Source organism: Rhodococcus sp. RDE2 (genome assembly GCF_020885655.1).
Lineage (GTDB): Bacteria > Actinomycetota > Actinomycetes > Mycobacteriales > Mycobacteriaceae > Rhodococcus > Rhodococcus pyridinivorans.
The window spans coordinates 514,177-744,862 of sequence record NZ_AP025186.1 but is presented as its reverse complement, the minus strand read 5'-3'; the positions used below and the strand labels follow the sequence as shown (position 1 = coordinate 744,862).

Sequence of the window (230,686 nt, the reverse complement as noted above, 5' to 3'; positions counted from 1 at the left end):
TGACGGCGGGGCAGGACATCTCCGAACGCGTCGCCCAGATGCGCGGACCGGCGCCCCAGTTCGGTCTCGCCAAGTCCTATCCGGGCTTCGCTCCGCAGGGTCCGTGGCTCGTCACCCCCGACGAGTTCGCCGACCCGGACGATCTGGAACTGGGATGCGCAATCGACGGCGAGGAGGTCCAGAAAGGCCGTACGCGGGAGATGATCTTCTCCGTGCCCGCGCTGGTCGCCGAGCTGTCGCGCAACGTCACCCTGTATCCGGGCGACGTGATCTTCACCGGCACACCCGCGGGTGTGGGCATGGGCCGCGACCCGCAGCGCTACCTGCGCGCCGGTGAGCGGCTCGACAGCTGGATCGACGGCATCGGCGAACTGCACCAGCGTTTCATCGCCGCCGGCTCGTAGTCGCTACAGAAATGGCTGTCCGCTACGGAAATTTCCGTAGCGGACAGCCATTGTCGTAGCGGATGCCGGATCAGACGGACACCTTCTCCAGCTTCGCCGGTTCGCGCTCGGGAGCGGGCTCGTGATCGTCGATCATCATGCTCTCGTCGAACGGCAACCGTCCGCTGAGCACCTCGTCGACCCGTTCGCGATCCACCGACTTGGTCCACGTGCCGATGAGCAGGGTCGCGATGGCGTTGCCGGAGAAGTTGGTGACCGCTCGCGCCTCGGACATGAACCGGTCGACACCGACGATCAGGCCGACACCGTCGAGCAGGTCGGGACGGTGGCTCTGCAGACCGCCGGCAAGCGTCGCCAGGCCGGCGCCGGTGACCCCCGCCGCGCCCTTCGAGGCGACGATCATGAACAGCAGGAGCGAGACCTGCTCGCCGATGTTCAACGGGCTGCCCATCGCGTCGGAGACGAACAGGGCGGCCATCGTCAGGTAGATCGCGGTGCCGTCCAGGTTGAACGAGTAGCCGGTCGGCACGACCACGCCGACGGTGGTGCGCTGGACACCGAGGTGTTCCATCTTGGCGATCAGACGCGGCAGCGCGGACTCCGACGACGACGTCGCAAAGATGAGCAGGTACTCGCGGGCGAGGTACTTCACGAGCTTGAACACCGAGACACCGGCGACCGCGCGCAGCAGCGATCCGAGGATGCCGAAGACGAACACGACGCACGTGAGGTAGAAGGCGATCATCAGCACACCGAGTTGCAGCACGGCGCTCAGGCCGGTCTGGCCGACGACGTTGGCCATGGCACCGAACGCACCGATCGGGGCGAGCCACAGGATCATCGTCAGGATGCGGAAGACGAGCTTCTGCAGGTGGCCGATGCCGCGGAGGATCGGTTCACCCGACTTGCCGATGCCCTGGATCGCGAAGCCGACGAGCAGCGCCACGAACAGGGTCTGCAGGACACTGCCCTCGGTCAGTGCGGAGAGCAGGGAGGTCGGGATGATCGACGCAATGAAGTCGACGGTGCCACCGGCTGCGTGCGCCTTCTCGGCGAGTTCGGCACCCGAACCGGCGTTGGCCGGATCGAGGGTGAGGCCCGAGCCCGGGTCGAGCAGGTTGCCCACACCGAGACCGATCGCGAGTGCCACTGTCGACATGCCCACGAAGTAGATCAGCGCGAGTCCGCCGATCCGGCCGACACTCGCCGCCGCCCGCACCGACCCGATGCCGAGCACGATGGTGCAGAAGATCACCGGGCTGATCATCATCTTGATCAGGTCGACGAACATGGTGCCGAGGACACCGAGCGACTTGCCCGTCTCCGGCGCCAGCCATCCGACGGCGATACCGGCGACGACAGCGATGATGACGCCGATGTACAGCCAGTGGGTACGGTCGCGGCGTTTCCCGTCGCGTTCGGTGCTGGTGCTCATGGGGTGCCCTTCGATCCCGGATGTCGTGTGCGGTGGTGACCGGAGTCACTTCCACCTACCCGAAATGGTTGTCGGGAAACGCCCCGCCGAGGAAGTTTGTGTACATAGTGTTCACGGGGAGGTGACCGGTGAGACGTCGCGAGATGCGGCAGCCCATGAGCGTGGCGAGCCGGTTGCTGATCCTCCAATTGGTGGTGTTCACCGTGGTCGCGGTCGTGGCGGGCATCCTGTTCGCCGTCGACGAGCGCCGCGACGCCGACGACGCGACGCGCCGGTCCGTGACCGATATCGCAGTGACCATGGCACAGTTCCCGGAGGTCGCCGAGGGGTTGGAATCGGCCGATCCCACCGCGGCGCTGCAACCGCGTGCCGAGCAGGTCCGCGAGGCGACCGGCACCGACTTCGTGGTGGTCGTCGATCCGGACGGGATTCGCGTGACGCACCCCGTCGTCGACGAGATCGGACGCCCGTACACCGGTCATATCGACGAGGCCCGGTCGGGCACGCCGTTCACCGAGACGTACACGGGCAGTCTCGGCCCGTCGATCCGCACCGTCGCGCCGGTCCACGCCGACGACGGTGACCTGGTGGGCTTCGTGTCGGTCGGGGTGACCCGGCAACGCATCGCTGAGAACTTCCTGCGGGGGCTTCCGGGCATCGTGGGGGTCGTGGCCGCAGGACTGGCGGTGTCGGCGGTCGGCGCCTATCTCATCTCCCGGCGGCTCCGCCGGCAGACCCTCGGCCTGAATCCCGACCAGCTGCGGCGCATGTACGAACACCACGACGCCGTCCTGCACTCGATCGGAGAGGGACTGCTGGTGTTCGGCACGGCCGAGGACTCCCCGCGGGTCGACGTTGTCAACGACGAGGCCCGCCGCCTGCTCGGGCTTCCCCCGACCGGACCGGTCCCCTTCGACACGCTCCCCGAGACACTGCGCGAACTCGCACTCACCGGTGAGGCACGCGACGAGGTGCACCTGACGCGCGACCGCACCCTCGTCGTCAACAGCGACGCGGTGAACTGGAACGAGCGCCGCATCGGCACGGTCGTCACTCTCCGCGACCACACCGAACTACGCGGCGTCCTGGGCGAACTCGACTCGGTCCGCGGGTTCGCCGAGTCGCTGCGGGCGCAGGCACACGAGTCGGCGAACCGCCTGCACACCATCATCACGATGGTCGAACTCGGCCGGCCGGAGGAGGCGGTCGCCTTCGCGACGCAAGAACTGGCGGTCTCTCAACATCTGATCGACAGGTTGACGAGCGCCGTCCACGAACCGGCGCTGTCGGCACTGCTGCTCGGCAAGATCGACGAGGCCGCCGAACGAGGGGTGGAACTGACCGTCACCGACGACACGGAACTCGGTCCGGTTCCGATCCCGGCGCGCGATATCGTCACTCTCGTCGGGAATCTCATCGACAACGCCATCGACGCCTCCCATGCGTCGGACGATCCGTGGGTGGAGGTGACTGTGCGCCAGGAGGATTCGTCGATGGTCGTCGAGGTCGCCGACAGCGGGCCGGGAATGTCGTCGGACGTGCTGGCCCGGGCCATGCAGCGCGGCTATTCCACCAAGTCCGAGCAGCGCGGCCTCGGACTCGCGCTCGTCGCCCAGGTCGTCGCGCGTCACGGCGGCACCCTGCGCACCGAACCGTCGCTGGGTTCGATGATCGTCGCCGAGATCCCCCTCGGAGGCACGTCGTGATCCGCGTGCTCATCGTCGAGGACGAGCCGCTCATCGCCGAGGCCCACCGCGAATACGTCGGCAGGGTGGACGGATTCGAGGTGGTAGGTGTCGTGCACACGGGCAGCGACGCCGTGCGGGCGGTCGCGTCGGCGGCGCGGGCGAAAACACCGGTGGATCTGGTGCTGCTCGACATCGGGCTCCCCGACACGAACGGCCTCGAGGTCGCCGCGCGCCTGAGCGCCGGTCGCCCGAGCCCCGACATCATCGCTGTGACGTCGAATCGCGATCTGGAGGTCGTGCGGACGGCGGTCGCTCGGGGCGTGGTGTTGTATCTGCTCAAGCCGTTCACCTTCGCGGCGCTGCAGGACAAGCTCGAACAGTACGTGGCCTATCGTTCGGCGCTGCGCGACGCGGAGACGGCGGCGGGTCAGCACGACATCGACCGCGCCATGGCGGCCCTGCGCACGAGCAGTTCCCGTCCGTCGACCCCCAAGGGCATCTCCCCCGACACGCTGTCGAAGATCACCGATTTCCTCCACGACGCCGACGGCCCGCGCACCGCCGCGGAAGTCGGATCGGCCGTGGGGGTCTCACGCGTCACGGCATGGCGTTATCTCGAACGACTCGCCGACGACGGAGCCGCGACCCGTCTCACCGAGTACGGCCGCGCCGGCCGACCCCAGGTCCGGTACGAACTGCGCAGGTGAGCGGTCGTGTATCCGATGACGAGGCGACAACGATGCGATAACTCCGTTAACGGGGGCGTCGGCGGGTCGCGACGTACCGGGTGATCACCTGCCCGACTCCACCGAGGAGGCACACACGTGAGATTCCATCCGACCGCGCTCCTGATCCCCGTCGTCGCAACGACGTTGCTCGCGGGATGCGGGAACGACGACACGACGGCCGTCCCCACGACGACCTCCACAAGCGAGACTGCGCCGGCCACGGGCGCGAACACGGCACGACCTGCACCGGTGCCCGCCGAGTCGACAGAGATTCCCGCGCCGGTCGAGCCCACGCTGGAGGCGTCGGCGCTCGAAGGCAACGGGCTGTGTCTCGACCCGGCGTCGGCTCCCGTCGCGGACGCGCTCGCGGGTCTGAGCGACGACGGGTTCGCGTGGCAGATCGAGGACTCCACCGACGCCGTCGTCGGCGACTGCCCGTCGCTGATGTGGCTGGTCGCGGTGGGTGGGAACAGTGCGTCCTCCCCCGAGCACGTGCTGTTCTTCGCCGACGGCAGCTATCTGGGCACTGCGACGTCGGAGCCGTACGCGTACACCTCGGTGGTCGACGCCTCCGACGGCACCGTCACGGCGGAGTACCGCTGGATCGCCGGTGACGAGCCGTTCTGCTGCCCCGAGGGCGGCCCCGCGACCGTGCGGTACACCTGGGACGGCTCGCAGATCGTCATGCTCGACCCGCTGCCGCAGGAGATGCTCGACTCCTACAACTGATCCTGTTTCCATCCGCTACGAGTTCGACTATCCGCCACGGCAATTGCTGCGGCGGACGACGAAAAGGCGAGCTGATACGAACCGCTCACGGCAGGTAGTGCTTGCGGACGAGCCGATGCCGGCGCCGCTGCCGACAACGGAACGTGCAGGCTACTGCGCGGAAGCCTCCGCGCGGTAGGCACCGGACGTCTCGAGCACCCACGCGAATTCGAACGCGACCTCGCGCCACTTCTCGTAGCGCCCCGACACACCGCCGTGCCCCGCGCTCATCTCCGTCTTGAGCAGCAAGGGGGCATCGCCGGTCTTCGTCGCGCGCAGCTTGGCGACCCACTTGGCGGGTTCGACGTAGAGCACGCGGGTGTCGTTGATGCTGGTGATCGCGAGGATCGCCGGGTAGTCCTTGGCCTCGACGTTCTCGTAGGGGCTGTACGAGCGCATGTACTCGTACACCTCGGGGTTCTCGAGCGGGTTGCCCCACTCGTCCCATTCGATCACTGTGAGCGGCAGGGACGGATCGAGGATCGAGGTGAGCGGGTCGACGAACGGGACGTTCGCGAGGATGCCCGCGAACAGCTCGGGTGCGATGTTCGCGACCGCACCCATGAGCAGGCCACCGGCACTGCCGCCGTCGGCGACGAGCTTCTCCGGGCTCGTGACGCCGGTGTCGATCAGGTGCCGCGCGCACGCCACGAAGTCGGTGAAGGTGTTCTTCTTCGTCAGCGACTTGCCGTTCTCGTACCAGTGCCGGCCCATCTCGCCGCCGCCGCGCACGTGCGCGACCGCGAAGACCATGCCCCGGTCGAGCAGCGACAGGCGTGCGACGGAGAAGGCCGGGTCGATGCTGGCCTCGTACGAGCCGTAGCCGTACAGCAGGGTGGGGGCGTTCTCGGGGGTGCCCTTGCGCGCAACGATCGACAGCGGGATCTTCGTGCCGTCCTCGGCCGTCGCCCACTCGCGGCGCTGCTCGTAGAGCGTCGGGTCGAACTCGCCGAGCACGGGCTGCGACTTGAGCAGCTTCAGCTCGCCGGTGCTCACCGTGTAGTCGTAGACCCGGCTCGGGGTGATGAACGACGTGTAGCCCAGACGCAGTGTGGGCTGGGTCCACTCGGGGTTCGCGCCCGGTCCGACGGCGAAGAGTTCCTCGTCGAACTCGAGTTCGGTGAGCTTGCCGTAGCCCTCGTCGGTCAACGGCCACACCGCGAGTCGCGTGAGGGCCTCGCGGCGGTAGCCGAGCACGAGGTGTCCCTCGAACGCGTCGACGTCCTCGAGGCGCACGTCGTGCCGGTGCTCGATCAGGGTGCGCAGCGCGGACGGGTCGTCGACGGGAGCCTCGGCGAGGACGAAGTTCTCGGCCTTCTCCCCCGTCTCGGGGTCGACGTCGTTGTGCAGGATGAGGAAGCGGTCCTCACCGGCGATCACGGCGTGCTCGGCGCCGTACTCGACACCTTCGCGACGCGGCAGGATCACGCGGAATTCGCCTGTGGGGTTCTCGGATTCGAGCACCCACCCCTCGGTGGTGATCTTCGAGCCGACCCAGATCATGAGGTACTTCTCGCTGCGGGTCGACCCGATCGACACCCAGTACCGCTCGTCGGGTTCGTGGAAGACCTTCACGTCCTCGTCGACGGAGGTGCCGAGCTTGTGCCGCCAGACGGTGTCGGGCCGCCACGACTCGTCGACCGTCTGGTAGAAGACGTGGCTGTGGTCGAGCGCCCACGTCGCTCCCGGTGCGGTGCCGGGGATCTCGTCCGACCGCATCTCACCGGTGGTGAGGTCCTTGATGCGCAGGGTGTAGCGCTCGTCGCCCACGACGTCGGTCGAGTACGCGAGCAGCGTGCCGTCGTGGCTGATCGAGAACGCTCCGAACGAGAAGAACTCATGCCCTTCGGCCTCGACGTTGCCGTCGAGGAGCACCTGCTCGCCGGGAAGTTCGACACCCGGTGTGATGTTCGGCGGCGTCCAGTCGTCGGCGTCGGTGATCGGGCACCGGCACTGGATCGCGTACTGCTTGCCCTCGACGGTGCGGGCGTAGTACCACCAGTCGCCCATCCGGGTGGGGACCGACATGTCGGTCTCCTGGGTGCGCGACCTGATCTCCTCGAAGATCGCCTCACGCAGCGGAGCGAGATGCTCCGTCTGCGCCTCGGTGTACGAGTTCTCCGCCTCCAGGTACGCGACGACCTCGGGGTCGTTCTTGTCGCGCAGCCATTCGTAGTCGTCGACGAAGGTGTGCCCGTGGTGGGTGCGCTCGAGCGGCACCTTCTTCGCGACCGGCGGAGTGATCTTCGAGGAGGTCATATGCGGTCAGCCGATCCAATCGTCGAAGGACATTCCCGAAATACGTTCGTACGCCTCGATGTAGCGGGCACGCGTCTTGTCGACGACGTGCTGCGGCAGCGGCGGGGGCGGGGTGTCGGAGGCGCGGTCCCAGCCCGATTCGGGTCCGGTGAGCCAGTTCCGGACGATCTGCTTGTCGAAGCTGGGCTGCACCTTGCCCTCCTCGTACTCGTTCGCGTCCCAGTAGCGGGACGAATCCGGAGTGAGGACCTCGTCGGCGAGCACCAGATTGCCGGCCTTGTCGAGACCGAACTCGAACTTGGTGTCGGCGAGCAGGATGCCGCGTTCGGAGGCGTACATGGCGGCGCGGTCGTAGATGTCGAGCGTGTCCTGGCGCAGCTTCATCGCCAGGTTCAGGCCGACCTTCTCGACGACATCGTCGAACGAGATGTTCTCGTCGTGGTCGCCGAGCGCGGCCTTGCTGGCCGGGGTGAAGATCGGCTCGGGCAGCTTGCTGGCCTCGACGAGACCCTCGGGCAGAGCGACACCGCACACGGAGCCCGTGGCCTGGTAGTCGATCAGGCCGGAGCCGGTGAGGAAACCGCGGGCGACGCACTCGACGGGCACCATCTCGAGGCGCTTGACCACGAGTGCGCGGCCGAGGACCTCCTCGGGGATACGCTCGTCGTCGGGTTCTCCCGCGAGATGGTTGTTGGTGGCGTCGAGCAGCTTGAAGAAGAACACGCTCATCGCAGTGAGGACCCGCCCCTTGTCGGGGATCGGGGTCTCGAGCACGTGATCGTAGGCCGAGATCCGGTCACTGGCGACGAGGAGCAGGTGCTCGTCGTCGATCACGTACAGATCACGCACCTTGCCGCCGGCGAGGTGTTGGTAGGACTCGAGTGAAGGACGCACGCTGACACCCTAGTGCTCATCGAGTGGGCGTACCGCAACCCGTGGCGGATATCCCACTCGGTCACAGCACGACGGAGCAGCGACGCGAGCGAGAACAGGAGTGGCATGGCCGCATCGTCGCGGGTGGACGTCGGGTTCAGGTCCGAGCGGGGCCCGATCCTCATCGCTCTGATGCTCGCCACCTCCCTCGTGGCGCTCGAGAGCACGATCCTGGCCACCGCGGTCCCGACGATCGTCGCGGACCTGGGCGGCTTCACCCAGTTCCCGTGGTTGTTCTCCGCCTACCTGCTCACGCAGGCGGTGCTCGTCCCGGTCTACGGCAAACTCTCCGACGTCTTCGGCCGCACTCCGCTCCTGTTGTTCGGGATCGGGGTGTTCGCGGCGGGCTCGGTGCTGTGCGCGCTGGCGTGGAGCATGCCGGCGCTGATCGCGTTCCGCGCGGTGCAGGGACTCGGCGCCGGTGCCGTGCTGCCGATGGCGCAGACGATCGCCGGGGACATCTACACGGTCGCCGAGCGGGCCAAGGCGCAGGGCTATCTGGCCAGCGTGTGGGGCATGTCGGCGGTGGTCGGCCCGGCCGTGGGAGGCATCTTCGCCGACTTCCTGTCGTGGCGGTGGATCTTCTGGGTCAACCTGCCGTTGTGCGCCCTCGCGGCGTGGGTGCTCGTCCGCAACTTCCGCGAGGAGAAACCGGCCGGACCACGACCGCGGGTGGACTGGGCCGGCGCGGCGACCCTCGCGGCGGGCGCCGCCCTGTTGATCCTCGGGCTGCTCGAGGGCGGCCAGTCGTGGGCGTGGACGTCGGCGACGAGCATCGGCATCTTCGCCGCGGGCGCGACGCTGATCGCGGTGTTCGTGTGGATCGAGTCCCGCGCGGCCGAGCCGATCCTGCCGATCCGCCTGTTCACCCGGCGGGTGCTCGTCACCACCAGCGCCGTGTCGTGTCTGGTGGGCGCGGTCGTGCTGGGCCTGACCTCGTACGTTCCGTCGTTCGTGCAGGGAGCACTGGGACCACGGCGCTCGTCGCGGGCTTCACGCTGGCGACGATGACGATCGGCTGGCCGATCGCCGCGTCGCAGTCGGGCCGGTTCTACCTGCGGATCGGTTTCCGCAACACCGGCCTGGTGGGTGCGGTGCCGCTGCTCTGCGGTGCGGCACTGCTGACGCAGGTCGGGAAGGATTCGGCTCCCTGGCAGGTCGCGGTCTGCTGCGTGCTCGTGGGTCTCGGGATGGGGTTGATCGCCAGCCCGTCGCTGATCGCGGCGCAGTCGAGCGTCGAGTGGTCCGAGCGGGGCGTCGTCACGGGCGCGAACGCCTTCGCCCGCGCGATCGGCAGCGCGGTCGGAGTGGCGGTGTTCGGTGCGCTCGCCAATGCGGCCCTCGGTGGTGCGGCGACCGACGAGACCACCGCGGGGGCTCCCGACGCGGCGCAGTTGGCGGCGTCCGTGGCGCCGGTGTTCGTCGCCGTTCTGGTCTGCGCCGCCCTGCTCGTGTCGTGCGTGTGCCTGATCCCGAACCGTCCGGCGGCGGCCGGGTAGGCGACACGCCGCGTGCCTATACCGTTACCTACGCGCTGTTTCGTATTCGCTCGAGATCGGGCACCATCTCTGCGGTGAGAACGACAAGCGGCGGCAAGGACACCATCGACGACGTGACGTACTTCCCCGTCGGGGCTGCGGAGCATGCTCTGCAGCGACTGGCACACGCCACGGCGATGCAGGACACGACGGATTACGAGTCGCTGCGCTCTGCCATGGACGCGGAGTACTTCTGGCGCGGTGTCGCCGAGACCTTCCGGATCGCCGACGAGGCGTTCCGGATCGTGTCGTCCGCGACCCGCGACCGGCAGGACATCTCCGCGCACGTCATGGCACGCGCTGCCGATTGGGTGGGCACCATCGAGCTCGCCACCGAGGGGTCCCGGCTGTACGGCGCGCTCGTCGCCTACACCCAGGGCGTCAGCGAAGGGTATTCGGCCGTGGAGGCGTGGGCGCGCGACGGACGGGCATGACACGAAGGTGAGGCCGGGTTCACCCGGCCCCACCTCGTCGACCCGCAGGTCAGCCCACAGATTCGAGATCGCCCGCGTCCTCGAACCGCCGCAGCGTCGGGGTCGCGACGAACATGATCGCGATGATCACCACACCGGCCACGCCGTAGACGGTCAGGGCCATCGAGACCGGCACCAGCGAAGCCACGACGCCCGCCGCGACCGCGCCGACGGAGGTACCGGCCGTCACCTGCGCACCCCACACGGCCGCGATCCGTCCGCGGTACTCGTCGGAGGTGTTGCGCTGGACGGTCGCGTACCGCACGACGTCCGCGAGCGAGTCGCCGAAACCGTGCGCGGCGAGGCCGAGCAGCACGACGGCGAGGACCCCGGTCGCGCCGGCACCCACCAGACCGGCGGCGGAGACCGCCATGAGCAGGTAGACCACCAGCCCGTACCGGCGGATCGATCCGGTCCAGCCGCTGGTCAGCGAGCCGATCACGGCTCCGACTGCGGGCGCGGTGTAGAGCAGGCCGACCACCGACGGTCCGACGCCGAGCACCTCGTCGGCGAACTCCGGGATCAGCACGGCCCAGCCGGAGAGCAGCATCGCGAGGAACCCGACGATCAGCACCTGCCCCACCACGCGGTTGTGTGCCGCGTACCGGAAGCCCGAGACCACCGACTTCAGCGGTGATTCCTCCGCGACATGCGTCGGGGGCAGCGACGGCAGGCGGGTGATGCAGAAGGTGGTGATCGCGGTGGTGAACGCCGCGAGCGCGTAGGCCACACCCACACCACCGGCGGCGATGACGACACCGCCGAGCGCCGGGCCGATCATGGAGCCGAGGTCGGCGGTGAGCGCCATGAGCGCGCCGGCCGCGGCGAGCTTGTCGCGCGGGATCAGGCTGGGGGTGACGGCCATGAGTGCGGTCGCCGAGATCCCGCCCGCGATGCCGTCGACGACGGCGAGCACGTAGATCGCCCACATCTGCGGTTCGGGCAGGAACGCGTTGATCGCCAGCAGCGCGAAGGCGACGCCCGCGGTGCCGCGGGCGAGGGCGATGACGTTCCGCCGGTCGTACCGGTCGGCGAGCACCCCGCCCGCGAAGGTGGCCCCGAAGGTGGTCACACCGATCACCGCGGACACGGCAGCGACCTGCGCCGTCGAGCCGGTGAGCTGGTACACCTGCACGGGCACGGCCACGATGAGGAAACCGAGACCGAACAGCGAGACGACGCGTGCGGTGAACAGGTACCGGAACTCGCGGCTGGTCCGCAGCGGGTCGATGTCGATGAGGAGCTTCTCGAAGACGGCCACGATCACCCGCTCATCCGCGGGTGAGCAGCGCGATCCACTGCTCGAGGTCGGGAGCCGAGGCGAGGTCCACGAAGTCGACCTCGACGCCGGCGCTGCGCCACTGTTCCACGAGGGCCATCAGCCGGACGGAGTCGAGACCCTGGTCGACGAGGCTCGCCGAGGGGTCGAGTTCGTCGACGTCGATGTCCAGGATCCGGGCGGTGTCGGCGAGGACGGTAGTGCGATCGAGCATGGTGTTCTCCTTCTTTCGATGTGTGCAGGCGGGTTGCGCTCTATCGAGCGGTGCCCGTCAGTTCTCTCGCGGCGACGACGACCTGCACCGTGTCCTGCCAGATCCGCGCGATCTCGGCGAGCGTGTCCGCGTCGACCACGTCCGCTGCGGCGGCGAACTCGCATTCTAGAACCGCGCCGTCCGGGGTGTCCTCGGTGATCGCGTCCACCTGCAGGACGTGGTCGAGCGGCATGTCCGGATCCACCGACCCGCCGATCGCGGCGGCGCCCGGTGCGCCCGACCACGGGCTGCCGGATGCCTCGCCGAGCGTGAGCCGGCCGAGGTAGTTGAAGACGACGGCCGGCGGCACGTACCGGGCGAAACAGTCGCCGAAGTCCGGGTTCAGTCGACGCAGCAGGCCGAAGCCGATGCCGTTGTCGGGTCGTTCCCGCGACGCGCGTGCCACCGCGCGCAGCGCCGCGCCCGCGGCGTCGGTGTCCCGGGACGCGGACGCCACGTCGACCTCCGACAGATCCACCGTCACCGGATACATCGACGTGAACCAGCCGACGGTGCGCGACAGGTCGGCACCGGGGACCACCTGCTCCTCGCGGCCGTGTCCCTCGAGGTCGATACGGACCTGGTCGCCGCCCCGAACCGACGCCACCGCGACGGCGAGGGCCGAGAGCAGGATGTCGTCGACGACGTCCGCGGCCAGGACCCGTTCGGTGACGTCGACGGGCAGGTGCACGCGGGTCGACCGGGTCGAGAAGACGGTGTCGCGTGCCGGGTCGAGTGGGCGCGAACCGAGCATCGGTTCGTCGGCGTCGACGGCGCGCTGCCAGGCCGACCACGACGCGGTGATCCGCTCCGAGCGGGCGGCCTTCGCGAGTTCGTCCGCCCACACCCGGAAGGGTGTGCCGCTCGACGACAGGGTCACCGGCTCTCCACGCTCGGCCTGTTCGACGGCGTCGGCGAGGTCGGGGACGAGGATCCGCCACGACACGCCGTCCACCACGAGGTGGTTCACGACGATCAGGACGCGTCCGGCCTGCTGCGGCCCGAAGTCGAACCACACGACCTGCACCATAACTCCGTTCTCGGGATCGAGTGCGGCGTAGGCGTTCTCGCGTTCCTCGTCGAACAACTCGTCCCAGTCCCGGCCGGTGGCGTCGACGCGCCGCACGGAAGTGGTGAGGTCGGGAACGGTGACGGGGACCGTCCACGACGGTCGGCCTTCGTCGTCGACCCGGAAGGTCGAGCGCAGCATCGGGTGGGCGGCCACGAGCGCCTCGACCGCGGTCCGCAGCGTGTCGAGCGCGAGCCCGACCGGCGCGACGAGCAGTCGCGCCTGCGAGAACCGGGACAGACCGGTCCACTGTTCGAGGGTGTCCCACACGATCGGCGTGACGGTCACCTCACCCGTGGCGTCGCCGACGGCTGCCGGACGGGTCTGTCCGCTGTCGCTGTCGATCGCAGCCGCGAGTGACTCGACGGTGCGCAGTTCGATCACCTGACGGGTCGTGATCCACAGCCCTTCTGCCCGGACCTTCGACACGAGCTGGATCGAGACGATCGAGTCGCCGCCGAGGGAGAAGAAGTCGTCGTCGATGCCCACCCGTTCGAGTCCGAGCACGTCCGCGACGAGTCCGGCCAGGACCCGTTCGGTGTCGGTGCGCGGTGCACTGGTGCCGACCAGCGACGAGAAGTCCGGTTCGGGCAGCGCCTTCCGGTCGACCTTGCCGTTGGCGGTGACGGGGAAGGTGTCGAGCACGAGCACCACGGCGGGCATCATGTAGTCGGGCAGGCGCTCGGCGACGGTGGCACGAACGACCGCCGGATCGACGTCGCCGTCCGGGGTCACGTAGCCGACCAGACGCGTCACTCCACGAGTGTCGGTGTGCGCGTTCACGACCGCGTCCCGCACGCCACGCACCGCGGTCAGCGCGGCCTCCACCTCGCCGAGTTCGACCCGGAAGCCGCGGATCTTGACCTGGTCGTCGCCGCGCCCGAGGAATTCGAGCACGGGCCGGCCGTCGGCACCGCGGACCCGCCGGACGAGGTCGCCGGTGCGGTACATGCGACTGCCGTCGTCGGCGAAAGGATTCGGCACGAACCGGACCGTCGTGAGGTCGGGCCGGCCGAGATATCCGCGGGCGACGCCGGCACCGGAGACGTACAGTTCGCCGACCACGCCCATCGGGACGGGCCGGAGCATCGCGTCGAGGACGTAGGCGCCGGCACCGTGTACCGCCCGGCCGAGGCACGGTGTGTCCGCATCGGTGACCGACCCGATGAGCGAGTCCACGGTGCATTCGGTGGGGCCGTAGAGGTTGAAGGCCCGCCCGTCGGTGAGCTCCCGCAGTCGCTGCCACGACGCAGGATTGACGGCCTCGCCACCGAATCCGACGGAGGCGGGGCGGTGTCCGCTCTCGTACAGTCCCGCCGCGAGCATGCGGTCGAGGAAGGACGGGGTGACCTCGAGGAAGTCGAGTTCGTGCTCGAGCGTGTACGCGACCATCCGTTCGGGATCACGCATGGTGTCCTCGTCGAAGACGTGCACCGTGTGTCCGTCGAGCAACCACAGGGTCGGCTGCCAGGACGCGTCGAAGCCGAACGACCATGCGTGCCCGACGCCGACGGAGTCGCGCCCGGCGGCCGCGACGGTCGGGACGTAGAGATCCGCGCGGTGGCTCTCGAACAGGTTGAGCAGGTTCGCGTGCGTGACCGCGACACCCTTCGGCAGCCCCGTCGAACCGGACGTGTAGATGACGTACACGCCGTTGTGCGGGCGCAGCGCACCGCGCCGGTCGGCGTCCGTCAGTGGGGCGGTGGAGAATCTGTCGAGCTGCAGGTCGGGATCGTCGAGCACCACGATCCGCGTGTCACCGGCGACGGGTGCGATGCCGTCGAGAACCGAGGCGACCGTGACGATCACCTGCGGACGCGAATCGGACACCATGTGCGCCAGTCGATCCTGTGGATAGGACGGATCCATCGGTACGTACACGCCACCCGACGAGATCGCCGCCGCGATCGCGACGACCATGTGCTCGGACCGCGGCAACGCGAGCCCCACGACCGTCTCCGGCCCGACCCCGGCGTCGACGAGAAGCCGCGCGAGTCGCGCGGATCGCCGGCCCAGTTCCGCGAACGACAGTGTCGTGCCGTCGGCGACCACCGCGGGTGCGTGCGGGGTACGTGCGATCTGCCGTGCCAGGAGATCGGCGACGGTTGCCGCTCCGCTCGACGGTGCCGCGGGGGTCGTCGACCACTCGCTGCGCAGACCGGCGCGTTCGGCGGCCGTGAGCACATCGAGTTGCGCCACGGTGCCGGGGTTCTCGGTGACGAGCTGATCGAGGATGCGAAGGAGCCTCTCCCCCAGTGCGGTGGCGTCGTCCTGGGTGAACAGATCGGTCCGGTATTCGAGGCCGAGATGCAGTTCGTCCTCCAGTCCCGCGACCAGCACGAGCGGGAAGTTCGTCGCGTCCGAGCCTCCGACGGAGCCGACCCGCACGCCACCGTCCCGCTGCGCCGCGTCGAGGGCGTCGCGGTCGACGGGATAGTTCTCGAAGACGAGCAGGGTGTCGAACAGTTCGCCGATCCCGACGGCACGCTGGATGTCGGCGAGACCCACGTACTGGTGGTCCATCACACGGTTCTGTGTGGCGTGCGTGCGCGTGACGAGATCGGTGATCGACTCCTCCGCCTGCGTGCGGACGCGCACCGGGACGGTGTTGATGAACAGGCCGATCATCGATTCCACGCCCGGCACGTCGGGGACGCGCCCGGAGACGATCGCACCGAAGACGACATCGGTTCTACCGGTGAGCGATCCGACGAGAAGACCCCAGGCGGTCCGGACGAGTCCGTTGACCGTGACGCCGTGTGCGCGGCTCGCTTCGACGAGTCGCCGCGACAGTCCCTCGGGCACGGCGACGGTCAGTTCGGCGGGGAACTCCGGTCGCAGCGCCGTGCCGGACGGTGCGACGAGGGTGGGTTCGTCCACGCCGTCGAGGAGTTCGCGCCATACCTCGACACCGGCCGCGATGTCCTGTTCGCCGAGCCAGTCGAGGTAGTCGGAGAACGGCGCGACCGGCGCGAGTCCGGCGGCGGAACCCCCGGCGGCGTAGATCTGCAGGAGTTCCTGCACGAGCAGTGGGGTGGACCAGCCGTCGGAGACGAGGTGGTGCATCGTGAACAGCAGTCGCGCCCGCGACGGTCCCGCGACCACCAGCGTGAAGCGCACCAGGGGTGCGGCCGCGAGATCGAATCTGCGGGTGCGGTCGGCGGCGAGCAGTTCCGCCACCCGCGCGTCGAGTTCGCCGGGCTCGACGGTCCCGAGGTCGACGACCTCCCAGTGTGGTTCGGCGGTGTGACGGACGACGCCGATCGGTTCGCCCGCTGCGCCGAGTCGATATCCGGTGCGCAGCACGGCGTGCCGATCGACGAGTGCACGCACCGAGCGCTGCATCGTTCGGGCGTCGACGCGACCGTCGAGGGCGAGGTCGGTCTGCATCGTGTAGACATCGACACCCTCGGCGACACTGCCCGATCCCGACGGCTCGTCCAGTCCGGCCAGGAAGTACATGCCGCGCTGTAGGGGTGTCAGCGGCACGACGTCCTCGATGCCGTCCGGATTCTCGGCGTGCAGCGCGAGCACCTCGTCGACGGACAGCCCGGACGCGGTGAGCATCGACGGCACGGGGGCACCGACGGCACCGCCGGAGACCGTGTCGGTGAGGAGATGCAGTGCCGCGAGCCAGCGCTGCCCGATCCTACGGGCCCGATCGGCGTCGAGCGCACCGGTGGCATAGGTGAACACCGCCGACAGCGCGGGTCCGTCCGGTCCGTCCTCCGTGATCGCGTTGACGTCGAGGACGTGGTCGAGGGGCATGGCCGGATCGACGGAACCGCCGAGCGCGGCCACCTCGGGTGCGGCCGACCACGCGGAGTCGGCGGTATCGCCGAGGGTCATCCGGCCGAGATAGTTGAACATCACCTCCGGGGCCCGGTAACCGGCGAAACGGTCGCGGTCCTCGCCGAGGAAACGCAGGAGACCGAAGGCGATTCCGTTGTCGGGAATGCGTTTCAGCGATTCGGTCGCGTGGGTGACGGCCCGGAGCGGATCACCGCCGTCGAGCGCACGGTCTCCGCCGAGTTCGACCGTCACGGGGTACAGGGAGGTGAACCATCCGACGGTACGCGACAGGTCGGCACCGGGCACGATCTGTTCCTCGCGGCCGTGACCCTCGAGATGCACTCGCAGGGCGGATCCGCCGCAGACGTCGGTGACGGCGAGTGCGAGGGCTGCGAGCAGCACATCGCCGGTGCCGATACCGAAGGCGGACGGCACCGTGGTGAGGATGCGTTCGGTGAGGTCGACCGGCACGTCGATCTCGACGGACTCCGAGGTCGACACGATGTCGCGCTGCCGGTCCAGGGCACGGCTTCCCACTGCGGGCGCACCCACGGCGGCCAGGGCGGATTCCCAGACCGGCCACGATCCGGTGATCCGCTCGGACGAAGCCGCCTCGACGAGCGATTCCGCCCACTCCCGGAAGGACGTCCCGGTGTCCTCCGGCGCGGGTGTCTCGCCGCGGGTGGCCGCGGAGACGGCACCGGCGAGGTCGGGCACCAGGATCCGCCACGACACGCCGTCGACGACGAGATGGTGCGCGACGACGACGATCCGCCCGGCCTGCTGCGGTCCCGGGTCGAGGAAGACCACGCGGAGCATGACCCCGGCCTCGGGGTCGAGTGCGTCGACGGCCTCCGACGACGCTTCAGCGATGAGGTCGTTCCACGAAATCTGTTCCGTGGTCGAGAGATCCACTCGCCGGACGAGCGTCGCGGCCTCCGGGATGTCCTCGGGCACGATCCACGACGGTCGGGAGTCGCCGACGGTGAACCGCGACCGCAGCATCGGGTGGGCCGCGAGCAGCGCCCGCACACCCGTGACGAGATCCGCCTCCCGCAGACCGACGGGGGCGACGAGCGTCCGGGACTGGGTGAACCGGCGCAGCGAGTCGAACGATCCGGATGCGAGGGATTCGTGCACGATCGGTGTGACGGGCACCGGGCCGGTCGCCGCCGTCCGGGTTCGCCGGGGTTCCTCGGCGGGTGCCTCGCACGCTGCAGCGAGTGCGGCGGCGGTGCGCAGTTCGAAGACCTGACGGGCCGTCACGCGCAGCCCGGCCGCGCGCAGACGCGACACCAGCTGGATGGAGACGATCGAATCACCGCCGAGGCCGAAGAAGTCGTCGTGGACACCGACACGGTCGAGGCCGAGGACGTCGGCGACGGTGGCGCACAGCGTCCGCTCGGTCTCGGTGCGCGGTTCGCCGGCACCCGCCAGGGACGAGAAGTCGGGCTCGGGCAACGCCTTCCGATCGACCTTGCCGTTGGCCGTGACCGGAAGGACGGGAAGAGCGACGAGCACGGCCGGCACCATGTAGTCGGGCAACCGGTCGGCGAGCGCGGCCCGCACCGCGGCGGTGTCGGGTCCGTCGCCGACGATGTACCCGACGAGGCGGGTCGTCCCCCGGTCGTCGGTGTGTGCGACCACCACGGCGTTCCGCACGGACGGATGCGCGGTGAGCGCGGTCTCGATCTCGCCGGGTTCCACCCGGAATCCTCGGATCTTGACCTGGTCGTCGTCGCGGCCGACGTACTCGAGTGTGCCGTCGTCCGTCCAGCGCACGACGTCGCCGGTGCGGTACATACGGGCACCCGCGGGCCCGTGGGGGTCGGCGACGAAGCGCGCCGCGGTCAGGTCGTGCCGGCCGAGATAGCCTCGGGTGACACCCTTTCCGGAAACGTACAGTTCACCGGCCACTCCGATGGGCACGGGACGCAGCCAGTGGTCCAGGACCCGCACGCTCGTGCCGGGAGTGGGACCGCCGATCGTCACGGTGTCCCCGGTGATGCGCGCGGAGGTCGCGTCGACGGTGCACTCGGTGGGTCCGTAGCAGTTCGTCGCCACCACGTCGCTCGCTGCGAGCCGCTGCCACAGGGCGGTGCTCACCGCTTCGCCGCCCACGGTGACGGTCGCGGGAACGTGCCCGCCCGGTTCGAGGAGACCGGCGTCGAGCAGGCGGTTCATGAGCACGGGCACGGTGTCGACATAGTCGATGCCGTGGGTGCGCACGTAGTCGATGATGTGGTCGACGTCGGCACGGTACTCGTCGGGAAGCACGTGCAGCACATGGCCTGCGAAGAGCCAGGTGAGCGCGGCGACCGCCGAGTCGAAGGCGAACGGGTAGGTGAGCAGGACGTGCCACTGCCCGTCGCGCGGCGCACGACCGGCGGCCTGCATGGGCCCGGCGGCCTGTGCGGCGTGCAGGTCGGCGAGATTGGCGTGCGTGACGGCCACGCCCTTCGGCAGCCCTGTGGAACCGGAGGTGTAGACGACGTAGGCCAGATGATCCGGGCGGAGCGGGGCGCGCCGGTCCGCGTCCGTGAGCGGAGCGGACGACAGCGCCGACAGTGCGGACTCGACGTCCGGGGCGTCGAGGACCAGCACGTCGGCCCCGTCGAGCACCTCACCGAGGCTCGCGCGCGCGGCTTCGGTGGTGATCACCAGTCGCGGTGCGGCGTCGGTGATCATGTGATTCAGCCGCTCGGCGGGATAGGACGGGTCGAGCGGCAGGTAGGCGCCTCCGGCGGTGAGGACGGCGACGATCGCGTCGACCATAGCACCGGTCCGGGGAAGCGCGAGACCGACCCGGTCGTCGGGTCGCACGCCGCGGTCGACGAGCAGCCTCGCCAGTCGTGCCGAGGCCGCACCGAGTTCACCGAACGACGATTCCTGCTCACCGCATACCACTGCGGGGCGGTCGGGGGCGGTGGTGAACCGGTGCGCGAGCAGGTCGGCGACGGTGCCGCTCGACGGTGCCGCGGGTGCGGTGGACCAGGTGCCCAGTACGCGTTCCCGTTCCGCGGACGGCAGGACGTCGAGGTCGGCGACAGGCGCATCGGGCCGGGTACACAGGGCCTCGAGGATCGCGACGAGGCGGGCACCCAGAGCCGCGGCCTCGTCCGCGTCGATCAGCGACGGACGGTGGTCGAGCTTGACGACGAGCCGGTCGGACATCCCGGCCGTGAGGACCAGCGGATAGTTGGTGGCGTCGCGTCCGTCGACACCGGTGATCGTCACTCCCCCGGCGCGTTGCGCTCGCTCGAGGGCGTCGCGGTCGACGGGATAGCTCTCGAAGACGGTGAGGGTGTCGAACAGTTCACCGATCCCGACGGCGCGCTGCACGTCGGACAGGCCCAGGTACTGGTGGTCGACGGTGCGCGACTGCTCGAGCTGTACGCGTCGCAGCAGGTCGGTGACGGTCGCGGCGGGATCGAGCCGCACCCGCACCGGCACGGTGTTGATGAACAGCCCGACCATCGATTCCACGCCGACGAGTTCCGGCGGACGGCCGGAGACCGTCGCGCCGAAGACGATGTCGCCGCGGCCGAGCAGACCGGACAGGAGCATCGCCCACGCGGTCTGCAGCACCGTGTTGAGGGTGACCCCGCTTGCGCGGGTGAGCTCCGCGAGTTTCGCGCCGAGCCCGTCGGGGACCGGCACGTCGAGTTCGCCGCAGCGTTCCGACGAGCGGGTCGCGCCCGGCGGTGCCACGAGCGACGGCTCGCTCACACCGTCGAGCGCCTCGCGCCACAGCGACCGGGCGACCTCGTGGTCCTGGCGCCCGAGCCATGCGAGGTAGTCGCGGTAGGGGCGTACGGACGGCAGACCCGACGCCGATCCCCCGGCGGCGTAGATCTCGAGCAGTTCGCGTACCAGGATCGGGGACGACCAGCCGTCGACGACGATGTGGTGGGCGGTGAGCAGCAGGCGCACCTCGTCGGCGCCGAACCGCACGAAGGTCCAGCGCACGAGCGGCGGTTGCGTGAGGTCGAACCAGTCGTGCAGGTCGTCCTCGACGATCCTCTCGAGCCGGCGTTCCGCCTCGGCGCGTTCGAGACCCGACAGATCCTCGCTACGCCAGGGATTCTCCACGCCCGACACGACGAGACCCGCCGTACGGCCGTCCTTTCGGGGACGGAAGCACGTGCGCAGCGCCGGATGACGATCGAGCAGCGCCTGGGCGGAGGCCGCCATCCGCCCCTCGTCGACCGCGCCCGACAGCCGTACCACCGATTGCACCGTGTAGGCGTCGGGGTCGGCCGTACCCGTGTCGTCGGATACCGAGCCGGTCGGCGCCGCAACGGTACTCAGGTAGAGCAGGCCCTGTTGCAGCGGCGAGAGCGGAACGATGTCTTCGAGCGCAGTGGAACGGGTCATCTGTCGCTTTCGTTGTAAGACGGTCAATTCGGGCACGAACGACGAACGGCCCCCGCGCCGGGACGTCGGGGGCCGTTCGGTCGGTGGTGCGGGACGGGCCCGCAGCGGCGACTACTCCTGGTTCTGGTTGGCAGGAAGCTTCGCCAACTCGGCATCGATGGAATCGAGTGCCAGCAGAGCGGTTTCGTAGGTCGCTGCACTGGAGTGCTTGACGGCGACGAGGTTGCCGGCCTTCACTGCGGGCAGATCCTGCCACAGCGGGGAGGCGAACAGTTCCTCCAGCTCGGGCGGCAGCGAACCGTCGGCCTCGACACCGTAGACGATCACGTCGGCCTCGCCGAGGTTCTCGGGCAGCTGCTCGACCGACAGGTACTCGGAGTGGACCTCTTCGGGATCGGTCGGCTCACCGTAGAAGTCGAGTCCGAGATCGTCGAACAGGTTGGTGGTGTACGACGAGGCGTACTCGCGGGAGAACTCACCGGGCTCGGTACCGCACACACCGCAGACGCCGGCGAACTTCAGGCCCCCGAGCGAGCCGGCGTACTTGTCGGCGATCTCGGCAGCGCGAGCCTCGTACTCCTCCTTGAACTCCCCGTAGGAGTCGCTGACGTTCGCGGCATCGGCGTACTGCTCACCGAGTTCGCGCCACTCGCCCGGAACGGTGAGTCCGACGAAGACCACTGGGGCGAGCGCCTCGAGCTTGGCCACATCGACCTGCTCCTGCACGCGGGCCGGGACGCCCATGATGATGAGGTCGGGATCGGCGGCGGTGACGGCCTCGTAGTTGAGCTCCGAGACGGCACCGTCGGGAGCGACCTTCGGCAGCGCCTCGTAGGCGGCGAGGGTCTCCTCGTCCATGTTGTCGAGCTCGCGGCTCCACTCGCACACGGCGGCCAGATTCGCGCCGGCCTGGATGAGCGGGAGGGTCGCGTAGCCGCAGGACACGATCCGCTGCGGGTCGGCCGGGATCTCGATGCTGCCGTTCTGCGCTTCGAAGGTGCGCGTCGCGGCGGAGTCGGTGCCGCTCTCCGCGCTGCTGCTGTCGCCGTCGCTCGAACATCCCACAAGTCCGACGGCCAGCAGAGCTGCCGCGCCGAGCGCCGCGGCGCCCCGCGCGCGCTTGCGTTCCAGAACGCGCATCGTTGTACTCCCAGAGTCTCTCGCCGGGGCGCGTTGCCCCGGTCACGATTGGTTAGGCTAACCGAAAGCGACCGCCCCGCCAAGCGCTCCACCCTCAGCCGAATTCGAGCGCGAAATCGTCGATCTCCGACTGGTCGAGGTCGTCGAGCGTGAGGTCGGACGGTGTGAACCCGCCCGCGTCCTCATCCGACGCGTGCCCGGCGAGCGCACGCAGCGCCGCGACCCACTCGTCGGCCAACGCCGATACCGTCTCCACCCGAACGAGATCGGGGCTGTACCCGAACATTCCGCGCAGCACCGGCTCGGCGCCGGAATCGTCGGTGAGCACACCGATCTCGACGGCGTGCGCCACGGGCATATCGGCTTCGGTGGCCCCACCGAGTGCCGAACCCTCCGGGGCACCGGCCCACGCCTGACCTTCCGTCTCGCCCAGCGTGAACCGGCCGAGATAGTTGAAGCCGATGTCCACCGAGCCGACGCTCGCGAGTTCCGGGCCGCCCACGGGGTCGAGATGCCGCAGCATCCCGAATCCGATTCCGCTGTCGGGTATCTCCCGCAGCTGTTCCTTCACGCGTTTCAGAGCGTCACCAGCGCTCGCTCCCCCGGCGTACGCGTCGGCGACGTCGAGTCCTCCGACGTCGAGGCGCACCGGATAGAGCGTGGTGAACCATCCCACCGTGCGCGAGAGATCCGCCCCCGGAACGGCCTGTTCCTCACGGCCGTGTCCTTCGAGGTCGACCGCGACGGCCCCGGCGCCGCACACCCGCGCGGACGCCAACGCCAATGCCGTGAGCAGTACGTCCTCGACGCCGGCGTGGAACCGCTCCGGAACAGTGGTGAGCAGCGCGTCGGTGAGATCGGACGGAACCTCGACCTGCACCTTCGCGGTTTCTGCCATGGTGTGTCGCACGGGATCCGGATCACCGGACGCCAGACGCACGCGTCCCGCCGGGGCGAGGATCCGCCGCCACAACGACAGTTCGGATCTGCGCGCCGGCACCCCGTCGAGCAGTCCCCGCGCCCAGCGGCGCAGCGACGTACCCGCGCGCACCGGAGCGACACCGTCGACCGCACCGGCGAGATCGGGCACCAGGATGCGCCACGACACACCGTCGACGACGAGGTGGTGCACCGCGACGAACACCCGCCCCGGCGCGTCGGGACCGGCGTCGAAGAAGATCACGCGCACGAGCGCGCCGGCGGTGGGATCGAGTTCGGCGTAGGCGGTCCCGGTCGCGGCGACGATCACCTCCTGCAGGTCGGTCGAGTTCGAGATATCCACGCGGGTCACGACATCCCCGGCATCGACGGAACCGACCGGGCGGACGTCGAACGTGCGTGCCTGCGGATCGAAGACGGCCCGCAGGGCGTCGTGCGTGTCGAGCAGCGCCTGGACGCCGTCGGTCAGCCGCTCGAGCGTCAGTCCTGCGGGCGCGAGGAGCAGCCGCGACTGCGCGTAGCGGGCGTACGGTCCACCGCGGTCGAGCATGTCGTGGACGATCGGGGTTGCCGGGACCTCCCCGAGTGCCGCCTCGACGTCGACCGTCCCGGGTCCGTCCTCGATCTCTGCGACGCGGGCGAGTCCCGCCGGACTGCGGTGTTCGAAGACGTGTCGTGCAGTGAACCGGATCCCGGTGGCGCGCGCCGCGGACACCAACTGGATGGAGACGATCGAATCGCCACCGAGAGCGAAGAAGTCGTCGTCGGGGCCCACGGCGTCGAGTCCGAGCACCCCCGCCGTCAGCTCGCACAGGCGCTGTTCGAGTTCGTCCGCCGGCAGGCGACTCTCGGTGGCCGGGGTGAAGACCGGCTCGGGAAGCGCTCTGCGGTCGATCTTTCCGTTGCGGGTGACCGGCAGTTCGTCGAGCACGACCGTGACGGCGGGAACCATGTGGTCGGGCAGCCGGTCGGCGACGTACATCCGGAGGGTGTCGGGGTCCGCCGTTCCGGCCGCATAGGCGACGAGCCGTTTGCGGCCCGGTTCGTCCTCGCGGACCACGACCGCCACGGCACTCACCGCGGGATGGCCGCCGAGCACGGTCTCGATCTCGCCGAGTTCGATGCGGAAGCCGCGGATCTTCACCTGGTCGTCGGTCCGGCCGAGATAGTCGAGCACCGGGCCGTCGGTCCGGGAGACCCTCCAGCGCACCAGATCGCCGGTGCGGTACAGACGCTCGCCGTCGGCGTCGAAGGGGTCGGCCACGAACCGTCCCGCGGTCTGCGCGCTCCGGCCGAGATAACCGCGAGTGACGTGCGGACCACCGACATACAGTTCGCCGGGCACGCCCGGGGGCACCTGCCGCAGGTACGCGTCGAGGACGTACACCCGGCCGCCGTGGATCGGGGTTCCGATGTTCGGGATGCTTCCCGGGGTGAGTACGACGCCGGTCGCGTCGACGGTGCATTCCGTCGGACCGTACATGTTGCTCACACGCACATCGGTTTCCGCGGCGAGCTGCGTCCACAGGTCACCGGGTACCGCTTCGCCGCCGAGCACCATCGACTCGGGACGATGCGGTGCGGCGGGGTCGAGGAGTCCCTCGGCGAGCAGTCGACCGGCGAGCACCGGACCGCAGTCGAGCGCGTCGATGCGGTGTTCCCGGACGTACCGGACGATGCCCTCGGCATCGGCCATGAGGTCCTCGGCGAGCACGTGCACGGTGTGGCCGCCCAGCATCGCGAGGAGAGGCTCGACGGACGAGTCGAACGCGAAGGTGTAGCTCAGCAGCACGGTGCGGCGGCGCGTCGCGGGATCGCCGACGGTACGGGTGCGCACCGTCTCCCACAGGTTCACGACACCGCGGTGCGGCACCACCACGCCCTTCGGGGTGCCGGTGGATCCGGAGGTGTAGACGAGATAGGCGGTGGTGTCCGGATGCACGACCGGCAGGTGCACGTCCGGGCGGTGATCGGTGATCGATCCGACCGCGTCGGCATCGAGTACGACACCCACACCGGCGTCGCGGAGCATGTACTCGTTCCGCTCCACCGGCTGTTGCGGGTCGAGCACCAGATACGCCGCTCCCGACTTCCACACGCCGAGGATCGCCGCGACCAGCACGGATTCCCGCGGAAGACTCAGTCCCACGATGTCTTCGGGACCGATCCCGTCGGCGACGAGGTGACGGGCGATCCGGTCGGACCAGGCGTCGAGGTCGCGGAAGGTCAGGCGGCTCGACGGCGTGACCAGCGCGGTCTCGTCGCCGTAGCGCTCCACGGTGCGGGCGAACAGCTCGGGCAGGCTGCGGGTCGCCGAGCAGTCGGCGCTGCCACGGTGCGGGCCGGACGGATCCGGCAGCGCGGTGGCATCACCGGCACGCAGCACCTCACGCTCGGAGCCGGTGAGCAGATCGAGCTGCGAGAGCCTCGCGTCCGGATCGGCGCACACCGCGGCGAACGCCCGCTCGACCCGCGCGGCGAAGGCCTCGGCGGACGACTCGTCGAACAGGTCGCGGGCGTACTCGACGCGCACGCACAGACCGCCGTCGGATTCCTCGATGACGTCGAAGGTGAGGTCGAACATCGCGGTGTCGTTCGCGACGAACGAGGGTGTGGGCTTCAGGTCGTCGAATCCCGTGATGGCGGGCGGGCTCTGGTACTGCACCATCACCTGGAACAGGGGGTGCCGGGCCGCGCTGCGCTCGGGCTCGAGCGTCTCCACGACGCGGTCGAACGGGACCTCCTGGTGCGAGTATGCCGCGACGTCGGTGTCCTTGATCCGGGCGAGCAGCTCGCGCACCGTGGGGTCGCCCGAGAGGTCGGTGCGCAGCACCACCATGTTGACGAAGAAGCCGACGAGATCGTCGAGCTCGGGGGCGGGCCGTCCCGCGGTGGGCGAGCCGAGCGGGATGTCCTCTCCCGCGCCGCTGTGCGACAGTGCGACCGCGACCGCCGCGTGCACCATCATGAACATCGTCGTGCCGGTCGTGCGGGCGGCCTCCCGGATCGTCGCCGCGCGGCCGGCCGGGACCCGGTGCTCGACACCGCCACCCGCGTAGGAGGCCACGGCCGGGCGCGGACGGTCGACGGGGAGGTCGAGTTCGGCCGGGAGGCCCTCGAGCTCCTCGCGCCAGAACGCGAGTTGTCGTGCAGCGAGCGAGTTCTCGTCGCCCTGGTCGCCGAGAAGTTCCCGTTGCCAGATCGCGTAGTCGGCGTACTGCACGGGCAGCGGTGCCGGCTCGTGGGAGTCGCCGCGTACGTGCGCGGAGTAGAAGCTGCCGAGATCGCGCAGCAGCAGCGGCGTGGACAGTTCGTCGCTCGCGATGTGGTGGGCGAGCATGAGCATCACGTGCTCGTCGGGCGCGATCGTGAACAACCGGATCCGCAGCGGGATCTCGCGTTCGAGATCGAACGCGTGCCGGGCCTCGGAGTGCAGGCGGCCGGTGAGCGCGTCGCGGTCGACGGCCTCGACCGCGAAAGGAACTGCGATCTCTTCTGTTCCGCGCACGTGCTGCATCCCCACGCCGTCGCGGTCGACGAGGACGGTGCGCAGGCTCTCGTGGCGTGCGAGCACGTCGGAGACCGCGTGCCGCAAAGCATCCGGATCGACGGGTCCGTGCAGGTCGACGGTGATGGGGACGTTGTAGGTGGGGCTGGGCCCTTCCATGCGGTACATGAACCACAGCCGCTGCTGCGCATACGACAGTGGAGCAAGGGACTGGGGTGCAGGATCGGTCCCACCGCGCGGGACGAGCACAGGCCGGTCCGGGGCGGTGTCCGCACCGTTGCTGCAGTGGACGGCGAGCGCGACGACCTGCGGATGGTCGAAGACCGTACGGATCGGCAGCTCCACACCGAGCTCGTCGCGGATCCGGGCGAGCAGCTTCGCGGCGCTGAGCGAGTGCCCGCCGAGGGCGAAGAAGTCGTCGTCGGCGCCCACCGTGTCGAGCCCCAGGATCTCGGCGTAGATGCGGCACAGTGCCCGTTCGGTCTCGGTCTCCGCGACGCGGGACGAGACCATCGACGAGAAGTCCGGTTCGGGCAGCGCCTTGCGGTCGAGCTTGCCGTTGGAGGTCAACGGCATCTCGTCGAGGACGACGAGGGCCGCGGGAACCATGTACCCGGGCAGGAACTCGGCGACGAGGCGACGGGCCTCGACCGGTTCGGGCACGTCCTGACCGACGAGATAACCGACGAGTTGCGCGGTGCCGGAAGGATCGGTGCGCACCACGGTCGCGGCGCGGGACACGCCGGGGATGCGCAGCAGGGCGGCGTCGACCTCACCGAGTTCGATGCGGAATCCCCGGACCTTGACCTGGTTGTCGACCCGGCCGCGGTAGACGAGCCGGCCGTCCTCGGTCCACTGCACGAGATCGCCGGTGCGGTACAGGCGGGCGTACGGACCGGAGGAGTCCTCCGAGTACGGATTCGCGACGAACCTCGTCGCGGTGAGGGCGGGTGCGTCGAGATACCCCCGGACCACGCCCGGCCCGGCCACGTACAGCTCGCCCTCGGTTCCGGCCGGCACGGGGGCGAGTCCCGCGTCGAGGACGTGGACGCGCAGGTTCGCGACGGGGCGGCCGACGACCGGTGTCTCGGCGTCGGCGACCACCGCGACGAGGACGTCGACGCTGCACTCGGTGGGGCCGTAGAAGTTGAAGGCCGCACCCCGGCGTTCGCGCAGGCGGCTCCACAACCGCTCGGAGACGGCGTCGCCGCCGAAACCGAGGGTGGGCACGGTGCCGTCCGGGAACAGGCCGTCGTCGACGAACTGTTCGAGCTGGCTCGGTGAGAACTCGACGAAATCCCATCCCTCGTCGAGGGCGCGGCGTGCGAGTGCCGCCGGGTCGCGCTGGGTCGCCTCGTCGACGATGTCGACGGTGTGCCCGGCCAGCATCCACAGCAGCGGCTGCCACGACGCGTCGAACGCGAGCGACCAGGCCAGTCCGAGGCGGACGGATTCGCGGCCGGCCTCGCGGGCGGCACGGGTGAACACCTGGGCGCGGTGGCTGTGGAACAGGTTGACCAGCCCGCGGTGGGGTACGACGACACCCTTCGGTCTGCCGGTGGAGCCGGACGTGTGGATCACGTAGGCGATCGAGTCGGGTGTCAGCGGATCGCGCTCCGAGTCGTCGAGCGGAGCGTCGGACACGGCGTCGAGGTCGAGATCCTCGAGCACGACACGCTGCGGCGCCCCCGTCACCTCGGCGACCCGGTCGTCGGTCGTGCGGGTGGTGAGGACGCAGACGGGGTCGGTGGAGCCGAGGATGTGGGCGAGGCGTTCGAGGGGTTGATCGACGTCGAGCGGGACGTAGGCGGCGCCGGTCTCGAGGACGGCGTGGATGGCGACCAGCGCGTCGACGGTGCGGGGCAGCGCGAGGGCGACCCGTGCGTGCGGCCGGTCGAGATCGAAGTTCGAGGCGAGGTGGCGGGCCAGACGGTGCACCCGGGCGCCGAACTGTGCGTAGGTGAGCGTCACATGGGTGTCCGCCGCGGCCGGTGCGTCGGGGGCCGCCTCGATCCTCTCTCGCAGCAGGTCGACGAGGGTCAGGTCGGGGTCGAACGGGATGTCCGGGCTGTGGCTCCAGTCGTCGAGGATCGTCCGTCGCTCGTCGGCGGTCAGGACGGACACCTGCGCGAGCGGGGTGTGCAGACCCCGCTCTGCCACCGAGCCGAACAGCATCTCCAGTCGCTCGGTGTGGATCGTCAGATCCGCCTCGCTGTAGACGTCGGCGTCGACGTCGACGAACACCTCGAGTCCGGCACTGCCGTCGAGCGGCCGCACGGTGACCATGAAGTCCTGCAGGGGTCCTCGGGCCACCGAGTGCACGGCCGCACGCATGTCGCCGAACCGGAGCGAGTCGCCGAACGGCTTGACGTTGACCGACGGGCCGATGACGCCGCGGGATCCGGTGGGTAGTCGCAGGTCGCGCTGGATGTCCTCGGTGCGGTAACGATAGTGGCTGCGGCACAGCGCCACTCCGTCGCGAACCTGAGCTACGAGATCGACGAGCGTGGCCGAGGCGGTCGGATTCAGGCGCAGCGGAACGACATTGACCGCGGTGATCGGCACCCGCAGTGCGGCGCTGCCGAGCCGGTTCATGACGGGGAAACCGAGTGTGAGGTCCTCGCGGCCGGTCGCTCCGCGCAGGTAGGCGGCGACGAGCGCGGTGACCGCGTCGCCCCAGCTCGCGCCGACCTCCTTGCCGAGGGCCACCAGCCCGCGTTGCCGGTCGGCGTCGAGGGTGAAGCGTGCACCACGGGAGCGTCGTGCGATGCCACCCGGTCCGGGCCGGAGAGCGACCGCTTCGTCCACGCCGTCGAGGTACGCGCTCCAGAAGTCACGGTCGGCGTCGAAGTCGGCCGAGTCGCGATAGTCCGATTCCTCCCGTATCACCGATTCGACCGGATCGAACCGTGCGGCAGCAGCTTCCGCACCGGCGACCGCGGCGGTGTAGCGCTCGGCGATGCGCCGGTTGAACAGCGAGAACCCGAAGGCGTCGAGGACGATGTGGTGAGCACGCAAGTAGAGCAGGACGTGATCGTCGGCGAGTCGCAGGACCGCGGCCCGGACGCACGGATCCACCGACAGGTCGACGGGCCGTTCGAGGTCGCGCACCATCCACTCGTGGGCCGCCTGCCAGGGGTCCGACGCGAGGGTGAGGTCGACGGTGGGGGCGAGATCGAGCGTGCGCGCACCGGGAATCTGAACGACCGTACCGTCGGCGAGAGTCTCGAATCCCGCGACCAGCACCTCGGCCTCGGATGCCGCTGCGGAAACCGCAGTGACCAGCGCTTCCTCGTCGACTGCGCCTCGCAGTTCGATACATTCCGAGGTGTTGAACAGCGGGTTGTCGGGGTTCAGTTGCTGGGCGAACCATACGCCCGACTGTGCGCGCGACAGAGCGAGCCGTGAGGCGTCCGGGCCGGCAAGGGGCACTGGAGATCCTCTTTCCTTCGATCGAAACGATTGGCTGGGAACGGAATCCGCTGATGTGCGCGCTGCGGCGCCGGAGGGCACAGTACCAAAGGTTAGGCTTACCGTATATGTTGCTCAGTGATCGTGTGTCCTGTGGCGCGGTCCTGCCAGCAGACCTCCTCAACCGGAAGGTACGAGAATGCAAGTGCCGGTCCTCGGCGCAACCGCTACCGACCGGGCCGAGCGGCCCGTCGCGCACCCGTTCGTCCTGTCCCGCCCGCACGGCACGGTGGTCGCCGAAGGCGTGAGCGCACGCTTCGACCGCGCGTCCGTCGCCGCCGACGCCCTGCGCACCGGACATGCCGCCGCGATCGTCGGAGCATTGCCCTTCGCACCCGACGGACCGGCCGCACTGACCGCTCCGAACACACTCCATCACTCCCCCGCGCACTACGACGCTCCGGCCGCCGACCTGCCCCCGATCACGATCACAGGTGCACTGCCGTCGGAGGGCGAGCACATCGATCGGGTCGAGACCGTACTGCGCCTGCTCCGCTCGGACGACAACGACCTGCTCAAGGTGGTCCTGGCCCGGGCACTCGCTCTGCGCGCCGACCGGCCCGTCACCCCGCACGACCTCCTCGTCGCTCTCACGCGAAACGATCCGCTGCACAACGGCTTCCTCGTCGACCTCACCGCCGCCGGCGGTGCGTGGACGGGACGTCACCTGGTGGGATCGAGCCCGGAGGTGCTCGTGCGCCGTCGCGGCGATCGGGTCACCGCCCACCCCCTCGCCGGATCCGCACCGCGTCATCGCGACCCCGAGATCGATCGGGCGACAGCCGACGAACTCGCCGGGTCTGCGAAGAACCTCGCCGAGCACGCACACGTGATCGATGCGATCCGCACCGCGCTCGAACCGTTGTGCGTCGACCTCGACATCCCCGAGCAGCCGACCGTGACGAGCACGCGCCAGCTGTGGCATCTCGGCACTCCCATCGAGGGTCGCCTGCGCGATCCGGGTGTCACGGCCCTCGATCTCGCACTCGCAGTGCACCCCACTCCCGCGATCTGCGGCACGCCGACCGCCGCGGCCCGCGATCTGATCCTCGCCACCGAGGGCGACCGGGGCTTCTACGCCGGTGCGCTCGGATGGTGCGACGCCGCGGGCGACGGCGAGTGGCTGGTCACCATCCGCTGCGCCGTCCTCGACGCCGACGGTGTCGGGCTCACGGCGTACGCCGGGGGCGGTATCGTCGCCGACTCCGACCCCGCCGACGAACTGGCCGAGACGACCGTCAAGTTCGGCACCGTCCTCGATGCACTGGGAGTACTCCGATGACCGATACCGCACCCTCCCCCGTCACGCTCGTCGTCGGGGCCGCGCAGGGCATCGGCCGCGCGACCGCCGAGGTCCTCGCGCGTGCCGGCCACCGTCTCGTACTCGCCGACCGCAACGCCGAGGGACTGCGCAAGACCGCCGCCCTGCTCGGCGGCTCCGTCCCCACCTACCCCGTCGACATCCGCGACCACGACGCCGTCGCCTACGTCGTCGAGAGCATCGAATCCGAGCACGGACCGATCGAGCATCTCGCGCACGTCGCCGGTGTCTTCACCACGGGATCGGTGCTCGACTCCGATCCCGAGGACTGGCAGCACATGTACGACGTCAACGTCACCGGCCTGCTGTCGGTCCTGCGTTCGGTCGGACGGGCCATGCGGGAGCGGCGGTCGGGTTCGATCGTCGTCGTCGGATCGAACTCCGCCGGCGTGCCGCGCATGGGCATGGGCGCCTACGGATCGTCCAAGGCCGCCTCCACGATGATCGTCCGGATCCTCGGACTCGAACTGGCGCAGTACGGGATCCGCGCCAACATCGTCGCCCCGGGCTCCACCGACACCGCCATGCAGCGCTCGCTGTGGGAGGACCCGAACGACGACGCGGGCGCCCGCAGCGCCATCGAGGGTGACCTGTCGCAGTTCAAGGTCGGCATCCCCCTCGGCCGCATCGCCGAGCCCGCCGACATCGCCGAGGCCATCGAGTTCCTGCTGTCCGACCGTGCTCGCCACATCACCATGCAGGCGCTGTACATCGACGGCGGCGCCACCCTCCGCGCCTGACCGACAGACCGGCCCGACCGACCCGACATCGATCCGCATCCCGAAAGGAACCGTTCCGTGACAACCGGTTTCGAGCGCACGCCGCTCGTCGACACCGCCCGCTACCCCGAGGAGTTCGCCGAGCGGTATCGCGCAGCCGGTTACTGGACGAGCGAGACCTTCGGCGAGTTCCTCCCGGCCCGCGCCGCCCGGTTCGCCGATCGCACCGCCGTCGTCGGACACGACGCGACGGGCACCTGGCGGCACATCACCTACCGCGAACTCGACGACGCCTCGGCCCGCATCGCCGCCGGTCTCGCCGACCTCGGGGTCCGGAAGGGCGACCGTGTCGTCCTGCAGTTGCCGAACATCGTCGAGTACACCGAGGTGCTCTTCGCGGTCTTCCGCCTCGGCGCGCTCCCCGTCTTCTCCCTGCCCGCACACCGCGCGTCGGAGATCGGCTACTTCTGCCGGTTCAGTGACGCCGCAGCGTACGTGATCGCCGCCGAACACGGCGGATTCGACTACCGCGTGCTCGCCCGGCAGGTCACCTCGGAGATGGAGAATCCGCCGGCGGTCGTGGTCGCGGGTGAGGCCGAGGAGTTCACCGCGCTCGGGTCGTTGCGCGACCGCGAACCCGCTCCGATCACGGAGAACGACTCCGGAAGCGTTGCCTTCCTCCAATTGTCGGGTGGCACGACCGGAACGTCGAAGCTCATCCCCCGCACCCACGCCGACTACCTGTACTCCGTGCGCGAGTCCGCGGTGATCTGCGGAGTGGACGAGAACACCCGCATGCTGGTCGCGCTGCCGGCCGCGCACAACTTCCCGATGAGCTCGCCGGGCATCCTCGGTGTGCTGCACGCCGGCGGCACCGTCGTCCTCGCTCCGGATCCGAGCCCCGACACCGCGTTCGCCCTGATCGAGAGCGAGGGCGTGACGATGGCGTCGCTCGTCCCGCCCCTCGCGCAGGCGTGGCTGTCGGCGCGGGCCCGCACCGAACGCGACCTGTCGTCGCTCGAGGTACTGCAGGTCGGTGGCGCGAAGTTCCCGGCCGAGGCCGCCAAACGCGTTCGCCCCGAACTCGGCTGCACGCTGCAGCAGGTCTTCGGAATGGCGGAGGGTCTCGTCAACTACACCCGGCTCGACGACGACGAGGACACCATCGTCACCACCCAGGGCCGGCCGATCAGCCCCGACGACGAGATCCGCGTCGTCGACGACGCGGACGAGCCCGTTCCCGCGGGCACCACCGGTCACCTGCTCACCCGCGGCCCGTACACGATCCGGGGCTACTACAACGCGCCGGAACACAATTCGACGGCGTTCACCCCGGACGGCTTCTACCGCACCGGCGACATCGTCCGGCTCACCGAGCACGGCTACATCGTCGTCGAGGGACGCGCGAAGGACCAGATCAATCGCGGTGGCGAGAAGATCGCAGCCGAGGAGGTCGAGAACCATCTGATCGCGCACCCGGCCGTGCTCGACGCGGCGGTGGTGTCGATGCCCGACCAGTATCTCGGCGAACGCACCTGCGCTTTCGTCGTCACCGAGGGTGAAGTGCCGAAGGCCCTCGCGCTCAAGAAGTTCCTGAGGGAGCGAGGGCTGGCCGAGTACAAGATCCCCGACAAGGTGCAGTTCGTCGACGCCTTCCCGGTCACGGGAGTGGGCAAGATCAGCCGGAACGAACTGCGGCGCGCTCTCGCGGCCACTCTGAAGGACTGATCTCGCTCCGCGACGACGGGACGGTCTCACCTCGCTCGGCGCGGGCCGCGAGGGTCGCGTAGCGGCCACCGCGGGCGACGAGGTCGTCGTGCGTTCCGCGTTCGACGATGCGGCCCCGGTCGAGGACCACGATCTCGTCGGCGTTGCGCACGGTCGAGAGCCGGTGCGCGATGGTGATGGTCGTGCGTCCGCTGCGCGCGGCGTCGACGGCCTGCTGCACGGCGTGCTCGGTGTCGTTGTCGAGGGCGCTGGTCGCCTCGTCGAGCACGAGGACACGCGGGTCGCGCAGGAGCGTGCGGGCGATCGCCAGGCGCTGCTTCTCGCCGCCCGAGAAGCGGTGTCCGCGGGCGCCGACGACGGTGTCGTAGCCGTCCGGCAGCGAGACGATCAGGTCGTGGATGTGCGCGGCGCGGGCCGCGGCCTCGATCTCGTCGTCGGTCGCGTCCGGCTTCGCGTAGCGCAGGTTCTCCCGGACGGTCGCGTGGAGGAGGTAGGTCTCCTGCGAGACCACGCCGACCAGTCCGGCGAGATCGGCGAGCCGCATGTCGCGCAGGTCGACACCGTCGATGCTCACGCGCCCCTCGACCGGGTCGTACAGTCGTGCGACGAGCGAGCCGAGCGTGGTCTTGCCCGAGCCTGTCTCACCGACGAGCGCAACCTGCGCCCCCGCCGGGACGTCGAGGTCGATCCCGTCGAGCGCGTTGCGGTGCGCTCCTTCGTAGCGGAAGCTCACGTTCTCGAACCGCACCCGGCCGGCGACGGTCGCCGGGTCGACGGGCGCCGGATCGCGCGGGTCGTCGATGTCGACGGGAAGGTCGAGGTATTCGAAGATGCGGCTGAACAGGGCCAGCGAACTGGTGACGGAGACACCGACGTCGAGCAGGCTCATCAGCGGCCGGAACAGCGCGCCCTGCAGTCCGGTGAAGGCCACCAGGGTGCCGATCGTCATGCCGCCCGAGGTGGCCGGCAGACCGGCGACGAGATAGAGGACCGCGGGGATCGCCGCGAAGACGATGTTCATCGTGGCCATGCGCCAGCGGCCGGACAACTGCGCGTGCACCTCGAGATCGGCCAGTTCCTCCGATGTGCGGGCGAACTTGTCGGACAGTGCCGGGCCGGTGCCCAGCGTCTTGACGAGCAGCACGCCGCTGACCGACAGTCCTTCGTCGATCTGCGACTGCATGTCGGCGAGGCGGCGCTGCTGACGGGCAGTGACGGCGCGGCGCATGAGCGCGACCCGGCGCGTGAGCCAGATGGCCGGCGGGAGCACGATCAGGGACAGCAGGGCCAGTCGCCAGCTGAGGACCGCCATGGCGATCGCCGTGCCGACGACGGTGGTGACGTTGGACGCCAGCGAGGTCGCGGTGTTGGTGACCACGGACTGCATGCCACCGATGTCGTTGGTCAGCCGCGACTGGATCTCGCCGCCGCGAGTGCGGGTGAAGAAGTTCAGAGACTGGCGCTGCAGGTGGGAGAAGACCCGGGTGCGCAGACCGTGCATGACGTTCTGGCCGACGGTCGTGGAGATCCAGGTCTGGACGACGGACAGGAGCGAGCTCGCGACGGTGACGGCCAGCATGCCACCGACCGCCCACAGCAGCAGGCTCACGTTCTGGTGCGGGATGGCGTCGTCGATGACGGCGCGGACGAGGAAGGGGGTCGCGAGGGAGATCACCGACGAGGCGATGATGAGCGCGACGACGAGGGTGATCTTCCACCGGTAGGGCGCGAAGAGGGCGCCGATACGGCGCAGGCTCACCGGGGCTTCGCGGAGCTGTTCGAGATCCTTCTTGTCGATCCTGCCGCGGCTGCCCGGCTTGCCGCCGAGTGTGGGTGGGGGCTGCATCATGTGCGCCACCTCGATTCGTGGTTCGTGTTTCGTACTTATTGAGGTTGCCTCATTGAGTGGCAACCGTCAAGTGAGGTAATGTGAGCACTATGTCGGATTCACCCGTCGCACTGCGCGATCTGCTCCTCACCACCACGCGTACGCTGCGCCGACGCTGGCACGACCTCCTCCAGCCGTGGGGATTGTCACCCCACGAGTACCGGGCCCTCGACGCCATCGGACGCGCCGACGACCCGATCCGCCTCGGCGTCGTGGCCAAGGAACTGCGCATCGTCCCCCGCTCGGCCACCGAGGTCGTCGACCGCCTCGAGACGCGGGGTCTCACCGAGCGGCTCCCCGATCCCGCCGACCGGCGCGCGGTCTGCGTGCGGCTGACCGACGAGGGCCGCAGGATCCGGGCCGAGCTGGCCTCCGCCCGCGATGCCGACGCCGTCGAGATGTTCGACCGGCTCGGCGCCGAGGAACGCGCGCGACTGTCCGATCTGCTGCACAAACTCGTCGACGACCGGCCGCGCTGATCCTTTCCGGTTCCGGGTACTCACATTTCCGACGGCGGCGACGTCTTCCCTACGAGGGCCTGTGCCCGTGTTGTCCGGCCGATCGAGGAGAGCCCGTGGAGACCATCGAGAATCTGCAGTCGCGCGTCGACGCACTGAACCTGCCCGAGCTGACGAACGAGCTCGACGAGAACGGCTGCGTCCTCACCGGGCCGCTGCTGAGCGACGACGAATGCGCCGAGCTCGCGGCCCTGTGGGACGACGACGCCCGCTTCCGCACCACGGTCGACATGAGCCGCTACCGATACGGGCACGGCATCTACAAGTACTTCGGCCCACCCGTCCCCGACGCCGTCGCACACCTGCGCTCGGCGTTCTACCGGCAGCTGCTCGGCGTCGCGCGCTCGTGGGCCGAACGCCTCGGCGATCCGGCACCCTGGCCCGACGACTTCGACGACTGGCTGGGCATGTGCCACGCGGCCGGCCAGACCGACCCCACCCCGCTGATGCTGCGCTACACCACCGGCGACTGGAACGCCCTGCACCGCGATCTCTACGGCGACCTCGTGTTCCCCCTGCAGGTCGTGATCGGGCTCGACCGGGCGGGCGTCGACTACACCGGCGGTGAGTTCCTGCTGGTCGAACAACGGCCCCGCGCGCAGTCGCGGGGCACCGTCACCGTGCTCGAGCGAGGCCACGCGCTGATCTTCACCACCCGCGACCGACCGATCCGCTCGGCACGCGGATGGTCGCGGGCACCGGTCCGGCACGGCGTGAGCACCGTCCGTTCCGGTCTGCGTCGCACGCTCGGCCTGGTCCTGCACGACGCGGCCTGAGCACTCTTACCGTTCGAAGATCCGCCGCGGATTGTCCACGAGCATCGTGGTGATCTGCTCCTCGGTCACGCCCCGTTCACGCAGGGCCGGCAGCACCTCGTCGCTGATGTGGTTGTAGTTCCAGTTGGGCACGGCGGCCTGCTTCACGTCGTGCGGGAACCAGTCGATGAAGCATGCCGCGTCGTGCGAGAGCACCATGCGCTCGGTATAACCGGCCTCCACGAGCGCGACCACCGTGTCGACGCGCTGCTCGAACGGCAACAGCAGGTCGAGGCCGAAGCGGTCCATCCCCAGAATCGAACCGGCGTCGGCGATCCGGCGCAGGTAACCCAGATCGGTCGAATCACCGCTGTGCCCGACGACCACCTTGGTGAGGTCGACACCTTCCTCCGCGAGCACGCGTTGCGCCACCTCCCCCGATCCGGTGTGCGGGTTGGTGTGCACCGTGATCGGCACGCCGGTCTCGACGTGCGCCTGCCCCACCGCCCGAATCACGCGTTCGACGCCCGGCGTGAGGCCCGGAAGCTCGATGGCGCACTTGAGCATTCCTGCACGTACCCCCGTGCCGGCGATGCCCTCGCGGATGTCCTTCACGAACAGTTCGGTGAGCGGTTCCGGTCCGTCCACCAGCAGCCCCGGCCCGACGTTGTGGAACTGGAACGGCAGATCGTTGTAGGTGTACAGGCCCGTCGCGACGACGATGGAGATGTCCACCTGTTCGGCGACGCGCTGGATGCGCGGGATGTACCGGCCGAGACCGACCACCGTGGGATCGACGATCGTGTCGATGCCACGCTCCGACAACGCCTTCAACTTCGCCACCGCGTCGTCGACACGCTCGTCCTCGTCCCACGGGCTCGGGTAGTCGGGAAAGTTGCTGCGGATCTCCTCGCCGAGCACGAAGACGTGCTCGTGCATGAGGACTCTGCCCAGACGGCCCGTGTCGAGGGGGCCGCGAACGGTGTCGACGGATGTCATGACCGGTGACGTTAGGACACCACCGGCGGGAGGGGCACCGATTTCACGAATCGGTGGGAGTCGACTCCTCGAGGGCCTGACGGTAGCGACGCATGCCGCGCAGCCACCGGTCGTAGTCGGCGCCCTTGTTCCGGTACATCTCGAGGACCTCCGGGTGCGGAAGGATCAGGAAGTGCTCCTCCTCCATCGCGGCGAACACCGTCTCCGCGACGTCCGCGGGTTCGAGCACCGCACCGGCGGTCGTGACGGCCCGGGTGGCGAGTTCGCCGAGTGCATGCCCGGATGCGTCCCCCGAGTACAGCAGGGGTGTGTTGACGCCCATCGGGCACAGGCAGCTCACCCGCACGCCCTTGTCGCCGTAGGTCACCGACAACCACTCGGCGAAACCGACGGCCGCGTGCTTGGTGACCGAGTAGGTGGCCGAGCCGATCTGGGTGAGCAGGCCCGCCGCCGACGCCGTGCTGACGAAATAGCCCTCGCCGCGTTCGACCCAGCGGGGCACCAGCAGTCGCGCCGCCCGGATGTGTGCGCGCAGGTTGACGTCGAAGGACTGCTCCCAGACCGAGTCCTCGATCTCCAGGCCCGGCACACCGGTGACACCGGCATTGGCGAAGTACATGTCCACGGGACCGAACTCCGCTTCGGCGCGCTCGACGAGCCCGCGGATGTGCTCGTCGTCGGAGACGTCCGCCGCCACCGCGACCGCGCTGCCCGGCGTCTTCTCCTCGAGCGTCGCGACGACGCGCTGTGCCGCGTGTTCGTCGAGGTCTGCGACCACCACTCGCGCACCCCGTTCGACGAGGCCGGCAGCGATGGCGCCGCCGATTCCGCCGCCCCCGCCGGTCACGACGGCCACTCTGCCTTCGACCTTCATCGCTGTTACCTCCCCGTCGAATCGCAGTGCCGTCCCGTGCGGCACAGTTGGTACGGAACCTGTCTACACGTATCACCGGCTGTAGGTACCGCTCACACGCACGGAAGGTCGAGCACCCGGGATGGACGAATTGTTCTCCGTCTCCCGTCCGCGACGCGAGATCGCGCCGGGCGCCGTGCACTTGCCCGACTGGCTCGGCCCGGACGAACAGCGCGAGCTCGTCGAGCTGTGTCGCGAATGGGCGCGCCCACCGGCGCCGATGCGGCACACCCTGCTGCCGGGTGGCGGACGGATGTCGGTGAGCACGGTGTGCCTCGGATGGCACTGGTCGCCGTACCGGTACACCCGCACCGCGGTCGACGTCGACGACGCTGCTGTTCCCCCGCTTTCCGACCGGCTCGTCGAACTCGGGCGGCGTGCCATCGCCGATGCCTACGACGATCCGGCGGTAGGGAACGGGTACGAGCCCGATACCGCCCTGATCAATTTCTACGACCGCGACGCGCGGATGGGCATGCATCAGGACAAGGACGAGCGGGTGAGCGCGCCGATCGTGTCGCTCAGCCTCGGGGATGCCTGTCTGTTCCGGTTCGGCAACACCGAGTCGCGCGGCCGGCCGTACACCGACGTGCGTCTCGAATCCGGCGACCTGTTCGTCTTCGGCGGGCCGTCGCGGTTCGCCTACCACGGGGTGCCGGTCGTGTATCCGGACACCGGTAGCGCCCGCTGCGGACTCACCGCTGGGCGCCTCAACATCACCCTGCGGAGCACCGGACTCGCCTGACCGAACCGTGCCGGAATTCCGAACGTTCGGTCTGTGACTTTGTAACCAACTACACTCGGAGTAGCGGTTCTCCGGCGAGAAATACGTCAAATCGGACGATATTCTCGTGCGGTAGTCATCGGTGCCGGGGTCGATCACAGGAGACTGCCATGTCCGACTTCGTTTGTCGTCGTGTCCTGGCGATCATCGCAGGACTCACCCTCGGCCTGACCGGACCTGTCGCCGCCGCTGCCGCTACCGGCACCGCGTCCACCGCCGGCGCGGAGACCTTCCGTCCGTGCCCGGAGCGGTTCGTCATCGCGGTCGACGGAACCCGCAACCTCGACACCCCGGATTCGATCGATCCCGATTCGCCCCTCGCGAAGATCTCGGCGCGCTACGCGGCACCCGGCACGGTGGTCGAGCACATCCGTTATCCCGCCGTCGTGGTCCCGGTGCCCGAGTCCGGGTCGAGCGAGGGATCTGGTCGTCTCGCCTACGACGAGTCCAAGAGGATCGGGCACCAGCGCCTGCGCGAGACCATCACCGTCCGGCACGGCTCGTGCCCCGACAGCGAACTCGTCGTCCTCGGTTACTCGCAGGGCGCGTCGATCGCCGGCGACGTCCTCGCCGAGATCGCAGCCGACGGTTCGGTGCCGCCGGAGCGGATCAGCGGTGTGTTGTACTCCGACCCGCGTGACACCCGGGGAGTCGAAACACTGTTTCCGGGCGAGGTCGTCCCGGGCATCACGCTCGGCGGTGGTCGCGACGACTTCGGCACGATCGCCGTCGAACGGATCTGCATCGAGGGTGACGCGGTCTGCGACGGCGTGACGCCAGAGGAGAGCGAAGGGTGGTTGGGCGAGAACGTTACCGGCTACCTGAGACTGCACACGACCTATCCCGACTACGAGCCGTGAGCATCGTCGCACCAGGGAGAACCCGGGCGGGGATATACCGGTTCGGTATCGTCGGTTCATGAGCGTCGAGTCCCCGGCCACCCATCTCTCCGCTTCCGGCGATGATCCTCTCGCGCTGGAGCGGCAGGTGTGTTTCGCGCTCGCCGTGGCGAACCGCGCCGTGCTCGCGGTCTATCGACCGATCCTCGACGGGCTGGGCCTGACCCACCCGCAGTATCTGGTCATGCTTGCTCTGTGGGAACGTTCGCCGCTGACGAGCAAGGAGGTGGGGCAGTTGCTCCAGCTCGACTCCCCCACGCTGTCTCCCCTGCTCAAGCGACTCGAGGCGCTGGGCCTGCTCACCCGCGCGCGCAGCGCGGCCGACGAACGGCAACTCGTCCTCGAGCTCACCGACGCCGGACGGGCGCTGCGTGCCGAGGCCGAGTCGGTGCCGGGACAGGTCGTCGACGCCCTCGGTGTCGGACTCGACGAACTCCAGGACCTGCACGCCGCGCTCGTCCGCGTCAACGCGGCGGCACTGAAGGCCGGAGCACTCTGACAGATCGGTAGCTGCCGCAACCCCGACGGCTCGCGGCAGCACTGTCCGACCGTCTTCTATCGATACGCATCGGCACGGTGCGAAATCGCGGTGACCTCGACCGTGCGGCGCTCATTCCTCGGACGACCGGTCGTCACGCATCAGTCGCTTCAGCTCCTCCGTATCGACGACGTCTCCCGACTCGACCTCGGTTCGGCCCGCGATGTGCGTCCTCAGCAGATCGGCAACCGACAACACCGCGATCGTCTCCTGCATCGCGTCGTAATCGTCGGCACCGAGAAGCACCGCGGCGCGGTGCCCGTTACGGGTGATCTCGAATCGCTCGTGTGTGGGCTCGGCCTCGTCGACCAGTCGTGACAATTGCGCCCGGGCGATGGCGACAGGAAGAGTGGTCATGTACATATTTCTAGCGAAATCGCTGGGGAAGTCGCAGGTCATTCGGTTCGCGTCGAGTCCGACGCCGGCTTTCGACGCGAGGCCACGAACGCCAGGACGAGACCGAAGGCCACCCAGCACAGCAGGACGATCGTGGGGAAACCCGCGCCGGCGCCGTCGCGATCCGGCCGGACGGTCGGTGACCCGGGGCGCCGCACGCGCGGACGCCCCGGGACCGGCTCAGTGCGGGAGTTCGAGCGTCGTCGGCACCAGCGGAACCGAGGCCTCGCCGGTGTAGACGAGGAAGGTGAACGACTCCTGGAAGTACAGGTTCACCGTCTCGGCGTCGTGCGAGAGGTAGCCGATCGACAGATCCTGGCCGACCTGCAGGTCGTAGTCGCCGCCGCGCGTGGTCAGGACGAACGCACCGTCGATCGCCGGGGCCCAGATGAGGTCGCCGTCGATGAGGCGGCGCAGCTGTTCGCGGATCGGATAGCCGTGATCGGACGTCTCGCTGACCTTGGTGTATTCGTCGGCGCCGAGCAGGATCGAGTACGGGCCGCCTACACCCGCCAGTCGCAGCTGCGACAACGCCTGGCTGATGATCTCCGGGAAGTCGCGGGGATCGTCGGGCAGCTGCAGGGACGGGTTCGACGACGACGCCCGGATGCCCTCGATACCGGCGGCCGCGTAGCCCTCGAAGATCGCGCGGTCCTCGGCGAAGGCGATCTGGCGGGCCGCTTCCTTGACGGGGTCGAGGTCGATGTCGCGAGAACCGCGCTCGACGCTGTCGATCTCCTCGCGCGACAGCGTGAACGGCACCCTCAGTTCGACGACCGGCGCGACGCGGTGCTGGCGTGCCCGCACTCCGGCGGCCGGGGGCTCGATCTCGCGGGTGCGGCCGAGACCCACCGCTGCGAAGTCGGTGCCGTGCGGTCCGGAGAAGTCGACCACGGTGCGTCCGGCGACGTGCCGCTTGAAGGTGCGCGCGGCCTCCTCCTCGATCTCGGTCCATGCTGCCTCGGAAATCGGGGCGAGGTCGCGATACAGATTGTTCACAGCGTCGAACTCCTTCGCAGAGCGCCAATTCCGAGTGATCCGTCGGCCGGCCGGCCGGCGGTCGAGGCACTCGAATCTTCGTGGGAGGGAATATCCGCCGGTGACGGCGGAAGATCTTCGAGGAACTCCAGCGAGGGGCAGAAGAACAGCGAGCCCGTCACCGCGGTGGAGAAGTCCAGGATGCGGTCGGTGTTGCCGGGTGGGCTGCCCAGGAACATGTTGCGCAGCATCTGCTCGGTCACCTCCGGGGTGGCCGAGTAACCGATGAAGTAGGTGCCGAACTCGTCGGCGCCGAAGCTGCCGAACGGCATGTTCGCGCGCACGATCTGCTGTTCGACCCCGTTCTCGTCGACGATCACGTTCAGCGCGACGTGCGAATTCGCGGGTTTGGTCTCGTCGTCGAGTTCGATGTCGTCGAGCTTGGTCCGGCCGATCGCCCGCTCCTGCTCCTCCACCGTCAGCGAGTTCCACGACGCGAGGTCGTGCAGGTACTTCTGGACGATGACGTAGCTACCACCGGCGAAGTCCGGATCCTCGTCGGAGACCAGGGCCGCGTCGACGGCCTCGTCGTCCTCGGGGTTCTCCGTTCCGTCGACGAAGCCGAGCAGGTCGCGGCGCTCGAAATAGCGGAAGCCGTGCGTCTCGTCGACGACCCGAGCCGCACCGCGCAGCCGATCGTTGATCTTCGCGGCGAGTTCGAAGCACAGGTCCATCGTCGACGCGCGGAGGTGGAACAGCAGGTCGCCGGGGGTCGAGGGGGCCCGGTGCCGACCGCCGTCGAGCGGGACGAACGGATGGAGTCCGGCGGGCCGGGGGCCGTCGAACAGCCGGTCCCACATGTCCGAGCCGATGCCGGTGACGACCGACAGGCCGCCCTCCTGGATGCGGAAACCGACCGAGCGGCGCAGGCCCGAGAGATCCTCGAGCAGATCCCGCACGGTGTCCTCTGCGCCCTCGTCGACGGTGACGACGAGGAAGATCGCCGCTTCGGTGAGCGGGGTCAGTATCGGTTGTGCACGAACCACTCCGACAACGCTAGTGCACGCCGACGAAACAGGCATTCACGGCACGCCGACGTTCGTCACTGCACAATTGCAGCGTCAAGGCACCATCCAGCCCAGTACGGAGGTGGACTGCAGCCACACGAGGACGGCAAGCACCGCGAGACCGGCGATGCTCAATGGCCAGATCCGGCGCATGAGCAATCCGTCCTTGCCGGACAGTCCCTTCACCGACGACACAAGCGCGAGGTTCTGCAGTGCGATCGGGGTGCCGGTGGTGCCGCCGGCCATGTTCCCCGCGACCAGCACGGTCGGGTCGAGTCCCGACTGCTGGGCCGCGGCGACCTGCAGGCTGCCGAACATCGCATTGGAGGCGGTGTTCGAGCCGGTGACCACGACGCCGAGCCAGCCGAGCACCGGCGACAACAGCGCGAACGCCACGCCCGCACCGGCGAGGAAACCACCGATCGTGGCGGTCTGCCCGGACAGGTTCATCACGTACGCGAGGGCGAGCACCGCCGTCACCGTCGCGAACGACCACCGCAACTGCACGACCGCCGCGACGAAGCACCGCACCGCGTCGGCCACCGCGACCTTCAGCACCGGCATGGACAGCAGCGCGGCGACGAAGACGAGGCTGCCCGGAGCCGTGAGCAGATCGATGGTGAAGGTCTCCGCGGTGGGAACGTCCCCGTCGGCCGTGGTCACGTCCACACCCGGCCACGGGAAGGACAGGCTCGCGTTCGACAGCAGCGACGCCACCGGACCGAACCGGCTGACGAGGAAGACGATGACGATCAGCGCGTAGGGAGCGAACGCCTCGACGACGCGTCGCCGCGAGTCGTGGATCCGCTCGGCCGCGGCCCGGCGGACCTCCCGATGCGTGGGGTGCACCTTCACCGCGACGAGCAGCACGAGCAGACCGGCCACGGCACCGGCGATATTGCTCAGCCCGACGGTGAGGTAGCTCGCGCACACGAACTGGGCGGCACCGAAGGCGAGTCCGACCACCAGCGCGACCGGCCACGTCTCACGCACACCGCGCCATCCGCCGACCACCGCGACCAGCACGAGCGGGACGAACACCGCGAGCAGGCAGACCTGGCGCGCAACGACCGGTCCGATCTCGTCGATCGGGATCTCCGACACGCGCGACATCGTCAGGATCGGTGTGCCCATGACGCCGAGCGGGGTGACGACCGAGTTGGCGAGCAGCGACGCCGCGGCTGCACGCACCGGCGGCAGACCGGCGCCGATGAGCACGACGGTCGACACGACGATGGGGGTGCCGAAGCCGGCGACCGCCTCGAGCAGCGCGCCGAACAGGAAGGCGATGACGATGGTGAGGATCCGCGGATCCGGGGATATTCGCCCGAAGGCGCGGGTGAGGACGTCGAAGTGCCCGGATTCGACGGTGAGCCGGTACACCCAGACGGCGTTGACCACCGTCCACATGATCGGGAAGAGACCGAAGACCGTACCTTCGACACCGGCGCTGAGCGCGGATCCGACCGGCATGCCGTAGACGGCGGTGCCCACGATGAGGGCCACCACCACCGCGATGCCCGCGGCCGAATGGGACCGCAGACGGAAGACGGCGAGCAGGACGAGCATGGTCAGCAGCGGGAGTACCGCCACCAGTGCCGACCACGCGAGCGACCCGCCGACCGGCGCGATCGGCTGAACGTATGCACCTGTCACTGCATCACGACCGGTGTGTCTCCACGGCGGTGCGGATGGTGGCGGCCGTGCCGTCGAGCACGGTCCGGTTCGGTGTCCGCCAGTCGGCGCGGATCCCGAAGCCGTCCCCGGCCCTGCGCGGCACGAGGTGCAGGTGGACGTGGAAGACCTCCTGGCCGGCAGCCACGCCGTCGGCGAGGAACATGTTCACGCCCTCGATGGGGAGGTCGGACGCGCGCATCGCTGTGGCGATCCGTTGCCCGGCGGCGAACACCTTCGCTCCGTCGTCGGGATCGAGCTGTGCCAGTCCGGAGGCGTGCCGCTTCGGGATCACGAGCAGATGCCCCGGGGTGAACGGGCGGATGTCCATGAATGCGAGCACGTCGGGTTCGTCGAGCACGACGCTGGCCGGCGACTGCCCGGCCACGATGGCGCAGAAGATGCAGTCCGTCACCGTGGCGTGGACTCCTCCGTACGTGCGGGTCCGCGGGCGGATTCGAGCAGGCGCAGCAGTTCGCCCTGAACCTCGGGACGGTCGCGTACCGGATCGTCGCTGTGCGCGAGGCACAGCATCGCTTCCTCGACGGCCGCGACGAGCAGGTGCGCGAGCACCGACGTCCGCGTGGGCGACGCCTCGTAGGTCTCGGGGTCGAGGGTGACGAGCATGCGCTCGATGGCCTTCAGCGAGGAGTGCCGGTGGGTCTCGCGGACCTCGGCCCAGCCGAGGACCGCGGGGGCTTCGATGAGCAGCAGTCGGCGGGTCGCGGGGTCGTAGACGGCGTCGAGTGAGGCGAGCACGGCCTGGGTGAAACCCTCCCAGGCGTCGTCGACCGGTTCGGCCGGCACGAGGGAGCTCTCCGCTTCCTTCTGGAGGCGTTCGATGACGCCGCGGAACAGATCGCGCTTGTCGGCGAAGTGGTGGTAGAGCGCACCGCGCGTCACCCCCGCGACCGAGACGATCTCCTCGGTGGCCGCCGCCGCGTATCCGTCGCGCAGGAACACCTCGCGCGCCGCATCGAGCAGCGCGGTGCGTGTTCGCGCTGCGTCACGCACCCGACCCGTATTTCCCGGTTTCACCGACACTTCGTTCTCCCCTGTTGATACCGCCACCCCCATCGGACACTCCCCCCGGTAGTCGGCTCCCGTGATTCCTGCTGAATCGGTTTCCTAGAGAATCGGCGCCGGCGTGTACTTCGCCGCTTCCGGATACTGCGTTACGAGATCCTGCACCGCCGCGACGACCGCTTCGACCTGCGCGACCGCGGCTCCGGCGAAGACCTCCCGGTCGGCCAGTGCCGTGTCGAGCGCGGCGCGGTCGAGCGGAAGCCGGTCGTCGGCGGCGAGACGGTCGAGCAGATCGGGTTCGCGGCCCTCCTCGCGCATCGCGAGTGCGACGGAGACCGCGTGCTCCTTGATGACCTCGTGGGCGGTCTCGCGACCCACCCCGGCCCGGACCGCGGCCATCAGGACCTTGGTGGTCGCGAGGAACGGCAGGTACCGCACGAGTTCCTTCTCGATCACCGCCGGGTAGGCGCCGAACTCGGCGAGGACCGTCAGGAAGGTCTCCATCTGGCCGTCGATCGCGAAGAAGGCGTCGGGCAGGGCCACACGGCGGACGACGGAGCAGAAGACGTCGCCCTCGTTCCACTGCGCACCGGCGAGTTCGGCGGCCATCGACGCGTAGCCGCGCAGGACGACCTGCAGGCCGTCGACGCGCTCGCACGAACGGGTGTTCATCTTGTGCGGCATGGCGGACGAGCCCACCTGGCCGGGCTGGAAGCCCTCGGTGACGAGTTCGTGGCCGGCCATGAGCCGGATGGTGTGGGCGAACGACGCGGGACCGGCGCCGACCTGCACGAGCGCGGAGAGCACGTCGTGGTCGAGCGAACGCGGGTAGACCTGGCCGACGCTCGTGAAGACGTTCGCGAAGCCGAGATGCTGCGCGACCTTCTGCTCGAGCTGCGCGAGCTTGGCGGAATCACCGCCGAGCAGGTCGAGCATGTCCTGTGCGGTGCCCATGGGGCCCTTGATCCCGCGCAGCGGGTACCGGGCGATCAGTTCCCGGACGCGCTGCAGCGCGATGAGCAGTTCGTCGGCGGCCGACGCGAAACGCTTGCCGAGGGTGGTGGCCTGCGCCGCGACGTTGTGCGAGCGGCCGGCCATGACGAGCGAGGCGTACTCGGTGGCGCGCTCGGCGAGGCGTGCGGCCACGGCGACACCGTGGGAGTGGACGTGTTCGAGCGACCGCAGGATCTGCAGCTGCTCGACGTTCTCGGTGAGGTCGCGGCTGGTCATGCCCTTGTGGACGTGCTCGTGACCGGCGAGGGCGTTGAACTCCTCGATGCGAGCCTTGACGTCGTGCCGGGTGACGCGTTCGCGCTGCGCGATGGACTCGAGGTCGACCTGCTCGACCACGCGTTCGTAGTCTGCGATCGCCTGGGCGGGAACGTCGATCCCGAGTTCGGCCTGCGCCCGCAGCACCGCGAGCCACAGCTGCCGCTCGAGCACGATCTTGTACTCGGGCGACCACAGGTCCCGGAGTTCGGGGCTGGCGTAGCGGGTGGCGAGGACGTTGGGGATGTGGCTCACAGAAGTGAGTTTACGGTCCGGGCCTGCTCCCGTATTCCCCGACCTCAATCCTCGACCGGGGGCGCGACGCTCTCCACGACGTCGAGCAGGATGCCGCGCGCGAGCGAGCGCGGGTCGGGATCGAGCTCGCCCAGTCCGCCGAGGACCGCGCCGTCCACGACCGCCACGAGCCGGCGCACCTCGCGGGGCCGCACCGATCGGCAGCAGCGTTCGAGCAGGTCGGTGAGCAGATGGTCGATCTGTTCGCGCATGCGTACCTGCACGTCGCGCAGTTCCGGATAGCGGGCCGTCGCGACGCACCGCTCGTACCGGGAGATCAGGCGCTCGCGGTCGATGCCGCCGTCGCAGTCCCGCGGTCCGATCAGCAGGTCGACGATGAGATCGGCCGTGCCCTCGAGACTGCGCGGGAGCGGCTCGATGTCGCGGACACGCTCCCGCATCGTGTCGAGTTCCCGCTCGCTGTTGTAGTCGACCGCGCACGCGACGAGGTCGTCGAGCGATTCGAAGTAGTAGGTGGTCGATGCGAGCGGCAGGCCCGCGCGGGTCGCGACGGCCCGGTGACGGACGGCGTCGATGCCCCCTTCGAGGATGAGGTCGGCCGCTGCCTCGACCAGCGCCTGACGGCGCCGTTCGCCCTTCGGGGTCGCAGCAATCGACACCTTCTCATGGTGACAGTCCCGAGCGTCTCACCAGGGGAAAACGGAATTGGAGACCAACCGGTACCATTGCGCCCGCCCGCGCGTGTCGAGTCCTCGGCGGGCGCCGCCCCGCGAGTAGGTCATCGAACGATCGGAGCCGTACCGGATGAGACGTCGACGCTTTCTGCAGGTCTCGCTTCTCGGGGCCGCCCTGGCGGGTGCCGGCGCCGCGGCCCCGGGTCTGTCCGGTGTCGGCCTCCCGCGTGCGGATGCGCTGCCCGTCGGGGTCGACGAGTACCGCCGTCTCGTGCCCGAGCTGTTCGTTCCACCGCCCGCACCGCCGGAGCATTCCGAGGTCGTCGTGGTGGGCTCCGGTTTCGGGGCGAGCGTCGCCGCGCTGCGCCTGGCCGAGGCGGGGAACCGGGTCACGATGCTCGAGCGCGGCATGCGCTGGCCCCGCGACCCGCACCGCGAGATCTTCACGACCGACCTGCTCGCCGACGGTCGCGGTTACCACCACCGCACCCGGTTCACCGGCCCGACGGGCATCCCGGTGGTGTGCGACGACTTCGCCGGCGTCCTCGACGTGGTCGACTACCCGAACATGTCGGTGTGGCGCGGCGCCGCGGTGGGCGGCGGATCGATCGTGTTCACCGGCGTGATGATCGCTCCCGAACGGCACTTCTTCGAGCACGTCTTCGGCGGCCGTCTCTCCTACGACGAGATGGCGTCCACCTGGTACCCGAAGGTGCGCTCGATGCTGCGCCTCGATCCGATGCCCGACGACATCTACAACGCCGCCGAGTTCGCGCACTCGCGGCGGTGGGACGACGACGCACGCGCCGCCGGTTACAGCCCGCACCGCATCGACGGCATCTGGGACTGGGACGTCGTGCGCGCCGAACTCGCCGGCTCGGTCCGCCGCTCGGCCGTCGCGGGCGAGAGCAATCTCGGCAACTCGAACGGTGCGAAGTTCGATCTCACGCAGAACTACATCCCTGCGGCCGAGGCCACCGGGCGCACCCTGGTGTGCCACGGTCACCGGGTGCTCGCGGTCGGTCAGGACGGCGACGGCCGCTACTGGCTCGACGTACAGGCCGTCGATCCGACAGGTGCGGTGCTGCGCACCACCACGATCACGTGCGACCGTCTCGTCCTCGGTGCCGGATCGATCGGCACCACCGAACTGCTCGTCAAGGCGCGGCACACCGGTTCGCTGCCGAACCTCGACGAGCGTGTGGGGCGGGGCTGGGGCACCAACGGCGACGCGGTGCTCGTCCGTTCGTTCGCGCTCACCGAGGGTTTCGGCGGCGACCAGGGCGCGCCGTCGGCGTCGCGCATCGTCGACGAGTCCGGTCTGCCGCTGAGCCTCGAGAACTGGTTCGTCGCGGGCACCGCGAAGGACGTCGGAATGCTCGCCTCCCTCGGCATGACCCTCGACCCCACCCGCGCCGACTTCGCGTACGACCCGGGTGCCGATCGCGCGGTCCTGAACTGGCCGGCCGGTGGCGAACGCGAGAGCGTCGATGCCCTGCGGGTCGTGCACAACGCGATGGCGCAGGCCGGGGGCACGATTCCGGGCGCATCGCCGATGGCCGAGGACGTCAACGCGACCTTCACGGCGCATCCGCTCGGTGGTGCGGTGCTCGGCGACGCGACCGACGGCTACGGCCGCGTGCACGGTCATCCCGGCCTCTACGTCGTCGACGGCGCGCTGATCCCGGGCAGCACCGGCACCGCCAACCCGTCGCTGACCATCGCGGCGCTCGCCGAACGGAACATCGCGCGGATCATCGCCGACGGGCGGTGACCGCCCCGCGGCAGTCCCGTGATCAGGAGACGGGCAGCCAGCCCGCGAGCCGGTCGAGCGCCGCGGTGACGTCGGCGGTCGATCCCGCGAACGACAGTCGCACGGTCTCGTCGCCGCGCACGGTGTCGAAGTCGACGCCCGGTGCGAGCGCGAGACCGGTGTCGTGGAGCAGCCGCGCGCACCACGCTGTCGAGTTCTCGCCGTCGAGCAGATGGCCGATGTCGGCGTAGACGTAGAAGGCGCCGTCGGCCGGTGCGAGTTTCGTGATGCCGAGATCCGGCAGCCCTTCGAGCAGCAGCTCCCGGTTCACGGCGTAGCGGGAGACGTGCCCGTCGAGTTCGGTGCGGGCCTCGGTCCCGAACGCCTCGATCGCCGCGAACTGGGAGATCGACGGCGGGCACACCGTCATGTTCGACGCGAGTCGCTGCAGGGCCGGACGCATCGTCTCGGGCGCGAGCATCCAGCCGAGCCGCCAGCCGGTCATCGAGAAGTACTTCGACACCGAGCCGATCACCACCGAGTCGCGGGAGGTCGCCCACGCCGTGGAGGTCGCCGGTGATCCGGTGCCCTCACCGGTCTCGGACCGGGCGGTGCCGAACTCGATGCCGTGGTAGATCTCGTCGGAGATGAGCAAACTGCCGTGCTCGTCGCACCAGCGTGCGAGCGCCGCGAGCTCGGACGGTTCGATCATCGTGCCGGTCGGGTTGGCGGGGCTGGCGACGACGATTCCCGCGGGCGGAGCGTCGAGTTCCTCGAGCATCGCGACGGTCGGCTGGTAACGGGTCTGCGGGCCGCAGTCGAGTTCGACGACGCGGCAGCCGAGCGCGGCGAGGGTGTTGCGGTAGGCCGGATAACCGGGGCGGGCGACGACCACGGTGTCGCCGACGTCGAAGGCCGCGAGGAACACCAGCGTGAAGGCTCCGGAGGAGCCGGTGGTGACGACGACGTCGTCCGCGTCGACGTCGATGCCGTACTTGTGGCGGTGGTACGCCGCGATCTCCTCGCGCAGCGGCAGGATGCCGAAGGTCTCCGTGTAACCCAGCAGTTCGGCGTCGATCGCGAGGTTGGCGGCGCGGAGCACGGGAGCGGGTGCGGGGGTCGACGGTTGTCCGGCGGCGAGACTCAGGACGTCGCCGTGGCTGCGCTGCCGCTCGGCAGCCGCCTTCCACACATCCATGACATGGAACGTCTCGATACCGGAGCGTTGAGATTCGGGGCGCACGTCGACGACGGTAGTACGCGCGCGTCGTTCGTCAGAGCCGGACGCGCTGAAGTCGGGTGAGGGCGCCCCACGCGATCGGATAGTCCTGACGGTCGACGACCTTCGCGGGCACGACCTCCGCGTCGGCGGCCGTCTCGTCGGGTTCCGGCTCCGGTTGCGGCACGACCGGCAACAGCAGATGCGAGTCGAACTGTCCGCCGGCGTGCACGATGTGGAAGCCCTTGTTGATGGTGCGGTCGTGCCCGACGCGCGGGTTCTCGTCGAGGTCGTGGCCGGCGATGACGAGCACGAGACTCGATCCGGCCTCGAAGAAGGTGCTGTGCGGCATGATCTCGATGTCGACCGGCACGATCTGCTCGGGCAGCAACGGCCAGTACTTCTTCTGGTCGTGGACGGGCCGGTAGGCGGTGGAGGCCTCCGGGTCCAGCGCTCGGCGCGAGACCCGCATCCACCCATGGGCGACGAATCCCTTCTCGTATCCACCGTGGCCTTCGAACCACACGTCGCGGCCGTGCTCGTCGCGCTTGGCGAGTCCGACGAACAGGTCCATGTCGTTGGCGTCCTTCGCCTGCACCCACAGACGCAGCGCCGCGTGCCCGGTGATCTCGGTGTTTTCGTCGAAGGTGTGGGTGAAGACGAGTTCGTCGCCCGCGACGGGGAAGGTGCGGCGGAACTGGCGGCTCTCGCACGGGGTGGTGCTCAGGTCGGCGTTCGCGTGGTCGAGGTGGAGTGCGACGTAGCGGGTGTCGGGCACCGGCCACTCGGATTCGAGGCGTTCGGAATAGGTGCGCAGGTCGTGGCGGGTCTCGAGGCGGATGCGCGGGGTGTCCTCGAAGCCGTTGTCCTCGTCCTTGAGGAAGCGGTCGAAGAATCGTCGCTGGTAGTCGAGGGCCTCGTTGCCGTAGAAGGTCTGCCACATCTTCCGGCCGTGGGTGTAGAGCCACTTGTGCTCCGACCCGATGCGGCGGTAGCCCTCGACCGAACCGCGGGCGCGCGGGCCCTGATCGGACCACGAGACGCCGACGAGGGCGGGCACGGTGACGTCCTCGAGCCGGGGCGGCGGGGCGACATGACGGAAGAAGTCGGGGAACCGGCGCAGCAACCACGGGGTGAACCGCCGGAGGGAGGCGGCGCCGCAGCGGGCGCCGGTGTTCATCGCGCTGTACCAGAACTCGCTGTAGCGGGTCTCGGGGATGCCGCCCTGGGTGAGGATGTCGCGGCAGGGGTCGCTTACACCCTCCCAGGGTGCGATGGCCGCAAGGTAGGGCGGGTTGAGCGCGGCGGTGTACCACTGCAGCGTGGCGAGATAGTCGGCGCCGGCGAGACCGACACGGCCGTTGCTCCACTCCTGGCCACCGGCCCATTCCACGACGGACGCGCAGTCGAGCGCGGCCCGGCCGAGCAGCAGGCGGGGGCGGCCGCCGCTCGCGTGATGGCCGCGCATGTCCGCGACGACGAGGACGTAGCCGCGAGGAACCCAGTAGGCGGGGTCGGGTGCTTCGAAGGAGGTGCAGTCGCTGATCTCGAGATCGCCGACGTGGTTGCCGGATTCGGCGAGGTCGTCGAAGTCGACGGGATAGCGGTCGACGCCGGCGTCCTTGCCGTAGGGGGTGACGGCGACCAGCACGGGGCAGCGGTCGTGCTCACCGGAGTCGGCAGGGCGGTAGACGTCGGCTCTCAGTACGGTGCCGTCGCCCGTGCGGATGGGCACGTCGCGCTCGACGAGGACGTCGTCCGGCAGCCCGTGGACGACGACGTGGTGGTGTCGTAGCGGTGTCGGGTCCGGCGTCGGCGTTCGTCTTCGAGAAACCATGCAGTCACCCCTGGCGGCATCAAAGATGCACCGAGTGTGCAACATACACCCGGTAGGTGCAAGGTGAAGGACGCGGGTGAAAGGCTAGACCGAGATCCGGCCCTCGACGGCTGCCAGACCGATGTCGCGGCGGAAGTGACCGCCCGGCAGCTTGACGTCGGCGAGCCGATCATAAGCGGCCTCGCGCGCGGACGCGAGGTCGGCACCCATACCGATCACGTTGAGCACGCGCCCACCTGCGGAGACCAGTGCACCGTCGTCGCGACGCTTCGTGCCGGCGTGCAGCACGGTGTCGCCCTCGGCGCCGGTGATCACGTCGCCGGTGCGCGGGGTGGACGGGTAGTACTCGGCGGCGAGCACCACGGTCACCGCGGCGCCGTCCTTCCAGCGCAGCGGCGGGAGCTCGGCGAGCGTGCCGGTGGCGACCGCGTTCAGGGCCTCGCCCAGCGGCGACTCGAGCAGGGCGAGCACGGCCTGGGTCTCCGGGTCGCCGAAACGGCAGTTGAATTCGACCACGGCCGGGCCCTCGGCGCCCATCGCCAGACCCGCATAGAGCAGTCCGGAGAAACCGCATCCGCGTCGCACCATCTCGGCCGCGACGGGCTCGACGACCTCGGAGACGATCCGCTCGACGCTGCCCTCGGGCAGCCACGGCAGCGGCGTGTAAGCGCCCATGCCACCGGTGTTGGGGCCGGTGTCGCCCTCGCCGACACGCTTGTGGTCCTGTGCCGGGAGCAGCGGCACGACCGTCTCACCGTCGACGAGGCAGAACAGGGAGACCTCGGGGCCGTCGAGGAAGGACTCCAGCAGGACGGGGTGCCCGTTCTCGAGGATCTCGGCGGCGTGGTCGCGGGCGGCGGCGCGGTCGGGAGTGACGACGACGCCCTTACCGGCGGCGAGACCGTCGTCCTTGACCACCCAGGTCGGTCCGAACCGGTCGAGCGCCTCGTCGAGGGTCGCGGGGCTGTCGACGACCTCGCTGTGGGCGGTGCGCACACCGGCGGCGGCCATGACGTCCTTCGCGAACGCCTTCGAGCCCTCGATGCGTGCAGCGGCGGCCGACGGTCCGAAGCAGGGGATGCCCGCGGCGCGGACGGCGTCGGCGACGCCGAGGACCAGCGGGACCTCGGGACCGATGACGACGAGGTCGGCCTTCTGCTCGGTGGCGAGGGCGACGACGCTGTCGGCGGAGGCCGCGTCGACCGGGAACAGCTCGGCGACGTTCGCGATACCGGGGTTGCCCGGCGCGGCCAGCACGGCGGTCACGCCCGGGTCGCGGGACAGAGCGAGAGCAAGAGCATGTTCACGGGCACCGGAGCCGATAACGAGTACGCGCACGCAGGACAGACTACGGGACCGGTCTCCACACGAGATCGGCGCGGGAGCGCGTGCGCTGGACGGCTTCCGCATTGGGCAGATCGACGGTCCGCACCCATTCGCGTGCTCCGTCGTCGCCCCGCCCGTGGTGCCGGTGCCGGCGCACGAGACGTCGGGTGAGCGTGCGGCGGGGTGTGTCGATGTAGATGACGAGGTCGAGCAACGGGCGGATGTGTTCCCATCCCCCGGTCTCGAACATCAGGTAGTTGCCCTCGGTGACGATCACCCGCGCGTCGGCCGGCACGGCGTGCACCGCCGCGATCGGTTCGTCGAGCGGCCGCGAGAAATCCGGGGCGTAGATCGTCTCGTCGCGGCACTGCCGCACCCGGCTGAGCATGTCGCGGAAGCCGGCGACGTCGAAGGTGTCGGGTGCTCCCTTCCGGTCCCGCGCGCCGAAGGTGTCGAGCTGCCGGTTGGACAGGTGATAGCCGTCCATGGGCACCTGCCCGGTGGAGACCCCCGCGCACCGGAGGGCGTAGACGAGCAGCGCCGCGGCGCTGCTCTTCCCGGCACCCGGCGGCCCACACAGACCGACCACCGTGCGCCGATCCGCGGGAAGCCCGACGAGGACGTGCGTGACGAGTTCATCCACGAGCACGCGCAGCGGCGCCTCCCGCACGCTCCCGTCACCTCCCATGAGCCCGACGATACGACCGCTCGCGACGTCGGAGTCGCCGTGAGCTCTCGACACGCCCACCCGGCCGGTCTATCGTTATTTCGTAAGTTCGAAATTCCGAACTAACGACCCCGACACGGACGGATATCGCCATGCCGAACAGGATCGGAACCACCCTCGCCGCGACGAGCGTCGTGATCGCACTCGCCGGCTGCGGACAGACCGACCCCTCGGAGCCCGACGTCGCCGCATCTTCCGGTGCCGGAGCCTCCGCGCCGACCGGTGAATGCGTGCCCACCCCCGCCGCCGACGTGACCACCGCCGAAGGCTGGATCGGCTACCTCGCCGAGAACTCCGACACGGTCGCCATCGCGGTCGACGACGGCAACGGCGGGACCTTCGAACAACGACCCGAGGAGCGGCAACCGCTCGCGTCGGCAGTGAAGGTCGTGCATCTCGCCGCCTATGCCCGCGCCGTCGCAGCCGGCGAACTCTCCCCCGACGAACGCGTACCGCTCGCCGACTGGGAACGCTGGCATCTCCCCGGCACCGACGGCGGCGCACACCCCCGGGCTCTCGAACGCCTCGGCGTGAACGACCCGGAGGACACCGTCACCCTCGACGAGATGGTGTCGGCGATGATCCAGGAGAGCGACAACGCCGTCCCCGACTACCTGCGCGACCGGCTCGGCGACGACGCCCTGCGCGAGGCCGCTGCCCAGGGCGGCTGGGACGACTTCACGCCACCGACGATGCTCGGCAACACGCTCGCACTGCTCGACCCGACACTCGACGACTCGTCGGCGGTCCGGGACGCCGCGCGCCGCTATGCCTCCGACCCGGCCTACCGCACCGAAGTGGCGCAGAACCCGGTGCCGGAGGATCTGTTCGCCCGGGTCGACCGCGTCCAGCGCTTCGACAACACCGGATCGGCCGCCGAACTCACCGCCCTGCATCGCGCGATCGCCGACGGCTCGTTCGGTGCCGGCGGCGACCTCGCGCGCACCCACCTCGAATGGCAACCGTCCCCGCTTCCGGGATTCGAGGGAATCGGTTTCAAGGGCGGCAGCCTGCCCGGCGTCCTCACCGACGCGATCACCTTCCGCCGCGACGACGGCACGATCGCGACCACGGTGATGCTCGCGTCCGGCATGTCGGACAGCGACTACGCGGGAGCCCTCGAATCGTTCGCCCACCAGGAGATGCTCACCGCGGCAGCGAACGATCCCGATTTCCTCGAGCGGATACGCTGCGCGATGTGAGCGACGGCGACGTGAACGACGAGTACGAGGCCCGGCTCGCGGATCTCGAACGCCGTGTGCGGATCCTCGAGGGCGACGCGACCCGCCCGGGCGCCGGGGACGGTCCCGGTGGTGCCGATCCCGTGGCGGCGGGCACCGGGTTCGTGACCTACGGGGGCGCGGTCTCCCTGCACGGGAACGTCCGCTGGAACATCGAGTACGACGCGGGTGCATCCCTCGCGCTCGATCCGGTTCCCGTCGCCGCCGTCCTCGACGCGCTGGGCAACCCCGCGCGACTGGCGATCGTGCGGACCCTGCTGCGCGGTCCCGCCACCGCCACCGAACTCCAGGAGGCCACCGACCTCACGTCGACCGGCCGGCTCTACCACCATCTCCGGGCACTGTCGGCTGCGCGCGTGGTCGAGCAGGAGAGCCGCAACCGCTACCGGATCGCACCGGAGAAGGTCGTGCCGCTGCTCGTCCTCACCGTCGCCGCGGCCGATGTCGGGGAACAGCTCCGGTGAACCAGGTGTCCCTTATCCTCCCGGTATGACTTCCGTGTTCAGCAAGATCATCGCCGGTGAACTGCCGGGCCGCTTCGTCTGGCAGGACGACGACGTCGTCTCCTTCCTGACCATCAACCCCTTCACCGAGGGGCACGTGCTGGTCGTGCCGCGGCAGGAGGTCGACCACTGGCAGAGCGTGGACGACGACCTGTGGGCGAAGGTGAACGACGTCGCCCGCATCCTCGGCCGCGCCGTCACCGCCGCCTTCGACGCCCCGCGCGCCGGCCTGATGATCGCCGGCCTGGAGGTCCCCCACCTGCATCTGCACGTCTTCCCCGCCTACTCCCTCGGCGACTTCGACTTCGCGACGGCCGAGAAGGATCCGTCGCCCGAATCGCTCGACCGCGCGCATCGGAAGATCAAGGACGCGCTGCGCGAACAGGGTCACGGCGAGCACGTCCCGGACTGATCTCCGCTCGACGGGATATCGGCGGAACAATTCCGACCGGTATCCCGTTGAGTTCCTCGTGTCTTCTACTCCACCGAGTTCCCCAGCCCCGGCCGGTACGGCCGAGCCGCAGGCCGCTGCCGCACCGCGCGCCGGTCTGCTGATCGCCGTTCTCGTCGGGGCCGCATTCGTCGTCATCCTCAACGAGACGATCATGAGCGTCGCGTTGCCGAAGCTGATGGTCGAGTTCGACGTCGGCGCGGCCACCGCCCAATGGCTCACCACGGCGTTCATGCTGACCATGGCCGTCGTCATCCCGATCACGGGCTACCTGCTCACCCGGCTGTCGCTGCGCACCGTCTTCGCGATCGCGATGGGCAGCTTCCTGCTCGGCACCCTGATCGCCGCGAGCGCCCCGATCTTCCCGGTCCTCGTGCTGGGTCGTGTCGTCCAGGCCGTGGGCACCGCGGTGATGTTGCCGCTGCTGTTCACGACGGTGCTCAATCTGGTTCCCGCCGATCGTCGCGGACGCACGATGGGCGTGATCTCGATCGTCATCGCGGTCGCTCCCGCGGTCGGCCCGACCATCGGTGGCGTCGTGCTCGACCAGCTGAGCTGGCGGTGGATGTTCTGGCTGGTGCTGCCGATCGCGGTCGTCGCGACGGCGCTCGGCCTGAGCTGGATCCGCAACGTCACCGAACCGGTCGCGGTGCCGCTCGACGCTCCGTCGGTGGTGTTGTCGGCCCTCGGGTTCAGCGGTCTCGTCTTCGGTCTGAGCAGTCTCGGTGAGGCCGCCGAGGGCGATCCGCTCATGCCACCGTGGCTGCCGCTGGTCGTCGGCATCGCGTCCTTGACGGTCTTCGTCCTGCGTCAGATCCGCCTCGGCGACGGCGCGCTGCTGGACATGCGCGCGTTCCGCACCCCGGCGTTCTCCCTCGCGGTCGCACTCGTGTCCGTGAGCATGATGTCGCTGTTCGGCACCCTCATCCTGCTGCCGATCTACCTGCAGAACGTCCTGGGTCAGTCGACACTGACCACCGGCCTGATGCTGCTGCCCGGCGGTCTGGTCATGGGTCTGCTCGGCTACATCGTCGGACGCCTGTTCGACCGGTTCGGTCCGCGGCCGCTCGTCGCACCGGGCGCGATCATCGCCTGCGTCGCGATGTGGGGCATGACGACCTTCGACGCGACCACCGCGATCGGCACGGTCATCGCCTGGCACGTGCTGCTCAACATCGGCCTCGCGTTGATGTTCTCGCCGCTGCTGACCTCGGCACTCGGGGCGCTGCCGCGACGGCTGTACTCCCACGGCAGTGCCATCGTCAGCACGATGCAGCAGGTCGCCGGCGCGGCCGGTACGGCGCTGTTCATCACGGTGCTGACCCGCACGACCGTCGCGGGCGCCGAGAGCGCCGGCGATCCCGCCGGTGCCCTCGCGGACGGTGTCCACGGCGCCTTCACATGGGGCGCGGTGATCGCGGTGATCGCCGTCGTCGGCTCGCTGTTCGTCCGGCGGGCCCCGGAGCCCGAGCCGGATGCGGTGGAGGCGTCGGTCCCCGAGACCACCGGAACGCACTAGCCGGTAGCACTCACCGGCCCGCACTCACGCGCCGGTCGTCACGACTTCCTGTTCGACGGGAAGCGTGGCGGCCGGCGCGTTGCTGTTCGTGGGTTCGCGGAGGAAGGCGTCCAGTTCGACCCACGAGGTGTCGCGCGCGGCGCTGCCGGTGAGCATGCCGAGGTGCGTTCCCGGGACGCGGACGAAGCGCACCTGCGTGCCGACGAGCAGCCTCGTGACGGGCTCGACAGCCGGGATCGGGGCGAGCACGTCGTCCTCGCCGCCGAACGCGAGCACCGGGACCGTGACGTCGGCGAGGTCGACGACCCGGTCGCCGAGGTGCAGTCGTCCGGTGGCGAGTTGGTTGTCGACCGTCACGTTCGTCGCGAGCTGGTGGAACACGCGTCCGGCGTAGCCGTGGATCTCGTCCTGGAACCGGTCGACGCGTTCCATCCGCGCGAGCGTCTCTGCGTCGGCGAGGTGCGTCGCGACGAACCACGGACGCTGGATCTCGCGTTCGATCGCGGTGAGGCGGTAGGCCGTGCGGACGATGGGTGCGGGCACTCCGCCGAAAACGGCGTCGAGCAGGCCGAGTGCGGGCTCGGCGACGAACCGGCCGACGAGCCGGGGCAGCGCCATCAGCGGGATCGCGGAGTAGTCGAGCGGACTGCCGAAGGCCGTCAGCGACCGCATCGGCAGGTCGGGATGTGCCGCGGCGGTGAGCATCGCGAGCGTGCCGCCGATGCTCCATGCCACGACGTCCACCTCGCGGTTCCCGCACAGTTCGGACGTGCGGGCGATCGCTTCGGGGATGACCTCGTCGATCCAGAACTCGAGTCCGAGGTCGCGGTCGTCGGAGGTCATCTCGCCGTATTCGACGAGGAAGACGCTGCGACCGCGCTCGAGGAGGTGCTCGACGAGACTCTGGCCGGGCATCAGGTCGAAGCAGGTGGGCGAGGCGGCGAGCGGGGTCACGAGCAGCACCGGCGGACCGGCGTTCTCCGGGCCGAAGCGACGCAGCGTGCGGTGGCGACCGTCCCCGACGACCACCGAGGGAGTGTGATGGGGCGGCGCGATTCCGTCGGCGACGAACAACGACCACGCGTTCCGCGCGGCCTTCCCGACCACGTCCGTGATCCCCATGTGTGACTCCTCCCCGAGTCGGCAATACCTGGTTGTTGCGCGTGCTCACGATAGTCGTGGGACGTCGGGGCCCGCGCACCGGACGAACCGGACGGCACGACGACCCGCGTCGGAGAACCTGTCCGACGACAGTGCTATCAAGTGGTGCATGACGTGCTCACAGTGCAACCACGATCTCGACCACTGCCACGGCACCCTCGTGATCCACGCCGGCGCGCCGGTCGCCTGCACCGAACCCGACTGCGTCGACTTCGAGATCGTGCGGCACACCCTCGTTCTCGACTGCACCGAACTGGACGGCGGATGCTCGTGCACCGTGATTGCGCAGGAATCACAGCTGCTGCGCGTGTCCTGAGCAATTTGCCAATACTCGCCCGGAATTCCTAACCTCGACGGAGGTGGCCGCCGGTCGGCCTCCCGGACGAGCGCACCGTACCCGGCCAGCGACAAGACGGTGCAGGAGCGTTGTACGTCATGGCCTGGATCGTTCTCGTCCTCTCCGGTGTCCTCGAAGCCGTGTGGGCCACAGCCCTCGGCAGATCCGCCGGTTTCAGCCGGCTCACACCGACACTGGTGTTCGTCGTCGCTCTCGTCCTGAGCATGGCCGGACTCGCCTACGCCCTGCGCACGCTGCCGGTCGGGACGTCCTATGCCGTCTGGGTGGGTATCGGCGCCGCCCTCACGGTCGGATATGCGATGGTCACCGGCACCGAGGCCGCCTCCCTGCTGAAGATCGCACTCATCACGGGCATCGTGCTGTGCGTCGTCGGTCTCAAACTCGTGCACTGACCTTCTCGGACACTGACGTTCTCCGACACTGACGTTCTCGGACACTGACCGTTACAGTCGGTTCCATGAACCTCGGGTCCGTACTCGTGATGCCGGTGCGTGTGGGTCTGACCGCCGCCGAGGCCGCCCTGAGCGTCGCCGAAACGGTCGTCGGCACCGTGCGGGTCGCGGTGCGGCCCACCACCTACTCCGCGCTCGGCGCGGTCGGCCTGCCCGACACCCGCAGCTCGGTGGGCCTGCTGCAGCAGATCTCGAGGCTCACGTCGGAGGACCGCGGACTCGGTCACGCGCTGCGTCCCGATGGTCCCCTCGACCGGCTGCTCGCGCCGGGTGGGCCGGTGGATCGACTCACCGAGCCGGGTGGCCTGCTCGATCGGTTGCTCGAACCGGGCGGGCCCGTCGACCGGCTCACCGCACCGGGCGGTCCTCTCGACCGGATCCTCGCCGACGACGGCGCCCTCGACCGCCTCGTGTCCGAAGAGGGTCTGCTCGATCGCCTCACCGCGCACGACGGCCCGCTCGAGCGGCTGCTCGCCCAGGACGGTGCGGTGGAACGGCTCACCGCGCCGGGCGGCATCGTCGATGTCGCGATCCGGCCCGGTGGGGTCGTCGAGCGGGCTCTCGCCCAGGGCGGCGTGCTCGACGTCCTGCTCTCCGAGCGGGGTGCCCTCGAACGACTGCTCGCCGAGGGCGGTCCGCTCGATCAGATCGTCTCGCTCTCGGAGACACTCGCGCATCTCACGCCCGGCATCTCGCAGATGAACGCGAGCATCGACATGTTGCAGGAGACGGTCGAGCTGCTGCGCGGGGCCGTCGGTCCGCTCGGCGACCTCGCCGGCCGGCTTCCCGGCCGCTGGTTGCGCAGCGGCAAGGGCGAGCTGCTTCCGCCGCCCTGACGCGGTTCCCGCTACCGCCGTCTCAGCGATCGGCGCGGCGGGATGCAACCAGCCGGGCGGCGTCGGCCGAGGCCCGGCGCGCTGCCGCGAACAGGTCCTCCCCCGTGCCGAGCAGCGCAGCGAGCGTGCCGGCGAAGTGGTCGCCCGCCCCCGTGGTGTCGACGACGTCGACCTGCGGGACCCGCAGGTGTTCGATCGCGTCCTCGGTTCCGACCACGACGTCCTCCCCGCCCCGGGTGATCACCACGGTGCGCACCTGTTCGAGCAGGCGGGTCACGATCTCGTCGAAGGGGGTCCCCGCGGGAAGACCCGCGTAGTGCAGGGCTTCCTGTTCGTTGAGCACGAGCGGATCGGCGCCGGCGAGGACGTATTCGTCCAGGTCGACGACCGGGCTCGGATTGAGCACGAACCGGCGGTCGTGATCGCGCGCCCACCGGGCGGCGGCCCAGGTCACGGCGGGGAGCAGTTCGAGCTGGGTGAGCACCACCGCGGGATCGAGGGCATCGAGTGCGGCGGTCACGTCCTCGGCCTTCAGCAGTGAATTGGCCTCGGGTACGACGACGATGCGGTTCTGTCCGTCGTCGGAGACGACGATGACGGCCCGGCCGGTCGGGCCCGGTGTGGTGCGCAGATGGGATGTGTCGACGCCGGCCCTCTGCTGCACGCCGCGCAGCACGTCGGCGGCGTGATCGCTGCCCACGGCGCCGACGATGGCGGTGGGAGCCAGGCGTGCCGCACCGATGGCCTGGTTCGCGCCCTTGCCTCCCGGATAGGTGCGCAGATGCCGGCCGAGTACCGTCTCGCCCTCTTCGGGAGCACGTGCCACGACGACCGTCAGGTCGAGGTTCAGCGATCCCACGACCGCCACCACGCATCGACTCGACTCGGTCACGGGGTCGAGCCTACGGCCGATCGACCCGCGGCGGCCGACCTACGATCGCTGCCCCTTCGTGTCCGGTTCCAGTTCGGGACAGACGATGTGGACGACCTCGTCCGCCCACGACTCCCCCACCTCGCCGTGACGCAGGTAGGCGCCGAGATACGCGCCGACGAGCATCGAGACGGCGGTGTCGACGTCGATGTCCTTGCGGATCGCGCCCGAGTCGATCGCGGTGCGGAGCACGTCGGCGACGACCTCGCTGCGGGCGTTGATGATCTCGCGGATCGACTCGGTGAATCCGGGTTCCTGGTCGGTGAGCAGTGCGCTGACACTGCCCATGCCCACCTCGTTCGACAGTCCCCGGCGGATCAGCTCGAGGGTCCATTTGACGCGGTCGTAGACGCACAGCCCGTCGGGAACGCACGGTGAGGCGACCTGCGAGTGCAACGCCGCGTCGAGGATCTCCTCGCGGTTCGCGTAGCGCCGGTAGATCGTCGTCTTCGCGACGCCCGACAGTGCCGCGACCGCCTCGACGGTGACGCGGTTGGGTCCGTGAAGGCGCAGGATCTCGAGCGCGGCCTTCACGATGCGTGCGTCGGTCCCGGCACGCTCCTTGACGGGACGCCGCGGCGTCAGGGCCACGGACTCCGTCTCGACCTCGCCGACCATGTCTACATCCTCCTCGCGCGGGCATACACCCGCAGGATTCCCGAGTCTCCCCGAAGAGGCGACCCCGAATCAAACACTACGAAACGATACGCTACGATGAGCGTATCGTTCCAATCGTCGACGAAGGGGAACGCATGACAGATATCTACGCACCGACACCCGGGCACCTCGCCGAATCCGAAACCGTCCTCGAGAGCTACCGCACCTACGACGCCGTCGAGCGGGCCATCGACCACCTGTCCGACGAAGGTTTTCCCGTCGAGTACCTGCGGGTCGTCGGCCAGGGAGTCACCACCGTCGAACACATCGAAGGCCGCATGACCAACGGCAGGGCCGCCCTCCGCGGCGCCGCCGCAGGCGTCTGGACGGGCCTGCTCTTCGGCCTGCTCCTGGCACTGCTCCTGCCGGCGACCGGCATGGCCACCGTGATCCTCGCCGCTGTCGTCTTCGGCGCGGTATGGGGCGGATCACTCGGCTTCTTCACCCACTGGAGCACCGGGGGACGCCGCGACTTCGTCTCGAGGAAGAGCATCGAGGCCTCCCGCTACGACCTCATGGTCGATTCCGAGTTCGTCGATCAGGCGCGCGAGAAACTCGCACTGCGCTGACCGACCGTTGTTTCTCCGATTCGAGAACCTCTTCGCCCACGCCGACCCGGCGTGGGCGAAGTCGTTTCCCAAGGAAATAATCACGCAAAAGGGATATTCCGCCCGAATCTCCGCATTCTCCCGATGCGGATAATCCGTGTTTGCCCGGTCATTTCTTTCCACTGATGGCATGATTCGAGTTATGGCCGGATCGTCGAATACTCCCCCGAAGCCCGCTGTGGGCTCGAAGGTCGTCGTACGCGCGGGTGTCGCGGGAGACAAGGCATGCCCCGGCACGATCGTCGAGGACTTCGGTCCTGCACAGGAAGCCGTGGGCGACAAGCTGGGTCGCGACTGGGCGCCCGTACGCCGCTGGGCCGTGGCGCTCGACGACGGACGGCTGATATTCGTCGATATGGACGCATTCGAATCCTCGAAGTCCTGATATCCGCTCCATTTCGTCACTTCCGTATTCACACGCCCCTGCAGTGACATGCGAGGGGTGAACCACCGGGTGAACTGCACCGGATCCGTTAACGCTCCGTGCGCCCGAACCGTTCTCCGGATATGACATGGATCGGTTGGCCGCTGCTCGGATGGTTCACGGCATCCCCGGTGGTCGCCCTCGTATTCGGCCGCGTCGCCGCGGCCCGCGACCTCCACGAGGCGCCGCGCACGATCGCGCCGGTGATCGACCTGTCGCAACGCAGGGCGAACCGCACTCCGCCCGAGCGCCGACACCTCCCGTGAAGCGATGGCCGAAAGCCCCTCCCGCAGCAGCATCTTCCAGGTGTATGTTGGCGTTCCAGAATCGAAGGTTCGCCTTACCTGAGTAGGTGCGTTCATGACGCTGCTCGCCGCCGATGCGCCCTCCGTCGCCACCCAGCTGGCCGGCTCCGGCCTGATCGGCCTGCGCGAAGGTCTCGAAGCCGGCATCGTCGTGACCATCCTCGTCGCCTTCCTCGTCCGGGCGGAGCGCCGCGACGCACTCAAATGGGTGTGGTGCGGTGTCGGGGGCGCAATCGCGATGGTGGCCGCGACGTTCCTGATCATCCATCTCGGTACCAGCACCCTCGACGGTCTCGCCGCGGAGATCGCCGCCGGAATCGCCTCCCTCGTAGCGGTCGTCATCGTCACCGTGATGGTGCTGTGGATGCGTACGGCTGCTCGCTCGATCTCCGGCGAACTGCGGTCCGGGATGGAGAAGGCCCTGATCGTGGGGCCCTCCGCCGTCCTGTCCCTCGCGTTCTTCGCCGTCGGCCGGGAGGGCCTCGAGACGGCACTGCTCATGGTCGGATACGCCGAGAACACCGCAGGGAGCCCGTGGCCACTCGTCGGCCTGTTGCTCGGCATCGCACTCGCCGTCGTGCTGTCCGTCCTGCTCTACGTCGGTGCGGTCCGGATCGACATGGCGAAGTTCTTCAAGCTCACCGGGATCTGTCTGGTGGTCGTGGCTGCGGGAATTCTCGGATACGGGGTGCGGGCCCTGCAGATCGGCGGTGTACTACCGGGCGCCACGGCGACCCTCTTCGATGTCTCCGATCACTACGATTCCGGCAGTTGGTACGGCACGGTTCTCGGCGGCATCCTCAACCTGCGCCCGGATCCGACGGTCCTCCAGTTCGCCGTCTGGCTCACCTATCTGGTGGTCGTCCTGTTCCTCTTCCTCCGGCCCGTCCCCGCCGACCGGCATGCGCGATCGGTGCAGCAACCCGCCGCCACGTGATCCCGCCCCGACCTCACGATCCCGCCTTCGAAAGGTTCCGTAGATGCGCCGAACCACCTGCTTCCTCGCTACGGCCGCCGTCCTTCCGTTCGCCCTTGCGGGGTGCACCGAGAAGGCGACCTCCGACACGGACGCCGTGTCGGTCACCGCGACGGACTCGTCCTGCGAGGTATCCGCCGCCGAGGGGGTCACGGGGCATTCGACGTTCGCCGTCACCAACAACGGTTCGAAGGTCACCGAGTTCTACGTCTTCGCGGCCGGTGACCGGGCACTGGGCGAAGTGGAGAACATCGGTCCGGGGTTGACCCGGCAACTCATCGTGAACATCCCCGAACCCGGCGACTACGAATTGTCGTGCCGGCCGGGCATGGTGGGCGACGGTATTCGCCGACCGTTCACCGTGACCGGCGACTCGCAGGCGGCGACGGACGCCGACGGGAAACTCGCGGAGGCAGCGGACGGCTACCGCCGCTACATCAGGAGCCAGACCGACGCGCTGGTCGTCACCACCGGTGAGTTCGTGGCAGCGGTCCGCGCGAACGACATCGCCGAGGCGAAGCGGCTGTTCCCGCTCTCCCGCACCTACTTCGAACGGATCGAACCCGAGGCCGAGAGCTTCGGCGACCTGGATCCGCGCCTGGACCTGCGTGAGGCCGACCTCGAGCCGGGGCAGGAATGGACGGGCTTCCACCGTCTCGAGAAGGACCTGTGGGTGACCGGTCCGCAACCCGACACCGGCGCGATCTCCGACCGGCTCGTCGCCGACGTCGCCGAGCTGGCAGGTCTGGTGAACGCGGAGGACTACGTCATCGACCCGACCCGCATCGCGGGCGACGCGCAGGGGCTGCTCGACGAGATCTCCACGTCGAAGATCACCGGTGAGGAGGACATCTTCTCGCACACCGATCTGTACGACTTCCAGGCGAACGTCGACGGTTCGCAGGCCGCGGTCGCGGCACTGCGTCCGATCCTCGACGAACAGGACCCGGCGCTCGGTGCTGCCATCGACGCCCGGTTCGCGGACCTCGACGCAGCGCTGGCCCGGTATCGAGAGGGTGAAGGCTTCGTCTCGTACGACACCGTCCCCGAACCGGAGCGCCAGGAACTGTCGCGACTGATCGATGCCTTGTCCGCCGAGGTCAGCAAGGTGCAAGGGGTTGTGGCGGAAGCCGCAGGACTATGACCCGACCGGACTCCCCCTCAGGCATCTCGCGACGTCGGTTGCTCGGCACCGCGGGTGCGGGGGTGGTTCTCGCCGGTACCGGGGCAGTGGTCGGTCGTGTCACCGCGCCCTCCTCCGAGGACGCCGCCGCCGACGCCGTGGTCCCGTTCCGCGGCGAACATCAGGCCGGGATCATCACTCCCGCGCAGGATCGCATGCACTTCGTCACCTTCGATGTGACCACCCGCGACCGCAACGAACTGATCGCGTTGCTGACGACGTGGACCGCGATGGCCGAACGCATGACTGCCGGCCTCGAAGCCACCGAGAACGGCGCGACCGGCGACGGCGGATACCGACCGCCGAGCGACACCGGTGAAGCACTGGACCTTGCGGCCTCCCGGTTGACCCTCACCATCGGTTTCGGACCGTCGTTGTTCGACGACCGCTTCGGCCTCGCCGACCTCAGGCCCGCCGCGCTGGTGGATCTGCCGCACTTTCCCGCCGACAACCTCGATCCGGCCCGCAGCGGCGGCGACATCGCCATCCAGGCCTGCGCCGACGATCCGCAGGTCGCGGTCCACGCGATCCGCAACCTCGCGCGGGTCGCCTTCGGCACGGCATCGGTGCGCTGGTCGCAACTGGGATTCGGTCGCACCTCCTCGACTTCGACGTTACAGACCACACCCCGCAACCTGTTCGGATTCAAGGACGGCACCAACAACCTCAAGGCGGAGGATCCCCAGGCGCTCACCGAGTCGGTGTGGGTGGCATCCGGCGACGACCGGCCGTGGCTCGCAGGCGGCACCTATCTGGTGGCACGGCGCATCCGCATGCTCATCGAACAGTGGGACCGCACGGTGCTGAACGAACAGGAAGCGGTCATCGGACGCGACAAGCGGGAAGGGGCGCCGCTCGGCAGGACGAACGAATTCGACGAACTCGATCTCGAGTCGAGCGGCCCGGACGGCCCGTTCGTTCCCACCACCGCCCACGTGCGGCTCGCGTCCGCTCAGCATCTCGGTGGCATCCGGATCCTGCGGCGCGGTTACAACTTCACCGACGGATCCGACGGATTCGGTCATCTCGACGCCGGACTGTTCTTCATCGCCTTCTGCCGCAACCCGCTCGAACAGTTCGTACCGATGCAGCTCGGACTCGCCCGGCACGACGGCCTCAACGAGTACATCCAGCACGTCGGATCGGCCGTGTTCGCATGCCCACCCGGAACGGTGGGGGAAGACTATTGGGGTCGGCCGCTGTTCGAGGCCTGAGATCTCCGGATCGACAACCGGACACAGCCCCGTGAGCGGAGGAACTCATGCACGACGACCTGCCTGTTCCTCCTGCTCCCCCTGTTCTGCACAACGGCACCGGGAATGCGGCACTGATCGCGGGGATCGTCGCCCTCGTCTTCGCATTCGTCCCCGTCATCGGAGACTTCGTCGCGATCCCTGTCGGGCTGGTCGCGGTGGTGTGCGGATGGATCGGTCTCGAACGTGCCGACAAGGGCACGGCCACGAATCACCGTGAGGCCCTGGCCGGTGCCTGCCTGGGCGCTGCGGCACTGTTCGCCGTGTTCGTGGTCTTCGCAGCGGTTCACAGCAGCACCGGATGAAACAGGCCCGCACGCTGTACGCGACGGGCCCTACCGGAGCCCCCTGTCAGGATTGAACTGACGACCGCTCGCTTACAAGGCGAGTGCTCTACCACTGAGCTAAGGAGGCACAGAACTCGACGGTCGCGGACGACGCGTGAGCGACGCCATCATATAGCGCGTCACACTCCCGGCGCGCACCCACCCGCCTTCGTTACGGTGGATTGCATGCCCACCCTCCCCGTTTCCCCCAGCCGTACCGGAGGCCGCGGACGGTGAGCCGCTTCGACGAATTCCTCGATCGACTTCTCGGTACCCGCCGCGCGACCATCGACGCGGTCACCGAGGCTCCGGCGCCACTCCAGCCGATCGATCTGACCGACGATGCGGTGGTCGCCGAGGCCCTCGACGTCGCCGTGCGTGTCGGTGAGGTCCTGCTCGCCTCGGGTACCGGTGCGATCGACACCGCCGAGCAGGTGCGGTTCGTCGCCGCCACCTACGGCCTGGCGCAGTGCGACGTCGACGTCACCTACAACTCGATCGTGCTGTCGGCCTATCGCGGACCGACGATGCCGCCGTCGAGCACGATGCGGGTGGTGCACTACCGCTCGATGGACTTCACGCGACTCGCGGCCGTCGACCGTCTGACCCGACGCATCCGCCGCGACGCGATCTCCCCGGCGCAGGCGCACGAGGAACTGCTCGCCATCACCACCAAGGCGCATCCGTACAACCGCTGGGTGGCGACGGTCGCGTGGTCGGCGATGGCCGCCTCGATCTCCGTGCTCCTCGGCGGCGACGCGCTGGTCGCGCTCGTCGCCTTCGGTTCGACGTTCGTGATCGACCGCGTCAACCGCAAACTCAACGCGGCCGGGTTGCCGTTCTTCTTCCAGCATCTGGTGGGCGGCATCGTCGCGACGGCCCCGGCGATCACGTTGTACGGGATACGGGAGACCATCGGGATCGAAGTGTCGCCGGGACTGATCATCGCGGCCGGCGTGACGGTGCTGCTGTCCGGTCTGTCGCTCGTGGGTTCGGTGCAGGACGCCATCACCGGTGCCCCCATCACGGCGTCGGCGCGTTTCTTCGAAGTGCTGATGATGACGGGCGGCATCATCGCGGGCGTCGCGACGACCCTGCGGGTCGCGTCGGTATTCGGCGCCGAACTCCCCCTCATCAGTTACGAGGCACTCCCCGACCTCACACAGCTGCCGACGAAGATCCTCGCCGGTGCCGCCGCGGCGTTGTTCTACGCCCTCGCCTGCTACGCCGAACGTCGGGCCCTCACGGTCGCCGCGTTCGCCGGCGCCACCGGCAGCCTCGGCTACCAGCTCGCGCTCGGGTTGTCGCTCGGCCCGATCATCTCGTCGGCGCTGGCCGCGACCGTCATCGGTTTCGCCGGTGGTCTGATGGCCCGCCGTGCGCTCACGCCCCCGCTGGTCGTCGCGGTCGCCGGCATCACGCCGCTGCTGCCCGGTCTCGCCCTCTATCGCGGCCTGTACGCGATGCTCCGGAATCAGATGGCCACCGGCATGACGGCGCTGTTTTCGGCGTTCGGTATCGGATGCGCGCTCGCCGCGGGTGTCACGCTCGGTGAGTGGCTGGCCCGCCGCACCCGCAATCCGCGCGGTGTCCTGCGCGTCGGCGCGTTGCGTCGCCCGCAGCTGCGGCGGATCCCCCGGATCCGGCTCGACAAGAACCGCCCGGTGTGGCGCCCGGCGCCCGGCCCCGCCACCGGTCCCATCCCGGTGGGATCGCTGCACACCGGCCCGATTCCCACAGCTCCCGGGACGGGCCCCATCGCGACGGGACCGATCGCGACCGGCCCGATACCCACGGGCCCGATCGCGTCGGGTCCGCTGGCCACGGGCCCGATACCCGTCGATTCACACGGGTCGTCGAGCAGGGAGTCGGGATCGTCCGTACAGACGACGAGAGCCACGCTGCGCTTTCGGCGCGGGCGTGACTCTCGGCGGATCTGACGGAAGCGTTCAGCTGCCCTGGCGGGCCTTCTCGTCGGCTTCCATTGCGTCGCGAAGGCTCTTCGGACGCATATCGGTCCAATTCTGCTCGACGTACTCGACGCAAGCGGCGCGCGACTCTTCGCCGAATACCACCCGCCACCCCTGCGGAACCTCGGCGAAGGTCGGCCACAGCGAGTACTGCTCCTCATCGTTGATGAGGACGTAGAAGCGGCCGTCTTCGTCGTCAAATGGATTCGTGCTCATCTCGCCTCACTTGTTGCGTAGGTGTGATGGTCCGATATCCTACCAAGCTCGTCGATTCCTCCCCCGGCTCCGGGCAGACGGAGCTCTCGGCGTTCGACGATCGAGGTGAGGATCTCACCCGCGCGGATCGCTGCGTTGGACAGCAACGACGCGGTCAGACCGTGTGTCTTCTCGGTTCCGCCCTGGAGGTAGACGTCGGCCGTGACGTTCTCCGGCAGCGGCAGACGGTAGTCGCGGGCGACGGACAGGACGGGAGTCTCGGGCGCGAGATCGCCCAGCAGCGGTGCGAGGGGCGCGGGCTCGAAGCCGGTCGCGAGGACCACCGCGTCGCACTCGAGGGTCTCGGTGTCGCCTTCGAGATTGTCGCGGATCTCGACGGTGACTCCTGCGTCGCTCTCGAGCGCCGATACGACCTCCGAGGCACGACGCATGAACAGTCGGCGACGACCGCTCACCCGTTCGCGGTACTCGGTCGCGTAGAGCGCCTCGATGAGTTCGGGCGAGACGACCGAGTAGTTGGTGCTGCGGTGCAGGGCGAGCAGCCGCTCACGCTCGGACAGCGGGGCCGCGTGCAGCTCGTCGACGACTTGCGGGTCGAAGATGCGGTTCGCGTACGGGCTGTCGTCGGCGGGGCTGTACCCGAAGCGGTTGAAGACGTTGTGGACCTCGGCCTGCGGGTAGTGCGTGTGCAGGTACTGCACGACCTCGGCAGCGCTCTGCCCTGCGCCGACCACCACGAAGCGCTGGTGCTGCGGCTCCGGCATGTCCTCGATGTGGAAGAGGAAGTGGTGGTTGTGGAAGCAGCGGGCAGACGCGACCGCCCACTTCGGGAGCCGGGCACGCAGTCCGACTCCGACCACGACGCTGTGCGCGTACACGACGGCGCCGTCGGCGGTCCGCACGGCGAACAGGTCGGCGATCCCGTTGTGGTTGCGGACGGTCTCGACCGAGACGACCTCGGTTCCGTAGCGGACGTCGGCGTCGACGCGCGTGGCCGCCCACTGCAGGTAGTCCTGGAACTCGTGACGCGTGGGGAAGAACGTCTGGTGGTTGACGAAGTCCACGAGACGGCCACGGTCGTGCAGGTAGGAGAAGAAGCTGTACGAGCTCGTGGGGTTACGGAAGGTGACCAGATCCTTGGGGAACGCGATCTGCATCGTGGCGCCCTCGAGCAGCATGCCCGGGTGCCAGGCGAAGGCCGACTGACGTTCGAAGAATCGTGCCCGGATCGCCGAGGAGGGGTTGTCGGTGTTGTGCTCCTCGACAGCGATCGCGAGCGCCAGGTTCGAGGGGCCGAAACCGATACCGACGAGGTCGAAGACGTCTCCTTGCGAGTTGCCCTCCGACCTCCCCGCGTCATCGGCGACAAGGCTGGAACGGTCGGTCATCACTCAACTTCCGTACTAGGGGGGCCGGAGGGGCCCGTGATCGGTTCGTACGAGACTCGAAGGTAGCTCAGGCTAACCTTTGTTCGGTGAGCGTACCAGTGCCCGACGGTCCGCGGGACGTCACGATCTCCCGGATCACAGGGACCTTCGTCGCATTTCGCAGACGACGGGCGCGGTGGATCGTGACTGATTCCACCGCGCCCGCCTGCCGATTTCCCCTGCCAGGGGACTCCCCTACGAAGCCAGGAAGTCCACCAGGATCTTGTTGACCGCCTCGGGCCGCTCGAGATAGCCGTAGTGCCCGGCGTCCGGGATCTCCTCGTAGCGCGCACCCGGAATGGCGTCCGCGACCTCGCGCGACAGATAGGCCGGGATCATCCGGTCGTCGGCGAATCCGACGGCCAGGCACGGCACGGTGATGCCCCGGTAGGCCGCGCGCCGATCGAACTCCCGGTCCATGCCGAGCTGCGCGCGCACGCCCGCCGACACCTTTCCGCCGCTGAACTCGAAGACGTCCAGCCAGTCGCGGGCGGTGTGCTCGTCGGCCAGCGAGGCCGGCGACAGATTCATCACCGCCGTGACGGCGGCCTGGTACTTCGGTGGCAGTTCGACGCCGCTGTCGTAGAGCTGGCGCTCCCCCTCGGTGAGCGTCAGCTGGAACTGGTCCATGCGGGCGTGGCCGGCCAGGAAGACGGCCTTGCGGACGAGCTCGGGACGGGCGAGCGTCAACTCCTGCGCGACACGCGCACCCATCGACGTGCCGATCACGTAGGCGGGACCGCCGAGCAGTTCGATCAGGCCGGCGGTGTCCTTCACCAGGTCGTCGATGGTCATGCCGCCGAGGCTCTCGCCCGACGGTGCGATGCCGCGGTTGTCGAAGGTGGCGACCCGGTAGCCGGCCTTCACGAGCGCGGGCACCTGGTGCAGATCCCACACGCGCCCCGGACTACCCGTTCCCATGATGAGGACGACGAGATCGCCCGTTCCCTTGACCTGGTAGTTCAGCGGGATGCCGTTCACGGTGGCAATGGGCATGAATACCTTCCTCGACGAGAGCGCGGTTGTGCGCCGCGGGTCGGCGCCGTGACGTCGCGCACCGGAAACACACACGGTGTACCTACAGCACGACCGTCCTACGGTACCGCGACGTAGACGTGCAGGACCGTGCCAGGACCGACCTCGGAAGGCGGGTGGCGGCGAGCTGTCCGATTCTCCTAGAGTCGAAGGACGATGCGTGCTCGCACAGAGCAGCGACCCCGGGAGGACATCATGGCCGCGGACCCGACCACCGCGAACGACATCGCCGACGAGGATCTCGAACCCGTCGCCGACGAAACCGCACGACAGGCGCAGCGAGTCGTCGCCGCCTACGCAGAGAATGCGGACGAGTGCCGCATGCTGCTGTCGATGCTCGGCATCGGTCCCAGCGACAAGCACTGACGAGCACGACACCCACCACGGTGCCGGTGACGGCACCCACCCTGCCGGGCCGGTGACGGCACCCACCCTGCCGGGCCGGCGACGGCACCGGCCCCGAAAGAGGACCACAACGTGACAGCAGGCGAAGCGGACGCAGCGGGGAACCACGACTCGCACGCCGGGTCGGACTTCGTGGTCGTCGCCAATCGCCTGCCGGTCGACCTCGAACGGCTTCCCGACGGCACCACCCGCTGGAAGCGCAGTCCGGGCGGCCTCGTCACCGCGCTCGAGCCGATCCTGCGTTCGAACAACGGCGCCTGGGTCGGCTGGGCCGGTGTGGCCGACGCCGAGTCCGGCGTCATCGTCGAGGACGGTCTGACCCTGCACTCGGTGCGGTTGAGCACCGAGGACATCGCCGACTACTACGAGGGGTTCTCCAACGCCACGCTGTGGCCGCTCTACCACGACGTGATCGTGCGCCCGGAGTACCGGCGCGAATGGTGGAACTCCTACGTCGAGATCAACCGCCGCTTCGCGGAGGAGACCGCGAAGGCCGCCGCGGAGGGCGCGACCGTCTGGATCCAGGACTACCAGCTCCAGCTGGTGCCGAAGATGCTGCGGATGCTCCGCCCCGATCTGACGATCGGCTTCTTCCTGCACATCCCGTTCCCGCCGATCGAGCTGTTCATGCAACTGCCGTGGCGCACCGAGATCGTCGAGGGTCTCCTCGGCGCCGATCTCATCGGCTTCCACCTCCCCGGTGGTGCCCAGAACTTCCTGTATCTCGCCCGCCGCCTGGCAGGGGCCCAGACCTCCCGCGGCAACATCGGTATCCGGTCGAAGCTCGGCGTGGTCCAGGTCGGCTTCCGCTCGGTGCGTGTCGGTGCCTTCCCCATCTCCATCGAATCGGGCCGGCTCGACCAGCAGTCACGCAGCAAGGCGATCCGCGATCGTGCCAAGGCGTTGCGCAAGGAACTCGGCAACCCGAAGAAGATCCTGCTCGGCGTCGACCGGCTCGACTACACCAAGGGCATCGACGTGCGGCTCGACGCGGTGCACGAACTCCTCGCCGAGGGTCGCATGGACCCGAAGGACACCGTGATGGTGCAGCTCGCGACCCCGAGCCGGGAACGCGTCGATTCCTACGTCCACATGCGCGGCGAGATCGAGCGGACGGTCAGCCGCATCAACGGCGAGTACGCCGAGGTGGGGCGTCCGGTGGTGCACTACATCCACCGGCCGGTCCCCCGCGACGAGCTCATCGCGTTCTTCGTCGCGGCCGACGTCATGCTCGTGACCCCCTTGCGCGACGGTATGAATCTCGTCGCCAAGGAGTACATCGCGTGCCGCAGCGATCTCGGCGGCGCGCTGGTGCTCAGCGAGTTCACCGGTGCCGCAGCCGAACTGCGACAGTCGTTCCAGTGCAACCCGCACGACCTCGAGGACGTCAAGGACAAGATCCAGGCCGCGATCGAGGTGCCGCGCGAGGACGGCCGCAAGAGGATGCGTGCGCTGCGCCGTCAGGTGCTCACGCACGATGTGGACCGCTGGGCCCGTTCGTTCCTCGACACTCTCGCCAACACCAATGCCGCCGGGCGCGCGCTGATCGCGCCGGGTGAGGCCGGCGAACCCGACCCCACCTGACGGCTCTCTCCTAGATCGGCGTCAGCCGGCTGACGAGCCAACGCCCGTCCTGCTTTTCGAGTTCGACGCGCACCCGGCTGCCGCTGCTCACCGCTTCGGGGTTCTCCGAACTCGTCGTGATCTGGTTGAGGAACAGCAGGGTCACGGCACTGTCGGCGTCGGCGGAGACCACCGACGACGCCTGCACGCTCACCTGCACGCTGATCGCCTTCTCCTTGGCGCCCGGCGCGATGATGTTCTTCATCAGATTCGTGTACTCGTCGCGGAAGTCGCCGGTGAGGCCTTCCGCAGCGGCCTCGGTCTGCGCGTCCACCTGATCGTGGGTGTAGGCGAGCATCGCGACCGCCTGTTCCTCCGCAGCGACCCGCGCGTCGGTCCGCGCCGTCTCGGCGGCGGACTGCTGGACGGTGCCGTAGGCGAGCCACCCCACCAGGACCGCGAAAACCAGTGCCACGATCGACAATCCGATCGCGATGTGCGGCAGGTACGAGGCCTTCGGATCCGAAGTCGCGTCCGGGACCGAGGCGGCGGCGGCCGAGGTCTCGGCGGCGGCGGTGGATCCGCCCGTCTCCTCGGTCTTGTCGGACACAGTGCCGGACACGGCTTCGTCGGTCTTGTCGAGCGTCACGCGATCGTCCTTCTCGTCGGTCACGGCACGAACTCCACCTTCGACGCCAACAATCTGCCGTTCTCGTCGCAGATCGTCACCCGCAGACGGAAGTCGCGCGCTTCGGGTTCGGTCTGGTCGGCGTTGCTCACCATCGCGCGGGAGGCGACGAGCGACGACGCGCACGTGCCGTCCTCGTTCTGGATCCCCGCCTCGAGGACCTCACCGGTGGTGTCGACACCGGCCTGCTGCACGACCTCCACGAAAGGTCCTTCGCGGCCCTCGAACTCGGCCTTGAAATCACCCGTCGCGCCTTCGAGCAGACGCGCGACGTCGGCGTCGGCGGTGTCGGCGTTGATGGTGGTCAGGTTGAGCACCGTCTGCCGCGCGGCCTGCAGGTACGCCTCCCGACGCTCGTCGCGTTCGTTCGCGGACTGCCGGTCGACGATGAGCCAGGCCCCGACCGCCACGAGTGCGATCACCAGCACGGACGCGATGATCGCGACCGGCTTGGCCCATCTCGGCTTCGTCTTCATGTCGATCTCGTCTGCCATCAGCCCTGCTGCGCCTTCATGTAACTCTCCAAGCTCCGATCTCCACCGAGATCGGCGTGCGTGTACACGGTGCCGTCGGGACCAATGTACGTCCCGGTCTGCGGATCGATCCGTCGCGCCGCGACCCCGGCGGGAGCCGTGTCGTCTCCCCCGCCGTAGGAGGCGGGTGTGGGTGCGACATTCTCCGAGGCCACCGGCGTGGGCGGCCCGGTCCACGGATTGTCCGAGTAGGTGGGGCTGTACCCGGTGCGGCACATGTCGGGCGTCGGTGCGCGACGGCCCGGGTACTCCATGCACGGCAGGTTCCGGGCACCGCGGATCGCATTCGGATAGTCCTGCGGCAGTTGGCAGAAGACGTCGCCCGGGGTGTCGACCATGGACGTGTCGGCCGGGCTGCGCCACTGTTCCGGCGGCACGAAACCGGCCAGGCACGGCGGCGGATCGTGCAGCTGCAGATGGAAGTCCACCACGGCACCGTCCTCCGGTGGGCCGTCGCCGGCCGCGGTGATCAGGGCCGTCGTCATCGGCGGGTACAGCACCAGGATCTGCTCGATGCCGGCGTTGTAGATGACGCCCACCTCGCCGACGCTCACCAGATTCGCGAGCAGCAGCGGCAGCGTCGGTTTCAGGTCCTGCAGCAACGATTCGGCTTCGGCAGCGGCTCCCGGCCCGACGTCGAGCAGGGCCCGCAGGTCGGGATCGCTCTCGCGCAGACGATCGGTGAAGGTCACCATGTCGCGTGTCCACGACCGGATGGCGTCGCTCGTGACCACCTGCGTGTCGAGCAGCGGACCGATCTGATCGATCAACTGCCGTGTCTCGGCGCTGTTCGCCGAGGCCTCCTGCACGAACAGGCGCGTCGAGTCGATCAGTTCCTGCAGTTCGGGTCCGGAGCCGTTGAACGCGTCGAACGCCTCGTCGACCACCGTCTGCAGTCGCGTGTCGCCGATCGAGGCGAGCAGCACGTCGGCCTGGTCGAGCAGGGCACCGACCTCCTGAGGCACCGTCGTGCGGTCGACCGGGATCACGTCGCCGTCGGCCAGACGTTCGCCGCCCGAGCCGTCGGCCCGGGGCACGAGATCGACGTACTGTTCGCCGACCGCCGACACGCTGCGCACGGCCGCGTCGACGTCGGCGGGGATCTTCGCGTCGCTGTCGATGGACAACTTCGCCTCGACGCCCACCGGCGACAGCGAGACGCTCCGGACGGTGCCGACGGTGTTGCCGCGGTAGGTGACGTTCGAATGCGGGTACAGGCCGCCGGTCGACTGGAGTTCGACGACCACCTCGTACCGCCCGACCCCGAACAGGGCGGGCAGCCGCACGTACATCAGCGACATCACGACGAGTCCGACGACCGTGAGGATCGCGAAGATCGTGAGCTGGATGCGGACGAACCGCGTGAGCATCATGGTGCGGGCACCCCCAGGGGAAGGCCGGGAATGGTGATCTCACCGATGCCGGGGATCGTCAGTTTCCCTTCGGGACCGGGCGGTGGCGGCGGTGGCGGTTCGAGCGGTGCACGGAACGGATCGGTCGCCTGCGCAGCGAGTCCCGCGTCGCGGCCGAGGATCCCCTCCGGACCCGCGAGACGTCCCGCGAGCGGCGTCCCGGACAGGAAGTTCAGGTCGAGACGTTCGAGACTGAGGTCGATCGTCATCGCGAGGTTGGCGTAGTCGCCGCGGATGATGTTGTTGATGCCCGCCTGCGGGAAGGGATAGGTGAGCAGCACACCGAGCACCTCGGTCAGGGCACTGCCCGAATCGGCCAGCGCCTTCAACGTCGGTGCGAGCCCCTCGAGGTTCGCCTTCAGGTCGTCGTTCGAGGTCTCCACGACCCGGCTGGCCACGGTGCTCAGCTCGCCGAGCGAACTCATCGCGGCCGTGAGGTTCGATCGCTGGTCGGCCAGCACCTCGATCGCGGGCGGCAGTTCCTCGAGAGCCCGGACGAGTGTCGCGTTCTGGTCGTTCACGGTCGCCGCCAGACGGTCCATGCCCTCCAGCGCGGCGATGATGTCACCGCGCTGCGTATCGAGAGTGGAGACCAGTTCGTCCAGGCGCGGGAGCAGGTTCCGGATCGAGTCCTCCCGGCCGACGAGCGCCGCGTTCAGCTCGGTGGTGATGTCGTTGATCTGCGCGAGTCCACCACCGTTGAGCACCACCGACAACGACGAGAGCGTCTGTTCGGTGGTCGGATACGCACCGGCGCGTTCGAGTGGGATGACGTCGCCGTCCTCGAGGCGGCCCTCCGGGGGTTCGCCGACGGGCGGGATCAGTTCGAGGTGCTGCGATCCGAGCAGGCTCGTCTGACCGATCCGCGCGAGCGAGTTGGCCGGAACGATCACGCCTTCGTCGAGCGAGACCGTCACGAGCGCGTGCCAGCCGTCGAGTTCGATCCCCGAGATCGACCCGACGGTGACGTCGTCGACTCGCACGGGCGAGTTCTGGGTCAGGGTCGTCACGTTGGGCATCTCGATCTGCACCCGGTAGGCGCCTTCTCCGCGGCCGGCGGTGCCGGGCATGGGAATCGAGTTGAGTCCACCCCACTCGCACGCGGTGAGTGTCGTGCCCACCGCGACGGCGGTGACCGCGACACCGAGGCGGCGGAACATCGATCGGCCGGTCATCGTCCTCCTCCCGGCTGCAGCAGGGAACCGAGATCCTGCGGGACCTGCAGCGACGGCAGGCCGCCGAGGATCCCGTCGAGCGGCGACGCCGCTTCCGACAGCGACGGACCGGGTGCGGTGCCGCGTCCTTCCGACGCCCCTTCGAGCCAGGGTTCGGTGTAGACGATGTCACCGTCGAAGGCCTGCACACCGGCCAGCGGGTTGACCAGCAGCGGAAGGTAGTTGGCGTTGATGGACGACAGCACCGGTCCGAGCTGCTGGCGGCACAGTTCCTCGCTGCGCTCGGAGGTCGCGTTGGCGGCGGCCGCGACCGACCCGCACATCCACTCGACGGGGTTGGCGAGGTTGTTGATCGCGAGTGCGCCCGTGAGCGAACCCTGCGCCGGCTTGTAGATGTTGTAGAAGTTCGCGAGGGAGGTCGGGCCCGAGTGCAGTACCCGCTCGATCTCGGGTCGCTTGCGGGCGAGCACCTCGGTCGCGTCGGCCAGTCGCTGCACCGATTCGGTGAGACCGGCCCGGTTGTCCTGCACGAACCGCTGCACGTCGCCGACGGCGATGTTCAACTCGGACAACGAGACCCCGAGCTGGTCGGAGCTCTGCGCGAGCACGTCCGAGACCGACGCGAGTCGACCGCCGAACTGCACGATCTGCTCGTTGCTCGACGAGAGGACCGATACGAAGGTCTGCAGGTTGCGGATCGTCGAGAACAGGTCGGTGCGCCCCTCGGAGAGCGTGCGCATGGTGTCCGACAACTCGCGCAGGGCCGCACGCACGGTCTGCCCGTTGCCCTCGAGATTGTCGGCGGCGGTGTCGATGAACCGGCCGAGGGATCCCTGCGGATCGAGTTCCTCGGGTCCGAGCGCTTCGGACAGCCGCATCAGTTCGGTCTTGATCTGGTCCCATTCGACCGGAGAGGCCGTGCGCTGCATCGGGATCGTCGTGCCGTCCTCGATCGTCGGACCACCCGAGTAGACCGGGGTGAGCTGGACGAAACGCGCCGAGACGAGGCTCTGCGCGATGACGACGGCCTTTGCGTCGGACGGGATCTCGACGCCGCTGTCGACCTGCATCGTCACGCGCACGAGGTCGTCGCGGGGTTCGATGTCGCTGATGCGTCCCACCGACACTCCGAGCACCCGCACGTCGTCGCCCTCGTACAGGCCGCTGGTGGAAGCGAATTCGGCGTGGATGGTGCGCTTGCCGAGGTCCGGCAGGACGAACACGGCGAGGGCGCCGAGCACGACGACGGCACCGATGATCGCCGCCATCAGCCAGGGTGGGCGCCGCCGGGTCGTTGCGGCGGTATCGGTACTCATTCGCCGTCCCTCTTGATCGTCGGGGGTTCGTCCGGGATCACGTCCTGCAGATCCTCGGGGAGGAGATCGGGTGCGACCTGGCTGTCCACCACGGCCTTCCACCACGGTGCCGGCAGGATGTTGGACACATAGGCGTTGAAGAACGGTCCGCTGGCGACGGATTCGCCGAGTGCGCTGATGTACGGGCCCAGACCGTCGAGTGCGCCGGCGATGTTCTCCTTGTTCGCCTGCAGGTTGGCCGTCACGAGGTTGAGCTTCTCGAGCGTCGGTGCCATCTGCGCCTGGTTGTCCTGCACGAGGCCGGTGAGCTGACGCGAGACGGACGAGATGTTCGCGATCAGTTCGGTGATGGCGTCGCGGCGCAGACTCAGTTCGCCGAACAGCGCATTCGCGTCGACGATGAGCGCGTTGACCTGGTCGCTGCGCTCGGCGAGGATGCTCGTCACGCCCTCGGCGCGTTCGAGCAACTGGTCCAGCGATTCGTCGCGGGCGTTGATCGACTGCGACAGGCGGGTCATGCCCTCCAATGCGCCCTGGATCTCGGGCGGGGTGTTCTCGAGCGACTGCGACAACGCGTCGAGCGACTCGTTGATCCGGTCGGTGTCGAGTTCGGAGACCGAGGTCGTGAGGTCGCCGAGAGCGTCGGTCAGCGAGTACGGCGAGTTGGTGCGTTCGAGCGCGATCACCGAGCCCGGGCGCATCACGCCGTCGCCACCGGGGCGCAGCGCCAGGGACTTCCGACCGAGAACGGTGTTGGTCTTGATGTCGGCACCGGTGGTGTCGCCGAGCCCGATACCGTCGCGGATACGGAAGGTGACCAGCACGGCCTGATCGTCGAGCCGCACGTCGGTGACGTCGCCGACGTTCACGCCGGCGAGCATGACGTCGTCGCCGGGGACGAGGCCACCGGCGTCCTGGAAACGGGCCGAGTAGCTCAGGCCACCGGAGAGGAAGTGCAGCTGGTCGTACTGCAGACCGGCGAGCACGATCGCGGCGGACACGGCCAGGCCGATGATGCCCGTCCGGATGTAGTTGGGGTCACGAGGTGCACTCATTCGACCTTCGCACACCTTCCCGTGTCGTGGTTCGCCGTGGTGTACCGGATGGTGGTGCCGTCCGGTCCGGAGAACTTGAAAGTATTGGCACAGAGGAAGAATTGGAAGAAGTTTCCGTATGCACCCACGCGGATGAGTTTCTTGTAATCGGAGGGCAGGCGTTCGAGCGTGCGGTTGATGTCGTCCTTGCCGAGGTCGAGCTGGGTCATGGTGCGGTTCGTCTCGGCGATGACCGTCTGCAGGTCGGGCCGGTTGTTCTGCAGCAGTGCGGCGAGATCCGCAGTGCCGGTAGCGATCTGCGGGATCGACGCGCCGATGGGATCACGGTCGGCGGACAGCCCGCCCACCAGGGTGTGCAGTTGTTCGATGGTGTTCTCGAACTCGCGATCGTGATCGTCGATCGTGCCGAGGACGGCGTTGAGGTTGTCGATGACGTCGCCGATCAGCTGGTCGCGGTCGGCGAGGGAGTTGGTGAACGAGTTGGTGTTCCCCAGCAGCGACACGAGCGTGTCGCCCTGACCCTGGAAGACCTGCAAGAGTGCTCCGGAGAGGTCGTTGACCTGCTGCGCGTCGAGGCCCTGCAGCAGCGGCTTGAACCCGCCGAGGAGCAGGTCGAGGTCGAGGGCCGGTTCGGTCTGCTCGATCGGGATGCTGCCACCGGCGGGCAGGACGTCGACGCTGCCGGCGCCTTCGAGCAGTTCGAGATACCGGTCGCCGACGAGGTTCTCGTACCGCACGGTGGCGCGGGTACTGGTGAACAGCGTGTGCTTCGCGTCCACGTCGAACTCGATCTCGGCGGTGTTGTCGGGGCCGATGTCGACCTTCTTCACGGAGCCGACCTGCACCCCGGCGATGCGGACCTTGTCGCCGGTACCGAGACCGGAGACGTCCGTGAAGGTGGCCCGGTAGTTCTCGGTGCCGGTGAACCGCGCCTGGCTGAACACGACGGCGAGCCCGGCGAAGATCAATGCCATCGTGATGGCGAAGATCAGGAACTTGACGGTGGTCGCTCTCATCGTCACCGCCCGCCTGCGAGATGGTCGCCGAACAGGTACTGGAAGATCGTCGGGTAGCGGATCCAGGCCTCCGTTGCGGGCTTGTAGGGCGTTTCACCGGTGTTCGTCACGACGAACGGCGCGTGACCGTCGCGGCGCGGGTCGAAGTTCGGCAGGCCCCAGCAGTTCGGTCCGCCGCTCGCGCCGACCACGGGCAGATCCTGGGCGTCGTTGTACGGCGTGGCACCACCCATGAAGCTCGTGCTCAGGGTCAGGGCCGCGTACTCGCCGGTGCCGGCCATCGGCTCGAACGCCACCCGGGCGTCGTTGAGGCCGACGATGAAGCAGGTCAGTTCGGGCGAGTACTCACCGAGCAGACCGGTGGTGTGGCTCAGACTGTCGAGTGCGGTGGTCAACTGTGCTTCGTTCTCCCCCAGGACGTCCCGTCCGGTGTTCGCGAGACCGGTGAGGTTCATGAGCAGCAGGTCGAGCTGCTGTTGTTCGTCGACGACGGTGTTTCCGACGTCGGTGGCGTTGCCGATCGTGGTCATGAGGTCGGGTGCCGTGTCGGCGTAGACGTCGGTGACCTGCGCGGCCGAGACGAGATCGGCCTGCAGTTGCGGCAGCGACGGATTCATCTCGGCGAGATACGCATCGGCCTCGGACAGGGCGGCGCCGAGGGCGTCGCCGCGTCCGTTGAGCGCCTCCGACAACGCTCCGAGGGTGGCGTTGAGCTTCTCGGGCTGGATCTGGGCGAGCACGTCGGACAGGTGCTCGAAGACGGTGTTGAACTCGACGGTGACGTTGTCGGCCGCGATCACGGCGCCTTCCTGCATCGGCACGGAGGACGGATCGTCGGGGACGACGATGTCGACGAACTTGGCACCGAAGACGGTGGTGGATTCGATCGCCACCCGCGCGTTCGACGGAATGAGTTGCATCTGCCCGGGTTGCATGTCGAGATGCAGGACCGCGCCGGCGGGTGTGTGCTCGATCGACGCCACGCGGCCCACCTCGACGCCGCGCATCTTCACCTTGGCGTCGGGCTCCATCACCAGACCGGAGCGGGGTGAGGTGACGGTGAGCGGGACCGTCGAGGTGAACCCACCGGCGAACATCGTCAGTGCCACCGCGACGATCGCGGCGAGGCCGCCCACGAGACCGAAGGCGGCGAGCTTCTTCTTCCACGAAGGAGTGTCCATGTCGCGCGCCCTATCCCGACAGGTTGAAGTTGCCGGTCGCGCCGTAGACGGCGAGCGAGATGAGCAGGGTGACGGTGACGACCGCGACGAGCGAGGCCCGCACCGCGTTGCCGACCGCGACACCCACACCGACGGGGCCGCCACCTGCGGTGAAGCCGTAGTAGGTGTGGATGAGCATCACGGCGATCGCCATCACGATGGCCTGGACGAACGACCACAGGATGTCGGTGGGTATCAGGAAGGTCGTGAAGTAGTGGTCGTACACGCCGGCCGACTGGCCGTAGAGCACCACCGTCGCGAAACGACTGGCGACGAACGAGGCGATCACGGCGAGCGAGTACAGCGGGACGATCGCGATCATCCCGGCGAGCACGCGCGTGGACACCAGATACGGAATGGACGGGATCGCCATGGTCTCGAGCGCGTCGATCTCCTCGGAGACACGCATGGCGCCGAGCTGGGCGGTGGAGCCGGCGCCGATGGTGGCCGCCAGTCCGATACCGGCGATCGTCGGGGCCGCGATACGCACGTTGATGAAGGCCGCGAAGAAACCGGTGAGCGCTTCGACGCCGATGTTGCCGAGGGAGCTGAAGCCCTGCACGGCGATGATGCCGCCGGTGAAGAGCGTCAGGAACCCGACGATCACGACGGTGCCACCGATGACGGCGAGTGCGCCGGTGCCCATGCTGATTTCGGCGACCAGACGGACCGTCTCCTTGGGGTAGTGCATCAGCGCCCGGGGGACCGTCGCGAGGGCGCGCCCGAAGAACAGCGCCTGCTCCCCCACTCGGTCCACCGTGGACGACGCACGTGACATGCGCCGAACCGCACGGGGGAAGCGCCAGGACATCACTGCCATGAAATCTCCGCTCCCCTCATCCCGCGGTCAGCTTGATGCCGACGGCCGTGACGAGGAGGTTGACCACGAACAGCGCCATGAACGCGAACACGACCGTCTGGTTGACGGCGTCGCCGACACTTTTCGCTCCACCTTTGACATTGAGACCGAGATAGGACGCGACCAGCCCCGCGATCATGCCGAACAGCCCCGCCTTGACCTGGGAGATCATCAGTTCTCCGAAGCCGGTGAGCAGGGTGATGCCGTTGATGAACGCGCCGGGGTTGACGTCCTGGAGGAAGACCGAGAAGGCGAACCCGCCGAGGATGCCGATCGTGCACACGAGACCGTTGAGCAGCAGGGCGACGACGGTGGACGCGAGCACCCGGGGCACGACGAGACGCTGGATCGGATCGATGCCGAGCACACGCATCGCGTCGATCTCCTCGCGGATGGTGCGCGCCGCGAGATCGGCGCAGATCGCGGTGGCACCGGCGCCGGCGACGATGAGCACGGTGACCATGGGACCGACCTGCGTCACCGCGCCGAGGGCCGCGCCCGCTCCACTGAGGTCGGCCGCGCCGATCTCCCGGAGCAGGATGTTGAGGGTGAAGCTCACCAGGACCGTGAACGGCACCGCGACGAGCACGGTGGGCACGAGTGAGACGCGGGCGACGAACCATGCCTGGTCGATGAACTCGCGCCGTTGGAAGGGGCGACGGAAGGCCGCCCGGGCGGTCTCGCCGGTCATGGCGAACAGTCCGCCGACGGCCCGTAAGGGGACCTCGAGGAGGTCTACCATCGTGCGCCCCCTTCGATCCTCACGTCGTCGGCGCGCGGCCGATCGATGGCGTGTGCTGTGACCCGGGTCATAGTAACTAGAACGTGTTCACCTGTCAAAGATCCGCCGAGGGGCATCTCGATCCATTTCCGTCCGAACGGACACACGGGCGTCGACCGACGCGCATCGACACGCTCATAAGTGGGTTTACACTGGGGTTTCGCTGAGATTTCCGACGCAGGAACCGAGCTCGACCACGTCGCCACAGGAGGTCGTCACACTCGCGAGCGGGTCGTGACGACGAAACAAAACTAGAACACGTACCAGGCAGAAATACGAGGCCTGGCGAGAGCCGGAGAAACAGCCCGAGTGGGCGTTACGCTACCGGAATCCCCGGTGTCCGTCACCCGTGGTTGCAGGATCCGGCCCGGGGGCGAAGACACGGACCCCTGCTGTCCCCGAGCGGGAACAGCAGGGGGCCGGAACTAGAGATCGAGTGCCGCCGAGGCCGAGAACGTCCGGCCCGGGTCACGATCGGCGAAGTAACCGCCGAGCTCGTCGGCGAGCGCGGCGGGGGTCCACTGCCCGGCGGCATCGAAACGCTGTTCGACGACCGGTGCGGCCATCAGGGCCACCATGGGTCCGTAGACGATGAAGACCTGCCCGTTGACGCGATCGGCCGCCGGGGAGGCGAGATAGGCGACCAGATTCGCGACGTGGTCGGGCGAGAGCGGATCGATGCCGTCGTCCGGCGCGTCGCCGAAGACCGCTTCGGTCATCGACGTGCGCGCGCGGGGGCAGATCACGTTCGCCCGGACCCCGTACCGCTCGAGACCACGAGCGGCCGAGAGGGTGAGTGCGGTGATGCCGGCCTTGGCGGCGCCGTAGTTGGGCTGCCCGGGCGGACCGAGCAGACCGGCCTCCGAGGACGTGTTGACCAGGCGCCCGTAGACCGGTCCACCCTCCTGCTTCGACCGGTCGCGCCAGTAGGCCGCGGCATTGCGGGAGAGTAGGAAGTGACCGCGCAGGTGCACGGCGACCACCGAGTCCCATTCGTCATCGGACATGTTGGGCAGCATCCGATCCCGCGTGATGCCCGCATTGTTGACGACGATGTCGAGACCGCCGAACTTGCCCTGCGCCGCGGCGAGCATCGCATCGGCCGTCTCACGCTCGGCGACGCTGCCGGGCACGAACTCCGCCTCGGCACCGAGATCGCGGATCCGCGCGAGGGTGTCCTCCACCGCGTCGTTCTCCACGAGATCGTTGACCACCACCGATGCTCCGGCCCGCGCGAGCGCGAGCGCCTCGGCACGTCCGAGACCCGCTCCGGCTCCCGTGACGACGGCGACCCGTCCTTCGAGAGACACCCGATCGTCGTTCTCCACGCCACCGTTGGCGTCCGCACTCATCCACGTACTCCTCGAGATTCGGGCCGATTGCCGGCCGTACGCCGGTACTCTCCCCACCAGGACCCGGGGGCACCGAAAATGTAGAACTTGTTATTTTTCCTGACAAGGGCCGGGGCCGGTCACCGTCCGGCGCTCACGCCTCGGCGAGCGCCGCACGCGGGCACTGGGCGACGGCCTCGCGGACGGCGTCCTCACTACCCTCGGGTACGGGATGCGTGACGATCAGCTCGTCGTCGTCGTTGAGATCGAAGACGTCGGGCGCCAGCCCGACACACACGCCGTTCGCTTCGCAGCGGTCGAAGTCGACCTTGACATCCATTCCGGGACCTCGTTTCACATTCGCGCCGACCGATCGCGTCCAGACTAGAACGCGTTCCAATTCTGTGCAATGATTCGCGATGATCCCACAGAGACGATTCGCGGGGACACGCAGCGACGAAACGGAGCGTTCGTGGACATCTCCTACACCCCTGGGCAACAAGCCCTCCGCGAGGAATTGCGGGCCTATTTCGCACAGATCATGACACCCGAGCGCCGCGAGGCGCTCGCGGCCACGACCGGGGAGTACGGCTCCGGCAACGTGTACCGCGAGGTCGTGCAGCAGATGGGCAAGGACGGCTGGCTCACTCTCGGGTGGCCCGAGGAGTACGGCGGTCAGAACCGTTCCGCGATGGACCAATTGATCTTCACCGACGAGGCGGCCATCGCCGGCGCGCCCGTGCCGTTCCTCACCATCGACTCGGTCGCGCCGACGATCATGCACTACGGCACGGACGAGCAGAAGGAGTTCTTCCTCCCCCGCATCTCCGCGGGCGAACTGCACTTCTCGATCGGCTACTCCGAACCCGGCGCCGGTACCGACCTCGCCTCCCTGCGCACCACCGCGGTGCGCGACGGCGACGAGTGGGTCATCAACGGGCAGAAGATGTGGACGAGCCTGATCGCCTACGCCGACTACGTCTGGCTCGCCGCGCGCACCAACCCGGATGTCAAGAAGCACAAGGGGATCAGCGTCTTCATCGTGCCGACCGACGCTCCGGGCTTCTCGTACACCCCCGTGCACACGATGGCCGGCCCCGACACGAGCGCCACCTACTACCAGGACGTGCGTGTCCCGGCGTCCGCGCTCGTCGGTGAGGTCGACGGCGGGTGGGCGCTCATCACCAATCAGCTCAACCACGAGCGGGTCGCGCTCACCTCCGCCGGTCCCGTGCGCACCGCGCTGACCGAGGTCCGGCGCTGGGCGCAGGAGACGCATCTGCCCGACGGGCGACGGGTGATCGACCAGGAATGGGTGCAGATCAATCTGGCACGCGTCCATGCCAAGGCCGAATACCTGCAGCTGATGAACTGGGACATCGCCTCGAGCGCCGGCACCACCCCGCTCGGCCCGGAGGCCGCCTCCGCCAACAAGGTGTTCGGAACCGAATTCGCGACCGAGGCCTACCGGTTGCTCATGGAGGTCCTCGGCCCCGCGGCGACAGTGCGGCAGAACTCGGCCGGCGCACTGCTCCGCGGCCGGATCGAACGCATGCACCGCAGTTCCCTCATCCTCACCTTCGGTGGCGGCACCAACGAGGTCCAGCGCGACATCATCGCGATGACCGCTCTCGGCCAGCCGCCCGCCAAGCGTTAGAAAAGGACGCGCACGTGGACTTCACCCTTACCGAGGCCCAGCAGGATCTCGCAGAACTGACCCGCAGCATCGTCGCGGACATCGTCACCAACGAGCATCTGCGCACACTCGACGCCTCCGAGGACCGCATCGACCGCACCCTGTGGGACACGCTCGCATCGTCGGGCGTGCTCGGCGCCGCTCTTCCCGAGTCGCTCGGCGGAGACGGGTACGGGCCGCTCGAGCAGGCGAGCATCCTGCGCGAACTCGGCCGCGGCGTCTCCGCCGTCCCGTACATCGGCTCGATCGCCGCGTGCGCGTCGGCGATCGCGGAGTTCGGCACCGCCGAGCAGCAGGCCGAGTGGGGGCGTCCCGCGGCGACCGGCGAGCAGATCCTCTCCGCAGCCCTTGCCGAGGAACTGAACCCCGACCCCACGACCCCGGCGACCCGGGCGCAGGCCACGGGCGACGGGCACGTGCTCGACGGCGTGAAGATCGTCGTCGACGCGGCGCCGGTCGCCGACGGTTTCCTCGTCCCGGCCACCGTCGGCGACTCGGTGTCGGTCTTCCTCGTGCGACCCGACGATCCGGGTGTCTCGATCACCCGGCAGCAGACCACCGACTTCGACAGTCGCGGCATCGTCACCCTCGAGCAGGTCCCGCTCCCGGCCGACCGTGTTCTCGGCACCGACGGCGTCGCCGTGGCGACGTGGTTGCGCGACCGCAGCCTGCTCGGCTCCGCCGCCTACCAGTGCGGCGTCCTCGAACAGGCCCTCGAGCTCACCGCGCAGTACGCGCGCGAACGCGTCCAGTTCGACCGCCCGATCGGCAGTTTCCAGGCCGTCTCCCAGCGACTCGCCGACGCCTACATCGACGTCAAGGCGGTGCGACTGACATTGTGGCAGGCCGCCTTCCGGATGGCCTCGGGTGAGCGTCACGACGACGCCCTGCGCACCGCGGCCTTCTGGGCGGCCGATGCGGGACACCGTGTCGCGCACACGACCGTGCACGTGCACGGCGGTGTCGGGCTCGACGAGGACCATCCGGTGCACCGCTACTTCCTCGCGGCCAAGCACCACGAGTTCCTGCTCGGCTCCGCCACCGACCAGTTGCGCGCGCTCGGACGCGAACTCGCCGACGTCCCGGCCTGATCGCATGACCGCCCTCACCGTCACCGAACTGCTCGAACGACTCGCCGACGTCGACGATCGAGGCCTGCGCTTCGAGGAGACCGAACTGTCGTGGCGCGAACACGTCGCGCAGTCCCGGCGACGCGCCGCACTGTTGCGCGACCTGCTCGACGGCCCAGCACCGAAGCACATCGGGATCCTCATGGACAACGTCCCGGAGTTCTCGTTGCTGCTCGGCGCCGCGGCCTTCTCCGGTTCGGTGGTGGTGGGCCTGAACACGACCCGGCGCGGTGCGGCGCTCGCCCGCGACATCGCGCTCGCCGATTGCCGGGTCGTGTTCACCGAGGCGGCACACGCGTCCCTGCTCGACGGTGTGGATCTCGGCGACGTGCGGGTGATCGACGTCGACTCCCCCGAGTGGACGGCGATGCTCGCCCCGTTCGCCGACACGGTCGTGGAGACTGCCGCGCATTCCCCCGACGACCTGTTCATGCTGATCTTCACGTCGGGCACGAGCGGCGATCCGAAGGCCGTGCGGTGCACGCACCGCAAGTTCACCGATCCCGCGACGATGCTCGCCACGCGGTTCGGCCTCGGCCCCGACGACACCGTGTACGTGTCGATGCCGCTGTTCCACTCCAACGCGATGATCGCCGGCTGGGCGATCGGACTGGCCGCGCGCGGCAGCATCGCTCTGCGTCGCCGGTTCTCGGCGTCGGGTTTCCTTCCCGACGTCCGCCGCTACGGCGTGACCTTCGCGAACTACGTCGGCAAGCCGCTGTCGTATGTGGTGGCGACTCCCGAGCAGCCCGACGACCACGACAACCCGCTGCGCATCGTGTACGGCAACGAGGCGTCGGCCGCCGACGTCGCCGAGTTCACGCGGCGCTTCGGCGCGCGGGTGGTCGACGGGTTCGGCTCGACCGAGGGCGGCATCGCGATCGCGTCGGCACCCGACGCCCCGGCCGGCGCCCTCGGCCGGCTTCCCGAGGGCATCGAGATCCTCGATCCCGAGACGGGGCGACGCTGCCCTCCGGCGGTGTTCGACGCGAACGGCAGGATCACCAACGCCGACACCGCGACGGGCGAGCTCGTCAACGTGCGCGGTGCCGGTCTGTTCGACGGCTACTACAACAACCCCGAGGCCGATGCCGAACGCCTCCGCGACGGGCGCTATCACAGCGGCGACCTCGCCTACCGGGACGAGAACGGCTTCGTCTACTTCGCCGGACGCAGCTCGGGCTGGCTCCGGGTGGACGGTGAGAATCTCGGTGCGGCACCCATCGAGCGCATCCTGATGCGGTACGAGGGTTTCGCTCAGGTCGCGGTGTACGGGGTGCCCGACCGCAACGTCGGCGACCGGGTGATGGCCGCGGTGATCCCTGCGGCAGGCTCCGACTTCGATCCGGTCGCGTTCGCGCGTTTCCTCGATGCGCAGACCGATCTCGGCCCCAAGCAGATGCCCGGTCTGATCCGTGTCTGCAGCGAGTTCCCCCGCACCGCGACCTTCAAGGTCCTGACCCGTTCCCTGGCCGCCGAACGCTGGTCCTGCAGCGATCCGGTGTGGCTTCGGGAACGTGGCGATTCCGAATTCCGGCTGTTGTCAGACGAACTGGTGCACCTTCTCGAACCCGCCTCCGTCGGCACTCCTGCGCGATAGCGTCGTCCCGAGACCCGGGATCGCTCCCTTGCCGCTCTACATACCCTGGGGTATGTACGGCGCACCCGAGAGGTCGGGACGCGGTTTCGTCGATGCGACCGTGGAAGAAGCGAGGATTCATGGGATCGGTGCCACGCGCGACCGCACACGCACTCGGCGGTTTCTATGCGCTGTCCCTCGACGCGTTCACCGCCCTGTTCCGCTCCCGCTTCCAATGGCGCGAATTCCTCACCCAGTTCTGGTTCATCGCCCGGGTGTCGCTCCTGCCCACGATCCTGATGTCCGTCCCGTTCACCGTCCTCGTCGTGTTCACGCTCAATTCGCTGCTGTTCGAGATCGGTGCCGGCGACCTGAGCGGAGCGGGTGCCGGGCTCGGCGCCATCACGCAGATCGGCCCGCTCGTGACGGTGCTGGTGGTCGCCGGGGCCGGCGCCACCGCGATCGCCGCCGACCTCGGCTCCCGCACCATCCGCGACGAGATCGCCGCACTCGAGGGGCTCGGCATCGACCCCGCCGCCCGGCTCGTGCTGCCCCGTGCACTGGCGTCGACCGCCGTCGCGGTCACGCTCAACGGGGCGGTGTGCGCGATCGGCCTGATCGGCGGGTTCTTCTTCTCGGTGACACTCCAGAACGTCGATCCCGGCGCGTACGCCGCGGGGGTCACGCTGCTCGTCGGTCCCGGTGAGCTGCTGCTGTCGGAGATCAAAGCGGCGGTCTTCGGTCTGCTCGCGGGACTGATCGCGTGCCATCGCGGACTTTCCGTCAGCGGCGGCCCGAAGAGCGTCGGCGAGGCCGTCAACGAGACGGTGGTCTTCGCGTTCGTCGCGTTGTTCCTCGCCAACATGCTGCTCACCTCGATCGGGATCGCGGTGATGGGTCGGTGAACGCGATGAGCGTGGTGATGAGCCGATGAGTGTCACGGGGGCGGCCACCGGGCGGACTGCGCAGGTGGTGCGCCGCCTCGGCCACGGGATCTCACGCAGCATCGACACCCTGGGACGCCAGGTCGTCTTCCTCGTCGGCGCGTTGTTCTCGACGGTGCGGGCGGCCCGGCACTATCCGCGCGAGACCCTGCGCGTGGTCTCGGAGATCGGCCTCGGCACCGGCGTGCTCGCGATGGTGGGCGGCAGCGTCGCCATCATGGGTTTCCTCACCCTGTTCGCCGGCGCGACCGTCGCCGTGCAGGGCTTCACCTCGCTCGGCAACATCGGTGTCGAAGCGCTCACCGGCTTCCTGTCCGCCTATGTCAACGTCCGGGTCGTCGCACCCGTGACGGCCGGTGTCGGTCTCGCCGCGACCATCGGCGCCGGCACCACCGCGCAACTCGGCGCGATGCGGATCAGCGAGGAGATCGACGCGCTCGAGGTCATGGCCATCAAGTCGGTGCCGTATCTCGTCGGCACACGCATCCTGGCGGGCCTGATCGCCGTCGTGCCCCTGTACTCGCTGTCGGTGCTGGCGTCGTTCCTGTCGAGCCGCATCGCGACCGTCGTGGTGCTCGGCCAGTCGCCCGGCGTCTACGACCACTATTTCGCGACCTTCCTGCGCCCGACCGACGTGCTGTGGTCGTTCGGGCAGGCGATCACCATGGCCGTGGTCGTCATGACCGTGCACAGCTACTACGGCTACACCGCCACGGGCGGGCCGTCCGGTGTCGGGGTCGCGACGGGTCGCGCGGTGCGGATGTCGCTCATCGCGGTGGTGACGGTGACCCTGCTGATCTCCCTGGTCCTCTATGGCAGCAGCCGCCAGCTGCATCTGGCGGGGTGAGGAGCGTGCCCACCTGGTTGCCGAAGGTCGCTGCGATCTGCTTCGTCGTCGTCTCCGCGCTCGTTCTCGTGTTCGTCTACCACGGCTTCCGCGGCTCGTTCACGCCCGGCGTGAAGGTGACCGTCGAGAGCGGCCGCTCCGGTCTGATGCTCGAGGACGGCGCCATGGTCAAGGCGCACGGTGTACACGTCGGCAGCGTCACCACGGTGCAGCAGACGCCGTCCGGCGCGGTGATCGAACTGCGCCTGGATCCGGACGCCGCCGCCCGGCTGCCCGCCGACCCCGGCGCCGACATCCGCGCCACGACGGTCTTCGGCGCCAAGTACGTCACTCTCACCGACCCGCCGTCACCCGGCCCGGTCGGACTGGCCGAGGGCACGGTGCTGCGCGCGTCGAACGTGACCGTGGAGACGAACACCGTCTTCGAGTCGCTGTCCGACGTCCTGCAGGCGGTCGATCCGGCGAAGCTGAACCGCACGCTCGGTGCGCTGTCGTCGGCGTTGCGCGGACAGGGCGAGTCGCTCGGCCGCGCGCTCGTCGACACCGACGCCGTCCTCACCCGGATCGAACCACGCACAGAGACACTGCGACGCGATCTCGCCGCCGTCGAGACGACCGCCGACATCTACACCGGAGCCACCGACGGGATCGTGGCGTCGCTCGACAATCTCGCCGTCACCGGCACGACCCTCGTCGACCGCGCCGACGACCTCGACCGCGTCCTGCTCGCCGCGATCGGTATGGGCGACGCCGGTCGCCGCGTGGTCGAGCCGAACAGCGAGCAGATCGTCGACGTGCTCGACCTGCTGCGCCCGACGGCCTCCCTCCTCGAGGAGTACTCACCGGTGCTCCCCTGTTTCCTGCAGGGCGCCGACCGTGCCCGGCAGCTCGCCGAACCGGCCTCGGGCGGCAACGGCTCGTCGATGATGCTGAAGTCGACCTTCCTGCTCGGCACCGACCCGTACGAATATCCGCGCAATCTTCCGGTGGTCGAGGCCACGGGCGGGCCACGCTGCGGTCCCCTGCCGATCGTGACGGCCGACGAGACCCCCGCCCCGTACGTCGTGGCGAACACCGGCGCCAATCCGTTCGAGGCCGGGAACACCTCGCCGGTCTTCGTCCCCGACTCGCTGTTCGAACTGCTCACCGGAGGGGCCGGATGACACGCACCGCGATCGCCGCGGGCATCTACGCCCTCGTCATGATTCTGATCCTGGCCGGACTGTTCGTCGTCTTCGGCCAGGTCCGGTTCGGTGAACACACGCGCTACCACGCGGTCTTCGACGACGTCTCCGGTCTCGAGGAGGGCCAGTTCGTCCGCGTCTCCGGGGTCGAGGTCGGCAGGGTCACCGCCGTGGAGTTCGGCGAGAACAACCGCATCGACGTGACCTTCGAGGTCGACTCGTCGTACACCCCGACCCGCGCGAGCATCGCCACCGTGCGCTATCTCAACCTCGTCGGCGACCGCTATCTCGAATTGTCCGACGGCGCCGGTGATCCCACGCACATGGCGGCGGGCGAGACGATCGGCACCGACCGGACCCGGCCGGCACTCGATCTCGACGTGCTCATCGGCAGCTTCACACCGCTGTTCCGCGCGCTCGAACCCGAACAGGTCAACCGCTTGTCGGCCGATCTCATCACCGTGCTGCAGGGCCAGGGCGGCACCGTCGAATCCGTCCTCGCCCAGGCGGCCTCGCTGACCTCCCACATCGCCGACCGCGACGTGCTCGTCGGACAGGTGATCACGAACCTCGACTCGGTGCTCGCGAATCTCGCCGCGCACCGTGACACCTTCGACACCGCACTGGTGCGTGCCCACGAGGTGGCCGCGCGACTCGCGCAGGATGCCACGCTCGTCGGCGACGCCGTCACCCACATCGATGCGATCGGCGGGTCGCTCACCGATCTGCTCGCGCAGTCCCGCACCTCGCTCGCCGGCACGATCCGCGAGACCGGCAACGTCGCCGCGCAGGTCGACTCGCGCAGCGAGACCGTCGAGCAACTGACGACCGAACTCCCCGACGCCTACAAGGCCCTCACGCGACTCGGCGCCTACGGCGGATTCTTCAACTACTACCTGTGCGGCATGCTCATCGAGATCAACGACCTGTCCGGGAACAAGGTCACCTCACCGCTGTTCGGGCAGACGACGGGCAGGTGCGCTCCGGCATGACCCAGTTCCGCGAGATGAATCCCGTGCGTGTCGGCGTCGTCGGCACGATCGTGCTCGTCGTGCTCGTGCTCGGCGCCCTGAACATCCGCTCCCTGCCGTTCCTCGACGGCGGCACGACCTACCGGGCGAGATTCGTCGACGCCGGCGGTCTGAACACCGGCGACACCGTGCAGGTCGCGGGCAAGGACGCCGGGCGGGTGACCGACATCGACATCGACCACGACGCCGTGGCCGTCACGTTCACGGTCGACGGGGCGGTGGTCCTGGGCACCGACACCACCGTCGAGATCGCCACCGCCACCGCGCTCGGGGCACGGAACCTGCGCGTGCGTCCCGCCGGTCCGGGACGACTCGAGGACGGCGCCACCATCGACCTCGACCGCACCGTCGCGCCCTATCAGTTGACCGACGCCCTCGGCGATCTCACCGACACCGCCGCGGCGATCGACACCGAGCAACTGCGCGAGTCGATGGAAGTGCTGTCCGACACCCTGCGCGAGACGCCCGACGACGTCGGTGCGGCGCTCGACGGTGTGCGGCGACTGTCCGAGACCGTCGCGTCGCGGGACGAATCCCTGCGGGCGCTGCTCGCGCACGCCGAACAGGTCACCGAGGTCCTCGCCGAGCGCAGCGACGCGATCGATGCCCTGATCGTCGATGCCGACCGCATCCTCGGCGAACTGCACCGTCGCCGAGCCGCTCTCGAGACCCTGTTCGCGAACGTCGATGCGCTGTCGATCCAGATCTCGAATCTCGTCGCCGACAACGAGGCACAACTCGAACCCACCCTCGGCAAGCTGAACGCCGTCCTCGGGATCCTCGAACGCAACCGCGACGACATCGCCCTGGCCATCGAGCGGCTGGGCCCGTACGCGACCGAACTCGGCGAGGCCGTCGCGTCCGGCCCGTTCTTCAACTCGTACATCCAGAACCTGTTGCCCATGCAGATCATCGAGCCGGCCCTGACCGCCGCGCTCGAGAACGCCGGCATCACGCCGCCGGGAGGTACACCGTGACGCGACTGCGTCCCCTGATCTCGTGGGGTGTCCCGATCCTGCTTCTCGCCGTCGTCGCGGTGGTGTCGTTCACCGTCGCTCCGTGGCGGTCGGCCGACGAGTACACGGCCGAATTCACCTCGAGCCGTGGCCTGTACGTCGGCGACGACGTGCGCATCATGGGTGTCGAGGTGGGACGCGTGACGAAGATCGAGCCGCGCGGCGATCGCGTGCTCGTACGCTTCGACGTCGACTCCGACCGCCGCATCCCCGCCGACGCGCAGGCCGCGATCGTCGCCCCCACCCTGGTCTCGGCCCGCTTCGTCCAGCTCACCCCACCGCACACGGGAGGACCCGAACTCCCGGTGGGAGCAACGATTCCCGTCGAACGCACCGCGGTCCCGGTCGAATGGGACGAGATCACCGAACAACTGACGCGGCTCACGACCGAACTCGGGCCCGACGACACCGACCCGCAGGGCGCGCTCGGTGAGGTCCTCGACGTCGCGGCCGCCAACGCCGAGGGACACGGTCCCGCCCTGCGCGACAGCCTGCAGCAACTCGCGACGGCGATGCGCACGATCTCCGACGGCCGGCACGACCTGTTCGGCACCCTCGGCAACCTGCAGGTGTTCGTCGAGGCGCTGTCGATGAGTGGCGATCAGATCGTCTCGTTCCACGACCGGCTCGCGTCCGTCACCGAGATCCTCGACGCCAACCGCGACGACATGGGCGCCGCCCTGGCGGGACTCGACGCCGTCCTCGTCGACGTCGAGCGGTTCGTCCGCGACAACCGCGAGCGCGTCGACACGACCGTCGATCGCACGGCCGCACTGACCGAGACCCTGGCGGCACAGCGTGACGGGATCGCGCAGGTACTGCACGTCGCACCGACGGCGTTGTCGAACCTGCAGGGCATCTACCAGCCCGCGCACAACACGGTGGTCTCGGCGTTGTCGCTGACCAACTTCGCCAATCCCGCCCAGTTCGTGTGCTCCGCGCTCGCCGCGGCCGAGCAGGTCGACGCGCACACCGCGTCCGAGTTGTGCGTGCAGTATCTCGGCCCGATCCTGCCGCTGCTCGCGATGGACTACCCGCCCGTGCGCATCAATCCGACGCGCGGCGTGGGCGCGCTGCCCGACCAGCTCGTCTACACCGAGCCCGAGTTGATGCCGGCGCCCGGTGCACCGTCGCCGACCTCGCTGGCCGACCTGCTCTCCCCGGGGGCGCCGTGAGAACACGAGTCCTGCGCACGATCGGTGTCCTCGCCTGCCTGGCGCTGACCGCCGGGTGCGAGTGGCGCGGCCTGAACAGCCTGCCGCTTCCCGGCACGCACGGTCGCGGCGACGACGCCTTCGCCGTGACCATCGAGATGTCCGACGTCACGACCCTCGAACGCAATTCGCGGGTCCGCGTCGGCGACGTCACCGTCGGACGGGTCGCCGACCTGCGGCTCGGCGACGGACATGCGCTCGTGACGGTGATGGTCGACGGCAGCACAGTGCTCCCGGAGAACACCGTCGCGAAGATCGGGCAGACGAGCCTGCTCGGGTCCGCCCACGTCGAACTCTCTCCCCCGCTCGCCGAACCCGCCCGCGGCCGGCTCGGGGACGGCGACGTCATCCCCCTCGAACGGGCGGGTGCGTTCCCCACCACCGAGCAGACCTTGTCGTCGCTGTCGCTGGTGCTCAGCGGCGGTGGTCTCGCCCAGGCCCAGGAGATCACCCGCGAACTCAACCGGGCGATGGACGGGCGGCAGGAGTCGGTGCGGGCCCTGCTCACCCGTCTCGACGCGGTGCTCGCCGGGCTGGACGGTCAGAAGGAGCAGATCGTGAGCGCGATGGAATCGCTCGACGCACTCGCCGTCGAGGTCGCCGAGCACAACACCGAGATCGCCGCGGCGACGGACGATCTCGCGCCCGCCATGGAGGTGCTGTCCACCCAGCGCGACGACCTGACCCGCGCCGCCGACGCCCTCGGGCAGTTCGGGCGCGTCGCGAACGAGGTCGTCGAGGCGAGCGGCGACGACGTCGTCGCGAATCTGCGTGATCTCGAACCGGTGCTGGCCTCGCTCGCGTCGGCGGGCGACTCGCTCACCGAGTCGCTGCGCTACCTGCTGACCTTCCCGTTCCCCATCGACACCTACCGCAACGCGGTGCGCGGCGACTACGCGAACGGCACGGTCATCCTCGACCTCACCCTGCCGATCCTCGAGAACGCACTGCTGCTCGGCACGCCCTTCGAGAACGCACTCACCGGTGGCGGGCGACCCGTACCGGATCTGGTGTCACTGCTCGTCCCGCCCGTGTCGGAGCCGACCCGATGAGCCCGGCCGCGGTGCTGCGCCGCAAACTGGCGGTGTTCTTCTCGGTCGGGATCGCGGCGGTGCTGATCGTCGCGCTGTTCATCGTCGAAGTGCCCGCCCTGCTCGGGGTGGGGCGCTACGAGGTGCGTCTCGACCTCACCGACGCCGGTGGCCTGTATCCCTCGGCGAACGTCACCTACCGCGGCATCGAGATCGGCCGGGTGACGTCGCTGACCATGACCACGAGCGGCGCCGAGGCGGTCCTGTCACTCGACTCGGATGTTCCGGTGCCGGCCGATGCGGCGGCGCAGATCCGCAGCATGTCGGCAATCGGCGAGCAGTACGTCGAGTTCCTGCCCGACGGCGAGGACGGCCCGTATCTGACCGCGGGGTCGATCGTTCCCCGCGATCGCATCTCCGTGCCCGAACCGATCGGCGGTGCACTCGACCAGCTCGACGCCACGCTGCAGTCCGTGGGTCCCGACCGCCTCGCCCTGCTGCTCGACGAGACCCACACAGCGGTGGGCGATTCCGGCGACGCCCTGCGGATCCTCGTCGAGGCCGGTGCGGCGGTGAGTGCTGAGGCCGCTGCGAACGCGGACAGCACCGCGGCGCTGATCGATCAGGTCGGCCCGTTGCTCGACACGCAGGTCGCGTCGTCGGATGCGATCGCCCGCTGGGCGTCCTCCCTGGCGGGCACCACCGCGCAGCTGCGCGACTCCGACAGCGACGTGCGCACACTCCTCGGCGTGACGGCCCCTGCCGCCGCGCAGGTGCAGGCACTGTTCGAGGAGGCCGAACCGACCCTCCCCCTGCTGCTCGCCAATCTCGTCACCGTCGAGCAGGTCGCCGCGGTGTACCGGCCGTCGCTCGAACAGATGCTGGTGCTGTTCCCGTCGATCATGGCGTCGACCCAGTCGGCGGGTCTGCCCAATGTCGACAACCCGTCACAGAACACCTACTTCACCGCGACCTTCAACGACCCGCCACCGTGCATCACCGGCTTCCTGCCGCCGGAACAGCGGCGCTCACCCACCGAGTTCGACGTGCCCGACACCCCGTCCGACCTGTACTGCAAGCTGCCGGCGGACTCCCCCATCGCGGTGCGCGGAGCACGGAACATGCCGTGCATCGAGTACCCGGGGCGCCGCGCCCCCACGGTACAGTTGTGCCGCGACGGTGGTTATTCGGCGACGAGTCTGGAAGGGCTTCTGTCGCCGCCGAACTGAGCGACGGGCGGGGCCGATGGACACCGACGGGTCATCCGGCGAGGCGGAACGCACGCCCGACGGCAGATATGTGGTGGTGAAGGGGCGGCGCTGGCGTGCCACCGATCCCGCGATTCCCGAACCTCTGCGGAAACAGCTGGTGGCGGAGCTGATGCGGGCCCGTCGTCTCGTGAAGAGCGAGGGTGACGCCGCGCGACATCGTGTCCAGGACGCCAAGGTCGCGCTCGGTGAACGCGGGCATCCGTGGTGGGACCCGCTCGACGACGCCGCGGCCCGCGAACGGCTCGCGGCCACGATCTGCGCGCTGCTCCGGGAACGGGATCCGTCGACCATCTGCCCGAGCGACGCCGCGCGGGTCGCCGGCGGGGAAGCGTGGCGCGACCTGATGGACACCGCCCGCTCGGTGGCCGCCGAACTCGAACGCAGTGAACACGTGGTGATCACGCAGAAGGGAGAACCGGTGGACGTGGAGACGGCTCGAGGTCCGATCCGGATCGCACCCGGACCGAACCTCGAGCACCCTCGTCCCTCCCCGTGAGACGAATCCGAACGGATCAGACGCTCGCGGCCTCGTTCAGCTTCTCCAGCGTGCCGGTCGCCTCGAGGTACTCCTGCACCCAGCGTTCGATGACGGCGGAGGTCTTGTCGACCTTCGTGAACTGCCCGACGACCTGACCGACAGGGTTGAACGCGACGTCGACCGACTCGTCGGGGTACTTGTGGGTGGCGGCGACGGCCATACCGGACACCATGTACTGCAACGGCATTCCGAGGGGCTTCGGGTTGCCCTCCTGCTCCCACGCCTCGGTCCAGTCGTTGCGGAGCATGCGGCAGGGCTTGCCGGTGAACGACCGGCTGCGGACGGTGTCGCGGCTGCTCGCCTTGATGTAGGCCTCCTGCTGCACCGGGGTGTTCTCGGCCTCTTCGACCATGAGCCACTGCGAACCGGTCCACGCACCCTGGGCGCCGAGCGCGAGCGCCGCGGCGATCTGCTGGCCGCTGCCGATACCACCGGCCGCCAGCACCGGGACCGGTGCGACCTCCTTGACGACCTGCGGCCACAGCACGATCGAGCCGACCTCACCGCAGTGCCCGCCGCCTTCGCCGCCCTGGGCGATGATGATGTCGACTCCGGCGTCGGCGTGCTTGCGGGCCTGCTTCGGCGAGCCGCACAGTGCCGCGACCTTGCGACCGGCCTGGTGGATGTGCTCGATCATGTCGGCCGGCGGGGTGCCGAGCGCGTTGGCGATGAGCGTGACCTTCGGATGCTGCAGCGCCACCTCCACCTGCGGGGTCGCGGTGGCCTCGGTCCAGCCGAGAAGCTGCAACGCGTTATCGTCGCCTTCGGGCAGGGGGACGCCGTGGTCGGTGAGGATCTTGCGGCCGAATTCGAGGGTCTCCTGCGGCACCATCGACTGCAGCATCTTCGTGAGTTCCTCGGCGGAGAGGTTCGCGTCCATGCCTTCGTACTTGTTGGGGATGACGATGTCGACGCCGTACGGGCGGTCGCCGATGTGCTCGTCGATCCAGTTCAGCTCGATTTCGAGCTCTTCCGGCGTGAACCCGACGGCGCCGAGGACGCCGAAGCCGCCGGCCTTGGCGACGGCGACGACGACGTCGCGGCAGTGGGTGAACGCGAAGATCGGGAACTCGATGCCGAGTTCGTCGCAGATGGGCGTGTGCATTCGGCACTCCTCGATAGAAAGGCGCAAGACTGGAACACGTTCTACCTTAGTGCCAGATGGGTCTGTGCGGAAGGCACGCAACAACGGACGAAGGCTCGCAACATCGGCAGTCACTGCCGATGTTGCGAGCCTTCACCTCGCGTTGCGTACCTCGGATGATGCCGTGCTAGATGATTCCCCGCTCGCGGAGTTCCTTCTGCTCGATGTCGCTCAGTCCGAGGATCTCGCCGTAGACCGCCGCATTGTCGTATCCCGCGACGGGCGGGCCGGCGCGACGCACCGAACCCGGCGTCCCGGTGAGCGTCGGCACCACACCGGGGCCGAGCACGTCTGCGCCGGTGCGCTCGTCGTGATGCGGAACGATCATCTCCCGTGCCTGGAACTGCGGATCGGCGACGACCTCCGCGACCGTGTTCACCGGCCCGGACACCACACCCGACGACGACAGATGCGCCAGCAGGTCGTCCAGCGTCCACGTCGCCGCCCACTCACCGATGAGGGCGTCGAGCTCGTCCTGGTTCGCGCCACGCGCGAGATGGTCGGCGAAGCGCGGGTCGTCGGCGAGCTCGGGGCGTTCCATCGCCGCACACAGGCGACGGAACACCGTGTCCTGGTTGGCGGCGATGACGATCCACATGTCGTCGGACGTCCGGTACAGGTTCGACGGGGCGATGCCCTCGAGGCGGGTACCGGAGGGGCCGCGGACGACCCCTGCGACGTCGTAGTCGGGGATCACCGATTCCTGGATCGCGAGGCACGCCTCGGTGAGCGCCACGTCGACGACCTGCCCGCGTCCGGTCCGTTCGCGGCCGAGCAACGCGGCGAGGATGCCCTGCACGGCGAACATCCCGGCGAGGGAGTCGCCGAGGGACAGCGCGAGTCGCGGGGGTGCCTGGCCGGGATATCCGTTGAGGTGCCGCAACCCGCTCTCCGCCTCGGCCACCGACGCGTAACCGGCCTGCCCGGCCTTGGGGCCGGTCTGCCCGTAGCCGGAGACGCGAGCCAGCACGATGCCCGGATTGATCTCGGAGAGCACGTCGTAGCCGAGCCCCCACTTCTCGAGCGTGCCGGGACGGAAGTTCTCGACCACCACGTCGGACTCGGCGACGAGACGCCGGAACAGTTCCTGCCCGTCGGGTGCCCGCAGATCGAGGGTGACGCAACGCTTGTTGCGCGCGTGCACCGTCCAGAAGTAGCGATGCCCGTCCCGCTCACCCTGTCCCCAGGTGCGGAGCGGGTCGGGACGCTTCGGATCCTCGATCTTGATGACGTCGGCACCCATGTCGCCGAGCAGACGTCCTGCATACGGACCGGCGATCAGGGTTCCCAGTTCGAGCACCCTGATGTCCGCGAGCGCTCCCGCTGCCTGCGACTCGCCTTGTGTCGACTCGGCTTGTGTCACTGCCTCTTCCGTCCTCTGGTCAGTAACCGAGGTGAACCGTCTTCTCCTCGGTGAACGCTTCGAGCCCGCTGCGGCCCAGTTCACGCCCGATGCCGCTCGCGTCACGTCCACCCCAGGGTAGTGCCGGATCGGGGACACCCCAGCCGTTGACCCACACCGTGCCCACACGCAACTGCGGGATCACGCTGTGCACGGTCGACAGGTTCTGGCTGAAGACGAACGCGTTGAGACCGTACTTCGTGGCGTTCGCCAGCTGCACGGCCTCCTCGGTGGTTTTGAAGGTGATGACCGTGGCGACGGGGCCGAAGATCTCCTCGCGGGCGATGGTGAGGTCGTTGGTGCCGCGGAAGACGGTCGGCTCCACGAAGAAACCGCGCTCCCCCACCCGCGACCCGCCGGTCAGCAGCTGAGCACCTTCGCTGCGGCCCTTCTCGATGTAGCCGAGGATGCGGTCGAGCTGCTTGCGGTTGACGATGGTGCCCTGCGTCGTCGACGCGTCGAAGGGATCACCGATCACCGCTCCGCGGGCGAACTCGACGAGTCCCTCGACGACCTGATCGGCGATCGACTCGTGCACGATCACGCGCGTGCCGGCCGCACACACCTGGCCCTGGTGGTAGAAGTTGCCCATCGCGATCCACGGCAGCGACGCCTCGAGGTCGGCGTCGGGGAAGATCAGCTGCGGGGCCTTGCCACCGAGTTCGAGGGTCACCTTCCGGAACTTCTCGCCGGCGAGCGAGGTGATGGTCTTCCCGACGGCCGGGCTGCCGGTGAAGGTGATCTTGTCGATGCCCTCGTGGGCGGCCAGCGCAGCACCGGCTTCGGGACCGAGACCTGGCACGACGTTGAACACGCCGTCCGGTACTCCGGCCTCGGCGAGCAGGTCGGCGAGCTTCAGGGTCGACAGCGAGGCGTCCTCGGCGGGCTTGACGACCACCGAGCATCCGGCGGCCAGGGCCGGGGCGATCTTCCAGGCCGCGACGACCGTCGGGTTGTTCCACGGGGTGATCGCACCGACCACACCGAGGGGCTGGCGCAGGGTGAATCCGAAGCGGTGCTGCGGACCCACATCGGGCAGGATCATCGCCTCACCGGCAATCTTGTCGGCCCAGCCTGCGTAGTGCCGGAACGACGCCGCGGCGGCGGGGATGTCCCCGGCGACGGTGTCGGCGTAGAGCTTGCCCATCTCCGCGGTCTCGAGCGCCGACAGTTCGGGGGCGTGCTGCTCGATGAGGTCGGCGGCGCGGGAGAGGATCCGGCCGCGTTCGGCACCGGCCATGCGCGACCAGACACCGGATTCGAAGGTGTCGCGCGCGGCGAGGACAGCCGCGTCGATGTCGGCGGCCCCACCCGCCGCGACCTCGGCGACGACCTCTTCCGTCGCCGGGTTGATCGACGAGAAGTGGGCACCCGAACGGGCGGGCACGGCTCGGCCGCCGATCCGCAGCTGCGGGTCGGGTACGACGACGGGTGCGGGGGTGGACAGTTCGGTCATCACGACTCCTGGGGAGAAGGTGGGGTGAAGCGTCGGGTGAGGCCGGACCACGAGGAGTCGTAGTTCGGCTGGCGATGCGCTGCGCGATGGGCCGCGTCGGTGACGGAGAGGGCGAGTCTCGTCTCGAACATGAACGACAGGGTGTTCACGAGCTTGACCGGCTTCAGTTCGGCCGACGTCGCGAGATCGAAGGTCTCGACGTCGGGTCCGTGAGCGCCCCACTGGTTGTGGAGCGACGCGCCGCCCGGGACGAATCCTTCCGCCTTCGAGTCGTGCTGTCCACGAACGAGTCCCATGAACTCGGTCATGACGTTGCGGTGGAAGTGCGGCGGCCGGAAGGTGTGCTCTCCGACCACCCAGCGGTCGGGGAAGACACAGAAGTCGACATTGGCCTGCCCCGGAATCGGGGTGGGCGAGGTGAGCACGGTGAAGATCGACGGATCGGGATGGTCCCAGCCGGCCGTGGTCATCGCGTTGAAGCGGCCCAGATCGTACTTGTAGGCACCGTGCGTGCCGTGCCAGGCGACGACGTCGAGGGGCGAGTGGTCGAGTTCGGTGGCCCACAGGTGCCCACCGAACTTCTGCACGAGTTGCACCGTGCCCGAACGGTCCTCGTACCAGGCCGTCGGGTACAGGAAGTCGCGGGCGTGGGCGAGACCGTTCGCGCCGATGGGGCCGAGTTCCGGCAGGGCCAGGGCGGCCCCGTAGTTCTCGAGCAGGTAACCGGTCGCCTTCTCACCCACCAGATCCACGCGGAACCGCAGACCTCGTCCGATCACCGCGATCTCACCGGGTTCGACGAGCAGCCGTCCCAGTTCGGTGCACAGCAGCAGCGCGCCGTCCTGCGGGACGAACAGCAGTTCTCCGTCGGCATCGACGAAGTAACGGTCGGTCATCGACTGCGACGCCGCGTACAGATGGACGGCGACGCCGGTGCGGGCGCGGACGTCCCCGTTGACTGCGTAGGTCGTCACGCCGTCGAGGAAGTCCGTGCCCGGTGCCGGTTCCGGCTGCGGATCCCATCGCAACCGGTTCGGGGTGAGCACTCCCCCGGTGTCGGGTGCCGACACCCAGCCGGCGTCGTCGATCCGCTCGAAGGGACCGTGCGCGGCGGACGGCATGATCCGGTACGTCCATGTGCGGCGGTTGATCTCGCGGGGCTCGGTGAACGCGGTGGCCGAGTGTTGTTCGGCGTAGAGCCCGTACGCGACCCGCTGGGGCGAATTCTGTCCCCACGGAAGCACACCCGGAACGGCCTCGCTGTGGTGCTCGTTGCCGAAGCCGTGCAGATACTCGATGCCCGCGAAGCCGGGCTCCACACCGACGTCCGCGCGCTCGCTCATGTCAACGCGACCATCTCGTGCAGCGTCGAACCCGAACGCTCGTGATCGGTTCCGTCGACGGTCACCGTCATCGTGAAATCCGACCGGAAGCGGAAGTAACCGGGATGACCGACGAGCCGGTTGACGAGAGGCTTGAGCAACCTGCTCGACGCGAGTGGAACGTCCTCGAGCAGGTTGTGGGCGTGCACGATCTCGCGGACGGTGAGCTTGACGTCGAGCGAGCCCGGGATGCGGAGGCGGATCCACGCCGGGTAGGTGCGGTCGGCGACCGCGTTGTGCACGATCGGCCCCTCCGTCAGTTCCACCTCGCCGTTGCTGAGGACCACCTCGCGCCCCTGCGCGACCATCACCGGCTGCGACCAGTGCGATCCGTACTTCTTCTGGGTGTGCACCATGGCGTAGACGAGGGTGAAGTCCTCGGTGTACAGCCGGCCCCAGTACCACTTGTCGATGAGGCGCTTCATGTCGCCGACGCCCCAGTTGTGGTCGTGGTAGCCGCGACCGGTGACCTCGGTGGACTTCCCGTCCACCGTCTCCGTCCCCGCGACTCGCGCTCGCGGCGCGCCGACGACCCACGCAAAGAATTCGCGTTCGTTGTAGCTGGTCCGGCCGCGACCGGGCATCCACGGCGGGACCTCCGCGGTGAAGGTCAGGTCGAAGGCGAGGTCGCCTTCGGACACCGACACGCGGTAGACGGGCAGCCCGTCCTCCTCGCCGGTCAGCTTCGCGAAGCTCTCACCGACGCGCACGTCGCACCGTTCGGTGGACACCGAGAGGTCGGCGTCGGTGTACGACCGGCTCGCTTCGCGTCGCTTGCCGTCCGCGCTGTAGACGTGGATCTCCACACCGGGCTTGCGGTGCACCAGTTCCCGGGTCTGGATCATCGCCACGACGATCCGTCCGTCGTCGAGATGGGCGTCGAAGTACCAGTGTTCGAAGGCGTGCTTGTCGGTGGACGGGTGGGCACCGTTGTCGGCGGCCTCCACGGCGGTGATCTCACCGTCGCGGCGTCCGGGGCCGTTCCATGCTTCGACGATGTGCAGGGTCATCGAGTTCTCTCCGTACGAGGTCTAGTGGGGCGGGACTGTCCGGGCCGATCAGCGACGGAGTGCTCCGCTGGCGTCGAATTGTGCTTCGCGCCCTTCCATCTGGGCGCGGTACCAGTTCTCGCGATGGGCGCACATGATCTTCTCGTGCACGCCGGCCGCGCCGGGGACGAACCGCCGGGTGAGTTCCATCGCGGTGATGAGCGGGAAGCGGACGATCGGGATGATCATCCAGGGAAGCACTTTCGGCATCGAGTACTTGCGTCGGGTGCCCGGCCCCATGAACATCGCCGAGTACACCGAGTTGATGCGGAAGTTGTAGTGCTCCCGCAGTCTCTTCAGGCCGCGGTGCCCGTCGCGCGGGGTGAACGCCTGCGGGTAGGACTCGATGAGTTCCTTGCCGTGCCCACCCGAGTCGTACGAGCGGGAGATCACGGTGCTCATGAGCGCGCGGATGCTGTCGGCGATGGTTTCGGGGTACCACTGCATACGCACCCCGAGCAGGTAGCCCATGTACTTCTGGAAGTGGATGAGCGCGCGGATCTCTCGCGGGGTGGTGTGGTAGCCGAGGGTCCACAGGGCCAGACCCGGGGTGAGGCTGCCGGCGATGAGGGTGAGCAGCATGTAGGTCTGGCTGATCGGCAGTCCCCACTTGGCGATGTCCCATTCGGGGTGTTTCGCGACGCGTGAGCGCACGGACACGTGCATCACGCGGACCTTCAGCGCGGTGGCCCGCCCTTTCGAACCCGGGGCGAGCAGCGCGCCGGGTTCGGATACGTCGATCCAGAACCGGCAGGTCTCGAGGAAACGTCGCAGAGCGTTGTCGCCGGCATAACCTCCGGCGAGCGACAGCGGTGTCGCGACGGCTGCCTCGGTGTAGATCTCGAGGGTCTCGGCGCCCGCGAAGCTGAACAGCATCGTGCCCCAGCGACGCCAGATCGCGGCACCCTGCTCGACGAGTTCGGGCTGCACCCAGTCGGGCACGGTCTCGAACTCCTCGAACAGGGCCTTCATCGCGTCGGGCACGTCGTCGATCGAGTCGATGCCGTCGACGAGGGCCTTGTCGAGCATCTCGCGGGTCTTCTTCGGCCCGAGTTCACCGTGGTAGACCTCGTCGACGAAGCGCTCCGCCGTGGGGTCGCCGCTGAACAGGTCGTTGCACAGGGCCCGGGCCTGTTCGTCGGTGGGCAGGAAGTCGAAGCCGGTGAACCGTCGGACGAGGCTGCGGGTGCGCTTCACCCCGGGCTTCTCCAGCGCCTGCCAGTAGGGGAATGCGCTCGGGCATCGGTCCTGTGCGGTGCGTCCGGGACCGGCGAGTGTTCGGGTCATGCCGATACCTCCTCGAGTACCGTTCGGCGGATCCACGCGACCAGTCGTCCGACGACGTCGGAGAGACCGTCCGGTTGATCCACGAGATAGTGGTTGAGGTTCCGCATCTCGATCAGTTCGTTGTGGCTGCCCGCCAGCGCGTCGTACATCAGCCGGGAATCCTCGGCGAAGGCCGCCTGGTCTCCGAGCAGGCTCATCACCATCGTCGGGGTGGTGACGTTGCGGAGGTCGGTGAGTGCGTCGGCGTGGGTGTGGTCGACGCTCCACGTGCTGAGCCAGCTGCGCACCGTGACGAAGCGGGCCAGTCCACCGGCGGCGGTGTTGGCCGCCTTCGGATCTCCGTACATGGAGCCGAGTGCGCGGTCGCTCGGGTCGAGGCTCAGGTCGACGAAGCGCGGATCCGCGACGGTGCGGTGCACGACGAAGCCGCGATCGGAGGCGCCGGTGCGTTCGAGGTCGGCGAGTTGCTCGAGCGCCCACGCGTCGATGCGGCGCATGCGGGCGAGCTGCGCGTCGCGGTACCTCTGCACCCATTCGGAATCGAGTGGTGCTGTGCGCCCGGGGGCGTAGAGGTCGAGATCGGGATCGGTGGCGTAGGGGTCGGATTCGTCGGTGACCGCGCCGTCGATCCAGTGCCGGAGAACCCGTGCCCGGCCGGGGTGCGCGCCGACGAGCATCAGGGCGTCGGCCGGTCGCAGGTTCGCCTCGGCGAACGGTGCCGGGTCGCCCGCGGGTGTGGTCGTCACGGTCGGGTTCTGCGCCTGCGACTGGTAGAACGACGCGAGCGACCCGCCACCGCTGAACCCGAGGAGTACGACCTTCTCGAAGCCGAGTTCGTCGGTCATCCACCGCACTCCGGTGCCGAGGTCGAAGGCGGCCCGCTCCATGATGAGTGCCGGTTCGTTGGACGAGTAGCGGGTGTTGAGTCCCATTGCGGGGACGCCTGCTTCGGCGAAGGCGCGGAGCAGGAAGTGGCTCAGGAAGTTCGAGGCCGGGTGGCACATGACCACACCGACGTCCTTCGAGTACCCGGGTTGCGCGACGAGGTTGCCGTGCAGCGTCGGGTAGTGGCGGCTGAGCCCGGAGTGCATCTCGACGCGACCGTCGTTCGCCGGTTCGTACGGGATGCGCTGGAAGTGGTCTCGGGTCGTGGTGGAACTGGTGGAAGTCATGTCACCGTCCGGTATTTGAGCATCATGTCGTGGTCTTCGTGGTCGAGGATGTGGCAGTGCCACACATATCCCTGCAGGTCGCCGCCGGCAGTGTCGCCGTGGTCGGCGTGGTCACCGTGTTTGCCGTGGCCGGCGCGGTGCGGATCGAAGGTGTGGACCGCGCGCGAGAACGTCGCGTCGGGGTCGAAGCCGAGTTCGTCGGCCGTCGGGAAGTACGCGACGATGCGGGTCACCGAGTTCGGATCGCAGATGACCGTGTCCTTGTAGCCGGTCTCCCACGGCTCCGGTCCCCGCATCGGTTCGACGACGTACGGGTCGGGATCGGGCGTCCACTTGAGTCCGATGGGCGGTTGCGGCTGCCGCGCACACATCGCGAGGGTGTCGATCGCCTGCCGTCCCAGAACGCGGAAGTGCACCAGGTGCAGGTGGATCGGGTGCGGGTCGGGCGTCGCGTTGACGATGTTCCACTGCTCGACGGTGCCCTGACGCGGCATCTCGATGTCGGTGCTGTGGTACATCAGGTTGTTCAGCGACATGATCGACGGCGGGATCCGCACCTCCGAGGGCTGGCTCAGCGATACGTTCCGTACGTTCTGCGGCACCGGGATCGGCCCGACCGCGGGTGGAAGACCGGGGCCGCCGCGCAGGCGGTCCGGGACCGGACCGGTGAACCCGCGGCCGGATTCGGCTCGGAAGCGCATGAACAGCGGCATGAGCACGGCACCGATCTGCGCGGCCTGCGGTGCGGCGGGTTCGGAGTTGCGCAATTCGACGGTGGCGTCCGCGTCGAGCTGCGCGAAGTCGACGAGCAGGTCCACGCGTTCGCCGGGCGACAGTCGCACGCGGGTCGTAGGGACGGGCGCGTCGAGCAGGCCACCTTCCATGCCGATCACCCAGAACGGCATGCCGTTGGAGAAGTGCAGGTCCCAGATGCTGAACGACGCCGCGTTGAGCAGCCGGACCCGGTAGAGCCCTCGCGCGACCCGGGCCTCGGGCCAGATCCTGCCGTTGACGACGCCGACGTCGCCGACGGCGCCGCCCTCCCAGCGACCCTGCGGGACGATCGGGGTGGAACGGATGCTCTGCGAACCGTCGCCGTTGACGATCTTCTCCTGCAGCACCAGATCGAGTTCGAACTCGCCGGTGGGCAGGCCCAGCGGGTTGCCGGGCAGTCCGGTGTCGTAGTCGTCGCGGAGCAGATACATGCCGGCCAGTCCCGCGTAGGCGTTCAGTCGGGTGACGGCCATGGCGTGGTCGTGGTACCACAGCGTCGTCGCGTCCTGACGGTTCGGGAAGCGGTACGTGAATCCCTGTCCGGGCCGGGAGATCTGCTCGGGGTTGCCGTCGAATTCCGGAGGCGTGACCCCACCGTGCAGGTGCATCGAGGTGGGGACGTCGGTGCGGTCGCGTTCGCTCAGACCGTGCAGCGAGGTGTCGAAGTCGACGGCGAAGGGATGCGCGTCGATGCGGTTGCGGTACTCGATCGACGTCTCCTGCCCACGGTGCGCCACGAGAGTCGTTCCGCCGTAGGTGTTGTCGCCGTAGGCGAGAGCGGGACCGGGCGGAAGGTCGCGGTGGAAGCTGTGCATCGTGCTGACGGCGTCGATCCGGTAGGACGACGAGTCCAGACGCGGCAGGACGGGCAGGCCGTCGACGAAGGGTTCGAGTCGTGGGGAGTGGAACAACAGGGGGCGGGAGATGTCCGGCCCGTCCGCGAACGCTCGGCCACCGAGAAGCACCGCACCGGTTCCTGCGGCGAGCCCGGCGAGAAGGGTTCTACGGGTGAGTCTCTGCATGACGCGGCTTTCTGTGTTCCGGATCGGGAGTCGATGCGGACAGTCATCGTGACCGCCGCCACAGTACCATACGGTATGGTTTGGTCAATAGTGCGCACAGAGGAGTGCAGATGACTCGATCCCCCTGCTCGGCGATGGTTTCGGCGGTCGCTGTTCTCACCCTCGGCGCGGTGGCTCCGGCGCCCGCAGCGGCCGATCCGAGCCCTGCGCCGTGCTCCGGCGCAGACGCTGCCGTGGCGCTCGTCCACGACCTCGCGAGCACTCCGGACGTGTGGTCCGATCTGCGCGCCGACCTCACCGGAGCCGGCTTCTGCACCGTCCCCGTCACCTGGGGCGAACCGGCGAGGGGCACCGATGTCCCGGTCCCCCTCGCCGGCCTGCGGGGCGTCGACGCGGGCGCACGCGACCTGGCCTACGCTCTGGACGAGCTGTGCGGGCAGCGATCGCAGTGCACGGTCGACGTCGTGGCGCACGGCGCCGGTTCCCTCGTCACCCAGCGATACCTGCAGGATCACGGCAACGATCGGGTCCGGTCGCTGACCACGCTCGGTGCGATGTGGCACGGCACGGAGATCGCCGGACTGGCCGCCGCCGAGCAGATCAGCCGCGACCTCGGCACCTACGACGCGGTCCTCGCCCTCGAGAAGCCGCTCGTCGACCCCCTGTGTGCCGGATGCCGCGAGATCATCGCCGGATCGGATCTCCTACGCAACCTGCACTCACGCGGCGTGCCCACGGCCGGGATCGACTACACCGACATCGTCTCCCGCTGCGACGGACTCGTCGTCCCACCCGAGAACGGGGCGCTGCCCACCTCGACCGTGGTCACGCTTCCCGGGCCGGATCCGTCACCATGCGTTCACCATTGGGCACTCCCCCACGACGGCTCGGCACGCGATGCCGTCCTCACGGCACTGCCCGGTTCGGGCATGTAGTCTCGATTTCGGATCCGATCGAGACGAGGTGACCATCCGTGGCAGAGCAACCGGCGAGGAGTGGTCGCCGGTCGGGCAGACGACCACGGCTGTCCCTCGACGACTGGACCGAGGCGGGTCTGCGCCTGCTGGTCTCCGAAGGACGCAGCGCCGTGAAGATCTCGCGCCTGTGCGACGAACTCGGAGTCACCAAAGGTAGCTTCTACTGGCACTTCTCCGACATCGACGACCTGATGAAGGCCATCGCCACCCGCTACACCTCGCAGGACAACGACGCCGCGCGCGGCCTGACGAACCTCGAAGAACTGCCCGTCGACGAACGGCTCGCCCACATGGGTGCGATGCTCGTCGACGAACGCGCCTGGGAGGCCGAGGTCGCGGTGCGCGAATGGGCGCGCAGCGATCCGCAGGTCGCCGAGTCGGTCCGCGCACTCGACCAGCGCATCATGGCCATCGTCCGAAACTGTTTCCTCGAACTGGGTTTCGACGAGGAAGAAGCGGAGCTGCGTGCCGGCACCCTCGTCTACGCGGGCATCGGCTTCCTCTACGGCCGCGACAGCCTGCCCTCCCCCACGGCCACGCAGATCCAAGAGCTGTTGAAGATCCTGGTCCGCCGCTGATCCCTCTCGGCCCTGGCCCTTCTCCGGCGCCGCTCCCGAGCAGACGATGCCCGGGGTGGATCACTCCACCCCGGGCACCTGCCACCCCGCCACCGTGGTCCTGTCTAGCGCGCCTCGTTCAGCCGATCGACCGCCTCGTCGTAGCCCCGGACGAGTTCGGCCATGATCTCCGCGACGGGACGGATCTCGTTCATCCGCCCCACCACCTGCCCGACCGGCATCGCGACGGCCTCGGGGTCGTCGGCCGCCGACATGCGCTGGTGCGCCTCGCTCACGAGGATGTTCTGTAGCGGCATCGGCAGCGGTTCGGGCGCATCGGGTTTCGACCACGCCTCCGTCCACTTGGTCTTGAGCAGACGCGCGGGCTTGCCCGAGTAGATCCGCGACCGCACGGTGTCGGACGAGCTCGCTCCGAGCAACGCGCGCTGGATCGACGAGGGGCCGTGCGCGGCCGCTCCGAGCTTGTACTCCGAGGTGGTGAGCCAGTACGAACCCATCCACACACCGGAGGCGCCGAGGGCCAGCGCCGCCGCGACCTGCCGTCCCGATCCCACACCGCCGGCGGCAAGCACTGCCGCGGAATCGCCGAGTGCATCGACGATTTCGGGCCACAGCACCATCGACGCGATCTCACCGGTGTGCCCGCCGGCCTCGTAGCCCTGCGCGATCACGATGTCGACACCGTTCTCGACGTGCCGCTTCGCGTGCTCGACCGCACCCGCGAGTGCCGCGACCGGCACCCCCTTCTCGTGCGCGAGGTCGATGACGTCCTTCGGCGGCGATCCCAATGCGTTGGCGATCAGGGCGGGCCGGTGCGCGAGGGCGACGTCGACGTGCGAGCGCGCGACCGAATGCAGCCAGCCCAGAACACCGCTCGCCTCGCCGACGTCGTCGGACAGCGGCGGCACACCGAGTTCGTCGAGCGTGCGATTGACGAAGGCACGGTGCTCGGCGGGGATCAGTTTGTCGAGGTCCACGGCGGTGCCCTCCGTGGGCACCTTGGCGGGCATCACGATGTCGACGCCGTACGGCTTACCGTCGGTGTTCTCGTCCATCCACGTCAGGACGGCATCGAGTTCCTCCGGATCGTTGAACCGCACGCACCCGAGGACGCCGAGTCCGCCCGCGCGGCTGATCGCCGCCGCGACGTGTTCGGAGGGCGTGAATCCGAAGATCGGATACTCGATACCGAACTTCTTGCTGAGGCCGGTCTGCATGTGTCCTTCTATCCCGTCGCCGCGGCGCCGTTGCCGTCGCCGTTGTTGTAGACCTCGTCGGCCGGACGCAATCCGGTCTGGTCCTTGGCCCACCGGTAGTCGGGCTTACCCGCCGGCGACCGCTTGATCTCGTCGACGAACCACACCGCGCGCGGCACCTTGTACCCCGCGATCTTCGACCGTGCCGTCGACATGAGTTCGTCGAGCGTCGTCTGCTCGCCCTCGCGCAGGGCGACGACGGCGGAGACCCGCTCGCCGAAGCGCTCGTCCGGCACACCGACCACCAGGGCGTCGAAGACCGCCGGGTGCTGCTTGAGTGCACCCTCGACCTCTTCGGGGTAGACCTTCTCGCCACCACTGTTGATCGAGACCGAACCGCGGCCGAGCATCGTGACGGTGCCGTCGGCCTCGACGCGCGCGTAGTCGCCGGGGATCGAGTAGCGGATCCCGTTGTACTCGCGGAAGGTCGCCTTGGTCTTGGCCTCGTCCTTGTAGTAGCCGAGCGGGATGTTGCCGGTGCGCGCGACCATGCCGACCTTGCCGGAACCCGGTTCGATCGGGTTGCCGTCGTCATCGAGGACGGTGGTCGACTCGTCGATCTTCACCGTGGGGCCACCGCCGAGGGTCTTGCCCTTCTCGGCGATACCGATGCCGCCGAAGCCGGTCTCGGACGAACCGATGGAGTCGGTGATGACCTTGCCGGGCAGCAGGTCGAGGAAACGATCCTTGATGGACGGGGAGAACAGAGCGGCACTCGACGCCATGGCGAACAGCGTCGAGAGGTCGTAGGGCTTACCGGTCTTCGGGTTGCCCTCCTCGAGTGCGTCGAGCATGGGGCGGGCCATCGCGTCGCCGGTGATGAAGATGACGTTGACCTTGTGGTCGTCGATGATGCGCCACACCTCGTGGCCCGAGAACTCGGGGTGCATGACGACCTTGCCGCCGCTGAACAGCGACTGGAACAGCGCCCACTGGGCGCCACCGTGGATCATCGGCGGGATGGGATAGCGCACGAGACCGGGATTCTCGGCGCCCTCCTTCGCCAGCTGCCATTCGTCCTTGACCCACTCGCCGGTCATGAAGTTGATACCGCCGCCGAGGACGCGCCAGACGTCCTCGTGACGCCACATCACACCCTTGGGATGACCGGTGGTGCCGCCGGTGTAGAGGATGTAGATGTCGTCGGCGCTACGGTCTTCGAAGTCGCGTTCCGGCGAGCTCTGCGCCAGTGCCGCTTCGTATTCGACGCCGCCGTAGGCCGAGAAGTCGACGTCGGTTCCGTCCTCGACCACCACGACGGTCTTCACCAGCGGTGTGCTCGGGAGGACGTTCGCCACCTTGTCGGAGTACCGGCGCTCGTGGATGAGGGCCACCATGTCGGAGTTGTCGAAGATGTACTGCAACTCGTTCTCGACATAGCGGTAGTTGACGTTGATCATGATGGCGCGGATCTTGAAGACCGCGATCATCGCCTCTACGGCCTCGATGGTGTTCCGGGAGTAGATGCCGACCTTGTCACCCGGCTTCACTCCTTGTTCGCGCAGGTAATGAGCAAGTCGGTTGGCTCGTTCCTCCAGCTGTGCGTAGGTGACCTCACGTCCGTCCGAGGCCAGCGCGACGCGCTCGGGAACGAGGTCGATTGCGTGTTCGACGAGGTCTGCGATGTTTAGGGCCACGCCGACAAAAGTAGAACGTGTTACCGTTTCTGACAAGACCCGAATATGATCCAGTTCACAACACCGCGAGGAGTCCTGCCAGTGTCCGCTACCGAAGCCCCCGGCGCAGCCGATTCGGACATCTCGTCCCGCGAACCGCACTGCCTCGTCGAGCAACGCGGCCACGTCCTGATCGTCACGCTCAATCGGCCCGAAGCACGAAATGCGCTGTCCGGCGAGATGATGGCGATCATGAACGAGACGTGGGACCGCGTCGACAACGATCCCGAGATCCGCGTCGCGATCCTCACCGGCGCCGGTGGCGCGTTCTGCGCGGGTGCCGATCTCAAGGCCATGAATGCAGCGCCTCCCGGAGACAAGTTCGAGCAGGGCGAGCGGAGCGACGGGAATGGCAACGGGGGTGGGTGGGACCTGTCGCGCCTGCCGGCGTTGCTGAAGGGTCGCCGCCTGACGAAGCCGCTGATCGCGGCCGTCGAGGGCGCCGCCATCGCCGGCGGCACCGAGATCCTGCAGGGCACCGACATCCGTGTCGCCGGCGAGAGCGCGAAATTCGGTGTCTCCGAGGCGAAGTGGGGACTGTTCCCGCTCGGCGGATCCGCCGTGCGTCTCGTCCGGCAGATCCCGTACACGATCGCCGCCGACATCCTGCTCACCGGCCGCCACATCAAGGCCGCCGAGGCCAAGGAGATCGGGCTCATCGGTTACGTCGTCCCTGACGGCACCGCACTCGACAAGGCCCTCGAGATCGCCGAGACGATCGCGAACAACGGCCCGGTCGCGGTGCAGGCCATCCTCCGGACCATCCGCAACTCGGAAGGTCTGCACGAGGAGGAGGCATTCCGGATCGACGCCGAGCTCGGTGCCGCCGTCTTCAAGAGCGCAGACGCCAAAGAGGGTCCGCGGGCATTCGCCGAGAAGCGTGCCCCGAAGTTCACCGGCTCCTGACCTGCGCCGCTGTGGACGCGCTCCCATCCGTGAGAGCGCGGTCACAGTCATGTCATTAGCTCTGCTACATTGCCTGCTGTGACCCACAACACAAGTCCACAGCGTTCGCCGAGGTAATGAGGAGCCCATGTATCCAGGAGTCCACGCCCGCACCGCCCCGGACAAGCTCGCCGTCGTCCTGGCCGACAGCGGCCGGAGCCTGACCTACCGCGAACTCGACGACCGGTCGGCAGCGCTCGCCCGAGTGCTGCACGATGCCGGGCTCCGCTCCGGCGACGTCGTCGCCCTCCTCACCGAGAACCTGCCGGAGGCCTTCGAGGTATTCTGGGCCGCAATGCGGTCCGGGTTGTACATCACGGCGGTCAACAGTCATCTCACCGCCGGCGAGGTGGCGTACATCGTCGAGGACAGCGGCGCCAAGGCCCTGATCGTGTCGGCCACACTGGGCGATCTCTCCGAGCAGGTCGGCGAGAAGGTCACGATCGGTTCCGCGCGACTCGCGTTCGGCGGCGCCGTGCGCGGTTTCGAGTCGTACGAGGACGCCCTCGCCGCGGCCGGTCCACGGCTCGACGAGGAGCCGTGCGGCGCCATCATGCTGTACTCGTCCGGAACCACGGGCTTCCCCAAGGGAATCCAGCCGGATCTCCCGGAACGTCGCGTCGACGAACCCGGTGAGCCGCTGGTGACGGTGGCGCAGTTCCTCTTCGGCCTCACCGACTCCGACGTCTACTACTCCCCCGCCCCGATCTATCACGCAGCGCCTCTGCGCTGGGGTGGGGCGATCCACGCGCTCGGCGGCACGGTGGTCCTCGCCGAGAAGTTCGACGCCGAGACCGCACTCCGGCACATCGAGGAGCACAAGATCACCGCCGGGCAGATGGTGCCGACGATGTTCGTGCGCATGCTCAAGCTCGACGACGAAATCCGCGCCCGCCACGACCTGTCGAGTCTGCGCGTGCTCGTTCACGCCGCCGCGCCGTGCCCGCCGGAGGTCAAGCGGGCGATGATCGACTGGCTCGGACCGGTGATCTACGAGTACTACAGCTCCACCGAGGCCAACGGGATCACGTTCATCAACAGTCAGGAATGGCTCGAACACCCGGGTTCGGTCGGTAAGAGTGTGCTCGGGCCCGCGCACATCTGCGACGAGGAAGGGCGCGAACTTCCGGCCGGCGAGGTGGGGACGATCTATCTCGAGTACGAGAAGGTTCCGTTCTCGTACCACAACGATCCCGAGAAGACCGCGGCGTCGCAGCATCCCGAGCACCCCACCTGGACCACGGTCGGCGACCTCGGTTATCTCGACGAGGACGGTTACCTGTATCTGACCGACCGCAAGTCGTTCACGATCATCTCCGGCGGGGTGAACATCTATCCGCAGGAGATCGAGAACGTCCTCGCCCTGCATCCGGCCGTCGAGGACGTCGCCGTGATCGGCGTGCCGCATCCGGAGATGGGCGAGGAGGTCAAGGCCGTCGTGCAGGTGTCGTCCGGTGCCACCGCATCACCCGATCTCGCCGACGAGCTCATCGCATACGTGCGCGAACGGGTCGCCCACTTCAAGGTGCCGCGGTCGGTGGACTTCGTCGACGAACTGCCCCGCACCCCCACGGGCAAGCTGGTGAAGGGCAAGCTGAAGGCGGCCTACGCCTCCTGACGTCCGCACGCGGCGGGCGGAAACCGTCCTCACGGAACGGTTTCCGCCCGTTGTCGCGCTCAGCGCAACACCACGGTCTAACGGAGCACCACGTCGGCGATCGTGCGAACCTGATCGACGTCGCGACAACCGACCAGCAGCATCGTCACGCCGGCCTCCTCCCACCGCTTCACACCTTCGCGCACCTCGTCGACGTCGCCGACGATCATCGTCTCGGTGATCATCTCGTCCGGGATCACGGCGGCCGCCTCGTCCTTGCGACCGGCACGGAACAGCGCGGTCACCTCCTCGACCACGGCGTCGTACCCCATCCGCCGGTAGACCTGCGCGTGGAAGTTCAACTCGGGCGCGCCCATTCCCCCGACGTACAGCGCCGTCACCGGTTTCATCGCCGCGATGGTCGCCGCACGGTCGTCGGTGACGACCACCTGGCAGGTCGCGGCGATCTCGAAGTCCTCGCGGGTGCGCCGGGCACCCGGCCGGGCGAACCCCTCGTCGAGCCACTCGTCGTACATCGACGCCAGCCGCGGGGTGTAGTAGATCGCGAGCCAGCCGTCGGCGATCTCGGCGGTGAGCGCGACGTTCTTCGGGCCTTCGGCACCGATCCAGATCGGGATGTCCGACCGCAAGGGATGCGTGATGGGCTTGAGCGGTTTGCCGAGCCCGGTGGAGCCGGCGCCCGCATAGGGCAGCGGGAAGTGCGGTCCGTCGCTGGTCACCGGTTCTTCGCGCGCGAGCACCTTGCGGATCACGTCGACGTACTCGCGGGTGCGCGCGAGGGGCTTCGCGAACGGCTGCCCGTACCAGCCCTCCACCACCTGCGGCCCCGAGACGCCGAGGCCGAGGATGTGCCGGCCACCCGAGAGGTGATCGAGTGTGAGCGCGTGCATCGCGCAACTCGTCGGTGTGCGCGCAGAGATCTGCACGACGGACGTGCCGAGCCGCACCCGCTCGGTGGACGAGCCCCACCACGCGAGCGGAGTGAACGCATCGGACCCCCACGATTCGGCGGCGAAGACGGCGTCGAATCCTTCGGCCTCGGCCGCAGCAACGAGTTCCGGTGCGTTCGGGGGTGGCTGAGCACCCCAGTAACCGAGTTGCAGTCCCAGTCTCATTGGACGCCTTTCCTGTCGGACGAATCGCGGCGAGGTGCAGTTCGCGCGCCGCTCTTGCCAGCAACACTAGAACCTGTTCTACTCGAAATTGTGAGCCTGGGAAAGAGCGCGGTTGCCGAGCCACCGCTGAGCGCACCGCTGAATCTGAAGTTCGACTACACGCGATCCACCGGACCGACCGTCGGAGCCTTCGTCACCGGACTGCGCGACGGCCGCATTCTCGGCGCGCGCGGATCCGACGGACGGGTCCTCGTCCCGCCCCCCGAATTCGACGCGGCCACCCATGAACCGCTCACCGATTTCGTCGAGGTCGGACAGACCGGCACCGTGGTGAGCTGGACGTGGAACGCCGAGCCGTTGCCCGGACAGCCGTTCGACCGGCCGTTCGCGTGGGCGCTGATCCGTCTCGACGGAGCCGACACGACGCTGCTGCACGCGGTCGACGTCGCGTCCGCGGACGAGATCGCGACGGGTCTGCGCGTGCGGGTGCGCTGGGCCGCCGAGCGCACCGGCGACATCCACGACATCGAGGCGTTCGAACCCGGCGAGTCGACCCTCACCGTGGATGCGGGCGACGGCGAACCGGTCACCATGATCACCACCCCCGTCGACCTGCACTACCGCCATTCGGCCTCCCCCGAGGAGTCCTGGTACCTGCGAGGACTGAAGGAAGGCAAGATCATCGGTGGTCGCACCGGGCCGGGCGGCAAGGTCTACGTGCCGCCGCGCGGTGCGAGCCCGACCGACGGCGTGCCCACCAAGGAACCGGTGGAGGTCTCCGACAAGGGCATCGTCACCACCTTCTGCATCGTCAACGTCCCGTTCATGGGCCAGCAGATCAAGCCGCCCTACGTCGCCGCCTACGTGCTGCTCGACGGCGCCGACATCCCCTTCCTGCACCTGATCCTCGAGTGCGACGCCTCCGAGGTGCGGATGGGCATGCGCGTCGAGGCCAAGTGGCGTCCGCGCGAGGAGTGGGACCACACGCTACGCAACATCGAGTACTTCCGGCCCACCGGTGAACCCGACGCCGACTACGACACCTTCAAACACCACCTCTAGGAGCAGCGGACACCATGACAGACATTGCAGTCGTCGGCTTCGCACATGCTCCGCACGTGCGCGAGACGTTCGGCACCACCAACGGCGTCGAGATGCTCGTCCCGTGCTTCCAGGAGCTGTACGACAAGCTCGGCATCACCAAGTCCGACATCGGATTCTGGTGCTCGGGTTCCTCCGATTACCTTGCCGGACGCGCGTTCTCGTTCATCTCGGCGATCGACGCGATCGGTGCGGTCCCGCCCATCAACGAGTCGCATGTCGAGATGGACGCGGCCTGGGCGCTCTACGAGGCGTGGGTCAAGCTCATCACCGGTGAGGTCGACACCGCCCTCGTCTACGGCTTCGGCAAGTCCTCGGCCGGCACCCTGCGGCGCACCCTCTCCCTGCAGCTCGATCCGTACCTCGTGGCACCGCTCGGCGTCGACTCCGTCTCACTCGCCGGCCTGCAGGCCCGCATGGGTCTCGACTCCGGCAAGTGGACCGACCGCGAGATGGCCGAGGTCGCGGTGCGCAGCCGCGCGGCCGCGAAGAACAACCCGAAGGCCCAGCTCTCGGGTGATCTCGACATCGAGGACCTGCTCTCGCAGCCGTACATCGCCGATCCGCTGCGCAAGCACGACTGCGCTCCGGTCACCGACGGTGCCGCCGCGATCGTCCTCGCGAGCGGCGACCGGGCCCGCGAGCTGTGCGAGAACCCCGCGTGGATCACCGGGATCGAACATCGCACCGACTCACCGAACTTCGGCTCGCTCGACCTCACGGTGTCGGCCTCCGCACGGGCTGCCGCGCAGGCGGTCACCGGTGGCGACACCGCCTTCGACGTCGCCGAACTGCACGCGCCGTTCACGCATCAGGAGCTCATCCTCCGCGAGGCGATCGGCCTGGACGATTCGACGACGATCAACCCGTCCGGCGGACCGCTGACGGGCAACCCGATGTTCTCCGGCGGTCTCGAGCGCATCGGTTACGCAGCGCAGGCGATCATGGACGGCACGGCCGGACGTGCACTCGCGCATGCGACGAGCGGTGCTGTGCTGCAACAGAATCTGGTAGCCGTTCTGGAGGGACGCAACTGATGGCGAAGCAACCCGCAGCTGTCCTCGGAACCGGGCAGACCCACTACGTCGCCAAGCGGCACGACGTGTCGATGTCCGGCCTCGTCCGCGAGGCGATCGACCGAGCCATGGCAGACGCCCAGGTGGGCTGGGACGACATCGACGCCGTCGTGATCGGCAAGGCCCCCGACCTGTTCGAGGGCGTCATGATGCCCGAACTGTCGATGGTCGACGCCATCGGCGCCACGGGCAAGCCGATGCTGCGCGTGCACACCGCCGGGTCCGTCGGGGGCTCGACGGCGAACGTCGCGGCAAGCCTCGTACAGGCCGGTGTGCACCGCCGGGTGCTCGCGGTGGCCTGGGAGAAGCAGTCCGAGTCGAACGCGATGTGGGCGCTGTCCACACCGGTCCCGTTCACCATGCCGGTCGGTGCCGGTGCGGGCGGCTACTTCGCGCCGCACGTCCGTTCGTACATCCGCCGGTCCGGCGCGCCCGAGCACATCGGAGCGATGGTCGCGGTCAAGGACCGTCTCAACGGCGCCAAGAATCCGTACGCCCATCTGAAGCAGCCCGAGATCACCCTGGAGAAGGTGCAGGCCTCGCAGATGCTGTGGGACCCGATCCGGTACGACGAGACGTGCCCGTCGTCCGACGGTGCGTGCGCAGTCGTGCTCGGCGACGAGGACACCGCGAAGGCCGCCGAGCAGTCGGGCCGCAAGGTGGCCTGGATCCACGCCACCGCGATGCGCACCGAACCGACCACCTATGCCGGTCGCGACCAGGTCAATCCGGAGGCCGGCCGGGTCGCCGCCGCGGCGCTGTGGAAGCAGGCCGGTATCACCGATCCGCTCACCGAGATCGACTGCGCCGAGATCTACGTGCCGTTCTCGTGGTTCGAGCCGATGTGGCTCGAGAATCTCGGCTTCACCCCCGAGGGTTCGGGCTGGAAGCTCACCGAGGCCGGCGAGACGGCCATCGGCGGCCAGTTGCCGATCAACATGTCCGGCGGCGTGCTCTGCTCCAACCCGATCGGTGCGTCGGGCATGATCCGCTTCGCCGAGGCCGCGATCCAGGTGATGGGCAAGGCGGGAGACCACCAGGTGGACGGTGCCCGCAAGGCGCTCGGCCACGCCTACGGTGGTGGCTCGCAGTACTTCTCGATGTGGGTCGTGGGCTCCGACCGGCCCACGAACTAGGAGGCGGGCATGGTCTCGTTCACCGTCGGGGTCGCGATGACCCCGCTCGACCAGCTCACCGGCATCGCGCAGACCGCCGAGAAGTGCGGATACACGTCGATCGCCCTGCCCGACTCCCTGTTCTACATGGAGAAGCAGACGGTCGACTATCCGTACACCCCCGACGGTTCGCGGATGTGGACACCCGACACCCCGTGGGTCGATCCGCTCATCGCCGCGGCGTCCATGGCGGCCGCCACGTCGACGATCCGGTTCTACACGCAGGTGCTCAAACTCGGCTCGCGCAATCCGGTGTTGCTGGCCCGGCAGGTCGGTTCGGTCGCCAATCTCACCGGCAACCGGTTCGGTCTCGGTGTCGGGATCGGATGGGCGCCGGAGGAATTCGAGTGGTGCGGCGTCCCGTACGCCAAGCGCGGCAAGCGCGTGGACGAGATGATCGACGTGCTGAAGCTGATCCTCGGCGGTGGCATGGTCGAGCACCACGGCGAGTTCTACGATTTCGACCGGCTCCAGATGAGCCCCGCCCCCACCGAGCCGGTGCCGTTCTACGTCGGTGGGCACACCGATGTGGCGCTGCGGCGCGCGGCCCGGGTCGGGGATGGTTGGACGTCGGCGATGATCAAGTACGACGATCTCGTCGAGGTCATCACGCGCCTGCGCGAGTTGCGTGCCGAGTACGGCCGCAGCGACGAGCCGTTCGAGATCCAGGCCGTGTGCGTCGACAGGTTCGGCAGCTCCGGTTATGCCGAACTCGCCGACGCCGGGGTCACCGACATCATCGTGGTGCCGTGGATCTTCGACGGGCACGGATTCGACTCGCCGCTCGAGGCGAAGCAGGAATCGCTACGGAAGTTCGCCGACAAGTACATCCACGGAAAGGACGCGGCATGAGCGAGGAACATCCGGCGCGCGTGGCGGCCCGGGCGTCGCAGACGGCGGCGAGCGGGAAACGCAAGGACGAGTGGCTCGCGCTGTTCGCCGAGGATGCGTGCGTCGAAGATCCCGTCGGCCCGTCCGGTTTCGATCCCGAGGGCAAAGGACACCACGGGCACGAGGCGATCGCGAAGTTCTACGACATGACCATCGCGAACACCGACAAGCTCGAGTTCCTCGTCGACGACGTGCTGGTGTGCGGCGACGAATGCGTCAACATAGGCACGATCCGCACGACGATGGCGGGCAATCTCATCGACGCGGAGGGCGTGTTCGTCTACCGGGTCGACGGCGGCGGGAAGATCGTGTCGCTGCGTGCGTTCTGGGAAGTGGATCGCGCGATGAAGACTCTGCGACCGGTCTCGTAGCATCGGCGGTATGCCGACCGCCGGAATCGTTCTCGCAGCAGGGGACGGCTCGCGGTTGGGTGGACGCGCGAAGGCGTTGCTCCCCCACCGTGGCCGTCCTCTGCTGCATACCGTCGTCGATGCGCTGCTCGGCGGTGGTTGCGACGAGGTCGTGGTGGTGGTCGGTGCGTTCGGCGACGAGGTCGCCGCAGCCTGTCCGGCCGGCGCCACGGCGGTGCACAATCCCGACTGGTCCGACGGCATGTCGACCTCCCTGCGCCGCGGGGTGGACGCGGCGCGCACCCACGACCGGGTCGCGCTCACCGTCGTCGACTTTCCCGGCATCACGGCCGATCTGGTGCGCCACGTCCTGGCTGAGCACCGGCCGGGCACGGTCACGCTCCCCGTCTTCGAGGATCGTCCCGGTCACCCGGTGGTGTTCGACCTCGCCGACGCGTTCACTGCCGCCGAGGAGGCCACCGGCGACGAGGGCGCGCGGTCCTTCCTCACCCGCAATCGTGACCGCGTGCAGCGTCTCGACTGCACCGGGCTCGGCGACCCCGGAGACGTCGACACCTCCGAGGATCTTCGCCGCCTGACCTGACCGCGTCGCCGTCCGGCGTGTCGGCGTCGCGTCCCGGTGACCGCTCGGAGAAGGTAGGGGGTGCTCTCCTGGATTCTCTACGCGCTCGCAGCCGTCGGCAGTTTCACCGCCGGAACCGTCCTCGCCGCGCCGAGCGTCGACACCTATCCACTCGATACCGGGTTCGGATTCGGTGCCGTGGAGACTTCGGGTATCACCGCGTCTGCCACGGGAGCGCTGGTCACCGTGTTGATCACGCTGTGGTTACGCCACCGGGTGGGCGCGCTCGTCACCGTCGTGGCCGGAGCCGCACTCGTGGCGGTTGTCGCCATGCCGGGTGCGTGGCGGTTCGACATGTACGTCTCGGCGGTCGGTGCAGGCCTGGTGCTCGGTGCCCTCGTCGTCTGCTGCGCCCGAATCGCGGGCACCCGACTCCCCGCGGTGATGACCGGTGGCGTCGTCGCCGCGCTGCTCACCGCAGAACCCATCGCGGAATACCGGGAGTTCGCGGCCTCCTCGCCCGGAAGCGCCGTGTACCTCGAGGTGTCGGCGCAGCCCGCCAACGCGGTGTGGACGGTTCTCTCGGCGACTGTCATCGCGGTGGCAACAGCGGCTCTCGTGATGCGTGCCGGTGCTCCCGCTTCGGTCGACGAACGACGATGGGATGTGAGGGAAACGGTGGTCGGTATCGGCCTACCGCTCGTTGCCGTCGTGCTGTATCGGTCTCTTCACAGTGCCGTGTGGTCTCCGGATGCGAATCCCGGCGGGAACGGACGATGGCTGTGGGGCATCGTCGCTGTCCCACTTGTGATCGGTGCTGCCCTGTGGCTGCGCGAGAGAATCGGATCGGTCCTGCTCGCCGCCTTCGCCGTGGCCGTCGCCGCGGGTACCGCTCCCTCGTGGATACCCGGCGGATGGTTCCTGCCGGCCGTGATGGTCGTGCTCGCCGCCGTCGGCGCGTGGCTGGGCCGTCGCGCGCCGATGCCGATGGCCGGAGTGGGCGTGCTCGCGTTCGTCACGATCACGGCGATCTTCACTCGTACGCCCTGGGACAACGTCCACCTCCTGGCGACCCTCTTCGTTCTTCCGGTGGCAGCCGCGTACACGATCAGCGCGGCACTACCGTCGACGAGCGCGGTCACCGCCGCCTCCTTCTCGCTGCCCGCCGTGATGGCGTTGCCTCTGCTCACCCGATTCGGATGGACCGCCTACACGCCTCTCACCGGTTCCCCGTCCGGGTGGGCGCCGGACTCGTGGACGGTTCTGACGACCGGTGTATCGGTAGCCGGTGTGCTCGCGACGGGGGCCGCGATGTGGTGGATCGCCCGCAGGTCCGAGGCCCGGTAGACGACACGGGATGTGCGAGGTCCCCGGCGCGCAGGGGTGGCCGGGGACCTCGATGTTCGGTTCGGTCGGTGTTCGGTTCGGTCAGTGCTGGACCGGGCACCCACCCGAGGTCTTGTAGTCGACCTGGAACTCCTTGATGCCGTTGAGCCAGCCCGACCGCAGACGGTGCGGGTCGCCGATCTTGGTGATGTCGGGGATGTGATCGGCGATGGCGTTGAAGATCAGGTCGATCTCCATGCGGGCGAGGTTCGCGCCGAGGCAGTAGTGCGCACCGGTGCCACCGAAGGCGAGGTGCGGGTTGGGATCCCGGAGAATATCGAACTCGCGGGGGTTCTCGAACACCTCTTCGTCGTTGTTGGCCGAGGCGTACAGCATGACCACGCGCTCGCCCTTGCGGATCGTCTGTCCGCCGAGCTCGGTGTCCTCGAGCGCCGTGCGCTGAAACGAGGTGACCGGGGTGGCCCAGCGGATGATCTCGTCGGCGGCGGTCTTCGGCCGGTCGCGCTTGAAGATCTCCCACTGCTCGGGGTTGTCGAGGAAGGCCGCCATGCCGTGGGTGATAGCGTTGCGGGTGGTCTCGTTGCCAGCCACCGCGAGGACGATGAAGAAGAAGCCGAACTCCTCGGGAGCCAGCTCGTCGCCGTCGATGTCGGCCTCGATGAGGGTGGTGACGATGTCGTCGGCCGGGTTCTCCTTGCGGGCGGCGGCCATCTGGTAGGCGTAGCCCAGCACCTCCATGGAGGCGGCCGCCGGATCGGCGGTGTTGTCCGGGTCGTCGTAGCCCGTCATCTGGTTGGACCACTCGAAGATCTTCGCGCGGTCCTCCTGCGGGACGCCGATGAGATCGGCGATCGCCTGCAGCGGCAGTTCCGCGGCGATCTGCGTGACGAAGTCACCCTGACCGGCCTGGCAGGCCTCCTGGACGATCATCTTGGAGCGACGGTCGAGCTCGTCGCGCAGGCCGTTGATCGCACGGGGCGTGAAGCCTCGGGCGACGAGTTTGCGCAGCTTGGTGTGCTCGGGGGCGTCCTTGTTGAGCAGGACGTGGCGCTGCAGTTCGATGGCCTCGCGCGGAATGTCGTCGTTGAACCGCGGAATCGCAGTGTTCTCCCAGTTGGAGAACACGTCGCTCCGGCGGGAGACCTCACGGACCTCCTCGTGCCGGGAGACAACCCAGAAACCCTCGTCGTGGAAACCACCGACGTCGGGAGACTTCTTGTTCCACCACACCGGTGCCGTCTTGCGCAATTCCGCGAACTCTTCGAACGGCATACGGTCTGCGTACAGATCGGGATCGGTGAAGTCGATGTCTTCGGGGATGTTCGGCTGCGCCACTGATATCTCTCCTGCCCTGGCGAGTACCGCTCGCGTGATTTGTAACACGTTCTAGAACCATTCAAACACAGGTGCGCCGTGCGACCAAGAGATCCGCACGTCCCGTGTGATAATCAAGTTCTGTTGCCTCTCGGAGAAACCTGTTCTATTTTGCGAAGAACGTAGGAGAAAGGAGCCCGAAGTGGGCACACCAGTCATCGTCGAGGCCGCACGGACCCCGATCGGCAAGCGGGGTGGATGGCTCGCGGGCCTGCACGCTGCCGAGATCCTGGGCGCCGTCCAGGCCGGACTCGTCGAACGCGCCGGCATCGACGCCGAGCTCGTCGAACAGGTCATCGGTGGCTGCGTCACCCAGGCGGGCGCCCAGTCCAACAACATCACCCGCACCGCGTGGCTCAACGCGGGCCTGCCCTGGCAGGTCGGCGCGACCACCATCGACGCCCAGTGCGGATCGGCGCAGCAGGCCAACCACCTCATCGCAGGCCTCATCGCCACCGGCGCCATCGACGTGGGCATCGCGTGCGGTATCGAGGCGATGACCCAGGTGCCCCTCGGCGCCAACGTCGGCGACCAGGCGGGCCCGCGCCGGCCGGAGTCCTGGAACATCGACATGCCCAATCAGTTCGAGGCCGCCGAACGCATCGCGCGGCGCCGCGGCATCACCCGCGAGGATGTCGACGCCCTCGGCGTGCGCTCGCAGCAGCTCGCGAAGCAGGCCTGGGACGAGGGCCGGTTCGACCGCGAGGTGCTGCCGGTCGTCGCACCCGTCGTCGACAAGGAGGGCAACCGCACCGGCGAGAAGGCGACCGTCACCCGCGACCAGGGTCTGCGCGAGACGTCGGCCGAGTCGCTGGCGAAGCTGAAGCCCGTGCTCGAGGGCGGCATCCACACCGCCGGCACCTCGTCGCAGATCTCCGACGGAGCCGCCGCCGTGCTGCTCATGGACTCCGACCGGGCGAAGGCACTCGGACTGAAGCCGCGGGCGCGGATCGTCGCGCAGGCACTCGTCGGCGCCGAACCCGAGTTCCACCTCGACGGCCCCGTCCAGGCCACCGCGAAGGTTCTCGAGAAGGCCGGCATGAGCATCGGCGATCTCGACCTGTTCGAGGTCAACGAGGCCTTTGCGTCGGTACTGCTGTCCTGGGCCCAGGTGCACGGACCGGACATGGACAAGGTCAACGTCAACGGCGGTGCCATCGCGCTCGGCCATCCCGTCGGTTCCACGGGCTCGCGCCTGATCACCACCGCGCTGCACGAACTCGAGCGCCGCGACGCGTCGACCGCGCTGATCTCGATGTGCGCGGGCGGAGCCTTGGCCACGGGCACGATCATCGAACGGATCTGAGTTGGGTACCGAGAACGCCCCGAAAGGACTCCGGTCCAACGCCACGACGTCGATCATCAAATGGGGGTCGCGCTTGAACGTCGCGGCTTACCGGGCCACGGGCGGGCGCATAGGGGGCAAGTGGCGAGTCGGAAGCGCGTTCCCGCGGGGAGTTCCCGTGTGTCTGGTGACCACGACCGGACGGAAGACCGGGCAGCCCCGGACGGCTCCCCTGCTGTTCCTCGAAGACGGCGACAAGGTGGTGCTGGTGGCGTCACAGGGGGGACTTCCCAAGCATCCCTTGTGGTTCCGGAACATCCAGGCGAACCCCGAGGTGACCGTCCAGATCAAGTCGCGGGTGCGGACGATGCACGCGCGGGTCGCGAACGAGGAGGAGCGGGCGCGGTATTGGCCGATGCTCACCGCGATGTACCCGGACTTCGACAAGTACCAGTCATGGACCGACCGTGTGATTCCCGTCGTCGTGTGCGAGTGAGCGTCCCGGCCGGCACGGTTCGCCGGGACGGTCCCGTGCGGGAATACTGAGTCTCGTACGTCCAGGTTCTCGACGAAAGGATGTCGCACGATGGCAACCACCAATCACGACAAAGTGCTCGACCGGCGGGAGATCGCGGCCGCGCTGCTCCGGGCGCTCGAACGACGCCACGAGGTGCTCGACGTGATCGTCGAGAGCAAGGACCGGGGCGACGCGGTCGCGAAACTCGCTTCGCTGCTCGACACCGACGAGTTCTGCGCGGAGGCCGTGCTGAATCTTCCGTTCCGCCGCCTCACCCAGGCGGAGCGCAAGAAGATCCGCGAGGAACTCGACGATCTCGATGCGGTGCTGCAGTGGACGACGGCGGCGCGTCCGTACGCGACCGGCGCGCATTTCCGGCTGCGTCCTATCTCCCACAGCGCGGCCGACACGGCGCTGTTCAAGGTCCGCTGCGCCGACCAGCTGGGCGCGGACAGCGACGAGCTGGTCGAGTCCGAGCGGCAGCGCGGCGCCGAGCTGATGGACGACGAGTCCGGGATGTGGCTTGTGGCCGAGGATCTTTCGGGCGACGAGCCGAAGGCAATCGGCTTCGCGTTCGGTGAGCTGACCGGCAACGAGGTCGACGTGCGGATCTGGGTGCATCCCGAGTTCCGCAAGCAGGGTTACGGCACCGCCACGCTCAAGCAGGCGCGCTCCGAACTCGCCGCCTACTTCCCCGGCTCCACCCTCATCATCCGCACGCCCGCCTAGATCGGCTGCCCGTGCGCGTTTCCGGTGGCGACCACCGGAAACGCGCACGAGGACATCACGCTCCGTAGACCGGCGTCGGCGGCTGCGACGCTGCGATCAGCTTCTCGACGACGGGACCGAGTTCCTTCGGATCCCAGCGGTCGCCCTTGTCGATCGCCTCACCGTGGCGCCATCCGTCGGCCAGCGACACCTTGCCACCTTCGGCCTCGAACACGCGCCCGGTCACGTCCTTCGCTTCGGCACTGCCGAGCCATACGACGAGCGGCGAGACGTTCTCCGGCGCCATGGCGTCGAAACCCTCTTCGGGCGCGGCCATCATCTCGGCCATCGCGCCACCGGCACCGACGGTCATGCGGGTGCGCGCCGAGGGCGCGATCGCGTTGACGGTCACCCCGTAGCGGCCGAATTCGGCTGCGGCCTGGATCGTGAGCGTCGCGATGCCGGCCTTGGCCGCGGCGTAGTTGCCCTGACCGATGCTGCCCATCAGTCCGGCGCCCGAGCTGGTGTTGATGATGCGGGCGTCGACGGGATTGCCGGCCTTGGACTCGGCGCGCCAGTAGCTCATGGCGTGACGCATCGGCGCGAAGTGCCCCTTGAGGTGCACGCGGATGACAGCGTCCCACTCCTCCTCGCTCATGTTGGCGAGCATGCGGTCGCGCAGGAATCCGGCGTTGTTGACGAGCACGTCGAGTCGGCCGAAGTTGTCGAGGGCGGTCTTGACGAGGTTCTCGGCGCCGGCCCAGTCGGCGACGTCGTCGCCGTTGACGACGGCTTCTCCCCCGGCCGCGCGGATCTCCTCGACGACCAGCTCGCCGGGCGACTCACCCGTGGCCGAACCGTCACTGCCGACACCGATGTCGTTGACGACGACCTTCGCACCCTCCGCGGCGAAGGCGAGGGCATGGGCGCGACCCAATCCTCGCCCGGCGCCGGTCACGATGACGACGCGCCCGTCCAGCAGTCCACTCACTTCGTCTCCTTCGTTTCGGCCGCTGCCATGTAGGCAGGGCGTTCACCGCCACCGTGGACGGTCAATGTCGATCCGCTGACGTAGGCCGACAGCGGAGAGGCCAGGAATGCGGCGCAGTGGCCGATATCTTCGGGCTGGGCCAGCCGTCCCAGCGGAACGGTCTCGCCGACTGCGGCGACGCCGGCCTTGTCTCCGTAGAACAGGTGCGACTGTTCGGTTTCGACAAGGCCGACCACCACCGAGTTCACCCGTACCTTCGGGGCCCACTCGACGGCGAGCGACTGGGCGAGGCTGTCGACACCCGCCTTGGCCGCACCGTAGGCCGCGGTGCCCGGCGAGGGGCGCGACCCGCTCACACTCGAGATGTTGACGATCGAACCGCCGGTGTCCTGCTTCTGCATCACCGCGTTGGCGGCCTGCGCGACCAGCAGCGGAGACAGCAGGTTCAGCTCCACGATCTTGGCGTGGAACTTCGGACTCGCGTCGGCCGCCAGCGCATAGGGCGAGCCGCCGGCATTGTTCACCACTGCGTCGAGCCGGCCGTGGCGGTCGATGATGCTGTCGATCAAGGCTTTCACCTGATCGGCGTCCCGGACGTCGCACGGCAGGAATTCCGCGGTCCGCCCGTCCGCTTCGACGGGGTGTTCGGGTTCGTTGCGTGCACATGTCACGACGGTCGCTCCGGCGCGGAGGAACACCTTGGTGATACCTGCGCCGACTCCCCGTATGCCTCCGGTGACGAGCACGACTGCGCCGTCGAGTCCCAGATCCATTCACTGCCTCCACGTCGTTCACCCCGCAGGATGCGCGGGTTCCACGCCCACAACTTACCAAGCAATCGCTTGGTTCGGTACCGGCTTCCGGTGTCCGCCGTCACGCTCCTGCTCAGTGGGAATGGGGGGATCCCGCTTGTCGGCCCGCCTTAGCGTGACGACGAACGCGCGTGCCGAAGAGGAGTGAGTGGGCCATGCAGACCGTCGAGCAGGACTACGAGAAATACGTCGGGCAGGTGGCCGAACCGCCCCGTGTGGCCCGATACGTCGTCAACGACGCCATGATCCGGAACTGGGTCGAGGCCCACGACGACTTCAATCCGATCTACGTCGACGCCGAGGCCGCTCGCGAGACCGGACGCGAGTCGATCGTCTGCCCGCCCGCGATGATCTCGACCTGGATCATGGCCGGCTACCGTCGCTGGCGCGAGGTCCAGCGCAAGCGCACCGAGGGCGTCGTGGAGGACTTCGCGTACTCCCGGATGCTCGCCGACCTGGACCGCGAGGGCTTCACCTCGGTCGTCGCGACTAACGTCGAGCAGGACTACCACCGCGAAATCGTCCCGGGCGACCACATCACCGCCCACTACACGATCGAATCCGTATCCGGAGTCAAGCGAACGGGTCTCGGCGACGGGCGATTCTTCACCCTGTACAAGCGCTACGAGGACCAGAACGGCGAACTCGTCGCCGAGGAACGATTCCGGATGCTCCGGTTCAACCCGAACACCGACAAGGAGACGCGATGACCGCCGTCCCCCGGCTCACCATCACCCAGGACAACCAGTTCTGGTTCGACGCCGTCCGTGAGGGCCGACTCGAGATCCAGCAGTGCAACGAGTGCGACACTCTGCGCCACCCGCCGGGCCCGGCCTGCCCCGCCTGCCGTTCGTTCGAATGGAAGACGGTCGAATCCTCGCGTCGCGGAACGCTCCACAGCTGGACCGTCATCCACCACCCCCAGGATCCGGCCTTCGAGTACCCGCTCGCCGTCGGACTGATCGACCTCGAGGAAGGCATCCGCATCGTCGCCGACATCGCGGGTGTCGACCACGACACGCTCGAGATCGGCATGGAACTCGAGGTGGGATTCTCCGAGCACGCGCACGGTGAGATCCTGCCCCAGCTGCGCAAGCCCGGAGGACAAGCATGAACCTCGCCGAATGCACTGTCGGACAGGAACTTCCCGAACTCGTCCTGCCGATCGATCGCACGACCATCGTGGCCACCGCGATCGCATCACAGGATTTCGAGGACGTGCACCACGATCCGGATGCCGCACTCGGACGCGGTACCCCGGACGTGTTCATGAGCATCAACGCCACCAACGGATTCGTCGACCGGTACGTCACCGACTGGACCGGACCGTCGGCGCGTGTACGCCGCGCGTCGCTGCGTCTGGGCGTGCCCTGTTTCCCCGGCGACCCCATGCACATGAACGGTGAGGTGACCGCCGTCGAGGGCGCGACCGTCACCCTGAAGGTGCAGGGCCGCAACAGCAGAGGCGTCCACGTCACCGCCGAGGTCGTGGTGGAGCCCTACGAGAGGAAGACACGATGACCGTCAAGGGCTTCTCCGGAGCCGCTGCTATCGCCGGCATCGGAGCCACGGAGTTCTCCAAGAATTCCGGCCGCAGCGAATGGCAGCTCGCGTGCGAGTCGGTCCTCGCCGCTCTCGAGGACGCGCAGATCGGTGTCGAAGAGGTCGACGGCTTCGCGCTGTTCACCATGGAGACCAACCCGGAGATCGCCGTCGCCCGCGCGCTCGGCATCCCCGAACTCAAGTTCTTCAGCCGCATCCCGCACGGCGGTGGCGGCGCCTGCGCACCCGTGCAGCAGGCTGCACTCGCCGTTTCCAGTGGTGTGGCCGATGTCGTGGTCGTCTATCGCGCGTTCAACGAGCGCTCGGGCCACCGTTTCGGTGCCGGTCCGCCGCCGTTCGCGTACAACTCGAACACCGACCAGGAATACCGGAACTGGATCAACCCCTACGGTCTGCTCACTCCCGCTCAGCAGGAAGCCTTCCTGGCACGCACCTACATGCACAAGTACGGGGCGACCAGTGCGGACTTCGGGCAGATCTCGGTGCTCTCGCGCAAGCACGCGGCGAACAACCCCAAGGCCTGGTTCTACGAGCGGCCCATCACCATCGACGACCACCAGAACTCCCGGATGCTCGCCGACCCGCTGCGCCTGCTGGACTGCTGCCAGGAGAGCGACGGCGGCCAGGCACTGGTCATCGTGAGCGCCGAACGCGCCCGAGATCTTCCGCATCCTCCGGCGATCATCACCGCCGCGGCGCAGGGCGTCGGTCCTCAGCAGATCTCGATGAGCAGCTACTACCGCGACGACATCGACGCGATGCCCGAGGTCGAACTCGTCGCCCGGCAGATGTGGGCACAGGCCGGCTTCGGTCCCGAAGGTATAGACGCCGCGATCCTGTACGACGCCTTCACCCCGATGGTGCTGCTCCAACTCGAGGAGTACGGCTTCTGCGGCCGCGGCGAGGCCAAGGACTTCATCGCCGAAGGCAACCTCGAGGTCGACGGCCGCCTGCCGATCAACACCCATGGCGGGCAGCTCGGCGAAGGCTACATCCACGGCGTGAACGGCATCGCCGAGGGTGTCCGGCTCATCCGCGGCACCTCCGTGAACCAGCCCACCAAGACTCTCGACAACGTGCTGGTCACGGGCGGATCGCCGGTGCCGCACAGCGCGCTCGTCCTCTCGGCCGACCGTTAAGCCCGTAACCCCGGGCCCCGAACACTTCTCAGGAGACCATATGCATCCCGAGCTGTCCGACAAGTCACGGCGGCTGCGCACCGAACTGCGAGAGTACTTCGCCCGCATCATCAACGATGAGGATCGGCGTGCCCTGGTCGACCAGACCGAGGGTGGGCCGGTCTTCGACAAGATCTACCGGCAGATGGGCGCCGACGGCTGGCTCGGCCTGGGATGGCCGGAAGAGTACGGCGGACGCGGCGAGGACCCCGAAGCGCTCTACGTCTTCTACGACGAGACGATCCGCGCCGGCGCACCGGTATCGCTGGTGACGCTCAACACCGTCGCCCCCGCGCTGATGAAGTACGGCACCCAGGAACAGAAGGATTTCTTCCTCCCCAAGATCCTGACCGGTGAACTGAAGTTCGCGATCGGCTACACCGAGCCCGGCGCCGGCACCGACCTCGCCGCACTCCAGACACGGGCGCGCGTCGAGGGCGACGAACTCGTCATCGACGGCAACAAGCTGTACACGAGTTCCGCGATCTTCGCCGACTGGGTCTGGCTGGCCGTGCGTACCGATCCGGACGCTCCCCGCCACAAGGGCATTTCGGTCGTGCTCGTGCCGACCTCCTCGCCGGGCTTCTCGGCCACCGAGATCCAGACCGTCGGTGGTATCAGCACGGCGGTGACCTACTACGAGAACATCCGCGTCCCGCTGAGCAATGTGGTCGGTGAGCTGAATCAGGGCTGGACCCTGATCACCAGTCAGCTCAACCACGAGCGTGTGGCACTCGCAGCCCGCGGCGGCATCGCCAACGAGATGTACGACGAGGTCCTCGCGTGGGCCAAGCAGGAACCTTTCGGTCCCGGTGTGCTGTTCGACGTGCCGTGGGTCCGCTCGACCCTCGCCGAGGTCTACGCACTGCTGTCGGCGACCGATCTCGTCAACCTGCGCCTGGTGTCCGACATCGCCGCCAACACCCTCAGCGGCGGTGATTCCGCTGCCGCGAAGGTCTTCGGCACCGAAGGTGTCGTCGCGGCCTACGGCATGTTGCAGGAAGTGCTCGGAGCCCGCGGACTGCTGCGCCCCGGCAGCCCCGGTGCGGTGATCGAGGGCCGGGTCGAAGCTCTGGGCCGACGCGCCCAGAACAACACCTTCGGCGGCGGCAGCAACGAGGTGATGCGCGAGATCGTGGCCGCGAAGAACCTCGGAATGACCCTGGGCGCCCGCAGGCGTCCCGATGCAGCGGCCACCCGCACGCAATCCGACAGGACGGCCCAGGCGGACGTGAAGACGCCGGCCGAGACGAGGAGCTGACATGGAATTCGAGCTCGATGACGACCTGATCGCGGTCGAGGACCTGGCATCGCAGGTCTTCGGTTCCCTGGCCAAGGTCGAGCGTGTGGTCGAGGTGGAGCGCAAGGAGGGCGGCTTCGACGCTCCCCTGTGGCAGGCACTCGCCGACTCCGGGCTTCTGGGACTGGCTCTTCCCGAATCCTCGGGTGGCGCCGGCATGGGCATGCTCGGACTGACGACGATCCTGCAGCAGCAGGGCCGGCGCGTCGCCCCCGTCCCCGTGTGGTCCACCGTGGCGGGCGCGGCTCTTCCGCTCGCGCAGTTCGGCACGGAAACGCAGGTGGGGCGTCACCTTCCGGGACTCGTCGACGGTTCCGTCGTACTGACCGGCGCCTTCGACGACACTCCCGGGGCGAGCCCCACCGTGACCGCAATCCGCAAGGGTGACGACCTCGTCATCAGCGGGCAGATCCCGTCGGTTCCGTGGGCACCCATCATCGCCGGTGTCGTCGTACCCGTTCGGTGCGACGACGATTCGGTCGCCGTGGTGATCGCACCGGTGGATGCGCCCGGCGTCGAGGCCGTCCCGGCGGCCGTGACCGGCCGCGGCGCCGAGGCAGCCGTGCAGTTCACGGACGTACACATCGGAGCCGAGGATGTCCTGCCCGGCGACGGTGCGGAGATCGCGGCCTGGACGCGGCGCCGCATCCGCATCGCTCTGGCTGCCGTTCAGCTCGGGGTATGCGAGGAAACGCTTCGGGCCACGGCGGTGTACACCTCGGAGCGCGTGCAGTTCGGCCGGCCGTTGTCGACGAATCAGGCCGTTGCGTTGCGCGCGGCCGATGCCTACCTCGACACCGAAGCGATCCGGCTCACGATGCGCCGGGCCGCATGGCTGCTCGACGTCGGGCGCGAGGACGAAGCCGAGTCCGCGGCGCTCGTCGCCAAGTGGTGGGCATCGCGCGGTGGTGTGCGAGTCGGCCTGACCGGCCAGCACCTGCACGGCGGTATCGGCGCCGACATCGACTACCCCATCCACCGCTACTTCCTGTGGGGACGGCAGTTGGCGTTCACCTTCGGCGGAGCGGAAGCTACCGCAGCGGCCCTCGGGGACGCCCTCGACACCGCGCCCCCGATCGGGGCGGCCGGGTAACCGGCCGGTCGTGATCACACGAGTCCCGTTCCCCGCACGACGGTGGAACGGGACTCGTGTCGTTTCCGGAGCCCTTCCCTAATCCCCGAGATGGGCGAGCAGCAGCTCGCAACTGCTCCGCACATCCGCCTCGGTCTCCGCGAGAGTCGCTCCGCCGTTGAGATATGTCACCAGCAGCCCGGACCACAACATCGACAACAGTCGCAGCGTGTTGCGATCCTCGTCGGTGGGGTCGTCGAGTCCTGCCTTGTCGAACAGGATCCGGAGGAACGTTCGCCGCACTTCCACGGAGTCGGGCACCACGTTCGCCGGCGCGGTGCTGTTGGACAACAGCATCGCGGACGCCAGGCGAGGCCGGTCGACGAACCGCCGGGTCATCTCGATCAGCACCTCGGTGATCGCATCCCGGGCGTTCATCCCCGGTTTCCGCGCGGGAAGCCGATCCGCGCCGAGTTCGAGGCGATCGAGGAGCAACGCCACGAACAGATGCGTCTTCGACGGGAAATACCTGTACAGCGTGCCGATCGCCACCCCGGCGTTCCGTGCGATCTCCGTCATCTGGACGCGAGCGAGTTCGTGCTCGGAGCCCAGCCGTGCCGCGGCCTCCAGGATCCGCACCTGCCGTCGCCGCTGCTCGGCGGAGGTCGGCTCCGCCCCGTCGCGCGCCTTGCCGATTCTGGGCACCGGTTCCCCTCTCCACGATCACGGCCCGTCGTTTCCGCACCGCATCACCGGCCAGATTGTCGCATTGCGGATCTTTCGCGGTCCCGAACGGTGGGATGGAAGGGCCGACACGTCCCGTGCACACGGCACGGCGACCGGATGTCCACTCAGCGAGAAGCCGTTCCGGGGTGGCGCGCGTCACCCATACGCTCGATTCGTAGGACGTCGCCGGAGGCCGCGACCAGAGCGAATCGGAGTGAGGCACATGCAGACCGGAATTCAGACCCAGGACGCGACGTTCGAACTCGGCGTTCCCGGCCCGGACGAGATGCGACGTGCCATGGGACGTTTCGCCAGCGGAGTCACCGTCGTGACCGGTCTCGACGAGGACGGCCCCACCGGTTTCGCGTGCCAGTCGTTCGCGTCGGTCTCGCTCGAGCCGCCCCTCGTGCTGTTCTGCGCCGACCACCGTGGGCGTGCATGGCCGCGGTTGCGCCGTACCGGCTGGTTCACCGTCAACGTCCTCGGCGAGAACCAGACCGATCTGTGCGCTCGCTTCGGGTCCGGCCGCGGCCTCAAGTTCGACGGTCTCGACTGGGATCTGTCCCGCTGGGGCACTCCGTCGCTACCCGGCGTTCTCATGCGGGTGCACGCCTCGGTCGAGGATGTGCACGTGGCAGGTGACCACGATGTCGTCATCGGACGTGTCGCCGAACTGGAGTGCGTCGGCGACCAGAGTCCGATGGTGTTCTACCGCGGGGCGTTCGGGCTCGACGCGCGGTAACTCCGCCGATACTTCCTCCGCCCGCCGCTACCGGCGGGCGGAGGAAGTCGTCGTCACACCCTCACGGAGGGCGTCGCATCGGCGTCGACCTTCGCGAGACGGGCCCGGCGCGACTGCGGAACGGCGGCGGTGAGGACGGCCGCGAGAAGCGCGACGCCTGCGCCCGTCAGCAGGACGACCCGGAAGCCGGACTCCGTGGGAATGGTATGACCGGCGAACGGCGCACTCATCTGCGCGAGGACGACACCGATGACGGCGGAAGCGGAGGACGTGCCGACCGACCGCATGAGACTGTTCACGCTGTTGGCGGATGCCGTATCCGTGGCAGGGACCTCCCCCATGATCAGGGCGGGCATCGCACCGTATGCGAACCCGACTCCCGTGCTGCAGATCGCGGCGACGACCGCCAGGCCCAGGACCGATCCCATCAACAGCAGCCCCACCGTGTACCCCAGAGCGATGATCAGGCAGCCCACCAGCAGCGTGGTCTTCGGACCGCGGTGAGCCGAGAGCTTTCCTCCGATGGGAGAGACCGCCATCATCATCAGACCACCCGGTGCCATGCACAGACCCATCATGATCATGGACTGGCCCAGTCCGTGACCGGTCTCTTCCGGCAGCTGCAGGATCTGCGGGAGAATCAGCGACTGGGCGTACATCGCGAAACCCACCACGATCGAAGCACTGTTGGTGAGCAGCACGGGCCGGCGGGCGGTGACGCGCAGATCCACCAACGGATCGCGGACCCGCAGCTCCCACCATCCCCACACTACGAGCAGCAGGACGGCAGCGGCGAGGAAACCGATCGTGAGGGTGCTCGACCAGCCCCAGTCGGCGCCCTTGGAGATCGCCAGCAACAGACAGACGAGGGCCGCACTCAGACCGACCGCTCCCACCGCGTCGAAGCGTCCGCCGGACTGCAGGACGGGAACATCGCGGAGAACCCACCACAACGCACCCAGCGCCACCGCACCGAGCACCGCCACGCCCCAGAACAGGAACCGCCAATGCACGTACTGTGCAACGGCGGCAGATGCAGGCAGTCCGAGAGCGCCGCCGACGCCCATGGACGCACTCATCAGTGCCACGGCCGAATGCAGACGGTCGTACGGCAGTACGTCCCGAAGGAGGCTGATTCCCAACGGGATCAGACCTACGCCGATTCCCTGCAGACCGCGACCGATCACCATCGGCACGAGTGTGGACGAGAGCGCACACACGATCGAACCGGCGATCACCGGCACGAGGCAGACGAGCATCATGCGGCGTTTGCCGTACATGTCGCCCAGTCGTCCGGTGACCGGAGTCGCCACGGCACCGGCGAGCAAGGTCACGGTGATCACCCATGACGCGTTCGCGGCAGAGGTGTTCACCATGGTCGGCAGGTCCACGATCAAGGGCACGACCAGGGTCTGCATGAGCGCCGCGATGATGCCGGTGAAGGCGAGGACACCGACGAGAGCCCCGGAACGGACCGGGGTATTTTCGGATATGTCTGTCATAGAACTCCTGAAAGAAAAGAAATATGCATGATGCATATTCGACGCATCATGCATTCGATGTGTACAGTACATACTGATGACGCCGCAACGTGGCGACCTACTCGGGTGACGTTCTTCACGAAAGACTTTCGATGACCAAGCCGACCCACTTGATCGAGTTCGAAGCGATGCTGCTCGGCCGGCACCTGGCGAACATCAACAGCCGCAAACGCGGCAGGCATTCGCTCGACCGCAGCGCCTATACGGTTCTCAGCCGCATCAGCATGCAGGGCCCGATGTCGATCGGCCAACTCAGCGACGCACTCGATCTGGACAGTTCGACACTCAACCGGCAGACCTCGGCGATGACCGCCGCCGGGCTGGTCGAACGTATCCCCGACCCGGACGGCGGGATGGCCCGCAAATTCCGGATCACCTCCTCGGGCGAGGAGAAGCTCGCCGCCGAGCGCGCCCACGGAGTCGCCGCGCTCGAGCGCGTGCTGACCGATTGGTCCGAGGACGAGGTCGCCACCTTCGCAGGGTGGCTCGAACGCTTCAACAACGACATCGAACGCTTGACGGGGCATCCGTGGCCGCGGCCCACCGGGTCCGCAGTGCATCTTCCCGACGGGTCCGTCGGGGGGATGTGAGCCGGGGGTACCGCGCGAGCACGGTTCGGTGGCCGGCCGAGACCACCGGCAGACCGGAACACCTGCGGTACGAGTGATGCCACCGCCGTCGAGACGGCGGTGGCATCACTTCCGGTCACACGTCAACCACGATGCTTTCCGTGGGCAATACCTCCGGCGGGCGTCGTCGACGGCACCAAGGACGGAAGTTCCTCGGTCCTGAGCCGGCGGGGACGTTCCGTCATCACGGTGGGCTGGACCGTGTGCACCTCGCTGAGGAGGGCGGCCGGGAAGTAGACCGACGCCGTGACACCGGCGTTCGTCTCGGTGTCGAAGGTCGGCCTCAGACGCACGCTCATGCCGTTGCGGGCCGCCAGACGCCCGATCACGAACAATCCCAGTTGCCGCGGGGCGTCGACATCGGCATTCTCACCCGCCGCGAGACGGATATTGATCTCCTCCATGGCATCTCGGGGAATACCGATTCCGCGATCGGCGATATCGAGAAGCAGGCCACCCTCCACGGCGGAGGAGAACTCGAACCTGACGGGAGTGCTGGGCGGGGAAGCCCGCAGCGCGTTGTCGACGAGTTCGGCCACCAGATGGACCACGTCGTTCACCGCCTTACCGACGAGATATCCGTGCGGGGTGTTCCCGATCTGCACCCGCTGGTAGTTCTCCACCTGGGACACCGCACCGCGGAGCACGTCGCCGAGCGGTGCGGGCCCGCTGCGAGTACGCGGGCGCGTGCCCGCGAGAACCAACAGGGATTCGCCGGTACGCCGCATGCGCGTCGCCAGATGATCGAGAGCGAACATGCTCTGCAACCGCGCGGGATCCTTCTCCTCGTATTCGAGAGATTCGATCAGCGAGAGCTGCTGTTCGACGAGGGTCTTGTTGCGACGTGCCAGCGTCTCGAGCATCACGTTCACCTGTTTCCTCAGGTGGGCCTGCTCGCCGGCGAGACGCAGCGCCTGCGTGTTCATCGAATCCACCGCTCGGGAGAGTTCGCCGATCTCCTCGTCCGTATCGGTGCCGACGGGAGCGAGACGGACGGAGTCGATGTCGGCCCCGTCCTTGACCGCCGCGATGGCGGCGGGAAGCTCGGTGTTCGCCGCTGCGAGAGTGTTGTCCCGTAGACGCCCCAGGGGCACCGACAGGGAACGGATGACTGCTATCGCGAGGAGCAGGGCGAGTACGAGTGCTGCCGTGACGAGGAGCGCGTCGCGGGTGGCCGCGGTACGTGTCTCGTCCGCCAGTTCTTCGAGCGTCCCGATGATGCCCGCGCTGGCGCTGTCGATCCCCTCCGCATAAGGCTGGGACGCCGAAATCATGGCGTTGCGGAGGTCTTCCCCGAATTGCCTGCTCGGCGTGAAGTTCTCGATCAGTCTACGGCGCGATTCGATATCGCCGAGCATCCCGTCGATCTGCCCGGTATCGAGCCCCGATCCTCGAAGGAGTCGCAGCGTCGACTCTTCGGTGTTCATGGCGTTGGTCGCCAGGAGCCGGGCGGCCTCGGGGTTGGTGGACAGCAGCCGGAAGGACTCCATCTGGTCGAGGAGGTTGAGCTGCGCGTCCCACATCACGAGCAGGTTCGTGGCGTCGACGAGAGCGTCGTGGTTCTCGAACAGGTCGAACAGGTCCCGGAAGAGATTCTTGCACCGCACCAGGAAGTCGGTGGTCCGGCGACCGAGCTCGTCGACGCCGAGGGAGGAGTTCATGACCGCGGCGTAGAGCTGGTCGCCGTCGGCGAGCAGCGCATCGAGTTCTACGGCGACATCGGAGTTGAGATCGGCTCCTGCGGCGAGTTCCCTGAGCGTGGCCATGGACTGCGTCACATCGTCCGAAGTTGCGTTCTTGGGGGTGAATCCGAGGCTCGTGGCGGTAGCGACGCTGATCAGAGCGGTGGAGAAGTCGAGCAGTGCCGGGGCGACAACGGTCTGTTCGGACAATGCGGCCGACCGCTGCGCTTCGTCGAGCTGAGTCGTGACGCGTACGGCACCGAGAGCGACAGCGACGACGAGGGGAATCGACAGCACGGCCGCGAGTCTGTATTTGAGACGCCAGCGGCCGATCTGCAGGGCACGTATTCGGCTCGGATCCACTTCTCGGATCTCCCTTTCACGATGAAGAGAACGTGCTTTTCGGACATAAGTTACATCTTTCCGAAATGTTCTACACCAGATCCTCGTTCGGGTACATATTTCGTCCCGGGCACGGAGACGAATTCCGTGCCGGTCGGCCTCGCCCGAGGACCGGCCCCCTACGAACCGGTCGGCCGAACCGTCGATCGCCGAAGGACGAGCACCGTCGTCGAGGGCCGGACCGGACACGTCCGCACCGGAGACGATGAGGAATCCCGGCGGCAGCCCGCCCCCGCCGGCCCCCGGCAACCGTGCCCAGCCCTGTGTTCGTTCATCGATACCCCCCTGTTCGCGGCGTCGAACATACACAATGCGTGCGGAGGGCAGTGAGGAGGTCCGCCCTTTCCGTGTACGGCGACAACGCTCCTCGCGTGTTCGACTACCCGATCAGGCCGCCCACCCGGCACCGAGGTCCGGTCGCCGGCCTCCGGCGCGAATTGCAGAGCCGGCGCACGGCTGGGGTCGCCGAACCCGGCATTCCCCCGCGGCAGGCTCGCACGACACGAGATGCGGAGCCCTCCCGGACTCGGATCCGGAATGCCCCGCTCATCGCATCCGAGGGGACATTCCGGTGCCACTCACTTCGCCGCCGCACGCATTCCGGCGCGCCGGCCGAAGAAGCTACCGTCACCGAGGGAGATGCCACTGCAGTAGCCCCACGCCGAGAGACCGGACGTACAACGGCCCGCCGCATACAGACCGGGAATCGGATCTCCGTCCACATGAAGAACTTCCGAGTCCACCGAGGTCTGCAGTCCCCCCAGGGTGAAACCTCCGGTCATGCCGCGCAGATCGATCGCGGCGATCGGCGATCGGAGGGGCCGCACCCACTCCGCCTTCTTTCCGAGGACCGGATCCGTCCCCGATTCGGCGTGCCGATTGTAGAGCTCCACCGTCGAGACGAGAGTTTCTGCGGGAAGACCCATTTCGGACTCGAGTTCCGACACCGTCTCACACACCCAGGTCGGCCGGTGACGGAGTTGCGGACTCGAGGTCGGTGTGGCCATTCCTTCCTCGTAGGCCTGTTCGTCGATGACCAGGAACGCCTGATTGTCGTTCTGGTACATGGTGAGCTGGCCGATCCGCCCGGGATAGGTGTCCTCGGTGACGTAACGCTGCCCCCGGCCGTTGACCAGGATGCCTCGCGCGATCAGTTGCGGGTCGCAGAAGAACGCGACCTCACAGGCGTCCATATGCGCCAGTCGCGCTCCGAGTGCCTGAGCCATCGCGATTCCACGACCGTCGTGCTCCTCCACGGTCGCGGCAGGCCGCTTGTACAGCCGTGGGGCGTGCGCCTGCATCATCTCGTCGTTGTAGGCGAACGACCCGGTGGCGAGTACGACACCGCCGCGCGCACGTACCGTGAGCGGAGCACCGAACCTCGTGGCGACGATCCCTACGACGCGTCCGGTCTCGTCGACGACGAGACACTGGACCCGGACATCGGATTCGACACGCACGCCGAGATCGGCGGCCTTCGCGATCAGGGTGGTCATGAGCACGTGACCGGCAGCCTGATCACCGTTGCGCGGCATCGGCACCTGCGCGAGATGCCCACGGGGAGCGGGGTCGACGAGTGTGGCGAACGGCGCGGCGTTCTCACCACCGCTGTACATGAGCGAGTCGTCCACGGGGCACTCCCACCCGGGCTGGGACCAGAAGCTTTCCTTGTAGGGCACGCCGCATGCTTCGAGCCACTCGAAGTGGTCGACGCTGCCCTCGCAGTAGACGTCGAGTTTGTCCTCGTCCACACCCGGACCGAGGGCCGCGGCGAGAAAGGTCTTCATCTGCTCGGGGGTGTCGTCGAATCCGCACGCCTTCTGCAGTCGTGTGCCACCGCCGAGGTAGACGATGCCGCCCGACAGCGCCGCCGCTCCCCCACCGCCGCCGGTTCGTTCGAGCACCAGTACGTCGGCGCCACTCTCGGCCGCACCGATCGCTGCGGAGACACCGGCGATACCGAAACCGGCGACCACGACGTCGGCTTCGAGATCCCAGCGTTCGATCTCGCCGGCGGGGACAGGGCGAACCGGAGAAGTGCTCATGGAAGGTCCTTCCGAAAACGGAGAGCGGCACACGATCCCGCAGAGGGTGGAGTGATCCCCTCGGACCGTAGAGGCCGTTCCCCCTCGGCGGTGAAGAATTCCCGGTGGCCGGGAGAACGGGCAGAAACACTCGCGGCGTCCCCACCGGGAGCACGGAGATCAGATGAGATTGTCCTCGACCGGCAACCCGAATGCGTCCCGTCCGTACAAGGCATAGGCCCGCTCGGGTTCGTTCGCGACGTGGACGCTTCCGGCATGTGCGTCGCGCCAGGCACGTTCGATGACACCGCCGAGGAACAACGACGTCCCCCCGGCCGTCTTGAACAACAGGTCGATCGCCTCGACCGCTCGCTCGGTGGCCCGCACCTGATCCCGCCGGGTACGCAAGCGCAGTTGCAGCGGGATCTCCGCGCCCGCCCGCGCCAGCTTCCACAGCTCACGCATATTACGGTCGAGCTGGAGCGTCGCCGCGTCGATATCCGATGCTGCCCGTCCCACGGCGACCTGCGCGAACGGATCGTCCACGAAACGTCCCCCGCCCAGGCTCAGCCGCACGCGTTCGCGCATCGCCGACAGATACTCGTCGTAACATCCGGCGACTACTCCCACGATGGGCACGGCGACGGTGGTGGTGAACATGGCGGCGAACGGAAGCCTATAGAGCGGACCGGTGTTGACCTTCCGGCCCGGACCCCGCAGCTGCGAGGTCTCGTAGTTGCTCTTGACCCGGTAGTCGGGGACGAACACGTCGTCGACGACGATCTCGTTGCTGCTCGTCCCTCGCAGTCCCACGACGTTCCACACGTCGCGAATCACGTAGTCGCACTTCGGAACGAGGACGGTGACGACATCGACGGGCTGCCCCTCCGATCCGACGATCACCGCACCGAGCAGCGCCCACGAGGCGAACCCGCAGCCGGAGGAGAACATCCACGTTCCGGACAGGCGGTAACCACCACCGTCGACGGGGACGAGTCTTCCGACCGGGGCGTACGCCGAGGAGATGAGCACGGAATCGTCCTCACCCCACACGTCGCGTTGCGCCCGGTCGTCGAACAGAGCGAGATGCCAGGGATGGACACCGACGATGGAGGCGATCCATCCCGTCGAACCGCACGCCTCCGAAATCGTCCGCACCACTTCGTAGAACCGCGCGGGTTCGGTCTCCGATCCGCCGTACCGGCGGGGTTGCAACATGCGGAACACTCCGGCCGAGACGAGATCGCGGATGGTCTCGTCGGGAATGCGGCCGAACTGGTCGACACGTGCGGCCCGATCGGCGATCCCCGGGGTCAATTCGCGGACCGCGCCCAGAACGTCGTCGGCGGTCATCGGACTCCTCGTGTCGTGTGTGCGTCTCCCCCGCAGCATATCCGGGTTCACGTGCCGACCCCTGTGCCTCCGTGTGCAACCACAGCGTCTCCCCAGTCACGGGGATGTTGAAGGCTCCGTGGATCGTGGCACGACGGTCGGGTTCGATACGCTTTGCCGGCGTGTGTGACACCTGCCGACTGTAGGCGCCGGGATCGAGCCGGACCTCGATGTTCACGATATCGCCCGGCCGCCGGCCGTGTTGACGGACGAGCGCGCACAACGCATCGATGGGGTACCCGTGTAGTGGCAGGCGGGGTTGTACTTCACGGCGCTGTCGCGTATCCACCAGTGGTCTCCGATTCCTCGGTGATCGCCTCACGTCGCACCGAACGGAATCCTCGAGCCTCGAAGAATGCCGGTTCGAGATCGAGCCGCGCGGTCATGTCGTAGCCGACAGTGACAGGCGAGCGAACAGGCCGCCGACGCGGCGATGCCACGGCGCCGTACGCCGTGGCATCGCCGGAAAGTACCCGGGTGAACGAACTCGATCAGCCCACCGGAGGCGAGAACGCCGCGAGCGGTTCGGAACCCGACCAGTCGTGACCCCAGTAACTGTCCGCGGTGATTTCCTCTGCGGTGTAGAAGGTCTCGTCGACGAGCATCCCCTCCGTGCCGAACTCGATGTCCCATCCGCCCGGAGCCCGGACATAGAACGAGACCATCTTGTCGTTGGTGTGGCGGCCCAGCGTCGACGAAATCGAGAACCCGAGCTTGTTCACCCGGTCCAGGGCCTGACCGACCGCGTCGAGGGTGTCGACCTCGAGCATCAGGTGCACGAGACCGGGTTCGGCGGTGGGCGGCGCCGGGCACAACGCGAGGCTGTGGTGACGGCGGTTGACGCCCAGGAACCGCACGCGTCGCACAGGCGGCGGTGCCGACAGGCCACCGAGCCGCGTCGCTCCGCGCGGCAGGAAACCGAGTACCTCAGTGTAGAACTCGTAGGACTCCGCGAACGCGGCGGTGGGTAGGACGACGTGGCCGAGCCCCTCCTCGCCGGTGTGGAAGACACCGGCGAAGGGCGTCACGACCGGGCTGTGGTCGAGCACCGGGCCGAAGAACACCTCGGTGCGGGTGCCGCCCGGATCGTCGAATGCGATGACCTGCTCGGCGTCGCGATAGGTCGACTCCTCCTCGGAGAGGACCTCGACGGTGATGCCGGCCTTCTCGACCGCTTCGCGCACGCGACGCAGCGCGAACTCGTCGCGCACCTCCCAGCCGACGGCGAGTGCCTTGTCGACCTCACCGGGCAGCACGATCAACCGTGCCCGCCGCTCGTCGACGCGCAGGTACAGGCCGTCGGCCTCGGGGCCGGCGCCGATCGCCATCCCGAGTCCGTCGACGACGAGTTCGCGCCACCGTGCGATGTCTGTGGTCTGGATCCTGAGATAACCCAGTCCCCGGATGTCCGTCATATCCGAATGTTCCTTCGCCGTAATGGATGTGATGTCAGATCATCGACCGCATCATGCCCTGCGGTTCTTCGCCGAGCTGGGTGAGCGTCGCGGCATGGAAGATCGAACCGGGCACGTGGATGGCGTGGCTCAGACCGGCGTGCGCGTCGCGCCAGAAGCGTTGCAGCGGGTTGCTCAACTGCAGTGCGCCACCACCGGCACGCGAGAAGATCTCGTCGACCGCTGCCACGGCCCGCCAGGCGGCGGCGGTCTGCGTGCGCCGACCGATCGCGCGCTGCTCGAAGGTGACCTCGATGCCCTTCTCCGTCATGTCCCAGAACCGATCGACGGTGTCGAGGATCGCGGCGCGCGAAGCAGCGATCTCCGCAGCGGCCCCACCGAGAGCCGAGAGCACGTACGGATCCTGTTTGATCGCGGTGCCGGAGACCGTGACCCGCTCACGCTGCGACTCGATGTAGCAGTTCAGCGCACCCTCGGCGATACCGATGAGCGACGAGGTGATACCCAGCGGGAAGATGCACGAGAAGGGGAACTTGTAGAGCGTCTCGTCACGTCCGGCGTCCTGCCACGCCACCCCGCCCATGACACGCTCGGCGCGCAGGGTGCGGTATTCGGGCAGGAAGGCGTTCTCCACGATCAGATCCTTCGAGCCGGTGCCGCGCAGGCCGACCACGTTCCAGCTCTCGTGGTCGATGCGGTAGTCCGATCGCGGCAGCAGCACGTGCAGGCTCTGCGGGGGGCTCAGCCGGTTGCCGTCCTTGTCGCCGACGGCAGCGCCGATCATGACCCAGTCGCAGTGGTCCGTGCCCGAGGAGAACGACCAGCGGCCGTTGAGGATGTATCCGCCGTCGACGGGAGTTGCGACACCCATCGGCGCGTACGGGGAGGCGATCCAGGTGTCGGGATTCTCGCCCCACACCTCCTCCTGCGCCTTCGGGTCGAAGAAGGCCATCTCCCAGGGGTGGACACCGACGATGCCGCTGACCCAGCCGGTCGCGCCGTCCATGGCACCGATGGCCATGGCGGTCTCCGCGAATTCGCGCGGGTGTGCCTCGAGGCCCCCGAATTCCTTCGGCTGCAGGAGGCGGATGACGCCGGCGTCACGAAGTCTCTTGGCGCTGCGGTCGGTCAGACGCATGAGCGTGTCGCCTTCGGCGCCGTCCGCGCGGATCTCGTCTGCGAACTCCGAAACGGAGTCGAGCACCTGTCCCATGATCTCTCCAGCTCTGTGAGGGGTGACGCCCGCGATACGGCGTGGTGAGCGTCGCTTCCGTTGACGCCTACGGTCTCAGGAGAACGGCTCTGATATCGCAGCACTTCCACTGAGCGGGAACAGCCTTCCGCTGTGGCGGGGACGACCGGTCGGCCGTCCCCGGACCGGTGTCTACGAGTCGTCTCTGGTGAGGAAGGCGAGGACGGCCGACAGCCATGCCTCGCGGGCCTCGATCATCGTCCAGTGTCCGCAGTTGGGGAAGACATGCAGCTCGCCGCGGCGCAGCTCGCGCATGGGAAGCATCGCCATGTCGACGGGGCTGACACGATCGTCGCGACCCCAGGTCAGCAGCACCGGTGCGGTGATCTTGTGAAGCTGAGCCCAGTACGGGGTGGCGTCGGAGGCGGCAGCGGCCTTCGCGCCGGCAGCGAAGGCTGCGGTGCTGTACATGCGCCGAGCGATCTCGAGGGTCTTCGGTTCGGTGGCCAGTGCCCACCTCTCCTCGATGAGCTCCTCGGTGACGATCGCCGGGTCGTACACCATGGAGCGCAACCAGCGGACGAGTTTGTCGCGGGTGGGGTCGTCCGTGAACTCCATGAGCAGCCGGATGCCCTCGCCGGGCGACGGCGCGAAGACCGATCGCCCCGCGCCTCCGATGGTGACGAGTTTCTCCACCCGATCCGGCTGCGCGATCGCGAACTGCGTTCCGACGATGCCACCCATCGAGTTACCGATGATCGCCACGCGGTCGAGACCGAGTCCGTCGAGGAAGTCGGCGACTGCGACGGACGCCATCGCCATCGGATGCCCTTCGCACGGGTCGCTCACTCCGAAGCCGGGGAACTCGAGAACGAGGCACCGGTAGTGCTCGGCGAGATCGCCGAGCACCCCGCGGTAGTTCCGCCAGCCGGTGACGCCCGGTCCGGAGCCGTGGAGCAGCAGGAGAGGTTCGCCCTGGCCGGCTTCGTGGTAGCGGAGGGTTCCGCGGTCGGTCGCGAGTTCCCTCGCCGTGTTCTCGAAAGTCGATTCCGTCGTCATGACGAGAAGGTTTCCAGTGATCCACCTCACGCGGCTCGAACGTTCCCGATCACTGGGATGTTCCGCCTGCCGGGGGGCGGTGCGTGATGCAGCCGGCTCCGGCCGTCAGATCCAGCCGTTCGACTGCGTGGCGAGCATTCGCTCCATGACCTGCGGCGACCACGACGCTCCGGGCGTGCGTGCGGCACGATTGCGTCGAGGGGTGTCGAGTTCGGGATAGAGCGTGCGCGAGATCGTGCGGACCGCATCGGCGACCAGCGGCGCGATGCGTTCGAGGTGGCCGGGGCGGGTGGGACCGCACAGGGAGATCGCGGCGACCGGCGATGCGGGGCTGCGGATCGCGGCGCCCACACAGGACATACCGGTGGTGGCCTCGCCGGTCTCGAACGCCAGGCCGTGACGACGGCGGATGCGATTGAGTTCGAGGTGCAGGGTCGACAGGTCGGCGATGGTCCGCTCGGTGCGACGCGGCAGGTGCGGGCCGGGGTAGAGAGCATCGACCTGTTCCGGCTCGAGTCCGGCGAGCAGCGCCTTCCCGCCCGCCGTGGAGTAGGCGGGTACACGTCCACCGACCCGCGACGGCAGCGTCGCGGCGAGCTGGCCGCCGATCTTGTCGAGGTAGACACAGTCGGGCCCGTCGAGCACGGACAGGTGCGCGACCATCCCGGTGGTCATGTGCAGTTCGTGGAGGAGCGGTGCCGCGGCCTCGCGGACACGGATGTGTCCGTTGTCGCCCTCTCCCATGGCCTTTGCGCGGCGACCGAGACAGTAGCCGAACGACGCATGGTCGATCCAGTCGAGTCGCACCATCTGGTCGAGGATGCGGTGGACCGTCGAACGCGGAAGCTGGGTGCGGCACGCGACTTCCTCGAGGGTGAGCCGCGATGAGAGATCGTCGAAGGCATCGAGGATGAGGGTCATTCTCTCGACCATCGATGCAGGCAATTCGCGCTTCGGTGCCTGGGAGACCTGCGTACGTTGTGCCTCGGACATCGCCACCCTTTCTCCGGAATCCGATCACCCACGAGAGAAAAACTGAAATTGATTCTTGTGAGCGGATGCCAGAGTACTCGGCGAGTGACCTGTTGCACAATTCCCGATCAGCGGACCGGGCCGATTGCGCGATCCGCGTCTTCCTCACCGACCGTCCGCCGACACGTCTCACTGAGCAGGAGGTCCCTGTCCCCCGGGCCGAGCGATGGGTACAACCTCGGATGTGGGCGGAATCTGCCTGCACCCGTCGCCCGCCGAGCCGAAAGAGTCGAGACCGAGATGTCAGAAACCGAGTCCCCCCTCTTCCGCCCCCTGACGGTGCGCTCCCTCGAGCTCCGCAACCGCATCGTGATGTCCCCGATGACCCGCTCCCACTCCCCGGGTGGCGTACCCGGACCGGACGTGGTCGAGTACTACCGGCGACGCGCCGCGGGCGGCACCGCCCTGATCGTCACCGAGGGCGTCGCCATCGAGCACCCGACGGCAGTCGACAACCCCCGCGTGCCCCACATGTACGGCGAAGCAGCTCTCGAAGGCTGGCGTCGCGTCGTCGATGCGGTCCACGCCGAGGGCGGACGCATCGTTCCCCAGCTCTGGCACGTCGGCCCCCTCTGGGGCGCGATGAGCGCGGATGTCGACCCCGACCTCGTCCCCATGCGACCGTCCGGGATCTGGGGCGAGCTCGGCGTGACGTCCTACGGCGAGGACTACATCGACCGAGCCTCCGCACCCACGCGAGCCATGACCGCCGAGGACATCGAACAGGTCGTCGATGCCTACGCCGACGCAGCCGCCGCTGCCGCCGAAGCCGGGTTCGACGGCATCGCACTCCACGGAGGGCACGGCTACCTGCTCGACGCGTTCCTCTGGGAAGGCACCAACCTCCGCGACGACGAATGGGGCGGCGACCTCGAGCGCCGCACCCGCTTCCCCGCGACGGTGGTCGCCGCCATCCGCTCGCGCATCGGCGACGACCTGCCGATCTTCTACCGTTTCTCGCAGCACAAGCAGCAGAACTACGAGGCCCGGATCGCCCACACCCCCGACGAACTGAAGGCCGTCCTCACCCCCTTGAAGGAAGCCGGCGTCGACGTGTTCGACGCGAGCATCCGCCGCTTCGACCTTCCGGCATTCGAAGGCAGCGACCTGACCCTCGCGGGCTGGGCCAAGAAGGTCACCGGCGCACATTCGATGGCCGTGGGCAGTGTCGGAATCGCGACGACGTTGCGGGAGAGCCGCCTCCAGGGCAGCGCGCCCGCGCGCAACAACGTTCCCGAACTCGAACGACGGCTGGGCGACGACGAGTTCGATCTGATCGCCATCGGACGTCTGCATCTCGCCGACCCCTCTCTCGCGACAACCCTCCGCAACGGCGCGGAACTCCCCGAGTTCGACCGCTCGGTACACGAGGCCGCGCTGATCTGACATCCCGAAGGCGTTCTCGCTCAGCGAGATAGCACAGCGTGACAGCTCTCACCTGCGATACCAAGTGATCCGAGCCACTCCCATTCGTGGGGCAGGGAAACACGGCCCGCGCTCGGGCCGCCGAGAGTCTGGAATGTGCTTTGACTTCCTACGCCAATGAACTCTCCCAGCCGGAAGCCGCAACCCCGAAGGGGCGGAGCCGGTTCGACCGGCAGCAACCGGTATGGGTGATCGTGTCGGTCCTGATCGCCGTCGAGATCATCAGCGCGTTCGAAACATCGATGATGTTCGCCGCGATCCCGACGTTGATCACCGAATTCGACAGCGACGCATCGACGGTCGGATGGGCGGTGACGGCCTTCCTCCTCGTCTCGGCTGCCTCGGCCGCCGTGTGCGGACGACTCGGCGACATGTACGGCCGGGAACGCATCCTGATGGTCCTGCTCGCCGTCGCGGCGCTCGGCTCGATCGTCAGCGCCGTCGGCGACAGTCTCACCAGCATCATCATCGGCCGCGCGATCCAAGGTGTGGCCGGCGCGATCCTGCCGCTGTGCATCGGGCTGGCCCGTGAGCACCTTCCCGCCTCCCGCGTCCCCGTTGCCGTCGCATTGATCTCCGGCTCCGCAGTCGCAGCAGGTTCCGCGTCGCTGCTCGTCGCCGGTCTGCTGATCGACAACGCCAGCTGGCACATGATCTTCGTCGTCGCAGCCGCATATGCGATCTTCGCTCTGCTGCTCGTCTGGTTCGTCCTGCCGTGGCGTCGGCCCACCGGGACCTCCGAGAAGATCGATTACATCGGCGCGGTCACCTTCGCCGGTGCGGTCGCCGCGATCCTGCTCGGTGTCAACAAGTCCCAGGCATGGGGCTGGTCGGACCCGCGCACCCTCGGTCTCATCCTGGGTGGCGCCGCCGCCCTCGTCCTGCTCGTGCGGTGGGAACTGCGCACCCCCTCCCCCATCATCAACGTGCGACTGTTCGCCGACCGCAAGTTCTCGCTCACGATGCTGGCGACCGTCGCGATCGCGGCGGGTCCGCTGGGCGTGGTCACCATGATCATCCCGATCATCATGCAGACGCCGTCCACCGGCGACTTCGGCCTGGGCCTGAGCGCGACACACGCGGGTTGGCTCTCGTTCATCGGTTCTTTGTTCGGATTCGTCTGCACCCCGCTGAGCGGCCGGATCTCCGCCGCAGTGGGTTCACGCGCCTCGATGCTGCTCGGCACCGCCCTGTTCATCGTCGGCGTCGTCGTCATGCTCACCGCTCACCACTCCGTGGTGGCCATGACCGCCATGGTCGTCGTGGTGTCGGTCGCGACCGCCTTCGCCTACACGGCGATTCCGAACCTGATCGTCGAGTCCGTGCCCGAGCACAACACCAGCGAGACGACCGGCACGAACGCCGTGCTGCGCACCGCGGGCCAGGGTGTCGGAACGTCGATCGCGACCATGCTGCTCGCCTTCGCTGCGACCCCCCTCGCAGGGATCAACATGGTCGGCGGCATGCTCATCGCGCTTTCCGTGGTGACCATCGGGATCACCGTGCTGATCCCGCGCACCGCGCGCACCGCCTGATCCGAACGCCCGTCTCCTCCGGCTGTCCCGATTACCGGGAGGAGACGGGCGTCGGCGTCGGCGTCGTTCTACCGTGGTCCGATCGAGAAGTTTTCGTATCGAAGGGAACCCACTGTGATGACAGCCGTTGAGACACCGGTCGGTTCACGCTCCATCGTGCTGACCGTCAGTGCAGTCGTCCAGGAAACCGCCGACGCCGTTTCACTGGTGTTCGACGTACCCGAGGACCGCCGAGCGGACTTCACCTACAAACCGGGACAGTTCCTCACCCTGCGCATTCCGAGCGACATGACGGGTTCCGTTGCGCGGTGCTACTCCCTGGCGAGCTCACCGCACGCCGACGAACCCCTCAAGGTCACGGTCAAGCGCACCGCGGCCGGATACGGTTCGAACTGGCTGTGCGACAACGTCGCCGCCGGTCAGAGCATCGAGGTGCTGCCTCCCGCAGGAGTCTTCACCCCGGTCGACCTCACCGAGAAGCTCGTCCTGTTCGCCGGCGGAAGCGGGATCACCCCCGTGATGTCGATCCTCAAGTCGGCACTGCACAGCGGAAACCGCAATGTGGTGGTGGTCTACGGCAATCGCGACGAGAAATCCGTCATCTTCGCCGAAGAACTCCGTGAGCTCGCCGCACGACACTCCGACGCCCTCACCGTCGTCCACTGGCTCGAGAGCGTGCAGGGCCTGCCGTCCCCGCAGCAGCTCGCGACCCTGATCTCCTCCTTCGCCGATCACCGCGCATACATGTGCGGACCCGGACCGTTCATGGACACCGTCCGCGAAGGCCTGCTGCTGGCCGGCGTCCCGAAGGACCGGATCCACGCCGAGGTCTTCACCTCTCTGTCCGGTGATCCGTTCGCCGACGTACCCGCCGTGGAGATCGACGAGTCGGACACCGACGCCGCCTCCGTGACCGTGCAGCTCGACGGCGAGGAACACGACCTCGTGTGGCCGCGCAGCGCCACCCTGGTCGACATCATGCTGTCGAAGGGCCTGGACGTGCCCTACTCCTGCCGAGAGGGCGAGTGCGGCTCGTGCGCGTGCACCGTCGTCGAAGGAGAGGTGGACACCCCGCCGTCGGCGATCCTCGACGAGGAGGACATCGCCAACGGATACGTCCTCGCATGCCAGGCCAGGCCCAAGAGCAAGAACGTGCGCATCGACTTCTGAACCGGCCGTAGCGAACCGAAGGCCCCGTACCGCCTCTTGCGGTGCGGGGCCTTCGTCCGTCCGGGTGAGATCGTGCGGGAACGGATGCACTCCGCGTACAACGCAGCGTCGTGAAATGGGGCGTCCCCGGGCGCCGTACGGCACCCGGGGACGAGTAGGTGGGGATCGCGCGGATCAGCGGTTCAGCAGGGCCCGCATCGCTGCTGCTGCACCCTCGACGAGCTTGTTCCTCGGGAACCCGCTGCGCTTGACCGCGGCCTCGTAGTTGCCGCCGGCGACCCATACGGGGCCGTCGGTCAGGTGCTCGAGACCTTCACGTGCGACATCCTCCGGCTCGGCGACGAGCATCCCCGGAATGTCGAAGTTGAGGCCCGCACGCACCATCGCCGGGGTGCGGGTGACACCGAGGACGAGTTCGACCACATGCACACCGTGCGGTGCGAGTTCGAGCCAGAGGCTCTCGGCGAAGACGCGGCTGAACGCCTTCGATGCCGCGTAGATGCTCTGGTGTTCGGCACCCATGTATCCGGAGAGCGACCCGAGCAGCATGATGCCGCCGCGGCCACGCTCCTTCATCGGCCCACCGAACAGGTGCGACAACTCGATCTGCCGGTGGACGTTGAGGTCGATCACGCCGCGGAACCCGTCGAGGTCGCCGGTGACGAACTCGTGGCCGTAACTGTTCGCGCCCGCGTTGAAGATGAACAGGCCGACCTCGATGTCCTGGGTGGCCGTGCGGATCTGCTCGACGGCGTCGTCGTCGAGCAGATCCAGCGCGAGAGTGCGCACCTGCACGCCGTTGCTCCGCGCCTTGTCCGCCGTCTCTTCCAGTGGTTCCGGTTTACGCGCGATGAGCACGAGATCGAAACCCGCGCGGCTCAATTCGTCGGCGAACGCGGCGCCGACGCCTTCGGAGCCGCCGGCGATGACAGCCCACGGGCCGTAGTACGAGCGATCGAGGTCGAGGGATTCTGGCATCGTCGGTCCTTCGAGAAGTAGTCGGGAGCGGAAGGTCGGGAGGGAACGGTCACTGCACGATGGGGGCTCGGATCGGGGTGTCGTCGAAGACCTCGATGACACCCGAGGCGGCCGCCTTCGCGATCGCGGCGTCGAGGTTCGAGCACGACATCCGGGGCGTACCGGGGCGGCCCTCGCGCCCGTCGTCGTCCCGGACGACGGGGCAACGACGGCGCGCGTCGGTGTTCCACTGGATGGACGTGTGCTCCCAGCTGTTCTTCTGCACGAGCACCTGCGCGGCGCATTCACCGCACCGCAACGGCGCCATCCGGTTCTGCATGTTCTCCGCTCCTAGCTGTTGCGGGTCATGACGTTGTAGACACCACCAGGGGCTGACGAAGGCGGACGGGCCTTCCGACGGCAGGATGGGAAGTACCACCAACTCATCCGCCGAACGAAAGAACCCGTCCGTGCTCCACCGTAACGCCCCGCTGTCCGTCGAAGGTCGCCGCCGTCTCGTCGAGCGGTGCCAGACTCGTCCGCTGTCCCATGTCGCCGCCGAGATGGGGATCTCCCGGGCCTGCGCCAGCAAATGGATGGCCCGCTACCGCGAACACGGTGAACTCGGCCTGCTCGACCGCCCCAGCGTCCCGCACCACCAGCCCACCGCGACCCCGGCCAAGACCGTGGCGCGGATCGAGACCCTGCGACGGAAGCACAAGTGGTCCGCGGCTCGTATCGCACACGAGCTCGCCGCCGACGGCATCAGCATCTCGGTACGCACCGTCAGCCGGCACCTCGCTCACCTCGGCTTGAACCGGCGCAGGTTCCTCGATCCGAACGGCGAGAACAACCGCCAGCCACGCCGGATCATCGCCCGCTGGCCCGGCCACATGGTGCACGTCGACATCAAAAAAGTCGGCCGAATCCCCGACGGCGGTGGCTGGCGGGTCCACGGCAAGGGCTCGGATCAGGCCAAGAAAGTCGAGCGCGCCAAGACCGCCGGTGCCCGCGCCGGCTACGTCTACCTGCACTCGGCGGTCGACGGGTTCTCCCGCCTCGCCTACACCGAGGCCCTGGCCGACGAGAAAGCCGCCACGGCAATTGGGTTCATGCACCGGGCGAGAGTGTTCTTCGCCGCCCACGGCATCGTGCACATCCACCGGGTGGTCACCGACAACGGGTCCTGCTACCGGGCGAAGGACTTCGCGAAAGTGCTCCACGGTGGCCGGCATCAACGGATCACCCCGTACACCCCTCGTCACAACGGGAAGGTCGAGCGCTACAACCGGATTCTGGCCGAGGAGTTCCTCTACGCCCGCGTCTGGGTCAGCGAACGGCAACGCGCCCAGGCGCTACAGGTGTGGAATGTGCACTACAACTATCATCGTCCGCATACTGCCGTCGGTAATCGGCCGCCCGCGAGCAAACTCCGGACCGGTGTCACCAACGTCATGGCCTCATACACCTAGCCCGCAGGGGTGGACTGCTCTTCGAGGGCTTTGCGGGCGATGTTCTCCTCGACTTCCTTCATCCAGGCGGCCACCGGGCGGGTGGTGTCCATCTCGAACTCGAAGCGGTCGGTCATCGCCGGCTCGACGTCCTCGACGTCGACGTAGAACTGCTCGTACCAGCGTCGCAGCTGGTAGACGGGGCCGTCCTCCTCGCACAGGAGCGGGTTGTCGATACGGGTCTTGTTCCGCCAGATCTCGATGTCCTGCTCGAAGCCCTTCGCGATGAAGTTCCCGAACTGCTGGGCGGTCTGCAGGGCCTGCTCGCCTTCGAGGCGATCGGACTTCTTGACGATCATGCCGTACATCAGGACGAACTTGTCCTGGGAGACCGGGTAGTGGCAGTTGATGAGGACCGACTCGACGTCGTAACCCTCGTACTGGTAGACGAGATCGTCGATCATGAAGGACGGTCCGAAGTAGCTTGCGTCGGAGCGGCTTCCGAGCATCTTCGGTTGTCCTGCCGCGTGCGGACGGGTGTCCTCACGGGCCTGGCCCCGCATGAACTGGCTGGCCACCTGGCCTTCGAAGACGTTCTTGAAGTAGACCGGGAAGGAGTAGTGCACGTAGAAGAAGTGCGCCATGTCGACGATGTTGTCGATGATCTCCCGGCAGTTGGTGTCGACCTCGGTGGTGTACCAGACCCAGTCGGTCCACTCGTCGCTCGTCGCGCCTTCGATGCGCGGGATGGTCACGTCGGCGGGCGGCGGGTTCCCCTGAGGGTCGTGCCACACGAAGAGCATGCCGTCCTGATCGAGGGTATGCCACGCACGGGTCTTGGCGATGGGAGGAACGCGCCGCGCGTACGGGATGTTCTTGCAGCGCCCGTTTCCACCCCAGCGCCAATCGTGGAACGGACAAGCGATCTCGTCGCCCTTGACCGTGCCCTGGCTGAGATCCCCACCCATGTGCCGGCAGTACGCGTCGAGGATCTTGATCTCGTCGTTGCTGTCGGCCCACACCACGAGCTTGGTCCCGAAGGCCTCGATCGAGTGCGGCTTGCCGTCCTTGAAATCCTTCGACAGACCGAGGCAGTGCCAGCCTCGGGCGAAGCGAGCGGGAGCCGACCCGGCGACGATCTCGCGGATCTCGGATTGTTCGGAAGTGCCGATGCTCACGGTCGTCCGTCCTTTCGGGAGGGAAGCGTTGAGGAGGTCAGGCGGCGGAGTCCGCTGGAGCATTCCGTCGCGATACGACCGAAACGCTAGGTGATCGGTATCACCCCTGATGAGGACATCTCACTGGTCGAGACCTTCCGCCGTCCTGAGACCGCGCCGGGCCGCGATCACGCAACCGGGGCAGGCTCGGCGGTCGGCATCAGGGCCGCCCGGCCGTTGGCGACGAACTCCTTCTCGATGCGTGCGCGTTCCGCGTCGTCGAGCAGCACGTACTCGGAGGTCCGTCCGACACGCACGTAGACCGTGTCGGAGGTGTTCCACGCGACCGCCCGCAACGGAGCCTTGTTCACCTTGTTGCTCCCCGTCAGCGGGATCCGGTCGGTGACGCGCACGAATCGCGGCCACCACTTGTCACCCATGTCGGGCTGCTCGGCGAGGGTCGCCCCGAAGACCACCGGATCGAACTCCGCACCGGGCTCGAGTTCGACGGCGCACATGACCTGATCCCCGGTCGTGGGATCGGGCACGGCGAAGACCGGGGCGGACAGAACGCCCGGCACCCGCAGGATGATGCGCTCGACCGGGGTGGCGGAGAAGTTCTCACTGTCTACGCGAAGCCAGTCGGAGGATCTTCCGGCGAAGTAGAAGAAACCGTTCTCGTCGCGGTACCCGAGGTCCCCCGACCAGAAATCGTCGCCCTTGACCCGGTCGGCCATCGCCTCGGGATTCTTGTAGTAGCCCTCGAAGGTATGAGCGGCACCACGCGCGACGATCTGACCGACGGCGTCACTGTTGAGGAGACGACCGGTCTCGTCGAAACGGGCGCGAGGGCACTCCTGCCCCGTGTCCTCGTCGAGGATCCGGACGTCGACGCCTCCGACGGCGACGCCGAGCGATCCGGTCGGAGTGTCGGGGGTGCGGTTGATGCGGAAGACACCTTCGCTCATGCCGTAACCCTCGACGACCGTGCAGCCGAAGCGTTCGGAGAAGCGGGCCACGTCGGCTTCGGACGCCTCGGTGCCGAACGCGAGTTCGAGGGTGCTCGCGCGGTCACGGGGGTCCTCCGGCCGGCTCAGAATGTACGACAGGGCGCGTCCGACATAATTGACGAAGGTGGCGCCGTAACGGTGGACGTCGGGGGCGAATCTGCTCGCCGAGAACTTCCGGATCAGACAGACGGTCGCGCCGGCATGCATGGCCGTGCCGAGGTTGAGCATGAGCGCGTTTCCGTGGAAGAGCGGCATGCACAGATAGGCCACCGAATCCTCGCGCATGCGCACACGCTCGGTCAGCGGCCCGAGGAGTCGGGCGAATCGTCCCTGACCGACGATGACGGCCTTCGGGGCACCGGTGGACCCGGAACTGAACAGCAGCAGCGCGATGTCGTCGGCGGACGGGATGGTCCCCGGCAGGTCCGCGCCGCGGAACGGCTCGAGGAACTGCCCGTACCGCGCGTCGTCGATGTCGTAGATCCTGTCGGCGGGCAACCCGTGGTCGGTGCCCTCGAGGAGATGGGCGAGGCGGGACTCGGTGACCACGAGGTCGATATCCGCGTGCCGGATGTCCCGGGCGATCTCCGGACCGCTACGGCTGGCGTTGATACCCACCACGGCCGCCCCGGCCAGAGCGCCCGCACCGATCCAGAACACGAAATCCGGGACGTTCTCGAGAAGTATCCCGATATGACGCTGCCGATCTGCCGGGGCGGGCACGGTCGCCACGATCGCGGCGGCACGATCGGCACTTTCCTGGACCACCTCGCCCCAGGTCCACTGCTGGTCCTCGAAACGCAACCCTACCTTCGGGTCACCGTGACGAGCGCGCACTACTTCTGCGAACGTGTCCAAGTCTTTCCTCCAGACGGTTGTGGCGATCAAGCGAAAGCGGCGCGACCGCCGGACAGAACGGCGCCGGTCTCCGTGACGACGTCGAAGCGGGCATCCGCTGCGTCACCCCAGGCGCGGACCTGTGCCGCATCGCCGGGGAAGACGGGGGCCGCGAACCGCCCGAACAGCATCGTCAGATCGGCCGGGTGCGCTCCGAGCATGTCGGCCAGGGGCAGCGTCGCGGCGGCGAGCGTGCACAGTCCGTGCAGGATCGGGCGGGGCTGTCCGATTCGCGCTGCGGCTTCGGGATCGATGTGGATGTGGTGCCGGTCGCCGGTCAGCCGGTAGAGCGCGGCCTGGTCGGCGTGGGTGGTGAGCGTGCCGACCAGGTCGGCCTCCCCCTCCGGCGCAGCCGGCGCCGACGGTCCGCGCTCGCCGCCGAAACCTCCCGCTCCCGGTGCGAACAACGACCACGTCGCGACGAAGAACTCGCTCTCGACGACGACCTCGAACACCGCTGCCCGACCCTTGTCCCAGACCTCACCCACGCGCGCCGACATCGCGATCTCCCCGGAGCGCGGCAACGGTGCGAGCACCTCGAGGCTCTGGGAACCGTGGAGCGCTGTAGCCGTGTCGAAGGCACCGAGCTCACCGAGCGCATCCGGTGCCCACTGGGCCAGCGTCAGGGCGAACGTCGGCAACACCCGCAGTCGGTCCTCGAACACGAGATCGAGGTCCGTCGCGCCGGCGCCCACCGCGAGCGCGTACAGGATCGCGTCCCGCTCGTCGTAGCCGATCGTGCGGGCACCCAGGTCGTGGCCTCGCCACTGCGCGGGCGTCGACGTCGTTACGGTCATTCGTCTTCGGTCCTTTCTCATGGGGGCGCTGGGCGGCGGCCCGACGGAGACAGGACCTCGCTTTTCACAGACGCCCAGGTCACAGGCTAAGGAGAGCGGTGGTGACCGTCACCGCCCGTCCCACTCACCGGTACATTCGAAGTCGGGGTGACCCGTCGTGAGATTCTGGCGGTACGCACTCGATGGAGGAGGGGACGTTCGTGAAGCGTGCAGGGACACCGGCGGGATACAGGCGATGACCATCCCGTCCGATCCCTCCCATTTCCTCGATCAGCTGGTATCGCGCCTCACCGGTCCGGGCGGCGAGTTCGAGATCGTCGTGCAGGATGTCCTGGGCACCGAGATGCCCGTCATGCGCAAACGCGACGTCGCCGTGGCGGATCTGCTCTCGCAGTCCCTCGTCTGGGGCGACCGCGAGTACCTGGTCACCGCCGATCGCCGGATCACCTTTGCCCAGAACGCGCGCATGTCCTATGCCCTCGCCGCAGCCTTGCACGAGCGGTACGGGGTACGGTCGGGCGACCGCGTGGCGATCCTGTCGGCGAACAGACCCGAAGGGGTCACCGCGTTCTGGGCGACACAGGCCCTCGGCGCGATCTCGGTCGGATTGAACGCCTGGTGGGTCCAACCGGAGCTGGAGTTCGGTATCCGCCATGCGCGTCCGCGGGTGGTGTTCGTCGACGGTCCGCGTACCGCGGCCGTGGCCGGCATCGATCGTGCGCAGACCGTGGTGTTGTCGATCGAGGAGGATCTACCTCGACTGGTCGCGGAATTCGACGGCGCGCAGCCGCCGCCGCCGCGGGTCGCCGAGGACGATCCCGCCGTTCTCCTGTACACCTCCGGCACGAGTGGCGATCCCAAAGGGGCGTTGCACTCCCAGCGGAATCTGCTGGCGGTCGTCGACTACAACCGGTATCTCGACGCGATCGCGACGATCTGGACCGGCGGCACATACGACCGGTCCGCGCCGTCGGACGCCCGGTATCTGCTGACGTCGTCTCTGTTCCACATCACGAGCTTGAACAACACGATCGTGCCGCGGCTGGCGACCGGCAGCGCCGTGGTGATGAATCAAGGATGGTACGGAGTACGGCCCGTGCTCGAACTCATCGAAGCGGAGCAGGTCACCCACTGGATGGCCGTGCCGTCGATGGCGGCGCGGATGCTCGAGGACGAGGATCTCGACAGATACGACCTCACCTCCCTGAGCCGGTTCACCCTGTCGTCGGAACCGTCGACTCCGGAGTTCAAACAGCGCCTGCGCGAGGAGCTTCCGTTCGGGAAGCACGCCATGGTCGACAGCTACACCATCACCGAGTGCAGCACGTCGATCGCGGTGGCCTCCGCCGCCGAACTCGAGGAGTTCCCCGGCACGGTGGGTGCGCCGATCATCACGGTGAGCCTCGAGATCCGGGATCAGACGGGTGCGTGGCTGCCCGACGGCCGCGTGGGCGAGGTGTGTGTACGCAGCCCCTTCGTCATGCTCGGCTACTGGGACGACGAAGCGGCGACCGCCGAGGCGCTCACCCCCGACCGCTGGTTGCGCACAGGCGATTTCGGTGTGGTCGAGAACGGCCGTCTGCGTCTGGTGGGCCGGCGCGCCGACCTCATCCACCAGAACGGTGAGAACGTCTATCCGTCGGAGGTCGAACGCGTCCTCGCCCTGCACCCCGCGGTGCGCGAATGCATGGTGACCGGCGTGCCCCACCCGGAATGGGGTCAGGAGGTCGCGGCGGTGGTTGTGCTCGTCGAAGGCTCCACGGTCACCGTCGAGGAATTGACCACCTTCGCTTCCGAGCATCTCGCCTACTTCAAGGTGCCGACGCAGTGGACGCTGACGTCCACCCTGTTGCCGCGCAACGCCACCGGGAAGATCATCCGCAAAGGCTGGCGCGACACCCACGGCCACTGGTAGCCCCATCTTCTTGCGACCGCCACCGAGTGGACCGGGCCGGAGCCCGGCCCACCGGGTAGGTTTCATCAGCTGAGGCGTTCGAGCACCATCGCCATGCCCTGACCGCCGCCGACGCACATCGTCTCGACGCCGAACTGCTTGTCGTGGGTGCGCAGGTTGTTGAGGAGCGTCGTGGTGATCCGGGCACCGGTCATGCCGAAGGGGTGACCGAGGGCGATTGCGCCACCGGAGACGTTGAGCTTGTCCTCGTCGATCTTCAGCTCGCGCGCCGAGCCGAGCACCTGCACGGCGAACGCCTCGTTGATCTCGAACAGGTCGATGTCGTCGATGCCCATGTTCGCGTTGGCGAGCGCCTTGCGGGTCGCGTCGATCGGTCCGAGGCCCATGATCTCCGGCGACAGGCCCGAGACACCGGTGGAGACGATGCGCGCGAGCGGGGTGAGCCCGAGTTCCTTCGCCTTCGTGTCGGACATGATCACCAGAGCGGCCGCACCGTCGTTGAGCGGGCACGCGTTGCCGGCGGTCACCGTGCCGTCCGGGCGGAAGACCGGCTTGAGCTGACTGACCGCCTCGTAGGTGGTGCCCGGGCGCGGACCGTCGTCGGTGCTGACGACCGTGCCGTCGGCGAGGGTCACCGGGGTGATCTCCCGCTCGAAGAAGCCACTCTTGATGGCCTCTTCCGCCAGGTTGTGCGAGCGCACGCCCCAGCGATCCTGGTCCTCCCGGGAGATCCCGGTGTGGGAGGCGACGTTCTCGGCGGTCTGTCCCATCGCGACGTAGACATCCGGCAGCAATCCCTCGCTACGCGGGTCGGTCCACGCCACGCCCCCCTCGGCGAGCTTCGCGCTGCGCGCCTGCGCCTCGTCGAACAGCGGGTTCTTGGTGTCGGGCAGGCCGTCGGCGTTGCCGGTCACGAAACTCGACACCGACTCGACACCGGCAGAGACGAACACGTCGCCTTCACCGGCCTTGATGGCGTGCAGCGCCATGCGGGTGGTCTGCAGCGACGACGAGCAGTACCGGTTGACGGTCACCCCGGGCAGGAAGTCGTAGCCGAGCTGCACCGCGACCACGCGGGCGATGTTGAAGCCGGACTGTCCTGCGGGCTGTCCGCAGCCGAGCATCAGGTCGTCGATCTCGGTGGGATCGAGGTCGGGGACCTGGGCGAGCGCCGCGGCGACCATCTGGGTCGCCAGGTCGTCCGGGCGGATCGATGCGAGCGAGCCCTTGCGCGCTCGCCCGATCGGCGACCGTACTGCGGACACGATTACTGCTTCGGGCATCTTCTCTCCTCGATGTTCCGGTCGTACTGCGACCTTACGACCCTCTGGGTCAAGCGGCTATCCTGTGCTAACTTACCAAGCAATCGCTTGGTTTGGTACAGACGTTAGGAACATGCCATGGGCATCACCTCGACCTCCGACAGCGCCGGTATCACCACGGTCACCGTCGACTTCCCGCCCGTGAACGCTCTCCCCTCACAGGCCTGGTTCGACCTGGCCGAGGCCGTGACCACGGCCGGGCGCAGTCTCGACACCCACGCGGTGATCCTGCGCGCCGAGGGCAGAGGCTTCAACGCGGGTGTGGACATCAAGGAAATGCAGGCCACCGAAGGGTTCGACGCCCTGATCGCCGCCAACCACGGGTGCGCCGCCGCATTCGCCGCCGTCTACGACTGCGAGGTACCTGTGATCGTCGCCGTCAACGGCTTCTGTGTCGGAGGCGGCATCGGTCTCGTCGGCAACGCGGACGTCATCGTCGCCTCCGACGACGCCGTCTTCGGCCTGCCCGAGGTCGACCGCGGTGCACTCGGCGCCGCAACACATCTCGCGCGCCTCGTCCCCCAGCACATGATGCGCACCCTCTACTACACGGCGCAGAACGTCACCGCGCAGCAGCTCGAGCACTTCGGCTCGGTGTACAAGGTCGTGCCGCGCAGCGAACTCGACGCCACCGCACGCGAGGTCGCCGAGATGATCGCCGCGAAGGACACCCGCGTCATCCGCCGTGCGAAGGAAGCCATCAACCGCATCGACCCCGTCGACGTGAAGACGAGCTACCGCCTCGAGCAGGGTTTCACCTTCGAGCTGAATCTCGCCGGCATCGCCGACGAGCACCGCGACGAGTTCGTCGCAACAGGAAAGCCGCGCAGCAACAGCTGACGCCTCACACCACCAGGAGTTCGGAACACCATGCGTGACAAGAGAATGTCGCTCGACGACGTGGTCGGCGAGCTGCGCAGCGGAATGACCATCGGCCTCGGTGGCTGGGGGTCGCGCCGCAAGCCCATGGCCCTCGTGCGGGCGATCCTCCGCTCGGACGTGAAGGATCTGACCGTCGTCACCTACGGCGGCCCCGATCTGGGCCTGCTGTGCTCGGCGGGCAAGGTGAAGAAGGCCTACTACGGATTCGTCTCGCTCGACTCGGCACCGTTCTACGATCCGTGGTTCGCCAAGGCCCGCACGGGCGGCGAGATCGTCGCCCGCGAGATGGACGAGGGCATGATCAAGTGCGGCCTGGAGGCCGCCGCGGCACGCCTGCCGTTCCTGCCCATCCGCGCAGGCCTGGGCTCGGCCGTCGTCGACTTCTGGGAAGGCGAACTGAAGACCGTCACCTCGCCGTATCCCGGCCCGGACGGCACCGAGACCCTCATCGCCATGCCGGCGCTGAACCTCGACGCGGCGTTCGTTCACCTCAACATCGGCGACAAGCACGGCAACGCCGGCTACCAGGGTGTCGACCCGTACTTCGACGACCTCTACTGCATGGCCGCCGAACGGCGCTACGTCTCGGTCGAGAAAATCGTCGAGACCGAGCAGCTCGTGAAAGAAGTTCCGCTCCAGCAACTCCTGCTCAACCGCATGATGGTCGACGGGATCGTCGAAGCACCGAACGGGGCGCACTTCACCCTCGCGGGCGACAGCTACGGCCGCGACGAGAAGTTCCAGCGCCACTACGCCGAGTCCGCCAAGGACCCCGAGACATGGCAGGCATTCGTCGACCGCTTCCTCTCGGGCAGCGAGGACGACTACCAGGCCGCAGTCCAGAAGTTCGCACAGGAGCAGGCATGACCACCACCGAGACCGTGACCCGCGCCGAGTACTGCGCGATCGCATGCGCCGACATCTTCGCGGGTGCCGGCGAGATCATGGCGAGCCCGATGGCGACACTGCCGCAGATCGGCGCACGCCTGGCCAAGCTCACCACCGAGCCCGACCTGCTGATCACCGACGGTGAAGCACTCATCCTCGCCGACGTCCCGGCCCTCGGCGCGAAGGCACCGATCGAAGGCTGGATGCCGTTCCGCAAGGTGTTCGACGTCGTCGCGTCGGGTCGCCGCCACGTCGTGATGGGCGCCAACCAGATCGACCGGTACGGCAACCAGAACCTGTCGGCCTTCGGTCCGCTCCAGCAGCCGACGCGTCAGATGTTCGGTGTGCGCGGCGCTCCCGGCAACACGATCAACCATGCGACCAGCTACTGGGTCGGCAAGCATTCCTCGCGTGTCTTCGTCGACACGGTCGACATCGTCTCGGGTGTCGGATACGACAAGGTCGATCCCGAGAACCCGGCGTACCGCTTCCTGGACATCGCGCGGGTCGTCACCAACCTCGGTGTCTTCGACTTCGGCGGCCCCGGCCACAGCTTCCGGGCGCTCTCGTTGCACCCGGGTGTCGAGGCCGAGACCGTCGCCGAGAACACGTCCTTCGAGGTCGCCGGTCTCGACGAGGCCGGTGTGACCCGCGAACCCACCGCCGAGGAACTGCGTCTGATCCGAGAGGTGATCGACCCCAAGGGACTCCGCGACCGTGAGGTTGCGCTGTGAGCACCCTGCGCACAGCACTGACGGAGCTCGTGGGCATCGAGCACCCCATCGTTCAGACGGGCATGGGCTGGGTGTCCGGCCCGCGGCTGACCGCCGCGACGTCGAACGCCGGTGGCCTCGGCATCCTCGCGTCGGCGACGATGACCTATCCCGAGCTCGAAGCGGCCGTGGCAAAGACGAAGTCGCTCACCGACAAGCCGTTCGGTGTGAACATGCGCGCCGACGCTTCGGACGCCGGCGAGCGCATCGACCTGCTGATCCGCGAGAAGGTCAAGGTCGCGTCGTTCGCGCTCGCACCGAAGAAGGAGCTGATCGCCAAGCTGAAGGATCACGGCATCGTCGTGATCCCGTCGATCGGTGCCGCCAAGCATGCCGTGAAGGTCGCCTCGTGGGGTGCCGACGCGGTGATCGTGCAAGGTGGCGAGGGCGGTGGCCACACCGGTCCCGTCGCGACGACCCTGCTGCTGCCGAGCGTCCTCGACGCCGTCGACATCCCCGTCGTCGCCGCCGGTGGTTTCTTCGACGGCCGCGGCCTGGCCGCCGCACTGTCCTACGGCGCGGCCGGCATCGCGATGGGTACGCGATTCCTGCTCACCAGCGACAGCGCCGTTCCGGATTCGGTGAAGCAGCAGTACCTTTCGCGGGGCCTGCAGGACACCACCGTGTCACTCAAGGTCGACGGCATGCCGCACCGCGTCCTGAACACCGACCTGGTGAACAGCCTCGAGAAGTCGAGCTACGCGAAGGGACTGGTCGCGGCCGCGCGGAACGCGACGAAGTTCAAATCGATGACGGGCATGAAGTGGTCGACCATCGTCAAGGACGGCCTCGCCATGAAGAAGGCGAGCGACCGCACCTGGCAGCAGATCATCATGGCCGCCAACACCCCCATGCTCCTCAAGGCCGGCCTGGTGGAGGGCAACACCGAAGCCGGTGTGCTCGCCTCGGGCCAGGTCGTCGGCATGCTCGACGACCTGCCGAGCTGCCAGGAGCTGATCGATCGCATCGTCGCCGAGGCCGTCGAGCGCATCGACGCCCTCTCGGCCCTGCGCGATCAGGGGCGTCCCGCCGCCTGATTCCGAGCTCTCCCTTCGACCCCGCCCATCCGCTCGCCGATTCATCATCCGCTACAGCGAATTTCCGTAGCGGATGGCCGGAATGCGAGCGGATGGGCGGGGTCGCTGCTATTCGGTGGTGAGCGCACTCAGCAGAGCCCTGGTGCGACGGAGCGAGGCTCGCTGGTCGTCGCCGACGGGGACGACCGCCGCCCAGACGTCGGTGACGCCCGCATCGAGCAAACCCTGCAGTTGCCGGCGCACCGACTCCTCGTCGCCCACGATCGCGATGTCCGCCGGGGTACTCGCGCCCGCCTCCTCCAGGACCCGTCGATAGCTGGGCATCCCCGCGTAGGACGTGGCGGTCGCGGCGACCGCATCCCGCGCGGCGTCCGCGTCGTCGTGGACTGCGACGGGCAGTCCCGCCACGATGCGCGGCTCCGGTCGGCCGGCCCGCGCGGCGGCCGCGTGGATCGCAGGGGCGATCCGCGATTCGATCACCTTCGGCGCCGCCATCCACAGGACCGTCCCGTCGGCGTACTCCCCCGCGACCCGCAGCATCCGCGGCGACATGGCGGACAGCAGGACGGGCACCTCGTGCGCGACGGCGACCATCCGTCCCGCGCTGCGGGTGGACCATGCCTCTCCCCGGAAGTCCACCTCCTCACCGCGCAGGAGTGCGGTGACGATCCGGATGTACTCCTCGGTGTTCTGCCCCGGGGTGTCGTACGACAGTCCGTAGACGTCCCGGACCAGGCTCTCGTGCGACGGTCCCAATCCGAGCGTGAATCCCGGCCGGCCCATGGCCTCGGCGACGCCCGCGGCGCGGTTCGCCTGCAGCAGCGGGTGGCACGGGTAGGTCTGGAGCACGGCGGTGCCGAGCTCGATCGATCCTGTCTCCCGACCGGCCACCGCGAGAGCTGCCAGCGGGTCGCCTGCGACGGTGCTCGCGAACCACAGGGACGTGAATCCCTCGGCCTCCGCCTGCTGTGCCTGCTTCACGATCCTGTCCGTGGACGACGCTCCGCCCGTGAGCCCGATTCGCATCGACACCTCCGTGATCGCGTCCCCATTCGATGGGGAGAACAGTACTCTCAAACAAAGAGAGTATGGATTCCCGGCGGAAACTGTGATGGCCGAGTCCGGATAGTTCCCACGATCGGAACCGACGTTGTTGTCGATCCTTCCCGGGATCAACGACAACAACATCGGTTCCGATCCGACTGACTACGGTCGTTGACGGATCCGCCGAGCTCGCGTTACCGTGCGCGGAACTGTTTACCGCAGGCATGGGGGCCCGGTGAGATCACGTACGGTCGCATTCGTCGTGGCGGCACTGGCCGCCTGCACCATCACATCCGCAGGACCGGCGACCGCCGATCCCACCGGTGGCGCCTCCGGTGCCTCCTGGCAGAGCCTCGTCGATGCCCCCGACGCCTATCCGAACACCGCCGTCGAGTGGGACGTACCCATCACACTGAGCGACGGGACGGTGCTCCGCGCCAACGTCTTCCGTCCCGCACACGCCGACGGCACGCCGATCGACGAACCCACACCGGTCGTCCTCGGTCTCACGCCGTACACGAAACTGTTGTCGACGCTGGCGTCGGTGGCGATGGAGGACCCGCAGTTCGCCCCACTCGTGGACGAACTCGGATCCGTCCTGAACTTCGGTGCCCCCTTCGACGGCATCACCGAACTCGCCGCCCCGGCATCCCAACTCGGCCGCGCCTTCGGACTCAACCGCGATCTCGTGCAGAACGGGTACACGCAGGTGATCGTCGACGTGCGGGGCACCGGTTTCTCCCACGGACAGTGGGACGTTCTCGGTCCGCGCGAGCAGCAGGACACCGTCGAGGTCATCGACTGGGCGGCGAAGCAACCGTGGTCGAACGGACGCGTCGGAACGACCGGCGTGTCCTATTCGGCGATCAACCAGATCCAGGCCGCCGGCCTACGACCTGAGGCACTCGACGCGGTCTTCGCCGTCGAACCCGGCAACGACCTGCTGCGCGACATCGTGGGCACCGGCGGCGCCGTGGGCGTGGGCTTCATGCCCGCCTGGCTCGGGCTCGTCAACGGGCTCAAGTGGGTTCCCGATATGCAAGCCCTCCTCCAGGGCCGGTTCGACGCGCAGTGGTTGCGCGACAGGCTCGCCGACCCCGCCACGAAGATCCCCGAACTCTTCGAGGTCCTCACCGCGCCGAGCATCGACGGTGTCTCCCCCGATGCCCTCGCGGTCGCTCAGGACGGCCCGTTCTACCAGGAACGGCAGGCCCGACTCGAGTCGATCGAGGTGCCCACCTTCGTGTTCGGGAACTGGCACGACATCTTCGCCAACAGCGAGCCCGACATCTACAACCGGATTCCCGTCGAACCCGGCCGCAAGCAACTGGTGATGGGCGACGGCTACCACGCGATCCTCGGTACCGGATTCGGCACCCCGGGACATCCGCCGAACATCACGGCGCTCCAGCACGCCTGGTTCGACCGCTGGCTCAAGGACATCGACAACGGCATCGACGAGTACGGCCCGGTCACCCTGCTGCAGCAGGGCGGCGGTTGGGTCACGAACGACGAGTTCCCACGCAGCCCCGTCGACCACGAGAAGCTCTTCCTGTCGGCGGCTCCGAGCGGCACGGCCGGGCACGCTCTCCACGACGGCACACTCGCGACGTCGGCGCCCGAAACCGCGCAACGACTCACCGTCGCCCCGGGACTGCGCGGCTTCTGTTCCCGTGAGGCCGCACAGGGCACCGCCGGCATCGCGGTGCTGTTGGGCGCGGGATGCACGAAGGACGCCCGGTTCAACGAGGCCGAGGGCCTCACCTTCACCAGCGGGCCGGTCACCGAACCGACCGTGCTCTCGGGACCGGTCAACGTGCACCTCGAGACCGTCCTCGACGCCACCGACGGATTCTGGTCGGTTTCCGTGAACGACGTGGCTCCGGACGGACGGTCCACCGTGCTCACCACCGGTTCCCTCGTCTCGTCGCTGCGGGCGATCGACGATTCGAAGAGCACGTTCACCGCCGACGGCGACTATGCGCAGGCACATCCGGTGCTGACCCTCGAGTCCCGGCAGCCGATCGTCCCGGGGCAACCGACGGCCCTCGACATCAGTACGCTGCCGACCGAGGCGGTCCTGCAACCGGGGCACCGCATCCGCGTGGACGTCTACGCCGCGAGCGTCCCGCGCTCGCTGCCCCTCGGTCCGATGCTGGTCGAGAGCGGACTGCGGCCACAGCACCTCGAACTGAACCCCGCCTCACCGAGTTTCGTGACACTGCCCGTCGCTCGATAGGAGGGTCGCGTCACCGGGCGTCGGGTCGACGCTCGAGCGTGTCCCGATCCCACGCACCGAGCCGGGCGGCGGCCTCGTAGGTGCTGTGCAGAAACTGCAGCAGTTCGGTGTCGGGATCGGCCGCGGTCCGCACCGCCTCGTAGGGCAGCACGAACTCCCCCAGTTCCGCTGAATAGTGAGCGGCATCCGGTCGCACCGGGGCTTCGCCGAATTCGTCGAGGCCGGGGTAGACGTAGGAATAGAAGGCTCCTTCGTCCCCACCACCCGGCCAGAAGCCACAGCTGCTGAGCTCGTGCGAGTAGGCCTCCGTCATCACCCGGTCGGGGCAGTTCGGGATCCCGCCGGGGTGCGGCGGGGCGGTGCGTCCGGAGAACCGGGTGCACGCGAGGTCCATCGCGCCCCAGAAGAAGTGCACCGGACCGACCTTGCCGAGGAAATCCGCCCGGAACACCTGCAGGACACGCTGGGCCTGCACGAGCTGCCGCCAGAAGAGGTGGGCGGCCTCGGCGTCGTAACTGTCGTGCTCACGGTCCTGAGCGAACGGGATCGCCGGATCCACCTCGTTGGGTGTGCCGTGGATGCGAGTCGCGATACCCAGCTCGTCCAGCGCTCCGAGGGTGCGGGTGTAGAACTCGGCTACGGGCTGTGCGACGAGAGGCACCGAACGACTGCGACCGTCGCTCGCGCGGATGTGCAGCCGGTGCTCGAAGAAGTCGAATTCGATGTCGAAGACGGAGTTCCGGTACGGGATCGACGAGGTGCTCAGCCCTCGCGGCGTGACGTACAGCGTCGTCTGCCACCAGTGGTTGACCATCGGCGCGTGAGCCATCCGGATCTTGCCGACGATCTGCAGCCACATGTGGAGGGTGTCGCGGGTCGCGGTCCATTCCGCCGTGCGCAGCCTCGGCCACGCATCACCGGAGACCGGTTCCGATTCGTTCACAACGCCTCCCTTGTCGAGGGATCGGGATCAGGAGAACGATCCGTGCCGCCCCTCCCCGGACGCGAAGCGGGCGGCCCCGCCGGCCGCATCGCTCTCTAGGGACTGCATGCCGACCGTGAACTCGAATGCGAGCGCGTCGGATTCGGAACGGCCGAACTGCGCGTGGACCGACCACCGGTCGTTGCGCATGCACGTCTGTGGGAAGCCGGCGATCTCCCGCGCCATGTCCTCGGCGACCTCGCGTGTTGTTCCCGGTTCGACCACGCGGTTGGCCAGACCGAAGTCGAGCGCTTCCGCGGCATCGACCGGACGGCCGGTCAGGATCATGTCCATGGCCCGGCTCGCGCCGATGAGGCGGGGCAGCCGAACGGTCCCGCCGTCGATCAGTGGCACACCCCACCTGCGGCAGAAGACACCGAACACCGCATCGGCGGACACCACCCGCAGATCGCACCAGATCGCCAGTTCGAGTCCGCCGGCCACCGCGTAACCCTCCACCGCCGCGATCACCGGCTTCGACAGCGACATGCGTGTCGGCCCCATCGGTCCGTCGCCGTTCTCACCGAGGACGTTCTGTTCCTCGGTCCCGATGGCCTTGAGGTTCGCTCCCGCACAGAAGTTCCCACCGTCGCCGTAGAGGACGGCGACGTCGGCGTCGGGGTCGGTGTCGAAGGCCCGGAACGCGTCGGCGAGTTCGGCGGCCATCGGACCGTCGACGGCGTTCCGGCGCTCGGGACGGGTCATGATCACCGTCGTCACCCGATCGCGTGTCTCGACGCGGATCGATTCGTACTGCGTCATGCCCGTCCTCCCCTGTTCAGCAGCATCGGCTTCCAGGGTTCGAGTCGGCCGCGGCGTGCCGTTCCCGCCAGTAGTCGCGTTCGCTCAACGGCGGTCGATCGGGATGCTTCCGGCGGTGTACTTCGACGTACCGCGCGTAGTCGTGGTCGCCCATGACGGCACCGATCCACCACCACGCACGTCGCAGTGCGGTGATCACGACAGATCCTGGTCCCGATGTTCGACGAACGCGTGCGCGGCGCCCGGTGCACGGACCTTGCCCGACGCGATGAGTTCGTCCCACTCCTTCTGCAGTTCCCGTTCCACCGGGGTCGGCACGAAACCGGCCGGGGCGAAGATCTTCGACGGCACCGCCGGGGTCTCGGTGGTGGGCATGCCTCCGGCACGGATCGATCTGATGCACACCACCACCCCGGCCACGAAGACGATCAACACGAGAACGGCGAACACGATCGACAGTGTGCCCTGGATGAAGGTGTTGCGGATGACGGCGTCTATCTCGTCCGCCGTCTTCGCCGACCCGAAGGTGGTCGCGCCGGAGTTCTTCGCGTCGACGAAGGCGCGGTGCTGCGCCCAGTAACCGACCGCACGGTCGCCGGAGAAGATCTTCTGCCACGACGCCGTCATGGTCACGATCAGATCCCACACCAACGGCACACCGGGGATCCAGGCCCACTTCACCAGGCCCTTCTTCACGACGATGGCGAGCACCACCGTCAGGGCGATCGCCGCGAGCAGCTGGTTGGCGATGCCGAACAACGGGAAGAGGGTGTTGATGCCGCCCAGCGGGTCGGTCACGCCCATCAGCAGGATCCCGCCCCACGCGGCGACCACCACGAACGAGCAGAACCAGGCACCCGGACGCCAGGACGGATCCTTGAACCGCTGTGCGGGTCCGCCGAGGTTGCCGAGCGAATCCGAGAGCATGAACCGGGCGACGCGCGTGCCGGCGTCGACGGTGGTGAGGATGAACAGCGCCTCGAACATGATCGCGAAGTGGTACCAGAACGACTTGAGGCTGTCGCCGCCGAACAGGTCGCTGAGCACCTGAGACATACCGAACGCGAGGGTCGGGGCACCACCGGTGCGGGAGATGATCGATTCCTCCCCCACGCCTTCCGCGGCGGCGGCGATCTGTTCCGGGGTGATGTCCGGTGAGCCGAGACCGAGTCCGTTGACGTAGGCGGCGGCGGTCTCGGGGGTGCCGCCGGTGAGGGCGGCCGGTGCGTTGAGCGTGAAGTACAGGTGCTGGTCGATGATGCATGCGGTGACCAGCGCCATGATCGCGACGAACGACTCGGTGAGCATGCCCCCGTAGCCGATGAGCCGGATCTGCTTCTCCTTCTCGATCAGCTTCGGGGTGGTGCCCGAGGAGATCAGCGCGTGGAATCCCGACAGTGCGCCGCACGCGATGGTGATGAACAGGAACGGGAACAACGATCCGGCGAAGGCCGGGCCGTTGCCCTCGATCGCGAAGGAGGTGACGTCGGGCATCTCCAGGACGGGACGCGCGACGAGGATGCCGATGGCCAGCAGCACGATGGTGCCGACCTTCATGAAGGTCGACAGATAGTCGCGCGGGGCGAGCAGCAGCCACACGGGCAGCACCGACGCGGCGAAACCGTAGGCGATCATCAGCCAGGAGATCGCCACCGGCGACAGGGTGAACCAGTCGGTGCCCCAGTCGGTCTCGGCTACCCATCCGCCCGCAATGATCGCGGTGACCAGCAGGACCACACCGATGAGCGAGACCTCCGCGACCTTGCCGGGACGCAGGTACCGGAGGTAGACGCCCATGAACAGGGCGATGGGGATCGTCATCGCGATGGAGAACAGACCCCAGGGGCTCTCGGCGAGGGCGTTGACGACCACCAGCGCCAGTACCGCGATGAGGATGATCATGATGACGAGGACCGCGATGATCGCGGCGACACCGCCGATGGGCCCGAGTTCCTCCCGGGCCATCTGACCGAGGCTGCGCCCGCGTCGGCGCGACGAGATCCACAGGACGAGGAAGTCCTGGACGGCACCGGCGAAGACGACGCCGACGATGATCCAGATCGTGCCGGGCAGATAACCCATCTGAGCGGCGAGCACCGGGCCGACGAGTGGGCCGGCCCCGGCGATCGCCGCGAAGTGATGGCCGAACAACACCCGACGGTCGGTCGGCATGTAGTCCTTGCCGTTCTCCAGTTCCTCGGCGGGGGTCGCACGGTCGTCGCGTGGCTGGACGATCCTGCGTTCGATGAACTTCGCGTAGAAGCGATACGCGACGAGATAGGTGCAGACGGCGGCGATGACGAACCAGACCGCGTTGATCTCTTCACCGCGGACCAGCGCGATGATCGACCAGGCGACGGCGCCCAGGATCGCGAGTACGAGGAAGACGATCCGTGCGGTCGGTGAGATCGGTGTCCGGTCGACGACACCGACAGGAGGAAGATCGGGATCGGTCCGGAGGTATTCGACCTCGCTGTTCTGTGGCGCCGGGTCCACGGCCATATCGGCTCCTCACCGGGCTCGCCGCGGGTCCGCGGAAGTCGCGACGGGCCTCGAACGTGCTCGATTCTCGACCAGCGTCACGCTACTCGCGCGCGTCGACGAAGGAACCGGAATCGATCAGCCGCGTGCGGCGATCCGCGCCTGCACCTCGGGCCGACGCAGCGGTGGGACCGTCGGCGGTGGTTGCCGCCGCTCGGGAAGGGACGCGAGCAATCTCGTGGTCGTCGCAGTGACCTCGGCGACGGCCTGCTCGAACGGTTCCCGGGTGGCGTCGGAGAGTTTGTGGATCCCGCTGACCTTACGGACGTACTGCCGCGCGGCCGCTTCGATCTCCTCGGCGGTCGCAGCCGGCTCGAGCCCGCGCAGCTCCGTGATGTTCCGGCACATGCTTCGAGGGTAGACGCCACTCGAGTGCCGAACCGAACATTCGCGCGCCCGCTGTCGATCCGCTACGGCAATTGCTGCAGCGGATGACGAACGGGCGCGCGAATGTGAAGGAGCAGGTCAGATGCGTTCGATGATGGTCACGTTGGCGGTGCCGCCACCCTCGCAGATGGTGAGCAGGCCGTAGCGGCCACCGGTGCGCTCGAGTTCGTTGAGCAGCGTCGACATGAGCTTGGTGCCGGTCGCGCCGAGCGGGTGACCGAGGGCGATCGCGCCCCCGTTGACGTTGACCTTCGACGGGTCGGCGCCGATCTCCTTGATCCACGCCAGGACGACCGGCGCGAAGGCCTCGTTGATCTCGATGAGGTCGATGTCGTCGATCGTCAGACCGGTCTTCTCGAGGGCGTACTGCGTCGCCGGGATGGGAGCGGTGAGCATGAAGATCGGGTCGTCGCCGCGGGCGCTGAGGTGGTGGATGCGCGCGCGGGGCTTCAATCCGTACTTCTTCACGGCCTCGTCGGAGGCGAGCAGCACCGCGGACGCACCGTCGGAGATCTGGCTGGCGACGGCGGCGGTGAGACGACCACCCTCGACGAGCGGCTGCAGCGACGCCATCTTCTCGAGGCTGGTCTCGCGCGGGCCCTCGTCGACGGCCGCATCACCGAGCGGCACGATCTCGTTCTCGAAGCGTCCCTCGGCGATGGCAGCCTTGGCGCGCTCGTGGCTCTGCAGCGCCCACTTCTCGAGTTCCTCGCGGCTGAGGTCCCACTTCTCGGCGATCATCTCGGCGCCCTTGAACTGCGAGACCTCGTCGCTGCCGTAGCGCTCGGTCCAGCCGGTCGACCCGCCGAAGGGGGTGTCGAAGCCGTACTGCTGTCCGACGATCATGGCTGCGGAGATCGGGATCTGCGTCATGTTCTGCACGCCGCCGGCGACGATGAGGTCGGCGGTGTTGCTGAGGATCGCCTGGGCGCCGAAGTGCAGGGCCTGCTGGCTCGACCCGCACTGACGGTCGACGGTCACGCCGGGTACGTGCTGCGGGTAACCGGCGGCCAGCCACGCGGTGCGGGCGATGTTGCCGGCCTGGCCGCCGATGGCGTCGACGCAACCGAACACCACGTCGTCGACGTCGGCGGGGTCGATGCCCGTGCGCTCGACGAGCGCCTTGATCACGTGCGCGCCCAGGTCGGCCGGGTGCACGTCCGCGAGCCCACCCTTCTTCTTGCCGATGGGGGTGCGCACCGCGTCGACGATGTAGGCCTCGGTCATGATGTCTCCTTAGGAAGAATTCTGGTTCGACAGTCCGTCGAGAACGATGGAAAGGTATTGCTGGGCAACCTGGTCGATGCTGAGCGCGCCCCCCGGGCGGTACCAGCGGACCGCGACCCAGACCGTGTCGCGCAGGAACCGGAAGACGAGTTCGACGTCGAGATCCGGACGGAAGGAACCGTCGGCGACGCCGCGTTCGATCACGCCCACCCACAGGTCGCGGAACTCGATGTTGAGTTCACCGATGTAGGCGAAGCGGTCGCCTTCGAGATGCTTGGCCTCACCCTGGTAGATGGCGACGGCGGCGTGCGACCGGTCGATCGCCTCGTAGGAGGTCGTCACCAGCGCTGCGAGCGTGTCACGCGACGGCAGGTCGGACGCGACGATCTTGCGGTAGCTGTCGAACAGGTCGCCGAGGAATGCGCGCAGGATCTCGTCGACCATCGACTCCTTCGAATCGAAATGGTGGTAGAGGCTGCCGGAAAGGATGCCGGCGGCATCGGCGATGTCGCGCACGGTCGTGGCCCGCACACCGCGCGACGCGAACAGGTCGGCTGCGATGTCGAGCAGTTCCGCGCGGCGTCCGGACTTGCTGGAGGTGTCGTCGCGTGAGGGAGTCATGACGGACATCCTTTCAAGCCGACCGAGGGCGGGGTCATGCGCGCTGCGAGGAGACCGACACGACCTCGCCGGTCAGATAGGTCGTGTAGTCGCTGGCGAGCATCGCGATGGTCGCCGCGACCTCCCAGACCTCGGCGGCGCGGCCGTAGGCCTCACCGGCGGCGAGGTTGTCGAGCAGTTCCTCGCTGGTGACCTTCGCGAGGAAGGGGTGCCGGGCGATGGACGGGGCGACGGCGTTGATGCGCACGCCGTATTCGGCGGCCTCGATCGCGGAGCAGCGGGTCAAGGCCATGACGCCGGCCTTCGCCGCCGCGTAGTGCGCCTGCGAGTGCTGCGCGCGCCAGCCGAGGACCGACGCGTTGTTGACGAGCACTCCGTTGTGGTCGACCGAACGGAAGTAGCGCAGCGCGGCGCGGGTCGCGCGGAAGGTGCTGGTGAGGGTGATGTCGAGGACGCGATCCCATTCCTCGTCGGTCATCTCGACGACGGGCGTCTCCCCGCCGAGTCCGGCGTTGTTGACGAGCACGTCGATGCGGCCGAGCTGGTCGGCGGCGCCGGCGATGAGGGCGTCGACCTGCTCGGTGGACGACACGTCGCACACGATCGTCGCGACCTGCTGTTCGGGGAACTCGGCCGCGAGCTTCTCCGCGGACTCGCCGAGCCGGCGCTCGTGGAAGTCGGAGACGAGCACGTCGGCGCCCTCGAGCAGCGCGCGGCGCGCGGTGGCGAATCCGATGCCGGTGCCGGCGGCGGCGGTGACCACGACCTTCTTGTCGCGGAGCAGGCCGTGGCCGGGGGTCTCGACCGGCGGGGTCGCGAGCGGGGATGCGGGGCGGGGTGAAGCGGTCACGGACGTGCCTCCCGGGGAAGGCCGAGCACGCGCTCGGCGATGATGTTGCGCTGGATCTCGTTGGATCCGCCGTAGATGGTGTCGGCGCGGGTGAACAGGAACAGCCGCTGCCACTCTGCGAGCTCGAGATGCTCGGGATCGGTGATCTCGGAGGGATTTCCGGCATGGTCGTGATCGGGGCCGACGAGCGACGACGCACCCTGCACGTCCATGGCGAGCTGACCCAGATCGCGATGCCAGTTCGCCCACAGCAGTTTCGCGACCGACGCCTGACCAGGGTCGGCGTCGCCGAGGGTACGCAGGGCGTGGGCGCGCATGACCCGCAGTCCGATCCGCGCGCGGGCGATGCGCTCGCGGAGGTGCGGATCGTCGATCGCACCGTTGCTCTCGGCGACGGAGACGATGCCGTCGAGTTCGCGGGCGAAGCCGATCTGCTGCCCGAGGGTGGAGACGCCGCGTTCGAAGGTCAGCAGACCCATCGCGACCTTCCATCCGTCGCCGGGGGCACCGACGACGAGGTCGGCGTCGGTGACGGCGTCGTCGAAGAAGACCTCGTTGAACTCGGAGGTGCCGGTGAGCTGCTGGATGGGCCGCACCGTGACGCCGGGCTGGTCGAGGGGTACGAGCAGGAAGCTCAGGCCGTGATGACGGCTCGAACCGGGTTCGGTCCGCGCGACGACGAAGGCCCACTGTGCGACGTGTGCGAGCGACGTCCAGACCTTCTGGCCGTTGATCACCCACTTGTCGCCCTCGAGGCGGGCGGTGGTGGAGACGTTGGCGAGGTCGGAGCCGGCTCCCGGTTCCGAGTAGCCCTGCGCCCACAGTTCAGTGACGTTGCGGATGCCGGGCAGGAAGCGCTGCCTCTGCTCCTCGGTCCCGAACGCGATGAGGGTGGGCCCGAGCAGTTCCTCACCGAGGTGGTTGACGCGCGCGGGGGCGTTCGCCTTCGCGTACTCCTCGTGGAAGATCACGCGCTGATCCATGCTCGCGCCGCGACCGCCGTACTCGGTGGGCCAGCCGATGCAGGTCCATCCGGCAGCGGCCAGATGCCGGTCCCACGCGAGTCGCTGTTCGAAGAACTCGTGTTCGCTTCCGGGTCCGCCCTTGCCCCTGAGCTCGGCGAACTCGCCGGTCAGGTTGTCTTCGAGCCACTGCCGAACGGTGGCTGCGAACTCCGCATTTTCCTGGCTCTCGCTCTCGTGCACATCCGTACGATAACCTACCAAGCAATTGCTAGGTAGGGAGCTCTGTGAACACACGACCGAGAACCACTCCGGCCGCACTCGTACGTGCCGCCGACACCTGGCCGGACCTGCTCGCGATCGCCGACGGCGACACCCGGCTGACCTTCGCACAACTGCGCGACCACGTCCGCGATTTCGCCGCGGCGCTCGTCGCCCGCGGCGTCGAACGCGGTGCGCGCGTCGTCATCTGGTCGCCCAACACGTTCCACTGGGTGATCGCGGCCCTGGGCGCGCACTGGGCCGGCGGTGTCGTCGTACCCCTCAACACCCGCTACACCGGAAGCGAGGCCGCCGACGTCGTCGAGCGCGTCCGCCCCGAGGCTCTCGTCGTGGTCGGCGAGTTCCTCGGCAGCAACCGGTACACCGAACTGAGCAAGGCCGCGCCGGAACTGTCGATCCCGACGACCGTGCGGGTCCCACTCGGCGGGAACGACGCGCCGACCGACGGAGTCGTCGAGTGGGCGGACTTCCTGTCCTCCGCCACCGATGCCGCCCGCACCGAAGCCGACGCGCGCGCCGCGGCCGTGACCCCCGACGACGTCTCCGACATCCTGTTCACCTCGGGCACGACCGGCCGCAGCAAGGGCGTGCTCAGCGCCCACCGTCAGTGCATCGGTGTGGCGCAGGCGTGGGGTGAGTGTGCCGAACTGACGACCGACGACAACTACCTGATCATCAACCCGTTCTTCCACAGCTTCGGGTACAAGGCCGGTTTCGTCGCCGCACTGCTCCACGGCTCCACCGTCATCCCCCTCGCGACCTTCGACGTGGAGAAGGTCATGGCGATGGTCGCGGCCGAGCGCATCAGCGTGCTCCCGGGCGCCCCGACGATCTACCAGTCCATCCTCGACCACCCACATCGCGGTGACTACGACCTGAGCAACCTGCGCATCGCCGTCACCGGCGCCGCACCCGTGCCCGTCTCCCTCGTCGAACGCATGCAGAACGAACTGAGCTTCGACGCGGTGCTCACCGCCTACGGGCAGACCGAGGCGGTCGTCGCGACGATGTGCCGCACCGACGACGATCCCGTCACCGTCTCCACCTCGTCCGGACGCGCCACCGCCGAGTTCGAGGTGCGCATCGGCGACAAGGGCGAGATCCTGCTGCGCGGCCCGAACGTCATGCTCGGTTATCTCGACGATCCCGAGGCCACCGCCAAGACCGTCGACGAGGACGGATGGCTGCACACCGGCGACGTCGGAACCCTCGACGAGCGCGGCTATCTCGACATCACCGACCGCCTCAAGGACATGTACATCAGCGGCGGATTCAACGTCTATCCGGCGGAGGTCGAAGCGGCACTGCTGCGCCTGCCGGGAGTCCACGAGGTCGCGGTGATCGGTGTCCCCGACGAGCGCATGGGTGAGGTCGGCCGAGCGTTCGTGGTCCCGCTGGACGGACATCCGCTCACCGAGGACGACGTGATCGCCTATGCCCGAGAGAAACTCGCCAACTTCAAAGCGCCGCGATCGGTTCGGTTCGTCGATACGCTGCCCCGAAACCCGTCCGGCAAGGTACTGAAGAACGTTCTGCGTGAGGAGAAGTCATGACCGTCCCGTTCGAGCCCGATGTCGTCACCTATGAGGTGCGCGACGGCGTCGCGATCGTCACTCTCAACCGACCCGACTACCGCAACGCCCAGAACTCGGTCATGACCTACGCACTCGACGCCGCCTTCGAGAAGGCCGTCGAGGACGACGAGGTCAAGGTGATCGTGCTGGCCGGCAACGGCAAGCACTTCTCCGCCGGCCACGATCTGGGCACCCCGGGCCGCGACCACCACGTCCACTACGACAACAAGGCCGTGATGTGGTGGGACCACGTCGACAAGCCCGGCGGCGACCAGCGCTACGCCCGTGAGATGGAGGTATACCTGGGGATGTGCCGCCGCTGGCGCGAGATCCCCAAGCCCACCATCGCGTCGGTGCAGGGCGCCTGCATCGCCGGCGGTCTCATGCTGGCGTGGGTGTGCGACCTGATCGTCGCGTCCGAGGACGCCTTCTTCTCCGATCCCGTGGTCCGCATGGGCATCCCGGGCGTCGAGTACTTCGCGCACCCGTGGATCCTCGGAACGCGCTTCGCGAAGGAGATCCTCTACACCGGTGACCGTTTCAGCGCCCAGCGCGCCTACGAGGTGGGCATGGTCAACCGGGTCGTGCCGCGCGAGGAGCTCGAGAACGAGACGCTCGCCCTCGCCGCCCGCATCGCGGAGATGCCGCGCTTCGGTCTCGCGCTCACCAAGCGCGCCGTCAACCAGTGCGAGGACCAGATGGGCATGCGCAACGGCATGGATTCGGTGTTCGGCCTGCACCACTTCGCACACGCGCACAACGCCGAGGTCGGCGCCGACTCTCTCGGTGGCATGAACGCCAAGTCGATGGCCGCGAGCGCCCGTCCGGTGGAAGGGGCGAAGTAGTGGATCTGCAGCTCGACGACACCACCCTCGCGTTCCGCGACGAGGTACGCGCCTTCCTCGCCGAGAACGTCCCCAAGACGCCGCTGAAATCGATGGACACGGCCGAGGGCTTCGAAGAACACCGGCAGTGGGAACGCACCCTCGCCGATGCACGCCTGTCGGTCGTCTCCTGGCCCGAGGAACTCGGCGGCCGCGACGCGACCCTCGAGCAGTGGGTCGTGTTCGAGGAGGAGTACTACCGCGCCGGCGCGCCCGGCCGGGTGAGCCAGAACGGCATCTTCCTGCTCGCCCCCACCCTGTTCGAGCACGCCCACCCCGAGCAGCTCGCCCGCATCATGCCCCGTATGGCCCGGGCCGACGACATCTGGGCCCAGGCCTGGTCGGAACCCGAGTCCGGCTCCGACCTCGCGTCGCTGCGCTCGACCGCCACGAAGGTCGACGGCGGCTGGCTGCTCAACGGCCAGAAGACGTGGAGCTCGCGGGCGTCCTACGCCGACATGGGCTTCGGCCTGTTCCGCTCCGACCCGGAGGCCCAGCGGCACAAGGGCATCACCTACTTCATGTTCGACCTGCGGGCCGAGGGCGTCACCGTGCGACCGATCCCGCAGCTCGACGGGGAACCCGGCTTCGCGGAGATCTTCCTCGAGGACGTCTTCGTCCCCGACGACCCGGAGCGTCCCGGCGAATCCGGTGTGATCGGTGCGGTGAACGAGGGATGGCGGGTCGCGATGAGCACCGCCTCCAACGAGCGCGGTCTGTCGCTGCGTGCACCGGGCCGTTTCCTCGCAGCCACCGACCGACTGCTGCGCGCCTACGGCGAATCCGACCTCCACGGCGACACCGCGCTGCGCAACCGCGTCGCCGACGCGTGGATCGGGGCCCGCGCCTACGAGCTGTCGACCTGGGCGACCGTCACGCGCCTGACCGCGGGCGGGCAGCTCGGCGCCGAATCGTCGATCAACAAGGTGTTCTGGTCCGAATGGGACATCGCCGCGCACGAGACGGCGCTCGACCTGCAAGGCGCGGACGCCGAACTCGTCGACGGCTGGACCGACGGTTATCTGTTCTCGCTGTCGGGCCCGATCTACGCCGGTACCAACGAAATCCAGAAGAACGTCATCGCCGAGCGGCTGCTCGGCCTTCCGAGGGGTGATCGATGAGATTCGCACTCGACGAGTCCCATGAGGACTTCGCGTCCAGTATCGACGCCCTGCTCACCAAGTCGGACATGCCGCAGGTGATCCGTGCATGGAACAGCGGCGACACGACACCGGGTCTGCAGGTGTGGGAGCGACTGGCCGAGACCGGCGTCAACGGTCTGCTCGTCGCCGAGGAGCACGACGGCCTCGGGGCCGACGCGGTCGACCTCGTCGTCGCCGTCGAACAGCTCGGCCGCCACGCCGTACCCGGCCCGGTGGTCGAAACCGTCGCGGTGGCACCGGTTCTGCTCGCCGCCGTGGCACCCGAGCGTCTCGGTCCTCTTGCCGCCGGCTCGCTCGCCACCGTCGCGATGCTCCCCCACGCGCCGTACGCGGTCGACGCGCACGTCGCCGACCTCGCGCTGCACGTGGCCGGCGGCACCGTTTCGGTCGGCACCGCCGGAGACACGCGCGAGTCGGTCGATCGGTCGCGCACGCTCGCCTCGCTCACCGTCGGCGAGTCGCTCGGATCCGCCGATACCGCTGCGGCTTTCGACATCGGTGTCCTCGCGTCCGCAGCTCAGCTCCAGGGCCTGGGCCGGACCCTGCTCGACACCACCGTCGAGTACGCGCAGCAACGCAAGCAGTTCGGTCGCGCGATCGGCTCCTTCCAGGCGGTCAAGCACCATCTCGCCGAGGTGGCGGTCGCGCTGGAGATGGCACATCCGCTGCTGCACGGCGCGGCCATCGCCGTCCGCGACGAGCTGTCCACCGCGTCCCGGGATGTCTCGGCCGCGAAGGTCGCGTGCGGCGACGCCGCCTATCTCGCCGCGCGTACGGCCTTGCAGGTGCACGGCGCCATCGGCTACACCCAGGAATACGATCTGTCGCTGTGGATCACGAAGGTCCGCGCGCTCGTCACCGCGTGGGGCACCCCCGACGAGCACCGGGCACGCGTGGTCGCGGCACTCGAGAGCGAGGCGTCGTGACGTTCGAGACGGAAGAGCGCGCCGCACTGCGGGACTCGGTGCGCACCCTGCTCGCCAAGCACTCCGATTCGGCTGCCGTCCGGCGGGCGATCACCACCGGCAGCGGGTACGACGACGAACTGTGGACGATGCTCGTCGAGCAGGTCGGGGTCGCAGCCCTCGCCGTCCCGGAGGAATACGACGGTGTGGGCGCCTCGTGGGTCGAGACCCACGTGGTGCTCGAGGAACTCGGCCGCACGCTCACGCCGTCGCCGTTCCTGGGGTCGGCAGTGCTCGCGGCGCAGACCGTGCTGCTGTCCGGTGACGCCGACGCGGCGGCGCGTCTGCTCCCCGGCATTGCCGCCGGCGAGGTCGTCGCGGTGTGCTGGGCGTCGGCCGCCGGCTGGCAGCGTCGCGGCGTGAGCGCCGAGGGCGACGTGCTGACCGGAACCGCGCACTACGTGCTCGGCGGCGACATCGCGTCCACCCTGCTCGTGCTCGCCGCCGACGGTGACACGGTCGGCCTGTTCGAGGTCGATCCGGAGACCGACGGGGTGTCGCGGCGCCGCGTGCCCACGATGGATCCCACGCGTTCCCTCGCGGAGGTGTCGTTCTCGGCGGTGACCGGTCGTCGCCTGGCGTCGTCCGACGATCTCGTCGACCGGTTGCGGGCGTCCGCGGCGATCGCCCTGTCGGCCGAGCAGGTGGGCGCCGCGCAGGCCGTGCTCGACCTGACCGTCGACTACGCGAAGAACCGCAAGCAGTTCGGTCGCGCGATCGGGTCGTTCCAGGCGCTCAAGCACCGCATGGCCGACATGTACGCGCTCGTGGAGACGGCGCGGTCGATGTCGTATGCGGCTGCGTTGTCGCAGGATCCGCAGGACGCGTACGCGGCGAAGATCTACTGTTCGGAGGCCTTCCAGCAGGTCGCGTCGGAGGCCGTGCAGCTGCACGGCGGGATCGCGATCACCTGGGAGCACGACGCGCAGTTGTTCTTCAAGCGGGCGCACGGCAGCGCCCAGTTGTTCGGGCAACCGCGCGAATACCTGAGCGCGGTATCCGCCTGAGCAATATCGTCGGCGGCGATCCCTGCGAAAGATCGGTGATGTGCCTCCTCGATTCCTCGGTTCCGCTTCCCGTTCGTCCCCGCCGCGTCCTCGTGGCGGGGACGTCCGGTTCCGGCAAGACGACCCTCGCCGCGAGGATCGGGGAGATCCTCGACCTTCCGCACGTCGAGATCGACGGGCTCCACCACGGACCGAACTGGACGCCGCGTCCGTCCTTCCGCGAGGACGTCGAGGAGTTCACCGCGCAACCACGCTGGGTGACGGAGTGGCAGTACACCGCGGTGCGGCCGCTGCTCGTCGAGCGCGCCGATCTGCCGGTCGTGCGGCTGGCGAGCCGCCGGGAGGTCGATGCGTGGGCGGCGCTCCTCGCCTCCCGTCCCCCGACGGGTGAGTTCGACACCGACGGGTGAGTTCGACACCGACGGGTCGGAGGACACCTGATCGTCCGGGATTCCTCGCGCCCGCCGCGGCGGCTCGCTAACGTCGGAAAGATGACACCTCCCACGATCACGCTGAACTCCGGAACGACGATCCCGCAGCTGGGCCTGGGAGTCTGGCAGGCCACCAACGACGAGACCGAACACGCGGTCCGATACGCGATCGACGAGGCCGGTTACCGGCACATCGACACGGCCGCGGCCTACGGCAACGAGGAAGGCGTCGGCCGCGCGCTCGCCGCGTCGTCGGTGCCGCGCGAGGACATCTTCGTCACCACGAAGCTGTGGAACGCCGATCAGGGCTACGAGCCGGCGCTGAAGGCCTTCGACACGAGCCTGAAGAAGCTGGGCACCGAGTACGTCGACCTGTACCTGATCCACTGGCCGCTGCAGGACCGCGAACGGATCCTGCGCACCTGGGACGCCCTCGAGAAGATCGCCGAGTCCGGGCGTGCGAAGGCGGTCGGGGTGTGCAACTTCGAACCGCACCACCTGCAGTTGCTGGTCGATCGCGGCGGGCTGCTGCCGGCGGTCGATCAGGTGGAGTTGCATCCGCACCTGCCGCAGCAGGAGATCCGCCGGTTCGGGTCCGAACACGGCATCGCCGTGGAGTCGTGGAGCCCGCTCGGGGGCACGAGCAACTCGGGCTGGGGCCCGAACTCGAAGCCGAACACCCTGCTCGTCGACCCGATCGTCACGCGCATCGCCGACCGCCACAGCAAGTCGGCCGCGCAGGTGCTCATCCGCTGGCATCTGCAGAACGGGCTGATCGTCATCCCGAAGTCGGTGCACGAGCAGCGCATCTCCCAGAACATCGACGTCTTCGACTTCGAGCTCGACGAGCTCGACCTCAGCGAACTCGACACGCTCGACGACGGCACGCGGGTGGGCGCGCATCCCGACGAGATGAACATCGGCGCCCCCGCCTGATCCCTTCCCTCCGGAACTGGAACGTGTTCTCATTGCCGGGGTACGCACGTCCGACTTCCGGAAGGCAGCGATGAGCGAGACGACGACGCATCTGGTGCTGGGCAAGCCGGTCACGATGCCCGTGCAGGTCCGAACGGCCACGGCGTTCATGGGTATGTTCTCGGTTCCCGTGCGCCCCGCGCAGGAACTCGTCGCCCACACCGGGCTCGAAATCCTCCAGTACCGGCCGGGCCACGGGATCTGCACGCTCGTCTTCGTGGACTACGTCGACGGGGATCTCGGCCCGTACAACGAGTTCGGGGTGTGCTTCCTCGTCCGCAACCATCACAACCGCGGCGACGGCATCGTCGGCGACTGGCGGAGCCTGGTCGGCGGGCAGGCCGGTGCGCTCATCCACCACCTGCCCGTCGACGGCGACTTCACTCTCGCGGCGGGGCGCGGCATCTGGGGTTTCCCGAAGACCCTCGCCGACTTCGACGCCGACCACGACAGCAGCACCAAGCGCGGTTCGGTCTCCGCCGACGGAGCGCTGATCGCCGAACTGACCGTGGCGCCCGGACTTCCGCTGCCGGGCAAGGGTCTCGCGGCCTCGCTCGCCGCCTACTCGCACATCGACGATGTCACCCGGTGCACGACCTGGGAGATGAATCCGAGCGGGGTGCGTACCCGGCTCGGCGGCGCGACCCTTCGGTTGGGGACGCATCCGATCGCCGACGAACTGCGATCGCTCGGTCTGCCGCGACGCGCACTGGCCTCGTCGTCGATCCCCGATCTGTGGATGACCTTCGGCGACGCGACCGTCGTCTGACGATCCTCAGGACTCAGGAGAGCGCGCCCGAGACGGCGAGGACGGTCACCGCGACACCCAGCAGGGTGTCGAGCACACCGCAGAACTCCGCCAGCGAGCGGGCGACCACGGTGTTCCGGCGGAAGTGGATGTAGTCCCACGCGGCGTGACCGAGCAGTCCGAGCCCGACGATCACGCCCGCCGGGACGGGGGTGACCGTCACCGCGGCCACCGCGACGGCACCGAAACCCAGCATGGCCACGGCCGACGGCCCGGCGAGCATCGCCCGGCCGGCCGGGGTGCGCGCGAGTCCGTAGACGGCGCAGGAGGCACCGAGCGCGACCATCACGACGGTGATCTCGACCGGCACTCCGAACGCGACGACGGCGACCTTGCCGATGCCGATCAGCGCGATGGCGCCGAGGAACAGGGGCCAGGCCGCGCTTCGACGGCCCAGTACGGCGGCACCGAGATAGACGAGTGCCGCGCCGGTGAGGATCGCCGGGAAGTCGGTGCCCCCGTCCGCGAGGACGAACGCGGCGAGGGCAAGTGCGACGAAGCTCGGCCACCGGCGCAGCACCCCTCGTAGCAGCGCCTTCGGGTCGATGCCGGTCGCAGGTCGATCGACAGGAACGGTGATGTCGGAGCTCGTCATGAGGATCCGCCCTGAGTTGAACAGTGATGTTCGAGTTGATGGTCAGCGTAACCTGAACATCAGTGTTCGACAAGAGGAGGATCCGTGACCACCCACGATGCTTCCCCCCGCACCAGGAAACGTGCGGACGCCGAGCGGAACATCGAGGCGATCCTCGACGCCGCGCGCATCGCTCTGAGCCGTGATCCCGACGCGAGCATCGGGGAGATCGCCAAGGCAGCCGGCGTCGGGCGTGTCACCCTCTACGGCCACTTCCCCACTCGCGCAGAACTCGTCACCACGGTGGTGCAGCGCGCGCTCGCCGAGGCGGAACAGACCGTGGACCGGATCGACCTCACGGGCGATCCCCGCGACGCCCTGCATCGCCTGATCGCGGGTTCGTGGTCGCTGACCGCCGACGCCGGGGCGCTGCTCGCCGCCGCCGACCAAGCGCTTCCCGCCGAGGACGTCCGCGCCGCGCACGACGGCCTGCTCGCCCGCGCGACCGATCTCATCGAGCGCGGCCGTGCCGAGGGGGTCTTCCGCACCGACCTGTCGTCGTCCTGGCTGGCGTCGGTCCTGCACAGCCTGGTCCACTGTGCTGCAACCGAAGTCGCGGCAGGACGGTTGGCGGAGGAGGACGCCGCCGATCACATCGCTGCGACGGCTCTGTCGTCGTTCACCCCGCCCGCCTGAGCGGGATCAGCCGGACGCGATCACGCCGTCGACGTTCTGACGCTCGCGGAGCCGGGTGACCGTGTCGTGCAGGTGCTCGTCGAGCAGGCGCCGCACGTCGTCCCGGTCGGCGGTGCGGATCGCCTCCCGCAGCACGACGTGCTCGTCCACCTGCACGTGCAGATCGGGATAGGTGGTCTGCAGCGCGCCGAGGCACATCCGCGTCTCGACGAGGAGCGTGCGGGCCGCTCGCACGAGCCGCGGGCTCTCGGCACTGGCCACGAGGATCTCGTGGAAACGCCGGTCGCCGTCCGAGACACCGGTGGCGTCCTCTCGTTCGGCGGCGGTGCGCATCTCCTCGATCGCGGGTTCGAGGGCCTTCCACGTCTGTTCGCGACGGCCGTCCAGCACCAGGTCGAGGGCGCCGCCCTCGATGACCCAGCGGCTGCGGTAGATGTCGACGACGTCGTCGAAGGTGAGCTCGGTGACGAAGATGCCCCGGTTGCGGATGCTGTAGAGCAGGCCTTCGGACAGCAACCGCTGCATGGCTTCTCGCAGCGGTCCGCGGGAGACCTGGAAGTGCGCCGCCAGTTCGGCTTCGCCCAGCTGTTCCCCGGGACCGAGCGCACCCCGGACGATGGCCGACCGGATCTGTTCGGCGATGAGCTCGGCCGTGGACGGCCGGGTGACAGGACGTAGATCTTCCAGATCACCGAGCACCATGATCGGTCTCCTCCTCGAACAGCGAGCCCAGCTCCGGGCATTCCACTGTATATCCGGCGAGTTCCAGGCCGTGCCACACGGTGACCTGGTTGGCGGTCAGCACGGGCTTGCCGGTCTCCTTCTCGAGCTCCCGCATGACCCGCAGTGTATGCATCGCGGTGTCGGGCACCAGGACCGCCTGCGCGTCGGGATGATCGTTGGTACTCGCGAATTCGAGGACCGCCTCGTCGGTCAGGGTGCCGACCTCGGCGGCGGTGTCGATGCCGGCGTCGGCGAGCGAGACGACGTCGACACCGGCGTCCGCGAGGAAGGCGACGAACAGTTCGGCGACGTCCCGCGGATAACTCGCCGCCACGGCCACCCGGGTGATACCGAGCGCTCGCAGTGCGGCGACGAACGCGATGCTGGTGCTCGTCGTGGGCACGCCTCCCGCGTCCCGGGAGAGCTGCTCGACCTGGGTGCGTGCCCCCTCGGGTCCGTACACGAAGCTGCCCGACGTGCACGCCCACACGAGGGCGTCGAGGGGCTCGTCCGCGAACTGCGCCGCTCCCCCGGCGAGCTTGGCCGGACTTCCGAGGTCGAGGAGTTCGGGAACGGCGTGCAGATCGGTGCCGTAGATGTGGGCGACGGGCAGGTTCACCCCCAGGAGTTCGGCGGCGAACGGGTAGTCGTCCTCGGCGGCATGATCCGGATAGACGATCCCGACGGTCGTGCGGTCACGGTGCATTCAGAACACTCCTCTCAACCACTCCCCCGGCCCCGTCATGGGGAGCTTCATCCGTCCCAGGCACGACCAGATGGTGAGCTGGTTGGCCGTGAGGACCGGCTTGCCGAGTTCCCGTTCGAGCGGCGCGATCAGGTCGTAGGTCGGCAGGTTGGTGCAACTGACGAAGATCGCCTGGGCGTCGGGGGTGTCGGCCTCGATGATGTGCTCGGCGATGGTGCGGTAGTTGACCTTCCAGATGCCGCCGCCGAGCCCGAGATGTGACGACCGGACGACCTCGGTTCCGGCCTCGTTCAGGAAGTCGTGCAGCAGGTCGGTGAGCTCCCGGTCGTAGGGGGTGATCACCGAGATGCGGGTGAGGTCGAGTTTGTGGAGGGCTTCGAGCAGCGCTCCGGAGGTCGTGACCGCGCACGGTGCGCCCGCCTCGCAGATCGCGTCGCACAGGGCCTTCTCGTAGGCCACCCCGTTGACGAAACTACCCGAGGTACAGAGATACGCAACGACTTCCGGTTCCACCGACAGCACGTCGCGGGTCGCGACCATCAGGTGCCGTCGGTCGGACACCAGCTCGGCCATCGCACGGCTGACCGGCACCGGCTCGTAGGGGGTTCGAGCGAGGTGCAGTGTCACCTCGAGCGGCGCCCATCGCCACAGTTCTCGTTCCAGGGCGAGATCGAAGGGTGCGATCACACCGATGCCCCGCTGAGCCAGAGGACCTTCGAATTCGGGAATGTTCAGTTCCATACGGTCCCTCGGCTTCGTCAAGAGTTCCCTCAGCCTTGAGGATTGTTGACAATAATACGAGGCGCTCATACGGTGTCAACGTGGATGCCCAGCCGGTCGTTGCAGTGCTTCATGCCGAAGCCGTGCCGGATCGTGCGTGGATGGCCCCGGTGGCCGAACACGCCACGGTCCGCTACACCGACGCCGCCGGTCTGGCCGACGCTCTCGACGGCGCCGACATCCTCTTCGCCTACGACTTCCTCACCGACGCCCTGCCCGCGGCCTGGCACGCCGCGGCGTCCCTGAAGTGGATCCATGTCGCCGCGGCCGGGGTCGACGCCCTCATGTTCCCCGAGCTGCGCGACAGCGACGTGGTCGTCACCAACTCCCGCGGAGTCTTCGACGGGGCGATCGCCGAATACGTTCTCGCTCAGATACTCTCGTTCGCCAAGGACATCCCCGAATCCCTGCGGCTCCAGCACGAGCACATCTGGAAGCACCGGGAGTCCGAACGCATCGCCGGTCGCTCCGTGCTCGTCGTCGGCACCGGCCCGATCGGTCGCGCGATCGCCCGCCTGCTCTCCGCCGTGGGGATGACAGTCCGGGGCTCGGGCCGACGTGCCCGCGACGACGACCCCGATTTCGGCCGCGTCACCGCGACCGCCGATCTTCCGGCCGCCCTCGCCGACGTCGATTTCGTCGTCGTGGCCGCACCTCTCACGGATCAGACCCGGTACTTGTTCGACGCCCGGATGTTCGCCGCGATGAAGCCGCAGGCGCGCTTCGTCAACGTCGGGCGTGGCGAACTCGTGCGCACCGACGACCTGGTCGAGGCGCTGCGGTCGGGCACGATCGCCGGCGCCGCGCTCGACGTGCTCGACGTCGAGCCGCTCCCCGAGGACCATCCGCTCTGGGACATGCCGAACGTCTCGATCACCCCGCACAATTCGGGGGATTTCGTCGGCTGGCGCGACGCGCTGGTGGACGTCTTCGTCGACAACTTCCACCGTCACCGCAGTGGCGAACCTCTTCGGAACGTGGTGGACAAGAAGCTGGGTTACGTGCCCGGCGCGTGAGAGTCGGCATCGTCCGACGAGAAGGAGGCACGATGGAGCCCACAGACATGACCGCCGTCGAACTCGTGTCGGCGTTCTCCTCGGGCGAGCTGTCTCCCGTCGAGGTGACGCGAGACGTGCTCGATCGGATCGCGGCGCACGATCGCGAGATCAACTCGTTCTGCCTCGTCGACGAGGAGAAGGCCCTCGACCAGGCGCGCAGGTCCGAGGAGCGGTGGCGGACCGGCTATTCGAAGGGCCTGCTCGACGGGGTCCCCATCTCGATCAAGGACGTCTTCCTCACCGACGGATGGCCGACCCTGCGGGGTTCGCAGGCCATCGACGAGAACCAGGACTGGAACGTCGACAGCCCGGTCGCGGCCCGGCTGCGCGAGGACGGAATGGTGTTGGTGGGCAAGACCACCACCCCGGAGATCGCGTGGAAGGCGGTGACCGACTCGGCACTCTACGGGGTGACCACGAATCCCGCCGACACGACGAAGACCGCCGGTGGCTCGTCCGGAGGCAGCGCGGCGGCGGTCGCGGCAGGCTTCGGTCCGTGCTCCGTCGGCACCGACGGTGGGGGCAGCATCCGCATCCCCGCTTCGTTCTGCGGCGTCGTGGGTTTCAAGCCCACCCACGGCCGGATCCCGATCTTCCCCGCCAGCCCGTTCGGGCCGCTCGCGCACGCCGGGCCGATCACCCGGACGGTCGAGGACGCGGCGCTGCTCACCGACATCCTCGCGCTGCCCGACCCCCGGGACCCGACGGCCCTCGCGCCGCCGCTGACGACCTTCCGCGGAGGCCTCAACCGCGAAGTGGTGGGAATGGACGTCGCCTACTCCAAGACCCTCGGCTACGTCGACGTGGACCCCGAGGTCGGTGAGATCGTCGACCGGGCGGTCCGCGTCCTCGACGAGGCCGGACTGCGCGTGACCGCCGCCGACCCCGGTTTCACCGACCCGCTCGAGGCCTTCGAGAACCTCTGGGCGGCAGGCGCGGCCACGATGCTGAAGACCTTCCCCGAGGGCACGCGGGACAAGGTGGACCCCGGCCTCGGACGCGTGTGGTCCCACGGCGAACAACTCGGTGCCGTCGATTATCTCGAGGCCCGCGCGGTCGCCGCGGCGGTCGGCATCACGATGGGGATCTTCCACCAGAAGTACAACGTGCTGATCACCCCGACGATGCCGATCCCCGCCTTCGAGGCCGGCCACGACGTGCCTCCGGGTTCGACGTTGACCTCGTGGCCGCAGTGGACCCCGTTCACCTATCCCTTCAATCTCACGCAACAGCCGGCCATCAGCATCCCCGTGGGCACCACCTCGGCCGGTCTGCCCGTGGGTCTGCAGATCGTCGGGCCGCGGCATTCGGACGACCTGCTGCTCGCCGTCGCGCGGTTCGCCGAGTACGCGTTGAGCTGAGACGGGAAGAGCACCACGGGAAACGGCACCGCACATTGTGTGCGGTGCCGTTTCCCCTGCAACGACCGTCTATGCGCGTGCGAAGCTCAACGTCTCCCCCACGACCCCCTGGATCCACAGGTCGTTGCACGCGACGGCAAGTTCGGGCAGGCCCTCCTCGATGGTCGCGAAGACGTTGCCCGGTACCCATCCCACATCGCCGTTGAGCAACAGATTGTTCCGGCCGTAGAACAACGCGAGGTCGGTCGCTCCCTGCTGCGCATGGGCCTGCGATCCGGGTTCGTAACCGTATGCGGGATTGCCGATCTCCCACGGTTCGAAGTCGAACAGGCACACATCCCCGGGGATCGGCGTCACCGTCGGGTTCTCCCGGTGCGGTGCCGCCGTGATCCTCGGGACGAGGGTGTAGAGCTCGTTGCGGGCGTACTTGGCGTGGAACGCCGAGCCGCTCTGCGGCAGGGCGTCCCACACCGCCGCGCAGGTCAGCGGCGCCTCGTCGTCGAGAAGCCGTGCTCTGCACGTGATGTCGCGCTTGTCGAGAGTGATCGTGATGTATCGGGGCACGCGGACTCCCTCGTTCGACGGATTATCGGACCTCGGCGAGGACCTCGGACCAGATCCCGAGCGCATCCTCGATCTGCTGGGTGGTGACGATCAGCGGTGGGATCATGCGCACCACGTTCATGTGTGCGCCGCAGGTCAACAGCAGCAACCCCTTCTGCGCGGCGAGTTGTTGCGCTGCGGTCGCCCGTTCCCGGTCGGGCGCTCCGTCGGTGGTGAACTCGAGGCCCACCATGAGACCGAGACCGCGCACGTCACCGATGAAGTCGGTCGTGTGCTCCCGTGCGCCGGAGAGCAGTTCACGCCCGCGCGCGGCGGCGTTGTCGACGAGCCCCTCCTTCTCGATCACGTCGAGAGTGGCGACGGCCGCCGCGCACGAAACCGCATTCGCCCCGTACGTGCCGCCCTGTGATCCCGGACGGGCGCGCTCCATGAGTTCCTCGGAGGCGGCGATACCCGACAGCGGGAAACCGCTCGCGAGACCCTTGGCGATGGTGATGATGTCGGGTCGCACGTCGAAATGCTGATGGCCGAAGAACTTTCCGGTCCGCCCGAATCCGGTCTGGATCTCGTCGAAGACGAGCAGGATGCCGTGTTCGTCGGCCCGCTGCCGCAGCCCCCGGAAGAACCGGGTGTTGCCGGGGATGTAACCGCCCTCGCCCAGGACCGGTTCGACGACGAAGGCCGCGATCTCGTCCGGTGCCACGAGGGTCGCGAACAGGTAATCCAGTTCCTGCAGGGCGAAATCGGTCGCCTCCTCTTCCGACCAGCCGTAGCGGTAGGCGGTGGGGAACGGAGCGACGTGCACACCGCTCATGAGCGGCGAGAACCCTGCGGAGAAGCGGGTTCCCGAGGTCGTCATCGTGGCGGCCGCAACGGTCCGGCCGTGGAATCCGCCGTGGAAGACGACGATTCCGGGTCGTCCCGTCGCCTGGCGGGCCAGACGCAGCGCCGCCTCGACGGCTTCACTGCCCGAATTGGCGAAGAACAGCGAGTCGAGTCCTTCGGGGAGCACCGCGCCCAGGCGTTCGGTGAGTTCGAGCAGGGGCCGGTGCATCACGGTCGTGTACTGCCCGTGGATGAGCGAGCCGATCTGCCGGCGGGCGGCCTCGACGACGTGCGGGTGACAGTGACCGGTACTCGTGACGCCGATGCCGGCGGTGAAGTCGAGATACCGACGTCCGTCGGTGCCGTGGACGTAACAACCCTCGGCGTGGTCGACGGTGACGGGCGTTGCCTGCAGCAGGCGGGGTGAAAGACGGGTCATGACGATCCCTCCGAACAGCCGAGGGCGCGAACCCTCGTGCCGGTTGTCGGATTGTTGACAATATGGATAACACGTGGGGATGGTCGACGCAACGGCGAGCGGTGTAACGGCAGCGTTTCGTCACTCGCACTGGAGGGCATCCGCACAGCAGGAAGCCGCATCGCCCACGGATGAGGACATCATGATCAGCAACGACGACATCGACACCCTCGCTCGCGCCACCGCGTACGGACCGGACGGCGACAAGCTCGGACGAGTCGGAGAGGTGTACCTGGACAACGACACGGGCCGACCTGCCTGGATCACCGTCGTCACGGGTCTGTTCGGAACGCGCCGGCACTTCGCCCCCATCGACGAAGCCGAACTCGACAGCTCCGGAGTGCGCCTGCCCTTCGACAAGGACACCATCACCGGTGCGCCGAACATCGACGAGAACGGTGAGCTGACCCCGCTCGAGGAGGACGAGCTGTACCGCTACTACCGCCGGTTCGGGGACACCTCTGCCGAAGGTGGAACCACCGGCGACCGGGGCGGATTCACGGACGATCGGGGTGGACCGACCGACGACCGGAGCGGCCTCGACGAGCGGAGCGCGGCCGGTGGGGGTCTCGTCGGCGGCGCAGCCGGCGGTGGTCCGGCCGGTACCGGAGCACCGCACACCGGCGAGTCGTACGGCACCACCGCGCCGGTGGGAACCGGACAGTCGCCCACCGCGGGGACCGCGCACTCGCCCACCGCGGGGACCGCGCACTCGCCCACCGCGGGGACCGCGCACTCGCCCACCGCGGGGACCGCGCAGTCGCCCACCGCGGGGACCGCGCAGTCGCCTACCGCGGGGACCGCGCACTCGCCGACAGCGGGCGCCGGGCATTCACCGACGCCGCCCGACGTCGCGCGTGAGGAGATCGCCGGGAACTACCGGCCGAGCGAGGGCCAGCGGGACGAATCGCTCGAGCACTCGATGCCCGGACATACCGCGTCGACGCCGTCCACACCCTCCGGCACCGCGCACTCGGCGGCGGACACCGCCCGCCACGCGGCTTCCGGCACCGGTACCGGCAGCGATCAGGAGATCGTCGGCCCGGGACCGACGGGACCGGCGCACTTCACGCCGCCGCAGTCGGCCGACACCGACACGAGCACGGCCGACGCGAAGGCTGACACGGCAGGCGGCGCGGACGCCGACCGGCCGCGCAAGCCGCGCCTGGTGCGCCGCGTCGTGACCACGGAGTACTACGAGGAGTCGCCGGACGACGCAACCGACACCGACCGTTCCTGATCCCCACACGAAGCCGGGACGGCCACATCCGATGTGGCCGTCCCGGCTTCGTCGTGCGGTACTCACGGTCTGCGATCTACAACCAGGTGTCCTCCGTGACCGAGGTGAGGAACGCTTCGAGATCGTCTCGCCAGGGCGCCGGAGTCGTCTTCTCCGGTTCGATCCCGGTGTACTGCCCGCGGTAGAAGAGCAGCGGGCGTTCCTTCTCGTCGCGCACCTCGCTCAGCGACGAGACGCGACCGAACACCACCCAGTGGTCTCCCCCGTCGTGCACCGTCTCGACCGTGCAATCGATGTGCGCGAGCGATCCCGTCAGGACGGGTGAGCCCAACGGAGAGGGTGTCCAGTCGAGTCCGGCGAACTTGTCGGGTTCGCGGGAACCGAACCGCGCGCAGGTCTCCTGTTGTTCCTCGGCGAGGACGTTGACGCAGAAGCGGCCCGCTCGTTCGATGGCCGCCCACGACCGCGACTGCTTCGTGGGGCAGAACAACACGAGCGGCGGGTCGAGCGACAACGCCGCGAACGACTGGCACGCGAATCCCACAGGCGTCCCGTCGTCCTCGGTGGTGGTGATGACGGTGACGCCGGTGCAGAACTGCCCGAGCACGGTGCGGAAGGCCCGCGGGTCGATCGCACCGTTCTCTCCGGCCTCCGGCGCGGTCATTACTGCATTCCCACCGAGAAGTCGTGGCCCCACAGGCTCACGGCCGTGGATTCACGGGCGATCCAGTCGTCGTCCTCGACCTGCAGCCCCTCGCAACCGAATTCGACGTCGAATCCGCCGGGGGTCTTCATGTAGAAGGACAGCATCTTGTCGTTGACGTGGCGGCCGAGCGTCGCCGACATCTTGACCTTCTTCCGCAGCGCGCGGTCGAGGGCGAGACCGACGTCGTCGGAGTTCTCCACCTCGATCATCAGGTGCACGATGCCCGACGGGGTGGGCATGGGCAGGAAGGCGAGGCTGTGGTGGCGCGGGTTGCATCCGAAGAACCTCAGCCAGGCCGGTTTTCCGTCGGCGGGCCGGCCGACCATCTGCGGAGGCATCCGCATGGAGTCGCGCAGGCGGAAACCGAGCACGTCGCGGTAGAAGCGCAGCGATTCCTCGTCGTCGCGGGTCGAGAGCACCACATGCCCGAGGCCCTGCTCACCGGTGACGAACTTGTGCCCGTACGGGCTGACCACGCGGCGGTGTTCGAGGGCGGAACCGTGGAACGCCTCGAGGGTGTTGCCCGACGGGTCCTGGAAGACGATCAGTTCGTCGACGCGACGATCGGCGAGCTGCTCGGCGGTGCCCTCCTTGAACGGGACACCCGCTGCGGAGAGACTGTCGCGAACCGACTGGAGGTCGGCGGCGTTCGCGGTCTCCCAGCCCGAGACGAGCAGCTTGTCGGACTCGTGCGGCTCGATGACGAGCCGGGCCGGGAAGTCGTCCATCCGCAGGTACAGCGCCTCGGCATCGGTGCCCTTGCCCTCGATCATGCCGAGGACCTTGAGACCGTACTCGCGCCAGGCCGGGACGTCGGTGGCGCCGATCCGGAGATATGCCAGCGACCGGATACTCATCTATTCGACTCCATCCGTGAGGAAATCCACTGTCAGGCGGTTGAATTCGTCGAACTTCTCGAGCTGTGCCCAGTGGCCGCATCCACCGAACACGTGCAACTGTGCGCGCGGGATCATCTTCAGCGCGACGAGTGCGCCGTCGAGCGGGTTCACGCGGTCCTCGCGACCCCAGATCAGCAGCACCCGCTGACGGAGCTTGTAGGCGTCGCGCCAGAGCATCCCCTTCTCGAATTCGGCGCTGGAGAACGACTTCCCCATCGCCTTCGCCGCGGCGAGCGACTCGGGGGTGCTCGCCGACGCGAACCGCTCCTCGACGAGCTCGGGGGTGATCAGCGACTGGTCGAAGACCATGATCCGCAGGAACGCCTCGAGATTCTCGCGGGTGGGGTCGTACGAGAACCGGCCGAGATTCTTGACGCCCTCGGTGGGGTCGGGTGCGAACAGGTTGACGCTCAGCCCACCCGGTCCCATGAGGACGAGCCGTCCGGCGCGCTCGGGGTAGTCGAGCGCGAACCGCACGGCGGCACCACCACCGAGCGAGTTGCCGAGGAGGTGGACGCGGTCGGTGATCCCGATCGTGTCGAGCAGGTCCTTCAGTGCGGACGCGCTGTGCACGAAGTACTGCGGATGCTCGGTCGGCTTGTCGGACCTGCCGTAGCCGGGCTGGTCGACGGCCAGCACATGGAATCGTTGTGCCAGCACCGGAATGTTCTTTGCGAAGTTCGACCACGACGACGCGCCCGGGCCACCACCGTGGAGCAGGACGATCGTGGTGTCGTTGCCGACGCCGGCCTCGTGGTAGTGCAGGCGCAGGTCGTCGCGGACCTGCGCGAAACGGGAGGTCGACTCGTAGGTGATCTCGTCGATTGCGGTCACATCCACCCCTAGACCATCGTGTCGGTGATCGGCAGACCGAACTCGGCGGCACCGAACATCACGTAGGCACGCTCGGCGTCGTTGGCGGCGTGCACACGACCGGCGTGCGCGTCGCGCCAGAAACGCTGGATGGGTGTGCCGTCCGCGAGTGCGGTGGCACCCGAGTTCTCGAAGAGACGGTCGATCGACGTGATGGCACGGCCGGTCGCGCGGACCTGGTCGCGACGCGCCCGCAGACGAAGTTCCATCGGAACCTCCTCGCCGGCGAGGAGGTGGGCGTACTCGTCGGCGACGTTGCCCGACAGCTGGCGCCAGGCCGCGTCGATGTCGCTGGAGGCCTCGGCGATGCGCACCTTGGCGAACGGATCGTCCTTGGCCTTCTCACCGGCGTACGCTGCACGGACACGCTTGCCCTGGTGTTCGACGTGCGCCTCGTACGCGCCGTAGGCCATGCCGACGATGGGCGTCGAAATGGTCGTGGGATGGATGGTGCCCCACGGCATCCGGTAGACGGGCGCGGTGTTGCGCTCGAGCCCGGGCGAGGCGAGGTCGTTCATGGCCTTGAAGCTGAGGAAGCGGTGGCGCGGGACGAAGACGTCCTTCACCTTGACCGTGTTGGATCCGGTGCCGCGCAGACCGACCACGTGCCACACGTCGTCGATCTCGTACTCGGACCGAGGGATCAGGAAGCTGCCGAAGTCGACGGGGCGGCCGTCCTTGATGACCGGGCCGCCGACGACGACCCAGCTCGCGTGGTCGCATCCGGACGACCAGGCCCACGCACCGTTGACCTTGTATCCGCCGTCGACGACCTCACCGGCGCCCATGGGCGCATAGGACGAGGAGATGCGCACGTCGGTGTCGTCGCCCCAGACCTCTTCCTGGGCCTGCTGGTCGAAGAGTGCGAGGTGCCAGTTGTGGACGCCGATGATGCCGGAGACCCATCCGGTCGAGCCGCACGCGCTCGCGATGTTGCGCACCGCGGTGAAGAAGGCGACGGGATCGGCCTCGTATCCACCCCACTGGGCCGGTTGCAGAAGTTTGAAGAAGCCGGCCTCCTGGAGCTCCTTGATCGAGTCGTCGGGCACCCGGCGCAGATTCTCGGCCTCCTGCGCACGTTCTCGCAGCGTGGGCAGCAGAGCGTCGATCCGCTGCAGTACCTCGTGGCTGTCGTGGTCACCCACTGGACGCTCCCGTCTGTTCAGGAATTGATCGCTTGTACCGAGACTAGAACATGTTCTTATTCGTGTCGAGACACGCCACACTCGCAGGTAGACAATCCCTATGGCGGGACCAAAGTCCCCGAACCCTTCCCCTCGCGACGCGAATTCTATAACGTGTTCTAGAAGAGATTTCCGGAAGGAAGTGAGCGGACATGGCACAGATTCGCGAGATCGACGTCGGAGAGGTCCGGACGCGTTTCGCGCGAGGCTGGCACTGCCTCGGCCTCAGTCGCACGTTCAAGGACGGCAAGCCCCACGCCGTCGAGGCCTTCGGCACGAAACTCGTGGTGTGGGCCGACAGCAACGGCGACCTGAAGGTGCTCGACGCGTACTGCCGCCACATGGGCGGCGACCTGTCACAGGGCGAGATCAAGGGCGATTCGGTTGCATGCCCGTTCCACGACTGGCGCTGGGGCGGCAACGGCAAGTGCACGGACATCCCGTACGCCAAGCGTGTTCCCCCGCTGGCCCGCACCCGCTCGTGGATCACGATGGAGAAGCACGGCCAGCTGTTCGTGTGGAACGACCCCGAGGGCAACACCCCGCCCCCGGAGGTCACCATCCCCGAGATCGAGCAGTACGGCTCGGACGAGTGGACGGACTGGACCTGGAACCAGATCCGGATCGAAGGCTCCAACTGTCGCGAGATCATCGACAACGTCGTCGACATGGCGCACTTCTTCTACATCCACTACGCCTTCCCCACGTTCTTCAAGAACGTCTTCGAGGGGCACATCGCCGAGCAGTACCTCAACACCCGCGGCCGGCCGGACAAGGGCATGGCGACGCAGTACGGCCTGGAGTCGACGCTAGAGTCGTACGCGGCCTACTACGGCCCCTCCTACATGATCAATCCGCTCAAGAACAACTACGGCGGGTACCAGACCGAATCCGTGCTGATCAACTGCCATTACCCGATCACGCACGACTCGTTCATGCTGCAGTACGGCATCATCGTCAAGAAGCCGCAGGGCATGTCACCCGAGCAGTCCGACGTACTGGCCGCCAAGCTCACCGAGGGTGTCGGTGAGGGCTTCCTGCAGGACGTCGAGATCTGGAAGAACAAGACCAAGATCGAGAATCCCCTGCTGTGCGAGGAGGACGGTCCGGTCTATCAGCTCCGCCGCTGGTACGAGCAGTTCTACGTCGACGTCGCCGACGTGACGGAGAAGATGACGGGCCGCTTCGAGTTCGAGGTCGACACCGCCAAGGCCAACGAGGCCTGGGAGAAGGAGGTCGCCGAGAATCTCGAGCGCAAGAAGCGCGAGGAAGAACAGGGCAAGCAGGAAGCGGAGGTGTGACGATGAGCGCCTCGACCCGGCGGAGCAGATGGGCGAAGTCCCCGGACTTCTCCCAGTGGCCCGAGCGGGCCGAGGCCGTCGCCGCCCAGACCGCGATCGACAAGATCAATTATCTGGAGTCGGGTCAGCACGAGGTGCAGTGCCACGAGTGCGGCACGTGCGTGCTGGTGCGCAAGAACAGCCTGTCGCACACGAGCGTGCAGTGGCAGGACGATCCGGACACCGTGTGCCCGACCTTCCGCGAGACCGCCTCGCTCCGAGGCTCGTCCATCACACCGCGCGAAGGGTGTCCACAACTCCGGGAGAGCATCGACCGGGCCGTGCTCGACGGCACCCTTCCCGTACCGGACGGATCGCCCACCTGACCGACTCCGCCCCGATCGACCCCGCCCCCGATCGACCCCGCGACGGCACCGCCCCATCGGACGGTGCCGTCGCTCGTCGTCGTCCGGCCGTATCGCGTTCCAGTCCCGGTGTCGCCGCGTCTTCGCTTCACGTCCAGGACTCTTCGCATTCGGGGATGGACTCGGCACCACCATTTCTATAACGTGTTCTACATGACGAAGCAGGAGTACGACATCGTTGTCGTCGGCAGCGGTGCCGGCGGAATGACCGCCGCCATCACCGCAGCCCGCAAGGGCGCCGACGTGGTCCTGATCGAGAAGGCGCCGCGCTACGGCGGATCGAGCGCCCGATCGGGCGGCGGTGTGTGGATCCCCAACAACGAGGCACTGAAGGCCGCCGGGGTGGACGACACCCCCGAAGAAGCCCGGAAGTACCTCCACAGCATCATCGGCGACGACGTGCCCGCCGAGAAGATCGACACCTACATCGATCGCGGACCGGAGATGCTCTCCTTCGTCCTGAAGAACAGCGCCCTCGAACTGCAATGGGTGCCGGGCTATTCCGACTACTACCCCGAGGCGCCCGGCGGACGTCCCGGTGGCCGTTCGGTCGAACCGACACCCTTCGACGGCCGCCGTCTCGGTGAGGATCTCGCCCTCCTCGAACCCGACTACGCGCGCGCTCCCAAGAACTTCGTCATCACCCAGGCCGACTACAAGTGGCTGAACCTGCTCATGCGGAACCCGCGCGGGCCGGTTCGCGCCATGCGGGTCGGCGCCCGGTTCGTCTGGGCGAACATCACCAAGAAGCACCTGCTCGTCCGAGGTCAGGCGCTCATGGCCGGGCTGCGGATCGGCCTGCGCGACGCCGGTGTGCCCCTGCTGCTGGAGACGGCGCTCACCGACCTCGTCGTCGAGGACGGCGTCGTGCGCGGCGTCGAGGTGGTCGCGAACGGTGAGAAGCGCGTCATCCGTGCCCGCAAGGGCGTGATCCTCGCGAGCGGCGGTTTCGAGCACAACGCCGAGATGCGGGCGCAGTACCAGCGTCAGCCGATCGGCACCGAGTGGACCGTGGGCGCAAAGGCGAACACCGGCGACGGCATCCGCGCCGGGCAGAAGCTCGGCGCCGCAGTCGATTTCATGGACGACGCCTGGTGGGGCCCGTCCTTCACGCTCACCGGAGGCTCGTGGTTCGCACTGTCGGAGCGCAGCCTCCCCGGGTGCCTCATGGTCAACGCGGCCGGCAAGCGTTTCGTCAACGAGTCGGCGCCCTACGTCGAGGCGACGCACGCGATGTACGGCGGCGAGCACGGACGCGGCGAGGGACCGGGCGAGAACATCCCCAGCTGGCTGATCCTCGACCAGCGTTACCGCGACCGCTACACCTTCGCCGGCATCACCCCCCGCACCCCCTTCCCCCGCCGGTGGCTCGAGGCCGGGGTGCTCGTCAAGGCCGCTTCCGTCGCCGAACTCGCCGAGAAGATCGGGGTACCGGCCGACGCCCTCACCGAGACGGTGCAGCGCTTCAACGGCTTCGCGCGTGCCGGCAAGGACGAGGACTTCGGCCGCGGCGAATCCCACTACGACCACTACTACGGGGATCCGCGCAACAAGCCGAATCCGAGCCTCGGCGTGGTCGACAAGGCCCCGTTCTACGCGTTCAAGGTGGTCCCGGGCGATCTCGGCACCAAGGGCGGGCTCGTCACCGACGTCCACGGCCGAGTGGTGCGCGAGGACGGCAGCGTGATCGACGGCCTGTACGCGGCCGGCAACGCCAGTGCCCCGGTCATGGGACACACCTACGCCGGGCCGGGCGCCACCATCGGGCCGGCGATGACCTTCGGTTATCTCGCGGCCCTCGACATCCTGGACCGCACGCGTGACGAACGCGCCGAGGAGCTGCGAGAATCCGCCGACACCGTGTGACCCGATCGACCCGCGTTCGAGCCGTAGATTCGAGCCGTAGAAAGGAAGCGCCTGTGCCCATCGATCCCTCGGTTGCCGTCGGAGCCGAGCTGCCCGCTCAGGAATTCGAGTGGAGCAGCACCGATGTCCAGCTCTACAACCTCGGCATCGGCGCCGGGTCCCATCCCACCGACGCGGGCGAACTGCGTTACCTGCGGGACAAGGACCCCCAGGTGCTCCCCACCTTCGCGACCGTCGCCGCGACCTTCCACCAGGTCGAGCCGCCGAAGGTCTCGTTCCCCGGGATCGAGATCGATCTCGCCAAGGTCGTCCACGGCAGCCAGGAGGTGACCGTGCACGCGCCCATCCCCGCTTCGGGCAAGGGCCGCACGATCACCCGCATCGCCGAGGTGTGGGACAAGGGCAAGGCCGCGGTCGTCGTGCAGGAATCGGTGACCGAGGATCTCGACGGCAATCCCCTGTGGACCGCACGGTCGTCGATCTTCGCCCGCGGCGAGGGCGGTTTCGGCGGCGAGCGTGGCCCGTCGGAGTCGGTGGAGTATCCCGATCGTGAGCCGGACGCCGAGTTCGATGTGCCGACCCTCCCGCAGCAGGCGCTGCTGTACCGACTGTGCGGCGACCGCAACCCCCTCCACTCCGATCCCGAGTTCGCATCCGCGGCGGGCTTCCCGGCACCGATCCTGCACGGGCTGTGCACCTACGGCATCGTGTGCAAGGCGGTGACCGACGGTCTTCTCGACGCCGACGCATCGCGCGTGAAGGGATTCCGCGCCCGGTTCGCCGGTGTGGTCTTCCCCGGCGAGACCCTCCGGGTGCGTGTGTGGAACGACGACGACCGCAAGCTCGTGACCGCCTCCGTCGTCGAACGCGATCTCGCCCCCGCCCTGGCCGACGTGGTACTCACCGTGGCGTGATCGCCACGCCCTCCCGAAAGAGCGACATTCGAACATGACACTTCGTGATTCGTCGCCGCGCCTGTCGCGGCGCGGCTTCCTCGCGGCCGGCGCCGGTGCGCTGGCGGTCTCCGCCCTCGGTGGATGGACCCCGGTGCACGCCGTCCCCTCCGGGTCCGCGGCCTCGACGCTCCCCACTCCCCCGGCGTTCCCCGGCGGCATCGATCTCTACCAGCAGGCGTACCAGAACTGGTCGAAGGAGATCATGCTGGACGCCATCTGGACCTGCGCGCCTCGCACCCCCGACGACGTGGTGCGCCTGGTGAACTGGGCACACGAGAACGGATACACCATCCGTCCGCGCGGGGCCATGCACGGCTGGACACCGCTGACGATCGTCAACGGTGCACCCGTCGACCGGGTGATCCTCGCCGACACCATGCTCCACCTCAACTGGGTCCAGGTGAACTCCGGCGGCTCCCCCGCGACCGTCACGGCAGGTCCCGGCGCGACGCTCGACGCCATCACCACGGCACTGCAGGACCACGGTCTCGGACTCGCGAATCTTCCTGCGCCCGGCGTCCTGTCGATCGCCGGAGCACTCGCCGTCAACGCGCACGGTGCCGCGCTGCCCGCGAACGGTGAATCCACCCTCCCCGGCCACACCTTCGGGTCGTTGAGCAACCTCGTGACCGAACTGACGGCCGTCGTGTGGGACGGCAGTGCCTACACGCTGCGTACCTTCACCCGCGCCGATCCCGAGATCACCCCGCTGCTCACGCATCTCGGCCGGACGTTCATCACGTCCGTCACGCTGCAGGCCGGACCGAACTACCGCATGCGCTGCCAGTCCTTCACCGATATCACCTGGCAGGAACTGTTCTCGCCCGCCGGCGCGCCGGGACGGACCTTCGAGTCGTTCGTCGATTCGGCGGGGCGGGCCGAGGCGATCTGGTATCCGTTCACGGAACGTCCGTGGATGAAGGTGTGGTCGCTCGCACCGGAGAAGCCGGCCGGCTCACGGGAGGTGACCGGCCCGTACAACTACCCGTTCTCCGACAACGTGCCCGAACCGATCACCGACCTGCTGGGGCAGATCACGGCCGGGAACACATCGATCGCACCGGCTTTCGGACAGACCTACTACGGCGTGACCGTGGCCGGTCTCGCGGCGACGGGAGCGTCCGACATCTGGGGCTGGTCGAAGGACCTGCAGTTCTACATCAAGGCGACCACGCTGCGCCTGACCGAGGGTGGCGGTGCGGTCCTCACGAACCGCGCCAACATCGCCAACGTCATCCACGACTTCGCGCACTGGTTCTCCGAACGCATCGAGCACTACCGCAGCCTGGGACAGTTCCCACTCAACGGTCCGGTCGAAATCCGTTGCTGCGGACTGGATCAGCCAGAGGACGTCCTCGTCCCGTCGGCCGGACCGCCGACGATCGCGTCGACCCGTCCGCGTCCCGACCACCCGGAATGGGACACCGCCATCTGGCTCAACGTTCTCGGTGTCCCGGGAACTCCCGGCATGTTCGCCTTCTACCGGGAGATGGAGCAGTGGATGCGGCAGCGGTACAACGGAAGTGACTCGACCTTCCGGCCGGAATGGTCGAAGGGCTGGGCGTTCGGCCCCGACCTGCCGTACACCGACGAACAGATCCTGACGCAGGGCCTGCCCGAGACCTACCGGGAAGGTGTTCCGTCGGACGAGAACTGGGATTCGGCTCGCGCGGTCTACAACCGTCTCGATCCGCATCGGGTGTTCAGCAACACCTTCATCGACACTCTGCTCCCCTGAGCTCCCACGGGCACCGTCGCTCACCACGGGCACAGCGCAGTCCTTTGCTAGGGTTCGCACCATGCGGAACGTGCGAAGGTGGATCGGTGCTGCTGCTGTGCCCGTGCTGGTTCTCGCGGGAGGCGTGACACTCGCGGGAACCGCGGTGGCCCTTCCCGACACGGGTTCGGTCGCCGTGTCGAACGGCACCGACGCCCCGGTGACCTTCGAGTCCGACGGCACCACCTTCCACGGCAGTCTGCGCAGTCCGGACGGTGCGACGGTCGCCGCCGCGCTGCTGCTTCCGGGCAGCGGCCCCACCGATCGCAACGGCAATCAGCCCGGCGCTGCGGCCGACACCCTGGTGCGCTCCGCGGACGCACTCGCCGCCCACGGCATCGCGAGCCTGCGGTTCGACAAGATCGGGGCCGGCCGGACAGGTCTCGGGACCTACACCCCCGAGACCGTCGGCGAGTACGGCTTCACCGAGCAGGTCGATCATGCGGAGGCCGCCGTGCGGTTGCTCAGCGAACGCACCGGCGTCGCCGCCGAGGACATCCTCGTCCTCGGACACAGCGAGGGCGGCCTGACCGCACTCGCACTGGCCGATCGCGGCATCGGGAGCGGCTTCGCGCTGTTGGCGCCGCTACCGATGCGCTATCTGGATCTGTTGTCCGCCCAGCTCACCGCGCTCGCCGATTCCGGACAGCTCGGCGCCGACGCCGACGCCGTGCGAGCCGAGCTGCCGCGCACCGTCGCATCGTTGCGGTCGACCGGCACCGTGCCGGCCGACCAGCACCCGGTCGTCGCGCAGCTCGGCCTGAATGCCGCGAACGCCAAGTTCCTCTCCGAGGCCGACGAGCTCGATCCGGTCGAACTCGCCGCCCGGTTGGCGGCCGACACCCCTGTGCTGCTCACCTGCTCCGACAAGGATCTGAACATCAGTTGTGCGCAGGTCGAACCGCTGCGGGCTGCACTCGCACACACCGACCTGCAGTTCGAGCATTTCGCCACCGCGAATCACGGACTCGAGGAACTCGGCCCCCTGCAGCCGGGGCCGGCGGATCTGATCGCGCTTCTGCCCGTGTCGTCGGAATTCTCGGCGGCCGTCGACCGTTGGGCCGAACGAGCACGCTGAGCGTGCGACGCACGATCGGGGACACGGGATTGTCGTCCCGGTGTGCGGGTATCCACGGCACATGACAGCACTTCACGCCGTGGCACTGAATTGCACCCTCAAGCCGTCTCCCGCCGAGTCCAGCACCGACAAGATGGTGGCGCACGTGTTCGACGCACTGTCGAAGCACGACGTCAGCGTCGAAACGGTCCGGGTCGTCGATTTCGACGTCGCGCCGGGCGTGGAAGCCGACATGGGCGACGGGGATCAGTGGCCGGAGATCGTCGAGCGCATCGGCTCGGCCGACATCCTGCTCATCGCCACACCGACCTGGGTGGGACACATGTCGAGTGTCGCTCAGCGTGTCCTCGAGCGGCTCGATGCCGAACTGTCGAACACCGACGACGAGAACCGGCCACGCATGGTGGGCAAGGTCGGGATCGCCGCAGTAGTCGGCAACGAGGACGGTGCGCACAAGATCGTCGCCGACCTGTTCCAGAGCCTCAACGACATCGGATTCTCCATTCCCGCCCAGGGGTCGACCTACTGGAACGGCGAAGCGATGTCGGGCACCGACTTCAAGGATCTCGACGAGATCCCCGAAGCGGTGCGCTCGACCACCGAATCCGTCGCCCGGAACGCCGTGCACCTGGCCACGTTGTTGCGTCAGCGGCAGTACTCGCCCTACCCCGAGTGAGTCCCACCGGTCCCACGGGGAGGTGAGTTCGGCCGTCAGCGACTGACGGCCTTCTGGTACCTCCGAATCGCGAACGGCACGAACACGATCAGCATCAGAGCCGTCCACATCAGCGATGCGAGGATCGGATTCTGCAGGGGCCACACGTCCGGTGGCGGCACCATGGGGTTGGTGTTGCCGAACAACTCGCGCACCGCCTGCGTCAGCGCCGAGATGGGATTCCACTCGGCGATGGTCCGCAGCACCGGTGGCATCGTCGACGGATCGACGAACGTGTTGGCGATGAACGACAGCGGGAAGATCACCATGAAGCTGGCGTTGTTGAAGACCTCGGGTGTGCGGATCCACATGCCGATCACGGCCATCACCCACGAGAGGGCGTAGGCGAACAACAGCAGCAACAGGTAGCCGGCGAGGGCCTCTCCCAGAGAAGTGTTGATCCGCCAGCCTACGAGGAGGCCGGTCAACGACATCACGACAAGGCTGAGCACATTGATCAGCACGTCGGTGGTGGTTCGTCCGATGAGCACCGCGGACGGCGCCATCGGCAGCGACCGGAACCGGTCGATGATGCCCTTCTGGAGATCCTCGACCATCCCGAGGCCCGTCCACGTGGATCCGAAGATCACCGTCTGGGTGAAGATGCCTGCGATGAGGAACTCCCGGTACGACATGCCGGGCACCTCGATCGCGCTGCCGAAGACATAGGCGAACAGCAACACGAACATGATCGGGGAGAGCGTGGTGAACACCAGGAGATCCGGTACACGCTTGATCTTGATCATGTTGCGCTTGGCGATGGTCAGGCCGTCGGTGGCGATCGTTTCGAGCGTGTTCACGACACCGCCTCCTCGATCTTGTCGTCCGTCCCGTGCCCGGTGAGCGTGAGGAACACGTCGTCGAGCGTGGGTTTGCGGAGCGCGACGTCGGAGACCCGGATACCTGCGGCCGACAGTTTCCCCAGTGCGGTCACGAGACCGTCGGTTCCGCCACCGGAATCCGCGCTCACCGGAACGGTGATACGGCCGGTGCTGCGCTCGACCCTGATCTCGCCGGACGCGACCGATTCGAGTTCGCGGACCGCCCGCTCACGCTGCTCGACCTCGGCCACGCCGAGTTCGATGCGCTCGCCACCGACGCGGCTCTTGAGTTCGTCGGCGGTGCCACGAGCGATGACCTTCCCGCGATCGATCACGGCGATGTCGTCGGCGAGGCGTTCGGCTTCGTCCATGTATTGAGTGGTCAGCAGCAACGTGGTGCCGCGTTGCACCAGCGTGTCGATGACCTCCCACAACCCGAGACGGGCACGCGGATCGAGCCCGGTGGTCGGTTCGTCGAGGAAGAGCACCGGGGGATCGGCGACGAGAGCACCGGCGAGGTCGAGGCGACGCCGCATACCGCCCGAATAACCCTTGACCGGGCGATCGCCCGCCTCCTCGAGGTCGAACTGCTCGAGCAGTTCTCGTGCCCGGAGCCGACTTCGTTTGGTGCCGAGGTGGTAGAGACGACCGACCATCTCGAGGTTCTCGAAGCCCGTGAGATATTCGTCGACCGCGGCGTACTGCCCCGACGCGCCGATCCGGGACCGGAGTGCGCGCCCCTCGGTGAAGACGTCGAATCCTGCTACCTCGGCGCGACCGGCATCGGGAACGAGCAGTGTCGTCAGGACGCGCACCGTGGTGGTCTTACCGGCCCCGTTGGGGCCGAGCAGCGCGGTGACCGTTCCTTCCGGCACCCGCAGATCCACACCGTCGAGCGCTCTGACCTGTCCGTATGTCTTGATCAGTCCTTCTGCAACTATGGCGTCGGCCATGAGTGTCTCCCTGACTGTGGTGGCTAGCACAGTGTGCACGAAGAGACCGACACGATTCGACAGGTTTTCTCATCGCTCCGTCAGGCGGATCGCTCAGCCCGTCACCCGGGCGGCGTTGCCGGCATCGATCGGCAACACGGTGCCGGAGATGTGTGCGGACGCCTCGTCGGCGAAGAAGAGAACTGCGCGGGTGATCTCGGCAGGTTCGAGCCACGGGACCGGTTGCGCGTGCAGCGAGGTGAACACCGGTGCGACATCGTCGGCGGTCGGGTGCTCGAGGTCGGGCCGCAGCATCCCGTAGAGCGTGTCGTTGTGGATCATCGGCGTGGAGATGTTGCCCGGAGCTACCGCGTTGACGGTGATGCCGTTCTGCGCGAGGTCCAGGGCCGCGCTCTTCGTCAGGCCGATCACGCCCCACTTCGACGCCGCATAGGCGACCATGTTGGTATTGCCGGCCCGGCCGAGCATGGACGACACCGTCACGATGCGTCCGTAATTGCGCTCGATCATCCCGGGTGCCACCGCGGCGACGGTGTTGAACACCCCGGTGAGATTCGACGAGATCGCTTCGTCCCACATCGCCTGCGGCATGCGGTGCACCGGTGCCGCCACCGACACCCCGGCGTTGGCGACCGCGATGTCGATCCGCCCCAATTCGTCGTGGGCGCGGGCTACCAGCGCATCCATCGCCGGACGATCGGCGGTGTCGAGTGTCGCCGAGACGACCCGGCGGCCGGTGGCTTCGACGAGGCGCACCGTCTCGGCCAGATCCTCCTCCGTCGCCAGTGGGTAGCCCACCATCGGTGAATCGGTGCACCGATCGCAGATCACCAGATCCGCTCCGGCCTCGGCGAATGCGACGGCATGCGAGCGACCCTGTCCTCGCGCTGCTCCCGTGACGAATGCGACCCTGCCCTCGAAACCCATCATGACGTCCTTCCGTCGGCGCGTGGTTGCGTCACTTGTACCCTGCCGATCGCCGAGGACGAACTCGCGGTCCCGGACACCGGAAGGGTCCGGGACCGTCGAGGCGAAGACGGGGATCAGAGTCCGGACCGGGCCTTCACCCGGCCCTGGTCCACTGCGTCGTGCAGTGCCTGCAGGTCGCGCTCGGTCCGGTCCGCATAGGCCACCGCGAAGGACGCGAGCGCCTCGTCGAACTGGTCGTCCGTGCCGAGATAGGCCGCCAGCGCGATCCGGTCGCCCGCCCGGGCGTGGGCGTAGGCGAGGACCCGCGCGCACAACCGCCCGTAGAGCTTCAGGCCCTTGGGCACCATCTCCTCGATCACCGCCGAGCCCTTACCGTCGCGGAGCTGACGGATGTAGAAGTCCCGGTCCACCCCGTCGGCGCCCGTACCTCGCTGCCAGCCGAGGAAGATGTCGCTCGCGGACTGCATCAGGCGCTGACCGTTCACGACGCGTTCGCCCTCGTTGCGGAAGGACGGCCCGTCCACGTAGTACGACAACACCGAACGCTGGGCTTCCTTCGCCTGCAGGAACAGCGGATCGTCGTCGTCCACACCCCGCAACAGGAGGATCCACGCCCGCGTGCCGACGCTTCCCACTCCGACGACCTTCCGCGCCGCCTGGACCAGTTCGAACTGTTCGAGGAGGACCCGGCGGTCCCACTGCAGCGTCGCCCGGTACGACCGGACGCGACCGTACAGTTCGTCGTAGATCGCCTCGGCATCGAGATCGGCGAAGACCTCTTCGACGGGCACGATGAGCGGCGGATCGCTGATGATCCGCCGGTGACCGTCGATGATGGTGGTCAGCTTCTCCAGTGCCTGGAGGCTGTCGCGCCGCGAGGCCTTGTCGAGCGCTTTCCGGGTGCGTTTCTCCATCCTCGCATCCAGCACGCCGCCCGACTCCGCTATCTCGACCGTGGGATCGAGATGGGAATACCGCACCGCCAGATTTCCGAGTTGCGCCTGCCTGCACATGGTCTCGCGATACTCGGCCGCACACGCCCGGGTGATCTTCCGGCATTCCTTCGTGGTGAACCCGTTGTCGCGACCCGCGATCTCGAGGCTTGCGACCAGGCGCTTGACGTCCCATTCGAACGGCCCCGGATACGTTTCGTCGAAGTCGTTGACGTCGAAGGCCGTCTTTCGTTCCGGAGTCGCGAACAGGCCGAAATTGCTCGCGTGGGCGTCGCCGCACAACTGTGTGTGCAGACCGCTGTCGGGCGTGCGCGACAGATCGTCGGCCATCACCAGCGCGGCACCGCGGAAGAACGCGAACGCCGATGTCGCCATGCGGCCGTATCGCACCGGGACGAGCTGGGGGACGCGGGACTGCGCCTGGCTCTCGAGCAGCGCGATCGGATCCCGGGACGACTCCCCGAGATCGGCCAGCGACTCGACGGGAGTGACCCTCCGAGCGGCGAGGCCGTTCCGGACCCGCTGTTCGCGGGTCGGATGCACGACATGTCCGTCCGTGACCGACACGGGTCCTCCCACAGGGATCTCGCCGGAGCGTGGGCCTACATCGTAGGCAGGCCCGCGTCCCCGTGGGAGCGAAACGGCGTCAGGACCGCGACAGCACCAGTCCCGAGGTCGGAACTCCCGTTCCTGCCGTGACCAGGACGTGGTCGACGTCGTCGACCTGGTTGACCGCCGTGCCGCGGATCTGCCGGACGCCCTCGGCGATGCCGTTCATACCGTGGATGTAGGCCTCACCCAGCTGACCGCCGTGAGTGTTGATCGGCAGCCGCCCGCCGAGCTGGATGCCGTCGGCGACGAAGTCCTTGGCCTCACCGCGTCCGCAGAATCCGAGTTCTTCGAGCTGCATGAGCACGTACGGGGTGAAATGGTCGTAGAGGACGGCCGTCGCGACGTCCTGCGGTCCGATGCCGGCCTGTTTCCACAGCTGGTCGCCGACGATGCCCATCTCCGGCAGGCCTGTGAGCCCGTCCCGGTAGTAGCTGGTCATGATGTACTGGTCGGGTCCGCTCCCCTGCGCGGCGGCCGCGATGACCGCCGGGGTCTGCTTCAGGTCCTTCGCCCGCTCGGCACTGGTGACGACGATCGCGACGCCGCCGTCCGATTCCTGGCAGCAGTCGAGCAGGTGCAGTGGCTCGGCGATCCACCGCGAGTTCTGGTGGTCCTCGAGCGTGATCGGCTTGCCGTGGAAGAACGCCTTCGGGTTGGTCGCGGCGTGGGCCCGATCGGCGACCGCCACGGCGCCGAAGTCGGCGCTCGTCGCACCTGAGACGTGCATGTAACGTTGCGCGACCATCGCGACGAACGAGGCCGGCGTGCTCAGCCCGTGCGGGTAGGAGAACGCATTGTCGGTTCCCGACGAATTCACCTGCGCGGCAAGGGCAGTGTTGACCTGTCCGTATCGCGCGCCGGACCGCTCGTTGAACGCCCGGTACGCGACCACCACGTCGGCCACGCCGGTCGCGACGGCCATCGCCGCCTGCTGCACCGTCGCGCACGCCGCACCGCCGCCGTAGTGGATGCGGGAGAAGAACTTCAGGCGCGGGATGCCCACCGAACGGGCCACGGCCACTTCGGTGTTGGTGTCCATCGTGAACGAGACGAGGCCGTCGACGTCGGCCGGGGTCAGTCCCGCGTCGTCGAGGGCGGCGCGCACCGCTTCGGCCGCGAGGCGGAGTTCGCTGCGGCCGGAGTCCTTCGAGAAGTCGGTCGCGCCGATCCCGACGATCGCCGCTGCACCCGACAGGCCGCTCATGCGGTGCCTCCGATCACGAAAGTGGCTGTGGCCGTGATGTGTTTGCCCAGGCTGTTGGTGCCGGCGATGTCGACGGTGACCAGTCCGTCCTCGACGGACGCAACGGTGCCCGAGAGGGTCAGGGTGTCGTAGGCGTACCAGGGCACACCCAGCCTCAGCGAGATCGACTTCACCACCGCGCGGGGGCCGGCCCAGTCGGTGACGTAGCGCTGCACGAGGCCGGTGTCGGTGAGGATGTTGACGAAGATGTCCTTCGATCCGCGCTGCTGCGCCTTGTCGCGGTCGTGGTGCACGTCCTGGAAGTCGCGTGTGGCCAGGGCCGTCGACACGATGAAGGTGGGATCGGCGTGGATCTCGAGGGAAGGCAGGCTCTCGCCCGTCGTGACGGTCGGGGTGCTCACACGTCCTCCTCGATCGGCTTCCAGGCGTACAGCGTCCACGGCTGCCCGCCGGTCTCGTCGTCGCCGGGGAAATCGAGGAAGGTGACCTCGACCGGCATCCCGATACGTACCTGCCCAGGATCGACGTCGCGGAGTTCAGCGAGCATCCGGACACCCTCGTCGAGTTCGACGAGTGCGACGACGAAGGGCACCTGCCGCCCCGGCACCCTGGGCGCGTGGTGGACGACGAAACTGAACACCGTTCCGCGACCGGAGGACACGACGTAGTCGGTGGTCTCCGTCTTGTCGAGCCAGAGCGCCGGGACGGGTGGGTGCTGCAGAGTGCCGTCGGGGCGTCGCTGGATGCGCAGCTCGTGGGCGGCCACGCCGTCCCAGAAGAACTGCGTGTCGTGGGAGACGGACGGGCGCAGCATCCGCGTGGGGTCGAGATCGTCTGGAACCGCGGGTGCGGGCCGGTCCTGCGGTGTCTCCGCGTTCTCGTCCTTCGACGGCGGTGCGAACTTGAGGATGCGGAAGAGCATCTCGGCGACGACCTCGTCGCCGACCTTCCACAGGTTGCGGGTGGTGAAGAACCAGCCTTCCCCGAGTCCGGTCCGCTTCGGGCCGACGACGTCCTCGAGGGTGGACTCGATCGTCACCTGTTCGCCGTGGCGCAGGTAGCGGTGGTAGATCTGGTCGCAGTTGGTGGCGACCACCGAGGTGTAGCCGGCGTCGTCGAGGATCTGCGTCATCCGGCCGAGCGGGTCGTCCTTCTCGCGTTCGGCGCCGAGGCCGCGCATCGTCCACACCTGCGCCATCGCGGGCGGGGCCACGAGACCACCGTGACCGGCGGTGATCGCCGCGGTCTCGTCGGTGTAGATCGGGTTGTCGTCGCCGATCGCCTCGAGCCAGTTGCGGATCATCGGCATGTTCACCGGATCGCGGCCGGGCCGCGGCGCGGACGGGCCGTCGCCGCGGACCTTCTCGGCCGCCTGCAGGATCTCCTCGGGGGTCCTCCCCGGAACGTCTCGTATCACCGAATTCTTCTGTATCACCGAATTCTCCTGTGTCAACGCGGGACCCGCGGCATGCCCAGACCGGCGGTGGCGATCAGTTCGCGCATCACCTCGTTGACGCCACCACCGAAGGTGATGACGACATTGCGTTTGGCCATCATGTCGAGCCAGCGGAGCAGATCGGCGGTGTCGTCGGCGGCCGGATCGCCGAAGGCGCCGACGATCTCCTCGGCGAGGCGACCGACGCGCTGGATCCGTTCGGTGGCGAACACCTTGGTCGCCGAGGCATCTGCGATGTCGACGGCGTCGTTGCTGCTCGCCGCGACCTGCCAGTTGAGCAGTTCGTTGAGCCGCCAGGTCGCGTGGATCTCGCCGAGTGCGCGTCGCACCTCGGGGCGGTCCTGGAGTTCGTGGGCGCGGACCCACTCGACGAGCCGGTCGTAGATGCCGGCGACGCGACCGGCCGGGCCGAGCATGACGCGTTCGTGGTTGAGCTGGGTAGTGATGAGCTTCCAGCCCTTGTTCTCCTCGCCGACGAGCATCTCGACGGGAACGCGCACGTCGCTGTAGTAGGTGGCGTTGACGTGGTGGGCGCCGTCGCACGTGATGATCGGGGTCCAGCTGAAGCCGGGATCCTTGGTGTCGACGATGAGGACGGAGATGCCGCGGTGACGCGAGTCGGCGGGGCCGGTGCGGACGGCGAGCCAGATGTAGTCGGCGTCGTGCCCACCGGTCGTGAAGATCTTCTGCCCGTTGACGATGTAGTGGTCGCCGTCCCGGACCGCGGTGGTGCGCAGGGCCGCGAGGTCGGTACCGGCCTCGGGTTCGGAGTAGCCGATCGCGAAGTGCACCTCGCCGGCGAGGATGGCGGGCAGGAACTTCCGCTTCTGCTCGTCGGTGCCGTAGACCTGCAGGGTCGGGCCGACGGTCTGCAGGGTGACGCTCGGCAGCGGGACGTCGGCGCGGACGGCCTCGTTCGCGAAGATCTGCTGCTCCACGTCGCCGAAGCCGCGGCCGCCGAATTCGACGGGCCAGCCGACGCCGAGCCAGCCGTCCTTGCCCATGCGACGCACGACCTCGCGGTAGGTGGGGCCGTGCCGCTCCGTGCACATGATCGCGGCCTCCTCGGGTGAGACGAGGCTGCTGAAGTAGCGCCGCAGTTCGGCCTGCAGTGCGCGCTGGTCGTCGGTCAGATCGATGAACACCGGGCCCCCACGAGGTCGAGTCGGTACGAGGCGCCGCCGAGCAACCGGGCGAGGTCCTTGGCGGTCGACGAGTACTTGTGCAGCGGATAGGTCTCGTCCACACCCACGCCGCCGTGCAGGTGGTGCAGCACCCGCATGGCCGGCGGCAGTTCGGCGGCGATCCAGTAGGCGGTGACGTCGAGATCGTCCGCGGCGTCGAGACCTTCGGCCAGACGCCAGACCGACGACAGCGCCGCGACGTGCAGGGTGCGGGCGGTGACGTACACGTCGGCGATCTGCTGTGCGACGGCCTGGAAGGTCGCGAGCGGCTTGCCGAACTGGTGTCGTTCGCTGACGTGCTTCGCCGTGAGTTCGGTTGCTCCGGAGAGCAGTCCGTCGGCGAAGGCCGCCACGGCGGCGAGCGCGATCCGGTGGAGCGTCGCCACGGCGTCGGTTCCGGATCCGGCGAGCAGGACTCCTACGGCGCCGTCGGCGCGCACCGAGAACTCGGGAGAGCCGGTCGAGGTGGGACTCGGACGCAGGGTCACACCCGCAGCATCGGGAGCCACCGCGACCACGCCCGCGTCGGTGGGCAGCAGCACGATGCGTGCCCGGTCGGCGTAGGGCACGGCGACGAACGAACCGGTGACCGCGTGGCCCCCGTCGGTGGCGACCGCCGTGGCGGCCGGCCGCTCCGGGAAGGCGCGCCCCGGTTCGCCGAGCGCGGCCGTGAGCACGGCTCCTTCGGCGACACCGGCGAGCAGGTCGTCCTGCTGCTGTTCGGAGGCGAACGCAAGGATCGGCAGGACGCCCAGGCCGAGGGTGGCCAGCGCCGGGGTCTGCGCGGCTCCGCGTCCGATCTCGGTGAGTACGGTGGCGACTTCGCCGAGTCCGAGGCCCGATCCGCCGAGACGCTCCGGCAGGGCGAGCGAGAGCAGGTCGGCGTCGGCCAGCGCGGCCCACAACGCGTCGTCGGTGAGGCCGCGTTTCAGGAGACCGGCCGCCACACCGGCGATCTCCTCCTGTGTCTCGTCACGTGCGAAGTCCACCGTCACCCACCTTCGAATAGAACGTGTTCTAGTTGTAGCACTCCCGGGCGCCCCGCGGAAGGACCGCTCAGCCGCGCGGCAGGCCCAGGAGGCGCTCGGCCGCCACGGTGAGCAGGATCTGCTCGGTTCCCCCGGCGATCGTCAGGCACCGGGTGTTGAGGAACTCCCGGGTGAGCGAACCTTCCACCCAGCCGGCCTCGCCCGCGAGATCCATGGCGAGCTCGGCGGTGTCCTGCCGCTGCCGCACACCGATGAGCTTGCGGACGCTGGACGCGGCGCCCGGATCCTGACCTTCGAGCTGCGCGAGGGTCGCCCGCAGATCCAGGAGCGAACCGACCGTCGCCTCCCCGATCTGTGTCGCGATGCGGTCCTCGGCGACGGGATCGCCGGGGGTCGACAGTTCGAGCAGTTCCTCGATGCGCGGCCCCAGCGACGACTTGCCGCCCATGGCGACGCGCTCGTTGGCGAGGGTCGTGCGGGCCAGCTTCCAGCCGTCGCCGAGATTGCCGACCACACAGTCGTCCGGCACGAAGACCGAGTCGAGGAAGACCTCGTTGAACAACGCGTCGCCGGTGATCTCGCGCAACGGCGAGATCGTGATGCCCGCCGACTTCATGTCGACGAGGAAATAGGTGATGCCCTTGTGCTTGGGGACGTCACGGTCGGTGCGGGCCAGACAGATCGCCCAGTCCGCCTGCTGCGCGAGCGAGGTCCACACCTTCTGTCCGCGCAACACCCATCCGCCGTCGACCTTCTCGGCGCTCGTGCGCAGCGCCGCGAGGTCCGAGCCGGCACCGGGTTCGGAGAACAACTGACACCACACCACGTCGCCGCGCAGGGTAGGCATGACGAAACGCTCGATCTGTTCGGGTGTTCCGTGTTCGAGGACCGTCGGAACCGCCCACCAGCCGATCACGAGGTCGGGACGTTCGATACCGGCGGCGGTGAGCTCCTCCTGGACGACGAGCTGTTCGGCGGCGCCGGCTCCGCGACCGTAGGGCGGCGGCCAGTGCGGCGCGAGCAGACCCGACTCGGCGAGGGCGACACGGCGCTCGGATTCGGGTGCGGCCGTGATCTTCTCGACCTCCGCGCGGATCCGTGCGCGTTCCTCCTCGTGATCGGACAGGTCGATACCGAGGTGACGGCGCGCACCGTCGCGGACCAGGGTCGTCAGCCGCGATCGCCACGCGGTGGAACCGCCGAGCACCTGGCGGGTCGCGACCGCGCGGCGAAGATAGAAGTGCGCGTCGTGTTCCCACGTGAACCCGATGCCGCCGAGCACCTGGATCGCGTCCTTGACGGTCTGCACCGCAGCGTCGAGTGCGACCGCCGCGGCGGCAGCCGCCGTGATCGGCAGTTCGTCGGGCTGCGCGTCGACGGTGACCGCGGCGTCCCACGCCACGGCCCGGATCTTCTCGGTGCGGCAGAGCATTTCGGCACAGATGTGCTTGACGGCCTGGAACGAACCGATCGGTTTCCCGAACTGCTCGCGGATCTTCGCGTACTCGACGGCGGTGGTCAGCGCCCAACCGGCGAGACCGGCCAGCTCCGCGGCGGCGAGACCGGCGGTGAGGTCGCGCACGAAGCCGGCCGGGACGGTCGCGACCCGGTCGGCCGGGACCGTCGCGCCGTCGAGGCGGACGCGGGCCACCGCGCGGGAGGCGTCGATGGTCTCGAGCGGCTCGATGTGCAGACCCGGATCGTCGGGTTCGACGAGCGCCCAGCGCTCCACGGCCGAATCGCCTTCGAGACGCACGAGCACGGCGCTCCCGGCTTCGGCACCCACGGCCGGTCCGGCCTCACCGCGCAGCACGACGCCGTCGCCCGCCGCCTCCGCGGTCACGGTCGAATCGAGCGCGAGCGCGGTGGGGACCTCCCCCTCGGCGAGCCGCTCCGTCGTCTTGGCGACGGTCTCACCGGCACGGCCGAACACGAGGGCCGCCACGGCGGTCGTCAGGACCGGGCCCGGCGCGAGTTCGTGAGCGGCCTGCTCGAGCATGACGGCCAGATCCACAGCAGTCGCGCCGAGGCCACCCGCCTCCTCCGGGACGGCGACGCCGAAGATTCCGAGTTCTGCGAGGGAGGACCAGCCGTCACGCCACGTCGCGTCGCCTGTGCGACGTATCGTCGACATGGGGTCTACGGCACGTGACCAGGCATGGACAGACGCCTGGACGGCCCGCTGCTCCTCGGTCGTGGCGATACTCACAGCGGTTTCCGCCCTTCCGAATGACATCATTGCTAGAACGTGTTCTAATATGACACCGATTCAGAGTCAAGGCGTGAGGAAACGAATCTATGGCCACCCCGTCCCGCTCCCGTGCCAACGGACACGGAACTCTGACCGCCCTCACCGAGGACGATCTCAGTTCCAATGCCCAGAAGGAACGGCGCAAGCGGATTCTCGACGCCACCCTGGCGCTCGCGTCCAAGGGTGGTTACGAGGCCGTGCAGATGCGGGCGGTGGCAGAACGCGCGGACGTCGCGGTCGGCACCCTCTACCGGTACTTCCCGTCCAAGGTCCACCTGCTGGTCTCCGCCCTCGGCCGTGAATTCGCCCGCATCGAGGGCAAGGGCCGGATCCCACCCGGCCACAGCCCCCTCGAGCGCATGCACCTCATCCTGAGTCTGATCACCAAGGCCATGCAGCGCGATCCCCTGCTCACCGAGGCCATGACGCGGGCGTTCATGTTCGCCGACGCCTCCGCCGCCGCCGAGGTCGACCAGGTGGGCACCCTCATGGACCGGTTGTTCGCGCGAGCCATGAACGACGGCGAACCCACCGAGGAAGAGCTCGCCATCGCGCGCGTCATCAGCGACGTATGGCTGTCGAATCTCGTCGCCTGGCTCACGCGCCGTTCGTCGGCCACCGATGTCGCCCGCCGGCTCGAACTGACCGTGGATCTGCTGCTCGGCGACGGCTCACGAGCACCGAAGACGGTCGCGTCGGAAGCATGACGGTACTCGCGCCGCAAGCCCGACGTCCGATCCGCCGCTTCCTGTAACCGGAAACACGTGGTCGGAATGCACACCGGGTCGGATTCGTGCCCCACTCTGACCTAACGTGGATCAGGTGAGTGCCCACGATCTTCCGATTGACCTTCGACGTGCTCTGGTGGCTGTCGCGCGGACGCCTCGTCTGCTCGTGGCAACCGACTACGACGGCACCATCTCCCCCATCGTGAGCGACCCCGAGAAGGCCTACCCGCACGACGATGCGGTGCGGGCGCTGCGGGGCCTCGCCGCTCTGCCGTCGACGTCCGCTGCCGTCATCTCGGGACGCGCTCTCAAGGATCTCGCCGCTCTGTCGCGGTTGCCGGTCGAGGTCAAACTCGTCGGCAGCCACGGCTCCGAGTTCGACATCGGATTCGTCCACGAGATCGATCCCGACGCCAGGGACCTCCTCGCCACGATCGTCGAGGGACTGCACTCGGTGGCATCCCGGTTCGACGGCGTGCGGGTGGAGACCAAGCCCGCGAGCGCCGCGCTGCACGTGCGCAACGCCGCCCCCGCCGATGCCGAGCAGGCCCTCGACCTCGTACGGAACGACCTCGCACTCCGGCCGGGCGTGCAGGTCACCGAGGGCAAGGCCGTGATCGAACTGTCCGTGGTGCCCACCGACAAGGGCAAGGCACTCGACGTCATCCGGCACCAGGAAGCTGCCACCGCAGCGGTCTTCTTCGGCGACGACGTGACCGACGAGAAGGCCTTCCGCTCCCTGCAGGGCCCGGACGTCGGCGTGAAGATCGGCGACGGCGACACCGCCGCCGAGTACCGCGTCCGCACCAGCGAAGAGGTCATCGCTGCGCTCGCGTTCCTGCTCGAGGAACGTCGCACGTGGCTGTCCGGTGCCCATGTCGCGCCGATCGAACGTCTGACGATGCTCGCGAGCCCCCGCTCGAAGGCGCTCGTGACCCCCGACGGCACGATCACCTGGCTGTGCCACCCCGAACCCGATTCCGCGGCGGTGTTCGCCCACCTCCTCGGCGGCGACGCCGCGGGTCATTTCACCGTCGGTCCGACCCGCCAGGCACTGCCTCTCAGCCAGCGCTACGTCGACTCGACGATGACGGTGGTGACCCGGTGGGCGTCGCTCGCGGTGATCGACTACCTCCCGCACGACGTCGAGGCCGGTCGCACCGACCTGACCCGCGTGATCACCGGGCGCGCGAGCGCGGTGGTGACCTTCGCGCCGCGACCGGAGTTCGGGCAGGGCCAGGTCACCCTCGAGGTCGAGGACGACGGCATCCGCGTGATGGGCTTCAACGAGCCCTACGTCCTTCGCTCCCCCGGTGTGCGGTGGGACATCACGACCGACGGGGTGCACCAGACGGCCCACGCCGTGGTCGATCCCACCGAGAACGACATCATCCTCGAATTCCGTTGTGGCACCGATGATCTCGACGAGCACCCTGCGCCGGAGGTCGAGCGCCGGGCACAGTCCGAGGCCTACTGGCACACGTGGGCGTCCCGGCTCGAGCTGCCGCCGCTCAAGCCCGATCTCATGAAGCGTTCGGCGCTCACCCTGCGCGGACTGGTCCACGGACCGACGGGATCGATCCTCGCCGCAGCGACCACCTCGCTCCCCGAGGAGATCGGCGGTGTCCGCAACTGGGACTACCGCTACTGCTGGCTGCGCGACGCCGCGCTCACGGCGCAGGCGCTCGTGCGGGTCGGATCGCTCGAGGAGGCCGAGAACTATCTCGACTGGGTCCACCGCGTCCTCGAGACGGTGCCCGGCCCCGAACGCCTGCACCCGCTGTACACGCTCGCCGGCGGACCGCTCCCGCCCGAGGCCGTGATCGACTCTCTTCCCGGATACGCCGGTTCGCGGCCCGTGCGGGTCGGCAACGCGGCGAACCAGCAGGTGCAGCTCGACGTCTTCGGCCCGATCGTCGACCTGATCTCCGATCTCGCGCACAGCCGCGAGGCACTCGGCGTGCCCCACGACCGGGCTCTCACGGACCGCGACTGGGAACTCGTCTGCTCGATGGTCACCGCGGTCGAACGGCGCTGGTTCGAGCCGGACCACGGCATCTGGGAAATCCGCCACGCGCCCCGTCACCACGTGTACTCGAAGGTCATGGGGTGGCTGACCGTCGACCGGGCGCTGACGCTCGCCGAGAAGTTCGGCCGGACCGCCGGCGAGGGCTGGGCGGCGCTGCGCGACGAAATCGCCGAGGAGGTCACCGAGAAGGGCTGGAACGACGAGGTCCAGTCGTTCACCTCGGCCTACGACGGCACCGATCTCGACGCGGCCACCCTGTTCATCGGCCTCACCGGACTCGTCGACCCGCAGGACGAGCGGTTCCGGGCGACCGTGCAGGCCACCGAACGGGAGTTGCGCAGCGGCGCGACCGTCTACCGCTACCACAGCGACGACGGCCTGCCAGGCGCCGAAGGTGGCTTCCACCTGTGCGCGGCATGGCTGGTCGCGGCCTACCTACTGGTCGGGCAGCGCAACGACGCCGAAGCACTGTTCGCGCAGCTGGTCGCGGCGGCCGGACCGACCGGCCTGCTCAGCGAGGAGTACGACCCCGTCGCGGAGCGTGCGCTGGGCAACCACCCGCAGGCGTACAGCCACATCGGTCTGCTGCGCTGTGCGCAGCTGCTGTCGGGCGCGAAGGCCATGGGCGACCGGGACCGCTGAGCTACGGTCCCAGCCGGGACCGCTCGGTCACTCGGCGTACCACTCGCTCTCGACCCGACCCGAGCTGGCACCGAACCACAGCTGGGTCCCCAGGGTCTCGAGCGCGGGCACACCGGAGTGCGAGGGAGCGGCGAGGAGCAGTTCGCCGGCGCGCCGTCCCTTGTCCTTCTGCGGTTGCCGCACGGTCGTGAGACCTTCGCGGATCGCTTCGTCGATGCCGTCGAAACCGGTGATCGACAGGTGTCCGGGCACGTCGAGGCCCATCTGATTGGCCCAGGCGAGAGCGCCGAGCGCGAGCACGTCGGTGGTGCACACGAGCGCGGTGATCCGCGGGTTGACGCGCATGATCTGCGCCGCGGCGGACAGGCCGTCCTCCGCGGTGTGGGTGTAGCGCTCGACGACGGTGAGCGATTCGGGGGCCAGCCCTGCTGCGCTCATGGCGTCCTGGACGCCGCGGATGCGTTCGCGCTGCACGTGGAAGGCGCCGGATTCGAGGGTCGACAGGTCGACGACCCCGTCGTGCCGTTCGCGGCCGAGACGCATCGACAACATGCCGATCTGGCGGTGGCCGAGTTCGATGAGGTGGGCGGCGAGATCGCGCATCGCCCGCCGGTCGTCGATGCCCACCACCGGGGTGTTCTCGAGACCGCGCGGCTGGTCGCACGCGACGACCGGAAGGTGCCGTTCGAGCACGGCCGCGAGATAGGGGTCCTCGGCGGGGACCGAGTAGACGACGAAGCCGTCGACGGACGAGCGGTGCACGACCTGTGCGGCCTCGTCGTCGGTCCGGCCCGGTCCGGCGGGGATGAGCAGCAGTCCCTGTCCGGCCGCTTCGCAGGCCTCGGACAGTCCCGACAGGAAACTCATGGCGGCGGGATCCCGGAAGGAATAGCTCAACGCTTCGGTGAGCAGGACCCCCACGGCCCCTGCCTTGCGGGTGCGCAGCGACCGCGCCATCGGATCCGGGCCGGCATATCCGCGTCGTTTGGCGACTTCGAGGACACGTTCGCGTAGCTCGGCGGACAACTGGTCGGGGCGGTTGTACGCGTTCGAGACCGTGGTGCGGGAGATCTTCAACTCGGCGGCAATCGACGCCAGGGTCGCCTGTCGGCGCGGCTGACGAGACCTGGACATGAGAGGACCGTAGTCCTGTGTCCATGGTCACGACCACCCAGGGATGGTAGGAGGGCTCCGCGTCGTCCGCTAAAGTGGAACGGTAACGGTTACCAATAACGTTTGGGTCGGTCGCTCGGTCGTTCCGGACCCCGTTCGTCGAAGATCGCCGATCCTCAGGAGAAGAACTGTGCGACTGTCCTCCCGCACGGCCCTCGCAGCCGCCGCCGTAGCCTGCGCGACCGCACTCGCCGCGTGCGGCACCGGCACCTCCGGCGCCGACGACGACGAGATCAGCGTCGTCGCCTCCACGAACGTGTGGGGGTCGATCGCGCAGGCCGTCGCCGGAGACCGCGTCGAGGTCCGCTCGCTCATCACCGAACCGAACGCCGACCCGCACTCCTACGAGGCCAGCCCCCTCGACGCCGCTGCGATCTCCGACGCCTCGCTCGTCGTCTACAACGGCGGTGGCTACGACCACTTCGTCGACGACATCCTCGGCGCCACCGGGGACAAGCCTGCGGTCGTGGAGGCCTTCGCCCTGTTCGAATCCGGTGCGTACTCGGATCTGCACGCCGGGCACGATCACGGCGACGAGGACGGCACCGACAACGCCGCCGAGAGCGGCTCGGAGACAACCGTTTCCGAGGATCACTCGCACGAGAGCGGCGAGGGATCCGACGCCGCCGTCGCCGGCGACGGGCACTCGCACGAGGGTCACGACCACGGCGGCATCAACGAGCACGTCTGGTACGATCTCGCGACCGCCGACGCCGTCGCGCACGCCGTCGCCGAACAGCTCGCCGAACTCGACCCCGACGGTGCCGCCGTCTACGAGGCCAACGCCGCGGCCTTCCACGAGAACCTGCACTACGTCGCGGATGTCGTCGACAAGCTCGCCGACGCGCACGGCGACGCACCCGTCGCCCAGACCGAGACCATCGGCCACTACCTCGTCTCGGCCGCGGCGCTCGACGACGTCACTCCCCCGGACTTCACCGACGCCATCGAGAACGGCACCGATCCGTCCCCGGCGGCGATCGCAGCCACACGGCAGTTGTTGGTCGACAAGCAGGTTCGCGTCCTGCTCTACAACCCGCAGACCGAGGACCGGATCAGCCGCGAGATGCGCACGGCAGCAGAGTCGTCGGGCGTCCCCGTGGTCGAGGTTTTCGAAACCCTGCCCGCAGGTGTCGACTACATTCAGTGGCAGGCCCGGACCGCCGAGACCCTCGCCGCCGCGCTCGAGACCGCCTCCTGACCATCCGATCGAGAACACGGACTCCGGTGACACCTCCTCCATCCGACCGCACGCCCACCGTCGAACTCCGCGATGCCCGGCTGGCATTCGGCGATCGGGTCCTCTGGGACGCACTCGACCTCGTCGTCGAACCCGGCGAGTTCCTGGCGGTGCTCGGACCGAACGGTGCCGGAAAGACGTCGCTGCTCAAGGTGCTGCTCGGTCAACTCCCGCTCACCTCCGGAACCGCGACGATCGCCGGGCAGCCCGTCCGGACCGGGAACTCGCACGTCGGATACGTGCCGCAGCAGAAGTCCCTCGACGAGGGCGTCCCGCTGCGGGGACGCGATCTCGTGGGCCTCGGCATGGACGGACATCGCTGGGGCACCGGCCTGCGCACGCGCCGGCAGCGCCGCGTCGCGGTCGACGACGCGATCATCCAGGTCGGCGCAGAGACCTATGCCGGAGCCCCGATCGGCACGCTCTCCGGTGGTGAGCAGCAGCGGCTGCGCATCGCGCAGGCGCTCGTGGGAGATCCGCGCGTACTCCTGTGCGACGAGCCGCTGCTCAGTCTCGATCTCGCCAACCAGCACCTGGTGTCGGCGCTCATCGACCGGCGCCGCCGCGACCACGACACCTCCGTCCTGTTCGTCACCCACGAGATCAATCCGATCCTGCCGCTGGTGGATCGCGTGCTGTACCTCGTCGACGGCCAGTTCCGCATCGGCACCCCCGCCGAGGTGATGACCTCGCAGGTGCTCTCCGAGCTCTACCGCACCGACGTCGAAGTGCTCGAGATGCGCGGCCGCCTGGTCGTCGTCGGCACCGGCGACGCCATCGACGCACTCGGCAGCGCAGGCGGACTGCGCCCCGGGGAAGGCGTCCACCACGATCACGAGGACCACGAATGAGCAGCAAGTTCACCGACGCCCTCGGGCGGATGTTCGACGTGGAGACCACCGTCGAACTCCTGCAGTACGACTTCGTGCAGCAGGCGCTCGTCGCCGGTGCGATCCTCGGCCTGCTCGCCGGCGTGATCGGCCCGCTGATCATCAGCCGTCAGATGGCGTTCTCCGTCCACGGCACCTCCGAACTGTCGCTGACCGGCGCCGCGGCGGCGCTCATCATCGGGGTCTCCGTCGGGATCGGTGCGGTCGCCGGTGCCGTGATCGCCGCGATCCTCTTCGGTGTCCTGGGAACACGTGCCCGCGAACGCGACTCCGTCATCGGCGTGGTGATGGCCTTCGGTCTCGGTCTCGCCGTCCTGCTGTTGTGGGCCTACGACGGACGTACCGGTGCCGCCTTCTCGCTGCTCACCGGCCAGATCGTGGCGCCCGGCGGTACCGGCATCGCCCTGCTCGCCGCGTGCGCTGCCGTCGTGATCCTCACGCTGCTGGTGATCTACCGTCCGCTGCTGTTCGCCAGCACCGACCCGGAGGTCGCAGCCGCGCGCGGCGTCCCGGTGCGTGCGCTGTCGATCGTGTTCGCGGTGCTCGTCGGCGTCACCGCCGCACTCGGTGTGCAGATCGTCGGCGCGCTGCTGGTGATGGCGCTGCTCATCACCCCGGCCGCCGCGGCCGCCCGGGTGGTCAGCGGGCCGCTCGCCGCCACGGTGCTGTCTGTGGTCTTCGCGGAGATCTCGGCGGTCGGCGGCATCCTGCTCGCGCTGGCGCCGGGCGTGCCGGTCTCGGCGTTCATCACGACGATCGCGTTCGTCATCTACATGATCTGCCGCGTGATCGGCACCGCCCGCAACCGACGTGGTTCCGGGCGGGTCGCCGCAACTGCCTGATTCACGGCCCGTCGGGACGTGATCTTGACGCGCTCCTCGACGTCCGCCCAGTTTCCCGAGGTTGCTCCAGTAACGGGACGTCACAGACATCGGGGGTGGAGAGTGCAGCACGTCACGCGTCGTTCCTTCGCGTCGACAACCCCGACAAGCGGTTCCTGTGGCACCGGTCGAACCCCGAGGTGTTCGGCCGCCACCTCGCCTTCGAGCCCTACACCGGTCTGGTCGAGGCGTGCGTGGGCGAGAACATGACGGCCCTGTGCGCCGCCGGTGTCGGCGGCGGGTCGCTCGTCTACCAGGGCATGACGCTGCAACCCGACGAAGCGGTGTTCAACGCCCACTTCCCGAACGAGCTCGACTGGGCGCGCATGGACCGCGTCCACTACCCGCGCGTCGCGCAGATGCTGCGCCTGGCCGTGGCGCCCGACGAACTCGTCGACAGCCCCAACTACGCGACCTCGCGCATCTTCGCCGACCGTGCGCGGAAGGCCGGCTTCCCGATCGACAAGATCCCGATGCCGATCGACTGGGACTACGCGCTCGCCGAACTCCGCGGCGAGATGGCCCCGGCCTACACCGACGGTTCGGGCGCGATGGGTGTCAACAACGGCGGCAAGCACTCCGTCGACGTCACCTACATCGCGGAGGCCGAGGCCACCGGTCTGGTCACCGTCGCGACGCAACACGAGGTCACCGACATCGAGCGTGCCGAGGACGGCCGGTGGACGGTGCACGTGAACCACATCGACACCTCCGGTGCCGTCGTCGAGAACAAGATCCTCACCACCGACGCGCTGGTGCTGTCCGCAGGCACCATGAACACCACCCGGCTGCTGATGAAGGCCGCCGCGAAGGATCTGATCTCCGACCTGCCCGACGGCGTCGGCCAGGGCTGGGGTTCGAACGCCGACCGCATCTACCTCTGGACGAACCTCGAGGAGGAGTTCGGCGCGGTGCAGGGCGGTCCCGTCGTCTACGGCAGCAAGAACTGGGACGACCCGAGCTCCGCGTACACCGTCATCCAGGCCTCCATCCCCGGCTTCTACGGGATCGACATGCGCAGCACCGTACTGGTGGGCTACGGCGTCAGTGAGGGTCGCGGGCACTTCGTCTACGACGCTGCTCGCGACGACGCCGTCCTGCGCTGGCCGCACGAAGGGGACTCGGTGCTGCAGACGGGCCACATCGACCCCACCGTGCGCCGCATCGCGGGCGAACGCAGCATCCTGACCGACACCAACTCGATCGTCCCGTCGACCTGGCATCCACTCGGCGGCGCGAGCATGGGCACGGTGTGCGATCCCGAGGGCCGCGTGCTCGGCCAGCGCGGGCTGTACGTGCTCGACGGCGCCCTCATGCCGGGCAACACCGCCGCGTGCAACCCGTCGATGACGATCGCCGCCGTCGTCGAACGCGCCCTCGACGACATCGTCGTCCGCGACGCCGGAACGGTCTTCTGAGCGGGCATAGACTCGGGTCGTGACCCGCATCGACCTCAACAGCGACCTCGGCGAGAGTTACGGCCAGTGGCGTCTCGGCGACGACGAGACCATGCTCGACATCGTCACCAGCGCCAACGTGGCGTGCGGATTCCACGCCGGCGACCCGGCGACACTGCTGCACACGTGCCACGGCGCCGCGAAGCGCGCGGTAAGGATCGGTGCCCAGGTCGGCTACAACGACATCGGCGGTTTCGGCCGCCGCTTCATCGAGGTGCCGTCGGCGGATCTCACCGCCGAGATCATCTACCAGATCGGCGCGCTCGACGGTCTCGCCCGGGCGGCCGGTTCGTCGGCGAGCTACGTCAAACCCCACGGCGCGCTGTACAACGCGATCGTCCATCACCGCGAACAGGCCCGTGCGGTCGTGGATGCGGTACGCGCCTACGACGCCTCGCTGCCCGTCCTCGGACTGCCCGGCTCCGTCTTCCTCGAGGAGGCCGAACGGGCCGGACTGAAGGTGGTCGCCGAGGCGTTCGCCGACCGCGCCTACACCCCCGAGGGCACGCTCGTCTCCCGACGCGAACCCGGTGCGGTACTGCACGATCCGGAGGAGGTCGCCGAGCGGGTCCTGCGCATGGTCACCGAGGGGGTGGTCACCGCCATCGACGGCAGCGACATACGCGTGAACGCGCAGTCGGTGTGCATCCACGGCGACTCCCCCGACGCCACGGCGATGGCCGTCGCCGTGCGCCGCCGGCTCGACGCCGAGAAGATCGACATCCGGGCGTTCGTGTGAACGCCCGACATCGCGAGGTCCACCGATGAAAATCCTTCGTGCCGGAGACAGCGCCCTGCTCGCCGAATTCGATTCCCTCGACGAGGTTCTCGCCCACTTCCGGGCACTCGACCGCGAGCGGCCGCGTGGCGTCGTCGATCTCGTGCCGGCGGCGCGGACACTGCTGGTGTGCTTCGATCCGTCGGAGACCGGCGCGCAGGTCGTGCACAAGTGGGTCACCACCACCCCACCGGTGTCCGGGGACGACGTCGACATCGAGGAGGTGACGCTCGAAGTCCGGTACAACGGCGTCGATCTCGAAGAGGTCGGCGAGTTGACCGGCCTCGGCGCGGACGGCGTGATCGCCGCCCACACCGGCGGCCTCTGGACGGTCGCCTTCGGCGGGTTCGCGCCCGGCTTCGCGTATCTCACCGGCGGGGATTCTCGATTGCACGTGCCGCGTCGCAGTTCACCGCGCACCTCCGTCCCGTCCGGCGCCGTGGGACTGGCGGGTGAGTTCTCGGGCGTCTACCCGCGGAAGTCGCCCGGAGGATGGCAACTCATCGGAACCTCCGATGCCCCGCTGTGGCAACCGGACCGGACTCCTGCGGCGCTGCTGCGACCGGGATGTGCGGTGCGCTTCGTCGCGATCTGAACCGTCCCCGGATCCACTGCGCCGCTGCGCTCAGATACCGAGCACGGCCTTCGCGACGAGGAAATAGATCACCAGGCCGGTCGCGTCGACGAAGGTCGTGATGAACGGATTGGAGAAGACCGCGGGGTCGGCGCGGATCGATTTGGCCACCAACGGCATCGCACCACCGACGGTGGCGGCGAGGGTGCAGATGCTCACCAGCGTCAGCCCGATCACCGCGCCCACCGACGAGTCGTAGACCAGGGACGTCAGGACGAACGCGACCGAGCCCAGCAGGACACCGAGGGACAGACCCACCCGGAGCTCGCGGGCGATCACCCCGCCGATGTCGCGTGGCGTCACGTCGTCGAGCGCCAATGCGCGGGTGACCGTGGTGGCGGCCTGGTTTCCGGTGTTGCCCCCGGTGCCGATGATCAGCGGCACGAACAGCGCCAGGGTGACCACCTGATCGAGGGTCGACTCGAATACCTCGAGGACCTGGACCGTGAGGGTCGCGCCGAGTGCCAGGAAGAGTAACCACACCACCCGCGAGCGCACCAACTGCCCGACGGGTGTCGCGAGATAGGGCCGGCGCAGCGGCTCGGTACCGCCGATGCGCGCCTGGTCCTCGCTGTCGGCGGCTTCGAGGATCCGCAGGGCGTCGTCGACGGTCAGGATGCCCACCAACCTGGTCTCGCTGTCGACGACGATCAACGCCAGCAGTTTGAGTTCGGCGCAGCGGCGCGCGGACTCCTCGGCGTCGTCGGTCACGCGCGCCCAGTAGGGCTCGTTCATGATGTCGGCGAGCACCGTTCCCGGCGCCGCAGTCATCAGCTCGCGCAGACCGACCACCCCGACGAGCACACGACCGTCGTCCACCACCGGCAGCGTGTACACCGTCTCCGCGTCGTCGAGCCGACGACGCACGGCGTCCATCGCCTGCTCGACGGTGATGTCCTGCCGCAGCGACACGAAGGCCGGGCTCATCCGCCGGCCGATCGACCGCTGCGGATAGCCGAGGATCGTGGCGGTCACCTCGCGGTCGGCGGGCGGCAGGCCGCGCATGAGGGTCGACGCGACCGTCGCGGGCAGTTCGTCGAGCAGTTCCACCCGGTCGTCGGGTTCGAGGTCGGCGAAGATTGCGGCCACCTGATCGTCGCGCAACCCGCGGAGCAGTTCGCTCTGCATGCTCGGGTCGAGCTGTTCGAAGACGTCGATCGCCCGGTCCTTGGGCAGCAACCGGTAGAGCACTGCTCGATCC

At 68.3% G+C, this 230,686-nt stretch carries 204 protein-coding genes, 1 tRNA gene, 1 pseudogene and 1 riboswitch (2 of these 207 running past the window's edge); of the genes and pseudogenes, 103 read left to right on the top strand and 103 right to left on the bottom strand.

Annotated features, from left to right (window positions below; genetic code table 11):
* A protein-coding gene (locus LPH33_RS03425; protein ID WP_160873739.1) for a fumarylacetoacetate hydrolase family protein crosses the window boundary here: on the top strand, window positions 1-404 show its final stretch. The gene continues 460 nt to the left of window position 1, outside the view; the window shows 404 of its 864 coding nt (coding positions 461-864); its start codon lies beyond the left edge, outside the window; it ends in the stop codon at window positions 402-404.
* A gap of 70 nt (window positions 405-474) precedes the next feature.
* Here the strand turns inward: LPH33_RS03425 and LPH33_RS03420 are convergent, their stop codons facing one another.
* Window positions 475-1,839, bottom strand: coding sequence for a cation:dicarboxylate symporter family transporter (locus LPH33_RS03420; protein WP_229567039.1), 1,365 nt, complete (start codon window positions 1,837-1,839; stop codon window positions 475-477).
* 155 nt (window positions 1,840-1,994) lie between these two features.
* Here LPH33_RS03420 and LPH33_RS03415 point away from each other — a divergent pair, with 155 nt between their 5' ends.
* The 3 genes from LPH33_RS03415 to LPH33_RS03405 all read left to right on the top strand — a co-directional run bounded on the left by LPH33_RS03415 (window position 1,995) and on the right by LPH33_RS03405 (window position 4,984).
* Entirely contained in the window at window positions 1,995-3,545 is a 1,551-nt protein-coding gene (locus tag LPH33_RS03415; RefSeq protein ID WP_088897502.1) for a sensor histidine kinase, read from the top strand.
* Window positions 3,542-4,234 carry a response regulator gene (locus LPH33_RS03410; RefSeq protein ID WP_016694759.1) on the top strand — a complete coding sequence of 231 codons (693 nt, stop codon included), beginning with the start codon at window positions 3,542-3,544 and terminating at the stop codon, window positions 4,232-4,234. Before LPH33_RS03415 ends, LPH33_RS03410 begins: the two co-directional genes overlap by 4 nt.
* Before the next feature lie 117 nt (window positions 4,235-4,351).
* Complete coding sequence (locus tag LPH33_RS03405) at window positions 4,352-4,984, top strand: LppP/LprE family lipoprotein (protein ID WP_088897503.1); 633 nt, start codon at window positions 4,352-4,354, stop codon at window positions 4,982-4,984.
* A gap of 150 nt (window positions 4,985-5,134) precedes the next feature.
* On the opposite strand, the gene LPH33_RS03400 is transcribed toward LPH33_RS03405, so the two are convergent.
* Both LPH33_RS03400 and LPH33_RS03395 read right to left on the bottom strand, forming a co-directional pair.
* Window positions 5,135-7,282: a S9 family peptidase gene (locus LPH33_RS03400; RefSeq protein WP_229567037.1), complete on the bottom strand. Its 2,148-nt coding sequence runs from the start codon at window positions 7,280-7,282 to the stop codon at window positions 5,135-5,137.
* A 6-nt stretch (window positions 7,283-7,288) separates the two neighbouring features.
* Window positions 7,289-8,176 carry a phosphoribosylaminoimidazolesuccinocarboxamide synthase gene (locus LPH33_RS03395; RefSeq protein WP_229567036.1) on the bottom strand — a complete coding sequence of 296 codons (888 nt, stop codon included), beginning with the start codon at window positions 8,174-8,176 and terminating at the stop codon, window positions 7,289-7,291.
* 105 nt (window positions 8,177-8,281) lie between these two features.
* Here LPH33_RS03395 and LPH33_RS03390 point away from each other — a divergent pair.
* Window positions 8,282-9,714 (top strand): annotated as a pseudogene (locus LPH33_RS03390) (MDR family MFS transporter).
* Window positions 9,715-9,788: 74 nt separating this feature from the next.
* On the top strand, window positions 9,789-10,187 hold the full coding sequence (locus tag LPH33_RS03385) for a hypothetical protein (protein ID WP_064064571.1): 399 nt from the start codon (window positions 9,789-9,791) through the stop codon (window positions 10,185-10,187).
* A gap of 49 nt (window positions 10,188-10,236) precedes the next feature.
* Here the strand turns inward: LPH33_RS03385 and entS are convergent, their stop codons facing one another.
* From entS to LPH33_RS03360, 5 genes are all read right to left on the bottom strand, one after another.
* Window positions 10,237-11,487: an enterobactin transporter EntS gene (gene entS / locus LPH33_RS03380; protein ID WP_229567034.1), complete on the bottom strand. Its 1,251-nt coding sequence runs from the start codon at window positions 11,485-11,487 to the stop codon at window positions 10,237-10,239.
* Between the two features lie 10 nt (window positions 11,488-11,497).
* Window positions 11,498-11,719 carry a phosphopantetheine-binding protein gene (locus tag LPH33_RS03375; protein WP_059382429.1) on the bottom strand — a complete coding sequence of 74 codons (222 nt, stop codon included), beginning with the start codon at window positions 11,717-11,719 and terminating at the stop codon, window positions 11,498-11,500.
* A gap of 40 nt (window positions 11,720-11,759) precedes the next feature.
* A complete protein-coding gene (locus LPH33_RS03370; RefSeq protein ID WP_229567032.1) occupies window positions 11,760-20,996 on the bottom strand; it encodes a non-ribosomal peptide synthetase in 9,237 nt (3,078 codons plus the stop codon).
* A 111-nt stretch (window positions 20,997-21,107) separates the two neighbouring features.
* A complete protein-coding gene (locus LPH33_RS03365; protein ID WP_229567030.1) occupies window positions 21,108-22,136 on the bottom strand; it encodes an ABC transporter substrate-binding protein in 1,029 nt (342 codons plus the stop codon).
* 94 nt (window positions 22,137-22,230) lie between these two features.
* On the bottom strand, window positions 22,231-30,015 hold the full coding sequence (locus LPH33_RS03360) for a non-ribosomal peptide synthetase (RefSeq protein ID WP_229567029.1): 7,785 nt from the start codon (window positions 30,013-30,015) through the stop codon (window positions 22,231-22,233).
* A gap of 178 nt (window positions 30,016-30,193) precedes the next feature.
* Here LPH33_RS03360 and LPH33_RS03355 point away from each other — a divergent pair, with 178 nt between their 5' ends.
* The 3 genes from LPH33_RS03355 to LPH33_RS03345 are packed head-to-tail and all read left to right on the top strand — an operon-like array spanning window position 30,194 to window position 33,822.
* Complete coding sequence (locus LPH33_RS03355; protein ID WP_229567027.1) at window positions 30,194-31,336, top strand: isochorismate synthase; 1,143 nt, start codon at window positions 30,194-30,196, stop codon at window positions 31,334-31,336.
* Window positions 31,333-32,115, top strand: a complete 783-nt coding sequence (locus LPH33_RS03350; protein WP_145693007.1) for a 2,3-dihydro-2,3-dihydroxybenzoate dehydrogenase — start codon at window positions 31,333-31,335, stop codon at window positions 32,113-32,115. Before LPH33_RS03355 ends, LPH33_RS03350 begins: the two co-directional genes overlap by 4 nt.
* 57 nt (window positions 32,116-32,172) lie before the next feature.
* Entirely contained in the window at window positions 32,173-33,822 is a 1,650-nt protein-coding gene (locus LPH33_RS03345) for a (2,3-dihydroxybenzoyl)adenylate synthase (protein WP_229567025.1), read from the top strand.
* On the opposite strand, the gene LPH33_RS03340 is transcribed toward LPH33_RS03345, so the two are convergent.
* Window positions 33,773-35,671: an ABC transporter ATP-binding protein gene (locus tag LPH33_RS03340; RefSeq protein WP_229567024.1), complete on the bottom strand. Its 1,899-nt coding sequence runs from the start codon at window positions 35,669-35,671 to the stop codon at window positions 33,773-33,775. The two genes, LPH33_RS03345 and LPH33_RS03340, sit on opposite strands and share 50 nt — an antisense overlap.
* Window positions 35,672-35,760: 89 nt before the next feature.
* Here LPH33_RS03340 and LPH33_RS03335 point away from each other — a divergent pair, with 89 nt between their 5' ends.
* The gene (locus LPH33_RS03335) at window positions 35,761-36,189 is read left to right on the top strand and encodes a MarR family winged helix-turn-helix transcriptional regulator (RefSeq protein ID WP_229567022.1); all 429 of its coding nucleotides are present in this window, start codon (window positions 35,761-35,763) and stop codon (window positions 36,187-36,189) included.
* A 95-nt stretch (window positions 36,190-36,284) separates the two neighbouring features.
* The gene (locus tag LPH33_RS03330) at window positions 36,285-37,004 is read left to right on the top strand and encodes a 2OG-Fe(II) oxygenase (RefSeq protein ID WP_145693005.1); all 720 of its coding nucleotides are present in this window, start codon (window positions 36,285-36,287) and stop codon (window positions 37,002-37,004) included.
* A 6-nt stretch (window positions 37,005-37,010) separates the two neighbouring features.
* Here LPH33_RS03330 and LPH33_RS03325 read toward each other — a convergent pair whose 3' ends face one another.
* Both LPH33_RS03325 and LPH33_RS03320 read right to left on the bottom strand, forming a co-directional pair.
* On the bottom strand, window positions 37,011-37,982 hold the full coding sequence (locus tag LPH33_RS03325) for a phosphotriesterase family protein (RefSeq protein ID WP_229567020.1): 972 nt from the start codon (window positions 37,980-37,982) through the stop codon (window positions 37,011-37,013).
* Between the two features lie 43 nt (window positions 37,983-38,025).
* On the bottom strand, window positions 38,026-38,856 hold the full coding sequence (locus LPH33_RS03320) for an SDR family oxidoreductase (protein ID WP_059382437.1): 831 nt from the start codon (window positions 38,854-38,856) through the stop codon (window positions 38,026-38,028).
* A 121-nt stretch (window positions 38,857-38,977) separates the two neighbouring features.
* On the opposite strand from LPH33_RS03320, the gene LPH33_RS03315 reads away from it, so the two are divergent.
* The 3 genes from LPH33_RS03315 (at window position 38,978) to LPH33_RS03305 (ending at window position 41,077) form a co-directional block, all read left to right on the top strand.
* The gene (locus LPH33_RS03315) at window positions 38,978-39,640 is read left to right on the top strand and encodes an alpha-ketoglutarate-dependent dioxygenase AlkB family protein (RefSeq protein WP_160873729.1); all 663 of its coding nucleotides are present in this window, start codon (window positions 38,978-38,980) and stop codon (window positions 39,638-39,640) included.
* A 149-nt stretch (window positions 39,641-39,789) separates the two neighbouring features.
* Complete coding sequence (locus LPH33_RS03310; RefSeq protein WP_145693003.1) at window positions 39,790-40,539, top strand: cutinase family protein; 750 nt, start codon at window positions 39,790-39,792, stop codon at window positions 40,537-40,539.
* 58 nt (window positions 40,540-40,597) lie between these two features.
* Window positions 40,598-41,077 (top strand): MarR family winged helix-turn-helix transcriptional regulator, encoded by a 480-nt coding sequence (locus tag LPH33_RS03305; RefSeq protein ID WP_160873728.1) that lies wholly within the window; start codon window positions 40,598-40,600, stop codon window positions 41,075-41,077.
* A gap of 111 nt (window positions 41,078-41,188) precedes the next feature.
* On the opposite strand, the gene LPH33_RS03300 is transcribed toward LPH33_RS03305, so the two are convergent.
* The 8 genes from LPH33_RS03300 to LPH33_RS03265 form a co-directional block, all read right to left on the bottom strand.
* A complete protein-coding gene (locus LPH33_RS03300; RefSeq protein ID WP_229567018.1) occupies window positions 41,189-41,473 on the bottom strand; it encodes a type II toxin-antitoxin system Phd/YefM family antitoxin in 285 nt (94 codons plus the stop codon).
* Between the two features lie 219 nt (window positions 41,474-41,692).
* Window positions 41,693-42,511 carry a family 1 encapsulin nanocompartment shell protein gene (locus LPH33_RS03295; RefSeq protein ID WP_229567017.1) on the bottom strand — a complete coding sequence of 273 codons (819 nt, stop codon included), beginning with the start codon at window positions 42,509-42,511 and terminating at the stop codon, window positions 41,693-41,695.
* Window positions 42,508-43,536, bottom strand: a complete 1,029-nt coding sequence (locus tag LPH33_RS03290) for a Dyp-type peroxidase (RefSeq protein WP_160873726.1) — start codon at window positions 43,534-43,536, stop codon at window positions 42,508-42,510. The genes LPH33_RS03295 and LPH33_RS03290 overlap by 4 nt, the downstream gene beginning before the upstream one ends.
* Before the next feature lie 75 nt (window positions 43,537-43,611).
* Window positions 43,612-45,213, bottom strand: coding sequence for an L-lactate permease (locus tag LPH33_RS03285; RefSeq protein WP_160873725.1), 1,602 nt, complete (start codon window positions 45,211-45,213; stop codon window positions 43,612-43,614).
* A gap of 4 nt (window positions 45,214-45,217) precedes the next feature.
* The gene (locus LPH33_RS03280) at window positions 45,218-45,646 is read right to left on the bottom strand and encodes an HIT family protein (RefSeq protein WP_016693979.1); all 429 of its coding nucleotides are present in this window, start codon (window positions 45,644-45,646) and stop codon (window positions 45,218-45,220) included.
* Entirely contained in the window at window positions 45,643-46,245 is a 603-nt protein-coding gene (locus tag LPH33_RS03275; protein ID WP_145692999.1) for a TetR/AcrR family transcriptional regulator, read from the bottom strand. The genes LPH33_RS03280 and LPH33_RS03275 overlap by 4 nt, the downstream gene beginning before the upstream one ends.
* 114 nt (window positions 46,246-46,359) lie before the next feature.
* A complete protein-coding gene (gene purB / locus LPH33_RS03270) occupies window positions 46,360-47,781 on the bottom strand; it encodes an adenylosuccinate lyase (protein WP_160873724.1) in 1,422 nt (473 codons plus the stop codon).
* A 44-nt stretch (window positions 47,782-47,825) separates the two neighbouring features.
* Window positions 47,826-48,440 carry a TetR/AcrR family transcriptional regulator gene (locus tag LPH33_RS03265; protein ID WP_160873723.1) on the bottom strand — a complete coding sequence of 205 codons (615 nt, stop codon included), beginning with the start codon at window positions 48,438-48,440 and terminating at the stop codon, window positions 47,826-47,828.
* A gap of 145 nt (window positions 48,441-48,585) precedes the next feature.
* Here LPH33_RS03265 and LPH33_RS03260 point away from each other — a divergent pair, with 145 nt between their 5' ends.
* A complete protein-coding gene (locus tag LPH33_RS03260; RefSeq protein WP_229567015.1) occupies window positions 48,586-50,229 on the top strand; it encodes a GMC oxidoreductase in 1,644 nt (547 codons plus the stop codon).
* Between the two features lie 22 nt (window positions 50,230-50,251).
* Here LPH33_RS03260 and LPH33_RS03255 read toward each other — a convergent pair whose 3' ends face one another.
* The 4 genes from LPH33_RS03255 to LPH33_RS03240 all read right to left on the bottom strand — a co-directional run bounded on the left by LPH33_RS03255 (window position 50,252) and on the right by LPH33_RS03240 (window position 55,278).
* Window positions 50,252-51,451: a pyridoxal phosphate-dependent aminotransferase gene (locus LPH33_RS03255; protein WP_026061522.1), complete on the bottom strand. Its 1,200-nt coding sequence runs from the start codon at window positions 51,449-51,451 to the stop codon at window positions 50,252-50,254.
* A 31-nt stretch (window positions 51,452-51,482) separates the two neighbouring features.
* Window positions 51,483-53,264 (bottom strand): CocE/NonD family hydrolase, encoded by a 1,782-nt coding sequence (locus LPH33_RS03250; RefSeq protein WP_229567013.1) that lies wholly within the window; start codon window positions 53,262-53,264, stop codon window positions 51,483-51,485.
* 84 nt (window positions 53,265-53,348) lie between these two features.
* Entirely contained in the window at window positions 53,349-54,602 is a 1,254-nt protein-coding gene (gene purD, locus LPH33_RS03245) for a phosphoribosylamine--glycine ligase (RefSeq protein WP_229567011.1), read from the bottom strand.
* Window positions 54,603-54,612: 10 nt separating this feature from the next.
* Window positions 54,613-55,278 (bottom strand): nucleoside/nucleotide kinase family protein, encoded by a 666-nt coding sequence (locus tag LPH33_RS03240; protein WP_229567009.1) that lies wholly within the window; start codon window positions 55,276-55,278, stop codon window positions 54,613-54,615.
* A gap of 131 nt (window positions 55,279-55,409) precedes the next feature.
* Here LPH33_RS03240 and LPH33_RS03235 point away from each other — a divergent pair, with 131 nt between their 5' ends.
* The 4 genes from LPH33_RS03235 to LPH33_RS03220 are packed head-to-tail and all read left to right on the top strand — an operon-like array spanning window position 55,410 to window position 59,031.
* Complete coding sequence (locus tag LPH33_RS03235) at window positions 55,410-56,519, top strand: serine hydrolase (protein WP_229567007.1); 1,110 nt, start codon at window positions 55,410-55,412, stop codon at window positions 56,517-56,519.
* Window positions 56,516-57,022 (top strand): ArsR/SmtB family transcription factor, encoded by a 507-nt coding sequence (locus tag LPH33_RS03230; protein ID WP_229567005.1) that lies wholly within the window; start codon window positions 56,516-56,518, stop codon window positions 57,020-57,022. The genes LPH33_RS03235 and LPH33_RS03230 overlap by 4 nt, the downstream gene beginning before the upstream one ends.
* 25 nt (window positions 57,023-57,047) lie before the next feature.
* Window positions 57,048-57,473, top strand: coding sequence for an HIT family protein (locus tag LPH33_RS03225; RefSeq protein ID WP_006551872.1), 426 nt, complete (start codon window positions 57,048-57,050; stop codon window positions 57,471-57,473).
* A 58-nt stretch (window positions 57,474-57,531) separates the two neighbouring features.
* The gene (locus tag LPH33_RS03220) at window positions 57,532-59,031 is read left to right on the top strand and encodes an MDR family MFS transporter (protein ID WP_088897518.1); all 1,500 of its coding nucleotides are present in this window, start codon (window positions 57,532-57,534) and stop codon (window positions 59,029-59,031) included.
* Between the two features lie 24 nt (window positions 59,032-59,055).
* Here LPH33_RS03220 and LPH33_RS03215 read toward each other — a convergent pair whose 3' ends face one another.
* Window positions 59,056-60,153, bottom strand: coding sequence for an alpha/beta hydrolase (locus LPH33_RS03215; protein WP_229567004.1), 1,098 nt, complete (start codon window positions 60,151-60,153; stop codon window positions 59,056-59,058).
* Between the two features lie 148 nt (window positions 60,154-60,301).
* Between LPH33_RS03215 and LPH33_RS03210 the strand changes: the two genes are divergently transcribed.
* From LPH33_RS03210 to LPH33_RS03200, 3 genes are all read left to right on the top strand, one after another.
* Window positions 60,302-60,508, top strand: a complete 207-nt coding sequence (locus LPH33_RS03210) for a hypothetical protein (protein ID WP_145692993.1) — start codon at window positions 60,302-60,304, stop codon at window positions 60,506-60,508.
* Window positions 60,509-60,548: 40 nt separating this feature from the next.
* Window positions 60,549-60,614: riboswitch (guanidine-III (ykkC-III) riboswitch) on the top strand.
* Between the two features lie 13 nt (window positions 60,615-60,627).
* A complete protein-coding gene (locus LPH33_RS03205) occupies window positions 60,628-60,942 on the top strand; it encodes a DMT family transporter (RefSeq protein ID WP_026061704.1) in 315 nt (104 codons plus the stop codon).
* Window positions 60,943-61,007: 65 nt separating this feature from the next.
* Complete coding sequence (locus LPH33_RS03200) at window positions 61,008-61,838, top strand: ABC transporter (protein WP_229567003.1); 831 nt, start codon at window positions 61,008-61,010, stop codon at window positions 61,836-61,838.
* A gap of 22 nt (window positions 61,839-61,860) precedes the next feature.
* Here the strand turns inward: LPH33_RS03200 and LPH33_RS03195 are convergent, their stop codons facing one another.
* Together LPH33_RS03195 and LPH33_RS03190 are read right to left on the bottom strand one after the other, a co-directional pair.
* Window positions 61,861-62,730 carry a ribokinase gene (locus tag LPH33_RS03195; RefSeq protein WP_160873718.1) on the bottom strand — a complete coding sequence of 290 codons (870 nt, stop codon included), beginning with the start codon at window positions 62,728-62,730 and terminating at the stop codon, window positions 61,861-61,863.
* 39 nt (window positions 62,731-62,769) lie between these two features.
* Window positions 62,770-63,387, bottom strand: a complete 618-nt coding sequence (locus LPH33_RS03190) for a TetR/AcrR family transcriptional regulator (protein ID WP_016694819.1) — start codon at window positions 63,385-63,387, stop codon at window positions 62,770-62,772.
* A gap of 134 nt (window positions 63,388-63,521) precedes the next feature.
* Here LPH33_RS03190 and LPH33_RS03185 point away from each other — a divergent pair, with 134 nt between their 5' ends.
* The 7 genes from LPH33_RS03185 to LPH33_RS03155 all read left to right on the top strand — a co-directional run bounded on the left by LPH33_RS03185 (window position 63,522) and on the right by LPH33_RS03155 (window position 68,480).
* On the top strand, window positions 63,522-63,995 hold the full coding sequence (locus tag LPH33_RS03185) for a general stress protein (RefSeq protein ID WP_088897523.1): 474 nt from the start codon (window positions 63,522-63,524) through the stop codon (window positions 63,993-63,995).
* 181 nt (window positions 63,996-64,176) lie between these two features.
* The gene (locus tag LPH33_RS03180; RefSeq protein WP_026061175.1) at window positions 64,177-64,419 is read left to right on the top strand and encodes a hypothetical protein; all 243 of its coding nucleotides are present in this window, start codon (window positions 64,177-64,179) and stop codon (window positions 64,417-64,419) included.
* A gap of 122 nt (window positions 64,420-64,541) precedes the next feature.
* A complete protein-coding gene (locus tag LPH33_RS03175) occupies window positions 64,542-64,724 on the top strand; it encodes a hypothetical protein (RefSeq protein ID WP_145692991.1) in 183 nt (60 codons plus the stop codon).
* Between the two features lie 94 nt (window positions 64,725-64,818).
* Window positions 64,819-65,700, top strand: a complete 882-nt coding sequence (gene efeU / locus LPH33_RS03170; RefSeq protein WP_088897525.1) for an iron uptake transporter permease EfeU — start codon at window positions 64,819-64,821, stop codon at window positions 65,698-65,700.
* Between the two features lie 43 nt (window positions 65,701-65,743).
* Window positions 65,744-66,883 (top strand): iron uptake system protein EfeO, encoded by a 1,140-nt coding sequence (gene efeO / locus LPH33_RS03165; protein WP_088897526.1) that lies wholly within the window; start codon window positions 65,744-65,746, stop codon window positions 66,881-66,883.
* Window positions 66,880-68,136 (top strand): iron uptake transporter deferrochelatase/peroxidase subunit, encoded by a 1,257-nt coding sequence (gene efeB, locus LPH33_RS03160; RefSeq protein ID WP_229567002.1) that lies wholly within the window; start codon window positions 66,880-66,882, stop codon window positions 68,134-68,136. The genes efeO and efeB overlap by 4 nt, the downstream gene beginning before the upstream one ends.
* A gap of 47 nt (window positions 68,137-68,183) precedes the next feature.
* Window positions 68,184-68,480 (top strand): FHIPEP family type III secretion protein, encoded by a 297-nt coding sequence (locus LPH33_RS03155; protein ID WP_145692988.1) that lies wholly within the window; start codon window positions 68,184-68,186, stop codon window positions 68,478-68,480.
* A gap of 37 nt (window positions 68,481-68,517) precedes the next feature.
* Here LPH33_RS03155 and LPH33_RS03150 read toward each other — a convergent pair.
* Window positions 68,518-68,589: transfer RNA gene (locus tag LPH33_RS03150), tRNA-Thr, on the bottom strand.
* A gap of 145 nt (window positions 68,590-68,734) precedes the next feature.
* Here LPH33_RS03150 and LPH33_RS03145 point away from each other — a divergent pair.
* Window positions 68,735-70,441: a threonine/serine ThrE exporter family protein gene (locus tag LPH33_RS03145; protein WP_229567001.1), complete on the top strand. Its 1,707-nt coding sequence runs from the start codon at window positions 68,735-68,737 to the stop codon at window positions 70,439-70,441.
* A gap of 9 nt (window positions 70,442-70,450) precedes the next feature.
* On the opposite strand, the gene LPH33_RS03140 is transcribed toward LPH33_RS03145, so the two are convergent.
* The 3 genes from LPH33_RS03140 to LPH33_RS03130 form a co-directional block, all read right to left on the bottom strand.
* Window positions 70,451-70,687, bottom strand: a complete 237-nt coding sequence (locus LPH33_RS03140; protein WP_006551884.1) for an MbtH family protein — start codon at window positions 70,685-70,687, stop codon at window positions 70,451-70,453.
* The gene (locus LPH33_RS03135; RefSeq protein WP_229567000.1) at window positions 70,684-72,075 is read right to left on the bottom strand and encodes a lysine N(6)-hydroxylase/L-ornithine N(5)-oxygenase family protein; all 1,392 of its coding nucleotides are present in this window, start codon (window positions 72,073-72,075) and stop codon (window positions 70,684-70,686) included. Before LPH33_RS03135 ends, LPH33_RS03140 begins: the two co-directional genes overlap by 4 nt.
* A gap of 234 nt (window positions 72,076-72,309) precedes the next feature.
* On the bottom strand, window positions 72,310-73,110 hold the full coding sequence (locus LPH33_RS03130; RefSeq protein WP_016692418.1) for an alpha/beta fold hydrolase: 801 nt from the start codon (window positions 73,108-73,110) through the stop codon (window positions 72,310-72,312).
* Window positions 73,111-73,305: 195 nt separating this feature from the next.
* On the opposite strand from LPH33_RS03130, the gene LPH33_RS03125 reads away from it, so the two are divergent.
* Both LPH33_RS03125 and LPH33_RS03120 read left to right on the top strand, forming a co-directional pair.
* Complete coding sequence (locus LPH33_RS03125; RefSeq protein ID WP_016692417.1) at window positions 73,306-73,515, top strand: hypothetical protein; 210 nt, start codon at window positions 73,306-73,308, stop codon at window positions 73,513-73,515.
* A 111-nt stretch (window positions 73,516-73,626) separates the two neighbouring features.
* Window positions 73,627-75,138 carry an alpha,alpha-trehalose-phosphate synthase (UDP-forming) gene (locus LPH33_RS03120; RefSeq protein WP_016692416.1) on the top strand — a complete coding sequence of 504 codons (1,512 nt, stop codon included), beginning with the start codon at window positions 73,627-73,629 and terminating at the stop codon, window positions 75,136-75,138.
* Between the two features lie 10 nt (window positions 75,139-75,148).
* Here LPH33_RS03120 and LPH33_RS03115 read toward each other — a convergent pair whose 3' ends face one another.
* The 12 genes from LPH33_RS03115 to LPH33_RS03060 form a co-directional block, all read right to left on the bottom strand.
* Entirely contained in the window at window positions 75,149-75,790 is a 642-nt protein-coding gene (locus tag LPH33_RS03115; protein ID WP_039585845.1) for a hypothetical protein, read from the bottom strand.
* Window positions 75,787-76,299, bottom strand: a complete 513-nt coding sequence (locus tag LPH33_RS03110) for a hypothetical protein (RefSeq protein WP_064851526.1) — start codon at window positions 76,297-76,299, stop codon at window positions 75,787-75,789. The genes LPH33_RS03115 and LPH33_RS03110 overlap by 4 nt, the downstream gene beginning before the upstream one ends.
* A complete protein-coding gene (locus LPH33_RS03105; protein ID WP_059382464.1) occupies window positions 76,299-77,711 on the bottom strand; it encodes an MCE family protein in 1,413 nt (470 codons plus the stop codon). The genes LPH33_RS03110 and LPH33_RS03105 overlap by 1 nt, the downstream gene beginning before the upstream one ends.
* Complete coding sequence (locus LPH33_RS03100; protein ID WP_016692412.1) at window positions 77,708-78,925, bottom strand: MCE family protein; 1,218 nt, start codon at window positions 78,923-78,925, stop codon at window positions 77,708-77,710. Before LPH33_RS03100 ends, LPH33_RS03105 begins: the two co-directional genes overlap by 4 nt.
* Window positions 78,922-80,241 (bottom strand): MCE family protein, encoded by a 1,320-nt coding sequence (locus LPH33_RS03095; RefSeq protein ID WP_229566999.1) that lies wholly within the window; start codon window positions 80,239-80,241, stop codon window positions 78,922-78,924. The genes LPH33_RS03100 and LPH33_RS03095 overlap by 4 nt, the downstream gene beginning before the upstream one ends.
* Window positions 80,238-81,296, bottom strand: coding sequence for an MCE family protein (locus LPH33_RS03090; protein ID WP_033096864.1), 1,059 nt, complete (start codon window positions 81,294-81,296; stop codon window positions 80,238-80,240). Before LPH33_RS03090 ends, LPH33_RS03095 begins: the two co-directional genes overlap by 4 nt.
* Window positions 81,293-82,312 (bottom strand): MCE family protein, encoded by a 1,020-nt coding sequence (locus tag LPH33_RS03085; RefSeq protein WP_033096865.1) that lies wholly within the window; start codon window positions 82,310-82,312, stop codon window positions 81,293-81,295. The genes LPH33_RS03090 and LPH33_RS03085 overlap by 4 nt, the downstream gene beginning before the upstream one ends.
* A gap of 2 nt (window positions 82,313-82,314) precedes the next feature.
* On the bottom strand, window positions 82,315-83,493 hold the full coding sequence (locus LPH33_RS03080) for an MCE family protein (RefSeq protein WP_016692408.1): 1,179 nt from the start codon (window positions 83,491-83,493) through the stop codon (window positions 82,315-82,317).
* A 10-nt stretch (window positions 83,494-83,503) separates the two neighbouring features.
* Window positions 83,504-84,352, bottom strand: a complete 849-nt coding sequence (locus LPH33_RS03075) for an MlaE family ABC transporter permease (protein ID WP_026061170.1) — start codon at window positions 84,350-84,352, stop codon at window positions 83,504-83,506.
* 16 nt (window positions 84,353-84,368) lie between these two features.
* The gene (locus LPH33_RS03070; RefSeq protein WP_006551898.1) at window positions 84,369-85,133 is read right to left on the bottom strand and encodes an MlaE family ABC transporter permease; all 765 of its coding nucleotides are present in this window, start codon (window positions 85,131-85,133) and stop codon (window positions 84,369-84,371) included.
* A 464-nt stretch (window positions 85,134-85,597) separates the two neighbouring features.
* Entirely contained in the window at window positions 85,598-86,524 is a 927-nt protein-coding gene (locus LPH33_RS03065) for a 3-oxoacyl-ACP reductase (protein WP_016692406.1), read from the bottom strand.
* A gap of 133 nt (window positions 86,525-86,657) precedes the next feature.
* Entirely contained in the window at window positions 86,658-86,843 is a 186-nt protein-coding gene (locus LPH33_RS03060) for a ferredoxin (protein WP_016692405.1), read from the bottom strand.
* Between the two features lie 132 nt (window positions 86,844-86,975).
* On the opposite strand from LPH33_RS03060, the gene LPH33_RS03055 reads away from it, so the two are divergent.
* The 12 genes from LPH33_RS03055 (at window position 86,976) to LPH33_RS03000 (ending at window position 99,942) form a co-directional block, all read left to right on the top strand.
* Entirely contained in the window at window positions 86,976-88,160 is a 1,185-nt protein-coding gene (locus tag LPH33_RS03055; RefSeq protein WP_016692404.1) for an acyl-CoA dehydrogenase family protein, read from the top strand.
* A gap of 14 nt (window positions 88,161-88,174) precedes the next feature.
* On the top strand, window positions 88,175-89,290 hold the full coding sequence (locus LPH33_RS03050) for an acyl-CoA dehydrogenase family protein (protein ID WP_229566998.1): 1,116 nt from the start codon (window positions 88,175-88,177) through the stop codon (window positions 89,288-89,290).
* Window positions 89,291-89,294: 4 nt separating this feature from the next.
* Window positions 89,295-90,929 carry a long-chain-fatty-acid--CoA ligase gene (locus tag LPH33_RS03045; RefSeq protein WP_085469385.1) on the top strand — a complete coding sequence of 545 codons (1,635 nt, stop codon included), beginning with the start codon at window positions 89,295-89,297 and terminating at the stop codon, window positions 90,927-90,929.
* A 119-nt stretch (window positions 90,930-91,048) separates the two neighbouring features.
* Window positions 91,049-91,813 (top strand): MlaE family ABC transporter permease, encoded by a 765-nt coding sequence (locus tag LPH33_RS03040; RefSeq protein ID WP_229566997.1) that lies wholly within the window; start codon window positions 91,049-91,051, stop codon window positions 91,811-91,813.
* 25 nt (window positions 91,814-91,838) lie between these two features.
* A complete protein-coding gene (locus tag LPH33_RS03035) occupies window positions 91,839-92,699 on the top strand; it encodes an MlaE family ABC transporter permease (protein WP_229566996.1) in 861 nt (286 codons plus the stop codon).
* Window positions 92,700-92,704: 5 nt separating this feature from the next.
* Window positions 92,705-93,862 (top strand): MCE family protein, encoded by a 1,158-nt coding sequence (locus LPH33_RS03030; RefSeq protein ID WP_229566995.1) that lies wholly within the window; start codon window positions 92,705-92,707, stop codon window positions 93,860-93,862.
* Window positions 93,859-94,875 carry an MCE family protein gene (locus tag LPH33_RS03025; RefSeq protein ID WP_229566993.1) on the top strand — a complete coding sequence of 339 codons (1,017 nt, stop codon included), beginning with the start codon at window positions 93,859-93,861 and terminating at the stop codon, window positions 94,873-94,875. Before LPH33_RS03030 ends, LPH33_RS03025 begins: the two co-directional genes overlap by 4 nt.
* A complete protein-coding gene (locus tag LPH33_RS03020) occupies window positions 94,872-95,891 on the top strand; it encodes an MCE family protein (protein ID WP_229566991.1) in 1,020 nt (339 codons plus the stop codon). The genes LPH33_RS03025 and LPH33_RS03020 overlap by 4 nt, the downstream gene beginning before the upstream one ends.
* Window positions 95,888-97,105: an MCE family protein gene (locus tag LPH33_RS03015; protein WP_229566989.1), complete on the top strand. Its 1,218-nt coding sequence runs from the start codon at window positions 95,888-95,890 to the stop codon at window positions 97,103-97,105. Before LPH33_RS03020 ends, LPH33_RS03015 begins: the two co-directional genes overlap by 4 nt.
* Entirely contained in the window at window positions 97,102-98,196 is a 1,095-nt protein-coding gene (locus LPH33_RS03010) for an MCE family protein (protein ID WP_229566988.1), read from the top strand. Before LPH33_RS03015 ends, LPH33_RS03010 begins: the two co-directional genes overlap by 4 nt.
* Window positions 98,193-99,404, top strand: coding sequence for an MCE family protein (locus tag LPH33_RS03005; protein WP_229566986.1), 1,212 nt, complete (start codon window positions 98,193-98,195; stop codon window positions 99,402-99,404). The genes LPH33_RS03010 and LPH33_RS03005 overlap by 4 nt, the downstream gene beginning before the upstream one ends.
* A gap of 16 nt (window positions 99,405-99,420) precedes the next feature.
* Complete coding sequence (locus tag LPH33_RS03000) at window positions 99,421-99,942, top strand: DUF3253 domain-containing protein (RefSeq protein ID WP_229566984.1); 522 nt, start codon at window positions 99,421-99,423, stop codon at window positions 99,940-99,942.
* A gap of 16 nt (window positions 99,943-99,958) precedes the next feature.
* On the opposite strand, the gene LPH33_RS02995 is transcribed toward LPH33_RS03000, so the two are convergent.
* From LPH33_RS02995 to LPH33_RS02960, 8 genes are all read right to left on the bottom strand, one after another.
* Window positions 99,959-101,089: a nitronate monooxygenase gene (locus tag LPH33_RS02995; protein ID WP_016692392.1), complete on the bottom strand. Its 1,131-nt coding sequence runs from the start codon at window positions 101,087-101,089 to the stop codon at window positions 99,959-99,961.
* 166 nt (window positions 101,090-101,255) lie between these two features.
* Complete coding sequence (locus tag LPH33_RS02990; RefSeq protein ID WP_160873704.1) at window positions 101,256-102,491, bottom strand: CaiB/BaiF CoA transferase family protein; 1,236 nt, start codon at window positions 102,489-102,491, stop codon at window positions 101,256-101,258.
* 19 nt (window positions 102,492-102,510) lie between these two features.
* Window positions 102,511-103,986, bottom strand: a complete 1,476-nt coding sequence (locus LPH33_RS02985; RefSeq protein WP_229566982.1) for an aldehyde dehydrogenase family protein — start codon at window positions 103,984-103,986, stop codon at window positions 102,511-102,513.
* Window positions 103,986-105,329 (bottom strand): homogentisate 1,2-dioxygenase, encoded by a 1,344-nt coding sequence (gene hmgA, locus LPH33_RS02980; protein WP_229566981.1) that lies wholly within the window; start codon window positions 105,327-105,329, stop codon window positions 103,986-103,988. Before hmgA ends, LPH33_RS02985 begins: the two co-directional genes overlap by 1 nt.
* Window positions 105,326-106,378 (bottom strand): lipocalin-like domain-containing protein, encoded by a 1,053-nt coding sequence (locus tag LPH33_RS02975; RefSeq protein ID WP_229566979.1) that lies wholly within the window; start codon window positions 106,376-106,378, stop codon window positions 105,326-105,328. The genes hmgA and LPH33_RS02975 overlap by 4 nt, the downstream gene beginning before the upstream one ends.
* A 48-nt stretch (window positions 106,379-106,426) precedes the next feature.
* Window positions 106,427-107,704, bottom strand: a complete 1,278-nt coding sequence (locus tag LPH33_RS02970) for an oxygenase MpaB family protein (protein WP_229566977.1) — start codon at window positions 107,702-107,704, stop codon at window positions 106,427-106,429.
* Complete coding sequence (locus LPH33_RS02965) at window positions 107,701-108,876, bottom strand: alpha/beta hydrolase (protein ID WP_160873700.1); 1,176 nt, start codon at window positions 108,874-108,876, stop codon at window positions 107,701-107,703. Before LPH33_RS02965 ends, LPH33_RS02970 begins: the two co-directional genes overlap by 4 nt.
* Window positions 108,873-110,672, bottom strand: coding sequence for a multicopper oxidase family protein (locus LPH33_RS02960; RefSeq protein ID WP_229566975.1), 1,800 nt, complete (start codon window positions 110,670-110,672; stop codon window positions 108,873-108,875). Before LPH33_RS02960 ends, LPH33_RS02965 begins: the two co-directional genes overlap by 4 nt.
* 110 nt (window positions 110,673-110,782) lie before the next feature.
* Here LPH33_RS02960 and LPH33_RS02955 point away from each other — a divergent pair, with 110 nt between their 5' ends.
* On the top strand, window positions 110,783-111,607 hold the full coding sequence (locus LPH33_RS02955; RefSeq protein WP_229566974.1) for an esterase/lipase family protein: 825 nt from the start codon (window positions 110,783-110,785) through the stop codon (window positions 111,605-111,607).
* A 38-nt stretch (window positions 111,608-111,645) separates the two neighbouring features.
* Window positions 111,646-112,227, top strand: a complete 582-nt coding sequence (locus tag LPH33_RS02950; protein WP_229566973.1) for a TetR/AcrR family transcriptional regulator — start codon at window positions 111,646-111,648, stop codon at window positions 112,225-112,227.
* 104 nt (window positions 112,228-112,331) lie between these two features.
* Here the strand turns inward: LPH33_RS02950 and LPH33_RS02945 are convergent, their stop codons facing one another.
* Both LPH33_RS02945 and LPH33_RS02940 read right to left on the bottom strand, forming a co-directional pair.
* A complete protein-coding gene (locus tag LPH33_RS02945) occupies window positions 112,332-113,444 on the bottom strand; it encodes an NAD(P)H-dependent flavin oxidoreductase (protein WP_160873698.1) in 1,113 nt (370 codons plus the stop codon).
* Between the two features lie 8 nt (window positions 113,445-113,452).
* A complete protein-coding gene (locus LPH33_RS02940) occupies window positions 113,453-115,120 on the bottom strand; it encodes an acyl-CoA synthetase (RefSeq protein WP_229566972.1) in 1,668 nt (555 codons plus the stop codon).
* 45 nt (window positions 115,121-115,165) lie between these two features.
* Between LPH33_RS02940 and LPH33_RS02935 the strand changes: the two genes are divergently transcribed.
* Window positions 115,166-116,065: a crotonase/enoyl-CoA hydratase family protein gene (locus LPH33_RS02935; protein ID WP_229566971.1), complete on the top strand. Its 900-nt coding sequence runs from the start codon at window positions 115,166-115,168 to the stop codon at window positions 116,063-116,065.
* Window positions 116,066-116,192: 127 nt separating this feature from the next.
* Window positions 116,193-117,722, top strand: a complete 1,530-nt coding sequence (locus tag LPH33_RS02930) for an AMP-binding protein (RefSeq protein ID WP_229566970.1) — start codon at window positions 116,193-116,195, stop codon at window positions 117,720-117,722.
* 77 nt (window positions 117,723-117,799) lie between these two features.
* Here the strand turns inward: LPH33_RS02930 and LPH33_RS02925 are convergent, their stop codons facing one another.
* The gene (locus LPH33_RS02925) at window positions 117,800-118,837 is read right to left on the bottom strand and encodes an LLM class F420-dependent oxidoreductase (RefSeq protein ID WP_160873694.1); all 1,038 of its coding nucleotides are present in this window, start codon (window positions 118,835-118,837) and stop codon (window positions 117,800-117,802) included.
* 90 nt (window positions 118,838-118,927) lie between these two features.
* Between LPH33_RS02925 and LPH33_RS02920 the strand changes: the two genes are divergently transcribed.
* The 7 genes from LPH33_RS02920 to LPH33_RS02890 are packed head-to-tail and all read left to right on the top strand — an operon-like array spanning window position 118,928 to window position 125,360.
* Window positions 118,928-119,899, top strand: coding sequence for a Zn-ribbon domain-containing OB-fold protein (locus LPH33_RS02920; protein WP_160873693.1), 972 nt, complete (start codon window positions 118,928-118,930; stop codon window positions 119,897-119,899).
* 14 nt (window positions 119,900-119,913) lie between these two features.
* The gene (locus LPH33_RS02915; protein ID WP_060653743.1) at window positions 119,914-120,975 is read left to right on the top strand and encodes a thiolase domain-containing protein; all 1,062 of its coding nucleotides are present in this window, start codon (window positions 119,914-119,916) and stop codon (window positions 120,973-120,975) included.
* On the top strand, window positions 120,975-122,150 hold the full coding sequence (locus LPH33_RS02910; RefSeq protein ID WP_120281367.1) for a thiolase domain-containing protein: 1,176 nt from the start codon (window positions 120,975-120,977) through the stop codon (window positions 122,148-122,150). Before LPH33_RS02915 ends, LPH33_RS02910 begins: the two co-directional genes overlap by 1 nt.
* Before the next feature lie 9 nt (window positions 122,151-122,159).
* Window positions 122,160-123,041, top strand: coding sequence for a TIGR03619 family F420-dependent LLM class oxidoreductase (locus tag LPH33_RS02905; RefSeq protein WP_229566969.1), 882 nt, complete (start codon window positions 122,160-122,162; stop codon window positions 123,039-123,041).
* Window positions 123,038-123,451: a nuclear transport factor 2 family protein gene (locus LPH33_RS02900; protein WP_229566968.1), complete on the top strand. Its 414-nt coding sequence runs from the start codon at window positions 123,038-123,040 to the stop codon at window positions 123,449-123,451. Before LPH33_RS02905 ends, LPH33_RS02900 begins: the two co-directional genes overlap by 4 nt.
* Before the next feature lie 10 nt (window positions 123,452-123,461).
* Window positions 123,462-124,034 carry a nucleotidyltransferase family protein gene (locus LPH33_RS02895; RefSeq protein ID WP_229566967.1) on the top strand — a complete coding sequence of 191 codons (573 nt, stop codon included), beginning with the start codon at window positions 123,462-123,464 and terminating at the stop codon, window positions 124,032-124,034.
* Window positions 124,035-124,094: 60 nt separating this feature from the next.
* Window positions 124,095-125,360 carry a hypothetical protein gene (locus tag LPH33_RS02890; protein WP_229566966.1) on the top strand — a complete coding sequence of 422 codons (1,266 nt, stop codon included), beginning with the start codon at window positions 124,095-124,097 and terminating at the stop codon, window positions 125,358-125,360.
* Between the two features lie 81 nt (window positions 125,361-125,441).
* Here the strand turns inward: LPH33_RS02890 and LPH33_RS02885 are convergent, their stop codons facing one another.
* Window positions 125,442-126,695, bottom strand: a complete 1,254-nt coding sequence (locus LPH33_RS02885; protein WP_016694670.1) for a cytochrome P450 — start codon at window positions 126,693-126,695, stop codon at window positions 125,442-125,444.
* Between the two features lie 181 nt (window positions 126,696-126,876).
* Between LPH33_RS02885 and LPH33_RS02880 the strand changes: the two genes are divergently transcribed.
* From LPH33_RS02880 to LPH33_RS02870, 3 genes are all read left to right on the top strand, one after another.
* Window positions 126,877-128,040: a steroid 3-ketoacyl-CoA thiolase gene (locus tag LPH33_RS02880; RefSeq protein WP_006551920.1), complete on the top strand. Its 1,164-nt coding sequence runs from the start codon at window positions 126,877-126,879 to the stop codon at window positions 128,038-128,040.
* A 1-nt stretch (window position 128,041) separates the two neighbouring features.
* Window positions 128,042-128,515, top strand: a complete 474-nt coding sequence (locus tag LPH33_RS02875) for a nitroreductase family deazaflavin-dependent oxidoreductase (protein WP_106200670.1) — start codon at window positions 128,042-128,044, stop codon at window positions 128,513-128,515.
* 90 nt (window positions 128,516-128,605) lie between these two features.
* Window positions 128,606-129,265: a GNAT family N-acetyltransferase gene (locus LPH33_RS02870; protein WP_106200671.1), complete on the top strand. Its 660-nt coding sequence runs from the start codon at window positions 128,606-128,608 to the stop codon at window positions 129,263-129,265.
* A 55-nt stretch (window positions 129,266-129,320) separates the two neighbouring features.
* On the opposite strand, the gene LPH33_RS02865 is transcribed toward LPH33_RS02870, so the two are convergent.
* Both LPH33_RS02865 and LPH33_RS02860 read right to left on the bottom strand, forming a co-directional pair.
* Window positions 129,321-130,235, bottom strand: a complete 915-nt coding sequence (locus LPH33_RS02865; protein WP_106200672.1) for an SDR family oxidoreductase — start codon at window positions 130,233-130,235, stop codon at window positions 129,321-129,323.
* The gene (locus LPH33_RS02860) at window positions 130,232-131,008 is read right to left on the bottom strand and encodes an SDR family oxidoreductase (RefSeq protein WP_106200673.1); all 777 of its coding nucleotides are present in this window, start codon (window positions 131,006-131,008) and stop codon (window positions 130,232-130,234) included. The genes LPH33_RS02865 and LPH33_RS02860 overlap by 4 nt, the downstream gene beginning before the upstream one ends.
* A gap of 194 nt (window positions 131,009-131,202) precedes the next feature.
* Here LPH33_RS02860 and LPH33_RS02855 point away from each other — a divergent pair, with 194 nt between their 5' ends.
* Genes LPH33_RS02855 through LPH33_RS02830 form a run of 6 tightly spaced genes read left to right on the top strand, consistent with a single transcriptional unit; the run spans window position 131,203 to window position 136,181 of the window.
* Entirely contained in the window at window positions 131,203-131,757 is a 555-nt protein-coding gene (locus LPH33_RS02855; protein ID WP_060653721.1) for an FAS1-like dehydratase domain-containing protein, read from the top strand.
* On the top strand, window positions 131,754-132,161 hold the full coding sequence (locus tag LPH33_RS02850; RefSeq protein WP_016931875.1) for a Zn-ribbon domain-containing OB-fold protein: 408 nt from the start codon (window positions 131,754-131,756) through the stop codon (window positions 132,159-132,161). Before LPH33_RS02855 ends, LPH33_RS02850 begins: the two co-directional genes overlap by 4 nt.
* A complete protein-coding gene (locus LPH33_RS02845; RefSeq protein ID WP_064063463.1) occupies window positions 132,158-132,568 on the top strand; it encodes a MaoC/PaaZ C-terminal domain-containing protein in 411 nt (136 codons plus the stop codon). The genes LPH33_RS02850 and LPH33_RS02845 overlap by 4 nt, the downstream gene beginning before the upstream one ends.
* Window positions 132,565-133,749 carry a lipid-transfer protein gene (locus tag LPH33_RS02840; protein ID WP_160873685.1) on the top strand — a complete coding sequence of 395 codons (1,185 nt, stop codon included), beginning with the start codon at window positions 132,565-132,567 and terminating at the stop codon, window positions 133,747-133,749. The genes LPH33_RS02845 and LPH33_RS02840 overlap by 4 nt, the downstream gene beginning before the upstream one ends.
* Before the next feature lie 40 nt (window positions 133,750-133,789).
* Entirely contained in the window at window positions 133,790-135,049 is a 1,260-nt protein-coding gene (locus LPH33_RS02835; protein ID WP_106200675.1) for an acyl-CoA dehydrogenase family protein, read from the top strand.
* 1 nt (window position 135,050) lies between these two features.
* Window positions 135,051-136,181 (top strand): acyl-CoA dehydrogenase family protein, encoded by a 1,131-nt coding sequence (locus LPH33_RS02830; RefSeq protein ID WP_229566965.1) that lies wholly within the window; start codon window positions 135,051-135,053, stop codon window positions 136,179-136,181.
* A gap of 78 nt (window positions 136,182-136,259) precedes the next feature.
* Here the strand turns inward: LPH33_RS02830 and LPH33_RS02825 are convergent, their stop codons facing one another.
* Window positions 136,260-136,865 (bottom strand): TetR family transcriptional regulator, encoded by a 606-nt coding sequence (locus LPH33_RS02825; RefSeq protein ID WP_226950059.1) that lies wholly within the window; start codon window positions 136,863-136,865, stop codon window positions 136,260-136,262.
* 244 nt (window positions 136,866-137,109) lie between these two features.
* Between LPH33_RS02825 and LPH33_RS02820 the strand changes: the two genes are divergently transcribed.
* Window positions 137,110-137,628, top strand: a complete 519-nt coding sequence (locus LPH33_RS02820) for a flavin reductase family protein (RefSeq protein ID WP_016931869.1) — start codon at window positions 137,110-137,112, stop codon at window positions 137,626-137,628.
* Between the two features lie 53 nt (window positions 137,629-137,681).
* On the opposite strand, the gene LPH33_RS02815 is transcribed toward LPH33_RS02820, so the two are convergent.
* The gene (locus LPH33_RS02815; RefSeq protein ID WP_226950058.1) at window positions 137,682-139,130 is read right to left on the bottom strand and encodes an MFS transporter; all 1,449 of its coding nucleotides are present in this window, start codon (window positions 139,128-139,130) and stop codon (window positions 137,682-137,684) included.
* Window positions 139,131-139,261: 131 nt separating this feature from the next.
* Here LPH33_RS02815 and LPH33_RS02810 point away from each other — a divergent pair, with 131 nt between their 5' ends.
* Window positions 139,262-139,759 (top strand): MarR family winged helix-turn-helix transcriptional regulator, encoded by a 498-nt coding sequence (locus LPH33_RS02810; protein ID WP_160873683.1) that lies wholly within the window; start codon window positions 139,262-139,264, stop codon window positions 139,757-139,759.
* Between the two features lie 122 nt (window positions 139,760-139,881).
* On the opposite strand, the gene LPH33_RS02805 is transcribed toward LPH33_RS02810, so the two are convergent.
* The 7 genes from LPH33_RS02805 to LPH33_RS02775 all read right to left on the bottom strand — a co-directional run bounded on the left by LPH33_RS02805 (window position 139,882) and on the right by LPH33_RS02775 (window position 149,957).
* Complete coding sequence (locus LPH33_RS02805) at window positions 139,882-141,777, bottom strand: sensor histidine kinase (RefSeq protein WP_229566964.1); 1,896 nt, start codon at window positions 141,775-141,777, stop codon at window positions 139,882-139,884.
* 683 nt (window positions 141,778-142,460) lie between these two features.
* On the bottom strand, window positions 142,461-143,927 hold the full coding sequence (locus tag LPH33_RS02800) for an FAD-dependent oxidoreductase (RefSeq protein WP_229566963.1): 1,467 nt from the start codon (window positions 143,925-143,927) through the stop codon (window positions 142,461-142,463).
* 159 nt (window positions 143,928-144,086) lie between these two features.
* Entirely contained in the window at window positions 144,087-145,259 is a 1,173-nt protein-coding gene (gene hsaA, locus LPH33_RS02795) for a 3-hydroxy-9,10-secoandrosta-1,3,5(10)-triene-9,17-dione monooxygenase oxygenase subunit (protein WP_229566961.1), read from the bottom strand.
* A gap of 530 nt (window positions 145,260-145,789) precedes the next feature.
* Window positions 145,790-146,713, bottom strand: a complete 924-nt coding sequence (gene bphC / locus LPH33_RS02790; protein WP_106200679.1) for a biphenyl-2,3-diol 1,2-dioxygenase — start codon at window positions 146,711-146,713, stop codon at window positions 145,790-145,792.
* A gap of 34 nt (window positions 146,714-146,747) precedes the next feature.
* Entirely contained in the window at window positions 146,748-147,926 is a 1,179-nt protein-coding gene (locus LPH33_RS02785; RefSeq protein ID WP_106200680.1) for an acyl-CoA dehydrogenase family protein, read from the bottom strand.
* A 171-nt stretch (window positions 147,927-148,097) separates the two neighbouring features.
* Window positions 148,098-148,964 (bottom strand): alpha/beta fold hydrolase, encoded by an 867-nt coding sequence (locus LPH33_RS02780; RefSeq protein ID WP_106200681.1) that lies wholly within the window; start codon window positions 148,962-148,964, stop codon window positions 148,098-148,100.
* A 105-nt stretch (window positions 148,965-149,069) separates the two neighbouring features.
* Complete coding sequence (locus tag LPH33_RS02775) at window positions 149,070-149,957, bottom strand: IclR family transcriptional regulator (RefSeq protein WP_229566960.1); 888 nt, start codon at window positions 149,955-149,957, stop codon at window positions 149,070-149,072.
* A gap of 279 nt (window positions 149,958-150,236) precedes the next feature.
* Here LPH33_RS02775 and LPH33_RS02770 point away from each other — a divergent pair, with 279 nt between their 5' ends.
* The 3 genes from LPH33_RS02770 to LPH33_RS02760 all read left to right on the top strand — a co-directional run bounded on the left by LPH33_RS02770 (window position 150,237) and on the right by LPH33_RS02760 (window position 154,126).
* Complete coding sequence (locus LPH33_RS02770; RefSeq protein WP_229566958.1) at window positions 150,237-151,382, top strand: 12-oxophytodienoate reductase; 1,146 nt, start codon at window positions 150,237-150,239, stop codon at window positions 151,380-151,382.
* 227 nt (window positions 151,383-151,609) lie between these two features.
* Window positions 151,610-152,956: an MFS transporter gene (locus LPH33_RS02765; protein WP_120281348.1), complete on the top strand. Its 1,347-nt coding sequence runs from the start codon at window positions 151,610-151,612 to the stop codon at window positions 152,954-152,956.
* A gap of 117 nt (window positions 152,957-153,073) precedes the next feature.
* Window positions 153,074-154,126 (top strand): ferredoxin--NADP reductase, encoded by a 1,053-nt coding sequence (locus LPH33_RS02760; protein WP_160877750.1) that lies wholly within the window; start codon window positions 153,074-153,076, stop codon window positions 154,124-154,126.
* A 174-nt stretch (window positions 154,127-154,300) separates the two neighbouring features.
* On the opposite strand, the gene LPH33_RS02755 is transcribed toward LPH33_RS02760, so the two are convergent.
* Together LPH33_RS02755 and LPH33_RS02750 are read right to left on the bottom strand one after the other, a co-directional pair.
* Window positions 154,301-155,104 carry an SDR family NAD(P)-dependent oxidoreductase gene (locus tag LPH33_RS02755; protein ID WP_120281346.1) on the bottom strand — a complete coding sequence of 268 codons (804 nt, stop codon included), beginning with the start codon at window positions 155,102-155,104 and terminating at the stop codon, window positions 154,301-154,303.
* 49 nt (window positions 155,105-155,153) lie between these two features.
* Window positions 155,154-155,423, bottom strand: coding sequence for a hypothetical protein (locus LPH33_RS02750; RefSeq protein WP_229566957.1), 270 nt, complete (start codon window positions 155,421-155,423; stop codon window positions 155,154-155,156).
* Between the two features lie 130 nt (window positions 155,424-155,553).
* On the opposite strand from LPH33_RS02750, the gene LPH33_RS02745 reads away from it, so the two are divergent.
* Window positions 155,554-156,555, top strand: a complete 1,002-nt coding sequence (locus LPH33_RS02745; protein WP_229566955.1) for an IS481-like element ISRae1 family transposase — start codon at window positions 155,554-155,556, stop codon at window positions 156,553-156,555.
* On the opposite strand, the gene LPH33_RS02740 is transcribed toward LPH33_RS02745, so the two are convergent.
* The 3 genes from LPH33_RS02740 to LPH33_RS02730 all read right to left on the bottom strand — a co-directional run bounded on the left by LPH33_RS02740 (window position 156,552) and on the right by LPH33_RS02730 (window position 160,395).
* Window positions 156,552-157,712, bottom strand: a complete 1,161-nt coding sequence (locus LPH33_RS02740) for a Rieske 2Fe-2S domain-containing protein (protein ID WP_160877748.1) — start codon at window positions 157,710-157,712, stop codon at window positions 156,552-156,554. The genes LPH33_RS02745 and LPH33_RS02740 overlap by 4 nt on opposite strands.
* A gap of 167 nt (window positions 157,713-157,879) precedes the next feature.
* On the bottom strand, window positions 157,880-159,559 hold the full coding sequence (locus tag LPH33_RS02735; RefSeq protein ID WP_160877746.1) for an AMP-binding protein: 1,680 nt from the start codon (window positions 159,557-159,559) through the stop codon (window positions 157,880-157,882).
* A gap of 26 nt (window positions 159,560-159,585) precedes the next feature.
* The gene (locus LPH33_RS02730; RefSeq protein WP_160877744.1) at window positions 159,586-160,395 is read right to left on the bottom strand and encodes a MaoC/PaaZ C-terminal domain-containing protein; all 810 of its coding nucleotides are present in this window, start codon (window positions 160,393-160,395) and stop codon (window positions 159,586-159,588) included.
* A gap of 235 nt (window positions 160,396-160,630) precedes the next feature.
* Between LPH33_RS02730 and LPH33_RS02725 the strand changes: the two genes are divergently transcribed.
* On the top strand, window positions 160,631-162,310 hold the full coding sequence (locus tag LPH33_RS02725) for a class I adenylate-forming enzyme family protein (protein ID WP_085469432.1): 1,680 nt from the start codon (window positions 160,631-160,633) through the stop codon (window positions 162,308-162,310).
* Window positions 162,311-162,375: 65 nt separating this feature from the next.
* Here LPH33_RS02725 and LPH33_RS02720 read toward each other — a convergent pair whose 3' ends face one another.
* A complete protein-coding gene (locus LPH33_RS02720; protein ID WP_085469433.1) occupies window positions 162,376-163,593 on the bottom strand; it encodes an acetyl-CoA C-acetyltransferase in 1,218 nt (405 codons plus the stop codon).
* A gap of 117 nt (window positions 163,594-163,710) precedes the next feature.
* On the opposite strand from LPH33_RS02720, the gene echA20 reads away from it, so the two are divergent.
* From echA20 to ipdC, 4 genes are read left to right on the top strand one after another with little or no spacing between them, the layout of a single operon-like run.
* Window positions 163,711-164,472 carry a (7aS)-7a-methyl-1,5-dioxo-2,3,5,6,7,7a-hexahydro-1H-indene-carboxyl-CoA hydrolase gene (echA20, locus tag LPH33_RS02715; RefSeq protein ID WP_060653677.1) on the top strand — a complete coding sequence of 254 codons (762 nt, stop codon included), beginning with the start codon at window positions 163,711-163,713 and terminating at the stop codon, window positions 164,470-164,472.
* A gap of 30 nt (window positions 164,473-164,502) precedes the next feature.
* Window positions 164,503-165,381 carry a CoA transferase subunit A gene (locus tag LPH33_RS02710; RefSeq protein ID WP_229566953.1) on the top strand — a complete coding sequence of 293 codons (879 nt, stop codon included), beginning with the start codon at window positions 164,503-164,505 and terminating at the stop codon, window positions 165,379-165,381.
* Window positions 165,378-166,136, top strand: coding sequence for a cholesterol ring-cleaving hydrolase subunit IpdB (ipdB, locus tag LPH33_RS02705; RefSeq protein WP_229566952.1), 759 nt, complete (start codon window positions 165,378-165,380; stop codon window positions 166,134-166,136). Before LPH33_RS02710 ends, ipdB begins: the two co-directional genes overlap by 4 nt.
* Entirely contained in the window at window positions 166,133-167,212 is a 1,080-nt protein-coding gene (gene ipdC, locus LPH33_RS02700) for a (3aS,4S,5R,7aS)-5-hydroxy-7a-methyl-1-oxo-octahydro-1H-indene-4-carboxyl-CoA dehydrogenase (protein ID WP_088897578.1), read from the top strand. Before ipdB ends, ipdC begins: the two co-directional genes overlap by 4 nt.
* Window positions 167,213-167,320: 108 nt before the next feature.
* Here the strand turns inward: ipdC and LPH33_RS02695 are convergent, their stop codons facing one another.
* A complete protein-coding gene (locus tag LPH33_RS02695; RefSeq protein ID WP_229566951.1) occupies window positions 167,321-168,238 on the bottom strand; it encodes a TIGR03564 family F420-dependent LLM class oxidoreductase in 918 nt (305 codons plus the stop codon).
* A 253-nt stretch (window positions 168,239-168,491) separates the two neighbouring features.
* Between LPH33_RS02695 and LPH33_RS02690 the strand changes: the two genes are divergently transcribed.
* Window positions 168,492-170,495, top strand: a complete 2,004-nt coding sequence (locus LPH33_RS02690; protein ID WP_420714473.1) for a CocE/NonD family hydrolase — start codon at window positions 168,492-168,494, stop codon at window positions 170,493-170,495.
* 10 nt (window positions 170,496-170,505) lie between these two features.
* Here LPH33_RS02690 and LPH33_RS02685 read toward each other — a convergent pair whose 3' ends face one another.
* The 9 genes from LPH33_RS02685 to LPH33_RS02645 form a co-directional block, all read right to left on the bottom strand.
* A complete protein-coding gene (locus LPH33_RS02685) occupies window positions 170,506-171,438 on the bottom strand; it encodes a DUF5996 family protein (protein ID WP_106200686.1) in 933 nt (310 codons plus the stop codon).
* A 27-nt stretch (window positions 171,439-171,465) separates the two neighbouring features.
* Complete coding sequence (locus tag LPH33_RS02680; RefSeq protein WP_059382535.1) at window positions 171,466-172,239, bottom strand: crotonase/enoyl-CoA hydratase family protein; 774 nt, start codon at window positions 172,237-172,239, stop codon at window positions 171,466-171,468.
* Between the two features lie 16 nt (window positions 172,240-172,255).
* Complete coding sequence (locus LPH33_RS02675) at window positions 172,256-172,438, bottom strand: YbdD/YjiX family protein (RefSeq protein ID WP_189637500.1); 183 nt, start codon at window positions 172,436-172,438, stop codon at window positions 172,256-172,258.
* On the bottom strand, window positions 172,435-174,741 hold the full coding sequence (locus tag LPH33_RS02670; protein WP_059382536.1) for a carbon starvation CstA family protein: 2,307 nt from the start codon (window positions 174,739-174,741) through the stop codon (window positions 172,435-172,437). The genes LPH33_RS02675 and LPH33_RS02670 overlap by 4 nt, the downstream gene beginning before the upstream one ends.
* Window positions 174,742-174,858: 117 nt before the next feature.
* Window positions 174,859-175,128 (bottom strand): DUF2277 domain-containing protein, encoded by a 270-nt coding sequence (locus LPH33_RS02665; RefSeq protein ID WP_059382537.1) that lies wholly within the window; start codon window positions 175,126-175,128, stop codon window positions 174,859-174,861.
* A 117-nt stretch (window positions 175,129-175,245) separates the two neighbouring features.
* Entirely contained in the window at window positions 175,246-176,394 is a 1,149-nt protein-coding gene (locus LPH33_RS02660; protein WP_229566950.1) for an acetyl-CoA C-acetyltransferase, read from the bottom strand.
* Between the two features lie 9 nt (window positions 176,395-176,403).
* Window positions 176,404-177,015: a TetR/AcrR family transcriptional regulator gene (locus LPH33_RS02655; protein WP_088897583.1), complete on the bottom strand. Its 612-nt coding sequence runs from the start codon at window positions 177,013-177,015 to the stop codon at window positions 176,404-176,406.
* A 34-nt stretch (window positions 177,016-177,049) separates the two neighbouring features.
* Complete coding sequence (locus LPH33_RS02650) at window positions 177,050-177,865, bottom strand: SDR family oxidoreductase (RefSeq protein ID WP_088897584.1); 816 nt, start codon at window positions 177,863-177,865, stop codon at window positions 177,050-177,052.
* Entirely contained in the window at window positions 177,862-179,070 is a 1,209-nt protein-coding gene (locus tag LPH33_RS02645) for an acyl-CoA dehydrogenase family protein (protein WP_088897585.1), read from the bottom strand. Before LPH33_RS02645 ends, LPH33_RS02650 begins: the two co-directional genes overlap by 4 nt.
* A gap of 44 nt (window positions 179,071-179,114) precedes the next feature.
* On the opposite strand from LPH33_RS02645, the gene LPH33_RS02640 reads away from it, so the two are divergent.
* The 8 genes from LPH33_RS02640 to LPH33_RS02605 all read left to right on the top strand — a co-directional run bounded on the left by LPH33_RS02640 (window position 179,115) and on the right by LPH33_RS02605 (window position 186,877).
* Entirely contained in the window at window positions 179,115-180,662 is a 1,548-nt protein-coding gene (locus LPH33_RS02640) for a FadD3 family acyl-CoA ligase (protein WP_229566949.1), read from the top strand.
* Window positions 180,659-181,528, top strand: a complete 870-nt coding sequence (locus LPH33_RS02635; RefSeq protein ID WP_229566948.1) for an enoyl-CoA hydratase — start codon at window positions 180,659-180,661, stop codon at window positions 181,526-181,528. Before LPH33_RS02640 ends, LPH33_RS02635 begins: the two co-directional genes overlap by 4 nt.
* Entirely contained in the window at window positions 181,528-182,688 is a 1,161-nt protein-coding gene (locus LPH33_RS02630) for an acyl-CoA dehydrogenase family protein (protein ID WP_088897587.1), read from the top strand. The genes LPH33_RS02635 and LPH33_RS02630 overlap by 1 nt, the downstream gene beginning before the upstream one ends.
* On the top strand, window positions 182,685-183,656 hold the full coding sequence (locus tag LPH33_RS02625) for an acyl-CoA dehydrogenase family protein (protein WP_229566947.1): 972 nt from the start codon (window positions 182,685-182,687) through the stop codon (window positions 183,654-183,656). Before LPH33_RS02630 ends, LPH33_RS02625 begins: the two co-directional genes overlap by 4 nt.
* Window positions 183,653-184,702 (top strand): acyl-CoA dehydrogenase family protein, encoded by a 1,050-nt coding sequence (locus LPH33_RS02620; RefSeq protein WP_160877764.1) that lies wholly within the window; start codon window positions 183,653-183,655, stop codon window positions 184,700-184,702. The genes LPH33_RS02625 and LPH33_RS02620 overlap by 4 nt, the downstream gene beginning before the upstream one ends.
* Window positions 184,703-184,740: 38 nt before the next feature.
* A complete protein-coding gene (locus LPH33_RS02615; RefSeq protein ID WP_160877766.1) occupies window positions 184,741-185,112 on the top strand; it encodes a hypothetical protein in 372 nt (123 codons plus the stop codon).
* 81 nt (window positions 185,113-185,193) lie between these two features.
* Window positions 185,194-186,069: an aldo/keto reductase gene (locus tag LPH33_RS02610; protein ID WP_229566946.1), complete on the top strand. Its 876-nt coding sequence runs from the start codon at window positions 185,194-185,196 to the stop codon at window positions 186,067-186,069.
* 70 nt (window positions 186,070-186,139) lie between these two features.
* Window positions 186,140-186,877 carry an acetoacetate decarboxylase family protein gene (locus tag LPH33_RS02605; RefSeq protein ID WP_229566945.1) on the top strand — a complete coding sequence of 246 codons (738 nt, stop codon included), beginning with the start codon at window positions 186,140-186,142 and terminating at the stop codon, window positions 186,875-186,877.
* Between the two features lie 13 nt (window positions 186,878-186,890).
* Here the strand turns inward: LPH33_RS02605 and LPH33_RS02600 are convergent, their stop codons facing one another.
* Entirely contained in the window at window positions 186,891-187,511 is a 621-nt protein-coding gene (locus LPH33_RS02600; RefSeq protein ID WP_229566944.1) for a hypothetical protein, read from the bottom strand.
* A gap of 84 nt (window positions 187,512-187,595) precedes the next feature.
* Here LPH33_RS02600 and LPH33_RS02595 point away from each other — a divergent pair, with 84 nt between their 5' ends.
* A complete protein-coding gene (locus LPH33_RS02595; RefSeq protein ID WP_229566943.1) occupies window positions 187,596-188,186 on the top strand; it encodes a TetR/AcrR family transcriptional regulator in 591 nt (196 codons plus the stop codon).
* Between the two features lie 6 nt (window positions 188,187-188,192).
* Here LPH33_RS02595 and LPH33_RS02590 read toward each other — a convergent pair whose 3' ends face one another.
* The 3 genes from LPH33_RS02590 to LPH33_RS02580 are packed head-to-tail and all read right to left on the bottom strand — an operon-like array spanning window position 188,193 to window position 190,356.
* Window positions 188,193-188,888 carry a GntR family transcriptional regulator gene (locus tag LPH33_RS02590; RefSeq protein ID WP_016694730.1) on the bottom strand — a complete coding sequence of 232 codons (696 nt, stop codon included), beginning with the start codon at window positions 188,886-188,888 and terminating at the stop codon, window positions 188,193-188,195.
* Window positions 188,875-189,615 (bottom strand): maleate cis-trans isomerase, encoded by a 741-nt coding sequence (locus LPH33_RS02585; RefSeq protein WP_229566942.1) that lies wholly within the window; start codon window positions 189,613-189,615, stop codon window positions 188,875-188,877. Before LPH33_RS02585 ends, LPH33_RS02590 begins: the two co-directional genes overlap by 14 nt.
* The gene (locus LPH33_RS02580) at window positions 189,616-190,356 is read right to left on the bottom strand and encodes an Asp/Glu/hydantoin racemase (RefSeq protein WP_229566940.1); all 741 of its coding nucleotides are present in this window, start codon (window positions 190,354-190,356) and stop codon (window positions 189,616-189,618) included. It abuts the gene before it with no gap.
* Between the two features lie 140 nt (window positions 190,357-190,496).
* On the opposite strand from LPH33_RS02580, the gene LPH33_RS02575 reads away from it, so the two are divergent.
* Both LPH33_RS02575 and LPH33_RS02570 read left to right on the top strand, forming a co-directional pair.
* Window positions 190,497-191,411 (top strand): D-2-hydroxyacid dehydrogenase, encoded by a 915-nt coding sequence (locus LPH33_RS02575; RefSeq protein WP_420714493.1) that lies wholly within the window; start codon window positions 190,497-190,499, stop codon window positions 191,409-191,411.
* 32 nt (window positions 191,412-191,443) lie between these two features.
* Window positions 191,444-192,814 (top strand): amidase, encoded by a 1,371-nt coding sequence (locus LPH33_RS02570; RefSeq protein ID WP_229566937.1) that lies wholly within the window; start codon window positions 191,444-191,446, stop codon window positions 192,812-192,814.
* A gap of 69 nt (window positions 192,815-192,883) precedes the next feature.
* Here the strand turns inward: LPH33_RS02570 and LPH33_RS02565 are convergent, their stop codons facing one another.
* Window positions 192,884-193,378, bottom strand: a complete 495-nt coding sequence (locus LPH33_RS02565) for a DUF3830 family protein (RefSeq protein ID WP_088897599.1) — start codon at window positions 193,376-193,378, stop codon at window positions 192,884-192,886.
* A gap of 22 nt (window positions 193,379-193,400) precedes the next feature.
* Window positions 193,401-194,642 carry an aspartate aminotransferase family protein gene (locus LPH33_RS02560; protein WP_088897600.1) on the bottom strand — a complete coding sequence of 414 codons (1,242 nt, stop codon included), beginning with the start codon at window positions 194,640-194,642 and terminating at the stop codon, window positions 193,401-193,403.
* A 181-nt stretch (window positions 194,643-194,823) separates the two neighbouring features.
* Here LPH33_RS02560 and LPH33_RS02555 point away from each other — a divergent pair, with 181 nt between their 5' ends.
* Complete coding sequence (locus tag LPH33_RS02555; RefSeq protein WP_229566935.1) at window positions 194,824-195,921, top strand: PRC-barrel domain-containing protein; 1,098 nt, start codon at window positions 194,824-194,826, stop codon at window positions 195,919-195,921.
* 76 nt (window positions 195,922-195,997) lie between these two features.
* Here LPH33_RS02555 and hsaB read toward each other — a convergent pair whose 3' ends face one another.
* Genes hsaB through hsaA (LPH33_RS02535) form a run of 4 tightly spaced genes read right to left on the bottom strand, consistent with a single transcriptional unit; the run spans window position 195,998 to window position 199,544 of the window.
* Complete coding sequence (hsaB, locus tag LPH33_RS02550) at window positions 195,998-196,585, bottom strand: 3-hydroxy-9,10-secoandrosta-1,3,5(10)-triene-9,17-dione monooxygenase reductase subunit (RefSeq protein WP_016693305.1); 588 nt, start codon at window positions 196,583-196,585, stop codon at window positions 195,998-196,000.
* On the bottom strand, window positions 196,585-197,484 hold the full coding sequence (gene hsaC, locus LPH33_RS02545) for an iron-dependent extradiol dioxygenase HsaC (protein ID WP_229566933.1): 900 nt from the start codon (window positions 197,482-197,484) through the stop codon (window positions 196,585-196,587). The genes hsaB and hsaC overlap by 1 nt, the downstream gene beginning before the upstream one ends.
* Entirely contained in the window at window positions 197,485-198,360 is an 876-nt protein-coding gene (hsaD, locus tag LPH33_RS02540) for a 4,5:9,10-diseco-3-hydroxy-5,9,17-trioxoandrosta-1(10),2-diene-4-oate hydrolase (RefSeq protein WP_088897605.1), read from the bottom strand.
* A gap of 8 nt (window positions 198,361-198,368) precedes the next feature.
* Window positions 198,369-199,544, bottom strand: a complete 1,176-nt coding sequence (gene hsaA / locus LPH33_RS02535) for a 3-hydroxy-9,10-secoandrosta-1,3,5(10)-triene-9,17-dione monooxygenase oxygenase subunit (RefSeq protein WP_229566932.1) — start codon at window positions 199,542-199,544, stop codon at window positions 198,369-198,371.
* A gap of 191 nt (window positions 199,545-199,735) precedes the next feature.
* On the opposite strand from hsaA (LPH33_RS02535), the gene LPH33_RS02530 reads away from it, so the two are divergent.
* The 7 genes from LPH33_RS02530 to LPH33_RS02500 all read left to right on the top strand — a co-directional run bounded on the left by LPH33_RS02530 (window position 199,736) and on the right by LPH33_RS02500 (window position 207,641).
* A complete protein-coding gene (locus LPH33_RS02530; RefSeq protein ID WP_016693309.1) occupies window positions 199,736-200,884 on the top strand; it encodes a Rieske 2Fe-2S domain-containing protein in 1,149 nt (382 codons plus the stop codon).
* Between the two features lie 2 nt (window positions 200,885-200,886).
* Window positions 200,887-201,249: a hypothetical protein gene (locus tag LPH33_RS02525; RefSeq protein ID WP_026061376.1), complete on the top strand. Its 363-nt coding sequence runs from the start codon at window positions 200,887-200,889 to the stop codon at window positions 201,247-201,249.
* A 192-nt stretch (window positions 201,250-201,441) separates the two neighbouring features.
* A complete protein-coding gene (gene kstD, locus LPH33_RS02520) occupies window positions 201,442-203,154 on the top strand; it encodes a 3-oxosteroid 1-dehydrogenase (RefSeq protein WP_172415015.1) in 1,713 nt (570 codons plus the stop codon).
* A gap of 53 nt (window positions 203,155-203,207) precedes the next feature.
* Entirely contained in the window at window positions 203,208-204,068 is an 861-nt protein-coding gene (locus LPH33_RS02515; RefSeq protein WP_088899028.1) for a MaoC/PaaZ C-terminal domain-containing protein, read from the top strand.
* A gap of 34 nt (window positions 204,069-204,102) precedes the next feature.
* Window positions 204,103-205,848, top strand: a complete 1,746-nt coding sequence (locus tag LPH33_RS02510; protein WP_229566931.1) for a cholesterol oxidase substrate-binding domain-containing protein — start codon at window positions 204,103-204,105, stop codon at window positions 205,846-205,848.
* Window positions 205,849-205,909: 61 nt separating this feature from the next.
* Window positions 205,910-206,965 (top strand): alpha/beta hydrolase family protein, encoded by a 1,056-nt coding sequence (locus LPH33_RS02505; RefSeq protein ID WP_229566929.1) that lies wholly within the window; start codon window positions 205,910-205,912, stop codon window positions 206,963-206,965.
* Window positions 206,966-207,026: 61 nt separating this feature from the next.
* The gene (locus LPH33_RS02500) at window positions 207,027-207,641 is read left to right on the top strand and encodes a flavodoxin family protein (RefSeq protein WP_064063418.1); all 615 of its coding nucleotides are present in this window, start codon (window positions 207,027-207,029) and stop codon (window positions 207,639-207,641) included.
* Between the two features lie 35 nt (window positions 207,642-207,676).
* Here the strand turns inward: LPH33_RS02500 and LPH33_RS02495 are convergent, their stop codons facing one another.
* The 10 genes from LPH33_RS02495 to LPH33_RS02450 form a co-directional block, all read right to left on the bottom strand.
* A complete protein-coding gene (locus LPH33_RS02495; RefSeq protein ID WP_202400316.1) occupies window positions 207,677-208,426 on the bottom strand; it encodes an ABC transporter permease in 750 nt (249 codons plus the stop codon).
* 50 nt (window positions 208,427-208,476) lie between these two features.
* Complete coding sequence (locus LPH33_RS02490; RefSeq protein ID WP_064063491.1) at window positions 208,477-209,454, bottom strand: ATP-binding cassette domain-containing protein; 978 nt, start codon at window positions 209,452-209,454, stop codon at window positions 208,477-208,479.
* A 93-nt stretch (window positions 209,455-209,547) separates the two neighbouring features.
* Window positions 209,548-210,384 carry a mycofactocin-coupled SDR family oxidoreductase gene (locus LPH33_RS02485; RefSeq protein ID WP_202400290.1) on the bottom strand — a complete coding sequence of 279 codons (837 nt, stop codon included), beginning with the start codon at window positions 210,382-210,384 and terminating at the stop codon, window positions 209,548-209,550.
* Between the two features lie 113 nt (window positions 210,385-210,497).
* Window positions 210,498-211,904 (bottom strand): DUF2252 domain-containing protein, encoded by a 1,407-nt coding sequence (locus LPH33_RS02480; RefSeq protein ID WP_229566928.1) that lies wholly within the window; start codon window positions 211,902-211,904, stop codon window positions 210,498-210,500.
* A gap of 79 nt (window positions 211,905-211,983) precedes the next feature.
* Window positions 211,984-213,153, bottom strand: coding sequence for a lipid-transfer protein (locus tag LPH33_RS02475; protein ID WP_229566926.1), 1,170 nt, complete (start codon window positions 213,151-213,153; stop codon window positions 211,984-211,986).
* The gene (locus tag LPH33_RS02470; RefSeq protein ID WP_016693321.1) at window positions 213,150-213,554 is read right to left on the bottom strand and encodes a MaoC family dehydratase; all 405 of its coding nucleotides are present in this window, start codon (window positions 213,552-213,554) and stop codon (window positions 213,150-213,152) included. Before LPH33_RS02470 ends, LPH33_RS02475 begins: the two co-directional genes overlap by 4 nt.
* On the bottom strand, window positions 213,551-214,570 hold the full coding sequence (locus LPH33_RS02465; protein WP_160877013.1) for a bifunctional MaoC family dehydratase N-terminal/OB-fold nucleic acid binding domain-containing protein: 1,020 nt from the start codon (window positions 214,568-214,570) through the stop codon (window positions 213,551-213,553). The genes LPH33_RS02470 and LPH33_RS02465 overlap by 4 nt, the downstream gene beginning before the upstream one ends.
* 32 nt (window positions 214,571-214,602) lie before the next feature.
* Window positions 214,603-215,754: an acyl-CoA dehydrogenase family protein gene (locus LPH33_RS02460; RefSeq protein ID WP_160876995.1), complete on the bottom strand. Its 1,152-nt coding sequence runs from the start codon at window positions 215,752-215,754 to the stop codon at window positions 214,603-214,605.
* On the bottom strand, window positions 215,739-216,782 hold the full coding sequence (locus tag LPH33_RS02455; protein WP_160876993.1) for an acyl-CoA dehydrogenase family protein: 1,044 nt from the start codon (window positions 216,780-216,782) through the stop codon (window positions 215,739-215,741). Before LPH33_RS02455 ends, LPH33_RS02460 begins: the two co-directional genes overlap by 16 nt.
* A 67-nt stretch (window positions 216,783-216,849) precedes the next feature.
* Window positions 216,850-218,991, bottom strand: coding sequence for an acyl-CoA dehydrogenase (locus tag LPH33_RS02450; RefSeq protein ID WP_229566924.1), 2,142 nt, complete (start codon window positions 218,989-218,991; stop codon window positions 216,850-216,852).
* 89 nt (window positions 218,992-219,080) lie between these two features.
* Between LPH33_RS02450 and kstR the strand changes: the two genes are divergently transcribed.
* Together kstR and otsB are read left to right on the top strand one after the other, a co-directional pair.
* Window positions 219,081-219,740: a cholesterol catabolism transcriptional regulator KstR gene (kstR, locus tag LPH33_RS02445; protein WP_145692932.1), complete on the top strand. Its 660-nt coding sequence runs from the start codon at window positions 219,081-219,083 to the stop codon at window positions 219,738-219,740.
* 115 nt (window positions 219,741-219,855) lie between these two features.
* Window positions 219,856-222,432 (top strand): trehalose-phosphatase, encoded by a 2,577-nt coding sequence (otsB, locus tag LPH33_RS02440; RefSeq protein ID WP_160876989.1) that lies wholly within the window; start codon window positions 219,856-219,858, stop codon window positions 222,430-222,432.
* 27 nt (window positions 222,433-222,459) lie between these two features.
* On the opposite strand, the gene LPH33_RS02435 is transcribed toward otsB, so the two are convergent.
* Window positions 222,460-223,566 carry a LacI family DNA-binding transcriptional regulator gene (locus LPH33_RS02435; protein ID WP_160876987.1) on the bottom strand — a complete coding sequence of 369 codons (1,107 nt, stop codon included), beginning with the start codon at window positions 223,564-223,566 and terminating at the stop codon, window positions 222,460-222,462.
* Window positions 223,567-223,735: 169 nt separating this feature from the next.
* Between LPH33_RS02435 and LPH33_RS02430 the strand changes: the two genes are divergently transcribed.
* The 6 genes from LPH33_RS02430 (at window position 223,736) to LPH33_RS02405 (ending at window position 229,446) form a co-directional block, all read left to right on the top strand.
* Complete coding sequence (locus tag LPH33_RS02430; protein WP_229566923.1) at window positions 223,736-224,806, top strand: metal ABC transporter solute-binding protein, Zn/Mn family; 1,071 nt, start codon at window positions 223,736-223,738, stop codon at window positions 224,804-224,806.
* 26 nt (window positions 224,807-224,832) lie between these two features.
* Window positions 224,833-225,696, top strand: a complete 864-nt coding sequence (locus LPH33_RS02425; RefSeq protein WP_160876983.1) for a metal ABC transporter ATP-binding protein — start codon at window positions 224,833-224,835, stop codon at window positions 225,694-225,696.
* Window positions 225,693-226,577 carry a metal ABC transporter permease gene (locus LPH33_RS02420; RefSeq protein ID WP_006550474.1) on the top strand — a complete coding sequence of 295 codons (885 nt, stop codon included), beginning with the start codon at window positions 225,693-225,695 and terminating at the stop codon, window positions 226,575-226,577. The genes LPH33_RS02425 and LPH33_RS02420 overlap by 4 nt, the downstream gene beginning before the upstream one ends.
* A gap of 95 nt (window positions 226,578-226,672) precedes the next feature.
* Window positions 226,673-228,034 carry a GMC oxidoreductase gene (locus LPH33_RS02415; protein ID WP_229566921.1) on the top strand — a complete coding sequence of 454 codons (1,362 nt, stop codon included), beginning with the start codon at window positions 226,673-226,675 and terminating at the stop codon, window positions 228,032-228,034.
* Between the two features lie 19 nt (window positions 228,035-228,053).
* Complete coding sequence (locus LPH33_RS02410; protein WP_229566920.1) at window positions 228,054-228,812, top strand: LamB/YcsF family protein; 759 nt, start codon at window positions 228,054-228,056, stop codon at window positions 228,810-228,812.
* Between the two features lie 25 nt (window positions 228,813-228,837).
* Window positions 228,838-229,446 (top strand): 5-oxoprolinase subunit B family protein, encoded by a 609-nt coding sequence (locus tag LPH33_RS02405; RefSeq protein WP_064061070.1) that lies wholly within the window; start codon window positions 228,838-228,840, stop codon window positions 229,444-229,446.
* Window positions 229,447-229,476: 30 nt separating this feature from the next.
* Here the strand turns inward: LPH33_RS02405 and mgtE are convergent, their stop codons facing one another.
* On the bottom strand, window positions 229,477-230,686 hold the 3' portion of the coding sequence (gene mgtE, locus LPH33_RS02400; RefSeq protein WP_229566919.1) for a magnesium transporter. Its footprint extends 143 nt past the window's final position; only the last 1,210 of its 1,353 coding nucleotides appear in the window; the start codon falls outside the window, past its right edge; it ends in the stop codon at window positions 229,477-229,479.

Excerpts from the sequence above, each read along its gene's own strand:
- LPH33_RS03420 (WP_229567039.1), bottom strand. The coding sequence starts at position 1,839 with ATGAGCACCAGCACCGAACGCGACGGGAAACGCCGCGACCGTACCCAC.
- LPH33_RS03415 (WP_088897502.1), top strand. The coding sequence starts at position 1,995 with ATGAGCGTGGCGAGCCGGTTGCTGATCCTCCAATTGGTGGTGTTCACC.
- LPH33_RS03400 (WP_229567037.1), bottom strand. The coding sequence starts at position 7,282 with ATGACCTCCTCGAAGATCACTCCGCCGGTCGCGAAGAAGGTGCCGCTC.
- LPH33_RS03375 (WP_059382429.1), bottom strand. The coding sequence starts at position 11,719 with ATGCTCGATCGCACTACCGTCCTCGCCGACACCGCCCGGATCCTGGAC.
- LPH33_RS03370 (WP_229567032.1), bottom strand. The coding sequence starts at position 20,996 with ATGACCCGTTCCACTGCGCTCGAAGACATCGTTCCGCTCTCGCCGCTG.
- LPH33_RS03365 (WP_229567030.1), bottom strand. The coding sequence starts at position 22,136 with ATGCGCGTTCTGGAACGCAAGCGCGCGCGGGGCGCCGCGGCGCTCGGC.
- LPH33_RS03355 (WP_229567027.1), top strand. The coding sequence starts at position 30,194 with ATGCAAGTGCCGGTCCTCGGCGCAACCGCTACCGACCGGGCCGAGCGG.
- LPH33_RS03350 (WP_145693007.1), top strand. The coding sequence starts at position 31,333 with ATGACCGATACCGCACCCTCCCCCGTCACGCTCGTCGTCGGGGCCGCG.
- LPH33_RS03340 (WP_229567024.1), bottom strand. The coding sequence starts at position 35,671 with ATGATGCAGCCCCCACCCACACTCGGCGGCAAGCCGGGCAGCCGCGGC.
- LPH33_RS03335 (WP_229567022.1), top strand. The coding sequence starts at position 35,761 with ATGTCGGATTCACCCGTCGCACTGCGCGATCTGCTCCTCACCACCACG.
- LPH33_RS03325 (WP_229567020.1), bottom strand. The coding sequence starts at position 37,982 with ATGACATCCGTCGACACCGTTCGCGGCCCCCTCGACACGGGCCGTCTG.
- LPH33_RS03320 (WP_059382437.1), bottom strand. The coding sequence starts at position 38,856 with ATGAAGGTCGAAGGCAGAGTGGCCGTCGTGACCGGCGGGGGCGGCGGA.
- LPH33_RS03315 (WP_160873729.1), top strand. The coding sequence starts at position 38,978 with ATGGACGAATTGTTCTCCGTCTCCCGTCCGCGACGCGAGATCGCGCCG.
- LPH33_RS03310 (WP_145693003.1), top strand. The coding sequence starts at position 39,790 with ATGTCCGACTTCGTTTGTCGTCGTGTCCTGGCGATCATCGCAGGACTC.
- LPH33_RS03305 (WP_160873728.1), top strand. The coding sequence starts at position 40,598 with ATGAGCGTCGAGTCCCCGGCCACCCATCTCTCCGCTTCCGGCGATGAT.
- LPH33_RS03300 (WP_229567018.1), bottom strand. The coding sequence starts at position 41,473 with ATGACCACTCTTCCTGTCGCCATCGCCCGGGCGCAATTGTCACGACTG.
- LPH33_RS03260 (WP_229567015.1), top strand. The coding sequence starts at position 48,586 with ATGAGACGTCGACGCTTTCTGCAGGTCTCGCTTCTCGGGGCCGCCCTG.
- LPH33_RS03250 (WP_229567013.1), bottom strand. The coding sequence starts at position 53,264 with ATGGTTTCTCGAAGACGAACGCCGACGCCGGACCCGACACCGCTACGA.
- LPH33_RS03240 (WP_229567009.1), bottom strand. The coding sequence starts at position 55,278 with ATGGGAGGTGACGGGAGCGTGCGGGAGGCGCCGCTGCGCGTGCTCGTG.
- LPH33_RS03235 (WP_229567007.1), top strand. The coding sequence starts at position 55,410 with ATGCCGAACAGGATCGGAACCACCCTCGCCGCGACGAGCGTCGTGATC.
- LPH33_RS03225 (WP_006551872.1), top strand. The coding sequence starts at position 57,048 with ATGACTTCCGTGTTCAGCAAGATCATCGCCGGTGAACTGCCGGGCCGC.
- LPH33_RS03215 (WP_229567004.1), bottom strand. The coding sequence starts at position 60,153 with ATGGGGATCACGGACGTGGTCGGGAAGGCCGCGCGGAACGCGTGGTCG.
- LPH33_RS03210 (WP_145692993.1), top strand. The coding sequence starts at position 60,302 with ATGACGTGCTCACAGTGCAACCACGATCTCGACCACTGCCACGGCACC.
- LPH33_RS03205 (WP_026061704.1), top strand. The coding sequence starts at position 60,628 with ATGGCCTGGATCGTTCTCGTCCTCTCCGGTGTCCTCGAAGCCGTGTGG.
- LPH33_RS03200 (WP_229567003.1), top strand. The coding sequence starts at position 61,008 with ATGAACCTCGGGTCCGTACTCGTGATGCCGGTGCGTGTGGGTCTGACC.
- LPH33_RS03190 (WP_016694819.1), bottom strand. The coding sequence starts at position 63,387 with ATGGTCGGCGAGGTCGAGACGGAGTCCGTGGCCCTGACGCCGCGGCGT.
- LPH33_RS03185 (WP_088897523.1), top strand. The coding sequence starts at position 63,522 with ATGACAGATATCTACGCACCGACACCCGGGCACCTCGCCGAATCCGAA.
- LPH33_RS03180 (WP_026061175.1), top strand. The coding sequence starts at position 64,177 with ATGGCCGGATCGTCGAATACTCCCCCGAAGCCCGCTGTGGGCTCGAAG.
- LPH33_RS03175 (WP_145692991.1), top strand. The coding sequence starts at position 64,542 with ATGACATGGATCGGTTGGCCGCTGCTCGGATGGTTCACGGCATCCCCG.
- efeU (WP_088897525.1), top strand. The coding sequence starts at position 64,819 with ATGACGCTGCTCGCCGCCGATGCGCCCTCCGTCGCCACCCAGCTGGCC.
- efeO (WP_088897526.1), top strand. The coding sequence starts at position 65,744 with ATGCGCCGAACCACCTGCTTCCTCGCTACGGCCGCCGTCCTTCCGTTC.
- efeB (WP_229567002.1), top strand. The coding sequence starts at position 66,880 with ATGACCCGACCGGACTCCCCCTCAGGCATCTCGCGACGTCGGTTGCTC.
- LPH33_RS03155 (WP_145692988.1), top strand. The coding sequence starts at position 68,184 with ATGCACGACGACCTGCCTGTTCCTCCTGCTCCCCCTGTTCTGCACAAC.
- LPH33_RS03140 (WP_006551884.1), bottom strand. The coding sequence starts at position 70,687 with ATGAGCACGAATCCATTTGACGACGAAGACGGCCGCTTCTACGTCCTC.
- LPH33_RS03135 (WP_229567000.1), bottom strand. The coding sequence starts at position 72,075 with ATGACCGACCGTTCCAGCCTTGTCGCCGATGACGCGGGGAGGTCGGAG.
- LPH33_RS03130 (WP_016692418.1), bottom strand. The coding sequence starts at position 73,110 with ATGCCCATTGCCACCGTGAACGGCATCCCGCTGAACTACCAGGTCAAG.
- LPH33_RS03125 (WP_016692417.1), top strand. The coding sequence starts at position 73,306 with ATGCGTGCTCGCACAGAGCAGCGACCCCGGGAGGACATCATGGCCGCG.
- LPH33_RS03110 (WP_064851526.1), bottom strand. The coding sequence starts at position 76,299 with ATGGCAGACGAGATCGACATGAAGACGAAGCCGAGATGGGCCAAGCCG.
- LPH33_RS03105 (WP_059382464.1), bottom strand. The coding sequence starts at position 77,711 with ATGATGCTCACGCGGTTCGTCCGCATCCAGCTCACGATCTTCGCGATC.
- LPH33_RS03100 (WP_016692412.1), bottom strand. The coding sequence starts at position 78,925 with ATGACCGGCCGATCGATGTTCCGCCGCCTCGGTGTCGCGGTCACCGCC.
- LPH33_RS03095 (WP_229566999.1), bottom strand. The coding sequence starts at position 80,241 with ATGAGTACCGATACCGCCGCAACGACCCGGCGGCGCCCACCCTGGCTG.
- LPH33_RS03090 (WP_033096864.1), bottom strand. The coding sequence starts at position 81,296 with ATGAGTGCACCTCGTGACCCCAACTACATCCGGACGGGCATCATCGGC.
- LPH33_RS03085 (WP_033096865.1), bottom strand. The coding sequence starts at position 82,312 with ATGAGAGCGACCACCGTCAAGTTCCTGATCTTCGCCATCACGATGGCA.
- LPH33_RS03080 (WP_016692408.1), bottom strand. The coding sequence starts at position 83,493 with ATGGACACTCCTTCGTGGAAGAAGAAGCTCGCCGCCTTCGGTCTCGTG.
- LPH33_RS03075 (WP_026061170.1), bottom strand. The coding sequence starts at position 84,352 with ATGGCAGTGATGTCCTGGCGCTTCCCCCGTGCGGTTCGGCGCATGTCA.
- LPH33_RS03070 (WP_006551898.1), bottom strand. The coding sequence starts at position 85,133 with ATGGTAGACCTCCTCGAGGTCCCCTTACGGGCCGTCGGCGGACTGTTC.
- LPH33_RS03065 (WP_016692406.1), bottom strand. The coding sequence starts at position 86,524 with ATGAGTGCGGACGCCAACGGTGGCGTGGAGAACGACGATCGGGTGTCT.
- LPH33_RS03060 (WP_016692405.1), bottom strand. The coding sequence starts at position 86,843 with ATGGATGTCAAGGTCGACTTCGACCGCTGCGAAGCGAACGGCGTGTGT.
- LPH33_RS03045 (WP_085469385.1), top strand. The coding sequence starts at position 89,295 with ATGACCGCCCTCACCGTCACCGAACTGCTCGAACGACTCGCCGACGTC.
- LPH33_RS03040 (WP_229566997.1), top strand. The coding sequence starts at position 91,049 with ATGGGATCGGTGCCACGCGCGACCGCACACGCACTCGGCGGTTTCTAT.
- LPH33_RS03035 (WP_229566996.1), top strand. The coding sequence starts at position 91,839 with ATGAGTGTCACGGGGGCGGCCACCGGGCGGACTGCGCAGGTGGTGCGC.
- LPH33_RS03025 (WP_229566993.1), top strand. The coding sequence starts at position 93,859 with ATGACACGCACCGCGATCGCCGCGGGCATCTACGCCCTCGTCATGATT.
- LPH33_RS03020 (WP_229566991.1), top strand. The coding sequence starts at position 94,872 with ATGACCCAGTTCCGCGAGATGAATCCCGTGCGTGTCGGCGTCGTCGGC.
- LPH33_RS03005 (WP_229566986.1), top strand. The coding sequence starts at position 98,193 with ATGAGCCCGGCCGCGGTGCTGCGCCGCAAACTGGCGGTGTTCTTCTCG.
- LPH33_RS03000 (WP_229566984.1), top strand. The coding sequence starts at position 99,421 with ATGGACACCGACGGGTCATCCGGCGAGGCGGAACGCACGCCCGACGGC.
- LPH33_RS02995 (WP_016692392.1), bottom strand. The coding sequence starts at position 101,089 with ATGCACACGCCCATCTGCGACGAACTCGGCATCGAGTTCCCGATCTTC.
- LPH33_RS02985 (WP_229566982.1), bottom strand. The coding sequence starts at position 103,986 with ATGACCGAACTGTCCACCCCCGCACCCGTCGTCGTACCCGACCCGCAG.
- hmgA (WP_229566981.1), bottom strand. The coding sequence starts at position 105,329 with ATGAGCGAGCGCGCGGACGTCGGTGTGGAGCCCGGCTTCGCGGGCATC.
- LPH33_RS02975 (WP_229566979.1), bottom strand. The coding sequence starts at position 106,378 with ATGACCCTGCACATCGTCGAAGCATGGAACGGCCCCGGACGCCGCGAC.
- LPH33_RS02970 (WP_229566977.1), bottom strand. The coding sequence starts at position 107,704 with ATGACCCGAACACTCGCCGGTCCCGGACGCACCGCACAGGACCGATGC.
- LPH33_RS02965 (WP_160873700.1), bottom strand. The coding sequence starts at position 108,876 with ATGACTTCCACCAGTTCCACCACGACCCGAGACCACTTCCAGCGCATC.
- LPH33_RS02960 (WP_229566975.1), bottom strand. The coding sequence starts at position 110,672 with ATGCAGAGACTCACCCGTAGAACCCTTCTCGCCGGGCTCGCCGCAGGA.
- LPH33_RS02955 (WP_229566974.1), top strand. The coding sequence starts at position 110,783 with ATGACTCGATCCCCCTGCTCGGCGATGGTTTCGGCGGTCGCTGTTCTC.
- LPH33_RS02945 (WP_160873698.1), bottom strand. The coding sequence starts at position 113,444 with ATGCAGACCGGCCTCAGCAAGAAGTTCGGTATCGAGTATCCGATCTTC.
- LPH33_RS02935 (WP_229566971.1), top strand. The coding sequence starts at position 115,166 with ATGATCCAGTTCACAACACCGCGAGGAGTCCTGCCAGTGTCCGCTACC.
- LPH33_RS02930 (WP_229566970.1), top strand. The coding sequence starts at position 116,193 with ATGTATCCAGGAGTCCACGCCCGCACCGCCCCGGACAAGCTCGCCGTC.
- LPH33_RS02925 (WP_160873694.1), bottom strand. The coding sequence starts at position 118,837 with ATGAGACTGGGACTGCAACTCGGTTACTGGGGTGCTCAGCCACCCCCG.
- LPH33_RS02915 (WP_060653743.1), top strand. The coding sequence starts at position 119,914 with ATGACAGACATTGCAGTCGTCGGCTTCGCACATGCTCCGCACGTGCGC.
- LPH33_RS02910 (WP_120281367.1), top strand. The coding sequence starts at position 120,975 with ATGGCGAAGCAACCCGCAGCTGTCCTCGGAACCGGGCAGACCCACTAC.
- LPH33_RS02905 (WP_229566969.1), top strand. The coding sequence starts at position 122,160 with ATGGTCTCGTTCACCGTCGGGGTCGCGATGACCCCGCTCGACCAGCTC.
- LPH33_RS02900 (WP_229566968.1), top strand. The coding sequence starts at position 123,038 with ATGAGCGAGGAACATCCGGCGCGCGTGGCGGCCCGGGCGTCGCAGACG.
- LPH33_RS02895 (WP_229566967.1), top strand. The coding sequence starts at position 123,462 with ATGCCGACCGCCGGAATCGTTCTCGCAGCAGGGGACGGCTCGCGGTTG.
- LPH33_RS02870 (WP_106200671.1), top strand. The coding sequence starts at position 128,606 with ATGGCAACCACCAATCACGACAAAGTGCTCGACCGGCGGGAGATCGCG.
- LPH33_RS02860 (WP_106200673.1), bottom strand. The coding sequence starts at position 131,008 with ATGGATCTGGGACTCGACGGCGCAGTCGTGCTCGTCACCGGAGGCATA.
- LPH33_RS02855 (WP_060653721.1), top strand. The coding sequence starts at position 131,203 with ATGCAGACCGTCGAGCAGGACTACGAGAAATACGTCGGGCAGGTGGCC.
- LPH33_RS02850 (WP_016931875.1), top strand. The coding sequence starts at position 131,754 with ATGACCGCCGTCCCCCGGCTCACCATCACCCAGGACAACCAGTTCTGG.
- LPH33_RS02845 (WP_064063463.1), top strand. The coding sequence starts at position 132,158 with ATGAACCTCGCCGAATGCACTGTCGGACAGGAACTTCCCGAACTCGTC.
- LPH33_RS02840 (WP_160873685.1), top strand. The coding sequence starts at position 132,565 with ATGACCGTCAAGGGCTTCTCCGGAGCCGCTGCTATCGCCGGCATCGGA.
- LPH33_RS02835 (WP_106200675.1), top strand. The coding sequence starts at position 133,790 with ATGCATCCCGAGCTGTCCGACAAGTCACGGCGGCTGCGCACCGAACTG.
- LPH33_RS02830 (WP_229566965.1), top strand. The coding sequence starts at position 135,051 with ATGGAATTCGAGCTCGATGACGACCTGATCGCGGTCGAGGACCTGGCA.
- LPH33_RS02820 (WP_016931869.1), top strand. The coding sequence starts at position 137,110 with ATGCAGACCGGAATTCAGACCCAGGACGCGACGTTCGAACTCGGCGTT.
- LPH33_RS02815 (WP_226950058.1), bottom strand. The coding sequence starts at position 139,130 with ATGACAGACATATCCGAAAATACCCCGGTCCGTTCCGGGGCTCTCGTC.
- LPH33_RS02810 (WP_160873683.1), top strand. The coding sequence starts at position 139,262 with ATGACCAAGCCGACCCACTTGATCGAGTTCGAAGCGATGCTGCTCGGC.
- LPH33_RS02800 (WP_229566963.1), bottom strand. The coding sequence starts at position 143,927 with ATGAGCACTTCTCCGGTTCGCCCTGTCCCCGCCGGCGAGATCGAACGC.
- hsaA (WP_229566961.1), bottom strand. The coding sequence starts at position 145,259 with ATGACCGCCGACGACGTTCTGGGCGCGGTCCGCGAATTGACCCCGGGG.
- bphC (WP_106200679.1), bottom strand. The coding sequence starts at position 146,713 with ATGACGGACATCCGGGGACTGGGTTATCTCAGGATCCAGACCACAGAC.
- LPH33_RS02785 (WP_106200680.1), bottom strand. The coding sequence starts at position 147,926 with ATGGGACAGGTGCTCGACTCCGTTTCGGAGTTCGCAGACGAGATCCGC.
- LPH33_RS02780 (WP_106200681.1), bottom strand. The coding sequence starts at position 148,964 with ATGACGACGGAATCGACTTTCGAGAACACGGCGAGGGAACTCGCGACC.
- LPH33_RS02775 (WP_229566960.1), bottom strand. The coding sequence starts at position 149,957 with ATGTCCGAGGCACAACGTACGCAGGTCTCCCAGGCACCGAAGCGCGAA.
- LPH33_RS02770 (WP_229566958.1), top strand. The coding sequence starts at position 150,237 with ATGTCAGAAACCGAGTCCCCCCTCTTCCGCCCCCTGACGGTGCGCTCC.
- LPH33_RS02760 (WP_160877750.1), top strand. The coding sequence starts at position 153,074 with ATGACAGCCGTTGAGACACCGGTCGGTTCACGCTCCATCGTGCTGACC.
- LPH33_RS02755 (WP_120281346.1), bottom strand. The coding sequence starts at position 155,104 with ATGCCAGAATCCCTCGACCTCGATCGCTCGTACTACGGCCCGTGGGCT.
- LPH33_RS02750 (WP_229566957.1), bottom strand. The coding sequence starts at position 155,423 with ATGCAGAACCGGATGGCGCCGTTGCGGTGCGGTGAATGCGCCGCGCAG.
- LPH33_RS02730 (WP_160877744.1), bottom strand. The coding sequence starts at position 160,395 with ATGACCGTAACGACGTCGACGCCCGCGCAGTGGCGAGGCCACGACCTG.
- LPH33_RS02725 (WP_085469432.1), top strand. The coding sequence starts at position 160,631 with ATGACCATCCCGTCCGATCCCTCCCATTTCCTCGATCAGCTGGTATCG.
- LPH33_RS02720 (WP_085469433.1), bottom strand. The coding sequence starts at position 163,593 with ATGCCCGAAGCAGTAATCGTGTCCGCAGTACGGTCGCCGATCGGGCGA.
- echA20 (WP_060653677.1), top strand. The coding sequence starts at position 163,711 with ATGGGCATCACCTCGACCTCCGACAGCGCCGGTATCACCACGGTCACC.
- LPH33_RS02710 (WP_229566953.1), top strand. The coding sequence starts at position 164,503 with ATGCGTGACAAGAGAATGTCGCTCGACGACGTGGTCGGCGAGCTGCGC.
- ipdB (WP_229566952.1), top strand. The coding sequence starts at position 165,378 with ATGACCACCACCGAGACCGTGACCCGCGCCGAGTACTGCGCGATCGCA.
- LPH33_RS02695 (WP_229566951.1), bottom strand. The coding sequence starts at position 168,238 with ATGCGAATCGGGCTCACGGGCGGAGCGTCGTCCACGGACAGGATCGTG.
- LPH33_RS02680 (WP_059382535.1), bottom strand. The coding sequence starts at position 172,239 with ATGACGCAGTACGAATCGATCCGCGTCGAGACACGCGATCGGGTGACG.
- LPH33_RS02670 (WP_059382536.1), bottom strand. The coding sequence starts at position 174,741 with ATGGCCGTGGACCCGGCGCCACAGAACAGCGAGGTCGAATACCTCCGG.
- LPH33_RS02665 (WP_059382537.1), bottom strand. The coding sequence starts at position 175,128 with ATGTGCCGGAACATCACGGAGCTGCGCGGGCTCGAGCCGGCTGCGACC.
- LPH33_RS02660 (WP_229566950.1), bottom strand. The coding sequence starts at position 176,394 with ATGACCGAGGCCTACATCGTCGACGCGGTGCGCACCCCCATCGGCAAG.
- LPH33_RS02655 (WP_088897583.1), bottom strand. The coding sequence starts at position 177,015 with ATGACTCCCTCACGCGACGACACCTCCAGCAAGTCCGGACGCCGCGCG.
- LPH33_RS02635 (WP_229566948.1), top strand. The coding sequence starts at position 180,659 with ATGACCGTCCCGTTCGAGCCCGATGTCGTCACCTATGAGGTGCGCGAC.
- LPH33_RS02625 (WP_229566947.1), top strand. The coding sequence starts at position 182,685 with ATGAGATTCGCACTCGACGAGTCCCATGAGGACTTCGCGTCCAGTATC.
- LPH33_RS02615 (WP_160877766.1), top strand. The coding sequence starts at position 184,741 with ATGTGCCTCCTCGATTCCTCGGTTCCGCTTCCCGTTCGTCCCCGCCGC.
- LPH33_RS02610 (WP_229566946.1), top strand. The coding sequence starts at position 185,194 with ATGACACCTCCCACGATCACGCTGAACTCCGGAACGACGATCCCGCAG.
- LPH33_RS02605 (WP_229566945.1), top strand. The coding sequence starts at position 186,140 with ATGAGCGAGACGACGACGCATCTGGTGCTGGGCAAGCCGGTCACGATG.
- LPH33_RS02600 (WP_229566944.1), bottom strand. The coding sequence starts at position 187,511 with ATGACGAGCTCCGACATCACCGTTCCTGTCGATCGACCTGCGACCGGC.
- LPH33_RS02590 (WP_016694730.1), bottom strand. The coding sequence starts at position 188,888 with ATGGTGCTCGGTGATCTGGAAGATCTACGTCCTGTCACCCGGCCGTCC.
- LPH33_RS02585 (WP_229566942.1), bottom strand. The coding sequence starts at position 189,615 with ATGCACCGTGACCGCACGACCGTCGGGATCGTCTATCCGGATCATGCC.
- LPH33_RS02580 (WP_229566940.1), bottom strand. The coding sequence starts at position 190,356 with ATGGAACTGAACATTCCCGAATTCGAAGGTCCTCTGGCTCAGCGGGGC.
- LPH33_RS02575 (WP_420714493.1), top strand. The coding sequence starts at position 190,497 with ATGGCCCCGGTGGCCGAACACGCCACGGTCCGCTACACCGACGCCGCC.
- LPH33_RS02570 (WP_229566937.1), top strand. The coding sequence starts at position 191,444 with ATGGAGCCCACAGACATGACCGCCGTCGAACTCGTGTCGGCGTTCTCC.
- LPH33_RS02560 (WP_088897600.1), bottom strand. The coding sequence starts at position 194,642 with ATGACCCGTCTTTCACCCCGCCTGCTGCAGGCAACGCCCGTCACCGTC.
- LPH33_RS02555 (WP_229566935.1), top strand. The coding sequence starts at position 194,824 with ATGATCAGCAACGACGACATCGACACCCTCGCTCGCGCCACCGCGTAC.
- hsaB (WP_016693305.1), bottom strand. The coding sequence starts at position 196,585 with ATGACCGCGCCGGAGGCCGGAGAGAACGGTGCGATCGACCCGCGGGCC.
- hsaC (WP_229566933.1), bottom strand. The coding sequence starts at position 197,484 with ATGAGTATCCGGTCGCTGGCATATCTCCGGATCGGCGCCACCGACGTC.
- LPH33_RS02530 (WP_016693309.1), top strand. The coding sequence starts at position 199,736 with ATGGCACAGATTCGCGAGATCGACGTCGGAGAGGTCCGGACGCGTTTC.
- LPH33_RS02525 (WP_026061376.1), top strand. The coding sequence starts at position 200,887 with ATGAGCGCCTCGACCCGGCGGAGCAGATGGGCGAAGTCCCCGGACTTC.
- kstD (WP_172415015.1), top strand. The coding sequence starts at position 201,442 with ATGACGAAGCAGGAGTACGACATCGTTGTCGTCGGCAGCGGTGCCGGC.
- LPH33_RS02510 (WP_229566931.1), top strand. The coding sequence starts at position 204,103 with ATGACACTTCGTGATTCGTCGCCGCGCCTGTCGCGGCGCGGCTTCCTC.
- LPH33_RS02505 (WP_229566929.1), top strand. The coding sequence starts at position 205,910 with ATGCGGAACGTGCGAAGGTGGATCGGTGCTGCTGCTGTGCCCGTGCTG.
- LPH33_RS02500 (WP_064063418.1), top strand. The coding sequence starts at position 207,027 with ATGACAGCACTTCACGCCGTGGCACTGAATTGCACCCTCAAGCCGTCT.
- LPH33_RS02495 (WP_202400316.1), bottom strand. The coding sequence starts at position 208,426 with ATGATCAAGATCAAGCGTGTACCGGATCTCCTGGTGTTCACCACGCTC.
- LPH33_RS02490 (WP_064063491.1), bottom strand. The coding sequence starts at position 209,454 with ATGGCCGACGCCATAGTTGCAGAAGGACTGATCAAGACATACGGACAG.
- LPH33_RS02485 (WP_202400290.1), bottom strand. The coding sequence starts at position 210,384 with ATGATGGGTTTCGAGGGCAGGGTCGCATTCGTCACGGGAGCAGCGCGA.
- LPH33_RS02475 (WP_229566926.1), bottom strand. The coding sequence starts at position 213,153 with ATGAGCGGCCTGTCGGGTGCAGCGGCGATCGTCGGGATCGGCGCGACC.
- kstR (WP_145692932.1), top strand. The coding sequence starts at position 219,081 with ATGGCCACCCCGTCCCGCTCCCGTGCCAACGGACACGGAACTCTGACC.
- LPH33_RS02435 (WP_160876987.1), bottom strand. The coding sequence starts at position 223,566 with ATGTCCAGGTCTCGTCAGCCGCGCCGACAGGCGACCCTGGCGTCGATT.
- LPH33_RS02420 (WP_006550474.1), top strand. The coding sequence starts at position 225,693 with ATGAGCAGCAAGTTCACCGACGCCCTCGGGCGGATGTTCGACGTGGAG.
- LPH33_RS02405 (WP_064061070.1), top strand. The coding sequence starts at position 228,838 with ATGAAAATCCTTCGTGCCGGAGACAGCGCCCTGCTCGCCGAATTCGAT.